Below are 196,367 nucleotides of genomic sequence, written 5' to 3'. Positions count from 1 at the left end.
CTGGACCGAAGCGTCGACACCTACCTCCCCGGCCTCATCAAGGGAGAGGGAATCGACCCGAAGGCCATCACCGTCCGGCAGCTGCTCCAACACACCAGCGGCCTGCCCGAGTACACCGACCTCGTCGCCAAAGAAGCGTTCGCCGACCGCGACATCTACCGCTCACCCCGGGACGTGCTCGACCTCGCGCTCGGACAGCCCGCGGACTTCCCCGCAGGGGAACGCCATCAATACACCAACACCAACTACATCGCTCTGGGCCTGATCATCGAACGCGTCACCCAACGGCCCCTGGCCGAACAGATCCACGATCGGATCATCACACCCCTGGACCTGAAACACACCTACCTGCCAGAACCGGGCGCCAAAGGGATACAAGGAGAGCATCCCCGTGGCTACCACATCGACACCGACGGCGAACTACGCGACCTCACCGAGTACGACACTTCCTGGGCCGCGGGAGCAGGAGCCATGGTATCCACACCGGCTGAGCTCAACACCTTCATGAAAGCCGTCCTCGACGGCGAACTCCTGGAACCGGCCGAACTGGATCAGATGCTCATCGGCATCCCCACCGGCGACAAAATCATCCCCGGAAACACGTACGGGCTGGGGATCGAAAGCAGCGAACTGAGCGCCGGCACAGCCTGGGGCCACAACGGCGACATCCCCGGCTACCAGACCCGCAACGCAGTCGCAGAGGACGGCACCGCCGTCACCATCACCGTCACAGCACTGCCATACGCCATCTACGACGGCCCCCAGGAAGAAATCTTCGAAGGCCCCCAGGAGGAACTCATCGCTCTCTACCGCTTAACCACCGACGCCCTCGACGAAGCCCTCAGCACACCCTGACCCGACACCCACAACACCCACAGCCCGTTTCCCTCCCCCAAACAGAAAGCTCAACTCATGACCCCGAGCACGTTTATAAGCCCGCCGTCGGTCGATACCGCCGTGCGCCTCCTTCAACTCAGTAAGACTTATCCGAACGGCCCGGAGCAGATCACTGCCCTTCAAGAGATCTCACTCGACATCGCGCCGGGTGCGTTCATCGCGATTATGGGCCCATCCGGATCGGGCAAGTCGACGTTCCTCAACCTTGCCGCAGGCCTCGATGCGCCAACCAGCGGCCAGGTGTTCATCGGCGAGACCGACATCACCGGGCTCTCCCTGGACGCCGTCACTCATTTCCGCCGGCGCCATGTCGGCTTCGTGTTCCAGTCGTATAACCTCATTGGCCACCTGACCGTCGGCGAGAATATCCAGCTGCCGATGCTGCTCGACGGCCGACGACCCGACAAGCAATGGCAGCAGACCCTCGTCGATTCCGTCGGGCTGACCGGCATGACCGAGCGGTTGCCGAGCGAGTTATCCGGAGGCCAGGCACAGCGGGTCGCCATCGCCCGCGCACTGATCACCCGGCCCACCGTCGTCTTCGCCGATGAGCCGACCGGTGCCCTGGACCGCCGCACGGGCGATCAGGTGCTCGAAGTGCTGCGCGGTGCCGCCAAGCGGTTCACGCAGACGCTGGTTCTGGTCACCCACGACCCGCATGTGGCCGCCACCGCGGATGAAGTGCTCTTCCTGGCAGACGGACGATTCGCCGACAAGCTGGTGGCGCCGACCTCGAGTCAGATCGCCGCCCGCCTCGTCGAGTTGGGACGATAGCCCCGTGTGGTCTTTCGCCCGCTCAGCGGTACGCGCCTACCGCTCAAGCCTCGTCGGCAGCATCCTGATTGTGGTCTCGGCCGCCGCGCTGTTGACAGCTAATGGTGTGCTCATGGAGAGCGGCCTGCGCGGCGACGCGCCTTTGCTTATGGCCGTGGCCGCCTCATTCGCCGGCACGGCGATCCTCGTGGTCGAACTCGTTGTAGCCTCCACCTTTGCCTCGGCATTGCGGCAGCGGAACGCGCAGTTTGCCCTGCTCCGCGCCGTTGGAGCAACCCCGCGGCAGGTGCGCTCGATGGTGACAGCCGAGGTCGTCATCGTGTTCGCGTTCGCGGCGCCGCTCGGGGCCATCCCAGGACTGTTTGCTGGGCAACTGCTCATGCCGGCACTGGTCTCCGGGGGCGTGGTGCCTGCCGGGTTCGATCTGGTGATCTCGCCGCTTCCCGTGATCGGCGCGCTGGTCCTGCTGTTCCCGGCCGCGCTGCTTGCAGGCCGGCTCGCGGCCCGCAAGATAACAAAGGTCAGCCCGACCGAGGCCGTTCGCGGTGGTTCGGCTGAGTCATCCGGGATTTCGCCGGCACGGCGGATTACGGCAATCACTCTTCTGGCGATCGGGATCGCCGTTGCCGGTACACCGTTGGTCGTGTCGGGCACGGTGGGCAGCGCAGCCGGATTTACCTCGGCATTCCTGCTCCTCGGCGCCGCCGCGCTGGCCGGCCCGGTAATCGTCGGTGCAATCGCCCGACGGGCAGCGCGCGCCACACGCTCGTCGAGTAACGCGGCGGCCATGCTCGCGCTTGTGAATTCCCGTGGCTTCTCGCGCCGACTCACGACAGCAATCATCCCGCTTGCCCTGCTCCTGGCGCTTGGCACAGTGCAGACAGGGGCGAACGGCACAACGGTGGAAGCCACCGGCCTGCAGTTGCGTGCCGGTCTGGAATCGGATGTCATCATCACCTCCCCCGGCGGCGTGACAGCCGAGCAGGCAGCCGCCGTCGCATCCACTCCGGGTATCGACGCGGTGGTTGCCAGCTCGATGGTTCCCGCGGAGGTGAAGATCGACAGCGACACCGAACTTGAAGCTCTCTCGTGGGAGCAGACCGGCCTGCGCGCGGTGACCGGCAGCACTTCGGGACTGATAGATGCCGATGAAACGGCCGGCTCGCTGGATGATCTCACTGACCCCGGCACGATCGCCGTCAGCGCCGACAGCGTCTTCGGCACCGGCAAAAGTGTCGGCGACACCATGGAGCTGCGCTTCGATGGAGGCACCGGGATCTCCCCGACGATCGTGGCCGTTTATGACCGAGGCCTCGGATTCGGCGACTACATCATCAACGAGTCCTCGCTGCCGGCGCCTAATAAGCCGGCAGTCGCTGACCAGTTGCTCGCGCTGGGGTCGGCGGATCTGACCTCCCTCGGGGTGCAGACAGTCTCTGTCGATGACTTCGTGCAAGAGAGCCAGGCAGGTGCGGCAACGCAGCAGCAGTTAGGGGCGATCCTGCTCTTCGTGCTCATCTTCTTCATCGCGACTGCCGCGGCAAACACTCTCGTGATGCTCACCAGCTCGCGTAAACCGGAGTTCGCCCTCCTGCGCCGAATCGGCACGACCCGAACTCAAATGACCGCGATGATCCTGATCGAATCGGTGTTCGTCATGGCAACGGCCTTGGTGATCGGCACTCTTTCGGTGATTCCAGCACTCGGAGGCATGGCCTATGGCATGCTCGGCGTCTTTTCCGTGGCGATCGACTGGCCGGTATACGGAGCTCTGGCTGGGTCAGTCATGCTGATCGCCACGGTTGGAATGGTCGCCCCGGCGATGCTGGGCACTCGAGGCCGGGCCCGATCGTAACTGTTCTGAAACGAAAGCCCCTGGCCTACGGGACTGGTCCCCGAAAGTTGGACTGGTTTAGTAAGAGGCGAGGCGATAAGGGTCTGAGCACGGTGTTGCACCGGGCTCAGGCCCTTTAGCTTTATGGAGATCCTCTCGGTGTTGTACCAGCGGATGTATTCGTGCAGTGCTGTGGTGAGTGCGTCGGTGCTGAGAGACCGGACGCGCTGGAAGAGTTCTTCTTTGAGGTGCCCGAAGAAGTTTTTCATGACGGCGTTGTCGTAGTAGTCGGCCTTGCGTGACATCGATTGGGTTGCGTCGGCACTCTGGAGCAGACGCCGCCAGGAGACGTGCTGGTATTGGAAACCCTGATCCGAATGCACGAGCGGCTGCTGCCCGGCTCAAGGGTTGTCAGGCCATCGCGTAGTGCGCTGGTGGTCAGTTCCAGATTCGGAGACAACCTTACCGCGCAGGAGATGATCTGCCGGTCGAAGAGGTCCATGACCGGTGAGAGGTAGACGACTGGTTTAATAGGTACCAGACGACTGGTCTGTTCGTTGGTAGAGTTGAGGCATGCACACGAAAACAGACACCCGCAGGAGCCTCCTGAACGCCGGGCAGCGCACCATTGCCCATAAAGGCTGGGCTGCTGTTGGCCTCACGGAGATTCTCGCAGTCGCCGGTGTGCCCAAGGGCTCGTTCTACCACTACTTCGACTCGAAGGAAGCCTTCGGCGAGGCCATGCTGGACGAGTATTTCATCGACTATCTGGCCGAGATTGATGAGATTTTCGGCCGGCCGGGGTTCTCAGCCGCCGAACGGTTGATGCAGTACTGGGAATTTTGGCGGGTCACTCAAAGCTTCGAAGACTGCCAGGGAAAGTGCCTGGCCGTGAAGCTGGGTGCCGAGGTCGCCGACCTTTCCGAGCCTCTCCGCCTCGCGCTTAAGAGCGGTACGGGCGCGATTACGGGGCGCCTGGAGAAAATCATCCAGGCCGGCCTTGATGACGGGTCCGTGACGATCACGGACCCCGTCCCGGTTGTGGCGCAGACGTTGTACGACCTGTGGCTCGGAGCCAGCGTGATGGCAAAGATCCAGCGGACGCCCGCACCAATGGACAATGCACTGACCCTTACGGCTCAGATACTCAACCGATAGCAAATTCTCGTGCCCCACCGGCGGCGCGAGACATTTAGCTCCTAAAACAGACCGGTCTACTGGTAGCAGATTGTCGTGAAGATTCTTATGGTGCTCACATCCCACGATCAGCTCGGCGACACCGGTAAGAGGACCGGTTTCTGGTTCGAAGAGCTCGCCGCCCCCTACTGCCGCTTCATCGAAGCAGGAACGGACATCACCCTCGCCTCTCCCGCGGGCGGCCAGCCGCCCCTGGATCCGAAGAGCAACGAGCCGGATTTCCAGACCGACGAGACACGCCGCTTTGACAGTGATCCCGCGGCACAGCAGGCCCTGGCCAACACCGTGCGGCTGGACTCGGTCTCCGTCGATGACTTCGACGCCGTTTTCTACCCCGGTGGACACGGCCCGCTCTGGGACCTGGCCGAGGATCGGGACTCGATCGCGCTGATCGAGGCAACCTACCGCTCCGGAAAGCCGGTCGCGCTGGTCTGCCACGCCCCCGGCGTGCTGCGCCACGTCCGCAATGGAGACGGCTCACCGCTGATAAACGGCCTGAAGGTCACCGGCTTCACCAACTCCGAAGCAGACGCCGTGCAGTTGACCGATGTCGTGCCCTTCTTGGTCGAAGACAAGCTGATCAAGCTGGGCGGTGACTTCTCCAAGCTTGGTGACTGGGAATCGTACGTCGTCGAGGACGGCCTGCTAATCACCGGTCAGAATCCGCAGTCGTCGGCGGCAGCCTCGGACATCCTGCTTGCCAGGCTGAACACCCCAACCGCCTAAGCGGTAACAGGGAGATTTCCCGATTTTGCGCACACGCCCGGTACCCTCCCGGGTGCCGGGCGGACAGAGCCGCTTCTCGAGATACAGCAGGCAGACGCCGGTTTTACCGGTTACCCGGGGGCCTCGCCGCCGAACGGCCACGGAACCCATCACTACCATGTGGTGGTACACGCCACCGACATGGCAGCTAGGCTGTCATCTTGTTCGCCAGTTCGTGCTTCTCCTGGGTGACCGCCACCGGCAGGTTTGGCCTGACATTGTTGTCGAACCAAGCGTCGTGCTGCGTGGCCGCCTCCCAAACCTCCACAACGGTCATTCCGCCTTCGCTCTCATAGGCGTAGTGGGCGTTGAAACCGGGGGCCGCGATAAGTTTGTCCCTGAGAACGGTGGCGATGCCGTCATACTGTTCCCGGGTCAGGCCGGGCACAAAATTTTGTACCAGAACAGTCATGGCGGACTCCTTTGTAGGCGACTGCCGGCCGGGCGGACGGATCCCGCGGACAGAGCCGGCACAGCCGAAGCCTACGCCGGTAGCGTCGGCTGCGACAGGGCTGGATGGCGCCCCGTGGCTGCGCTGACACCGTCGTACACTGGGGTCACAACCAAGAAGTCACTCACCGGCAGATGAAGACAAGTCCGTTAGCTTCTTCAGTCCAAAAATCAGCCTCATACAGAACCGCCGACGCCTGCCATGCTGCGAAATGCTGGCGGCATCATCGCGACTAGGGCAGTCGCAAGAGCGCATCGCCGCCAGGAACACGTGTTCTTAGCGGCGATTGCAAAAGGTCTCAGGGAGATCAGGAACTACACGTTGAAGCGGAACGTCCCCTATATATAGGTGGGGAGTTGCAGGGCGTTGGATTCCGCTAGATTCCGGGCTTCTGATGGTTGGGGAGAAGTGGTGGAAGTCGAACCCTTGCGGACTTCTTGCGGACTGCAGGTGGCGGAAGGGCCCCATGCGGCGTCGCTGATGCGGGGGCCCTATTTCCCCCCGAGCACATGGCTAGCGTGTTCGTATGAGCGCCACGACGGACGCACTCCTCCGGACCCTCGACCGCACCAGCGAAGGCTGGAGGGAAACCATCATCAAAGAGCGTCTAGGTATGCGGGCGGCGGCGGCGCTTCGACTCTCCCCGTTCCTGGAACCCGAGGATCCCGTCTACATCGATGGAGGGGTTGCCTACACTCACGATTTGCCGGATGACACGTGCAAGAGTCTGCCCTGGGATACGCCCCACAGCGAACTGCATATGTCATTCGAGATCATCGTGTTCACCAAGTCGCTCTGCTTGTTCGATTCGGGGTTCTTCCGCCCCAACAAGCCCGAAGGGTTGCAGGTCGCGAGTAGAAGCAGTCTGCAGGAGCTTCGGTTATATGCCCCGGACGACCCCGCCCATCAGGGTCACTCGACTGCGGTCAGGTTTGCAAACGGCCTGTTCTTCTACGTACCCGTTTGGCAGGAGACCCCCACCCCGAGACGGTGGCAAGCGCCAAGAAGCTGGTCCGGACTCTCGTTGCGGACCTCGCCAAACGGTCAAAATAATCGAACCTGTGTTCTACTTTGAACCGGAGGCAAGGACCGGGATGAGGTGTGGCGTGCTGTGGGGCAGAACAAGCGGTACGGGGCCGCCTCCGTCGACAAGTGGCTTGAGGGGTGTGTTCTGCGTGAGGAGCCCATGTTGCTTACCGCGGTCGAGGTGGACCTGCCCAATGACCCCGCTCACATTTCGACAAGCCACGCCGCGTCTACGTTTGGGTTCGGTACCCCACCAAGGCTGTCCGGATCCAAGCACACGCTATTGCCTGGAACAGCAAAGCCGTAAAGATCCGCTTCCTCGAGCCCGCCATTCAGACAGAACGCGAGGGGTGGGTGTGGAGGAACGCAGTCACACCGCTGCCACCTTAGAGGTGCCTTTTGCGGCTGGCTACAGCTGCGGATGCAAATCGGTGAGGCGCACTGCTACTAAGATCTTGTTGTCGCGGCCGTCGCGAGTTCGAGCCACTCGTTCGTTAAGGGAATCACATGAAGAAAATTGTTGCAGTGTTGGGGGTAACGGCACTGTTCTTGTCCGGATGCTCAACGAATGAAACGTCAGCTACTGCTCCGTCGGTTGAACCGGCTAAACCTTCCGCTACCGCAACTCCGAGTGAGACCGGATCTGACGAGCCCGAGCGGTCCACCCGGGGCAACCTAGTGAAGGTTGTGGGGCAAGGAGGCGGCCGAGCGAATGAAGCCGGCGAACAGCTTGTCGACTTCGTGGTTAACTCAATCTCCGTTGACGTTCCTTGCACGGCCGAGTTTGCCACCGCGCCGGAGAACGGGCATTTCGTGGTTCTAGAGATGGCAGTGGAAACATCGCCAAAGCTAGCTGAGGACATCAACCCTGAGTTCTACACCGGCGGCTGGAAAGCGATAGCAGCCAACGGGACCACCTCTAATGTCATCCTTGGAACCGGTGCAGCATACTCCTGCTTCCCACAGTCAGAACTGTTGCCAAGCCTTATCGGTCCGGGTGAGAAAGCAGTCGGCAAAATAGTTCTCGATGTCGAAACACCTGAAGGGGTCCTTGTCCTCGAAGATTCTTGGGAATGGACGTATCCACAAGGTTCGTAGAGCTGAGTCAGCCCCCGTCCTGCCCCGACCCGTGGGTGTTGGGGTCGGCGTGTCAAGTCGAGCCAAGTGTGCCGTCGCGCTTCACCGCAACCGTGGGCGAGCCTCGCCCAAGGAAGAAAAAGCCCCCACTCGGTGAAGGGTGGGGCGCAACTCTGCTGCCGCTACGATAGGGCGGTCTCAAACGAACGAATGATCACAGGTTGGGGAACAATAGATGGCGCGCATAATCATGCCCGTAACGCCCGTCCTGCAGAAGCGGCTGCTCGATGCACGGATCTTCATGACGCTGCGCGGAGGGCCGATCGTTGCGAAGCAATTGACGGTGGACTCCACTGATGTGATCGAGCAGTACGCGGGCTTCTACGGCGGGCACGCGCTGTGCACTATGGGCTCATTCAGCTACAGCATGTCCTGGCTTCCCCCGGGTTTGAAGGTGGGCCGTTACTGCTCCATCGGCAAGGGCCTGGACATCCCGTGGACGCGTCACCCTTACGAGTGGGTCACTACCTCGAACGTCACCTATGAGAGAGGTGGTGCGCTCCTGTCCGCCTATTTGGAGGACAACCCCGGAGGTCTGACCTCGAGGTCGATCAAGGGGTTTCAAAAGCCCCTGCCTGTCATCGGCAATGACGTGTGGATCGCCCAGGACGTGACCATCAACAAGGGCGTCTCCATTGGGGACGGCGCGGTAATCGCTGCGGGAGCTATTGTGACCAAAGACGTCGCCCCGTACACCATCGTGGCGGGCGTCCCAGCCAAGCCCCTGCAGCCCCGCTTCCGCCCGGATTTGGCTGCGGAATTGCAGGATCTGCGGTGGTGGGACTATGAGCCTACGGACTTCTCACACCTCGACCTGACCGACCCGGACCTGTTCGTGAAGCAGTTCGGCCGTATGAAATCGGAGTTGGCCCCGTTCCGCCCCAGTACGTGGACTGGGGCGGAACTCGCCGCGGATCTTGCCGCCTAAACGATGATGGCGGTGAGTGCTCCGCCGCGCATGATCTGTCCTGCGGTTGAGTGTTGCACGGTGGCCGCGCCGATTCTCGACGCCTACGCTATGCCGGCTGCACTATCGGGGTGGTGAATCCTGCGATGAGGTTGCCGTCGATCATCCCGCCCGTTGAGGTACCGGAGTAGAGGATGCCCACCGGCCGTGTCTGGTCTTGGATCAATGAGTTGCTCGATGCCTTGACCCAAGTGCAGGAATCCACCGCAATCGGTGTGTTCGTAGAGGATGTTCCGCGCATACCGCGCAGCGTGTTTCCCGTGATCGATACGGCGGCGCAGGAAGTAACAGGCGGATCGCGTATCCGTCATAATCTCGGATCACATTGGCGCTGATGATGCTGTCAAACGAGCCGACGCTGAGGGAAATGATTTGGTGGTAGCAGCCCTCTACAGTGTTCCCTGGGATCACGGCCCGGTCCACAGCAACCCCGAAAAGCAACCGCCGGACAGTCTTGGCAGTGTTCCCCGTGACGGTAAGTCCGGTTGTGTATGCGGCGTAGATGGGGTTTGCTCCGGCGCTGGCAGTCGGGTCTGACGTGCACTGAACAAACCTATTGTTTGAAATTTCCACCGCGGACGCCTTACCCCAGTGGTTGAATCCCCGGATACGTAGATCAGGTTGGGCGAGGTGTTCGCGGAAGTGTATCCCTCGAAGTGGTTCCCACTCACCCTGATATTTCGCGGCACCAGCGGCACCGCATAGGTGATGTTCGATGCCGTGTTCGCCACGTCGGCCAGGGCCCGCCCAAGGTGGGTGCGGTAGAACATGATCCCTGTGGCCGGCTGGTTGGTGGTGGAGATGAACCGGTTGTTCACCACGGAAACCCCGTCCGCGGCGACGAAGTGAAGGATCCCGAAGTAACTGCTTGTCGTGTCCGATACAGCGTCCTGGATCAGGCAGTTTGAGACGGTGATGTTGCGGTAGTAGCGGCCCTCGATGGAAGCGTGGCTACCCACCGGGTTCGGCGCCGGGTAGGTGGTCCCTCCAACCGTGAGCGGCAGGAACCGGCACCCATCAACGATGACGTTGATGGTCGACCCGCGGCACTTCTACGCCTCTGGACTTATTGCCTCGGGGTGTGATGTCGTCACCGTACAGGGGGCACTGGGCCATGCGAAAGCGACCACAACCCTCAATACCTACTCGCACCTCTGGCCTACCGCAGAGGACCGCACTCGCTCCGCAGCCGGGGCCATGATGGCGGAAGCGTTGGCGATTCCTGCGGGCTCAGTGCGGACTGGCGTGACGTTCTGACCCCCTGACTAGGCCTTATGCCGTTTCCCTACACGTTGAAGCGGAACTCAACCACGTTCAGTAGCCGATAAACCTCTGCTTGCAGGGGCGCTCGAGGCTAACCCTTACTTTTGATGTGACCGGACCGCAGCACCCACTCAGACCCCTGACGTGCGGCTGCTGCGTTGTGGCTGGTTCTCGTGCTCGGCTACTGGATGATGGAGTCAATCGATCTGGGGGTCGTTATGGGATCGGCGTGGCGGTGGAGAACCTTCCAGTCACCGTCTTCCAGAAGGAAGATCGTGGTTACCCTCAGGGCTATCGGTGACAGCTCGTCGGATCCGCCGATCTTCACCCGCGTCCGTTCCAGCTCCACGATGTATGCCAATTCGGTGCCGATGAACTCTGAAATCCGCTCGAACCTGGTCGGCTCACCTTCGTGAAAGTGGGAAATCGCGTGATCCATCGTCCTCTCTACGCCATTCCAGCCCCGAACCGGCGGGCCGAGAGGATTGGCGAGAGTGACGTCATCCCGCTTCGAAATCAGCTCCTTCATCGGCGCAGAATCTCCGGTGACGACCGCATCGAGCGCATGATGGTACCGCTCCACGATCAGATCAACAGGAGTTGACATTGGTACCCCAACCTCCGCTCTTGCGCCCTGCCGCCGAGCGGCCGCGACACTACCGCCATGGTGGCACCGCCTCAGGAGGACGTCCAGTAACTTTCGTTCACCCTCAAATCCGATGCGGAGCTTCGGGGAACTTTTGGAAGAGAAATCCCCTCCCACGCCCAAACTTAAACTCCGCCAGGTCGCTCTCGCGGGCTCGGTTACGGTTCACGAGTCCTATCCTGGGTCGCCGGCGTGCTCAACAGTGCCGTTTCGTGCCCGCCATCGAGGAGCGCCCGGGCACGGCATCGGTGGTCGTTCAAGGTGGTCGGGTCCATGTTCTCAAGCAGGGAGACGATCATCCGCATGCGCGGGTTCGCTCTCAGGACCGCGCGGTGATCCTCGACAAATGTCCAATACAAGCCATCCCAGTCGGCCATCCACTCCCCCGCAGGAAGATCTGACATCTTCCGCAGATAGTTGCTCCCCGACACATAGGGTTTCGTGGTGATCTCCTCCCCTGCAGCGAACTGGCTCATCGCGTAGACGTTGGGAACCATCACCCAGTCGTACGCGTCGATGAACATCTCCATGAACCACTCGTATACCCGGTCGGGATGAACCCGCAGCAGGGACATCGCGTTGCCGAGCACCATCAGCCGCTCGATGTGGTGGGCATACCCGGTGGCAAGCACGCGGGAGATGACCATGTCCACGGGCGCCAGCCCGGTGCTCGCATCCCACCACCCGTCCCCGAGTGCGTTCTGGTGCCCGAGGTGGTTCGAAGTGCGCATCTGCCGGCCGCTGGTCCGGTAGGTGGCCCGCATGTATTCACGCCAACCGATCACCTGCCGCACGAACCCTTCCAGGGAGGCGAGTGGGGTATCGGCATCTGCACCCTCGAGTACCGCTCCTACGAGGACCCGCGGGTCCAGCAGTCCGATGTTCAACACGGCCGTCAGCAGGCCGTGCGCGATGAACGGATGCGCGGTTGAGATCGCGTCCTCGTAGGGCCCAAACTCGTTCAGTCGTTCCCTGACGAACTCCTGCAGGTGCTGACGCGCTTCGTCCCCGCTGGTGGGCCAGGCGAACAGGTGGGGGTCACCCGGAGCGTCCGGAAACTCAGCACTGACCCAGGCGATCGCGAGGTCCACCTCACGATGCATCCCGTCACCGGCTCCGTCCCCCATCAGCGCTTCAATATCAAGGGTCCCTTCGCGTTGGTGGACGGGATGGCGGGCGAAACGGCCCACGATGTGGGGGGTGTAACCGCGGGGAAGTTTCTTACGGTTTTCGGCATCGAAGGACCACCTCCCGCCGAGGGGTTCCCCGTCGTCGACCAGAATGCCGAGTCGACGACGTTGCCACACATAGAAGTCCTGCATTCGGGAGTCATTTTGCGAGAACCAGTGGTCGATCTGCGCGCGGTCGGTGAAAAAGTTCGGTGTCTCGAACACGTCTTCCCGGCGCATCGGGTATCCGCCGTCGGCGAGCGCCGCGAAAAGATCCCGCTCGAGCCAGTCATCGACCACGTCGAACCAGGTCACCTGCGCCGGGTTGCGGTTCCGGATGAACCCGGCGAGCTGATCGGAGGAGCTACTGTCGGCATCGCTTCTGAGGACTTCGACCTCGTAGCCGTGCTCGCTCAAGCGGCGGGCGAAGCGGTTCATCGACGCGCGATGGAGCACCAGCTTGTGGGAATGGAACGCGTACTGGCGGAAGAGAAGGTCATGCTCGATCAGCACGAAGACGGTGTCACCAGCGGCTTCGAGATGCTGGTCGAACAGCTGATGCGGCAGGACGAGGCGCACACGCAGGCCGGAGTTCATGCCTAACCATAGGCCGGCCCGGGCTGAGAGGACCGAGGTACCAGATGGCGAAGCGGAACTCGCTTTCTACCCGGTAACCGCCGTTCCCCTACACGTTGAAGCGGAACTCGACCACGTTCCGTAGGCGAATAACCTGTGAGCGGGCCTTCGGCAGGTCCTCAGGTAGCCAACTTCCTACTCGCTCTCCACGGAGTGTGAAAACAGCTGGAAATGCCATTCGAGCACCGCTGGGAGCCGGAAACGAAGAATCAGTCGTCCGGCGGAACTATTCTGACTTTCGGCGCCGACTGTTCCGGGTGATCCGAGCCACCTTGCTCGCCGCACCCAGATAACGTTCAGCAAACCCCACTGGTCAAACATGAAATGCGTAGGCAGAATGTGAGTGGTTTCCGCGCAGCCCAGCGCGCAGGGTCCACCATCGCCGGTCTCAATACTGCATTTCCCGGAAAGGGGCGCGGGAACCGTGTCTATGAACAACCAGAAATCCGCGAGAGCGTTTAGGAGTTTCTCCGCCGCCACTGCACTGGTCCTCGCGGCCGCAGTCACCACAGGCTCCGCAGGCATCGCCGCCCCCGGCCTCGCCTCACCGGTCACCGCCCAGTCCGAGATGCCCATGGCCGAGGGCGTGCCAACGATCACCGGCACCCCAGCCCGGGGGCAGACACTCGCAGCCGACCCGGGAACATGGGCCCCGACCGACGCCCAGTACACCTATCAATGGTTCTACGGCGGCACCCCCATCCCCGGGGCGACGAATGCCACCTATGTTCCCGATGAACAGACCGTCGGCTACGCCCTCACCGTTCAGGTTTCCGCCACCGCGCCGGGCTACATCCTGACCCTGCGGGAATCGGCCGAGACTTCCAGGGTCACCGCCCAGGAGGCGGTCGAGAACTTCACCGCACCGAGGATCGACGGGCTGGCCACCCAGGGATACGTCCAGCGCGCCACCCCTGGGACCTGGACCCCTGGTACGACGGTGTCCTACCAGTGGCTGCGCAATGGGGTGCCGGTACCCGGGGCCACCACATACTCCTACAAACTCGGAGCCGACGACTACAGCCGGCAGATCTCCGTGCGTGTCACCGGGTCCCTGGCCGGGCGCACCCCCACCATGGCGACCTCCGCGCTCACCCCGAGGGTGAACCGCTACATCGTTCACAACACGGCGCTGCCGGTCATCACCGGCACACCGGCGCGCGGGCAGGTCCTGAGCGCCTCGACCGGCATCTGGCGAGGGGACGGGCCCTGGACTTTGAGCGGAACCTACTCCTATCAGTGGTACCGCGCCGGGGAACCGATCATCGGGGCCACCGCAGCCAGGTACACCCTTGTTGCCGCCGACGTCGGCAGCAGGATCCTGGTGAAGGTCACCTACCGTCCGGTGGACTACACCCCCAGGTCCGTCCTCAGCGGGGAGACCCGCCCGGTGACCCTCCCCCTCATCTCGAACACCGCCCTGCCCACCTTCACAGGAACCCTGAAGGCCGGATACCTGCTCACCTCCCGGCCGGGCACATGGACGCCCGGGGTCACCCTCAGCTACCAGTGGCAGCGCAACGGGGCCAACATCACCGGCGCAACCGCCCCAACCTACAGGCTGAGCACCCTCGACCGCGGCAAAGGCATCCGGGTGAAAGTGATTGCCCGCAAGGCCGACCACACCTCAACGTACCGGCACAGCGCGACCAAGGTGATCCTCTACTCCCGATAGGCCTGCGTGACAGGGAAGTCCCAAGGGGCATCCGATGGCCATAAATTCACTTTGGATGAGCGATGCTCCGGTGGGTGAAATTCATCCTCGCGTCATTTAGTCGATTCGATGGCAATCGGTTCTAGTCGGGTATGGAGACCGCACGTTCGCTTTTCCATTGACGAAGTTTCTCGCCCCAATACAACAATGACCGGCCCCGAACCTGCCAAAGCAGGCGGAGCCGGTCGTTGTACGAGTCACTTAGCTCACCCGAGAATCCCCGGGCCAACTCGCCACGTAAAAAGCTAGGCTTCAGACGTTGAACCTGAATTCCACCACGTTTCGTAGCCAAAAAACGTCTGTGAAGCTGACCTACTTCTCGGCTGTGTCCGCGCCGCCATCCTTGAACCCGCTGACTTTGTGGTCGGCGCGCTTTTTGGGTCTGAACAGCCCTGCGACGCTCTCCCCCGCTGAGCCTGCCGTACCAGCAATTGCACCGCCCGTTCCCTTGAATTTGTCGCGCGCCTGCGGCTGGTCCGGGATCCCGTCACCGTCAGTGTCCAAGCTCCGGAACGGCTGGGTCACCGCGCCGGCCGCACTTCCCACCCTGGAACTCACCGACCCCGCCGCACCAACTATGGCGCCGCCGAGGCCCTTGACCCTGGTCAGCGCCTGCGGTTCATCCGGAATCCCGTCCCCGTCAAGGTCCACCCTGCGGAATGGTCGCGTGGAGGTGTCGGCTGCAATCACTACGCCCGCTCCCACTGCTGCAGCTCCTGTCACAACTCCGCCTCCCACTGCGGTGGCAGTGCCAGTCACCCAGGTGCCTGCGGTCTTCGCCGCGTCCTCCAAGGCGGCGAGAGCACGATTCTGTTCAACCTCGCCGTCATCGGCGTCGGCCTTCTCAGGAATGGCCAGATGCCCTGGAAAGTCGTCCGGCGCAGCAGGGAATGCGGTCCGGGCAGCGTCAATGACCTCAGCGCCGAACACGAATCGCGCGACGCCTCCTACCAAGGCTCCAGCTCCATAATCGATTGCCGCCTGCTGCTTCCCGTTCAAGTTTTCCCGCACCGTGTCGAGCTGGCCCGTCTGGATGGTCCTAACTAGACTCTGCGCCGCCCCGGAAGGAAGCGTGTCCGCGAGGGTGTCCGCCCAATGCGACCAGTCCTCGCGGTTAGCGGCGACCTTCTGCCCGACGCCGACGGCGCCTTTCGAAGACACTTCAGCGAGGTCGGCAGCCATCGTCGCGATTTGCTGCTGGCTGACGCGGCCATTCGACAAGCCGTAAATAAGGGCGTGAGCCTGCTCCTGATCCAGATCCATTCCGTGAATGTCGGCGATTGCGAGTCCAAAGATCGCGGTGATTTCGAACTGCAACTGCTCATCACCCGCCGGGAGGAGGGCCGCGACCCGCTGAGCACCGGTTTTCGCCGTTCCGAGCGCCATATTCTTCGCCGCCACCTTCGCGGCTTCCTTACCCATATGTTTCACCGCCTCCCTGCCCGCCTTCTTGGCGGCCTTTTGGCCCGCACTCTTGGCACCCGCGGCCGCCGCACCAACGCCGGGTATCATCGCGATGCCTACATCGGCTGCGATCGCACCGACGGAAATGACAGCACCTGCGGTGGTGATCGAGGTGGCGTAATGACGCTCGAGCACCCTGATCAACTCGGCGGGCGTCGCGTCAGGACGCCTCCGGCGAAGCCTCAGGACATACTTGCGGGCTATCGAGTGACGAGCGCTGACCGCCTTCGCAATTTCGCGCGCGACCACCTCGCCGGAAAGCTCGGCCTCCACGGTCAAGGCTTCGATTTCGGCCATGAATTGCTCCTCGCTCGTTATAATTCCACGGATGATTGTGAACACAGATATCGGGTGAAAGTCGTCAACACCGCTTCCGCGAGTCTATTCGTGGAACTTGCGTGGCTCGGTCGGGACACATTCGGATTTCGTCGACAATGAGGCTCGCCCTCGATACAACGACACCCCCAAACCTACCGAAGCAGGCAGCGCCGGTTGGCCTGGGGTTCGACTCGTTCACTAGGGAGACCTTCGGCAGTCGCGCCAGATCGAGATCCAGTGTTGAGACACTGGACCCAAACTCCATGGTGTCGCCACAATTTGAAGCTATCTACCCGCCTTAGGACAGCAACGCCAGTGGAGGAGGTCTCTCGGCGGAGAGCCCCGATCGTCCGGGCTCAGGCCAACGGGGACAGTCGTCCGATTGTCCACCGAAGGCAAGGACGGTCTGTGCCGCCAGGTCGCAGCATGCCTGAATAAAGCCTTCGGCTCCCATGAGCCGCATCGAGTGCTTCCCGCCGGCAAGAGGCCAAAGCGCACCTGAGTCGTTCGATACCAATCGCGGATCTCCTCCGTGGCTGAGGATGTTGCGGAGCTTTCTCATGTCGGCCAGGTACGCCTGCAGTTCCTGCGTGCCGCTATAGACCCTCCATCGCGACCGGTTCCCGGCCGCGCCCGGAGTTCTCGTGCGGACGCCCCAACCATCTGCAAAGATCTGGACCCCGAGCTGCTGCCCAACTTGCCTAAGTCTGTCCGGGTTCAGCGGCAAGTGCCGCGTCTGTGAAGGGTCAAGGGAAAGCGCGTCGTTGAAGAAAGCTTCGACGGCCGCATACGTCATCGTGAAAATGCCCCAACGAAGCGCGTACTGCTTTGATGAGCGGCCGAGCGGCTCCCCGTCCTTCCCATCTAGTCCTTCGATGTCGCGGTGAAGAGTCACGAGCAGAGAGGGATTAACTAGACCATCGGCAAGTGAGTTCGCGGCTTGGATGACGGTCGGTAAGTGAGAATGAGCAGGCATATGTGGGATCGTATAGGTCACCTGCCAGTAAATGCTCGACGTAAGCAGCGAGCCCTGCCACCGTTTCTTCTTCCCGGGGCCCACGGGGAGCATGAACAGCTGTAAGGAAGCGATAAATTATCGCCATGCCGATCGGTGAGGTTCTTCCGATCGGCAGTATTTCGGGACTAGGAAGCAACTCCTCCCGAATCCGTTATGGCCGATAGGCACTTCCCGTGACGGAGCAGGTGACGCAGGAAGAAGGCACTCCGCGTACGTCTTCATCGTGCGGGACAATCGTGCATCGGCCTCCGATGGGAGTCCTAGCGTTGAAACTTCCGTCGCAGGGTGAGCGGTGAGGGACCGGAGAATGAACCCAACGCGTCCGGTAACGGGGCACGACCTGAGCTTCAGTTGAAGAACTCGGTCCGCACAATTAGGACCTTCATTCACCCTGGTTAGCACTGCCCCTGACCGGGCGGACCAAACCTGTGCGGGTGAACAGAGCCCGGCGGCTGACGCTCGTTCTCCCCGTGGAGGTAATACGGGGCCGTCGACCCTCACGTACTGGATGGAGGGTACAAAATCAGTCGCGCGCTCCGCGGTCTCGCGATCAGACCCACCAGTGGATTTGCATTCTTCCAATACAACCACCGATGCGCCTTGCCGGGTAAGCCTGGTTCTAACACCGCTTATGCGACGAAGGTGTTCTCCAAGTGCCATCGGAAAAAGGGCGCTGACTTGTCGTCGTGTTGGAGGCATTCGTTGCCGGCGAGACCATCCAGTAAGTAGTCGATGTCGGCCGTCACGGACCGGGACGAACGGACGACCTCGCCATCGGCATTGACAGCGATCAGTCCTCGTTCATACAGGCTGTCGCAACCAAGCAGGCAAATCAGCATGGCTACGGAGGCGAAGTCTTTGCGTTCCTCTTCACTGCACGCCCACCGCGGTTTGATATGTCCAGCAACGAGTAGACTCTCCGGCATTTCACGTTGGCACATCGAACACCGCAACGGTGATTCCTCGAGGAGGACGGCGCGTAGGTACTGCTGTTCCACTCTTCGCTTCGCCAGCATAAGCTTGTCCGTCTCGGTCAGGTCTGCCCCTGAGAACGGCTCTGCATAGCTGTTGATGTCCGTCTCGGGGATTGCAGTGACATCGATGGCAGCCAGCTTTAGTAGCTTCTCAGCGGTGCTTTCCGACAGCGGCGACAGGTAAATGCCCCGCTTCAACCCTCCATGCTTGTTGAGCGGACCGGTGCCACCCCACTCGATGAACGACACGTCTTTCCTCCGGTCTATTCTCAAGCCGCTGGCAAGCGGTTCGACCAGGACGAGCCAGCCGTCGTCTTTTTCGGTCCCGCTTTCTCTGTCCTGGTAGCCGGGTGGACGGTAGGTGACGGCGGGTTCGCTGACAATGATGCTGACAGTTCTGATGAACTGACCGTCATAGTGGAACACTACGTCGCCCGGACGCGTGTTCCCAAGGGCGGCGGAGCCTGCTCGACGAGCCCCCTTTGCGTCGAAGAAATTGGTCCATAGAGTTCCTTTCACCCGCTCGAAATTGTTGGACTGATTCGCCCACCAATAGTTGGTCACTTCATCGTCCCTTCGGCTGGTCATGGGTAAAAGGTTATCCGGCTCTTCAGGGGCGGGGGAAATGGCGCGCTGACGTGAATTTCGTACCGCGTTCCGGTGGCGCTGTGCAGCAGGATACAAGTTCGGTAATTGTCCGCGTTGCTCATCTATACGACAGAAGAGCCCGTCTCAGTGCGTTCCTGGAGTGCCGTTGACCTCGCCGTTGGCATCATTCTGGGCCGGAACAAGTGCAGCTAGGACGCAACATCCTAACCACCTCGACCTAGTTGACCGGGTTGTTTCCCCTGCGTTCGGTCATTGTCGTCCTCCGTCAGTCACCTCCGTCCCCCTACAGGGCAAATGGCCATTCGCACACCATCACCATCACCTGAAGGTCGAAGTTCTTTCTGCGGTACCCCAGCAGCTCATGAACCTCTTCCGGCGCGACGCACATTTTGACGCCTGGATTCTTGAAATACGCGAACGGCGGGTATTCCAACACGTAAGCGCCCTCGAAAAGGGAAGCATCGACATTGTCGATCTGATGGGCGATGTCCATATGCGCCCCAAGAATGCAGCGGAGGTCGGCCCCGCCCTCGTGGTCACCGGCTTCAACCTGCGCCCCGGTCTCCTGCCAGCTGCTTATTCCCGCCCGGATTGAGCAGCGTCGCTCCGACGGTGTATCTGGCCCGTTCAGGCGATCCATCATGTCGTAAAGGACGGACCCAAAGTAGCCTAGTAGAGCGACTCCAACGAGCTTTGGACCACCGTTCTTTCCTACGCTCACAATGTCTCCAATCACTTGAGCCCGCATAACAGGCGTCGGCCGCCCAACCCTCGCTGCCTGGGCGGTCAAGATAGGTTCACCATCCCATAATCGCTCGGTCGGCGCTCCGTTTCGGATTCCGGCTATGCTGTCGTCCCAACCAGTACTAAGCCCACCTTGGGGAGGTGGCCTCCGTTGTCCGCCTATGGTGGCTGAAATCCCGCCGTTGGAGGACCCCTTGACCACCGCACCTGAGACAGTCGCCACCTACTCAACCGTCGATACGCCCCGCGACGCAGCCGACCTCGCGGCACTGCTGTGCCACCCCGAGCGGGACCACCCGGTGGTGGTGATCTCCTCAACGAGGGAGGGGCCACGGATTGATCCGGCCGCCGTCGCCAGGCGTCTCGGAAACAAGGCCACGGTCTACCTCCTGGCCACACCTGCGGTGGCCTACCCGTTCGATGAGGCCATGCCTGAGGAGACGTCCGTCTACGGCGGCGCCGCCCGCTCCTACCCGACCGGGACCGCATGGCACACCAACCAGAGAACCTCCGTGCTCCGCCTGGCTTACTCGGATACCGAGGCCCGCGACGCTGTCGACCTCCTCGCCCAGGACATCGACAAGATGGATCCGTACGCGCCGCCGGTCACCACCTCGAGCACCCCGGCCCGCTCAACGGTGCCCGACGCCGTTGGGTGCGAAGTCTCCATGCTGCTGCCCCCGGACGGGGCGCTGGTGAAACTGGCTGACGGCATGGCCCGCATCGACACCTCCACCCTGGCCCCGGGGATCGCGCCGGAGCGCCTGTTCACGCCGGGCCAGAAGCTCACCGGCACCGTCCGGGACGGGCTGCTGACCATCACCTCCGGCATCCATACCGTCGCCGAAGCCGTCGCCCACGCCCGCGCCGGCACCATCCACCCGGCCCTGGTCCTCAACGAGAAGCGCATCGCCCTGTTCCCCGGCCTGGTCGTCCGCCACGCCTCCCCGATGACGCCGGGCAGTGTCATCGCCGTCCGCGTCGAACTTTCCGGCCGCGCCGACGGCAAGGCCTGGAAGTTCTCCACCGCACAGGACCCTGAACCGGAGTCAATCACACCGGCCCTGCCGTTCTGCGTCGGCGCTGAACCCTGGATTGCCTGGAGTCCTCAGGCGGCGCAGCCGCGTGTGGAGACCGCTGAATTCATCGAGCCTGCGGATCCGCAACCGGGTCCGGAAGGGGAAGAACCTGCCCCAGCTGAAGATGACGTGCCGGGCACGGCCGATGAGGTTGAGACGCCGCCTGCGTCCGCGCCCCCCGCTGCCCCGCATACCGACGTCGCCTCCGCTCTAGAATTGATCCGGACGACGCTGCACGATCTCGACGAAACGAACCGCCGCCTCGAAGCCGAGACCGCCGCGTTGCGTCATGCGGCTTCCAACCAGAAGCCGGCCGGCCCGGTGCCCTCCCCCGGGCCCGGCGGCGCCGCTCTGGACCAAGCCCAGCGGCAGGTTGCCCTGCTGACCCGGGAGCGGATCGAGCTTGTCGGGGACCTTACGCGGGCGCTCGGTGATGCGGACACCCTGGCCGCTGAGAACACCGCCTTGGCCCATGAGAACGAACGCCTGCGCGAAAGTGTCCGTACCGAACAGACCCGTGCTGCCCGTGCCCGTCAGCTCTCCCGGGAAATCTCGGCGGGCGCAGACACCGGCCCGCTGTTCGCCGACCCCGCCGACCAGTTCCGCCACGAGGTTTACGTGGAGTGGGCGACCCGCATTCCGGCCGCCTCGAAGGCGGAGATGCCTCTGGCGGACTACGGCTTCACGGAGAGCTTCCTGCCCAGCGTAGAGAAAATCCAGGGCGTGGACCGTTCCAAGATTGTCGCGGTCGCGGTGGAGGTGCTCACCGGCATCGCCGACACTTCCTCCGGCCGGGACATGCACAGGCTCCGCGGTGGGCCCAAGGCCGGTACCGGCTTCATCGAGCACGCCGAGCATGGCACCGCCTGGCGGGTGGCCCTGCAGGTCGGCACGGCGGCGGCCCGGCGGCTGCACTTCTGGCGCGGCACCGACGGCAAGATCACGTTCGCCACCGTCGGTATCCACGACGACATGGGCATCTGAACAGAACAGCGTCTCAGGACCGCGCTTCCAAGGCACCTCAACACAGCGACCAATAAAACCGCTTCCCCTAGCGAACAACAGTGACGGGTTTTGTCTGCCAGCTAGGGAAGAATAATCGGATGGCGCAAACGACGGACCGGGAAGCTTTGATTATGCCCTCCACTCGGCAGATTAATTTCTCAGGCGCGGGAGCCGCGGCTTCCGCGGCCCAAGCCCTGACGCCCATCTCCCCCAACGCCGCCATAGCCGAACTCGGCACCTCAGCGGTGGCGGCCCGAGCCCTGGAGTCGATCAGCCCCTCCCTCAACGCCTCCATCGCCAGCAATCTGGGTGATGGCTTCGATACCCCCGTCAGTGCTTGGCTTGCTGACTATCTCGTGCAGGAGTTTAATTCTCTCTCCGAGCAGTCACCTCGAACCCGTGGCAGGTGGGGTCGAACAGTAAATAAGTGAGGCCTGATAACGCAGTTTGGGAACATAACTGGGCCCGACGACGCGGTTTGGGCAAGTCCGTCGCTAACCAATGGGCGGCACGCGTTGCCCCGGCATACATAGGACCCGCACGCCGATATCCCCCAACGCGTGGTTAACCCGGCAAGCGTATATGCTTCCCGCGAGACTGGGACGCAATTTAGGGGGAGCTCAGTGGCAAAGACCAGCGGCGAAGACAAGCGGATCGGTCAGCTGAAGGACCATCATCAGCACAACGCGATGAGGAGAACCAACGATGATCGTCGACGCTAGCATCACCAGCGATCACCGCAACAGAGCACAGGACGCTGCTCTCGTCGGCGTCGGGCCTCGCGTCGCGGTCTGGAAGGTGCGGGATTTGCTTGCCGACGAGCGCATCCGCATCCCCGACTACCAGCGGCCTTACGCGTGGAGTGCGCGCAATGCGGCCGAGCTCGTGGATGACATCAGCCAATTCACGAGGACGGGCGACTACCGCATTGGTACCGTGATCCTGCATGCACGCCAAACCGAGGAAGGCGAGGTGCTCGACATCGTCGACGGGCAGCAGCGCCTCACGACGCTGCATATCCTCGCTCGAGCACTTCGAGACACGAAGCATGACCCGGAGTCACGAAAACTGGCACCGCTCATGCTCTCGCCGTTTGGTGCAGAGCACACTGCGCAGCAGGTCCGCGAGAATGCGCGGCACATGCAAGATACCGTCCGTACGTGGAGCGCGGAGCGCGTGCGCAACTTCGCGGATTCCCTCTTCTCCCGATGCGAGGTCGTCGTGGTTACATTGGCGAACCTCGATGAAGCCTTTCAGATGTTTGACTCCCAGAACTCGCGTGGACGGTCCCTCTACCCCACCGACTTGCTGAAGGCATTCCATCTTCGTGAAATTGGAAGCGGTCTGCATGACGCCGCGGCCAAGCGAGAGCTGATCGAATTGTGGGAGGAGATCCCCGCAACCCACGTGAACGCACTCTTCAGCGAGTATCTCTTCAAAATTCGTCGATGGGCGAGCGGCCGCAACGTGCCTCGGGAGGGATTCACAAACGATTCGATCGCCATGTTCAAGGGCATTCGGGAGCGAGATGCCGCGAACCTTGAGAACCGGTGGGCCCGACCGTTTGTCTACGCCAAAAACTTCACCGATGATTACCGCTCCCAGAACGCCACACTGGTGCAATTCGGGATGCTCGAACCCATCGAATACCCACATCAGATTGATCAACCGGTCTTGAACGGCGAAACTTTCTTCCGCATGGTGGCGCACTACTACGCGCTTAGCGTTCGCCTCGGTCTCTTGTCCTTTTGCGACGACAACCTGCCCAGCGATATGCACGACTCACTAGGCGAAGCACGTTCGGCCGTGCTTGAAGGCATCGACCGCCAGAGTGGGCCCGGAGGCAACCGATCTCGGTATGCCTATGTTCGCGGGCTGCTCGACGCCCTGTTGTTGTATTACACAGACAGGTTCGGAAACCAGGATAGGGATGCCTTCGCTGTGCTCGCAGGACGCTTCATCATGATTCCTCGCGCGCAACTTTACGCCGTGCGCCGAGAGTCAATCAACGACCACGCCCTCGGAACGAAAAAAGGTCCCACCTCGGTGAACTTCTTCCACGAAATCCGCGACGCCCGTACCAGTCGCGAAGTCCTTCGCCATCCCATTCCTCGCCCCCGTCCGTATGGCACAGATGAGTCAAGATTCAATGAGGCAGACGTGGCCGCGATGGATGCACTCTGGACCGTCCGGTCGGAGTCCGACGCATGACCGGGCAGCCGCGGTTCGTGACCGTGCGCGAGCTTTTTGACGGCACGCGTCAGTTTCGCGTGCCAATCTATCAACGCGCCTACACATGGGAAAAGCGAGATATTGAGATTCTCATCCGTGATGTCGCTAGCGTGCTAGGACGCCCGTCCTACTACATCGGCTCTCTTGTGCTGCACGAGGGTCGCGACGTCGAGTCGGACCGCTCGGTGTTCGAGGTCGTCGACGGCCAACAACGGCTCACCACACTCTTCATCACGATGACACACCCCGCGCTTCGTGGGAGGCTGAGCGGCTTGCTGAAGCCATTCGAAATAACGGATCAGCTGCTCTCGTTCGAAGAACGTAAACGCTCGAATCTCGACCTAGGAGCCCTCGCCCGTGCGACTCCTGGGGGGTCCGTCCAGCTGCAGGAGGACGGTATAAGGGCAGGCGCCGACGCGGTCATGAACCTGCTAGGCAATGAGCAACGCCTGGCACGCGTGCTCTTAGATCAGGGCATCCCGGGCCATACGCAATCCGAGTTCCTCGTCGACCGCGTGCTGTCATTCCTACTCGATAACGTGCGGATCGTCTTGACAGAGCTGCCCCGACATACAGACCTCAACCACTACTTCGAGGTGATGAATACCCGAGGGGAGCAACTCGAGAAACACGAAATTGTGAAGGCGCGCCTACTTGGACTCTTCGGTGACGATATTAAGCACAGGGCCCTGTTCGCATCGATTTGGGATGCCTGCTCAGACGTCACGCGGCACGTGCAGGCGCGCTTCAATACAGCTGATAGGTCCCGACTGTTTGGTGACCCTGCCCGGAACAAAGACACCGGCTGGAGCACGTTTCTCCCTAGCAACATCGAGGAGCTCGTAGCCGCTGTCCAACAACCCAGCAACGAGCCCCGCCAAAACGTAGTCGATCTTGACTCTGTCCTCGAAGCCTTGGACGACTCCACCAGCGCAGTCGATTCCCTGTTCGACGACGATGATGCCAGCCGATATGGGGCCATCATCGACTTCCCTAACTTTCTGCTACACGTGCTTCGGCTGCATACCAGTGGAGGTGCAGGCGGCACATCAGGAATTGCGCTCGACGACAAGCGGCTTGTAGTGCAATTCGAGCGGAGCGTCACGACGGCGCAAGGGGCGCTGGACTTCGCTTTTAGGCTGCTTCGCACGAAGTTTCTGTTCGACAACTTCATCATCAAGCCACTCGACGAGCCCGGAGATAACGATGGCTCCAATTGGGTGATTCACAGCCGGCACTACACGCAATCTGGCACTCGTAATGCAACCCTGTCGTCTCGGAATCCATTCGAGCAGAACGAGAATCAGCAGGTGCTCATGGCACAAGCAATGTTCCAGGTCACACACCAGGGCAGGATCTACAAGGAGTTCCTCTACAAACTACTCAAGTATCTCGACGGCGCATGGACGCGGTTTCAGAAGATTGACGGCGGCGCCTTCATCCAGCAGATCCACCGGATGGCTGAGCAGGATCTCGATGCCCTGGACCTGCGCACAGGAGACGGGCTCGACAGCGGCACGGGTGTCCCGCACTTCGCACTAAACCTGCTCGACTACAAACTCTGGTTCATGCAGCAAAGTCGCCAGGTCGCCGTCGACCTGCCATCGGTCGCTACCTCAGGATTCCGGTTCGCGTATCGCACGTCGATAGAGCACTTCCTCCCAACAAACTTCGCCGAAAGCGATGAGCAACGCTCTGTGGTGAACGACTTTGGGAACCTGTGCCTAATGACGAGGACGGAGAACTCTCGGCGCTCGGACCACACCCCGGACTGGAAGGTGGAGAAATACGGCGAGGTCGATCAGAGTCTGAAGCTTCACTACATGTGCGCCCTGCAGCGAATCGAAAAGGCATGGGGGCCCGAGCAGATCACCCGGCAAGGAGGACTCATGCGGAAGGTGCTCTTCACTCCGCTGCCTACATAGCCACGGTCGGGCAGAAGCACAAACAGTTCGACGGTGAACGCGACCATACAAGGAGTAAGTCGGTGCGGGGAGGCCCGTCGTTGACCGAGCAGAAGCCCGGCGACCCGGCAATGGGAGAGGTGGTGGAACTACCAACGCGAACCAAGCGTCACTGCTCGGGCTCAACCCATAGCTCCAGCTCGGCGAGCATCACCTCTTTGGTTGGTGCATCGACAGTGTCACCCGTATTCGGATCGTCGACCTGTGATCCCAGGTAGCGGTCGACCAGCGTAAGCGATACCCGATTGTACGGAGGGTTTTCCCGCCACAGAGTTGCTGGGGGGCGCACCCCGAGATCCTGACGGTTTTGCATCTCATATTCCGGCAGGGTGCGCAACGAGATACGGTGCGGCTCCCCGTCACCGAGACTGACCTCCACCGTGCGAACGCGGTCCGCACGCATGTAGGAAACCCAATCACTGGCGTTGCCATTAACTACGCACAATAGAGCAATTGGTTGAGGACTTGTGAAAGTCAGTTCGATCCAGTCTGTGGGGGTTTCAGCCGAGTCTGCTCGGGAGGACTCAGTTTCTGGTACCCACCCAGAGCCAGGGCGACCGTCGAAGGCATTCATTTTCCTTCGGCTTTCCTCATTGAGCTCGGACGACGCTTCGACGGTTGCTGTGCCCTCTGCTTCCATAGTTGCAACGTCTAGTAGCTCCAGGCCCCGAGGATCCTCACACGTGGGCTCCACGTAGTGCCACCGACTCAACGCCTGGTCGAAAAAAGGAGTAAACGGTGCCAACGCGATGGCAATCACCACTCCGAGAATCGTTAGCACGACTTGCCCGAACATCTTGGCCAGCCATCCGAGCATCTTGGCCGACCACGACTTTTTAACTGGGGGATCAGTCATGGCTGATCCTGGGCTCCTCCGGGGGGCAAGTCAAGGTTTCTGGAGGCGGATCAGGGACAAACAGGTAGCCGCATGAGAGTGCGTGTCTGCCTTTAGCAACGCCTACGACTTCAGGAACCACCGCACCCAAGCCCTCACCTGCTGGTTAGAGTTTTGCAACCACCGCCGCAACCACAGCGCCCTCGGAGGACTAGCACCCGTCAGCAGGTGCGACGAACCTGCTGGCTGAGTACAGCTCGTCTCCCACCATCAGCAGACATTGGATCGCCCCAACCGTCATGGACCTCAACGCTCACAACGTAAGGGACATTATGTTGTGGGCTTCTCGGAGCAGCCTTGGAAACGGATCCCGTGCGCGCGTTGCTTCTGCGTACTGGAATCCGCTCCGCAGCCTCTGAACCTTAGATTCGCCGCAAGTGTTCAGCTTCTACCGACTCGACGAGGCGCGGCGTTTCACAATCGCCATACCTTCCAAGTGCGCGGCCTGGAATGACCTCCACCTCTGTGCGAGAGCTCGATCCACGAGGCGGTAGCCGGACTCTGAGGGGTGCTTGACGAGTTCCGTGGTGTCGTAGCTGAGCCCTTCTGACGCCAAGAACATCCGATGCAGTTGGCCTCGCGGTGGTTCTCGGTGGACTGCGTCGGCAAGGGTTTTCACTATCAGTACCTCGCCCGTGTCGGCACATCTGACGGGCCCCTCACGAAATGCATCGGTGCGGAACTGCCTCGTGATGTCGATTGCTTCGAAGGTAAGTGCCTCGGCGACGCGCGCTCGCTGTCTCGGTGGGCTTAATACGTCGGAGTAACTGAACGGGATCAACCCCTCACGGCCGGTCTGTTTCGCGCGAAAGCCGTTAGATGCGTATCCCAGATCCCTGTTCGAGCAAACCACCCAATGTTCGATACCCTTTCCGATCTTGTCCTCCGCTTCGGGGTGTTCCCTTGCCAGCGCTGTAAGCAAACCAGACACATACGTGTCTGCTACTTCCTCTCCCACCTCAAGGCGTCCCAGTTCTTTACTGAGGATCTCCTTGACCTGACCTTTCCTGCTGAAGTGGTACTCACCAACCTGGTATTCCATTCACTCTCCAAAAACTCGAGATCCGTAGGGCTGCACCCGTCGAAGCAAACCAAGGGACTGCTACAGCAGGCAACCATACCCGGGCCAAATGGGTGACGTTCGCCTACCGTGGCCACGATATCTGTGCTGCTTCAACCCCGCACTTCTAAGTGCAGGCTGCCACGCTGGGTGGCCGCTCGCATCTTCTCGCGGGCACCGGCGGTCAAGGCCACGAGGCCGTCGAGCTCAATGCGCCGTTGACCACGGCCACAACCTGGACAGCAGGAAGCTCGCTGCTTCGGATGAGCCTGCGGATGAAGAAGGGGTGACCTGAAGTTCGCGGACGACCTTTGCCGGCGGGAGCAAAGCCCACTTCCGGCACTGCGAGCAGTTCCATTTGGAGCGCAGTGTGCACCCGAACCGGTCGGCTAAAGTCACCGCATGGGGATTTCTGAGGTGAGAGCCGATTCGCAGGAGCCTGCCTCAGCGCCTCGGCCCGCATGGGCCGCGGCAGTGACGGCCGGTGTGACACTGCTGATGCTCCCAGCCCACTTATTCCTGGTATTCCTGACCTTCGCTGCATTGGAAACCAACGACACCAGCGGGCGGGGCGGACCCTTTAAGAGCTGCACCACGGAATCCGTCGAGTGCACCAGCCCCAACTGGGCGATGGCCCTCATCCTGGTCACCATCATGCTGGCCCTGTGCCTAGCGGCGGGACGCGAAGGGTTCCGCCGCGGCAGGTGCCGTCCCGGCCGGTACCTCCTTTCCATGTTGACAGCCCTCAGCGCCGTCCTAGGCGTCGGCATGAATGTCTGGTTCTGGGCGGCACTTATCATCTAGGACAGGACCTGCAATCCGCATCTTTCACGTGGACCCTCCGCCCCCGTAGGCTCTTTGCACACCGAGTATCCTGTGCCGTCATCCTCCGTCTACCCGCCCCGAACGGGTAGCCCCACAGAAGCCGCCTATGGCGCGAACACTTCAACCTCTTTCCCGCCACAAGTGTGCGGCCGGGCCGGTCTCCCTCCACACCGCCGATGGTGGGCGTAGATACATTGGAGAAATGGCTTCACTGCAGCGCAGACTTGATCAGATGGCGAACTTGGGCCAGCGCGGCTGGCGTGACGACGTCTCCGAAACCCGGGGTCCTTGAGGTCCTCGCCGGCCTGCGGCAGGGCGGGCTGATTGGCCCCGACGCGATCCTCAAGGACATGGGCTCCCGCGGCTTCAGCCGTGCCGACCTGGCCCGGTTGAAGCTGCTCATCCGGAGAACCCCCGCAGCGGCGCCTACTCCTCGTTGAGGAGGACCCGGATGGTGTGAAGGACCAGCTCGCGCTGGCGGGCGGTGAGCCGGTTCGCGCACTCAGGCAGCACGAACGGTTCGGGCTCGCCGACAGGCACTCCGGCCGCCTCCCGGAGCCGGGTCACGGGAATGTTCAGGGCGACCGAAAACGCGTGCAGGATCTTTTCCGACGGGATCTCCGGTGCCCCGCGCAGGTACTTCGAAATGGAGGTGTTAGTGACCTTCACGCCCCGCATCTCGGCGACAGCCTGGATGCGGCGAGCCGAAAGCTTCTCAGGATTCGAATCGTTGAGCAGGTTGGAGAGGCTGCTCATGCCCCGCAGCCTGCCGGGCGGTATCGACGACGAGAATGGCCCTGACCATGATGTGGATTCAGCCACTCAACCGTGACGGGCTGGCGGCCACCATGCACCAAACCGGATTTGGGTCGAGCTTGCTGAGTGTGCGTTTCACCGACGATGAGTTCAAATCCGACCGTCACCGCCAGATAGCGAGGCCCTGATTCCCTCATAAACAGAGGGAATCAGGGCCTTTGCCCTGCCCGAGTCTGTCCCGCAGTAACGCAGCGGTAAAGACATCGGGCGCCGGGCTATCAGGGCGGGCGCGAAGCATACAGGCTGCATCGAAGAGCAGCACGCCCGTTCGGCACTCCGAAAAGTGCGGACAGCGGGACATTGGTCGGAGGCTCGCAGGCCGAACCGCTCCATCAGAGGATCCACACAAGCTATCAGGGCCGGCTTTCTCGGTTTCCGGTTCCATGGCTACCGTTCAGTGCACAGATCTGCTGATTGAACACCTGACTAGAAACATCCTCATCCACCGTTCGGTCGAGCAAAGGCTCCCCCGTTACGTCGTCGCCTGTGCATAGATAGAAGCCACGAAAGCATCGCGCGCCTCTCCGGCTTGGTGATCGGCTAGCCCGAGGACCGCGCTCGGGTCTTCGCCTTTGAGCTCGATCAAACGCAAGGCGGTTACCCGGAACGACAAGTACGACATCCACAAAGGCTGCAACCAGTCCTTAGCGCCGACGAACTCCCCGTGCGACGCGTCGATGCCCAAATTAACACGCCAGAACCTTGTGGCATGCTCCGTCGCGTGTGTGTATTGCGATGCCATGACGTAGAAAAGTGCAAGTCCCTCTCCTTCCGCGGCCAAGATGCTTTGGATCGAGTCCATGCCCGGAACGGCCATTCCCTCGGGAAGCTTGGCAGCAACCGCTTCCGCGAACTCCTTCATCCGCTTGGACTGAGCAGCGAGAGTCGGCACGTCTTTCGTCTCCTTCCGGTCGCCAAGACGGACGCCCTCATGCAGCAGCGCGAGCCATCGCGCCTCCCGCTCCCACTCGTCTTCAGGTTGAAGGAGCCACAAGCACCGAGCAGCGGCCTCAGTGGCAGCACGCGCTGTGACCCAAGCTGAGGGAGCTAACACCATGTCGGTCCTGGCGAGCGTCAGCGTTGCCTCGGCATGCCGGAGCGCCAGGTTGCTAAGTGACCACCCGTAGCGGGGCGCCTCCCATTCGGAAGTGAGCGCCCATGAGCCGCGCTCGGCCAAGTACCGTCCCAGGCCGTAGTCAATGCGAGTCGCCAGACGTCGAAGCTCACGGGATGGTTCCTGCACTGTAGTCATACAAGCAATCTACTCACAGCGGGCCGCAATCACGCCGAAACCATCGCCGACGTCCGGATCGCCGGACGGCGGCGCATTGCGGATGCGCAATTGAAACGTGGGACCGTTCGGCCCACCCAGCGTGTGGGCGGTGAATTATCTACAAGTCGGATCGACGACGCAGGAACTCCAGTGATGCCCGAAGCGTCACTAGTCACCCTTCTCGTCGGTAGGCGACTCTTCCCGGCGAGCAGCCCGTCGACGATGAGGCGGTGGTGCAGCCGCTCTGTCTATCTTTTCCTCTCGAAGGAATTCTTGATGCTGGCGAAGGAGCGCCGCGTCCTTGGCCTCACCGTTTCGCGCATAGACGCTTAGGCTGCCTCCCGCACTTTCAGTCCATTTCTTGTGCGTATCGCTGATGTCCCTGGCGGCCTTTGCCAAGTGGTGTAGTCCATACTTCACCATGCGAAGGCGCGACTTATAGATGGACCAATCAAGGATCGCTTTGGAAGACATGAGTTCTTTATCAATTCCGAGATAAGTGACCGTCCCATTGTGCCTATCGGGCAAGTCCGCCTTCAGCCTTCCCTGAGCCGTGTCCCAGTAAGTCCGCCACTCTTGGCCTGGAGCCATAACAGGAATCACTTCTGGAAGCTGAACGTCTTCCACCCCTTCCTGAGATCTCGTCGGCCACGGACTGAGCGCTACCTTGACGTCGAAGGCCGCTGTTTGACCGTAGTTTCTGATCACCAGATCAATAAATTCGGGGCTAATGCTCTCTTCCATGGTCATAACTACATATGGCTGGGACTTTTCAAGTTCCAGCTTCTTCGTTTGCTCTCTGGCTCGTGATGCCTCGCTCAACTGGCCTCTCGCGTACCACAACGCGGCGCCAGCCACGAGTAGCGTCATCCAGGAAGCGACGGCGGACCATATCTCGGCCGCATTCGGCCCGTTGTCATTTACCGCGCTGATCAATCCACGCGCGAGATCAGCCCAATCGTTCTCCGTCACTTAGCGAACTCCTCTTCGGAAAAAACCACTTCCTCTTCCCGGAAGACTTCTCTCCCAGAGACATGGCGCCAGATCACGTGGTCAAGCCGCTGCGCTTGGGTTGGGTACAGCTCGGCAACCCTCTTTATCAGCTCGGCTGCCTGTGAGGGAGTCAGACGCCGTCCACCGAGGTCGATGTGTTCTTCAATAAAGCGGGTCACCATACGGTCGGGCTTAACGGACTGGAAGCCGGCAAGGATTAGCAAGTAATTGTGGGTCACCCCGGAGCGCTGGCTCGGAAGATCGAGCCAGGCGTCCTTCAAGGCCTTGAGGTTCTCGTCCTGCGCACAGGCTCGGTGAAGATCCTTCAGCGTCAAGTATCCGAGCTCATTCTGCAGCATTTCAGCAGCTTGACGGATGACTTCCGCTTTCAAGGGGGCATTTGCCTTAGTGTGGGCGGGCTTACGGTTGTTGACTATCTCTGCCCACGCCGCACTGTCTCCGGCTTCTTGGAACGTCGCCAGAAGCTCCTTGGTGCCGTCCTGATTAGCGTCACCGTCGTGTGCCCTCCTGTACTCCCTATACTCGTTTACGACGTTGATCACGGACTGATAGTTCGATCCGGTTGAGTAAATGGAGTCGATAACGCAAAGGGCCAAACTGTGCGGGTAACCGTCGGCTGTTATCCACCCAGCTTCGCCACCAAAAATATCGCGGCATACCTCTGTTAGCTTTTCCGCTTCCGCGGTGAAGGCGCTCGTCATTTCTGGACTGTAGCAAGCTTCCATCGTTACCGCCTGCGATAGGCAGCCCACCCGTGCCGCTGGATGTTCGCCTCTTGTTCAGCGGTAATAGTCCGGAATGGCTTTTTCCACCCCTGGGGATGACCCAGGGGCAGTAGATCCCCATCCCGCAACATAACCGACATTATCGTGTGTCTTCTGGCCGCTTCACAGCTCGGATGAACAACCACACACACAGCACGAAGAAAGCCAGGTTCATGGCCTGCGTAACCCAGTAGAACCCAGTGGCGGTGCGCCCCTCGGCCAGTACGGAATACGCATTGCTGGCCATCCAGAGCAACGCAAAACCCATGCTCCGAGCCTAATGGCGCCGTCAACGGTGCGCCCCGTGGGTCGGACGACTGACATTATGTTGTGGCCCTATCTTGCGCTCGGGGCCGGGAGGGGCCGAGCAATTCCATCGGCTTGTGGGCCAGGACCGCCGGTGTCTCGTCTCCGCTGAGGTGGCGCAATCGTCCGTTGAGCGGATATGCCCGCCTCAAAAATTTCACTCCTACTTTGGAGACGGATCCGGATCGCGGGTTGGCTTCTCGGTACTCGAATCCGCTCCTACCGCCACTGAATTCGGATCAGGTTGTGATCTTTTTGGCCGGGTTGGGAGCACACTTATGGCATGCATCCGGCGCCCCAGGGGGGACGCCCATCACGCTGGGGAAAAATCATGAATATCCGATCGGGTCTCGCCGCCATTCTCACGGCCGTTTTCGTCCTCGCCGGCCTCGCCGCTCCCGCCGAAGCCGGAGTCACCTACACCACAAATCTGCGGGCTGCGGCCCGCGCCCTGCCCCTCGCCGCGGAGAACAATCTCGGCTTTGACCGGGCCCGGTACTTCGGCAGCGGCTGGATCGACACGAACAGGGACTGCCAGTACACGCGCGCCGAGGTCCTCATCTCTGAAACCAGGGTGGCGCCGACCTACAGTTCCAGCCGGTGCACCGTCACCGCCGGCCGGTGGGTCACGAACTGGGACAACAAGGTCCACACCTCGCCCACCACGGTGCAGATCGACCACCTGATCCCGGTGGCCGAGGCCTGGGGCTCCGGTGCCCGGAACTGGACGCAGGCCCGCAGGATCACGTTCTACAACGACCTCTACCCTCACTCGCTGAACGCGCAGACGAACCTGCTGAACCAGCAGAAGCAGGCCAAGGGGCCCTGAGGACTGGATGCCGCCGGCCAACCAGTGCTCCTACATCGCCCAGTGGGTCATGGTGAAGGCCCGCTGGGGCATGACCGTCGACTCACGAGAGAAGGCCTTCCTGGTCCAGAAAGCCGACCAGTGCCCCGCCGTCTCACTGACAATCATCAAGTACTAGTCAAGTACTAGTCACAACACAATTCGTCGTGACGTACGGATAAAGGATCGCACCCCTGTGCCAGCCTCCCCAGCGACGCACCGAGGCATAGGTCGGCGGTTACCTCTCCCGGGGGAAGACTCACTTACGCTGGTAAGAAGGTGCCAACGGTGCGTTGACCGGTTGAGACCGCCACAGTCAGCTGTCTCATGACACGAAACGTTCCGGAGGAGCGCGTTGACCTCGATCGACCAGCAGATCCAAAGCGCAGATGAAGCCATCGTGCGCAATATCGACACTCTCAGCGCACAGCGTGACCTACTGTCGCAGAACGTCCTCGCCCAGCTGCGCAACCTCATCGAGGGCCTCATCGTCCGGGCGCATGTGGGCAACGGCGGGCAGACGTTCGACTACAACCTCGTCGGCCCCGCACTCGACGTGGTGCGAGCGGACGCCAAGCTGAATTTGCTGAGCAGGTTCCATCATCTGCTTCAGGCGAGCACCTCCCACTACACGCTGGATGGTGACCCATCTGAACGGCTCATGCTGAAATACTACGAGTTCCTAATGCGCACCCGAGACCTTGCGAAGGCGCGTTTCGGCCTTGACCTTCTCGGCAATCTCGCGAAGTTCCCCGTCGACCTCGATCCCTCACTGAAGGAGTACTACGAAAAGATCGTTGGTCGTGTTGTCGCGATGAGGGAAAGCAAGCCAAAGCCTGCAATTGACGGTGTCTACTACATTCATAGTTCCCGTCCGTTCTTCATCGGCGGTCACATCTACTACGAGGTGACGTTCTCTCCGGCACATAATCGGACAAGCAAGTTCGACCGCATCATTGGCTTCACCGACATCGATGTTACTGACAAGTACGCGGCCAACCTCCAACTGACCGAAGACACAATTAACGTGCTTGATCAGACGATGCCGATCACCCTAATCAGGTCCTGGCAAGTGGCTATCCGTGGCTGCGAGTTCAACAACTTCGCGAAGATTCTCGGGCAGTCAAACGGCTCTGTCAGTCGTGGACTGGTCGAGTACAAGAACTTGATGCAGTACTTGACCACTACACGCTCGAACCTCCTCGATCTCATGGACATGGGCGACGCCAACTACGCGCAGATCCGGGACTGGGCACAAACGGGTGCGCACCGCGGCCCGCTCATCTTCGAGATGCTGGACGTCGCGAGGTCCCTTATTCAATCATCGCGTCCGGGTTCAAGCCTGCTGCGCTATCTGCTACTTCGAATGAACAATCAGGTAATCAAGGCGCAGTATGACTCGGCCAGCTGCGCCCCGTTGTCCGGACTGAACGTCTCACATTCTTGCCGGCCGTTCGACACCATGCCGTTCTGCTCATCCCCTCGGAAGCACAATCCGCACTTCGCCGATCTCGCTGAGAGCCTGAGCACCACCACTAGACGCCACGAACTTCTGGCCAGGCGAGTGCGAAACAACGTCGAGCAACACGGCATCATATACACGCCCGACTCGGAGCTCGAGGACTTCGGCGACGTCGATATGCTCATCGTGAAGTACAACGGGCTCCTGCCCCCGACTGCCCCGCACAAGCCCAGGCGACTTGTGCACGACAACGGGCACGTCTTTATCAAGGGCTATGAGGACGACACTGTCACGATCATCGAAACCCTTCAGTCGATCGCGGCTTCCGGCATCGCGGACCATGCCACAGATGTTAAGGCGTGGATCGATGCGAATCCGCTCGCCATCGACGATGACCTGAAAGCGGATGCCCTCAAGCGTCTGTTCGAGCACTCCAAGGTCGCTCTCGTCTACGGTGCGGCAGGCACGGGCAAGTCGACGATGGTCAACCATATCGCCAACTACTTCGGCAACGATCGGAAGCTCTTCCTCGCTCACACGAACCCGGCGGTGGACAACCTCAGGCGCAAGGTTGACGCTCCGGAATCGGAGTTCAATACGATCTCTAGCCATCTCGGCGGCCGCGGCACTTATGGCAAGTACGACGTTCTCATCATCGATGAGTGCAGCACCGTGAGCAACGCCAACCTGCTGAAGGTGCTGGAAAACACTTCCTTTGACCTACTCGTTCTCGTCGGTGACGTGTACCAGATCGAGTCGATCGAGTTCGGCAATTGGTTTGGTGCAATCCGCTCGTATCTGCCCAGCACCTCGGTTTTCGAGCTTACGAAGCCCTACCGCGCTAACGATCCGGCACTCCTCACGCTTTGGGACCGAGTGCGGAACTTGGACGATCGCATTGAGGAGTCACTTGCCAAGAACGGGTACTCGACCGTGCTTGGCGAGTCACTCTTCACTCCGCAGAGAAACGACGAGATCGTCCTGTGCCTCAACTACGACGGTCTTTACGGCATCAACAACGTTAATCGCTTCCTCCAGGCAAGCAATCCGAACCCTGTGATCACTCGCCGGGGGACGACCTATAAGGTCGGCGATCCGGTGCTATTCAATGACACCAGCCGCTTCCGAGGCGTCATCTACAACAATCTAAAGGGGAAAATCGTTCGGATCGACCAAGAGCCGGGACGCGTCACCTTCGATATTGAGCTGGACAGGGACGTTACCGCAACCGATGTGTACGGCACCGACCTTATCTGGGTCGAGGGTTCGACAGTCCGATTCGATGTATTCGAGATGACTGATCCTGACGACGATGACGACACATCGGTGACTCTGGTTCCGTTCCAGATCGCTTACGCCGTCTCATTCCATAAGGCTCAAGGTCTGGAGTTCGACTCCGTGAAGGTGGTGATCACCGACGTGAACGAGGTCAACGTGACCCACAGCATCTTCTATACCGCGATCACCAGAGCTCGTGAGCGGCTAGGAATCTTCTGGACTCCGGAGGCGCAGAAGCGAATTCTGAGCCGACTCGATGTGAAGGAGAACACGAAAGACGAGGCCCTCCTCAAGATGCGGCGCGGGATCAAGCCCCTGACGAAGCGACCTCGTCGTCAGAAGGCGCGCAACCTTCCCTAACCTCTCCGACATGGCGCCTCACACGCGCAGCGCTTAGCCCGCATCTCCACTCCGGTCCGATGCGGCGACAGAAGCGCCGCATAGTGCGAGAGGTCGAGTTCCTTCCCGATATCGGCCACTGTCTCGCCCGCTTCACCGCCAAGGGCTAGAACGAGTACCCAGACAAGGGCCGGGCCTCGGCGGCATTAAGCAGGACGACAACCAACTCGGCTTCAGGTCTCCTAAAGCGGCGACAGTGCTCCTGCCAGCAAGATGCAGGTCGGCTAGTTCGAGTTCCTGGAGCCCGTCTGGGCGATCTGGCTCTCAGTCCCAGGCCGTCGCGGGCTCTTACGCGGAGGCCGTCCCTGCGCCGGCCTAAGCGGGCACCCCCCACTTCGAACTCCACCGCCCGGTCTACCGGGCTGCCGGCTTCCAAAACAATCGAATATGTGTTCTATTTTAACTTGAGATTACGAGCGTTGAGGTGAAGGACAGCAGGCCATGACAGCACAACCAGCGGGTCCATCCATGGGTAACCCCAGCACCGACCGGCAGACGCTCGACGAACCGGCGGCCATGCGGTTCACCAGCGCCGGCACACCCCTGGCGCTGCGGTGGCGAGGCAGCATCTGGCAGGTCATCGGCGAACCCATCCAGTGGTCCAGTTCGAACAACTGGTGGGAACCGGACAGCACCGCCCGCGGCGGGCACGGCAGCGTCATCACCACCCGATCCTGGCGGTTTCGGGCCCAGACCGGGCCGGCCTCCCCGGTCCTGGAGTTCGACATCAGCGCCGATTCGCGCTGGCAGGACTGGCGGCTGCACCGCGTCACCGGCGCCACCGGCTTCTGAGCGGACAGCAACCGGTGGGTGGATACCGGTCATGGGTTCCAGCAAAAGGTACCGCGCATACTACTCGAAGCTGATGGATGCCCGGATCGAAGAATTTGTCATGCGCGAGGAGCTGATCATGCTCACCGCGGCCGAGCTCGACCTCGAAAGCAATCAGCCCGTGGACTTCCAAGACCCGCGGCGGGTGTACGCGTGGATCCGCTACCCCTCCAAGGCCGTCCGGGTCCAGGTGCACGCCCTGGCCTGCACGCGCACGGCGGTGAAGATCCACTTCTTCGAGCCGCTAATCATGATCCAGCGCGAGGGCTGGGTATGGCGGGGCGCGGTCACCCCGGCCAAGGACTAGCATGTCTCGTACGACGACCGGGAGGCAGTGATGGCGATATCAACCAGCGAGGCCCGCCGGGACCTTGTCCGGCTCATCGAACGGGTTAACCTTAACCGCACGGAAGTTGAGATCGTGTCCAAGCGTGGCTCCGCGGTGTTGATGTCGAAGGATGAGTACGACGCCCTGGTGGAGACAAGCTACCTGCTGAGCTCCCCCTCGAATGCTAGCCGCCTCATGTCGGCTCTCGCATCCGCCCGCAGGGACGGACTTTAGTTCGGCGGCAGCTTCATCCCAGCGAGCCTCCGCACGGCAGGGGCCGTTCCACGGCCCAGCTGCTCATCTAAGGTGACCTTCAACCGGGCAGCGAGGATCTCGCGGCGCAGCGTCGAGAGTACCTGGTCTTCTTGAGTTGGGTCGTAACCCCGGTGATAGGTCGGTTCCGCCCCCAGATCCGAGGAGAGAACATCCTGGCCAGTCTCGACGCTGTTCAGCGACGTCTCCTGTGCCTGGGAGGAATCATTCAACTTATTGGCGTCCTCGACAAGTACCTCAATGCCCTCGTCCGTCATCCCGGTAACGGATCCTTTCCAGACGGCATCCAGCATCGCCTTCTCCTCGGAGCGTGCCACTTCGCTCGTGGCCAAGACATCAAGCATCTTCATGCCGTAGCCGTACATCACCGGGTTCTCCGAGGTGGTGGCTTTCAGTGCCCACTGTATGCGCCGCCACCACTCGGAAGCGGCATCCGCTTTCCTGTCCGACTTCAGCATCGAGCCAGCCCTCTTCCTCCGGAGTTTGAGTGATTCTTTCTGGTGCCGGAGGGGCCGCCAACCGGCCCACGCCGCTATGGAAGCGGCTATCAGGGCCGTGACAATGGCCAAGGCCATCACCCACCATCCCGAATCACCCGGCACCAATTTCTCCAGGGCCGCGGTGGTCCTGTCGGCAATCTCCCGTATCCGTTCGTTCATCTTCTCCCCGCCCCGGGTTCCGCGCTCACCCGGCCATGTCTAGGCGCCATCATCGAGGATCTTGGCTATTGCCTCGAGGGCTTCAGGGTCCACGGGCCCAAGGGCCCTAGCGACAAAACTGCGCACCTCGGCGCGTCGCAGGGTGCGCAGCCGCTCCAGCTCGGCTTCGACCCGCTCGGGCAGCTTGCCGTCCTCCTGGAGCAGATACTCAGGATCGACATCAAAAACCGTAGCAAGGGCCCGCAGGGTCTCCTCCGAAACAAGCTGCTCCCTGCCTGCCTTCAGCAGCGACCACCGGGTGCGCGAGATGTAATAGCCCGCTTCCTTCATAGCGGCGTCCTTGATGACGGGGTACTCGAAAGGCTTGCCTGAGTCGGACATGATGGTGTCCAACAGCAGGTTGATCTTCCAGGCCAGCGTCTCAGCACGGCGGCTGGCCGCAGCGCGCTCCGGGGAAACCCCGAAATCGTTCACTGATTCAGCTCCAACCCGTAGCAAAGGAAGACCACCAAGGGATTGTCGGTACGGAGTTGCACCGGAAAGCGCGACAAGCATGGACTCGTGTGGGTACTGGCACTTCGGCGCGCGCTTCACGAGACCATCCCGTATCGCCCCTTGTGCATGGTGGTCACTTTCCCTGCCCTGCTGCGGCACTCCGCGCCTGGCGCACTGCCACAGCGTGGGCAGAGCAGGGCCAGCGCTTTTCGCTCTTGTTCCTCGAACCCACAATTTTGCTCAGCCCGTATCATCTGTCGCTCTCGGGCCCTGGCTCGCTCGGTGACCAGCTGCGGCGGGGCGGAATGTCCGCTAATCCCATCGCCATATGCGACGGAAAAGTCCGGGTCCTTTTGGCCGAGATCCGCCAGCCACGCAATTTGCTTGGGGGACAAAGGCTCACCGTCGGGCGAGGCCCATGAAGGCCGCCCCTCCGCTTCCTCTCTAGGAAATGCGGGGGCAAGGAGAGTGCCGCTGCCGACGTGTTCACACGCACGCTCGAGGTAGGCCAGTTCTTCCATGACTTGGTCCAAAGCTTCCTTGATCGCTCCATGAGAACCACGCAGATTCAAGCGCACGTTGACACCTACAAGCATGTTCAGAACACGACGCAAACTGCCCACGGCACCATGAACTGAGTGGACCAGCTCCGGGAAGGTGCACACGATCGCATCAGGCAACCCGCTGGAAAGACCGGGCTCCTCCGGGAAAACCCAGTGTTGGACTTTTTCTGTGTAGGTACGTGTCACTTCGTCGACTAGATCAGCATCTAGGCCGGGGTTTCCCTGAATTTCTGCGAGGAACGCCCTGACCGCGTCATCCCCAGCCACGGCCATCTCCCACTTGAGGAACGCTAGTAGACGCCTCCGTGGGTAGGTACCTGAACTATGGGCCTCAAGGGCGCCTTCAGCCCGTCTCAGCAGCATGCCGGAATCAGAAATAGGTCTCATAAGATCGACATTACAGATTTGTCTCGACCGGAAAGCGAGCCTGAGAAGGAGGGTGTCCAAATTGGAGATCAGCGGCTGGAACAATAACTATAATTCCGTGCACGTAAACCAGTAGAACCTTCACCGTTCGTAGTGGCATAAAACGGAGATTTAGAATTTACCTTGATGCGGCGTGTCCCACTATGAGCTGCCATTGCGCACCATGCGACCAGCGCATTCGGAGCCCGTTACTGCCAGGATCGTCTAGCCCAAGAGTGGGTCCACCTTATCCGAACAGAGCCCGCTTCTGCGTACGAAGCTTGGCCACCCGACCATGACCGGGTGGCCAACCCGATGCATGCATCAGTATCGCCGTGAAGCCTCGATTACGTGTTGGGACATGCACGGTAAGGGAGGAGCATCGATTCGATACCTTCTTCAGTAGCCCTGTACGACACATAGAGCTTTTTCCCGAGGCGCCACAACAGCCATCCGACGACCGCCAACGCCACGAAAGCACCACCGGCGATCGCGAGCTTCCAGTACCACTCCGGAGCGTTCAGGTTGTTCACGTGCTCACCGAGAGCTTCGAAATCGATCCAAGCGTTGGGTCACTTCGGGTGAGAGGTGAAAAACCGGACCGTTACTAAGTCCTCTCCATAAGACTCGACACCGATAGCAACATCAATAGGAAGGGGCGGCCGCGGCCTGAGAAAATTTTCCTCAGCCCTTACCCGGCCAATGCTATCGAGATCTAATACTCGGGGGATAAACACCATGACGATCTCGGTCTCCCTTCGAAGTGGCCAGCGCGGAACGCGGATCCGGGCAGCGAGGAGTTGGCCACTACTTTCGGCTGACTGCATTGGACCCAGGTACCTACCGCTGGAAACAGCGGAAAGACGCGCTACTGTTCGCCCGTTCCACTGCACGCCAACGCGGCGCCGTCTTCCAGGGGAGTCCGCAGGTAGCAGCACCAGACGGGCTAACGCGTATTCGCCACGAGTCTCCCCCACCATTGCAATAAGCGCGTCACGTTCAAACGGTCCGCTAGCGCCCTGGTATTCGGAGTCTTCGTCGTCGAGAAGATGGGCCCCCTCGTCTGCCAATTCCTGAGCGCCAGAGAGGCTCCCTACTTGAACCCGCGGCGGTGGTGGCCAAACGTTCGCGACCTCAAGTGTCATGTAAACGTAGTGCCAAGGTTTGGGGTGATAGTCGTTGGCTTCCCGTGGTAACGCACGCAGCCGGCCTCGTATGAACGGAATGAATCCGTTAGCGAGGTGGGCTGACAGAATCGGGGCATATTCTTTGGCTACCTGGGCAGGTAGATACCCAACATGATGGTTGTCTAGGCTCAGCGCGACGGCGTTGGGGTCAAAAGGATTGCTCGGCTCCGGAATGGCGGCAAAATGGTGATCTCCATCGGAGCCAAGCGCCTTGCGGGCAAGGTAGTCAAAATGGAACCAGCAACCTGCCCCATCAACACCTGATTCTCCTGCCAAATAGACAGGCCTACCCCGTGCCGATAACACGGTCTTGTTCATCTGGGTATGGTACCTATTACTCACCAACAAAGACTATTCCGACGAACAAGGGCCATAGCCCTGATAGTCGGCGGATCCGGCGCCCTCCAGAGAGAGCATGGTGTGATGTGTTTTCCATAGGATCACTCTCCCGCACGTACAACCAAGATTGGAATCGCTCTTGTCCATAAAGAGTGGGTGCCGCCGAAGCCTTCCGCTGCGAATCGCAGCATTGCTCCATGCCTTGGAGAGCGTGGACGGCGACGTCTCGCCGCAACTAGCCCGGGCTGTTCAGGCCAGGATCAACTTGGTGAAGCAAATCGGTCGGGAGTTCGGGCTTCTCACCGAGAGTGAAGCCCAGGCAGCCATCGGCCAAAGGAACGCCACGGATCTGCCAGACTTCGCGGTCCGGTATCACGGCCACACCACCAAGTTCGGCCGTGATTATCTCTGATGCCGGAACCGCCAAGAGAAATAAGATAATGACACGACCAGCGCAAAAAGCGCCCCAAAAACCCCCAGAAAAATGACGGTTCCGGCGGGCAGGTCCCGGAACACCACGGCCGCAGTGACCCCGGTGAACGTTGCGATCAGTGCGCCCATAATGACCGAACGCCAACTGGAGGAAAACCTGCCCGCCAAGAAGCGGTCAAGCTTCCAGACGATGACACCAACAAGGAGCCCGGCTAAGCTCCCCGCTCCTGCACCGAAAATCGCGGCGATCAGCCCCAGCCCAGCGGAGCGGCTATCAGGCCCAGCATAGGACGGATCTCCGGCATCGATCGCGATTGTCATCGCGCCAATCGCAGCTCCGACCACAGCACCCAAGACAACGCCGGCGAACACAACGGATCCAGGAAGAGCCCGATCGCTGACCCTAACTATCATGAGAACCTTCCATGTAGCTCGTTTGGAACCATCATCTCAGGTCCTGCGGTGACTAGAGGCTAGTGCGACGGATTAGGTTGGCGAGGAAATTGGCCCACGTCTGAGATGCCACCCTTTTGTTCAAATCGTTCGCCACTGCGCCCCGATCCTTAACGACTTTCGCGTAAACGTTGATATGCAGCCAGCCGGACGCGTCGTTGTAGAAACGGAAACTTACTGTCGATCCCGCGCCATCGAAGTGGCCCGCCAAGGCCAAGAATCCAAAACTCACCGAACCCTTGTGCGAGACCTGGACCGGAGCCGGAATCTTGATCAGCGAGAAAGGGCTGGCATTGAGGTTGATCTTCGCTCCGACGGCGGGAAAGTAGGAAGGAGCGCCACTCACTGGAAACGAGCAGTTGAAACAACGGTTCAACTCCGGGATCACCCTTGATGCAGCAGCCTTTTCCTTGCCAGTGATGTAGGTATACGACCTATGGTCAACTTGGTAGTACCACGTTGGGTCGGCAAGAACCGGAAACTCAGTATCAGACTCATAAGTTACGGTTTGGGTGAGTGTATTCCCCTCAAAAGTATAGCTAGTAGCCAGTTCCTGACCCGCACTGTCAATAGCCCAGGGAGCTTCCACCGTAACGATGTAGTTATCATCTGCCGATAGCAGAACATACTCATCGTCCGTGATTTTCTGCAGATAGCCATCTTCTGCGCCTTGGACGACGTATGAAAACTCGGTTCCTGCCTCTTCCGACTCGATGGCCGTCAGGTAGCGCAATCCATCGTCGATGGGCTGAATAAATGTAGCTGCGTCGCCCTCGGGATCCTCGAATACGGTGATGCCTGCTTCGAGAGTTGGCACGGCCTCGTCGAATGGAGCCGAGATTTCGAGGGGCTCACCCGATACGCCTTCAACCGGCTCGAGGGAGGTAGCTTCACTACTTTGATCGGCGACCACGACTGCCAGCCCAGGTTCTGTAAGCAGGTCCGTGTCTGCCGGCGCCTCGACTCCTTCCTCCTGCGGATATGGAAGATTCGGATTGGTTTCGCCTAACAGTTCCGCGGACATCATAGCCGTTGGATCCGTCACATCGACGATTTCTGGGGCTGCTTGAGCAGCCAGTGGAAAGCTGGTTAGCGCTACCGTAGCGACTATGACGACTGTTTTTTGCCACAAGGACACTAGTTTTTCCCCCATTTTTTAGAAAAAGATGCAGCTGTGTGCGCACCGGCTAAACCGCGACTTTGAGAACCGCAAGATCAGCATCCCCTGATAGTCAATCAGCGTCAATACCGGGCGAGGAGAAATAAGCAGCGATAGGAATTTTGAGGAAGGATATTCGACTGCCATGCAAATTATCCAGTTGGTGTGATAGACGATGCACTTCGTACTTTCGAGCGCCGCGGGATCTTGGGGTGACAACGACACCCTTGTCGATCCCTTAGTTCTGCCCCTTTATGCAAGCACCAGCCCCGCTTCTTATCGACGCCGCGGAAACATTCACAGGTCTCGCGCCTGCCCGCGCGGAACGGCCCATTCATCGCTGGTTCGATAAGAAGGCTGTAGTTAAAATGAAATACCCCCAGTTCAGTAGCCACATAACCTATGCGCCCGTAGGTTAGTCATATGGATTCCGATAAGCGCCGCGCGGCCACCTACCTGCGCATCTCCCAGGACCGCGAAAACACACGTCTCGGCGTGGACAGGCACCGTGAGGACGCCGAAGCGCTCATCGCGGCCCGACGGTGGACACCCGTCGGTGTTTATGAGGACAATGACATCTCCGGCAAGGGACACAAGAAGCGGCCGGCCTTTGAAAGGCTCCTCAAGGACATCGAAGCGGGCCTTATTGACGTCGTCGTCGCTCAGGAGTGGCCCCGCCTCGAACGCAACCGTGCAGACGGTGTGCGGATCATCGAGGCCGCGCAACGTCACCACGTCCTGCTGACTTTCGCTAAGGGATCGGACATTGATTGCACGACAGCGGCCGGCCGCCTGTCGGCCGACATGTTCTCGGCGATCGCCCGAAACGAGATCGAAGTCAAGGCGGAACGGCAGTCACGGGCACAACGCCAACGCGCCGAGCAAGGGAGACCTCCGAAGGGAGTCCGTCCCCTTGGCTACACCGGCAAAGGCGACGTCATTGAGCACGAGGCGGAAGCCGTCAGGAAGATCTATGCCGCGTTCTCCTCGGGAGCATCGCTTCGGGCAATCGCCGCAGCTTTGTCCGGAGGCGAGGGAAAGGATCTTCCTGACATCCCGACTCTTCCCCGGCACAACCGGACCCTGATGATCGAGCGCAATGCAGGTCGCACCGAAGATGGCCTCGAACCACGGCCTGTTCCAGACGACGGTCCCTGGGTACCGTCGACCGTCTGGAGTAGGGCGTGAAGTACTCTCCACCGCCTTTGCCTTCCTGCGCTGCGAAGTTGGAAAGGAAGTCCTCGTAGATGAAGCCGAAAGCATCGCCTTCAAGCTGGGTGGGCAGCGGCGCGAAGAGCCGCAGCAGCTCGATCAGGGTCGAGCGTTCCAGCTTCTGGTAACCGCGCGGCAGGATGTCCTTGAGTTCGGGGTTGACCTTCTCGATGGCCTTGATCGCCTCGTCGGTGGCCTTGCCGACGTCATCCCCTTCGGGCAGGTCAACAAGACTCGACAACCGTGCCTCGTCGGGGACATAGAGCACGGACTTCGCCTTATAGTCCGCGATCGTCGCAGGGTTCCGAGCGCTGGCCTTCGCCTCGACTTCGTCACGAACAGCCTCGAACCTGTTCTCGGCGTAGGCGAGGAACACTAACCCGAGCACCGGGTCGCGGTACTGGCCCGGCGTAAGTTTCGAGTTGGCTCGCAGCTCATCGGCGGCCGCCCAGAGGGTAGCCCGCACACGGGCAAGATCGGAGGTCTTCACAACTAGAGGATATCGGCGGAGGCCAGCAGATCCGGCACGTACTCCGCTACTGGGACGTGTCGCCGGCCAAGACCGCTAGTCGAACGCACAATTCCCGAGCTCGATCCTTTGATCATGCGAGCCGGATAATTGAGGCTTACCGAGACATTCAGAACAGCACAAACGCTTCGGCGCCAAATACTAGCCACGGACGTCGCTGGACATCCACCCGTCGAACGCCAGCATCAGATCCTCTAGTCCTTCCGCCTTCGCCCCCTGTGCAGCAGAGAGCATTCCGTAACGAGTCCACCACGGCCTCTCACTAAAGGCTGTGCGATAGCCCCCCCCGCAGACGGAGCGCATTCATGCCGCCGGTTCTGCGTCTGCGCCCTCGTTCGTGACCGCAGGCTCTTCGTCGGACTTTTCCGCCGGCGTCCGCGCACTTTTCATCATCTCGATGACCGGCCATGCCACCAGCCGCAGACAGAACCACCACATGTAGAGCGCCGAGTAGCTCCACGCGGAGCGGTCGTCGAGAAGGCCGTGCGCGATGTCATTGCGCAGGTTCGGGCCACCTTGGACAACGAGCATTGCCTTCATCTCCAGGACTATTCCCGGACCGAAAATCTCCTCGGTTTCGGTCATTTCGAGAAGCGCGTTCAAACTCTTCTCGCTCTCCACACCGTGCTCATCGACGGACAGTGTGTAGACGTTGTGCCGCCTCAACATGAGTCGTACGACCTGTTCCAGTTGAGGCACCAGGACAGAGACTGCGGCACCGTAGTTGCCGCTTAGGCCGAGAGCCAACCCGTCGCCCCATAACGTCTCGTGTCCCTCGGGCACCGTCGGCGACTCAACGCACAGCGACACCATGTACTGCCGACTGAAGCGGTGCTCGGTCGTAAGAACCTCCTGCGCGGGTTGGATCATACCCGTTCCGAGCAGCTGAGAGTGGAAGAACACTCGACGGACCATTTCGGCCCAAACCGCATTCTCGTCGCCCTGGCCCGTTGATCCCGGACGCGCGGCGATCTTCCGAAAGTCCGAAGAGAACGTCGAGGACCCGAAGATGTGACTAATGGACCCCTCCAGCAACTTGGCGGCGTTCTCGCGCGTACTAGATTCATCCAAGGGCGATGCGAGCATTGCGAAGGCAGCGAGCGCATCAAACTTGTCCGCATGACCCGAAACTTGCGACCGCGAGTAGGACACGGCCTCAGTCAGGTCGACCGGGTCCGACTCAATTCGCATCATCTGTTCCATTGACAGCTCCCGGCTCTCACGTAGCCGAGCGCGAAGGTCGTCGATGAGCTCATCGAGACCGTTCTTAAGCCGATAGGAGCGCGGGAGAGTTCGCAGGACCGCGATGGCCTTCTCCAGGAAGTGGCCCTCGACCAGCACACCCCCCTTCGGGTCTGCTTGGATGCGGGCGTCCGCCTCTGCAATGTATGTCCGAGCAACGCGTTCAGTCGCAGCGTTCGCCACCGTCGCATGTGACCCGCCCAGCCAAGCCAGCGCCTCACGTTCCAGATGACGTGACAGCCGAGGGTTGACCGACAAAGCCTGGGCCGCAACAGCGAACAGCGCCTCATACACCTCAGCGCGCGCGTCCTTCTCGACCCGGCCATGCTGGCGTAATGTCTCTGCGAACCGCACGGTCTTAAAGTTGTCCCTCGCCTGGCCAGCCAAGACTTGAGCCTTCAACGCGTCCGACATCTCCCGCACACGGGCGTGACCGTCCGCGCCGCGCCGCATCGCAAGTGCGAACGCACGAACCCACGCGTCCCTCCCGACGCTGAACCACACCTCCTCCGTCAGCGGCGCAGCCCGGTAAGCGTCAATGGCCCGGTCCAGCATCGCTACGTCAGACCGGTCACCGTAAACCCACGCGACATCCGCAACCCGAGCCCGCAGATCATCGCGCTCGACCAGTGGAGCAATACGCGCCAGCAAAGCCACCTGGTCCGCATTCAAGTCCGCTGGCACGGCCGTCCGTTTCCCACCGACCTGCATCGCGGGTGTAAAGGGCTCCAGCCAATCATCAGCGTTTAGCATCGCAGAGGAGACCATCGCAAGCACCTGAAGCACCTGCTTCTGCAACCCCGTGACTGCAGAGTCCGCCGCGGCTCGCTCGAGGTACACCGATAACAATTCTGGCGGCTCGTACGGCTCATTCTGCGACGCCGCCGTCAGCACATCCTCCCACCATGACGGCTCAATATCGTCACTGACCGGTGCCATTACCGCTCGTCCCCCCTAATGCTGCTGAAGTTGGGTCCTACTACTTCTTCCCTTGTGCGGCAGAGGTTATTCCGTGCCGGAACTCCACCACGTCGCCGTCGGCCATGACGTATTCCTTGCCTTCAATCCGCACCTTGCCCTTGGCCTTCGCCTCGGCCATCGACCGGGCGGCCATGAGGTCCTCGAAGTGGACGACCTCGGCCTTGATGAATCCGCGCTGGAAGTCGGAGTGGATCACACCGGCAGCCTCGGGGGCCGTCGCACCCTTCTTGATGGTCCAGGCGCGCGTTTCCTTCGGACCGGCAGTGAGGTAGGTCTGGAGGCCGAGGGTGTGGAAGCCGACGCGGGCCAGCTGGTCCAGCCCAGACTCTTCCTGGCCGTTCATCTCGAGCATTTCGCGGGCCTCGGCCTCGTCGAGCTCAACCAGGTCGGCCTCGAGCTTGGCGTCAAGGAAGATTGAGTCCGCGGGGGCGACGAGGGCACGCAGCTCCTCCTGGCGCTCCGGGCTGCCGAGGACGGCGTCATCGACATTGAAGACGTAGATGAAGGGCTTGGCCGTGAGCAGGCTCAGCTCGCGCAGGTGCTCCATCTCGAGCTTGTCGCTCTTGATCGAGGCGAAGATCGTGTCACCGCGCTCCAGCACCACCTGCGCTGCCTGCATGGCGGCCAGCTGCGCTGCTTCGCGCTTCTTGATCTTGACTTCCTTCTCGACGCGCGGGATCGCCTTCTCAAGAGTCTGCAGGTCGGCCAGGATCAGCTCGGTGTTGATGGTCTCCATATCGGAGCGGGGGTCGACCTTTCCGTCTACGTGGACGACGTCGGGGTCGTCGAAGACCCGGATGACCTGGGCGATGGCCTCGGCCTCGCGGATGTTCGCCAGGAACTGGTTGCCCAGCCCCTCCCCCTCGGAGGCGCCCTTGACGATGCCGGCGATGTCGACGAACGAGACGGTCGCCGGGAGGATCTGCTTGGATCCGAAGACCTCGGCGAGCTGCGCCAGGCGCGGGTCGGGCAGGTTGACCACTCCGACATTCGGCTCGATCGTTGCGAACGGGTAGTTCGCCGCCAGCACGTTGTTGCGGGTCAGCGCATTGAAAAGGGTTGATTTGCCGACGTTGGGCAGTCCGACGATGCCAATAGTTAGAGCCACGGGAGTACAGTCTACCGGCCCGCACGGACCGCGCCGCCGGGGTGCCTTCCCGAAAATGTCGGCGCATCCTGCCACAGTGATTTCATGGACGGTTTCACGCTTGTGCTCGTAATCCTCGCTTTTGTTCTCGGCTGCATCGCGGGCGCGACCCTTCTTGCCGCGCGCGGACGCGGGCAGGCGGACCAGCTCCGCGAGGAACTCGACGACGCCGTAAACCGGCTGGGCAGTGCAACGGCGGCGCTGGCGGCGGCAACGGCGGAGAAGGACCTGCTGGCGTCTCAGAACCGTTCCCTCTCTGCACGGTCGGCCGACGAGACGAACGTGCTGCGGGCGCTGGCGCCCGTGGCGGAGAAGCTGACCCAGGTCCAGCGCCAGGTTGGCCTGCTGGAACGGGACCGCGTCGAGCAGTACGGGCAACTGGCCCAGCAGCTGCAGGAGGCGCGCGACGCCGACGCCCGGCTGCTCTCGACGACCCATTCCCTCGCGGCGGCCCTGCGCAGCAACAGCGCCCGCGGCCAGTGGGGCGAGGTGCAGCTGCGCCGGGTGGTCGAGGCTGCCGGGATGCTGGCCCGCGTTGACTTTGTCGAGCAGGCCACGCTGGCCCGTGCCGAGGTAGCGGAAACGACCTCCTCCGGTGGTGCCGGGTCGACGTCGAGGCCCGACATGGTGGTCCAGCTCCCCGGCAACAAGCAGCTGGTCATTGACGCGAAGGTGCCCCTGAGCGCATTCCTCCAGGCGCAGGAACTCGACGAGGACGGAACAGAGGGGGCAGGCCGGGAGGCCGAAAGGACCGTCCTGCTCCAGCAGCATGCCAAGGCCCTGCGCGCCCATATCGACACCCTGGCCAGGAAGAAATACTGGGAGGGTACGAACAACTCCCCCGAACTCGTGATCTGCTTCATCCCGGTGGAATCGATCCTGGCCTCCGCCCTTCGGGCCGACCCGGGGCTGCTCGACTACGCGTTCAGCCGCAATGTGGCGCTGGCTTCCCCCGTCTCGCTCCTGGCGATCCTCAAGAGCGCGGCGTTCAGCTGGCGCCAGGAGGTCCTGACGGACAATGCCCGTGAGCTGTTTGAGCTGTCACGCCAGCTCTACGAGCGGCTGGGCACCATGGGCGGCCACGTGGCCAAGCTCGGATCGTCCCTCAAGGCATCGGTGGAGAAATACAACTCGTTCGTCGGCACCCTCGAAACCCGCGTGCTTCCGACGGCACGGCGCGTCGGCGCGTTCGATGCCGCCTCGCTCGATGCCGTCCCTGCCGGGGCCGGTCCAGAGAAAAGCGCCTTCTCCGGCATCCAGGCCGTCGAGGCCACGCCTCGGCTGCTGGGTGCCCCTGAACTTCTCGACGGTGCCGAAGACTCTACGGCCGAGGCCGGCAGCGCGGTAGAACACGGCTGGGCCCGGGGCGGTGCGGGAATCAGCAGGGTGGGTGTCAGGGGTGACGGTCAGGACCTTCTCGACCGCGCCGCACCCGAAGCCGCCGAAGCTCCTGAGGGTCCCGTGGAACGCAGCGCCTAGCCGCGCGCGGCGCCCGTGACGGTGACACCGGTCGGGGACATCGTTCGGGCTGCGCGCCCGGCGGCCGGCCGGGCGAAGCGGCTAGTTCGAGGGCCCCGGTTCGCGGCGGCCGCCCCGTCCCTGCGAGGAATCGCCCATCGCCTTCAGAGCTGAGCGGATCTCCTTCGGCAGGGAGAAGATGATGTCCTCCTGGGCCGTGACAACTTCCTCCACCTCGCCGTAGCCGTACTCGGCGAGCAGCCGCAGTACGTCCTGGACCAGGTTCTCGGGGACCGAGGCGCCCGAGGAAACGCCGACCGTCCGGACCCCTTCGAACCAGGACTCATCGACCTGGTTGGCGAAGTCCACGCGGTGCGCGGCCTTCGCTCCGTACTCGAGGGCGACCTCGACCAGCCGGACCGAGTTCGAGGAATTGGCGGAGCCGACGACAATCACCAGATCCGAGGTCGGGGCAATCTTCTTGATCGCCGCCTGCCGGTTGGAGGTGGCATAGCAGATGTCATCGCTGGGAGGATCCTGCAGGGTCGGGAACCGCTCCTTGAGCAGGTTCACCGTGTGCATGGTCTCGTCAACGCTCAGGGTGGTTTGGGAAAGCCAGATCAGCCGCTCGGGATCCCGGACCTGGACCTTGTCGACGTCCTCGGGGCCGTTGACGATCTGGATGTGTTCAGGGGCCTCGCCGGCGGTCCCCTCGACCTCCTCGTGGCCTTCGTGGCCGATCAGGAGGATATCGAAGTCGTCGCGGGCGAAGCGCTGCGCCTCGCGGTGGACCTTGGTGACCAGCGGGCACGTGGCGTCGATGGTCCGCAGACCCCGGTCTTCAGCGGACTGCACTACGGCAGGAGAGACTCCGTGGGCGGAGAAGACGAGCAGCGCGCCCTCGGGGACCTCGTCGGTCTCCTCAACGAAGATGGCGCCCTTCGCCTCGAGGGTTGAGACCACGTGGAGGTTGTGGACGATCTGCTTGCGGACGTAGACCGGCGGGCCGTAGTGTTCGAGCGCCTTCTCCACGGCAATGACCGCACGGTCTACGCCGGCGCAGTAGCCGCGCGGCGCCGCGAGCAGCACCTGACGCCTGCCCTCGACCGGAGCGGCGGCCTGCACGTCTTCGGGAGAGCGGCGCCGACGGGGCACCATGGGCATGGGGACCTGAACTGCTGTGCTGGTCATGGTTCAATGCTAGCGGTTTCCTCAGACAACCGGCCCACCAGGGCCTGGGGTGTGGTCTACCGCATACTCCGCCGCTCAAAGGTGAACCGCAGGACCACCCCGACGGCCATCACCACGGCCCCGCCGGCGATGACGGGCAGGCTGGCTTCGGCGAAATCGGCTGAAACCCTGCCGGCGAAGCCACGGACGAAAATCCGGGCGACGGCGCTGGACCCGGCAGTTCCGGCCGCGGCGTCCGGAATTAGTCCCGCCCCCAGCCAGCCAAGGACCCCCAGGCCCGCGCCGCCGGCTCCAAGCAGAGCGAGGGCCGTTGAGCGCTTCCGGGCGAGAGCCAGGGCGAGCACCGCGCAGGTCCCGGCGCCCCAGGCCAACGCAGGCCAGAGCTGGGCGATCCTGCTCACCAGGCTCACCACGCCGCCGCGCTCGAGCCGGCCGACCTCGACCGTCGTGTTCTGGGGTACCGGCACGTTGATGCCCAGCCCGGTCCCGACCTGTTGGGAGAGCAGCCCGGCCAGGGGCTTCAGATCGAGGGACACCACGGCCGGGTTCTGCGCGCCAGGGTCCGACGGCGCTCGAGAGAGGGTCAGGCGGTGGGAGATGCGCAGGGTCTCCTCCCAGGCCCGAGGGTACCCCGACATGCGGGTCACCGAGGAGGCTGCGTTCTCAATGGCAGGGCGCACCAGGTTCTGCAGGGGCCCCGGCAGCCCGGCGCCCCTCGACACCTCCCCGGCTAGCGCCCCGGTCAGGGCCTGCTGGAATTCGGTGTCCTTGGCAAGGGGCCCGGCCAGGTCCACAAAACCCTGCTGGTCCACGAGGCGGCTCTCGGTCCAGGCCGCGGACAGGGCCGCTCCGGTAAGCGCCAGCGCGGCGAGGGCAAAGATGGCAGAGGCCAGCGTGCGCATAGGGTCCTAGGGGTCGGTTGGGTGCGTGAGGATCAGGGTATGCCCTTTCAGGGCCGGAAGGCACCGATCGGTTGCGCCCGAGCTGCCCGGGACGGGCCCTCTCTCCCATCCGGCACCCCGGCTCGGCGCTGTCGTGGGAAGCTGGTAGACATAAGTCCGTGGACAGGACGGGCCCCGCTGCCGAATCGGACGGGCCGCAGCCGCAGCGTCGGCACCCAGACAGCAAGATGAGGAGCAGCGCGCCGATGACCACCGAAGGCACCGTGCCGAACGGGAGCCGCACCGCGGCGGCCGTTGAACCGGGAACCCGCTCGACCCTGCCGGCCACGGCCGGGGAGACCTCGGCGGCCACCCCGTGGCCCCTGCATGTCCTGTCGGAGAAGCTCAAGGCCCACATCGAGCGCGCCCCGGCCGCCTGGGTCGAGGGCCAGGTGATCGAGTTCAACCGTCGCAACGGGCTGTCCTTCCTCACCCTCCGGGACGTCGACACCGAAGTGTCGCTCTCGGTCACGGTCTTCAGCAGCGTCCTGGACCGGCTCGCCCTGCCCCTTGAACAAGGCACCCGCGTGGTCGCCCAGCTGAAGGCCGACTTCTGGGTCAAGACGGGACGGCTGTCCATGCAGGCCCGGGACATCCGCCCGGTCGGGCTCGGGGACCTGCTGGCCCGCATCGAGCGCCTGCGGCGGCTGCTGAGCGCCGAGGGCCTCTTCTCGGCCCAGCGCAAGCGGCGGCTTCCCCTGCTCCCGCACCGCATTGGCCTCATCACCGGCCGCGGCTCCGACGCCATGAAGGACGTGATGCGCAATGCCGCGCTGCGCTGGCCTGCCGTGGACTTCGAGGTGCGCGAGGTTGCCGTCCAAGGCCCGGGCTGCGTCCCCCAGGTGACCGCGGCGCTGGCGGAGCTCGACGCCCTGGCCGACGTCGACGTGATCATCATCGCCCGCGGCGGCGGCTCGCTCGAGGACCTCCTGCCGTTCAGCAGCGAGGAGATGGTCCGCGCGGTGGCCGCGGCGCACACCCCGGTCGTGAGCGCCATCGGGCACGAGGCTGACCGGCCGCTGGTGGACGAGGTAGCCGACCTGCGCGCCTCCACCCCCACCGACGCCGCCAAACGGGTGGTCCCCGACGTCGCCGAGGAGCTGAACCGGATCAGCCAGGCCCGGGCAGCACTCACCCGGTCCCTGGGGCAGCTCCTGGCGAGGGAAACCGAGCGGCTCAACCAGCTGCGGTCCCGGCCCTCCCTGGCCCGGCCGGAGGGGATGATCGACGTGCGCGAAGCCGACGTCGAACGGCTGCGCAACCGCGCGCACCTTTCGGTGGATTCCGCAGTCACCCGCCACGCCGACGGAGTGCGGCACCTGCGCGCCCAGGTGCGCGCCCTCTCACCGCAGAACACCCTCGACCGCGGCTACGCCGTCGTGCAGCGCGGGGACGGGAGCGTGGTGCTGGAGGCGGCGGCCGTGCCGGCAGGCACCGACCTTTCGATCAAGGTGGCGGTCGGGCGGATGTCCGCCCGTGCCACCGGGACCCTGCCCGATCCGACCTCAGGGGGCTCCCCCGGGGAGGCATCCTCCACCCGCTCGACGGCGGCACCGGAAAGCCCGGAGTCGTCAGGAAAGGAAAACCGATGACCCAGCCGGCCGAAACCGCACCCGGAGACATCTCCTCCCTGTCGTACGAGCAGGCACGGGAGGAACTGGTGAACGTCGTGTCCAGGCTCGAGGCCGGCGGCGTCAGCCTCGAGGAGTCGCTCGCGCTGTGGGAGCGCGGGGAGGCGCTGGCGGACCGCTGCGAGGACTGGCTCGAAGGGGCCAAGAAGCGCCTCGCCGCCGCACGGGACCGGGCCGAGAACGGCACCCGGCCCTCCGCCTAGGACGCGGCCAGGCGCTGCCTGTCGGCCTCGACGGCGAAGTGCGCCTCCGGCCGGCCCAGGCGCACGTCCGCCAGGACAGCGGCGAGCAGCTGAGCGTCGCCTTGCGTTGGCGTTACTGCTTGTACGACCCCAGGAATTCGGCGAGCCGCCCCACGGCGTCTTCGATGACCTCGACGCTGGGCAGGGTGACCATCCGGAAATGATCCGGGTTGATCCAGTTGAACGCCCGTCCGTGCGAGATCAGGATCTTCTGCTGCTTGAGCAGGTCAAGGGCGAATCTCTCGTCATCCCGGATTGGGTACACCTCCGGGTCGAGGCGCGGGAAGAGGTAGAGTGCGCCGGCCGCGGGCTCGCAGCTCACCCCCGGAATGGCGTTGAGCAGTTCGGTGGCCTTGTCGCGCTGCGCCTTGAGCCGCCCACCGGGCAGGATCAGGTCGTTGATGCTCTGGTAGCCGCCGAGCGCCGTCTGAATGGCGTGCTGCGCCGGCACATTGGCGCACAGGCGCATATTGGCCAGCAGGTTGATGCCCTCGATGTAGTCCTCGGCGTCCTCCTTCGGGCCGGAGATGGCCATCCAGCCGCTGCGGAACCCGGCGATGCGGTAGGCCTTGGAGAGCCCGCTGAAGGTCAGGCACAGCACGTCGTCGCCGGTCACCGAGGCCGCGTTCACGTGCACGGCGTCGTCGTAAAGGATCTTCTCGTAGATCTCGTCTGCGAAGATGATCAGGTTGTACTCGCGGGCCAGCGCCACCACGCCCTCGATCACGTGCCGCGGGTAGACCGCGCCGGTGGGATTGTTCGGGTTGATCAGCACGATCCCCTTGGTGGCGGGGCTGATCTTGGCGGCCATGTCCTCGAGGTCGGGCCACCAGTGGTTGTCCTCGTCGCAGAGGTAGTGCACCGCGGTGCCGCCGGCCAGGCTCGCCGACGCCGTCCACAGCGGATAGTCGGGGGTGGGCACGAGGATCTCGTCGCCGTTGTTGAGCAGGGCCTGGAGGGAGAGGGTGATCAGCTCGCTGACCCCGTTGCCCAGATACACGTCGTCGATGTCGATGTTCTGAATGCCGCGGCCCTGGTAGTACTGCACGACGGCGGTCCGGGCCGAGAAGATTCCCCGGGAGTCGCTGTACCCCTGGGACTTGGGCAGGTTGCGGATCATGTCCACGAGGATCGCGTCGGGGGCTTCGAAGCCGAACGGCGCGGGATTGCCGATATTCAGTTTCAGAATTCGGTGGCCCTGGGCCTCCATGATCTTCGCGTGCTCAAGCAGCGGCCCCCTGATGTCGTAGAGCACATTGTGGAGCTTGTCTGACTGCCTGTACTTTGCCATTCGTTCAGGATGCCACAGCAGGGGCCCGGTACGCAGAATTGCCGCGTAGCGGGCCCCCGAAGAAGCGCCGGACGGGTTCAGGAGCCTCCGAGGCCCTTCTCTTCGAGCCAGCCCGCCGCCGCATCGGACGGGTTGCGCTTCTCATCCCCGCTGACCTGGCGGTTGAGGTTGATCAGGTCCTCGGTGGTCAGCTCCGCCGAGACCTCATTGAGGACCGCCCGGGCGTCCTCTCCGACGGCGCCCATGTTCACCACCGGGAGGACCTGCTGGGCAAGCCAGTTGTTCTTGGGATCCTCGAGCACCACCAGGTCGTTGTCCACGATGGACGGCGTGGTGGTGAAGATATCGGCCACCTGGATGTCGTCGTTCAACAGCGCCTCCACCGTGATGGCCCCGCCGCCGTCGTTGATGGCTTCGAAGCCTGCAGGCTCGCAGCCGTATTTCTCCTTGAGCCCGGGCAACCCGTAAGGGCGCTCCCTGAACGTGCCGGGCGCGCCGATGGTCAGCTCCCCGCACACCTCGGCCATGTCGGCGATCGACGTCAAACCGTACTTCTCGGCCGTCTCCCTCGTGACGACCATGGCGTCCCTGTTCTCGGCCTCGGAGGCCTCGAGAATGCCAAGGTCGGCCTCCGGGAACTTCGTCTTCAGGGCATCGGGCAGGGCCTCGACGATCTCCTCCGGTGCCACGGCGGTCGACTGGGGGTCCGAGAACAGCAGCAGATTGCCGCTGTAGTCGGGGACGACCTGGACCGAGCCCTCCGCGACGGCCGCCAGGTAGATTTCCCGCGAGCCGATGTTCAGCTTCGTGCTTGCGTCGATGCCCTCGGCGTTCAGGGCGCCGGCATAGATTTCAGCGATGATCTGGCTCTCGGGGAAATCGGCCGACCCCACGACGATGGAGCCGCCGGCCCCACCGCCACCTGGTCCGGCGGCGGGGTCGCTGTTTCCACCGCAGGCCGTCACCGCCAGCAGGCCCGTCAGGGCCAGCCCCGCCAGGGTGATTTGTCCGGTGTGCCGGGCTGAAAAATTTTTCATGGTGTTCCTCCTCATGCCTTGGCTGGAGCCGGAATGGCTAGGCACCGCCAAGGCCCTTTTCGGCGAGCCAGTCCTCCGCTGCGTCGGCGGGGTTGCGCTTCTCTTCCCCGCTGACCTCGCGGTTCAGGTTGAGCAGGTCCTCGGTGGTCAGCTGGGACGACACCTCGTTGAGCACGTCCCGGGCCTCCTCATTCACGGTGTCGAGGTTGACCAGTGGAACCACCTGCTGGGCGATGAACAGGTTTTCGGGGTCCTCAAGGACCACGAGGTTGTTGTCGGTGATCGACGGGGTCGTGGTGTAGATATTCACGACCTCGACCTCACCACTCAAAAGTGCTTCCAGCGTGACGGCCCCGCCGCCGTCATTGATCCCTTGGAAGGCCTTCGGGACGCAGCCGTATCGCTCCTTGAGCCCGGGCAGGCCGTAGGCGCGCTCCTGGAAGGTGCTGCCCGAGGCGATGGTGAACTGATCACACACCTTCCCCAGGTCCACCAGCGATTCCAGCCCGTACTTTTCGGCGGTCTCCGGGGTGACCACCATCGAGTCCTTGTTCTCGGCCTCGGCCGGCTCAAGCACGCCCAGGTTCACGTCCCCGGATCTCTCCTTGAGGGCCGCCGGCAGGGCCTCGATGATCTCCTCGGCCGATTCCTCCTCCGCCTCGGGGTTGACGAACAGCAGGAGGTTGCCGCTGTACTCGGGCACGATGTCGACCGAGCCCTCCTCCACGGCACCGTAGTAGATTTCCCGGGACCCGATGTTCAGCTTCGTGTCCGCGTCGATTCCCTCGGCCTTCAGAGCGCCGGCATAGATTTCGGCGATGATCTGGCTCTCGGGGAAGTCGGCCGAACCGACGACGACGGATCCGCCGCCACCGGTTTCTTGCGGCTCCGCCGCCGGATCGTCGTTCGCACCGCAGGCAGTCAACGCCAGCAGGCCCGTGAGGGCCAGTCCCAGCAGGCCGCGCCCTCCGGGGCGGCGCGCTGACAGGTGGTTCATGGTCTTCCTCCCGGTCCGCCGGCGGCGGCTTACCGCCGGCCAGGTTCCTTCGGTGTTACCGGCCCACTGACTGCCCGCCGTTCCCACCGGCGGGCGGACCGTTGACCGGCGTCATGAGGTGGTCCACGGCGATGCCGAACACGCCGTAGACCACCGCCCCTTCGGCAGGGACCGGTACTGCGCCCCTGCCGAAGGTGCTGCCCGCCGAGGAGACCGGTTGCCCGGGCCCTAGCCGGCGAGGCCCTTTTCCTCCAGCCAGTCCGCTGCCGCGTCTGCCGGATTGCGCTTCTCATCGCCGCTGACCTGGCGGTTGAGGTCAATGAGGTCCTCGGTGGTCAGCTGGGACGACACCTCGTTGAGCACGTCCTGGGCGTCCTCGTTCACGGTGTCGAGGTTGACCAGCGGAAGAACCTGCTGGGCGATAAACAGGTTCTCGGGGTCCTCGAGGACCACGAGGTCATTGTCCTCGATCGACGGGGTCGTGGTGTAGATGTCAACCACCTGCACGTCGTCATTGAGGAGCGCCTCCAGGGTGACGGCCCCGCCACCGTCGTTGATCGACTCGAAGCCTCCCGGCTCGCAGCCGTACTTTTCCTTGAGGCCGGGCAGGCCGTAGGAGCGCTCCTGGAAGGTGCTGGGGGCGCCGATGGTGAGCTCACCGCAGACCTCCGCCATGTCCGTGATGGACTTCAGTCCGTATTCCTCGGCGGTGGCCGGAGTCACCACCATCGCGTCCTTGTTTTCGGCCTCGGACGGCTCGAGGATTCCGAGATTGACGTCCGCCGACTTTGCCTTGAGCGCATCCGGCAGGGCCTCTGCGATGTCCTCGGGGGACGCCGCCGCCGCCTCGGGGTCGACAAACAGGAGGAGGTTGCCGCTGTAATCGGGCACGATGTCGACCGAGCCCTCCTCAACGGCGCTGTAGTAGATCTCCCGTGAACCGATGTTCAGCTTCGTGCTCGCATCGATTCCCTCGGCCTTCAGAGCGCCGGCGTAGATTTCGGCGATGATCTGGCTCTCGGGGAAATCAGCCGACCCAATGACAACGGAACCGCCGCCGCCCGAGGTTTCCTTCGGCTCGGCCGCCGGATCGCTGTTCGCTCCGCAGGCAGTCAACGCCAGCAGGCCCGTGAGGGCGAGCCCCGTCAAAGCGCGCCGTCCGGCGCGGTGTACTGACAGGTTCGTCATGTTGTTCCTCCTTGTGCACTGGCGACGGCCTTCTGCCGGCCAGAATCCTGTGTCCGCACCGGTGCGCGGCCTGCCCGCAGTCCCGGTGAAACGGCAAATTTTTGGACCAGCGCCATGAGGAGGTCAACGGCGATCGCGACAACGCCGATGACCACCGCACCTCCGAAGAGGCGCCCGTAGTCACGCAGCTGGGTGCCCTCGACGAGGAACACGCCCAGCCCGCCGAGGTTGATGTAGGCGACGACGGCGACGGTCGCCACGACCTGCAGCACTGCAGCCCGCACCCCGCCCAGGATGACGGGCAGCCCGTTGGGCACCTCGACCCGGAAGAGGATCTGCGCCTCGCTCATGCCCATGGCCCGGGCGGCGTCGACGGTGTCCCGGTTCACCGAGGCGATGCCGGCGTAGACGCCGCTGAGCACGGGCGGAACCGCCAGGAGCACCAGCGCCCAGATCGGCGGAAGCAGGCCAAGCCCGGCCAGCAGCACGAACAGGAAGACCATGCCGAGGGTCGGCAGCGCCCGCAGGATCCCGATCCCCGAGACGATGACGACCCGACCCTTGCCGGTGTGGCCCACATACAGTCCGATGGGAACGGCGACCGCCAGTGCGATGAGCATGGTGAGACCGGTGTAGCCCAGGTGCTCGAGAATCCGCATAGGGATCCCCCGCTCCCCCGACCAGTTTTCGGGGGCAACCAGCCACTGGCCCATCTGGGCGAAAAGGTTGTCGCTTGTGTAATCCATCAGGCACCCACCCGGTACGCTTCGACCGCGACGGTTTCGGGGGTGCTCCCCTTCGCCGGGGCCTGCCGGCGCCACGGGGTGACGAGCCGCTCCAAAGCGACCAGCACCAGGTCCATGACCAAGGCCAGCACCAGCGTGATGAGGATGCCGACGGCGATCTCCGTGGGGAAGGACCGGAAGAGCCCGTCAGTGAACAGGGTCCCGAGGCTCGAGACGCCGATCAGCGCCCCCACGCTCACCAGCGAGATGTTCGTCACGGAGATGACCCGCAGCCCGGCGAAGAGCACCGGGATCGACAGGGGAAAGTCAACTGTGAGGAAGCGCCGCACCGGGGTGAAGCCCATGGCGACGGCGGCCTGGCGTACGCCGTCGTCAATGGATTCAAGGGCATCGAGGGTGGAGCGGACCAGCAGGGCCACCGCGTAGATGGTCAGCGCGACGATGACATTGACCGGGCTGATGATGCTCGTACCCAGGAGCAGGGGCAGGAAGACGAACATCGCGAGCGACGGAATCGTGTAAAGGATCGAGGACAGCGTCAGGATCACCGCGCCGACGGTCCGGTTCAACCGGGCCAGCTGGGCCAGCGGCACGGCAAGAACCACGGCGAGGACCAGCGGCACCACGGACTGGATCAGGTGCTGGCCGGTGAGGCCGGCAATGAAGTCGATGTTCGCAAGGAACCATTCCATCCCCTAGACCGCCGTGTTGTAGTTGGCGCGGCCGCGGCTGACCCGCGCGTCCTCGATGAGCTCGAGGATTTCGCCGGCCCGGACCGACCCCACGACGCGCCCTTCGTCATCGACGGCCACGCCCAGGCCGGAGGGCGCCGACAGCGCCGCGTCCAGGGCCCGCCGCAGGGTGTCCCCGCGCCGGTACAGGGACCCGCCGGGGACGAGGTCCCCCGCACTCCGGATGGCGGAGCGCCGGTTCTGCGGCACCCACCCCTGGGGGCGTCCGCCGGCGTCGACGGCGAGGGTCCACGGGGAGGTGACGGCGGCGTCCGGATCACCGAGCCGGTCGACCTCGATGGTTTGAATGGAGTGGATGCGCACGCCCTCGCCCTCCTGGAAGGAGAGGTGGCGGAATCCGCGGTCGCGCCCGACGAAGCCGGCCACGAAGTCGCTGGCCGGCGCCCGCAGGATCTCCTCGGGGGTCGCGTACTGGGCGAGCACTCCGCCGATGTTCAGGACGGCGACCTTGTCGCCGAGGATCGTCGCCTCGTCGATGTCATGGGTGACGAAGACGATGGTCTTGGCCATGTCCCGCTGCAGGCGCAGGAGTTCCTCCTGGAGTTCCTGGCGCACCACCGGGTCCACGGCGCTGAACGGTTCATCCATCAGCAGGATCGGCGGGTCGGCGGCGAGCGCCCGGGCGACTCCGACCCGCTGCTGCTGGCCGCCGGAGAGCTGCGCAGGGTAGCGCCGGCCCAGATCCGGGGCGAGCCCGACGACTTCGAGCAGTTCGGAGGCGCGGGTCCGCGCGTCTTTCCGCGGCACGCCGTTGAGCCGGGGCACGGTGGCGATGTTGTCCAGGACGGTGCGGTGCGGCATCAGGCCGGAGGACTGCATGACGTAGCCCATGGAACGCCGCAGGTCGGAGGCCTTGCGGTCTGCGATGTCCTCCCCGTCAACCAGCACGGCCCCGGAGGTCGGCTCCACCATGCGGTTGATCATGCGCATGGTGGTGGTCTTGCCGCAGCCGGAAGGGCCAACGAGGACAGTAATGGCTCCGCGGTCAATGTCCAGGCTGAGGTTGTTCACCGCTGTCTGGCCGCCGGGATATGTCTTGGTCACCCCACGCAGTTCGATCATCGGCCTGCGGGCCGCGCCCCCCATGCTGCGCGATGAGGTCTCGGTTGTCATTGGAGCCTTGCCTTTCGTGGCAGGAGCCTGCCGGCTGACCGGCCCGTCACCACCGGACTGGGTCTGGTCAATCGGTTCGAATTAGAAGTCTAGCGAGGGGTTCGCGGCAATCAAGGTTCCGTATTGCCCAATCTCCCCGAATGTGAAGGCCATCACATCTATGTGACGCGGGGCACCGGCGAAGCGCAGGCAGCGGAGGGGCTGCCTACCGGGGGCTTCCGGCGGTCCGGCCGTGCCCGGAGGGACGGCGGCGCGCCGCGTCCTGGCGCCGGTGCAGGGCCGTGAGCTCGGTGGCCATCCGCTGGTAGCTGGCGAACCGACGTAGGTCGAGCGATCCGTCCGCGAGGGCCGCCGCGACGGCGCACCCTGGTTCGCCGTCGTGGGTGCAGTCCCGAAACCGGCACCCGAAGGCCAGATCGGTGATGTCGCCGAACTCGGCGTCAAGCCCCTCGTCGGCGTCCCAGAGGGCGAATCCGCGGAGCCCCGGCGTGTCGATCAGCACCACACCGTCCCCCAGCGGAATCAGGGTGCGTGCCGTGGTGGTGTGCCTGCCCCTTCCGTCCCCGGCCCGCACCCGGCCCGTGTCCTGCACCTGCTCGCCCACCAGGGCGTTGACCAGAGAGGATTTTCCAGCCCCCGACGGGCCGATCAGCACGCAGGTCTCACCGGGCCGGAGGCTGGCGGCGAGGGCCTCGCAGCCGTCGCCGGTCAGGGCGGAGGTGGTGATCACCTCGGCGGTTCCGGCCTGCTGCACGGTGGCGCCCACCACGGCGTCGTGCACACCGGTGAGATCCGCCTTGGTCAGGACCACCAGGGGCCGCGCCCCTGAATCCCTGGCGGCCACGAGGGTGCGCTCCAGCCGGTTCGTTGACAGGGGCCGGTCAATAGGCACCGCGATCAGCGCCACCTCCACGTTGGCCGCGACGACCTGGGCCTGTGAGAGGGGCTCGTGGGCCTTCTTGCGCTGCAGGACACCGGTGCGGGGAAGTACCTGGTCCACCTGACCGGGGTTGCCGGTCAGTGCCACCCAGTCGCCGATGGCCGCGGCCGCGGTGACTGGAACGCTGACGAGCCCACCGGCTTCCGCCACGAGCAGCTGCCGGCGGTCAACGCGCACCACGCGGGCAGGCCGCAGCCCCTGCTGCTCCGTCACCTGCACGGACGCGGGCGCGGGGTCCACTGCCGGACGCGGGACGGGAAAGGGGGCGTGGAAGTGGGATTCGAAACGGCGGCACACCTCGTCGGAGTACCCGTAGTCCTCAAGCGTGGCCAACGATCCGGGCCTCCCCTCAGGCGGCCGGCCGGCTCCGGCCCTGCGCCGCCGGTGACTATGCTAATCCGCGGCCGGCTTGCTGGGAATAGAGCCGGAGCCCGACGTCGACCAGCTCCACCCGGCGCAGGGAGGCCACCTCGCCCAGTTCCACCCACGCGGCCTCGTCCGTCGAACCCGCGGCCTCGTGCGCGAGCGCTCCGGAGACCACGCGGGCCGCGTAGATGATGCGCAGGGCGTGCAGCGGGCGCGGCGTGCCGCTGAGGCGGCGCTCGGGAGGAACGAAGAAGCTGTCCACCCCGAGCAGGTTCCCCAGCTCGGCGTCGTACCCGGTCTCCTCCCGGATTTCACGGACGGCGGCCGCCGGGGCGTCCTCGCCGAACTCCAGGCCGCCTCCGGGCAGGGTCCAGCCCGAGGCGCCCTTCTCATTCCAATGGGCCAGCAGGATGCGGCTGCCGTCAACAATCACGCCGTAGGCTCCGACCCGGACATCCCAGGCCGGCGGTCCGGTTTCGACTTCGCTCATCGGAGCAGTCTAGAGCGGGGCCGCTTCGCCCGCCGCGGACCTGCCGCTGCGGGTCCGGCGGAGGAAGTCGACCCCGAGCACCGGGTCCTGGGTCAGGAACACCACGTCGGTGACACCGGCCGCCGCAAGCGGACGCCGGATTGCCTGCTGGAGCACCGGCTGGTGGACGGCGAGGCCGCCCCCGATGACCACGGGGCCGGGCACGCCGATGACCGACACGATGTCCGCGACCAGTCCGGCAAGGTCGGCGCCGGCCGTCTCGATGAGGGAACGGGCCACTTCGTCACCGGCGGCTGCGGCAGCAAAGACAACCGGCGACTGGGAGGCCCAGTGCCTGCGGCCCAGGTCGGAGTGGAACAAGCCGATGAGTTCGGTCGGGGAGGTCACCGAGTTCGCCTCGAGGATGCGCCGGCCGAGCTCGCCCGCATCCTGGGCGAGGTTGAAGCGGTGCAGCGTGCGGCGGATCGCCTCGCGGGTCAGCCAGTAGCCGCTTCCCTCATCGCCGAGCAGGTAACCCCAGCCCCCGGAGCGGGCCTCGCGCCCGTCGGCGGTGATTCCCCACGCGGCCGATCCGGTGCCGGCGATCACGGCGATGCCGGTGGCCGCCCCGCCCGCGGCCAGGATCAGGCGGGTGTCGTGGACGACGTCGATGTCCGCGCCCGGCGCGAAGGGCGCGATGAGTCCGCGCAGCCGGGCGGCGTCGTCCTCCGTGTCGATGCCTCCGGAGCCGGCGATAACCGTGCCGATCCGCCGGCCGCCAAGCTGGGCGAAGAGCTGCGCGAGGTTGTCGGAGGCCTCGGCGGCGCTGACGTTCTGCACGTTCGCACTGCCGGCCTTCGCCTCGGCTGCGACCACGGAGCCCCGCCAGAGGATTCCGTGGGTCTTCGAGCCGCCGATATCGAGTCCGACAAATTCCTCGGGGGCGCCGGCATCCGGCTCGTGGGGCTGCATACCGACCAGCCTACAAAACAAACCGGCCGGGGTGGCCCGGCACGGGGCCGCCTCGGGCTGCGGGGTTGCGCCGTTCGCCCGCCGGCAGGAGAGCCTGCCGTGCGGTGCCGTCCATCCGGCGCCAGCCGGTCGGGGTCAGCCGGTCGGGTCAGCCGGCGGGCCGCTCCTGGCCGGACCCGGCGGGCCGGCGCAGGGCGCCCACGAGGGCCACCGCGGCCAGGACGGTGCAGGCGCCGCCGACCACCGCGGCATAGCCCGCGACGGCGGGGTCGATGCCCCAGAAGGCGGCGGCGGCACCGAGGCCCAGGACCGGCACGGCGCTGCCGAGGTAGGTGATGACATAGAGGGTGCTGATGATCTGGGCGTGGAGTGCCGCCTCCACCTGCAGCGAGACCCGGTTGAAGACGACACGGAAGGCCATGCCCTGGCCCAGGCCTGCGGCGATGCAGCACCCGACCAGCAGGGGCAGGCTTCCCTGCGCACCGGCCACCGGGAGGAGGCCCACGCCTGCGGCCATGGCGGCCAGTCCGGCGGGCACCACTAACCGGCCGCGGAGGAAGAGCAGCTGGCTCACCGCCGACGCGCCGAGCACCAGCGCGGCCAGGACACCGATGACGGGCCGGGCGTCGGTCCCGGCCAGCGAGGCGATCCACGTGGGCGCGAGGCTCAGGGTGAACCCGAAGATGCTGAAGCTGAAGAAGCCGACGGCGGCGGCCATCCAAAAGGAGTTGCGGGCGGCACGCGAAACGGTGGGACGGCGCGGACGCAGGGCGGTGAGGGGGCGTGCGGCGGCTGCCGGCTGGATGGCCGGGCGGGCGCGGAGGACCAGGAGCGGCAGGAGCAGCACCGTCAGCACCGCCGTATAGACGAGGAACGGTGTCCGGGTGGGATCCGGCAGCAGGGACAGCGCCCCGCCGATCACCGGACCGGCCGCCACTCCCCCGGCGGAGGCGAGCAGCGTGAAGCGCGAGGCCCACTCGGGGCGGTGCGGCAGCAGGTCGCGCAGCGCGGCCGAGCTGGCGCCGGTGGCAAGGGCGACCGCAGCCCCCTGCAGGGACCGCCCCAGGACCAGTCCGCCCAGCGAGGACGCGCCGGCGAAGACCGCGGCTCCCAGCAGCCCGACCAGGACCGCGAGGACGAGGGCCGCCCGCCGGCCGATGTGGTCGGACCAGTGGCCGACCAGCAGCAGCCCGGCCACCAGCGTGAGGACGTAGGCGGAGAACGCCATCGTGACGTCGAAGGAGGTGAGGCCCAGGTTCGCGGAGATCAGCGGATAGAGCGGGGTGGCGAGGTTGGCGCCGATCAGCAGGGTGGAGATGACGGTGACCGCCAGGACCAGCCGCGCAGCGAGCGAGGCGTCCCAGCTCCAGCGCGCCGCGGCGGATGGCTGCTGCATGCGCAGCTCGCGCAGGACACTCATGTACTTCCCGTTCCTTTTCCCAAACCCGTGCGGCACCCGGTGGCGCGGCAGTCTCCACAATGGGCTATCTTGAAACTTTAGAGACAGTCCGGCCGGGCAAGTTGAGCAAAAGCCGCAACACGGACGGCCCAAGTTGATGGGAAGTGAGCTTCGTGAGCAAACTTGATGCCCTGGACCTGCGGCTGTTGCTTGAACTGGTCCGGGACCCGCGGGCGCAGATCAGCGACCTCAGCGAAACCCTCGGCATTGCCCGCAATACGGCGCAGAGCCGGATCCGGCGGCTCCTGCGGGCCGGCACCCTGCGGGCCAGCGGGCGCGAGCTTGACCTCGAGGCCCTTGGCTACGATGTGGTGGCCTTCGTGACCATTGAGGTGTCCCACCGCGAACTCGACGGGGTCATTGCGGCGCTGCGCAAGCTCAGCCAGGTCCTTGAGGTCCACGAAATCTCCGGCCGCGGCGACGTCTGGTGCAGGGTCGCGGCCACGGACACCCACCACCTCCAGTCGGGTCTCCGCTCAATCCTGCGAATCAAGGGCGTCATCCGCACCGAGACGGTGCTGGCCCTGCACGAGCACATCCCCTACCGGACCGAGCCGCTCCTGCAGAGGCTCACCGACGCGTCCGGCGGCGCCTGAGCCCCGTCGGGCCACCGGCGGTGCGGCCGCGGCCGCACCGTACCCATCCCCTGCGGACCCACCCGCCGGGTTGACCGCCCCGAGACCACCACGATCTCCACATCCACTCCGACCTCCGCAACCGCTACCACCTCCCCATCCACTACCACCTTCGAAGGAACCAATGAGCCTGCCATCCTCCGACACGGCCGTCAGCTACCCCGCCGGGGCCCTGACCTCGGAATCCACCGTCCTCCACGTCGAGGAGCGGGCCGACGGGTCCGTTGCCGTGCTGCTCGACGCGACGGCCTGCCACCCCGTCGACGCGGCGTGGCCCGACCAGGGTGCGGACCGGGCGGTCCTGGAGGTGGGCGGGTCCAGCCTGCCCATCACGGACTGCGTGGTCGGCGCCACGGACGGCAAGGAGCTGTTCCTCGGAGGGGATATCCCCGTGCGGAAGGGCACGGAGGGCTGGGCCTTCGTGGTGGCGCACCTGATTCAGGGACCGCCTCCCGCAGAAGGTGAGCGCGCTGTGGTGCGGGTGGACGGGGCGCACCGGCAGGCCCTCTCGGCCGGGCACACCGGGTGCCATCTCGCCTCGCTCGCGCTGAACCAGGCGCTGGCCGACCGGTGGAAGAAGGAGATCCCGGCCGACGCCCTCGGCACGGCGAACTTTGATGCGGTGGCGATCGAGACCTCCACGATCACCGAGTACGGCTCGGTGGACGTCTACCGGCTGGGACGCTCCCTGCGGCGCAAGGGCTTCATCATCGAGGGATTCGATCCGGCGTCGGCCGAAACCGCCTTGAACCAAACCCTCTCCGGATGGGTGGCATCAGGTGGGGCCATCCGGATCGCCCGCGATGGGGAGCGGCTCACGGACCGCCGGTACTGGGAGTGCGACCTGCCCGAGGGCTCCGTGCACATCCCCTGCGGCGGCACCCACCCCGAATCGCTCGCCGGATTATCCAGCGTGCGGGCGTCCCTCGCCTTGGAGGAGGTGGACGGCACGCCCGTGCTCACGATGACAACCTCGGTGCTGCCCAGGCCGTAGCCGCGTGCACGGACGGCGCGGACGGGCCGCCGGGCACGTACCAGCACGACGCCGGGCCGCCCAGAACCGGCCGCGGGAACGGTCAGGCGCGGCGGCGCTGGAGGACGTCGTCGAGGTTGAGGCGGGTCCCGGCCGGAGCCGGCGCCGCCGTTTCCTTCGGAGCCGCCTTGGCGGCCGAGTTCTTGATCGGGGTTCGGACGGTCGGCTTCGGCTCGGCGGGCAGTTCGAGCGGGGCAGGCGCGGACCGCTGCGCCTTTTCGGCTGCGACGTAGGTGGGCAGGGGCACCTCGACCGGCGCCCACGGGGCGGTGCCGGGCACCGGAGCCTGCGTCGCTGCCGCGGGTGCGTCGGCGTCCGGCGCGCCCGCTGCGGCGACGGCCAGGGCGGCCGCCTCGAGGTCGGCCGCGGTCAGGCGGGCCGCGGGTGCCTCACGGGTTCCAGCAGACGCCCCGGCGGCACCGGAGGCCGCCTCAATGCCACCGGCGGGCTTCTCGGCGTCGAACACCGCGGTCGGGCGGACCCGGGCGGGTTCGCCACCGGCTTCCGGTGCGGCGTTGCCCGGCAGGGCTGCGTCACCGGTCGAGGGCGGCGCCTGGTGGAGCGGGCGGGAGGACATGGCGGCGGCGAAGGCGGCATCCACTCGGGCCCGCCGGTCGCGTAGCGCCAGGGAGCGGAGCGTGGCGACGGCCCCGGCGACGACGAGGGCGGCGGCAACGGGCCACCAGAAGGACACGACGGAAACGATTGCGAGGACCAGCGTCACGAGGGCCGCCGGGAGTGCTGCGGCGCCGACCAGGGCCACCGTTGCCCGCCCGCGGCGGATCTTAAAGGCGGGCCGGGGGGCGGGAACGGCTGTCGAACCGGTCCGCCCTGTGGATTCGCCGGCGGCGGCGGCGGTGGCCGTTGTCTCCATGATGCTCCCCCGGGGAGGATGTTCCCCTGCAGTCGGTGTGGATGCCGCCGCCGGGGTCGGCACGGGGCCGCTCCGGCGGAGGAAAAACGGGACCACCCACACCAGCCAGAGACCGACGATTGCCGCCAGTACCACCGAGCTGTTTAGGGAGAAGTCCACGTTCTAAACGTAGGAGAAGCAGGGGCCTCTGCGGCGCATTCGGGGCGGGTGTGTCGGAGCCCACCGCGGCGTTCGATGAACTGGCCGCAGACCGTACCGGGCGCTGCCCTATCCACCGGCCCGCTGCCGGGCCAGCCACGGCTCAAGCAGCCCCTCCGGCACCTCCTCGACGGTGAGGGCGAAGCTTCGGTGATCGGCCCACTGTCCGGCGATATGGAGGTATCGGGGACGCAGTCCTTCGTCCCGGAAGCCCAGCTTCTCCACAACGCGCAGGCTGGCCCTGTTCTCGGGCCGGATGTTAATCTCCATCCGGTGCAGGCCCAGCGTGCTGAAGCAGTAATCGGTGGCGAGCGCGACCGCCGTCGGGGCGATCCCCCGGCCTGCCCGACGGGAATCGACCCAGTAGCCCAGGGTGGCCGTCATTGCTGATCCCCAGATGATGCTTGAGACCGTCAGCTGGCCAACCAGCGGCGCCCGGCCGCCCTCATCGGCGCGCTCGGTGATGACGAATGGAAGCCCCGTGCCTGCACGGGCCTGCCGCTTGAGCCCCCGGACCATCTCGTGGTAGTCCGGCAGGTAGCCTCCCGGATCCGGATTGGTCGCCTCCCAGGGCGCAAGCCAGGTGGCATTGCGCCGCCGCACGGCCGTCCACTCGCGCCGGTCCGCGTGTCGGATGGGCCTGAGGGTCAGATCCCCGCTGCTGAGGGAGACCGGCCAGCCGCGTTCCGTCCACACGGAAGGGCTAGCCCGTCATGTCCTGGCTGAAGTTTTTCAGCCAGACGCGCAGGTCCGGGCCAAGATCGTCGCGCTCGGCGGCCAGGGTGACCACGGCCTTGAGGTAGCTCAGCTTGTCCCCGGTGTCGTACCGGCGGCCGCGGAAGACAACCCCGTAGACCCCGGAGCCCTCGCCGTCGGACGCGGCGAGGGTCTGCAGCGCATCCGTCAGCTGGATTTCCCCGCCGCGGCCGGGCTCGGTCGTCTCAAGGACGTCGAAGACGCGGGGGTGGAGCACATACCGGCCGATGACGGCGAGGTTCGAGGGCGCCTCCTCCACCGGCGGCTTCTCGACGAGCTTGTTCACGCGGACGTAGTCCTCGCCCTCGATGGCGGAAATGTCCGCGGCGCCGTAGGAGCTGATCTGCGCCGGATCGACCTCGATCAGGGCAATCACGGACCCCCCGGTCTTCTGCTGGATCTCGATCATGGTCTCGAGCAGGGGGTCGCGCTCATCGATCAGGTCGTCACCGAGCAGCACCGCGAACGGCTCACTGCCCACATGCTGCTTGGCGCGCAGGACCGCGTGCCCGAGGCCCTTCGGATCGCCCTGGCGCAGGTAGTGGATGTCGCAGAGCTCCGAGGGCAGGCGGACCGCCGCGAGCTTCTCCAGGTCGCCCTTCTCAAGGAGGGTCTGCTCAATGAAGGGGACCCGATCGAAGTGGTCCTCCAGCGCCCGCTTGTTACGCCCGGTGATCATCAGGACGTCATGGAGCCCGGCGTCGACTGCCTCCTGCACAACGTACTGAATGGCGGGCTTGTCCACCACCGGAAGCATTTCCTTGGGCATCGCCTTGGTTGCCGGCAGGAAGCGGGTTCCCAGGCCGGCGGCGGGAATGACGGCCTTGTTCACTTTTGGTCGCAAAGTCATGGGACCACACTACATAACGCGCAGGACCATTCCGGGAGCTGTGCACAATAGGTGCATGAATATCGACCCGGCGGTACCCTCTAAAATCCAGGCGAGAGCCGACCTGCGCGCCAGGCGCCGGACCCGGGATCCGGAGGCCCGGGAGGCCTTGTCGCGGCGGCTCGCCGAGACGGTACTGGAGGAGCTGCCTCGGCTGACCGGCGGGAACCGCACGGAGGAGGACCTCGTGATTGCGGCCTACCTGGGTGTACCACCGGAGCCGGCGACCGAGGAGCTGCTGCATGCCTTGACCAGCCTGGGCCACACGGTGATCGTGCCCATCTGCGAGCCCGGTTACCGGCTCTCCTGGTGCAGGTGGTGGCCGGGTGTGCCGCTGGTGAAGTCGCCCCGCGCACCGGTGCTGGAACCGGAAGGGACCCGTACTCCCCTGGGTCAGCTGGCCGCCCTCGACCTGGTCCTGGTGCCGGGCCTCGCCGTTGACGCCGCGGGCTATCGGCTCGGCCAGGGCGGGGGCTACTACGACCGGTTCCTCGCCGAACTCTCGATCGAGCGCCCCACGGTGCCCACAGCGGGCATGGTCTACCCCGATGAGTTCGTCGCCGGCGGCAGCTTCCCGGTCGAGCTCCACGACGTGCCGCTGCACGGCGTGTTCACCCCGGGCGCATATCACGGATTCGGGGCACCCCCGGCACCGGTGTAGACTTAGCACTCGCCGCCCTAGAGTGCCAATCAGCCTCGGCGGGGCGCCCCACGAGAATTTGAATTCCAGGAGAGACCTTTGCCTACCTATGCGTACGCCTGCAAGGATTGCGGCCATGCCTTCGACATCCAGCAGGCTTTTTCCGACGAATCGCTCACCGTATGCCCCGTCTGCTCGGGCGTGCTGCGCAAGAAGTTCAACAGCGTGGGCGTCGTCTTCAAGGGCTCCGGGTTCTACCGCAATGATTCCCGCGACACCCGCTCCTCCGCCGACCTGACGGCGACGCCGGCCGCTTCCGATGCGAAGCCGGCCGCGGCAAAGGCACCGGCCAAGAAGGCCGACTCGGGAACAACCGCCGCCGCGCCCGCGGCGGGCAAGGCCGCTTCCTGACCACGGGGCCGATCCCGGGCTTTTCCACATAGACCACCCGGGGCCGGCGGCACATGCCGCCGCCCCTAGGGTGGTCTTCATGTTTTCGACGCAGCACCGGCCGGGCGAAGCCCTTCGCCTCCCCCGGATGCGCAGGGCCCTCCTTCGGCACCGCCGGCTGCTGGCCGCGGTGCTCCTGTGCGCGGCGGCCGGCACCTGCGTCGAGGCGTTCCTGCCCCGCGGCGAACCCGGTGCCCCGGTCCTCGCCGCGGCCTCGGACCTCGCGGCGGGCACCGTCCTGGCTGCAGCGGACGTTGAGACCCTGACCCTTCCGTCCGCTGCCGTCCCGCCGGGGGCACAGGCGCACCTGAAGGGCCTTCTCGGCCAGCGGCTCGCGGCGCCCCTGCGGCGCGGAGACGTCGTCACCGACACCCGGCTCGTCGGCCCCGGGCTGCTCACCGGCACCGCGCCCGGCACCGTCGCGGTGCCACTGCGCCCGGCCGATCCCTCCACCGTCCGGCTCGTGGCAGCGGGCCAGCGGGTCGACGTCGTGGTGAGCACGGGCAACGGCTACGAGACGGCCGCCGCCTCCGATGTGATCGCCCGGAACCTCGCGGTGCTGTGGACCTCACCGCCTGGGGAGGATTCGTCGTCGGCGTGGTCCGCCTCCCCGGCCGAGGCGGGGCTGGTGGTCGTGGCCGCCTCCGCCGGGGATGCCGCCGCCCTTGCCGGATCCTCGACTGCGGGTCAGGTCCACCTGGTCCTCACGGCCGGACGCTGAGTCAGACGGGCCGGCGCCCGGGCGGCTCCGTTGTGCCGGGGCCTGCGTGTCCAGCACAGGCGTCGAGCAAACCCGATGCGCCGGAAACTCCGGCGTGCCGGGGCCGGCGTGCCGGCCTACCTCCCGTGCGGGTCAGCTCCAGTGCGGCGGTCGCTGTTCCTTGAGCCACTCGTCGCTGTCGCTTTGGGAGTCACCCCAGGCGCGGGGATCGTCCTCGGCCGCGGTCTTGGGCAGCACCGGTTCCTCCGCAGCCGGCGCCGCGGCAGCCGGCCGTGGGGCGCGGCCCTCGTCGGTTTCGTTCTTCTTCATCCGCAGTGCGTCCCTTCGGGTCCGGGGCGGTTCGTTCGCTTCGAGCAGGTCCAGACCAAGCTCCCGGGCCGCCCGTTCGGCGCAGCCCTCCGGGTCGGTGAACACCTCGATGGTCCACAGCGGCATGTACCGCCAGCCCATGCGTTCCAGCTGCTGGGGCCGGAGCCGGCTCCGCTCGCGCACGGTCATGGCACCGTAGCGGGCGGTGCCGTCCGACTCGATCGCCAGGGGCGCCACCGGGTAGTCGCGCTCGGGCGCCGCCGCCGCCGGAGGGCGGGTGGCCACGATGTCGAGGACGCCGTCGTAGGAGTCCTTAATTTCGGCACCGCGGGCCCGCAGCCGCTCGACGAGGTCGGCGACCAGCGGATCCGCGTTGTCCGGGGCCTCCTTCTTGGCCGGAGCGCTGGAAGGTGCGAGTTCGCTGCGGAGCAGCTCGTAGAAGTCGGCCGCTCCGCCGGTCAGCCGCTCGGGGTCGAGGTCCGCCGGCTGGAAGCAGGAGAGCACGTGCAGCCTGCGGCGGGCACGCGTCATGGCCATCACGAACTTCCGGCGGCCGTCCGGGCCGGACAGCGGGCCGAAGGAGTGGAGCGCCCGTCCGTGCGGTGTCCGCCCGAATCCGAGCGAGAAGATGACGTCGTCGCGGACCAGACCCGCGGCGCGGTCAACGGGGACCACCCGGAAGGACTCCCGGCCGGGGGCAAAGAAATCGTTCGCCCACGGGAAGTTCGCCATCTGCAGGCGGATCGCCTCGCCCACCCGGGCGGCGTGCCGGGGGCTGGCGGTGACGACGGCCAGGGAGAAGCTGGGCCGGTGCCGGATGTGCTCGAAGACGAGGTCGACCACCCGGTTCACCTCCGCCGAGACGCTCTCGACACCCTCGTGGTCCGAACTGGGCATGCCGGTGCCGTCGGGGAGGTATTCGACGACCAGACCGCGCCCGGCGCCGGAGACCTCGGAGGCCTGCGGCAGCCGCGTGAGGCGGTCCTCGTAGAAGGTGGCGCTGAGGTAGCTGCCCAGCGCGCGGTCCACTCCCCGGTAGACCACGGTCAGGGAGCGCTCCGGCAGGACGGCGCGCAGCTCCTCGTAGGCGCTGGGCAGCGGGTCGGTCTCGGCGCGCGGGCGCTCGGGCGACTGGATTTCGATGCTGAATCGCGTCGGCCCGGCCAGCCGGGTGTCGCCGAAGACGGCGGTCTGGCGTGCGCGTGCGATCACCGGGACGGCGCTCTGCAGCGATACCGATTCCCCGTCGAGCAGCAGCAGGGAGTCGAAGGCCGCGCCGCCCGGCAGGATCATCGGCGCCATCAGGGGGCTGACGGCCCATACGGGGAGCAGCGCCGTCGTGAGGTCGGGGTGCAGCGCGCTGAACGATTCGAGCGTGAGGGTGTCCTCCCGCAGGTGGGTGCGCAGCCGCTCCGCGTCCGCGGGGTGCGCGGCGATCGCCGTGTTCCACCGCTCGGCCAGGCGCCACCGCAGGCGGGCCGCCCCGGAGGAGACGTGGGCCGTATCGGCGAGCCGGAACTCGGCCTCCAGACGGCGCAGGCTGGCGCCGTCGGACATGGCGAGGTAGTCGTCCCCGCTGATCATGGCTTCGAGGGCCGACTGCCACCAGGCCAGTTCGAGCTCGTCGGCGACCCGGTCTTCGGACACTTCGCGCGCCGCAAGGTCCTCGAGCAGTTCGCCGAGCCCGTGCTCCCTCATCTCGTCGAGCAGCAGGGTGCGCTCCGGTAGCGCCTCGAGGGTTTCCCGGTCCCCGGCGAGGGCCGCGAGCCGCTTCTCGAGGTCGTCGAGCTCGCACGAGGGCAGATCCGGGGTGCCCTGGGCGGCACGGAGGATGCGGCTGAGTTCCTCGAGCCGGCCCTGGACGCCCTTGTAGAAGGTGTTGATCTCGGCCAGGCCGGTCGGCACCGAGGGGTGGCGTTCGGTCTTGGCGTACCGCGTCCACAGCGTGCGCTGGTCCTGGACGTCGACCAGGGAGGAGTGGAGGTCGGCGATGTGCACCCCGGGACGCACGTATTCCTTGGCGACGCGCCGCAGCCGTGAGCGGGTCATCGAGCTCATCTCGATGGCACGCTCGCGCCGCCACGAGGAGGGGGCGGTGGCCGAGATGAGGTCGGTCACCGGACGGTCGAAGATATCGGGGGTGAACTTGTCGAGGCTGGCGCGGACCGCCACGAGCAGTTCGAGCTGCTCCCCCCACTCCCGGAAGGTCCTGCCCAGGGTGATGTGGGAGTGTTCGGCGACGCGCAGCACCTTGGCGCGCAGCAGCGGAATGTCGCGGGAGAGGTCGGAGGCCAGGCCGTGGGCGTGCTCGGTCTCCTTGCGGTTGAGCAGCTGCGCCCCGAACCAGGGGCTCTCGGTCGAGGCCTTGCTGAAGCTGCCAAGCTCCGCCGCGCGCCGCAGCCGGGTGGCCAGCTCGGCGCGGTCGGCGATGTTGTCGAGCACGCTGCGCTTCAGGCGCACCGTGGTCGAGGGTGCCGGATCGAGCGCGGTGAGCGCAGCGAGGGACTGCATGGCCTGGTACGGCGAGCAGTTCCAGCGGCTGCGGACATTGTGGAGGGACCGCACGTGCTCGAGGAGTTTGTGCCGGTGCCCCACGAGCGTTGCGTGAAGGGTCTCCACCGACGGCGCGGCGGCCTTCTCGTTGCGCACGATCGCCCGGATCACGCTGTCCTTGAGCTGCTGCGGGTCGACCTGGCCGTTGAGCTGAAGTACGAGCGAGCCGAGGTTGAGCGCTTCGAGGTCCTGTACGAACTCGTTGAGGGTTCCGCGGCGCTCGGCGCTGACGAGGACGCTCCGGCCCTGTCCGGCCAGCAGTGCGGCGGCGTTGAGGGCCGTCTGGGTCTGCCCGGTGCCCGGCGGCGTGGCGACCGCCACCGAATGCCCGGCGCCGATCAGGTCAAGGACGCCCTGCTGGGCGGCGTCGGCGTCGAGGATCAGCAGTTCATCGGCCGGGTCGCGCTCGTCGATCGGGCTGAACCCGGCGTCGGGTTCGGTCACCTCGTAGGCCCCGTCGCGGGCGGCCGACAGCAGGGCGGAGAGCACGGGGTGGTCGGGCTGGATGGCCTCGTCCTCGACGATGTCGGCGAGGTCGGCGAAGGTGGAGACGAGCAGGCGGTGCTCAACGGAGATCCCGCGGACCCCGTCGGTGAGGTGGCGCAGGCGGTCGAGCACCGGGTGCGGATCGAACCGGGCGGTGCCGTAGGCGAGCCGGGGCAGCGCCTCGGTGTCGAGGTGGATGCCCTGGATGTCGCCGAAGTGGCGCACCAGTGCCGGGTTGAGGCGTGCCTGCTCGGTCAGCTGCAGTTCGTAGTCGTCCTGGGAGGGGTGGACGGTGAGCGACATTCCGGTCAGCAGCACCGGGGCGTTGAGCGTCTCCGACCGGCCGGCGTCGTCGACGGTGCGCCAGGACGCGGTCCCGGCCGCGAGGTGGCCGACGTCGATGCCGCGTTCGGTGCCCAGTTCAAAGATCTTGGCCCGCAGGGCACGGGCCGCCGACTTCGCCGCGTTGTACTGCACCGGGTCGCGCAGCAGGGTCGAGAGCCGGGTCCGGCGTCCGGCCAGGAGCTGGGCCAGCCCGGAGGGGTGTGCGTGGGTCAGGTCGATACTGGTGCCGGCGGAGGGCCGGAAATGCAGGAGCGTGTCCCCGGAGACCTGTGGACCGAGCTGATCCAGCCAGGGCAGGAGGAAATCCTCAGCCGAATCCCCGGAGTCCTGCTCTGGCACGGCTGTCCTCTTCCCTGCATCGTCACGCGCTGATCTTGACCAGATTGGCATATCTTCCAAGCTATCCGAAATGAATCCGAAGCGGCCGCATAGCAACGCGGCGCACGGCGAAATCCGCTGGCCGGGGAACCGTCAGCGGCCGGGGGCTACTCCCACTCGATGGTTCCCGGCGGCTTGCTGGTCACGTCGAGGACCACCCGGTTGACGCCCTCCACCTCATTGGTGATCCGGTTTGAGATCCGGGCCAGCAGGTCGTACGGCAGGCGGGACCAGTCCGCGGTCATCGCATCCTCGCTGGAGACCGGGCGCAGCACGATCGGGTGCCCGTAGGTGCGGCCGTCGCCCTGCACGCCCACGCTGCGCACATCGGCCAGCAGGACCACCGGCATCTGCCACACCTCGTTGTCCAGCCCCGCGGCGGTCAGTTCGGCGCGGGCGATGGCGTCGGCCTTGCGCAGCAGCTCGAGGCGTTCATGCGTCACTTCACCGACGATGCGGATGCCCAGCCCCGGGCCGGGGAAAGGCTGGCGTCCGACGATCTCGGCGGGCAGCCCCAGCTGAGCTCCGACGGCGCGGACCTCGTCCTTGAAGAGGGTGCGCAGCGGCTCCACCAGTTCGAACTGGAGGTCCTCGGGAAGCCCGCCGACGTTGTGGTGGCTCTTAATGTTCGCCGCGCCCTCGCCGCCGCCGGACTCGACCACGTCGGGGTAGAGGGTTCCCTGGACGAGGAAGCGGATCTTCTCGCCGTGGGCCTCGGCCTCGGCGATGATGGCCCGCTCGGCTTCCTCGAAGGCGCGGATGAACTCGCGTCCGATGATCTTGCGCTTGGTCTCGGGGTCGGAAACCCCTTCGAGCGCCTTCAGGAAGCGCTCCTGCTCGTTGGCGACGTAGAGCTTGACGCCGGTCGCGGCAACGAAGTCGCGTTCGACCTGTTCGGCCTCGCCTTCGCGCAGCAGCCCGTGGTCAACGAAGACGCAGGTGAGCTGGTCACCCACCGCGCGCTGCACGAGCGCCGCGGCGACGGCGGAATCAACACCGCCGGAGAGGCCGCAGATGACGCGGGCGTCCCCGACCTGGGCACGGATCCGCTCGACCTGCTCCTCGAGGATGTCCCCGGTGGTCCAGTTGGGTCGGAGGCCGGCACCCTCGAAGAGGAAGTTTTCGAGGACCCGCTGGCCGTACCGGGAATGCTTCACCTCGGGGTGCCACTGCACCCCGTACAGGCTCTTCTCCTCATGGGCGAAGGCCGCCACCGGTGCGCCGGCGGTGCTGGCGAGCACCTCGAACCCGGCCGGGGCCTCCTGGACGCTGTCGCCGTGGCTCATCCACGCGTTCTGGTTCTCCGGGGTGCCGCTGAGGATCGAGCGGGATTCCCCGTCGGCGGTGACATCGGTGGACCCGTACTCGCGCAGTCCCGTCTTCGCGACGGTGCCGCCGAGGGCCGCGGCCATGGCCTGGAACCCGTAGCAGATGCCCAGGACCGGGACACCGGCCTCGAACAGGTCTGCCTCCACCTTGGGGGCGCCTTCGGCGTACACGCTTGCCGGGCCGCCCGAAAGGATGATCGCCACCGGGTTCTTGGCCAGGATCTGCTCGGTGCTAAGGCTCGAGGGCACGATCTCCGAGTACACATCCGCCTCCCGGACGCGCCGGGCGATCAGCTGGGCGTACTGGGCGCCGTAATCGACGACGAGGACCGGGCGGTGTTCGGGACTGGGGGGAGGTGTAGTCACGCATTAACAATAGTCGCGGCGGGGTGCGCCCCGCACATTGGGACCCCCGGCCCCCGGAGGGCCGGGGACCCGGTGGCTGGAACGGGACGGGCTGGCAGCTGTGCCCGCGCGGGCGCCGGCTGGTCAGTAGCGGGGGGCCGCTTCGGGGTGGGCGGCGAGGTCCGCCTCGGCCTCGCGGTGGACGCGCCGTTCAACGATGAAAGACAGCAGCGGCACCACCCCGCCGAGTGCGATCAGCAGGAAGCGCGAGAACGGCCAGCGCAGGAACTGCCACAGCCGGAAGTCGGCGATGAGGTACACCACGTAGAGCCAGCCGTGGACGATCAGCACCGCCTTGGAAAGGTTAAAGCCGCCCGAGGCGTCGGCCTCCGCCTCGGACAGGAACTGCAGGCCCGCCCCGCCGCCGGCGACGATTTCGGCATTAAACCCGTACTTGGCCACCATTTCGACGACGACAAGCAGCAGCATGACGCCGGTGGCGTAGGCGAGCAGCTTGTAGAAGCTGAGGGCCGAGCGGATCTGGGCGTGGGTCCCCCCGAACCTCCGTTTCGCGGCCGGCTTCGGGGAGGTGCCTTGCTTATTCACGTGTTCCTGCTTCCGTTGGGTGGGTGGCGCCGGGGCGGGCGGCGCCGTCGTCGTGTGCTTCGGCGGGGGCCGCGGCGGCCGGTCGGTCCGAAGCTGTGTCATGGGCGGGCTCATGCCGCGTGCTGCCGGGGCCGACCGGGGTGCCGGCCGCTGCGGGCCCGCCGTCCTGGCCCTCGTCGTCCTCGTCGTCCTCGTCGTCCTCGAGGCTCCGCCGGTGATCGTCGGCGACAAGCCGCCACCAGAGGAAGAAGGCAAAGCCGGCGAAGACGACCCATTCGACGGCGTAGAAAATGTTGAGCCAGTTGACCGGCCGCTCCTGCGGCTGGGGCGCCACCTCCACGGCTTCCAGCGGCGCCGGCGCGGGGGCGGCCTCTCCGTCAACGGTGATTGCGGCGGACGCGATGAACGCCGCATAGGAGGGACGGTCCCACACATTGACGAGTTCGGCGGTGGCCAGGGCGGCCACCTGGCCCTCTACGGGGTCGGCGGCCACCGGGCCCTCGGCGGGCAGGAGGCGCCCGGTAAGTGCGGCCGGGCCGGTGAGTTCGGGCACGCGCGCGGCGGCGTCGGCGTCGGGCACCCACCCGTGCACCACGGGGATGACCACCGGTTCCTGCGCGTCGCTGCCGGCTCCCCCGGTGGAGCCTGGGGCGGCGTCGATGGCGAACGCCGAGATCAGCCACAGCCCCTCGCGCCCGTACTGGAGCCGCTCACGGACCAGCAGTCGGGTACCGGGCAGGAATTGCCCCTCGGCTGAGACCATCTGGTCGGCGGCCGTTCCCGTCAGGGGTGACCCGGGGTCGATCACGCCGGTCAGCGGGCGGATTGTCTCGGTGGCGGCCGGAGCCTCGGGCCCCTGCTGCCGGGAGTTGGAGAACTGCCACTGGCTGAGCAGGACAAAGACCGCGGCAAGGGCCATCACCAGGATCAGCGTCAGGATCCAGCGGGGCTTGAGCGCGGTCTTCAGCACCCATTAAAGGTACTTCGCACCCCTGTAGAAAAACTAATGGGGGCGGACGGCGCCCGGGTCGGACGGCGCGGCGGCGGGAGCACCGCCGGGGGCCGGGGCGTGCCCTGTGAACAGAGCGATAAGTTCGTCGATCTCGTGGCCGGCCGCGGCGGGGTGCCGGAAGTGCCGGTGCGGCTCGATGACGTAGTGGGTGCGCCGCCCCACCCGGATCCGGCGAAGGTATCCGGCGGTCTCGAGGTCCTTGAGGATCGACAGGGCGGCGCGGGGGCTGATTCCGACGAGGTCCGCGAGGTCGGCGACCCGCATGTCGGGATCTTCGGCCACGGCCAGCAGCACGTGGCCGTGGTGGGTCAGGAAGGTCCATGGCGGCGACGCCGGGGAACCCCGCCGGGAGGTGTGCACCGGCGGGGTTCCCATGCCTGGGGCCGGATCGGCGTCCGGCCCTCCGCTAGAGGGTCGAACCGTCGTCACGCCCCGTTCCCTTTCCGGCGGGTACCGGACGGCGCCACAGCGGGTCCAGTTCGGCCGTCTCGGCCGGATCGGCGATCCGGAACGGAGGGTTCACCGGCGCGGCGAGCGGCTGTCGGGCCTGTCCTCGGGTGGCAAGCAGGCTGGCACCGATGGACACCGCCAGGATGGCCACGACCACGGCGAGTGAAATCGGGGTGGGGATGTAGAAGATGTCGATCTTCAGGAGCATCTTGATGCCCACCCAGATCAGCACCAGCGCCAGGCCCACCTTGAGGTAGATGAAGCGGTGCATCAGGTCGGCGAGCAGGAAGTACATGGCCCGCAGGCCGAGGATGGCGAAGGCGTTGGCGGTGAAGACGAGGAACACCTCGTCGGTGACGGCGAAGATCGCCGGGATGGAGTCGACCGCAAAGATGATGTCAGTGACCTCGACGAGGACGAGCACCGCCAGCAGCGGGGTGGCGAGAAGGACGCCGTTCCTCCGGACGAGCAGGCGCTGGCCGTGGAACGCATCGGTCATCGGGACAAAGCGGCGGAACAGCTTGAGGGCGCGCGACTTCTCAGGCTCCATGTGCTCGTTGCGCTGGCGGATCATCCGGTAGCCCGTGTAGAGCAGGAACGCCGCGAACAGGTAGAGCACCCAGCCGGCGGACGCGATGATGGCCGAGCCGGCGGCGATGAAAATGCCGCGGAAGACCAGGGCGCCCACGACGCCGAGGAACAGCACCCGGTGCTGGTATTCGCGGGGAACGGCGAAGTAGCTGAAGATGATGGCCCAGACAAAGACGTTGTCGACGGCGAGGGACTTCTCGATGAGGTATCCGGCGAAGTACTGCTGCCCGAACTCGGCTCCATACACCTGCCAGATGAGCGCTCCGAAGGCGACTCCGAAGGCAATCCAGACGGCGGACCAGAGCGCGGCCTCGCGGACGCCGATCACGTGGGCGCGGCGGTGGGCGAACAGGTCGATGGCAAGCATGGCGAGGATCACGCCGATCACTGCCAGCCAGGCCCAGAAGGGAACAGTCATGGGGTATTACCTTTCCAGTCAGGTTCATCCAACTGGAGGTCTTTCCCGGCTCCTGATCGAGCCTGTCCCGCCGAGCCGCTCAGGGGCGGCCGGACTGACGACGGGACATTGGGGGATACTCCCCTCCGCGTCTAAATAGTGAAGCACACTTCACCTATTGCATGCAAGGAGCCTCTCCGCGCCGGCGACCCGCACCGGGGCGGACATCCCGGGCCGGTCAGGCGGCAGCGAGCGCGAAGCCGGCGGCGGCAGCGCCCAGGGCGCCGGCCAGGGTTCCAAGGCCCGAGAGCAGAGCCAGCCCCCGCCGTCCGGCCTTCAGGAGACGGACGGTGTCGACGCTCGCGGTGCTAAAGGTCGTATAGCCCCCGAGGAACCCCGTGCCGGCGATGAGGACGAAGGACCGGTCGAGGGCGGCAGACGCGGCAAACCCGGCGAGCAGTCCCAGCAGGAACGATCCGGAGATATTGATCAGGACCGTGCCGAGCGGGAACCCCGAGCGCACCCGGGAGGAGATCATCCCGTCGAGGACGAACCGGGCTCCGGCGCCGAGGCCTCCGGCGGCAGCGAGGGCGACTACGGCACCGGTCACGGAACATCCCCCGGCCCCGGTCCGGCTGGCAGCCGCACGCCGTCCGGGCGCCGCCGGGCCGACGCCCCCGCCGCGGCGGCACCGCAGGCGGCCGCGGCGGCGCCGAGCAGGAGCGTCGCGGCGAGGTAGAGCAGGGCCGGTGCCGCGCGCCCGGCGTCGAGCAGCAGCACGGCCTCGACGGTGAGCGCACTGTAGGTGGTGAAGCCGCCGAGGAACCCGGTGCCGGCGGTCAGCCGCGCCGCCCGGAGCCGGCCGGCGTCGGGACCGGCCGCGGCCAGGCGCTCAAGCAGCCAGCCGAGCAGGAACGCCCCCGAGACGTTGATGAGGAAGGTGGCAAGGGGAAGCCCGCCGGGCGCGGGCAGGAGCAGGTCGAGGCCGTAACGGGCAAGGGTGCCCAGCGAACCTCCAAGCACCACCAGCAGCAGCAGGTCCGGCCTGCGGTGCGCCGCACGGCCGGTGTACGGGCGGCCGGCCCGGCGGGCGGGTCTCAGGACGGGACCGGAGGGGCCTGCGGGTACTTCTCCTGCACGGCCTCCCAATCACCCGACGAGGCGATCGGGTCCATCCAGAAGACCTCCCACGCATGACCGTCCGGGTCACTGAAGGTCCGCGTGCGCATGAAGCCGTAATCCTGCGGTTTGCCCTCGACGGCGCCGGCGGCCAGGGCCCGGTCGAGGAAGGCATCGACCTCCTCGGGGTCGTCGACGCTGAGGGCGTTGATGACCCCCGATGTCGCCGAGGTGTCGGCGATCTGCTTGTCGGTGAACTGCCGGTAGTGCTCGTGGCTGAGGATCATCACGTAGATGCTGTCGCTGACCTCGAGCGATCCGGCCTTCTCGTCGCTGAAGGCCGGGTTCAGGGTCCAGCCCAGGGAGGTGTAGAAGGCCTTGGACCTCTCCACGTCGCTGACCGGAAGGTTGATGAAGACTTTGCTGGCCATGTGCGGCTCCCCATCTCTGGTGTGCTTCAGGACCCTTACAGTGTGCGGCCGGCGGCGCCGCCCCGCAATGCGGAATGGGCAAACCTGCCGTCCGGCCGGTTTAGGATGGCCGGGTGGAAATCTGGATTCCCCTTACCGCCGCCGTCGGCCTCGCCCTGCTCACCGGGGGGACGGCCCTGCTGCTGCGCAGGCCCCGCCCGCAGCAGGAAGCGGCTCCGTGGCGGAAGGGGTCCCGCGCCCCGGGCCGGGTGGTCGCGGTGCGCCCGCAGACCCACTTCGACCGCGACCGGAACAACATCCGCGTGCCGGTCCGGGTCGAGTACACGGACCCGCGCACCGGCGAGAGCCGGACCGGAACCTACGTCCTTGACCGCTTCACCGCCAACATCCCGGCGCTGATCTCCCAGCCGGTGGGCGTCGCCACCTTCGGCAGCACCGCCCGCTCCGGCCCGGCACGCTCCGGTACGGTGCGCCGCCAGGAACCCGTGGCGGGCGCGCTCGCCCCCGAGGCCGACGCCGAGGGCTTCCGCGAGATCCTCGATCCGGTTCCCGTCGACGCCTTCATCAGCGGCCCGCCCGCCGACCCGCGGGTGCGGATCGTGTTCCGCCCCTGAGGGCCTCCGGGCGGCGGGCCCTCACCCGCGGAGGGCCGCGGCGCGTGAGTCAGGCGCGCAGTTCGGCCTGGACCGGCCAGTGCTGGTCGCTGAGGATCACCTGGGAGCCCTGCCCCGTCTCGGGGTTGAGCAGCACCGGCGCCAGGAGGTTGACCGTTGTGGCTTCCCCGCCGGGGCGGGCCACCACAAGCACCTGGGGGTCCTGCGCAGAGCCGAGACCGATGGCCTCGAGCAGTTCGGCCGAGAACCGGGGAAGATACTCCGGCAGGTAGATCGCCGGATCCACAACGAAGACACGCAGCCCGCGGTCGGCGGCCGCTGTCAGCGAATACAGCCCGTCGGCGCCGTCGATGGCGGCGAGGGTGAACTCGACGTGGGGTTCGAAACCCGGCGGAGGAGCGGTGAAGCTCACGGCAGCGCTCATCGGAGGAAGTCCAGGAGGGTCGGCGAGAGCACCTTCGAGGTGACGCTCAGGGCGCCCTGGTAGCTCAGGTCCTGGATCTTGAGGTTGGTGAGCATCTCGGCCAGGTCGAGGTCCTCAATGCCCGCGCGCTGCTCCTCGAGCGCCGCCACCTGGATCTTGTTGGTGTCCTCCGCGTTCAGCAGGCGCGAATGCCGCGCCCCGATCTCGGCCTGCCCGGCCGACACCCGGTTGAACTGGGCGTCGACGGCGCCGAGGCGGGCGGAGGTGCTGATGCCGGCGCGGAGGTCCGCTGCGATTCCGTCGAGCAGGTCGAAGACCGAGCCGGGCCCGTTGCCGAACACGGCAGCGCCGTCGGCGTCGACCCGGATGGTCTGCCCGTCACCGACCCGGCGCTCGACGGTGCTGCCGGGGGCTCCGGTGAACACCGGCGGGGTGCCGGTGAATGCGGCCTCAGCATCGGAGTTGCCCGCAAAGACGCTGCGCCCGAGGAATCTGGTGTTGGCCTGCCCGAGCAGGTCCCGCTTCAGTCCCTCGACTTCGACGGCGATCGCGTTGCGCGCCGCCGGGGACAGGGTCTCGTTGCCGCCCTGGATGGTCAGCTCGCGCACCCGCGTCATCAGTTTGCTGGTGTTGGACAGGGCGGAGTCGAGGGCCGTCAGCCAGCCCTTGCCGTTGTCGATGTTCCGGGTGTACTGGGCGGCCGACTGCTGGTCCGCCTTGACCCGCAGCGAATCCGCCGCGGCCATGGGGTCCTGGGAGGGCCTGCTGATCCGCTTCAGGGTCATTGCGTGTTCCTGGGCCTCGGCCCGGCGCATCATGCTGGTCTGCAGGTTGCGTTGGGCGGTGTTCGTCATGGTGGTGTTGGTGACGCGGCTGAGCATTGGTTACCTTCCTACTAATCCGGTGCGGTTGATGAGCACGTCGAGCATCTCGTCGATGGCCGTCATCACCCGCGAGGACGCCTGGTAGGCGTGCTGGTAGGTGAGCAGGCTGACGCTCTCCTCATCGATGTCGACCGAGGACTGGGACAGCTGAAGGCTGAGCGCCGATGCGGCGGCCACCCCGGCCAGATCCTCCCGCTGGTTGTCGGCGCGCGCAGTGACGGCCAGCGCCGTGACGAAGCCGCTCCACAGCCGGTCCGGGGAGTCGGCGGCATGGCGGATCTGCGAGATGGCGTCCGCGTTCGAGCCGTCCTTCCCGCCGGCGCCGGGCCTGCCTGTCGCGAGGTCCGCGGCGGAGGCCGCCGCGACCCGCAGCCCCTTGGCCGCCGGCAGCGCCGGATCGAACCGGAAGAAGTCGAGGCCGGTGCGGCCGTCGGCGGTCTCTCCTCCGCGGTGCACGGCGTTGACCGAACCGGCGAGCCGCACCGCGAAGGCGTCGTACGCGGCAGCGGCCTCGGCGAGGTCGCCGCCGGCCGCCTTGCCGTTGGCCGGGGCGAGCGTCGAGACCATCCCGCCGATCCTGCCGCCGTCGAGCGGGACGGCGCTGCCGGGCCGGTGGGCCCACTCGAGCCGGACCGGGGAGGCGGTGGCGTCCTCGAGCCGGTACCCTCCGCTGACCTGCAGGGCGTTGGCGGAGTCGCCCGAGACGAGCACGTTCCCTCCCACCAGCACCTCGACCGTACCGTCGCCAAGCGGGCGGACGGTGCCGCCGACGAGCGAGGCGATGTCCGCGGTGAGCAGGTTGCGCTTGTCGATCAGCTCGTTCGCTGAGGCGCCGGCGTTCAGGGCGGACCGGATGCCCGCATTGAGTTCGGCCACCTGGACGGCGGCGGCGTTGACCTCGGAGGTGAGCAGGTCCAGCTGGCGCCGGTCGGCGGAGAACTGCGCCTCGATCTGGGTGTACCCGTGGGCGAGCTTGGCCGCCAGGGCGCCGGCCTCCTCGAGGAGGACCCCGGACGGCGCCGGCGCCCCGGCGTTGTTGGCCACGTCCTGCCACGACGTCCAGAACTTCTGCAGCGCCGCGGAGGTGCCGTTCTTGCCGGGCTCCTGCAGGATCCCTTCGAGCCCGTCGAGCGCCTTGACCCGCGCACCGGAGAACCCGGCGTCGGCGGAGGTTGCCCGGACCCTGGCATCGAGGAAGATGTCGCCCAGGCGCCGGATGCCGTCGACCTGCACGCCCTGGCCCGGCGTCACGCCCGAGGAAAAGAGCCCGACGCGTGCGACCGGGCCCATCGGCGAGGTGGAGACCCGCTGGCGGGTGTATCCCTCCGTGGCGGCGTTGGCGATGTTCTGGCCGGTCACGGCCGAGCCCTGGCGTGCGGCGTTCAGTCCGCTCAGCGCGGTGTTCAGTGCTCCGAATGTGCTGCCCATGACGCCTCCCTCATACCCTCGTGTCGATCAGCCGTGACGTGTCGACACCGGCGGTCATGCCGCGGGCATCGTAGGTGCCGGCCTCCGCACGGTGTCCGGCCAGGGCCTCCTGGGTGGACCGGGCCGCGGTGCGGAGGAACTGGGCGTTGGCGTCCCGGAGTTCCTTAATGCGTTCGGTCTGCTCCGTCATCACCTGCAGGTGCCGCGAGAGGATGTCCGCCCAGGGGCCTTCGGGCGCGTGCTGCACCAGTTCGCGCAGCGTGGCGTTCTCTCCGGCACCCCACTCGGCCGCGACGTTGAGCACCTCGACGTCGCGGGCCAGGCCGCTGGCCCGCAGCAGGGCGACGGCGCCCTCGACCTCGCGGGTTGCATGCTGCAGCCAGCGCGTCTTCCCGGCCGTGAGCAGGAGTTGCTCCTCCTCGAGCTTGAACATCAGAAGTTCAAGCAGTTCACGCTCATGCCAGAGCTGGGCTGATAGCTCCTGGATTCCCATAGTGCCTAAGACTCTCCTAGATTGGCTCAGCGGTCGCTTCCTGCTGCCGCACCTTACGTAGAAACCATCGGCGGGATGCCGGCCGATGTAAGGTGCGCCGCCGCCGTCGGGCCCGGCCCGGGGACTTCGAAAAAAACTTTCGCATTCTGCTAACGCCGCCGCCGGAGCCGCCGATTGTTCTCTGCGTAAGGCCCAAGGATGGGCCCGACGCTACACAACAATTCATGGAGGAATAGATCATGGGTATGCAGATCAATACCAACACCGCGGCGAACAACGCTTTCCGCGCCCTGTCCAACACGCAGAACGACCTGAGCAAGTCCCTGGAGAAGCTCTCCAGCGGCCTTCGCATCAACCGTGCTGCCGACGACGCTGCCGGCCTGTCCATCTCCGAGGGCCTGCGCTCGCAGGTCTCGGGCCTCGGAGTTGCCCAGCGCAACGCCCAGGACGGCATCTCCGTCATCCAGACCGCTGAAGGCGCACTGACCGAGGTCCACTCGATCCTGCACCGTATGCGCGACCTGGCTGTCCAGGGCGGCAACGACTCGAACAACGCCCAGTCGCGCACCGCGATCAAGACCGAAGCCGATGCCCTCGGTGAGGAACTTGCCCGCATCACCTCGTCCACCAACTTCAACGGCATCAAGCTCCTCGACGGTACCGCCGGAACCGCCGGTGTCATCAGCCTGCAGGTTGGCGCCGACGGTGCCGCCGACAACACCATCTCGGTGAACCTCGGCGACGCCAACGCCAGCATCAACGGCGGCGGACCGGTCTTCTCCAGCGTCACCGGAGCAACCGGCTTCAATGTCGCCACCTCGGCCGGCGCGACGACCACGGTCGCCGCACTGGACGTTGCGATCGCCGCCGTCTCTGCACAGCGTTCGGAGCTGGGTGCTTCCCAGAACCGCCTCGAGTCCGCGGGCAAGTCCCTCGCGGTCTCCAAGGAGAACCTGGCCGCCGCCGAATCCCGCATCCGCGACACCGACATGGCGGAGGAGATGGTCAAGTTCACCAAGGCCAACATCCTCTCCCAGGCCGGCGTTTCGATGCTCGCCCAGGCGAACCAGTCCACCCAGAGCGTCCTGAAGCTCCTCGGCTAAACCGGCTGCTTCATAACGGAACCGCCGGTGGCAGCCGGGCGGGGCATCCCAGCCCGCCTGTGCCGCCGCCGGCGGTTCCCGTTTCCACCGCCATCACCAACCGACGCTTTGAGGAGCCACCCGCGTGGGAATTTCACTGGACGGACTTGCCAGCAACCTTGATACGACAGCGCTTATCAAGGCCATGATGGACATCGAACGCATCCCGCAGAACATCCTCTACAACAAATCGGTGCGCGCCCAGGCCACCGTCGACGCCCTGAAGGCGCTCAACACCGGGATCACCAATCTGACCGCGCTGTCGACGGCCGCCGCGAAACCGGGCGCCCTGGCCTTATTCACCGCCAACTCCTCCTCCACCGCGGCAACGGCCACCGCCGGCGCCGGCGCCGCCGCCGGTTCCGTAGACTTCACGATCGACCGGCTCGCCACTAAGCAGAGCTCGGTCTCGGCGCCCCTCACCCAGTGGCCCGACACCTCCCTGACCATCACCGGCGCCAACGGCACCGCCGTTACCGTCACCGCTGCGTCGACGAGCCTCGACGACGTCGTCAAGGCCGTCAATGCCTCCACCGCCAACGTCAGCGCCACCAAGGTCTCCACCGGTGACGGCAACTACCGTCTCCAGCTGACCTCCAAGGCCACCGGCGCGGCCGGGGCCTTCACCCTCTCCGGGACCGCGGGAACCTTCACCCAGATCCAGTCGGCCCAGGACGCGCAGATCACCCTGTGGAAGGGAACCGCCGCGGAACAGCCGGTCACCTCGGGGACCAACACGTTCGCGAACCTTCAGACCGGGCTCTCCGTCACCGTTGCGGCGGTCTCGGCTACCCCCGTCACCATCAGTGTGGCCCAGGACGCCGACGGCATCGCGGCCAAGGCCGAGGCCCTGGTTAAGGGCCTCAACGATGTGCTCGCCTACATCACGAGCAAGCAGAAGACCTCGACGACGGCGGACGCAAACGGAAAGCCGGTCACCACCCTCGGGGTGTTCACCACCGACAGCACGGTTCGGACCATCGGTCAGAGCCTGCTTACGGCGGCGTCGGCCCCGATCGGCGGCGTTTCGCCGTCGGAATACGGCATCAGCATCACCAAGAACGGCACCATGGAGTTCGACCCCGCGAAGTTCAAGGCCGCCCTGGCGAAGGATCCGGCGGCGGTAGACGCAGCGGTGCGCACCATCGGCTCGCGCCTCGAAGCGGCAGGGAAGACCGCCTCGGATAAATACGGGGGGATGATTGCGGCCAAGATCACCAGCGGCGAGGGTCAGGTCCGCGGTCTCAACGACCAGGTCGCGGCCTGGGATATCCGGCTGGCCTCCCGCGAGGCCCGTCTGAAGAGCACCTATGTCGCCCTTGAGGTGGCCATGCAGTCGATGAACAGCCAGTCCAGCTGGCTCACTGCCCAGCTCGCCTCGCTGTCGACCCAGGGAAGTGACGGAAAGAAATGATGATGAACACCTCCACCGACCAACGCCGGAAGTACCTGCGGGAATCGGTCCTCTCCGCGACACCGGCACGGCTGCTCACCATGCTCTACGACCGGCTTCTGCTCGACTTGGCCCGTGCCGAGCAGGCGCAGGCGGCCGAGAACTGGCAGGCCGCGTCGGCGCAGCTTCTCCACGCGCAGGAGATCATCGCCGAACTGTCCTCGTCCCTGAAGAAGGACGCGTGGGACGGAGCGGAGAACCTTTTCGGGCTCTACACCTACGTGTCGAACGCGCTGATGGCGGCCAACATGCACCGCGACATCAAGGCCACCCGGGAGTGCATCGCCCTGCTTGAGCCGCTGCGTGAGGCCTGGCACGAGGCTTCCGCTTCCCTGCCTGCCCAGAACTCCTGGGATCCGGCCCGATCCGCCGGGAGCCTGGGTGTGGCCTGACGCTGCGGGAGCCGAGGGGGCCGGCGCCCTGGGGCGAGCAGGCTGGACCGCGGCGCTGGCCCAGCTCGAGGACGTCGTTTTCGAAGCCCAGCGCGCCGCGTCCGACCCGCAGCTTCCCGCTCCCGCCATCGCAGCCTGGGAACCGCCGCAGGGCCTGGGCCCGATGCCCGCCGACCTCCGCGAACATGCCCGCCGCGTGAACGAGGCCCAGCTGGCCGCCCTGTCCGCACTGGGTCAGGCCCGGGCCACGGTGGCCCGCCACCTCGGGGCCGTCGAGTCGGCCTCAGCCGATCTGGCCAGGACGGGCAGCCTCGACGTCACGGGCTGAGCCCCCCTCCCCCCGCGCGCCCCGATGCGACCGGCACGGCTGAAAGCGACCAGTGGACCACGAAACGACGGCGACGGCCGAAATATCCGGCCCGGATGTCGCTTTCGGGTCCCGACGCCGCTTTTCGGTGCCGCGGACGCCGGGAGCGGTCCGGGTCGGGAGCGGCGGAGGCAGGCCCGCACGACGGCGCCGGCAGCTGATCAGGAGCGACTGCCTCCTCCGATCCGGTAGGACTCCTCGAGCAGCTCCTCCAGTTCCGGGACGTCAACCCGGGCGAGACGGACCAGGACCAGTTCGGGCGAACGCCGGTGATGCGGCGTGATGTAGTACGTGTCCGGATCGGCCGCGAGCAGCGCGTCGCGTTCCTGCGTCTTCACCGTCAGCACGCCCTCGGCCCACATCCGGGCGATCAGGGTGCGCGCGAACCAGGCCGGCTGGTTCCAGCTCGACCGTTCGGTGACTCCCGGCAGGGAAAGGCATTTGCGCCGCACGTCGTCCTCGGTTGCCACGTTTCCAAGGGTGTCAGGGACCGGCGGCACCGTCCAGCGTCAGGGTTCCGGGTGCGGCTGCGTCGTGCCCGGGCGGAACCCGAGTTCTTTCGGGGGTTTCCTTACCAACCCCGAGTGGATGCCGATAGGTATTGGTGAGCAGCCGTTGCTCACCCTCCAGGCCGCCGATCGGCCTGCACCTCCACCTCAAGGCAGGCCGCCGTGTTCGAATCCATCACCTCCCTGGGACTTCACAGTGCGCTCGACGGGCTGGCGCTGCGCCAAAAGGCCATCGCCAGCAACATCGCCAATGTGAACACCCCCGGCTACACCGCCCGCCGCGTCAAGTTCGAAGAGGCCCTGACCGCCTCCGTGCGCGCCGGCAGCGGCGCCGCCCAGAGCGAGATGCAGCGGTCCCTGGAGCCGACGAAGCTGAACGGGAACAACGTGAACCTCGATACCGAAACCCTCTCGAATATCGACACGGTGCTGCGCTACCAGTTTGCGGCACGCGCCGTCGAAGGAACGTTCAACAATGTCCGCACGGCGATGAGGACCAACTGATGACCTTCGACGCGATCGGCATCGCCGGGACCTCCCTCAGCGTGCACCGCAAGTGGCTCGACGCCGTGTCGGACAACCTCGCCAACATCAACACGGCCACCAGCACCGACGGTGCCGCCTTCCAGGCCCGCTACATCGTCGCGCAGGAAGGCGCCGGCGTCGGCGGGGTGTACGTCAGCGGGGCGGAGTGGGGTGACGCCGAGGGGCGGATGGTCCACGAACCCGACCACCCCCTGGCCGATGAGGACGGCTACGTCCGGTACCCCGACATCGACATGGGCGAACAGATGTCGATGCTCATCATGGCCCAGCGAGGCTACGAGGCCAACGCCGCCGTCGTCGACCGCGCCAAAACCACCTACGAAGCCGCACTGCAGATTGGAAGGTCCTGATGGCCCCCGCACCGCTGACCCCCGTCCAGGCGATCACCGCCACGGGCTACGTGCCCGCCACCGCCCCGGTCCCCTCGACCGACGGGTCGGCCTTCGCCTCGGCCCTGACCGCCGCCGTCGACAACGTGCAGGCCCTCTCGGGCGCGTCCGACACCCTGTCGCTGAAGGCCGCCAGCGGGAACCTCGACGACATCCACGACGCCACCATCGCCTCGACGCGGGCCGCGGTGTCCCTTGAGCTCGTCGCCGCCGTCCGCAACAAGGGCGTCGACGCGTTCAACGAGATCATGCGGATGCAGGCCTGATGGCCTCGCTCCTGCCGGCCTCGATGTCGCGCGTGGCCGGGACGGTCAAAGAATTCTCCCTGGCCCAGAAGACCCTGGCCCTGCTCGGTGTGGCCGTCCTCGTCCTCGGCTCCGTCCTGCTCACCTCCTGGCTCACCAAGCCCGCCTACACTCCCCTGTTCTCGGGGCTCCAGGCGGAGGACGCGAGCATCATCGTGGAGCAGCTGCGCACCGACGGGGTGCCCTACGAAATCACCAGCGGGGGCTCCACCATCCTCGTGCCCGAGGCGAACGTCTACGACCAGCGGCTGAAGGCCGCCTCCGCGGGGCTTCCCTCCGAATCGACCGGCGGCTACTCCCTGCTCGACGACATGGGCGTGACCTCCTCCGAGTTCCAGCAGTCCGTCACCTACAAGCGGGCCCTCGAAGGGGAACTTGCCGCCACCATCGAGACGATGGAGGGCGTTAAGACCGCCTCCGTGCAGCTCGCCATTCCCGAGGCCACGGTGTTCACCAAGGAAAAGGCCGACCCCACCGCCTCCGTGTTCGTCGAGACCCGCAGCGCCGCCGAACTCAGCGACGACCAGGTGCAGGCCATCGTGCACCTGACCTCGGCTTCCCTCGAGGGGATGCAGGCCAAGAATGTGGCCGTCATCGACTCGCGCGGCACCGTCCTGTCCGCCGTGGGCGTCGGCGCCACCGGCTCCTCCGACAAGCAGGCCTCCAACTACGAACAGCGCGTCTCCGGCGCCGTCCAGGCCATGCTCGACCGGGTCCTCGGCCCGGGCAACGCGACGGTGGCCGTCGCCGCGGACATGAACAATGAGTCCGGGGAACGGCTCGAGGAAACCTTCACCACCCCCGAGGACGCCCCGGCGCTGAACGAGTCCACGACCACCGAGACGTATACCGGGACCGGCGGCGGCGGAGCGGGCGTGCTCGGCCCGGACAATATCGCCGTGCCCGACGGCGGCAACGGCGACGGCACGTTCGACTCCGAAACCAGCACCCGCAACAACGCGCTCAACAAGACGACCGAGACGACGGCGATCCCCGCCGGCTCGCTTAACCGGCAGACCGTCTCGGTGGCCCTCGACGCCGAGGCCGCCCGCGGCCTGGACCTGGCCGCCCTGACCGGGCTGGTGAACACCGCCGCCGGCATCGACGCCGAGCGCGGGGACGCCGTCGCCGTCGAGGTCCTGCCGTTCAACACCGCCGGAGCCGACGAGGCCGCCGCCGCCCTGGCCGAGGCAAAGGCCGCCGAGAAGGAGGCCCGGAACGCCGAGCTGCTGCGCACCGGGTTCTACGCCATCGGGGCCGTACTGCTGGTGCTCATTCTCGTGATCGTCTTCGCCGTGCGGAACCGTCGCCAGCGCCGTGAGCTGATCGACCTGGGCGAGCGGCCGCTTGCGGCGCCGTTCGAGCTCGACCTGCCCGCCGTCACCCCGATCGAGCCGGCGCCCACGACGTCGTCGATCGGCGTGGTGCTGCCGCCGGCCCCGGCCGCGCCGGTGGAACCGGCCGCGGCCGAACGGGCCCGCAACGAGATCGAATCCCTCGCCGCCCGCGACCCGAAGAAGACCGCCGACTACCTGCGTGACCTGATGGACGAAAAGGTCCCGGTATGAACGAAACGGATATCGACCTCACCGGGATCCAGAAGGCCGCCGTCATCCTGATGCAGATGTCCCAGGAGCGGGCGGTGCAGGTGATGCAGCACTTCACGGAAGCCGAGGCCGAGGACGTGGCCTCCGAGATCGTGAAGCTGCGCTCGGTGAACCCGGACACCGCCGAGAAGGTCATCATCGACTTCCACGAGGTGACAGTCCAGGGCAAGCGGCCCGCCCGGGGCGGGCGGGACTTCGCCGCCGGCCTGCTCCAGGCGTCCTTCGGGCAGGAGAAGGCCGCCGGGCTGATGACCCGGATGGCCTCCACCATGGCCGGGAAGTCCTTCGAGTTCCTCGCCAACGCCGAACCCGGCCAGCTGCTCGGCATCCTCGACGGCGAACTCCCCCAGACCATCGCCCTCGTGCTCGCCCACCTCCGGCCCGATACGGCCTCCGCGGTGCTGGCGGGCCTGGGCGAGTCCCAGCGCGCGGACGTCGCCCAGTGCCTTGCCACCATGGGCGCGGCGTCCCCGGAGGCGCTCACGATCGTGGCCGACATCCTCAAGCTGCGGGCCGGTGCGATCCTCGCGCCGCGGAAGTCTTTCGAGGCCGTCGGCGGCATCCAGCCCCTCGTGGACATCATCAACCGCTCCGACGTCGCGATCGAAAAGGCCCTGCTCCAGGAACTCGAGGAGCGCGACCCGGAACTGGCCGAGGAGGTGCGCTCGCGGATGCTCACCTTCGCCGACATCGTCAAGCTCGAACGCCGCGACATCCAGGCCATCCTGCGCGGCATCGATCCGGCCCTGCTCGCCGTGGCAATGCGCGGGGCCCCCGCCGCCGTCGTCGAGACCATCCAAAAGAACGTGTCCGAGCGCAACAAGGAAATGCTCCAGGCCGAGATGAACGCCACCGGGCCGGTGCGCGCCTCCCAGGTCGAGGAGGCCCGCGCCGACATTGTGCGCGCCATCCGCGCCCTCGAGGCGGAGGGCTCCATCACCGTGCGCCGCGGCGAGGAGGACGACCTTGTCTACTGAGGAAGCGTTCTCCCCCATCGCCTACCCTTCGCTGCGCGATCCCGAGCGCGAACGCCTTGAGGCCGAAAGCCGCGTCCGCGGCCACGCCGCGGGTTACGCCGCCGGCCTGCGGGAGGCTGCGGCCCATGCCGCCGCCGTGGCGGAGCGGGCAGAGGAGGAACGGCTCGCGGCGGCCCGTGCGGCGGCCGTGCGCATCGAAGCTGCCCTCGGGGTGCTGCGCTCGGCCGCCTCCGCGCTCACCGCCGCCTCCGTTCCGGTGATCGACTCCGTCGAGGACGCGATCACGGCTGCGGCGTTTGAGCTGGCCGAAGCGGTGATCGGCTACGAACTGGCCGACGGCGGGAACTCCACCCGGTCCATCGTGGCCCGGGCGCTGAACGCTCCCCTGCCCTTCGCCGTCCATACGGTGCGGCTTCACCCGGGCGACCTGGCGCGGCTGACCGCGGCCGGAGTGTGCCCGCCGGAGGTGCAGCTGATCGCCGACCCCGCTTTGGCCGCCGGGGACGCCGTGGCCGAATACGCCGACGGGTTCCTCGACGCGCGCATCGGTTCCGCGGTGGCCCGGGTCCGCGCCGCCCTCGCCGGCGGTGGGGCGTGAGTACGACGGCGTGGCGGCCGCACCCCGGACGCTTCGCCACCGCCGTGCGGGTGGGTGCCCCGGAACAGGTCGGCACCGTCACCTCCGTCGTCGGCCTCGGCCTCGAGGTGTCGGGACTGGCCGGTGCCGTCGGGGACCTGCTGACCGTCGGCGACAGCGGCCGGGAGGTCATCACCGAGGTCGTCGCCGCCGAGGGGCCCCGGCTGCGCTGCATGCCGCTCGCCCCGGTCAGTGGCCTCGGCACCGGCCTGCCCGTGCGCGCCGCCACGGCTGCCGTCCTGGTTCCCACCGGCGCCGGGCTCTTCGGCCGGGTGCTCGACGGGCTGGGCCGGCCCATCGACGGCCGGGGCCCGGTGGACGCCGACGGCTTCGTGGCGCTCGACAAGGAATCGCCCAGCGCCATGGGACGGGCCCGGATCACCGATGTGCTCGCCACGGGCGTGCGCGCGGTCGACACCCTGACCACCATCGGCAAGGGCCAGCGGATGGGCCTGTTCGCCGGCTCCGGCGTCGGCAAGTCCTCGCTGCTCTCGATGATTGCCCGCGGCACCGACGCAGAGGTCTCGGTGATCGCTCTCGTCGGCGAGCGCGGCCGGGAGGTACGTGAATTCCTTGAGGACGACCTGGGCGCCGAGGGCCTGGCCCGCTCCATCGTCGTCGTCGCGACCTCGGACGAACCCGCCCTGATGCGCCTGCGGGCGGCGTTCACCGCCACCCGCATCGCCGAGTCCTTCCGCGACCGCGGCGCCGACGTCGTCCTGCTGATGGATTCCCTGACCCGGGTGGCCATGGCCCAGCGCGAGATCGGCCTGTCCGTCGGGGAGCCTCCCGCCACCCGCGGCTACCCGCCGTCCACCTTCTCGGTGCTCTCCCGGCTGCTCGAACGCGCCGGCACTGACACCTCGGGCTCGGTCACCGGGATGTACACGGTGCTGGTGGACGGAGACGACCACAACGAACCGATCGCCGACGCCGCGCGCTCCATCCTCGACGGCCATCTCGTCCTCGACCGCCGGCTGGCCGTGGCCGGGCACTTCCCCTCGATCGATGTCCTCGGGTCGATCTCCCGCGTCGCCTCGAAGGTCAATCCGAAGCAATACAGCAGCCTCGCCCTGACCCTGCGGAAGGTCCTCGCCGCCCGGCGCCAGGCCCAGGACCTGATCGACGTCGGCGCCTACCGCAGCGGCTCCAACCCGCTCGTCGACGCGGCGCTGGCGCACGAAGACCAGATCAACGCCTTCCTTCAGCAGGGCATGGACGACCAGACGCCGACCGCGGATGCCTGGAACCGGCTCGCCCTCCTCGCCCAATCCCTCGGAGGTATCCAATGACCCAGACCTTCCGGCTCGCCGGGCTGCTCCGCCTGCGCCAGCTCGAACAGGATGAGGCCGCCGGCGACCTCGCCGCAGCGAACGCGCGGGTCGCCGAGACCGCCGACCGTCAGTCGAAGGCGCGCACCGACCTGGAGACCACCGGGTCGGAGCCCACGGGCCCCGAGACCCTCGCGGCGATCGCCGCATCCCGCGCCGCAGCGCGCACCCTGCTCGCGGATCTCGAGGCCCTCGAGCGCACCCGCCGGGAATCGGCCGAGCAGGCACAGGCCGCGTTTTCCACGGCCCGGGCCCGCTCAATCGGGCTGGAGAAACTCGAGGCGAAGCACACGGTGCGCGAGGCCGCGGCCGATCTGCGCGCCGAGCAGCTGTTCCTCGATGAGCTCACCTCGTCGGCCCGGCATGCGGCGCGGGGTGCCGGGCGATGAGCATGGCCACCGCCCTTGAGAGGATCCAGCAGATCCAGGGCACTCTCGGTACCCTCAACTCCTCAATGGGGGCCCCGGCCTCCGCCGAGGCCCCGGGCCGGGCAGGGAAGGTCTCCCCCGCGGCGGCCGCCGAGGCGGCGGCCAATGCCTCAATGTTCGCCGAAGCGCTCTCGAGCGCCGGGGTAACCGCCGGTGGCACTGCGCCCGCGGTCCCCGCCGTGCCCGGCCTCGCCGGGCCCGCGGCCCCGGCCGCGGGAGGCAGCGAAGGCGGGTCCGCGTCCCCGGTGGAGGCCGCAGCGCGGAAATACCTCGGCCTGCCCTACATCTGGGGCGGCAACGACCCGGCGGCCGGCCTCGACTGCTCGAGCTTTGTGCAGCACGTCTTCCGGGACCTCGGCTACGAGCTGCCCCGCACCACCTGGGACCAGGTCAACCAGGGCACACCCGTGGCCTCAATGGCCGAGGCGCGCCCCGGAGACCTGCTGTTCACCTTCAACACCGGGCACGTGTCGATCTACCTGGGCAACGGCAAGGCTGTCGACGCTCCGCAGCCCGGCTCAACCATTCAGATCCGGGACGCCTGGGAGAACGATTCGAACGTCACGGCCATCCGGCGCATCCTGCCCGCCGGCTCCTCCTTCGGCGCGGCCTCCGCGGGAGCCGCACGATGAGCGGCACCGCGCTGGGCCTGCGCGGGACGGCGACGGCATCCGCGCCGGCGCCGATCCCCGCGGTCCGGACGGGAGGCGGGTCGGGTGCCGGCTTCGCCTCGGCCCTCGGTGAGGCGCTGGCGGGGCCGTCCAGGCGCCCCGGCTCCGCCGCCGGCCCCGCCGAGCCTGCCCATCCCCGGACCGACCGCGGCGCGGCCGACCGCAGTGCCGGACGTCCGGATCCTGCCGGGGCGCGCCGCCCTGCCGACTTTCCGACACCTGCCGATCCCCGCACCGGCTCCACCGGCGCTACGCCCGGTGAGGCGTCTGTCTCCGGCGTCGGCGGACCCGGCGCGGGCCCGCAGACGCCCGGCGGGGTCGCCGGCACCACGCCGGCCGACGGACCTACTGGCGGACCTGCCAGCGACGCCAAACCCGCCGACGGCGCCTGCGGGCACACAGCACCGGACACCGCCGCGACCGCAGGTGTTGCCGGCACAGTAGCTGCCGCCGCCCATCCAGCCGGCACGGTTCCGGCCGGCGTCGGGCCCGGCACACCGGGCCTCGTCACCTCTGGTGGTGCCGATCCGGCCGGGACCACGGCCACCGGAAGTACCGGCACCGATACCAGCACCGGCACCGGCACCGGCACCACCCTGCCGTCAGCCGCCGCCCCGCTCCGCGGCACGGAGGGCCCGCCCACCGGCGGGAGGACCGGAGGGGACCCTTCGCCCTCCGCCCACCGCGGGACGCCCACAGAAATTCTGCCCGGTTCCGGCACGACGGCCGCGGCCGGATCCTCCTCCGGCCCGGCCGCGGCAGCCTCCTCCGCACCCGCCGCTGCCGGATCGGCCGCAGTGCCCGTAATCCCGACACCGGCAGCAGCACCCGCGCTGCCCGGGGAGGGACCGGCCACGGCGTCCTCCGCTGCCGTGGCAGGACCGGGCGCCGGCTCCGGTGCACCCGCGGTTCAGCCGTCCGGTCCCCCCGTGCCGGTCCCGGGCGCGGGCCCGCAGCCGGTCTCGACGGCCGGCGCCGCCGTGCCTATCGATCCCGCCGCACCGGCCTCCGCCGGTGCGGCGTTCCACCCCGGCCCAGCCGGTACCGACACCGCAGCCGCCGCGACCGGCGCACCCGCCACGGCGGCACCGGCACCCGGTGCCCCGGCACCCGCCGCCCCCGCAGGGCCGGTACCGCACCCCCAGGGGCCCCTCCCCGGCCTTCAGCCTCCCGCCGGTGTCCTCCCGATGCCGGCCGCTGCACCGGCCGTACCGGGCACCGGAAACGCTGCCGCTCCCGCCCCACCGCCGGCCGCCCTCGCCGCCCAGCTGTCCCGGCCGGTGACAGCCCTGGCGGGCAAGACCCCGGGCGAGCACGTTCTGGTGCTGAAGGTCACCCCAGAGGACCTCGGCCCGGTGACGGTCCGCGCCCTCATCGGTGCGGACAGCAGTGTCCGGGTCGAACTCTTCGCTCCCACCGATGGAGGCAGGGACGCCCTCAAGGCGGTGCTCGCGGAACTCAAGCGGGACCTGGCCGGCTCCGGCCTCAACGCCAGCCTCGACCTGTCCTCCCGCCACCAGCCCGGCGAGCCGGGGGCGGAGGGATCGCGGCGCGGTCCCGCCCAGCAGCACCCGGGCCGGTCCCCTGCCGGCCGGGACGACGACGCCCCGCAGCCCGACCGCCGCCCACGCCTTTCCGACGACGCGCCTTCACTGAATGTGATGGCCTGAGAAATGGAGATCCAGTGCCCATCGATCCAGTAGCAGCGCCGGCCCCGGGCGGGATGTACGCCACGGCGCCGTCCCGCGCGCCGCAGCAGCAGATGGACAGCAAGGTCTTCATGACCCTGCTCGTCACGCAGCTGCAGCACCAGGACCCCGGTTCACCCATGGACACCAACGCCATGATCGGCCAGACGACGCAGCTGGCCATGATGGAGCGGCTCACCGAACTCTCCGCCCAGGGCGAGGAGGCCTTCGGGCTGCAGATGAGAGCGGCCGCTGCCGCCCTCATCGGCAAGAAGGTCAGTTACGCCAAGGACGACGGCACGGTAGCCACCGGCACCGCGTCCTCGGTGTCCTTCGAAGGCGCCGTTCCCCGCGTCAAGGTCGGCGACGCGACGGTCCCCCTCGACCAGATCTCCGGCATCGTCTCCTAGCACCATCCACCCGCACTCCACCCCTCTCGGAAGGAAGCACAATGCTCCGCTCACTCTTCTCCGGCATCTCCGGCATGCGTTCCCACCAGACGATGCTCGATGTCACCGGCAACAACATCGCCAACGTCAACACCAACGGGTTCAAGTCCTCCTCCGTGCAGTTCCAGGACACCCTCTCGCAGCTGCAGCAGGCGGCCGGCGGCGGTGACGACACCCGCGGCGGCACCAACCCGGCCCAGATCGGCCTGGGCGTGCAGGTCGCCGGAATCTCGACCAACTTCGCCCAGGGCTCCGCCCAGGCCACGGGCAAGGCGACGGACCTGATGATCTCCGGCGACGGCTTCTTCGTCCTGAACTCCGGTGGCCAGCAGGTCTACAGCCGGGCCGGTTCGTTCGACGCCGACTTCGACGAGCGCGGCCGCCTGGTCACTCCCGACGGCGCGTTCCTCCAGGGCTGGCCGGCCGTCAACGGCGTCGTGCAGAAGGGTGGAGCCGTCGACAACATCGTCCTGGGCCAGAACACCGCCCCGGCCGTGGCCACCACCAGCGCGACCATCGACGGGAACCTGCCGGCCGAGTCCGCCGTCGGGTCCTCCCTGGTGCGCGACGTCAAGGTCTACGACGCCTCGGGCAATGTGCGCACCCTGTCCCTGACCTTCACCCGGACCGCCGGCGGCTGGAACGTCAACGGCGCCGACGGCGCCGCCACGGGCACCACCGCCCTCACCTTCACCGACGGCAAGCTCACCGGAGGCGGCGCGCTGACCGTCGGCGGTGTCGACGTCGACCTCACCGGCGTGACCGGCTTTGCGGGCCTGAGCACGGTGAAGGTCTCGGCGCAGGACGGCCGGGCCGCGGGCACCCTCGAGTCCTTCGCCCTGGGCAAGGACGGAAGCATCACCGGCGCGTTCAGCAACGGCAGCCGGATCGTCATCGGCCAGATCGCCCTGGCCACCTTCACCAACCCCGGCGGGTTGGAAAAGGCCGGAGGATCCACCTTCCGGGCCACCGCCAATTCCGGCAACCCCACGCTCGGCACCGCCGGTTCGCCCGGATTCGGCACCCTCGCCAGCGGCTTCCTCGAGATGTCCAATGTGGACCTGTCGCAGGAGTTCACCAACCTCATCGTGGCCCAGCGTGGTTTCCAGTCCAACGCGCGTGTCATCACCACCTCGGACGAGGTCCTTCAGGAACTGACGAACCTCAAGCGGTAAATCTTCGGAAGAACCGGCACAACGACGCGTCGCCCGCCCTCCGCGTGGCGCGAAGCTTCGCCTATGGGCCGTTCAGGATCGATGAAATTGGCGCCGGACACCAGTCCGGCGCCAATTCGCCTTGTGCACTGATAATTCCGGGAAACCGCGGGGAGCTCAGCAACCGCCCCGATCAGGACCCCCTTCGAGGGTCTTATCCCGTGGGATCAACGATGTGCTTGGACGGTCCTATCCATGGTGGGCGGCAGCCGGGAATCGGACGGTGAAGGTGGTGTTGCCGGGCTCGCTGCGCACGTCGATGGAGCCGTGATGTGCGGCCACGATGGCTTCAACGATCGACAGGCCCAGCCCTGATGTCCCCTGTCCACCTGTTCGGGCCTCGTCGGCGCGCGTGAACCGGGCGAACATCTTATCGATGAAGCCCGGATCGATGCCCGGCCCATCATCGGTCACCGTGAGGGTCGCCTCGGTGGGCCCAGGGGTCAAGCTCGTCACAATGGTGGTTCCAGGCCCCGTGTGCTTGTGCGCATTGGAGAGCAGATTCAGCAGGACCTGACGCAGCTGGTTCTTGTTGCCGTCCACAAGGACTGGCTCCCCGGGTAGGTGGACACTCCACTGGTGCCCTCTCGCGGCTACCCGCATGTCGCTGACCGCTTCAACCGCTAGCTCCGTCAGGTCGACGCTCTCCTGCGGTCCGGCGTGGCCCTCATCGAGCCGTGCCAGGAGCAGCAGGTCCTCAACCAGCGTGCTCATCCTTGCGGATTCTGATTCGACCCGGCGCAGTGAAGCCTCGCTCTGGGGATTAAGCAGCCCCGCCAGGCGTATGAGTTCCGCGTGGGAGCGGATGGCGGCAAGCGGTGTACGCAGTTCATGGCTCGCATCGGCGACGAACTGCCGCACCTGGGTTTCGCTGCGCTGGCGGGCGTTGAGGGCGTAGGCGACGTTGTCGAGCATCTTGTTGAACGCATTCCCCACGCTGCCGACCTCGGTGCGAGGCGACCCCGGGGCAGCACGGGCCGCCAGCGCCACCTCGCCCTGGTTCAGCGGCATCTCCGAGACAGCGGTCGCCACCTCCGACAGATCGTTCAGCGGCCGGAGCGTGCGGCGGATGACCTTTCTCGCGGTGATCCCGGTGGCGGCAAGACCTGCCAGGGAGATGGTCGCCATGGTGCCGCCGAGCGCATCCAGGGTGGTGTCCTTTGCCTCGGTGGCCAGGCCGGTGATGAGGATGTCGGGCTCCCCATCCCCGTCCTCGTCCTCCTCCTGAACGGCCATGAGACGGTACTCTCCGATCGATAGCGATCGCTCCACCGGCGGGCTCAGCTCCGGAAGATCGTTGAGGGTCTGAACGTCGGAGGGAGACAGGTGGGTATGCTCACCGTCGGCCGTGAACAGGCCGGAGCGGACCACCTCACCGTCGCACTTGAGCGCGCTGAGGGTTTCGGTCACCTGCGCGGGGAAACCTGTCGAAGCAGCGGTCTGCTCGGCATCCGCCAACGGCGCAGGATCCCCGAGCTCCAGGGTGCGGTTCGATGCTTCCTGCAGGCGGCCGTCGAGTTGTTGGGTGAGCACCACCTCCATCACGGCGTAGCTCAGCCCGGTCACGGCAGCGCAGATGGCCGCGAGGAGCGCCAGCGTGACGACCAGCAGCTTCGTGCGCAGCTTCCAGGCGGAGAATGGCCATCGGCGGTCGAATCTGCCTCTGATGGAGGTGCTCGCTTCACCGGCGCTGGCTGCCATTGAGTTCCTCCGCCGGTTTGAGGACGTATCCGGCTCCCCTGACGGTATGGATCATTGGTGCGCGGCCCTGGTCGATCTTTTTCCGGAGGTAGGAGATATACAGCCCGACAACCGTCGACTGACCATCGAAGGCGTGGTCCCAGACGCCCTCGAGTATCTGGGCCTTGCTGAGGACCCGCCGTGAATTCTCCATCAGGAAACGCAGCAGGTCGAACTGCGTCGCTGTAAGCTCAACGTCCTGCCCTCCCCTGCTGACTTCGCGTGTATCTAAGTTCAGGGCCAGATCACCGACCACCAGCTCCGTGCTGCGCACGGCAGTGAGTCCCGAGCGCAGGACCAGCCGATGCAGGCGGAGCACGACTTCCTCGAGGCTGAAGGGCTTTGAGACATAGTCATCGCCTCCGGCGGCGAGGCCGGTGATGCGGTCCTCCAAACCGCCTTTCGCCGTGAGGAAAAGCGCAGGTACTGACGGCGCCGATGCCCGGATCTCAGTGAGCACCTCAACGCCGTCGAAGCCGGGGAGCATCACGTCGAGAACCAGGACGTCCGGGCGGAACCGCCGCGCCTCCCGCACCGCCGAGGGACCGTCCCCTGCAACGGCGACTTCCCAACCAACCATGCTCAGCCCCATGCCGACCGCCTCGGACAGCGCCGGCTCGTCGTCGACCACCAAGGCCCGCACTGAGGAACCGTCCGGATGGCGCAGCGGCGGTAGATCCGCCATGAAGTTCGCCGACCCTCCCGCGCTCATGAAGTCATTCTGGTGCTCCCCGCACCTTCGGGTCTAGTGGCAGCATCCACCGCACGGCACCCCGGTGCCCCTCGATTCCCAGCAAACTCACAGGGATTCGATAAGAGCGGCATACACGACGCCCTTCTACTGGAATCAGATGCAGGTTCCGCCCCGAGGATCCCCAGGGTCGTGGCTTGTCAGCTTGGTTAGGGGAAATACATGTTCACTACCGTTTCATCGAGGGATGCTTCCTCGACGACGGGATCCCGCCTGACCGGGATTGATGCCGCGCGCGGTCTCGCCCTCATTGGATTGATGGTCATCCACACCCTTCCACTCGAGGACGACGAGGGTAACCCGACCCTGTTGTGGACAGTCTTTTCAGGGCATTCGGCAGCCCAGTTCGCCCTGCTGGCCGGGGTGGCGCTGACCTTCAGCAGCGGCGGAAGGGAACCGCTCAACGGCAGGCCCCTCAGGTCGGCGCGCGCCGGCGTCGCAGTGCGTGCGGCCCTGATCACCCTGCTGGGGCTGACTATCGCCTATGTTGACACCCCACCAGCCATCATCCTCGCCTACTACGGCGTCATGTTCTTTCTCGCCATTCCCCTGCTGGGCCTGGGGGCGCGGGCTCTTGCCGCAATCGCAGCGGGACTGGCCTTAACGGCGCCCGTTCTCGCCCAGGGCCTGCGCGACTCCCTTCCGGAACCGGGCTTCAACCCTACGCTCACAGACCTCCTTGCCGAACCGGGCGTTGTCATCACCCAGCTGCTCCTGACCGGGGATTACCCGGCCGTGCTGTACCTTGCGTACATCTGCGCCGGGTTGGCGATCGGGCGCCTGGACCTGCACTCCCGGCTCGTCCAGATCAGGCTTGCGGCTGCCGGACTGGTTCTGGCCGCCGTTTCCTGGCTGCTGTCGGCCCTGCTGTTGGGTCCGTGGGGAGGGTTGAGCCGGCTTCAGGATGCCTCCTCGGACCTCGATGCAGAAGCGATCGACGAAATCATCACCTGGGGGCCCGAAGATTACGTTCCAACGGATTCTCTTTGGTGGCAGGCGCTCGCCACGGGGCACTCCAACACAGTCCTGGAAAAGCTCAATACCATCGGCACGGCAACGGCTGTCCTGGCGGCGTTCCTGCTCCTGGCCAGGGTTGCCGCGCGCATCCTGATTCCACTTGCGGCACTTGGCAGCATGACGCTGACGCTTTACTCCGCCCACCTCCTGGTTCTCGCCACGGGGTTCCTCGAGGAGGATCCCGTTGCCTTGGTCATCACTCAAATCTGCGGGGCGGCCGTGTTTGCCCTGGCCTGGCGGCACACCCGCAGGCACGGTCCGTTGGAGGGCATCGTCGCCTCTGCATCCCGGCGTGCCCGCACCCTCGGATCATAAGGACACCCGACCATGAAGAGCCCCTTGTTCCGGCTTGCGAAGTCCGAAAACTTTTCCTTCATCCTGATCGGCATCAGCATCGTCCTGGGACTGCTGGTATCAGGCACCATCCTGTTTATTCGGTTTGCCGTCCCGGTCCTTGACCAGCTCGTTCCGGTTCTTGCCCGGTCCTAGGCCTACGAGCAGCAGTTGATTGTCAGCTGGGGCCGAGGGACGAGAGCCGCCCCGCCGAGATTGCAGGTCACCACCCTTCGGGGTCGGGAAAGCGTGGTTATGTGCCGTCTCGGCGGGTGGGCCCCGGGCAGCGGCTCCTAACGAACCGCGCCGAACTGCCGACTGTTACAAAGGAGCAGCCCGACCGGGCCGCCGACACGAGAACGCGGAACGGAACCCATGATTGTCCTGACCCGGCTGAACGGCACCGACCGGTTCGGCATCAACCCCGATCTCGTGGAGCGCATCCATGCCAGCCCGGACACCACCCTCGTCATGGTCAACGGGATGCGGCACATCGTCACCGAGTCCCTCGATGAGGTGATCACACTCGTCGTCGAATTCCGCGCGCGGGTCCTCACCTACGCCCACCGGCTGCCTGGTGCCGACGCCGGCGACGCCGCGGGAAGCGTCACCGGGCCGGGAACCGTCACGGAGGCCCGCGCCGAGAGCGGGCGCGAGCCGACGCACCTGAGCATTGTCCACCCGCACGACGTCCTGCCCGGTCCCGCCGGCCAGCGCCCCAGAAAGTAGCGCCATGGATCCCGCAACCCTGATCGGTCTCCTCCTCGCGTTCGGCTCCCTCTACGCCATGATCTTCATGGAGGGCGCGCACGTCAGCTCCCTGCTGCTGCCCGCCCCGATGATCCTGGTGCTCGGCGCCACCATCGCCATCGGCATCGCCAGCTCGACCATTAAGGACGTTCTCCAGGCGGTGAAGTCCCTGCCCAAGGCGTTCCGCGGCCGGACCGACTCGCCGCAGGACAGCGTGGACCAGATCATCCGGTTCGCGGAGAAGGCCCGCGCCGACGGACTGTTGGCCCTTGAGGCCGAGGCGGCCGAAACCGACGATCCGTTCATGAAGAACGGGCTGCAGAACATCGCCGACGGCACCGACGGCGAGGATCTGCGCATCCTGCTCGAGGACGAAATCAGCACCCGCCGGAAGGCGAACCACGCCGTCTCCAAGTTCTACAACAGCCTCGGCGGGTACGCCCCGACCGTCGGGATCGTCGGCACGGTCGTGTCGCTGACCCACGTCCTTGAGAACCTCTCCAACCCCGAGGAACTCGGGCACATGATCGCCGCGGCGTTCGTGGCGACCCTGTGGGGCCTGCTCTCGGCCAACTTCATCTGGCTGCCGATCGGTGCGCGCCTCGCCCGGCTCTCCGAACTCGAACTCGAACAGATGAACCTCCAGATGGAGGGACTGCTCGCCGTGCAGGAAGGGGCCCAGCCCATCCTCCTCGGCGAACGGCTCACCGCCATGATCCCTCCCCATAAGCGGGGCGGGAAGCGGAAGGAAGCACCCCCCACCGCTTCCGACCTTGAGGCGGCCGCGTGAGCCGCAGGGGCCCGCGCCGCGGCTACCGCGCGAGCCAGCTTGAGGAGTTCCACGCCGACGAACGCTGGGCCGTGTCCTACGCCGACATGGTCACCGTGCTGATGTGCCTTTTCATCGTCCTGTTCGCCATGTCCTCGGTGGACGTGGCGAAGTTTGAGAAACTCAAGAACTCCCTGGCCACGGGTTTCGGCGTGGAGAACGTGGGCAAGGTCGACACCGCCGAGGGCATCGTCCTGCCTCCGGAGCTGGCCGAGGAGGAGGGCGAGGACCTCACTGACCTCGAACTCGCCATCCAGGAGGTGGACGACCTCGAGGCCATCAAGGAGCGCATTACGGCCGCCCTGACGAAGGAGGGCCTTGAGGACACCGTCCGATTCACCCTCGACGAACGCGGCCTCACCGTCCGCATGGTCAGCTCGGAGACCTTCTTCAACCCCGACCGCGCGGAACTGACAGCGGCCGCGCAGCTCGTGCTCGACGCGACGGCGCCGGAACTGCGGTCGACGACGCGGGAGGTCACCGTCGAGGGCCACACCGCCAAGCTCCCGGACGACCGCTACGTGCTCGACTGGGAACTGTCGACGGCGCGGGCGGTCAATGTCGTCCGGCACCTGGTCGAGCAGGGCGGGGTCGAGAGCACCCGCATGGAGGCCAGCGGCTACGGCGAGTCCCGGCCCCTGAACGAGGGCCGCACCGAGGCGGACCTGAAGCTCAACCGCCGGGTCGACATCGTCGTGCTCTCCGACCAGCCGGAGAGCGTCCGGTCCCTGATCCCGGAAGTGGTCGAACAGCGCCCCTGACGGAGCGGCAGCCCGATGCGGGGGGCCAACGGCTTACGGGCCGGGTCTGACCGCCGATAGTGATTATCGTGACCCCCTCCAACGTTCAGGAAACCCTCCTGCCCGAGCCCGCACGCACGGTCGAGGTATACGACTTCCGCCGGCCCACGACGCTCGCCCGCGAGCACAGCCGCGCCCTCGAAGTGGCCTTCGAGACCTTCGCCCGGCAGTGGGGCACTCAGCTGACGGCGAAGGTCCGCGTCAAGGCGCAGGTCACCACCCACCAGGTCCTCATGCAGACCTACGACGAATACGCCGCATCCCTCCCCTCGACCACCGCCATGGTGCTGTGCCGGCTCGAGGACTACGAGTCGCAGGCCGTCATCCAGTTCCCGACCTCCTCGGCCCTGGCCTGGGTGGGGCGCATGCTCGGCGGCAACGGCAGCCAGCCCGCGCCGGGCCGGAAGTTCACCCAGATCGAACAGGCTCTCGTGAAACGGCTGATGGAGGACGCCCTTGAGGACCTGCGCTACTCCTTCGGCTCCCTGCTGCCCATGGCGCTGAGTTTCAACTCCATCCAATACAACGCCCAATTCGCCCAGGCCGCCGCGCCGTCGGACCTGATGGTGGTCGCCACCTTCACCCTCCGGGTTGGGGAGAACACCGCCGAGGGGACCGTGGCCCTGCCGGCCGAAACCGTCCTGCCGCAGCTCGGGGCGACAAACCCGACGACGTCCCCGGAGAACGCCGCGGAGCTGCTGCGCCAGCAGATGGCGTGGGTCCCCGTCGAGGTGTCGGTGGGCCTGATGCCGGTGACCGTGAGGCCCGAGGCCATCCTCCGCCTCGCGGTGGGAGACCTGATTCCCCTGAACCATCCCGAACGGCGGCCCCTTGAGGTCCGCATCGCCGGACAGCGCATCGCCCGGGCCGGCCTTGGCCGGAACGGCGCCCGCCTGGCGGCCCAGATCGTCGATACCGAGGAGAACCCAGCATGACCGTTTCCGTTGCCACCCTCAAGGACTCCGCCGCCGAGGCGCTGGTCGGGCTGCTTCCCTCGGCAGCTCCGGTCAGCGCGGTTCCCGCCCCGGACCACGCCGCCGCGGCCGCCCGCGCGGCCGGCGCGGTGACCGCTGCCTACGTCGGGACCCGCTCGGCGGACCTCGCCGTCGTGCTCGAGGGCACCGGGTCCCTCGTTGCTGCTGCCGGCACCGACACCCCGCTTGTGTCCTTCAAGGACGTGCTGCGCCCCGCCCTCGAGGCGGCGGCCGCGGTGCTCGGCGGAGGAGTGCTCGGCGAGGCCCGGATCGAGGACGCGTCGGCCCTGTTCGCCGACCCGGAGACGACGGTGTTCGAACTGGCCTCCGGCGGCGGGACGGCGGGATGGTTCGCCATCCGGGTCCGCGAGTACGGAACGCTCAACCCCACCCCGGTCTCCGGGGAGTCGGTTGTCGGCAAGCTCGGCCGCATCAACAGTGTGGAGATGGCCCTGACCGTGGAGATCGGGCGGACCCGGATGTCGGTGCGCGACGTGCTCAACCTCGAGCCCGGCGGCGTGGTTGAGCTTGACCGGTCGGCCGGCGCCCCCGCGGATGTCCTGCTCAACGGGCGGCTGATTGCCCACGGCGAGGTCGTCGTGGTGGACCAGGACTTCGCTGTGCGCATCACCAAGATCCTCGACGTGGCAGAGGGCGTTAACTGACGATGGATTCACTCATCCTCATCCTGAGGGTGCTGCTCGCCCTAGGCGCCGTGCTCGCCGTCCTTGTGCTCGCGCACCGGTACGCCCGGCGCACGGCCGGCGCGGCGACCGGGGAGAAGCTGCTGACGGTCCTCGCCCGCCAGGGCGTCGGCTCCAAGGCCTCCGTCGTGGTCGTCGAGACCGCAGGCCAGCGCCTCCTGCTCGGCGTCACCGAGCAGTCGGTCACCGTGCTGTCCACCTCGGAGGCCCCTGCCCCGGAGACCGCAGGGCAGGGCGCCGAGGCGTTTTCGCGCGTCCTGCACCAGGCCACCGCCGGCAAGCACCGCTCGGCGGCGCCCACCGGGTCCATCCTGTCGCCGGCGGCGCTGAAGCAGGTCCTCTCCGCCGGCCTCGGCGGGCCGAAGGGGTGATGTGCCTGCCGCCGCGCCGTGCCGCACTCCGCTTCCGCCTTGCCCTGCTGGCCTTCGCCGCGGGGGTTCTCCTGCTGCTCCTGCAGGCGCCGGCCGCCTCCGCCGTCCAGTTTCCCCCGCCGCAGCCGCCCGTTCCCGCCCCCGTGGTTCCCGCCCCGCCGGCCCCGGCCGATCCGGGCCCGTTGCAGCCGAACCCCGGGGCCCCCGCGCCGGCCTCCCCTGATCCGCTGAACCCTCCAGCACCGGTGGACCCGGCGCCTCCGGCCCCGCCCACCGATCCTGCCGCGCCGGACGGCGACGGGTCGGTGGTGATCAACGGCCCCAACGGCACCCCATCCTCGGCTGTGGTGACGCTGCTGGGCATCACGCTGCTCACCGTCGCGCCGTCCCTGCTGCTGATGATGAGTTCGTTCACGAAGATCTTCGTGGTGCTGGTGATGACGCGCAACGCCCTGTCGTTGCCCTCGATCCCGCCTAACCAGGTCATCGCCGGCCTGGCGCTGTTCCTGTCGTTCTTCATCATGGGCCCGGTGCTGGGGGACATCAACAGCGGCGCCGTGCAGCCCTACCTCGACGGCGACTTCACCTTCCAGGAGGCCTACACCGAGGCCGCCGGCCCGATCCAGCAGTGGATGCTGCAGTTCACCCGCGAGGAGGACATCGCCCTGATGACCCGGGCCGCCGGGATGGACAACCCGGCCACCCCCGAGGATGTGCCGCTGACCACCCTGATTCCGGCGTTCATGATCTCCGAACTGCGGGCCGCGTTCATCATCGGCTTCGTCATCTTCATCCCCTTCCTGGTCATCGACCTCGTCGTGTCCTCGGCGTTGATGTCGATGGGCATGATGATGCTGCCCCCGGTGATCATCTCCCTTCCGTTCAAGATCCTGCTGTTCATCCTCGTTGACGGCTGGGGCCTGATCGTCACCGCACTCATCCGAAGCTACGCCTGAGCCATGGATACAAATGCCGTCCTCGACATCGGCCTCCAAGGCCTGTGGGTCTCCGCCAAGCTTGCCGCGCCGGTCCTGATCACCGCGCTCGCCGTGGGGTTCGGGATCTCCCTGCTGCAGTCGATCACCCAGATCCAGGAAGTCACCCTTTCCTTCGTCCCCAAGGCCGCCGCCGTGGGCGTCGTCCTGCTGATCTCAGGACACTGGATGATCTCCGAGATGGTGTCCTTCACCCACGCCCTGTTCGACAAGATCCCCTCATTGCTCGAGGGAGGCTGAGTGGAACTGGGCCTGAACCTCGGCTGGCTTGAACCGGTGATGCTCGCCGGCGTGCGCATGGTGTCGTTCCTAGTCATCGCCCCGCCGTTTTCCTACACCGCGTTTCCGGCGCGCATCAAGGTGATGCTGGCGCTCGGCCTGGCCCTGGCTGTCTCCCCCGCCGTCACCCCCGGCTACACCGAACGCGGCACGGCGGCATTCTTCGGTGCACTCGTGCTGGAGATCGGCGCCGGGGTGCTCATGGGCTTCCTCGTTTACCTGGTCTTCGCCGCGATCCAGTCCGCCGGTGGCCTGATCGACCTGATGAGCGGATTCCAGATGGCCCAGGCCTTCGACCCGCATTCGCTGATCAACGGCGCCCAGTTCACCCGGCTGTTCCAGATGACCGCGCTGGCCCTGATGTTCTCCTCCGACGCCTACCAGCTGATCCTCGGCGGGCTGATCCGCAGCTTCACCGCCATCCCGCTGGGCGGCGGAGTCTTCCTCGCCGACCCGGTGGCGGCAATCATCACCGCGGTCACCGGTATGTTCCTGGCCGCCGTCCAGATCGCCGGCCCGCTGCTCGTCGTGTTCTTCCTCTCCGACGTCGGCCTGGGCCTGCTCAACCGGGTCGCCCCGGCCCTCAACGCGTTCGCCCTCGGGTTCCCGCTGAAGATCCTGCTGGCCCTCGCCCTGGGCTCCGTCGTCATGCTCGCCCTGCCGCGGGTCGTGTCCGCTCTCACCCAGGAGGCCCTGGCACTGCTGGGAGGTGTGGGATAGATGGCCGACGATTCCTCCCAGGAACGGACCGAACAGGCCACCGAAAAGCGGATGAAGGAGGTCCGCGAGAAGGGCCAGCTGTCCAAGTCCTCCGACCTGACCGCGTGGCTGGGCATCGGCGCGGCCGCGGTGATGCTTCCCTCGACCATTTCCCGCGGGGCCGACGCCGCCGCCGACCAGCTCTTCAGCGTCCGCACCATCGCCGCGGCGCCGGAACCCGGCATCGCCCTGGGCGTGCTCGGCGAGGCCCTGGCCTCGATCGCCGGCACGCTGCTCCCCATGCTGCTTGCCGTGGTGGGAGCGGTCCTGGCCGGGGCGGCCGGCCAGGGCGGGATCCAGTTCAAGAAGTTCCGCGGGAAGTTCGAGCAGTTCAACCTGGTCACCGGGGTCAAGAACACCTTCGGCATGCAGGCCCTGTGGAACGGGGTGAAGGCGCTGCTGAAGACCGCCGTCCTCGGAACGGTGCTGTACTGGGTGGTCCAGGGGCTCATGCCCACCCTGCTGAGCGCCGGCGGGTTGTCGGTGGCCGCCCTGCTCTCGGCCACCGGCGGGGGCGTCGCCGCGCTGCTGCGCTTCGCCGTCCTGGCCGGGGTGGTGCTCGCCGTCGCCGACGTCTTCGTGGTGGGCCGGCGGAACCGGAAGAAGACCCGGATGACCCGCAAGGAGGTCAAGGACGAGAACAAGAGCACCGACGGCGATCCCCTGATCAAGTCCCAGCGGCGCGCCCGGCAGATGGCCCTGTCCCGGAACCGCATGATCGCCGCCGTCGGTGGGGCGGACGTCGTCCTGGTCAACCCCACCCACGTCGCCGTGGCCCTCAAGTACGAGGCCGGGGTCTCCGCACCGCGGGTCGTCGCCAAGGGGGCCGGCCCGGTGGCCCTGAAGATCCGCGAGAAGGCCGAACAGGAAAAGGTCCCGCTGGTCCAGGACATCCCGCTGGCCCGGGCCCTGCACGGGGCCTGCGAACTGGGCCAGGAGATCCCAGCCGAGTTCTACGCCGCCGTCGCCGGGGTCCTCGCCTTCGTCCTGCGGCTGAAGCAGCGCGGCAGCGCGGCCGGCATCCACCGGGCCTTCCGGAAGGGGTCCTTCCTTGACTGAGACCCCCGCCACCCACCACTTCCCCCAAGTCCTGTCCCGAGTCCTCCCCCGAAGGAGCGCCCCATGAATTCCAGGCTCGCCCGCCTCGCGGTGCCGATCGGCGTGGTCGGCATCATCATGCTGCTCATCGTGCCCGTGCCGGCCGGCCTGCTCGACTTCCTGATCGCCGCGAACATCCTGCTGGCGCTGGTGGTGCTGCTGACCTCGATGTTCGTCCAGAAGCCCCTCGACTTCTCGGTGTTCCCCTCGCTGCTGCTGGTGGCCACGCTGTTCCGCCTCGGACTGAACGTCGCCTCGACCCGGCTGATCCTCGGGGAGGCCCACGCCGGGAAGATCATCGAGGCGTTCGGGCAGGTCACCGTGGGCGGGAACATCATCATCGGCAGCGTGATCTTCCTGATCCTCGTGGTCATCCAGTTCCTCGTCGTCACCAAGGGCGCCGAGCGGGTCGCGGAGGTCGGCGCGCGCTTCACCCTCGACGCGATGCCGGGCAAGCAGATGGCCATCGACGCCGACCTCAACGCCGGCCTGGTCACCGACGAACAGGCCAAGGAGCGCCGGGCCGAGGTCTCCGCCGAGGCCGACTTCTACGGAGCCATGGATGGGGCCTCGAAGTTCGTGAAGGGCGATGCGATCGCCGGCATCGTGATCCTGATCATCAACCTGGTGGGCGGGGTGGCCATCGGCATGGCCATGCACGGCATGCCCGCCGCTGAGGCCCTGCGCACCTACGCCATCCTCACCATCGGCGACGGACTGGTGACCCAGATCCCGGCGCTGCTGATGGCGGTGGCCACGGGCATGATCGTGACCCGCTCCAACGCCGAGGCCGACATGGGCACCACCGCCTCGAACCAGGTCGCCCAGTCCCGCAACGCCCTGCTGATCGCCGGCACCGCGGCCGTGGCCCTGGCCCTGATCCCGGGCATGCCGAAACTGCCGTTCCTACTCATTGGCGGCGCGCTGATCTTCGCCTCACGGAAGATCAAGGCCACCGAGACCGCCGCCGCCGCCGCGGCCCAGCGGGAGGCCGCGGCCGCCGTCGAGCCGGCCGCGGAGTCACCCGAGGAACTCATCCGCAGACTCCGCGTCCAGCCCCTGGAAATCCTGCTTGCGGCGGACCTGGTGGACACCGTCACCGGCGCCTCGGACGACCTCCTGGCCCGGGTCCGCAGCCTGCGCCAGAAGATCGGCATGGACCTCGGCTTCGTCCTGCCGCCGGTCAACGCCCGCGACAGCATCGACCTGCCGCCGGGAACCTACGCCATCCGCATCGGCGGGGTGGAGGCCGGCCGCGGGGAAGCCCCGGCAGGAAAGGTCCTGGCCCTGGGCGATGCGCTCGACGCCCTGCCCGGGACCGCGACCATGGAACCGGTGTTCGGGCTGCCGGGCAAATGGGTGCCGGCCGGCATGGCGCACAGCGCCCAGATGACCGGGGCGACAGTCATCGACCGGGTGTCGGTGCTCATCACCCACCTTTCCTCGATCGTCACGGCCAATGCGGCGCGCCTGCTGACCCGCGAGGACGTCCGGCTCCTCACCGAAAGCGTCAAGGAGGCAAGCCCCTCGGCGGTTGACGAACTGGTCCCCGGGCTGCTCTCCCTCGCCGAGGTCCAGCGGGTCCTGCAGGGCCTGCTCGAGGAGCATGTTCCCATCAACGACCTGCCGCGCATCTTCGAGGCGCTCACCCTTCGGGCCAAGGTCTCCACGGATCCCGAGGGACTCATCGAGGCGGCCCGGCGCGCCCTGGGGCCGGCGCTGGCGGTGCGCCATCTCAGCGGCGGCCAGCTGAGCGTGGTGATGATCGAGCCGGGCCTCGAACAGTCGATGCTCGAGGGCCTGCGCCCCGCCGAAGGCGGCAGCCAGATCCTCCTCGACGCCAACCGCATCGAGGCGGTCCTTGCCTCCCTCCACGCCACCGTGGCGGCGGCAGGACACCAGGGACACGAGCCCGTCCTGGTCTGCGCGCCGCTGATCCGTCCCGCGGTGCGCCGGCTGGTCTCCGCCCGGGTGGGGGGACTGCCGGTATTGTCCTATCAGGAGGCCCAGGCGGCCAACGTGCCCATCGAGACGATAGGAGTGGTCCGTGGCGCTGAACCGGTTTCACCTTAGCGGCCCGTCCATCGAGGCGCTCCGCCGGCAGGTCCGGGCCGAGTACGGGCCCGAGGCCGTCATTGTGCGGGCTGAGGCCGTCACGGTGGGCGGACTGGGCGGATTCCTGGCCCGGCACCACTACGAGGTCACGGTCGAGCTGCCCGACGCCGCCGCCCCGTCGACTGATCCCCTTCCGGTGGTCAAGCGCACCGGCATCGCCGCCCTGCTGGCGGACGCGGACACCGCCGAGGCGGCCCTCAACTCGGTGCCGGTGTCAACGGAATCCGGGGAGTTCTCCTCCTTTCTGAAGGACCTTGAGTCCGCCGTCGACCCCTCCGCAGGTGCCCCCGGCGCCGGCCCTGCCGGTGCCACGGGTGCCACCGCCGCCGCGGGCGCTGACCGGCCACCGCGGCCCCTGGACGGCCCGGGCGACCTCATCGTCGTCGCCGGTCCCGGCCGCGATGCCCTCGAGGCCGGGCGGCTCCTGCTGTCACCGGCGGCTCCGGCGGCGCTGCTGACAGCCGGCGCGCTGCGGGTCGAGGGGCTGGCCCACGTGGCGGACCGGCGCGCGGCCACCGAGGCGAGGGCCGCCGGGGTGATCGCCGGGGCGCCGGTGGTCGTCGCGTTCGGGCTGGGGTACCCCTCGGAGGCCTTTGTCCACCTGCCGGCGCTGGCCCTGATGGGGTTCGACCAGCTGTGGCTGGCCGTCGATGCCACCCGCAAGCACGGGGACACGGTGGCGTGGGTCGAGGCCGTCGAGGCCGTTGCCGAGCCCGACGCCGTTGCGGCCTTCTCCCGCCGGGACACCGCCACCCCCGAAACGGTCCAGGCGCTGCGCTTTCCGGTCAGCTGGGTGGATGTCGCCCCGGAAGTTCCTGCGCGGCCCGCGGGCCCGTCTCCCTCCACCCGCCAGGCCGTTGTTTACCCTCCGACGCGGATTCAAAGATAGGCTTTCACTGTGCTGGTACTAACGCGGAAATTCAACGAGAAGATTCATATCGGCGAGGATATCGTCATTACCATTCTCGAATCGCGCGGTGATGGCATCAAGATCGGGATCGAGGCGCCGCGGGGCGTTAAAATCCAGCGCGGCGAGATTCTCCAGGCCGTGATCGAAGCGAATCTTTCGGCCAATGTCTCAGACGCGGATGCCGAATCGCAGCTCAAGGCGCTGCTGGGCCGCAGGGATCCCGAGCCGGACGCCGAGCAGGACACCAGCTCCTAGACTTCTGGAGCCTTAGGCTCCGGGGCGTCCCGGCGTGCGCCGGAACCTCAGGCGGAAACGGGCGCCATGGCGGCCGGCCGGACGGAACCACTCAGGGTGGAGCCGCCCCGGGTCCGTGCCGCAAGGGACGTGAGATAGGCGGTGCGCCGGGCAGGGGCGACGCGCGACTCCGGCGCGGGTGCGGCGCCGTCGGTGTCGGAATACACCGCAGCCATCCCGTCGCGCAGCAGCCGGATGGCCTCGGCCCGCTGCTGGGACACCGCCGAGTGGGTGGACCCGAACTCCTCGGCAAGGTCCTTGACCGGGCGGTCCTCGAAGTAGGTCTGCTCGATGATGTAGCGCATCTTGTCGGGCAGGGCCTGCACCGCGGCCCGCAGATACTGGGCCTGCTCGGAGACCAGCAGGGATTCCTCGGGGGTGGCCATGACGGCGGTGAGCGACTCCGGCGCGTTCTCGTCAAGGGTCGAGACGGTGCGTGAGGCATCGGCCAGGGTCGCGGCGACCGCGTCGCGTCCCACGCCCAGCACCTCGGCGATCTCGCTGACTGTGGGGTTGCGCTGCAGTGCCCCGGTGAGCAGTTCGGACACCGCGAGGGTCTCCTTGATCCGCCGGCGGGTGTCCCGGCTGGCCCAGTCGGAGGCCCGCATGTCATCGGCGAAGGCGCCCAGGATGCGCCGCCGGGCGAAGGTGCCGAACTTCACGCCGTAGGAGGGGTCGAAGGACTGGGCGGCGGAGACGAGCGCGAGGGCGCCGGCGCCGGCGAGGTCCTCGCGAGAGAGGTGCGGGGACCGTGCGCAGATTTCCGAGACAAGATATCCAACCAGCGGAAGATTCTCCACAATCATCTTGTTGCGTTCTTCACGGTTCAACTCGGACATCCCCTCATAAACACGATTTGCAATCCGCGCCGGTGGCTGTGGATTTCCGCCGACCGGACTCCGGTTCCCTGGAGGCGTTGGCCGGTGAATTTCCCGGTTTTCCAACAGTAAGACTCCGCACAGGGCCGAAATAGCGAGGTGCAAAAACAGCGTGGAATTCCTACTGAAATACTGCGCCGATCCTGCGGATATCCAGAGCATCACCGAAGGGTGGGATAAGGGCACCCGTTTCCGCCCCCGCCGAAGCGATTGGGAAACCCCTATCAATGGGGTGGAAACCGGTCTAGGATGACTGTTCGTGCGCTCCTTTCCCTACCCCCATTCCGGCCCTCCGGACCTCCGCTCCCCCACCCGGTTCCTGGTGTGGCTTGCCTCGAAGCAGAAGGCGACGCTGGCGGCCGGCGCCCTGCTGGGCGCGGTGTGGATGGTGGCGCAGGCCCTTATGCCCTTCTTCCTCGGCCGGGCCGTGGACCGCGGCATCCTGGCCGGGAACGGCCGCGCCCTCGCGGTTGAGGTGCTGATCCTTTTGGGCCTGATGGTGGTGCAGGCCGCGGCCGACACCTTCGGGCACCGGATCGCCGTCAGCAACTGGCTGCAGGCCTCCTTCCGTTCGGTCCAGCTGGTCGGACACCACGTCACCCGCACCGGTGAGGCCCTGCCGAACACCCTTTCCACCGGCGAGGTGGTCTCGACCGCCGCGTCGGACACCTTCCGGCTCGGGGAGATCTTCGATGTCTCGGCCCGCTTGGCCGGCGCGTTCGCGGCCTGGCTCGTGGTCAGTGTCCTGATCTTCGACACCTCCCCCGAGCTGGGCCTCCTGGTGCTCGCGGGCGTGCCGGCGTGCTGCGCCCTGCTGCTGTTCGTGGTGCGCCCGCTGCAGGCCCGCCAGCGTGAGCAGCGGGCCGACTCGGGGAAGATGACGGCGGTCGGGGCCGACACGGTCGCCGGGCTGCGGGTGCTGCGCGGCATCGGCGGCGAGCACATCTTCGTCCGCCGTTACCGCGCCCGGTCCGCGGCGACCCGGGATTCGGGCATCCGTGTCGCCCGTTCCCTCGCCGACCTCGAGGCGTCCCAGGTGTTCATCGCCGGTGCCTTCAGCGTGGTATTCACCTGGGTCGGCGCCGGCCTGGTCCTCGAGCGCACCATCTCCCCCGGTGAACTCGTGGCGCTCTACGGTTTCTCGGTGTTCCTCGTAACACCGATCCGCACCGCGGCCGACGCAGTGTCGCGGACCATCCGCGCCCAGGTGGGGGCCCGGAAGATCATCGCCGTACTGCGGGTGGAACCCTCGGTCTCCGACGCTCCCGCGCGCGTGCGGCCGCCGGCGCCCGGAGCCGCCCTGCTGGACACCGCGAGCGGGCTGGCCCTCGAGCCGGGCCGGATCACTGCACTGGTCTCCGCGGATTCCGGCGGCGCCGCTGCCGTCGCCGCCCGGCTCGGACGCTTCGACGACGCCGCGGCCGGCGCGGACGGTGTCCGCTGGGGCGGGGTGGGCCTGGGCGCGGTGGCGCTGGCGGAAACCCGCCGCCGCATCGTCGTGAGCGAGGCCGCGCCGCAGCTCTTCACCGGGTCCCTGCGGTCCCAGCTTGACCCGCAGCAACGCCATGACGACGCCACCATCCTCGACGCCCTGCGGGCCGCCAGCGCCCTGGACATTCTGGACGGGGTGGAGGACGGCCTCGACACCGCAGTGACCGAGCGCGGCCGCGGGTTCTCCGGCGGCCAGCGCCAGCGCATCGTGCTCGCCCGGGCGCTGCTCACCCGCGCGGAGATCCTTATCCTCATCGAGCCGACGAGCGCCGTCGATGCCCACACCGAGTCCCGGATCGCCGGCGGCCTCCGCGGGGAGCGGGCCCGCCCCGGCCTCACCACGCTGGTGGTGACCGCGAGTCCCCTGCTCCTGGGCATCGTGGATTCGGTGGCACTCCTCGAGGACGGCAGGGTCAGCGCGGCCGGCACGCACCGCGACCTGATGGCAGGCAATCCGACCTATCGAAATGTTGTGATCCGCAGTGAGTGATACAGCAACCCGCACCGGCCCGGACGCCGGGCAGCGCGGCGGGGAACCGGACCGCCTCCCGGTGGCCGGTGCACGTGCCGTGCGCGCCGAGGCAGCCCGCCTGATCCGCCACCACCGCCGTGGCCTGGCGGCCGTGGTGGCCCTGTACGTGGGCTCGGCCGTGGCCGGGCTCGCCGGTCCGCTGCTGCTGGGCGTCGTCGTGGACGCCGTCCTCGCCGGCACCACCCGGGAATTCGTCACCTGGGTCTCTCTGGCGATGCTCGCTTCCCTGCTCCTGCAGTCCCTCCTGCGTCGGTCTGCCGTGCGGTCCGGCATGGTGTTCGGTGAACGTGTCTTTGCCCGGCTGCGGGAGGACTTTCTGGAGCAGGTCACCGCGCTGCCGCTGTCGACGGTGGAGAAGGCCGGCACCGGCGATCTGGTGGCACGTACCACCAACGACATCGACGCCGTCTCCCACACGGTGCGGTTCGGGGTGCCGCAGGTCGTGGTGTCGGTGGTGACCATCGTGCTGACACTGGCGGCCGCCGTCGCCGCCTCTCCGCTGCTGTCGGTGGCCCTGCTGACGGGCCTTCCCCTGCTCTACCCGGTGACGCGGTGGTACCTGGCCCGCTCCTCGGCCGGGTACCAGAGGGAACGCGAGACCTACGCGGTGATCAACGGCGCCGTGACCGAAACCATCGAGGGGGCGCGGACCGTGGACGCGCTGGGCCTGGGCGGCGCGCGCCGGGCCACCATCGACGCGGCCCTGGCGGACAGCTACCGCGCCGAGCGCTACACGCTCTGGCTGCGCAGCGTCCTCTTCCCCGCGGCGGACATCGCGTTCTGGCTGCCCGTCGCCGGGGTTCTGGTGTGGGGCGGTTGGCTGGCCTCGCTCGGCGTCGTGACCCCCGGGGCCGTTGCCGCGGTGGCCCTGCTGGCCGTGCGCCTCATCGATCCCGTCGACCTGCTGATCATGTGGACCGACGAGATCCAGGTCGGGGCCGCGTCGCTGGCCCGGATCATCGGGGTGAAGGAGGTGCCGCCGGACCGCACGGCGACGGACGAAACACCGGCGAATGAGGACATCCGCGTCTCCGGGGCCACCTACGCCTACCGGCCCGGCCACAATGTGCTCCACGGCGTGGACCTGACCCTGCGGCGCGGGGAACGCCTTGCGGTTGTCGGACCCTCGGGGGCCGGCAAGTCGACGCTGGGCCGCCTGATCGCCGGAATCCACCCGCCCACCTCAGGGTCGGTCACCGTCGGCGGGGTGCCGCTGGTGGACCGCCCCCTCGACGACCTGCGCCGCGAGGTCGCCCTGGTCACCCAGGAGCACCACGTGTTTGTCGGCTCGGTCGCCGACAATGTGCGGCTGGGGCGCGCCGATGCCTCCGAAACGGAGATTGCCGGCGCGCTGGAGTCGGTGGGCGCGCTGTCCTGGGCCGCCGGCCTGCCGGGGGGAATCGACACCGAAGTCGGCTCCGGCGCCCACGAACTGACCCCGGCCCAGGCGCAGGAGCTGGCCCTGGCCCGGCTGATCCTGGCCGACCCGCACACCCTCGTCCTCGACGAGGCCACCTCGCTCATCGACCCGCAGTCCGCGCGGGACCTCGAGCGTTCGCTCAGCGTCGTCCTCGAGGGCCGGACGGTGATCGCCATCGCCCACCGCCTGCACACCGCCCACGACGCCGACCGGGTGGCGGTGGTCGAGGACGGCAACATCACCGAACTCGGCTCCCATGAAGAACTGCTGGCCCTGGACGGCGCCTACGCCTCGCTGTGGCGCTCCTGGCGCACCGAGTAGCAGGCGTGGCGTGCCCGGCGCCCGGGCGGGACGACGCCGGGGCGTGGCCCGGCGCCCTCAGTGGTCGAAGAACACCAGCGAGGAGTTGATCAGCTCCGCGATGACCTCGGCGTCGTGGGCCCGCCGCAGGGAGTCCCGGAAGTTTTCCTTGAACAGGCTCCGCGCGATGGTGGCGAGCACCTCCAGATGCTCGGAGAAGGACGAGGCGGGGGTCGCGATGAGCAGCACCAGGGTTGCGGGGCCGTCGACCGCACCGAAGTCGAGGCTGTGCCCGTACTTGGTGACGCCGACCCCGATGGAGGTCTGGCAGACATACTCGCTGCGCGCGTGCGGCAGGCCGACCCCGCCGGGCAGCCCGGTGGCCATCTGATGCTCCCGGGAGTTGACCTGCTCAAGGAACGCGTCGAGGTCCGTGATCCTGCCCGCGGCGTGCATGCGGGCGGCCAGCTGTGCGCTGGCGTCCTCCTTGGACTCCGCCTCCATTTCGAGGATCACCAGGTCCGGCGTTGTCAGCCCGGCCTCGTGCAGCTCCAGGGACAGCTCACTCAATTTGTGCCTCTCATCGTGCCCGCGGCCGCCGATGCCCTGCGGTGTCCGTACCACGGCCGCGGCCGCTCCCTAGCTTACCGGGACGATGTCCTCAGCACCCATGCGGGCGCTGTCCGCCGACTCGTCGTCGGGCTGTTCCTGGCTGAGCCGCTCCGCCTGGACGCGGGCGAGGTAGTGCTTCACCTCGCGGTTGACCTGCTGCTCGCTCCAGCCCAGAAGCGGGCCCATCAGCTCGGCGACGACCGGCGCCGCGGACACGCCGCGGTCCCAGGACTCGATGGAGATCCGGGTGCGGCGGGTGAGGATGTCTTCGATGTGGCGCGCCCCCTCGTGGGTGACGGCGAAGACCGCCTCGGCGGCGAGGTAATCGTCGGCGCCTGGCAGCGGCTCGCCCAGCGCGGGGTCGGACTTGATCAGCTCAAGGACGGAGTCGGCCTGGGTGCCGTAGCGCTGGAGCAGGTGCTCCACCCGGGCCACATGGATCCCCGCGGCCTCGGCCATCCTCGCCCGCATGTTCCACGCGGCCTTGTACCCCTCGGCGCCAAGCAGGGGAACGGAGTCCGTGCAGCTTTCGGGAACGCGCTCGTCGAGGGCGCGCGAGGCCTCGTCGACGGCGTCCTTGGCCATCACCCGGTAGGTGGTCCACTTGCCGCCGGCGACGACGACGAGCCCGGGCACCGGGTGGGCGACGATGTGCTCGCGGGAGAGCTTCGCCGTGGAGTCGCTCTCGCCGGCCAGCAACGGGCGGAGCCCGGCGTAGACACCCTCGACATCCTCGCGGGTCAGCGGGCGGTTCAGCACCCTGTTCACGTGCTCGAGGATGTAGTCGATGTCCTGCGACGACGCCGCCGGGTGGGCCTTATCGAGGTCCCACTTGGTGTCGGTGGTGCCGATGATCCAGTGGCGTCCCCACGGGATGACGAACAGGACCGACTTCTCGGTGCGCAGGATCAGGCCCACGGTGGACTGGAACCGGTCGCGCGGCACCACGAGGTGGATGCCCTTGGAGGCCCGGACCTTCAGCTGGCCGCGGTCGGTGACCATGGCCTGGGTCTCGTCGGTCCAGACGCCGGTGGCGTTGACCACCTGCTTGGCGCGGATGCTGAATTCCTCCCCGGTCTCCTGGTCCTTGACCTGGGCGCCGACCACCCGCTCGCCCTCGCGCAGGAAGTTCACCACGGTGACCCGGTTGGCCGCGTGCGTCCCGTAGTGCACGGCGGTGCGGATCATGTTCACCACGTACCGGGCGTCGTCGACCTGCGCGTCGTAGTAGCGGATGGAGCCGACCATCGCGTCTTTCTTCAGGCTGGGCGCCGCGCGCAGCGTGCCGCGCCGGCTGAGGTGCTTGTGGAACGGCACCCCGCGGGAGTGCCCGCCGCCGATGCTCAGGGCGTCGTAGAGGGCGATGCCGGCCCCGACGTAGGGGCGTTCGACGAAGCGCTTGCCCAGCGGATAGAGGAACGGCACCGGCTTCACCAGGTGCGGGGCGATCCGCTGGATCAGCAGCCCGCGTTCCTTCAGCGCCTCCTGCACCAGGGCGAAATCGAGCATCTCAAGGTAGCGCAGGCCGCCGTGGATCAGCTTCGAGGACCGCGAGGACGTCCCCGAGGCCCAGTCGCGGGCCTCGACGATTCCGGTGGTCAGTCCGCGCGTCACCGCGTCGAGGGCCGAGCCGACACCCACCACCCCGCCGCCGACGATCAGGATGTCGAGTTCTCCGCCCGGCCGGCTGGTGGCCTTCAGCGCCTCAAGCGCCTCGCTGCGGTACTGGGGACTGAGTGCGCCTGCTGCCATGGCCGTAACCCTCCGGAACGTTGAGTTCTGCGTACCCCAACTTTAGGCACTCAACCGCCCGGAGCGCACTCAATCGTTCGAAACATAGGGCGAAAGGACGACCTCCACCCGCTGGAACTCCTTGAGATCCGAGTATCCCGTGGTCGCCATGGCCCGGCGCAGCGCCCCGATCAGGTTCGAGGTGCCGTTGGTGTGGTGGGAGGGGCCCCACAGCACTTCCTTCAGCGGGCCGACGGTTCCAAGGTTGAACCGGTCGCCGCGGGGAAGCTCGGCGTGGTGGGCTTCCTGGCCCCAGTGCCAGCCCTTCCCCGGTGCCTCCTCGGCGCGGGCCAGGGCCGAGCCGAGCATGACGGCGTCGGCGCCCATGGCGATGGCCTTAACGATGTCGCCGCTGGCGCCCATGCCGCCGTCGGCGATGACATGCACGTAGCGTCCGCCGGATTCGTCCATGTAGTCCCGGCGGGCCGCGGCCACATCGGAGATGGCCGAGGCGAGCGGGGAGTGGATGCCGAGGGCCCGCCGGGTCGTCGTCGTCGCCCCTCCCCCGAAGCCCACGAGGACCCCGGCGGCGCCGGTGCGCATCAGGTGCAGGGCCGGGGTGTAGCCGGCGGCGCCGCCGACGATCACCGGGACGTCGAGCTCGTAGATGAACTGCTTGAGGTTCAGCGGTTCCTCGTTCTTCGACACGTGCTCGGCCGAGACGGTGGTGCCGCGGATGACGAAGATGTCGACGCCGGCGGCGAGGACGGTCTTGTAGAACTGCTGGGTGCGCTGGGGGGTCAGCGACCCGGCGACGGTCACCCCGGCCTCGCGGATCTCGGCCAGCCGGCTCGTGATGAGGTCGGCCTGGATGGGCGCCGCATAGATTTCCTGCAGGCGCGCGGTCGCGGCCGGGCTGAAGTTCTCGGTGCTGAGCCCGGCGATTTCATCGAGCACCGGCTGCGGGTCCTCGTAGCGGGTCCACAGACCCTCGAGGTTGAGCACGCCGAGCCCGCCGAGCCGGCCCAGGGCGATCGCGGTCGTCGGCGACATCACCGAATCCATGGGGGCCGCGATGACGGGCATCTCGAACTGGTAGGCGTCGATCTGCCAGCTCACGGACACATCGAGTGGGTCGCGGGTGCGCCGGGAGGGCACCACGGCGACATCGTCGAGGGAGTACGCCCTGCGTCCACGCTTGGCCCGGCCAATTTCAATCTCGTAAGTCACTGCTCTAGGTTATCCCAGCCCCGCACGGCGCCCTCATCAGGGGATATCCGCGAGCTTCCGGCCCGCTGCCGCGCCCCCGCCGGGCCGACCCAATTAACCCTCTTACCCCCGCACGGAATAGAGTTGCACAAAGGAACACTGTTGGAAAACACCGGCCGGGCAGCAGAACTGCGGGCGCCGGCACCCCGCACCGCAACGAAGCGGGCGGTTTCCCTCGGCCATTCGACCCGGCGCAGCCACCGGGCCCCGGAGGTTCACACCGTTCCACCCGGTGGAACAGCACCGGACGGTCCCCGCGGACTGCGCGGATTTATTTTTAGAGCATCACCCTTCGAGCACGACCATTCCACGCGGCGGCCCGCCCGCCGCGACATCGACGAGAGAATACCAATTCGTGAATAAAACACCCGCCGCACTGAAAACTCCCCCGACACTCGCCAAGGGCGCAATGCGCATCGTGGCCCTGGGCGGAATCGGTGAAATCGGCAGAAACATGACCGTCTTCGAATTCGGCGGGAAGCTGCTGATCGTTGACTGCGGCGTCCTGTTCCCTGAGGACCACCAGCCCGGCGTCAACGTGATCCTGCCCGACTTCTCCTACATCCGCGAACGCATCAACGATGTCGTCGCCGTTGTCCTCACCCACGGGCACGAGGACCACATCGGCGGCGTTCCGTACCTGCTGCGCGAGCGCGCCGACATCCCCCTCGTCGGCTCCCAGCTGACCCTGGCCTTCATCGAGGCCAAGCTCAAGGAGCACCGCATCACCCCCAAGACCGTCCAGGTCAAGGAAGGCGACCGCCGCACAATGGGCGGGTTCGACCTCGAGTTCGTCGCCGTGAACCACTCGATCCCCGACAGCCTCGCCGTCGCCATCCGTACCGCCGCCGGCATGGTGCTGCACACCGGCGACTTCAAGATGGACCAGTTCCCGCTTGACCGCCGCATCACCGACCTCGGCGCCTTCGCCCGTCTGGGCGCCGAGGGCGTGGACCTGTTCCTCACCGACTCCACCAACGCCGATGTGCCGGGCTTCACCACCTCGGAGAAGGACCTCGCCCCCGCGATCGACGCCGTGTTCCGCACCGCACCGCGCCGCATCATCGTCTCGAGCTTCGCCAGCCACATCCACCGCATCCAGCAGATCATCGACACCGCCCACCAGCACCGCCGCAAGGTGGCCTTCGTGGGCCGCTCGATGGTCCGCAACATGACCATCGCCGCGGACCTGGGCTACCTCAAGATTCCGCAGGGCCTGCTCGTCGACTTCAAGAAGCTCGAGCGCAGCGACGACCACAAGGTCGTGCTGATCTGCACCGGTTCCCAGGGCGAGCCGCTGGCGGCCCTGTCCCGGATGGCCAACAACGACCACGCCATCAAGATCAGCGAGGGCGACACCGTCCTGCTGGCCAGCTCGCTCATCCCGGGCAACGAGAATGCCATCTACGGCATCATCAACGCCCTGACCGAGATCGGCGCCAACGTGGTGCACAAGGGCAACGCCAAGGTGCACGTCTCCGGCCACGCCAGCGCCGGCGAGCTCGCCTACTGCTACAACATCGTCAAGCCCCGCAACGTCATGCCCGTGCACGGCGAATGGCGCCACCTGCGCTCCAACTCCGAGATCGCCGTCGCGACGGGCGTGGAGCCCCGCAATGTGATCATCGCCCAGGACGGCGTCACCGTCGACCTGCACCGCGGACGCGCCACCGTCTCGGGCAAGGTGCCCGCCGGGCTCGTGTTCGTCGACGGCGCGAGCGTCGGAGGCATCACCGAGGAGACGCTGCGCGAGCGGCGCCGCCTCGCTGAGGAAGGCTCGGTGACGGTCCTGGCCATCATCGACGCCGAGACCGGCACCATGACCGAACCGCCGGAGTTCTTCATCCAGGGCTTCTCGTGCGACCCGGCCGACCTCGACAAGGCGGGCACCGCGGTCGAGAAGGCCCTCGCCGACGGGCCCTCCGGCCGGCAGGGCGGGCGCGGGGCACGCACCCTGGATCCGGAGGCCGTCATCGAGCGCGCCACCGCGAACTGGATGCGGCGCTTCTACAACCGCACCCCGGTGATCACCGCGATCGTCGTCGACGCGTAGCCGCACCGTCCCCGGTCAGCAACGGTTTACGGCAAGCACTGATCCCCGGTTCCGCGCCTCCCGGTGCGGGGCCGGGGATCGGCAGTTAACCGGACGGGCTCGACGGCCGGGGTTGCATACGCCTGCCGAACCCCGGCATTTCTGACGGGTCCCGGCGCCCCGTTGAACGGCACCCTGTCGATACGGAAATTTCGCTGCCCGTGGGTACACTTCGGTTGAATTTAGTTCAATTGGGGGAAATAAGTGGCAAGGAAACTGTTCGGCGAAATATCGCCGTTGACCTACCGGATCGCCATGGAGAGGATGATTTTCCTCCGGCATCTGCGGAATTTCCGGCAGAGGGCGGAGATCACCTCCACCCGTTCGACGGTGTCGCTGCCCGTCACTGTCTATAAGCACAACTCGCTGATCCGGCGCCGGCTGGGGAACGTGGAGACCGAACTCCAGGACAATAAGGCGGTCAGCCTGGGCCTAACGGCCCCGAAAATCGACGGGATTGTCATCGCCCCCGGCGAGCGCTTTTCCTTTTGGAGCCTCGCCGGCCGGTGTTCGGTGAAGGAGGGCTACAAGGAGGGGCTGACCATCAGCAACGGCAAACCCACCCGTGGCATCGGCGGGGGCATGTGCCAGTTCACCAACCTGCTCCACTGGATGGTCCTTCACAGCCCGCTCACCGTCGTCGAGCACCACCACCACAACGGACTTGACCTGTTCCCGGACTACAACCGCCAGATCCCCTGGGGCACCGGCACCTCGATCGCCTTCAACTACCTCGACTACCAGGTCGAAAACCGGACGCCCTACACCTTCCAGTTCCGGACCTGGACGTCCGAGGAGTACCTCAGCGGCGAGCTGCGGGCAGACCGGGAGCTGCCGATGAAGTTCCACATCCGCGAACGCGACGCCTACTTCTATGAGGCCGGGAACGAGGTGTACCGGCACAACAAGGTGTACCGGATCGAACGGGACAAGCGGACCGGACTGGAGGTCTTTGAGGAGCTGATCCTCGAGAACGAGGGCCGGGTCGCCTACGACCGGTCGCTGATCCGGGCGGAGATCCTTCCGGTGCGCCCCGCCGGGCACGCGGTCACCCACTGATGCGGCCCCACCTGGCCCGGCCCTACGGCCCGGTGGGCTGCAGCTGGCTTTCGAACATCCGGTAGTAGCGGCCGCGCAGCTCCACGAGCTCGCGGTGCGTGCCGGACTCCACCACCCGCCCGTCCTCGAGCATGTAGACCACATCGGCCTTCTCGATCGTGGCGAGCCGGTGGCTGATGGCGACGATGGTCCGTGAACGGTCATCGAAGAGCCGGGTGAAGATGCGGTGCTCGGCCAGCGCGTCGATGGCCGAGGTGGGTTCGTCCATCACGATGAAGGGTGCGTCCCGGTAGAAGTTGCGGGCCATGGCCAGCCGCTGCCACTGCCCGCCCGAGAGCCCGCTGCCCTTGCGCCCCCGGGGGTCCTCCATCCAGTTGCTCACGTGGTTCTCGAAGCCGTTCGGAAGCCGGCGGATGAAGTCCGCGGCCTCCGCGTCGGCGGCCGCGCGTTCGATCCGCTCCTCCTCCCGGGGCGAGGCGACGTCGCCGAAGTAGATGTTGTTTCCCGCCGTCGCGAACTCGTACTTCAGGAAGTCCTGCGACATCACCGCGAGGTAGCGGTGCCACGAGGGCGTGCCGACCGTGCCCAGATCGCGCCCGTCGAGCAGGACCGCGCCGGAACTCGGACGGTAGAGCCCGGCCAGGATCCGGATGAGGGTCGACTTTCCCGCGCCGTTTTCGCCCACGATGGCGATGTGCCGCCCACGCTCGATGCTCAGGGAGATCCCCTTGAGCACCTCCAGGTCGCTGCCGGCGTAGGTGAAGCGGATGTCCTTCAGGTCGATCCGCGAGGGCGGACCGGACAGGGGCTCACCGGTGGCCTCGGGGACGGGCAGCTTCATGAACTGCTCGTAGTCCTTGAGATTGGACAGGTCCTCGTCGATGGAGCTCAGCGAACTTACCAGGTCGTTCGCGGTGCCCAGGGCGCGGCTGACGATCTGCTGGATGTAGAGGAACTGGCCCACCGGCTGGGCCCGGGCGATGATCTGACCGACCACCCACAGCAGCGCGATCACCTCCGCGCCGTACTGCAGGGCGTCGGCGAGCAGCTGCTTGGGAATGTAGCGGCGCTGGAAGTCGAGCCGGCGCAGCTCGTCGGCCTCCCGCAGCCGGGAGCGAAGCAGCATGAGGTACTCCACCACCCCGTAGAGGCGGATCTCGGCGATGTACTGCGGGCGCATGATGTTCGTTTCGATCATGCGCCGCTGCCGGCGGGAATCGACCTGCGTGTTCCAGTGCGCCATTTGTTCCCGGGAGAGGCGGAACTGCAGGTACACGCTCGGCACGATGGCGACCAGCACGATCAGCGCCACCCACCAGCTCACCAGCAGCAGGGCACCGATGGCGAGCACCACCGACACCAGCTGGGTGAAGATCGCCGCGATGCGGTCCAGCACCCGCGGGTAGGAGTCGGAGAACCGCCGCGCCCTGTCGTAGAGGTCCACGGTTTCCTTGTCGTCGTAGCGCCAGAACTCCAGCGCCAGGAACCTCTGGTACATCGAGTCGCCCACGATGGCGCCCACCCGGAAACTGAGCACCTGCTGGATGTACCGGTCGACGCTGGTGAAGGCACCCCAGAACAGGCCCAGTGCCGCGGTCACCACCACGTAGACGACGGCGCGCCCGCCCGCGTCGGGGTCTCCCGCGTACGCCTCGGCGAGCGCCGTCGTCGTGAGCGCCGCGAAGTAGGTAGTGACCAGCGGCAGCACCGCCCCGATCAGGGACCCGAGGACCTTCATGGCGACGGCGCCCGGGGAGGCTTTGGCGCTCAGGGCAAGGATCCGCCCGACGGCGCGGGCGTACGGAATCAGGGGCAGGCGGGAAGCGGAGCGCTCAACCACGACGCGCGCACCCGCCGCCGGCCGGGGCTACCTCCCGGCGGCCCGGAACCCCAGGGCCGCCATGAGCGCCGCAAGCAGTGCCGCCGCCGCCGTCAGGGGTGCCACTGCGTCGTCGGGCCGCCGCCAGCTGGCCCGGACCGACCGCTCCGCGGGGTACCGGCCGGTCATGATGGCTCCAAGGACGCCGAGGGTCCTGGCCACACGGCGGCTGGGCCCACGGAGCAGGGCCGCGATGCAGGCCGCTTGGAGCACGAGCATTCCACCGGGCGCCGAGAGGTTGGTACCCGTTAACCACTGGTCACGCTCGATGGTGTCCGATGAGCCACGGAGAAATCCTATGTCGTAGGCCGTGCGTTTCCTCAACGCCCGGCGCAGTCCTGCGACGCCAAGGACCAGCTGCGCTGCTGAGACAAGGGCCAGCCCCTTCCGGCCCGGGCCCGACGGGCCGCGGCCCCGGGGAGGCCCGGCCTGGGTGGTCTCGAGTTCGCGGGCGATCATTGGCAGGGCGTCATACCGCGCGTACTCCGAGGCCAGCCGTCCTGCCGCTTCCCGGTAGGAGGTGTCGGACAGGACCTGCCGGACGGCCTTGCGGACCGCCCGAGGCGACGGCGAGCCGGTGCGCAGGTTGATCCCCACGCCGGCCCAGGCCACCCGGGCCGCCACCTCAGGCTTGTCCTCGCGGTCCCCCGCGACGATCACCGGCAGGCCCTCTGCCAGCGCGCGCTGGGTTCCGCCGTATCCGCCGTTGGTGATCATCACGTCCACCAGGGGCAGCAGGTGCTCGTGCGGAAGGAAGTCTGCGACGCGGGCATTGGGCGGCACGTCGCCGGGTGGCAGGGGCGCACCTCCGGTGGTGGCGACCACCAGGACGTCCAAGCGCGCCAAGGCCCTGAGCGTGGGCAGGATGAGCCGTCCCGGGTCCTTGTTGTCGATGGTGCCCTGAGTGACGTGGATAACCGGGCGCCCGTCCCGGAGCTCGCCCCACCAGAACGGCGGGGTGAAGCCGTCGCTTCCCGCGGGAAGGACAGGGCCCACGAAGCGCACGCTGGCCGGCAGGTCGCTCCGGGGATACTCGAAGCCGGGGCAGGTGAACTGCAGGAACCGGTCCGCGAGGGAGGCCGCGTCCAGGAAGTGCACGGGCAGGGGCACCCCGGCGGCCGCCTTCATCTGCCGGTTCGCCGCCCGGTGCGTGGGCCGGAAGACGACCTTCTGGATCAGGGTGTTGAGGAGCAGGTTGCGGAGCATCCCGGCCTTCGTGGGCAGGGGTGGCAGGCCCGGGCCGAAGGGGGCGGTGTCCCTGCTGGAGAAGGCGAGCGGGATGATCCCGCTGAAGAGAATCGGCGGGCGCGGTTCCGTGCGCAGCAGCGGGACGACGGCGCCCGTGAAGCCGGATTCGGCCAGGACGGCGTCGGTGGGGGTCCGGTCGAGTTCCTCCCGCAGGGCGCGGTACTGGTGGGGCAGGGCGTTGATGAAGACTTCCGTCATGTCGAAGCGGAGCCGGTCCAGCCCCTTCTTTCCGGCGCGCCCCGGGAAGGAGCTGTCAAGGTCCCGGTCGTCGAAGTCGCAGGCCTCCGGCAGTGGGAGGAACCTGAGGCCGGCACCGGTGACGGTGTCCTCGAAGCGGGCTCCGGTGAGCATGCCCACCTGGTGCCCCTGCCCGCGCAGGTACCGGCCGATCTCGACCAGGGGCACCACATGCCCGTAGATCGGGGAGCTGCAGAGAAGATACGTTGCCATCGGTGCCTCCCGGCGCTCTTAGGTCCCGGCCGCTGCCGGCTTGCGGGCGTAGCCCATGTAGGAAACCCGGGTGGTCTTGACCCTGCCGAAATTGAGCCGCCGGCTGAGTTCCCCATAGCTGATCCTGCCCCTGCGGGCGTCGTAGAAGCTCTTGAGCACCACCGGCTTTCGGGCCCGGGGGGCCAGCCCGGCGATCTCCTCGACGACGAGGCCCCTTTGGGAGAGCTGGGCGGTCAGTTCATCCGGCGTGATGAACATGGTCCAGTCGTGCAGGGCGGCGTCGGTGACCTTTGTGAGGGACCAGTCCTGCATGACCTTGATGCCGAGGAACCTGCTGGTCCTGGTCCGGTTGATGGTGTCGAACAGGTAGAGGCCGCCCGGTCGAAGGACCCGCGCGCTCTCCCCGAGGACGCGCGGAAGGTCCGTGACATGTTCCAGCACGTCGCAGCAGTAGACGACGTCGAAGATCGAACTGCCCACCGGCAGCTCCTCCCCCGCGCCCACGACATACCGGATGTTCAGCGCGGCCTGTTCTGCGTGCTTCCGGGCGGCGGAGATTGCCACCTCAGACGGATCCACACCGGTGACCGAGAAGCCCAACCGGGCGAACTCCTCGGCCAGGAAGCCGCAGCCACAGCCGACGTCCAACGCCGTTCGACCGGCGTAGGAGTCCTGCAGCTGCGTCCGCAGCACCTCCCGGAAGTAGGCCATCCGTCCCGGGGTGCAGCTGCCGTGGAGGATGTTCAGAACGTTGTCTTCGTCCCACCAGGTTTCGCCGAGGCGGTTGTAGATGTCGTTGTCGATGGCCATGAACCCTCCTCAGCGTGGAAGGGCCCGGACGCGTACCTCCGCCTGCCCTGCGCATATCCTGCTCCCGGGACGGCGCGGTCGACAGGGTCCTTGGACCCGATTGCTGACCTGCCGGCGTTGTCTTCCTGGAGTTCACCAGAGCGTCAACCGTGCGAAGCCTGCCGACCATCCGGGGTCCCTAGCGTGAAGGGGCCCCGGGCCCCGGACCCCGGGGCCCGAAACGAAAGGACCATCATGTTCCTGAGCAGGACAGCCGCGGTGGCGGCAGCCCTCACCGCCCTGAGCGCCCTGGGCCTCGCGCCGGCCCCGGCGGCGCAGGACGGCGTGAACCTGGGCGAGCCCCACGCCGCGGCGCACGCCCACAACGACTACGAACACGACCGCCCGCTCCTCGATGCGCTGGAGCACGGTTTCACGAGTGTCGAAGCGGACGTCTGGCTCGTCGACGGCGAACTCCTCGTCGCGCACGACCGCGGGGATGTCCGGGCAGGGGTCACTCTGGAAAGCCTGTACCTGGAGCCCCTCGACGCCCTGGTCGCAGGCCATGGAGGCAGCGTGTACCCGGGGTGGGACGGTGAGTTCCAGCTGCTGATCGACATCAAGAGCCAGGCCGCCCCGACCTACGCCGCCATTGAGGAGGAGCTCGCCGGCCACCGCACAATGCTCACCCGCTACACGCATGGGAAGACCAAAGCGGGGGCCGTGACCGCGGTGATCAGCGGGAACCGCCCGCTGTCCGTCATGAGCGCCGCCGACCAGCGCTTCGGCTTCTACGACGGGCGCGCGGCGGATCTCGGGTCCACCCTGCCTGCCGGGCTCATGCCGCTGATCAGCAACAACTGGCAGCAGCTCTTTTCCTGGCAGGGGGTCGGTGGAATGCCCGCCGCGGAACGGGACAAGCTGACGACCTACGTCGGGGCCGCCCACGCCCAGGGCGCACGGGTCCGCTTCTGGGCGACTCCGGACCTGCCCGGACCCGCCCGCGAGGCGGTGTGGGCCGAACTGCTCGCGGCCGGCGTCGACCACATCAACACCGACGATCTGGCTGCCCTGGAGCGGTTCCTCGCCGAGCGGGGGTAGGCCGGTGGGCGGCGCCTCCTTCGAACGGGAGCCGCCGCGCAGCACCTTCCCCCGTCCAAACCGGGGCCGGTACCGTGGCCGGACCCCCGGCCTCCCCGGAGAAGTGCGCCGGTGCGGCAAAGTAGTGCCATGGAGATTCTCAGATATGCCGCCTTCACCAGCGACCCCGCCGGCGGGAACCCCGCCGGCGTCGTGCTCGACGCCACCGGACTGGACGACAGCAGCATGCAGCGCATCGCTGCCGAGGTGGGCTACTCGGAAACAGCGTTCGTCTGGCCCGGGGACGGGCGGAACTACACGCTTCGGTACTTCAGTCCCCTGGCGGAGGTGCCGTTCTGCGGCCACGCGACCATCGCCACGGCCGTGGCCCTGGCGGAGCGGATCGGGCCCGGAGAGCTGCTGTTCGACACGCCCGTTGGCGACATCGCCATCTCGACGGCGACCACGGCCTCCGGCCACCGGGCTACCCTCGTCAGCGCTCCCACGCGGAGCCGGGAGGCGTCCGCCGCGGAGACCGCCGGGGCCCTCTCCGCGCTCGGCTGGACGACCGACGACCTTGATCCCCAGCTCCCGGCCCATGTGGCCTTCGCCGGCAACGAGCACCTGGTGCTGGCGGCCCGCACCCCGGAACGCCTCGCCGACCTCCACTACGACTTCGACGCGCTCAAAGAACTTATGACCGAGCGGGGCTGGACCACGCTGCAACTGATCTGGCGCGAGGACTCCAGCACCTTCCACTCCCGCAATCCCTTCCCGGTCGGTGGAGTGGTAGAGGATCCGGCCACCGGCGCCGCCGCGGCGGCACTGGGCGGGTATCTGCGGGCGCTGGGACTCATCACCGCACCGCAGCGGATCACGATCCTCCAGGGCCAGGACATGGGACGGCCGAGCATCCTCGAGATCGACGTCTCCCCCACCGAGGCGCGCGTTTCGGTCAGCGGCAACGCGGTGACGATTCCCGCGTAAGAGTCCGGGCAGCGTCGGCGAGCCGTCGTCGGCGGCGGCGGCGTCGGGCGCTTCCCACCGAAGCCTCAACGCGCCATGGGAGCTGCCCCCTCCGCCGAAACTGCAGATCACCACGCTGTGCACCACCCAGAACGTGGTTACCTGCACACTCGACGGAGGACGACGAACCGTACACGCGCACCGCTCCCGCCGAAACTGCAGCTCACCACGCTATCCGCCACCGAAGCGTGGTTACCTGCACACTCGACGGAGAGGAACGACGAGGACGGGCAGGATCCGAAAGACGAGGAGGCCCCCGCAACCCTGGTGGGTGGCGGGGGCCTCCTGCGCGAAACGTCCGGGTGGGCCGGAAACCTACTTCGACCCGTAGTTCGGGGCCTCCACCGTCATCTGGATGTCGTGCGGGTGAGACTCCTTGAGCCCGGCCGCCGTGATGCGCACGAACTTGCCCTTGGCCTTGAGCTCGGGGATGGTGCGGGCACCGGTGTAGAACATCGTCTGGCGCAGGCCGCCCACGAGCTGGTACGCCACCGAGGCCAGCGGCCCGCGGTAAGCAACCCGGCCCTCGACGCCCTCGGGGATGAGCTTGTCGTCCCCGCTCACGTCGGCCTGGAAGTAACGGTCCTTGGAGTAGGAGGTGTTCTTCCCGCGGGTCTGCATGGCGCCGAGCGAACCCATGCCGCGGTAGGTCTTGTACTGCTTGCCGTTGACGAAGATCAGTTCACCGGGTGCCTCGGCCGAACCGGCCAGGAGCGAGCCGAGCATCACCGTGTCGGCACCGGCCACCAGCGCCTTGCCGATGTCGCCCGAGTACTGAAGGCCGCCGTCGGCGATGAGGGGCACGCCGGCGGGAATGGCGGCCTTGGCGGATTCGTAGATGGCGGTCACCTGGGGCACCCCGACGCCGGCGACGACGCGGGTGGTGCAGATGGAGCCGGGCCCGACGCCGACCTTGATGCCGTCGGCACCGGCGTCGATCAGGGCCTGGGCACCGGCCCGGGTGGCGGCCTGCCCTGCGATGATGTCGACGTGCGCGAGGGCCTTATCGGCCTTGAGCCGGGCGACCATCTCCAGGACGCCGGCGCTGTGGCCGTTGGCGGTGTCGACGAAGAGGGCGTCCACGCCGGCATCGACGAGCGTCATGGCGCGCTCCCAGCCGTCACCGAAGAAGCCGATGGCGGCACCGACCCTGAGGCGGCCGTCGTCGTCCTTGGTGGACAGCGGGTACTGCTCGGCCTTGGTGAAGTCCTTGACGGTGATGAGCCCGCGGAGGATCCCTTCGTCGTCGACGAGGGGAAGCTTTTCGATCTTGTTCGTGCCGAGCAGGGCGATGGCCTCGTCGCCGCTGATGCCGACGCGGCCGGTGATCAGCGGCATCTTGGTCATGACCTCGCGCACGAGGCGGTGCGGGAACTCGCTCTCGGGCACGAATCGGGTGTCGCGGTTGGTGACAATGCCGAGCAGGTGGCCGAAGTCGTCGACCACCGGAAGGCCTGAGACGCGGTACTGGCCGCACAGTTCGTCGAGCTGGGCGAGGGTGGCGTCGGGGCCGATGGTCAGCGGGTTGGTGATCATGCCCGACTCGCTGCGCTTCACCCGGTCGACCTGCTCGGCCTGGTCGGCGATCGAGAGGTTGCGGTGGATCACCCCGAGGCCGCCCTGGCGGGCCATGGCGACGGCCATGCGCGCCTCGGTCACGGTGTCCATGGCGGCGGAGAGCAGCGGGGTCTGGACCGAGATCCGTTTGGAGACCCGCGAGGAGGTGTCCGCTTCGGACGGGATGACGTCGGTGTGGCCGGGCAGCAGCAGCACGTCGTCGTAGGTGAGCCCGATGAATCCGAAGGGGTCGTGGGGTTCGTTCTGCTCAGACAGGGTCACTAATTGTCCTCTTTCGGGGTGTCACCGCGGGTGGGGCGCCATCGGCGGCTCTGCCGTCCGGCTCATCTCTATCCTAAAACCAATCCCCTCCGAGCCCTATTCCCGGCCCGCATGACGGCGTTCACCCGGAGCGGCCGCCCGGAGCAGCGGGGCCCGGGCGGCGGCTCACCAGCCGGTGAGGGCGAGGAACCGCTCGTTGAAGACCGGCTGGATCGTCTTGACGTAGGTCCTGGTGAGGTGGTCGCGATCCTTGTAGACGAGCACATTCCCAATGAGGCCCGGGCAGGAGGTGTCGGTGCAGATCTGGTCGGTCAGGTCGAGCACGCCGATTCCGGGATTCTCCCGGGCGATCTGCTCGAGCGGGGACACCGGGGCGAGCAGGTCGGAGCGGGGCAGGGCGCAGGCGTCGGGGTCACCGCTGTTGAGCTCGATGCACTTGGCCATGTCGAATTCGAACCGCGGCGTATCGCGCAGCGCCACGACCTCGATGCCCCGGTCCAGGAACGGCTGCACCCCGGCCGCGTAGCCGTCCGGGACCGTTTCCGCCGGTGAGCTCCAGTCGGTCTTGGACCCGACGGTCAGGACGGCGTCCGGTGCGAGATCCAGGGCGTAGTCGAGGGCCGCGGCGTTGTGTGCGTTGCACTCAGGGCTCACAGTTGGCGATTCCGCCGCGAACCGGCAGGCGGGCTTGTGTACCAGGACGGCGTTCCAGTTGCGCTCGGTGGCCAGGGCGCCCACTGCGGTCAGCCACACCTGGGCGTGGGAGTCACCGAGGATCAGGATGGTGCGCTCGGGCGACTCGGCGTTGCCGGCCTGGGAGCAGAATTCGATCCGGGGGTCGGTGGGGGCCAGGGCGCCTTCGCAGTGGCCGTCGTACTCCGCCCACTCGTTGCCCAGGGCGCTGGCGAGCGGAAGGACCACGGCGTCCTCGGCCCCGCGGTACTCGAACCCGGGGGCCAGCGCCCGCGCGCCGGGATTGTCGTCCGCCGTCTGCATCCGGGCGGCGCTTTCCTGGGCCTGGACCTGCAGCTCCCACCCCGAGAGGGGCACGGCGACGATGGCCAGCGCCGCGGCCACGACGAGCCCGGTGCGGCGCCTGCGCAGCGTGGGCCACGACCATGACCGCACGGGCACCTCGACGAACCGGGTGGTGGCGAAGGCGAGGACCAGCGACGCGGCGATCACGAGCGCGCCGTCGAGCAGCCCGGCCTCGGGCTTGCGGGCGGTCAGGAGCCAGAAGACGAGGATCGGCCAGTGCCACAGGTACAGGGCGTAGGAGTTGTCGCCGAGGCGCACCAGAGGGGCCGCACTCAGCAGGCGGTCGACGCCGAAGCGGCTCCCGGTGCGGCCGGCGGCGAGGATGCAGGCCGCGGCCAGCGTCGGCCACAGGGCGATCCAGCCGGGGAACTGCTGCTGCACCTGCAGCAGCAGTCCGCAGCTGAGCATGGCGGCCAGTCCGACCCAGCCGAGCACCACCCGGGTGCGTATTCCGAACCGGGCATATGGCACCAGGAGTGCGATCAGGGAGCCCAGCGCGAACTCCCACAGCCGGGAGCGGGTGTCGAAGTAGGCGGCCGCCTGGTGGTGGGCGGTCTGCCAGACGGAGAAGGCGAGGGACAGGGCGAAGACCGTCGAGAAGACGGCGATGAGGACCGTGCGGTAGCGGCGCCGGACGGCCCGCGCCGCGAGGGCGGACACGGCGAACAGCAGCGGCCACAGCAGGAACACCTGGCCCTGGATGGACAGGGACCAGAAATGCTGAAGGGGGCTGGCGTTGCTGTCGTCCTGGGCGTAATAGTCTACGGCGTTGGAGGCCAGTTCCCAGTTCTGCACATACAGCAGGGACGCCCACGTCTGGTCGAAGATCCCGGGCCACCGGGACGGTGGGGCCAGCACGGCCGTGGCGGCCAGGACGGCCACCAGGACGACGACGGCGGCGGGCAGCAGGCGGCGGAAGAGGCCCAACCAGTACCGCAGGAGCTGCAGCGGCCGGCCCGACTCGACCTTGCCGACGAAGGAAAAGGTGAGCAGGAAGGCGGAGATCAGCAGGAACACATCGACGCCGCCGGAGACCCGGCCGAGCCACACGTGGTAGAGCACCACCATGACGACGGCGAGGGCCCTCAGCCCCTGCACCTCGGGACGCCGCTGGCGCGCCGCGGGGGCCGCGGGGAGGTTCTCCTCCAACGCGGATCTGGATACACCCACATCGACCCTTTCGCTTGCCTGGCGGCGCCTCGGAGCGCCCGGTGTGCCGCAGGCAGCGGCGGCACAAAGCTCCAGTTTACCGTTTCGTGACCTGGGGAGGCTCCGGGACCCCTGCAGTCGCCGCCGCGGGCCCCGGCCGATGCCGGCCGGGAGCCACCGGACCTATGTGCCGGCGGGCGGGCCGCATCCGTTGAATGGCGCCCGTTAAGCGAAGCACCCCGGCCGGTGGACCCGGCCGGGGTGCTTCGCTGCCTGCCGGCAGGGTCCGGTGGCGGGCCCTGCCGTGCGGGGACTAGTGGCTGTGGCCGTGGCCGTCCTCTTCGTCCTCCGCGGGCTTCTCGACGACGAGCGTCTCGGTCGTCAGGACCAGGGCGGCGATCGAGGCTGCGTTGCGCAGCGCCGAGCGGGTCACCTTGACCGGGTCGATGATGCCGGCGTCGATCAGGTTCTCGTACTCGCCCGTGACGGCGTTGAAGCCGTGCCCGTCCTCGAGTTCGGAGACCTTCGCCACGACGACATAGCCTTCGTGTCCGGCGTTCTCGGCGATCCAGCGCAGCGGCTGCGCCAGGGCGCGGCGCACCAGGCCGACGGCGGTCGCGGCGTCGCCCTCGAGGGCGAGGACGCTGCTGTCGGTGTCCAGGGCCTTGCCGGCCTGGACGAGCGCGGAACCGCCACCTGCGACGATGCCCTCATCGAGTGCGGCGCGCGTCGCGGAGACGGCGTCCTCGATGCGGTGCTTCTTTTCCTTCAGCTCAACCTCGGTGGCGGCACCGACCTTGATGACACCCACACCGCCGGAGAGCTTCGCGAGGCGCTCCTGGAGCTTCTCGCGGTCCCAGTCGGAGTCGGTGCGCTCAACCTCGGCGCGGATCTGCGCCACGCGGTCGGCGACGTCGGAGGCTTCGCCCGCGCCGTCGACGATGGTGGTGGCGTCCTTGGTGACCGTGATGCGCCGGGCGGAGCCCAGCACCTCGAGGCCGACCTGGTCCAGCTTCAGGCCCAGGTCGGGGGAAACGACCTGCGCACCGGTGAGGGTGGCGATGTCCTGCATCATGGCCTTGCGGCGGTCGCCGAAGCCGGGCGCCTTCACGGCGACGGCGTTCAGGGTGCCGCGAATCTTGTTCACCACGAGGGTGGACAGCGCTTCGCCTTCGATATCTTCGGCGATGATGAACAGCGGCTTGCCGGCCTGGAGGGCCTTCTCCAGCAGGGGAAGGAATTCCGCCAGGGAGGAGATCTTGCCGGAGTTGATCAGGATCAGCGCGTCCTCGAGGACGGCTTCCTGGCGCTCGGCGTCGGTCACGAAGTACGGCGAGAGGTAACCCTTGTCGAACTGCATGCCTTCGGTGAGGACGAGTTCGGTCACGGTCGAGGAGGATTCCTCGATGGTGATGACGCCGTCCTTGCCGACCTTGTCGAATGCCTCGGCGAGCAGGTCGCCGACCTCGGTGCTCTGGGCGGAGATGGCCGCGACGCTGGCGGTCTGGTGGCCGACAACCTCCTTGGCGTTCTCCAGCAGGCGCGCGGCGACGGCCTCGACCGAGACCTCGATGCCGTGCTTGAGCTGTCCTGGAGCGGCGCCTGCGGCAACATTGCGCAGGCCTTCCTTGACCAGGGCCTGTGCGAGCACGGTGGCCGTGGTGGTGCCGTCACCGGCGACGTCGTTGGTCTTCGTCGCGACTTCCTTGGCCAGCTGGGCGCCGAGGTTCTCGTAGGGGTCGTCGAGTTCGACCTCACGGGCGATGGTGACGCCGTCGTTCGTGATCGTGGGCGCTCCCCACTTCTTGTCCAGCACGACGTTGCGTCCGCGCGGGCCAAGGGTCACCTTGACGGTGTTTGCAAGCTTGTCGACGCCGGCCTCGAGTGCGCGTCGGGCTGCATCGTTGAACTCCAACTGCTTTGCCATGGTTTGTTCCTTTCAGGCTGGTGCAGTGAGAAGACCCCGGCCAGTACTGGCCGGGGTCTTCATCGGAAAAAGCCTACTTAACGACGACCGCCAGGACGTCGCGCGCCGAGAGCACCAGGTATTCCTGGCCGCCGTGCTTGACCTCGGTTCCGCCGTACTTCGAGTAGATGACGACGTCGCCCTCGGCGACGTCGACGGGAACGCGGTTGCCGTTGTCGTCGACACGGCCCGGTCCTACAGCTACAACCTCGCCCTCCTGGGGCTTCTCCTTAGCGGTATCCGGGATGACCAGACCGGAAGCAGTCGTCTGCTCGGCTTCCAGCGGGCGGACAACAATACGATCCTCAAGAGGCTTAATAGAGACCGACACTCGGGCTCTCCTTTGCGTTCGTTACTAATGGATTGAAGGCCGTTGGTTCCGCACTGGCCGTCGTCGCGGGTGCCGGCCGGCACTTTCCTCGGGATTAGCACCCTCCTACTGAGAGTGCCAACCCTGACTTTATGCACTGGTTAGCACTCGGTCAAGGCGAGTGCCAGAACGCGCGGGTTTCCGGGAGCGCGCTCCGCGCCCCGGAGCACGCAGCGCACCGCCGGGTACGTCGCCTAGGGTTGGATCATGGCTTCCGAGAACCCCGTCACCGACTCCATCGCACCGATCCTCACCCCCCAGGGCTGGGAGCTGCTGAACTCGCTGGGTCCGTATTCGGAGGCCGGCAGCCTGCAGTTGAGCGAACAGCTGCGCCGGGCAGGCCACGCCCCCGAGGTCGTGGCGGCGGCCCTCACCCAGTGCCGCCTGCGGGCCAAGGCCCACGCGAAGTTCGGCGGCTTCGCGGACCGGATGGTGTTCACCTCCGCCGGGCTGGAGCAGGCGACGCGGCTGCGGGTCGCGGCCCACCACGCGCAGCGGTTCGTGGCCGCGGACCTGGTGCGGGTGGCCGACCTGGGCTGCGGGATCGGCGCGGACTCAATGGCGCTGGCCACCCTGGAGCGGGAGGTGACCGCCGTCGAGCTCGACGAGACCACCGCGGCCGCCGCGACCATGAACCTGCTCCCCTGGCCGAACGCGTCGGTGCTGAATGCCGATGCGTCGGCCGTGGATGTGACGAAGTACGACGGCGTCTGGCTGGATCCGGCCCGCCGCAGCACCTCCACCTCGGGCACCACCCGCCTCTTCGACCCCGAGGCGTTTTCTCCCCCGCTGTCCTTCGTCGAGGACCTCGCCGCCCACGGCACGCCCGTGGGGGTGAAGCTGGGCCCGGGCATCCCGCATGAGGCGGTGCCGGCGGACTGCGAGGCCCAGTGGGTCTCGGTGGACGGCGACGTGACCGAGGCGGCCCTGTGGTTCAATGCGCTGCGCCGGCCCGGGGTGCGCCGCGCGGCCCTCGTGCTCAGCGCCCACGGCGCGGCGGAGCTGACCAGCGCCGAGGACTTCGGCGCCGGCCCGGAGGCGCCCGTAGGGCCGCCGGAGGGCTACCTGTACGAGCCGGACGGGGCCGTCATCCGGGCGGGCCTCGTGGCCGACGTCGCGGAGCGGCTCTCCGGGCACCTGCTCGATCCCCGGATCGCCTACATCTGCGCGCCGGAGCTCCACGAGACGCCGTTCGCCCGCCCCTACCGGATCGTGGAGACCCGCCCCTTCAATATCAAGGCCCTCAAGCAGTGGGTGCGCGCCGAAGGCATCGGTGTCCTCGACATCAAGAAGCGCGGAACCTCCGTCACCCCGGAGGAGGTCCGGCGCCAGCTGCTCAGCGGCTCCGGGAAGGCCCGGAAGAAGGCCACGCTGGTGCTGACTCGGATCGGCGATGACCGCGTGGCCATCGTCGTCGAGCCCGTCCCGGCGCACCAGGTCCCGGCGGCCGGCTAGGCCCCGAGCCTGCGGGTGCGCACTACTCCGAGGAGCACACCGCCGAGGAGGGCGGCCGCGCCGCCGGCGATCAGCGCCGCCCGGACGTCGAAACTGTTGACGAGTACCCCGCCCACCGCCGCGCCGAGGCCGATGGCCAGCTGGAAGGCGGCGACGGTGACCCCGGAGACCGATTCGAGGCTCTCCGGGTGCGCCCGCGCCATCCAGGACTGGATGAGGGTGGGGATGGCACCGAAGCCGAGTCCCCAGAGCACGATGGCCGCAACAGCGACCGGGAGGCTGCTGCCCAGGGTGGCCCACAGGATGGTCGCGATGCCCACTGCCGCCCCCATGACGACGACGGCGCGGTGGAGTGCGCCGTCGGCGGCCGGGCCGCTGGCGAGGTTGCCCACGAATGAGGCGATCCCGAAGGTGGCCAGCGCCAGGGCGAACCCCTCGGCAGTGAGCCCGGCGACGAGGTCTCCGGCGAGGCGGATGTAGGTGAAGCCGGCGAAGTGTCCGCCGGCGATGAGGAACATGCCGACCATTCCGACGATCACCAGGGGTGACCGGAGGGTCGCCAGGAAGGCCCGGCCCGGCGAGGGTTCGGGGGCGACCGGCGGAAGCCAGGCCGCGGCCAGCACAAGGCCGACGACGCTGGCCCCGGCCGCCAGCAGGAACAGCACGCGCCAGCCCCACAGCTCGCCGAGCACCAGCCCCAGGGGAACGGCGAGGATGGTGGCCAGGGAGACGCCGACGTTGACGACCATCATGCCGCGGCCGATCCTTTCGCGGCTGACCAGGGCGGCGACGACGGCGATGGCCAGAGCCCAGAAACCTCCGACCGACACCCCGAGCAGGAGCCGCGCGGTGAGCAGCACCGCGAAGGAGGGGGCCAGGGCGACCAGGAGGTTGGACACCGCCGCCAGGACCACGAGCAGGATCAGCGCGGTCCGCCGGTCAAGCCGCGGCAGCACCAGCGCGATGGCGGGACCGGTGACCGCTGCGGCGACGGCGGTGGCGGTCACTGCCTGGCCCGCCAGGCCCTCGGAGATGCCGAGATCGGAGGACATGCGGGAGAGCAGGCTCGCCGGAAGGAATTCGCTCGTCACGATCGCAAAGAGGACAACGGACAGGGAGGCCACGCCCCACCAGGGTGATCGGGTGCGGAGCGGGCTGGAGGGCGGTGGGGCGGCGTCCTGGGCGGTGGCTGTGCTGGAGTTCATGGAGGCTCTTCTCGGGTTGGAAACGTTCGGTTGGGAACGTTCGTTCGGGGATGTCGGCCACACTGCCGCTTGTCAGTTATTGAACAACCATTCAAGAACCCTGAGAATTCCCCGTCCCGCCCTTCCGTACAGGACGGCCGCCCCGCGGGCCAGCCGCAGAATCCCTCCGGCCGCGGGTACGGACTCACTAGACTCGGGGAAACCCCCGGACAGCTAAGGTGGCAGCCATGACCCCCCAGCCAGCATCACCGCGCCGCGGTGTCCTCGTCGACGTCGACGGCACCCTCGTCGACTCGAACTACCAGCACACGATCGCCTGGTGGCAGGCGTTCCGCCGCTTCGGGCATGACGTGCCGATGGCGGAGATCCACCGGGCGATCGGCATGGGCGGCGACAAACTCGTCGCGCACCTGCTCGGCGAGGACCGCGACGCCTCCCTCGACGGGGAACTCGACGCCACGCACGGCGCCGTGTTCTCGACCTACTGGCCCTCACTGCGCGCGTTCGACGGTGCCGGCGACCTGCTGGGCCGCTGTTTCGACGAGGGCCTCGTCGTCGTCCTTGCCTCCTCGGCGTCCGGGAAGGAGCTCGAGGTCCTCCGCAGCGTCATCGACGCCGACGCGGCCATCACCGGCGCCACGAGCTCCTCGGATGCCGAGAACAGCAAGCCCTCCCCCGACATCCTGCAGGCGGCCCTCGAGGCCGGCGGCCTGGAAGCGGGCAACACGGTGTTCGTCGGCGATTCGGTCTGGGACGTGTTCTCGGCGACGGAGCTGGACATTCCCACCATCGGCATCACCACCGGGGGCACGAGCGAGGCCGAACTGCGTGAGGCCGGCGCCGCCGAGGTGTACAAGGACGTTCGGATGCTCCTGCAGAATTTCACCGACAGCCCCCTGGCGAAGCTCCTCGCCTGAGGGCCCGCCGGGTCAGCATCGCCGGATGGGTCAACCCTGCCGGGAGAATTCGCCTGCGGCGGCCACCTGCTCCGCGGAGGGACGCACCCCGGTGTAGAGCACGAACTGCTCCTCCGCCTGGAGGGCGATGACCTCGGCGCCGGTGATCACGGGCTTGCCCGCGGCGCGGGCAGCACGGATCAGCGGGGTCTCCGAGGGCAGCGCGACGACATCGAAGACCACCGAGGCCGCTTCAATCGCGGCGGCCGGGAAGGAGACCTCGTCCGCGTCCGGGCCCGCCATCCCGACCGGGGTGACATTGATCAGCAGCCCTGCGGTCGAGGAGCCGACCTCCTGCTGCCAGGCGAACCCGTACAGCTCGGCCAGCGCCCGGCCGGCCTCCTCGTTCCGCGCCACAACCGTCACGTCCCGGAATCCGGAGTCGCGCACCGCCGCCACAACCGCCTTCGCCATGCCGCCGGAGCCGCGTACCAGCACCGTGTGGTCCGTAGACACCTTGTGGTTGGCCAGCAGCCGGGCCACGGCGAGGTAATCGGTGTTGTACGCGGTGAGCACGCCGTCGTCGTTGACGATGGTGTTGACCGAATCGATCGCCGTCGCCGAGGGGTCCATGCGGTCAACGAGGGCGATGACGTCCTCCTTGAAGGGCATGGAAATGGCACAGCCGCGGATCCCCAGCGCGCGCACGCCGCCGATTGCCGCGGGCAGGTCCGTGGTGGTGAACGCCTTGTAGATGTAGTTCAGCCCCAGCTCGTCGTACAGGTAGTTGTGGAACCGGGTGCCGATATTGCTAGGGCGCGCGGCGAGGGAGATGCACAGGGTCATGTCTTTATTGAGGATCGGCACGTGCCCATTGTTCCATCCGATCGCCGCGCGCGCTGGTGCGGGCCCTGCACTACGATTGGCTCAGTTCTCATTCGCGATGACGCGCTGCCGAGGCGAAAAACCAGCACACAGTCCGGTACCGGTCAGGAGCCAGCCCATGAAGATCGATTTTGCACGCTCAGCCCAGTCCACCCTGGGCGTTGAGTGGGAGCTGGCTTTGGTCGACCGGCACAGCGGAGAGCTCGTGTCGGCCGCTGAGGAGGTCCTGCGGGGGGTCACCGCCAACCACCCCGAACTCCAGGACGACGAGGAACACCCGCACATCAAGCAGGAACTGCTGCTGAACACCGTCGAGCTCGTGACCGGCGTCTGCACGACCGTCGCCGAGGCGAAGGCGGACCTGAGAAGGTCCCTGGCCGCGGTGCGGGAGGTCACCGATCCGATGGGCGTCGAGCTGTTCTCCGCCGGGTCCCACCCCTTCAGCGCTCCGCGTTCCCAGCCCGTCTCGGACAAGGAACGCTACTTCAAGCTGATCGACCGCACCCAGTGGTGGGGCCGCCAGATGGTGATCTACGGCGTGCACGTCCATGTCGGGCTCGATTCGCGGGACAAGGCCCTGCCGGTGCTGGACGGGCTCATCAACTACTTCCCCCACTTCCAGGCGCTCTCGGCCTCCTCCCCCTTCTGGGGCGGGGAGGACACCGGGTATGCCTCACAGCGGGCGCTGATGTTCCAGCAGCTTCCCACCGCCGGGCTGCCCTTCCAGTTCCCGGACTGGGAGGCGTACGAGGCGTACGTTTCCGACATGTTCACCACCGGGGTCATCGATTCGGTGAGTGAGATCCGCTGGGACGTGCGCCCGGTCGGCAACCTCGGCACCGTCGAAATGCGCGTCTGCGACGGGCTCTCCACCCTCCAGGACGTCGGCGCGGTGGCTGCGTTGACCCAGTGCCTTGTCGACGAGTTCTCCACCCAGCTCGACGCCGGCCGGACCATCCCGACGATGCCGCCGTGGCATGTGCAGGAGAACAAGTGGCGGGCCGCCCGGTACGGCCTCGACGCCATCATCATCCTCGATGCCTCCGGCAAGGAACAGCTCGTCACCGAGCACCTCACGGAGGTGCTCAACCGGCTGGAACCGGTCGCCGCGAAGCTGGGCTGCAGCGACGAACTGGCCGACGTCGAGACGATCCTGACCCGGGGCGCCGGGTACCAGCGCCAGCGCCGGGTCGCCGAGGAGAACGGCGGCAACCTGCGCGCCGTGGTGATGGACATGGTCGACCAGCTGCGCCGGTAACGCGCGGCGGCCGATACGGCGGTCCAACGGCCGGCGCGGGGACCGGTTCCGGGGCGCTCTGGTGCCCGGGGAGCCTGCGTGAAAGGATCAGCCATGCAGATCACCCTTTCCCCCATGCCCGCGGAAAGACCCGGCCCCTGGTTAGCCGGCAGCATGAGCACCTACATCGACGAGCGGATGAGGTCCGGGGAGACGACTGCCATCCAGCTGAAGAAGCAGCCGTCCGGCCAGGACGCACGAGCGGACGCGGATCCGTTCGTGACGACGAAAGGAACCCACCGATGAGCGAGGTGCGCTCCGCCGACGGAACCCGCATCGGCTACGAAACCCAGGGGGCGGGCCCGGCGGTCATCCTCATCGACGGCGCCATGTGCCACCGCGGCGCGGGGCCGATGCGCGCCGTCGCCCCCGGGCTGGCGCCGACGCGCACCGTCGTGCTGTACGACCGCCGGGGCCGCGGTGCCAGCAGCGACACCCTTCCCTATGCCGTGGACCGGGAGATCGAGGACATCGCGGCCCTGATCTCAGCGGTCGGCGCTCCGGCCGCCCTCCTGGGCATGTCCTCCGGTGGGGCGCTGGCCGCGCTCGCGGCCGCCCGCCTCGCCGCGGAGGTCACCGACCTGATTGTGTACGAGGTGCCCTTCATGCCCGAGCCGGCCCGGCCGGCGGCCCTCGCCTATACGGCGGAACTGGGCTCGGCGCTGGGCGCCGGAGACCGCGACGGCGCAGTGACGGCATTCCTGACCCGGGTCGGAGTACCCGGCCCCGCGGTGCAGCACATGAAATCATCGCCCAGCTGGGAGGGGATGACCGCCATCGCCCCCACCCTCGGATATGACGACGCCGTGATGGGCGACAGCAGCATTCCGGCCGAGTTGGCCTCCATTACCGCCCGCACCTTGTCCCTGGCCGGTGGCGCCTCCCCGGACTTCCTGCAGTGGGGTGCCCGCGGCATCGCCGAGCTGGTTCCCGGGGCGGAGCTCGATGTCCTCGACGGTCAGGGCCACGACGTCGACCCTGCCCGGCTCGCCGAGCGCGTCAACGTCTTTCTCAGCCGGTGACCCCGCCCACTGCCCCCGCTCGCTGATCCCGCCGCAAACTGGGCGGTACCGGCGGCAAGCGGGCGGGCGCCCGGGGTTCTGCGCCAGTCAGGAGGCGGGCGGATCCCGGTCCGGGTCGGCGTCCTCTTCCTCGAGCTGGCTGGTGATCAGGTCCACCCGGTCGGCCTGAATCAGGCCCTCGTCATTCTGGATGGCTTCGATGTCGCTGCTGTCGATGTCCTGCGCCGGGTCGGGCGTCTCGCTGGTCATGGCATCCTCCCTGCTGGTGTGTCCTTGGCGTCGAACCGGGATCGTGAGCCGATCGTACCGCCGCAGCCCTTCCCGCTGCGGACAGGTGCCCCCCTCCGCCGCGCGCCCGCTTTCGATGGCCCGGCGCGGTTTCCCGTGGTAGGAGCGCGCCGTCCCGACTACCTGCGAATGCGGCGCCGAGGCCCCGGAGTTAGGACACCGTGAGCTTCTCCGCAGGCACCGCCGCGGGGATGATCAGCGGGGACTTCCCGGCGAGGAGCTAGATCCCGAAGAGCTCGAAGAGCCCGCCCGAAACGGTAAAGACCATGCCGAGCCCGGCGAAGCCCAGGATCTCAAGCACGGCTCCAGCGGCGAAGGCCGCATATCCGGCCAGCCCCCAGACGGGGAGGAACCACGGCACCAGGCGCTTGCGCAGCAGCAGGGAGCAGAAGAAGACGCTGCCGAGTCCCAGCCCGGCCATCGCCACCTGGTAGGAGAGGAAGCCGCCGTTGACGGCGAGGGCCGCGGTGCGGCCTCCTACCTGCAGCGGGATTCCGGCCGGCACTCCGGCAGTACTGCCGCGGCGGCCGCGGGGAGTGCTATACCCGGGAGGAGGGTTTTTCGAAGGCCGCGCCGTCGTACCTGACGGCGTAAGGTCGGAACTGTCCACACCATACGCCGTAAGGTAATCTTTGGGTAGAGCGGGTGGGAGCCAGCTGCGGAGATCCACGAAGGGAGTGCGATGGCATCGACACGAGGGCCGAAGGCGCCCCGGGATCCGGTTTCCCGGGACCGGGCGGTGCGGGTGGCCGTGGACCTAGCCGACGCCGGTGGTCTCGAGTCCCTGAGCATGCGCAGGCTCGCCCAGGCGCTGGGTGTGGAGGCCATGTCGCTCTACTACCACGTGAAGAACAAGGACGACATTATCGACGGCATGGTCGATCTGGTGTTCGACGAAATCGCCCTGCCTTCGACGGATACCCCCTGGCGGACGGCCCTCGAGGACCGCGCGCACTCCGCCCGCGCCGCTTGGGCCCGGCATCCGTGGGCGATCAGCGTGATGCGCTCCACACCGGGCGCTGCAACGCTGGGGCACCTCGACGCCGTGATCGCCTGTCTGCGCGGTGCGGGATTCTCAATGACGCTCACTGCGCACGCGATGTCGCTGCTCGACAGCTACGTCGACGGATTCGCCCTCCAGGAGGCCTCCCTGCCGCTGAGCGAGGCCGTGGACGTCAACACGGCAACCGAGGACATCCTGGCCCAGCAGCACATGATGTCCGGCGCCTTTCCCCACCTCGCCGAAATGGCGCAGACCCATATCCTTCAGCCCGGCTACGCCTACGGGGATGAATTTGCGTTCGGGCTCGGACTCATCCTCGACGGAATCGAGGCCGCCCACCGGGCCGCTTCCGGCTGACCCCGGCGCCTCAACGCGGAAGTGCTCCCCCTCCGGACCGGAGAGGGAGCACTCCCGCTTTAGTCTGCCGGCTGACCCGGGCTACACCGCGGCGCGGGCCTTGATCAGGTCAAGGACCGATGGGAACAGGACGTGCCCCGCGTCCAGGCCCGTGATCCGGGTGACCGCCTCTTCCGCCGGGTTGCTACCAATGATGCGGGCAAGTTCCTCGACTTCGGGATCTGCCGGATCAGTGAAGGCAAGTGCTGCCTCCATCGCCGCCAGCAGGGCGGCCGGATGGGTACCGCCCTCGGCGAGTTCGGCCGCGGGGCCGACGAAGCGTTCGTGGCGTCCCAGCTTGCGCAGCGGCGCCCGTCCGACCCGCACCACCGTGTCCGGCAGGTGCGGGTTGGAGAACCGGCGCAGGATTTTCTGCACGTACGCCTCCTGCTCGTCGGCGGCGAAGCCGTGCTTGGTGACCAGCAGCTGCTTCGTCTCCTCCAGCACGGCCCGCACCCGGCGCGCCACCTCGGAATCCGCCATGGCATCGGAAATCTTTTCGACCCCGGCCGCGTAGCCGAAATAGGCGCAGGCGGCGTGCCCGGTGTTGACCGTGAACAGCTTGCGCTCGATGTACGGGGCGAGGTCGTCCACGTAGGTGGCCCCGGGAATCCGAGGCTCGCTGCCCCCGAACGGGGTCCGGTCGATGACCCATTCGTAGAAGGTCTCCACCGTCACGTCGAGGCCCTGCCCCGGCGCCTGGTTCGGCACGATCCGGTCTACCGCGGTATTGGCGAAGACCGCCCGCGTGTGCAGCCCGCTCCGGTCCCCCGAGTACGCGTCCACCACGGCCTCCCGCAGGAGGTCGGTGGCGTTGATCGCATTCTCGCATGCCATCACCTGCAGCGGGGGTGCCTCCGGTGACCGCCGCGCGATGGCGGCTGCGATCACCGGAGCTAGGAACTTCAGCACCCCCGGCCCGACGGCGGTGGTGACCATGTCGGCGGTGGCGATCTCCTCGATCACCGCAGCCTCCTCGGCGCGCGAGTTCAGGGCCCGGTAGTTGTCCACCGTCTTGTCGGTGGGCTCCTCTCCGACCTCGTGGACCGTATAGGACGGCGTTGAGGCGAGCTGGTCGATCAGCGCCTCGGCCACATCGGCGAACACCACCTCATAGCCGGCTTCGTGGAGCAGCAGCCCCACGAAGCCGCGGCCGATGTTCCCGGCCCCAAAGTGCACGGCCTTCACTAGGCGTTCACCTTCCCGAAGAGCGAGAGAACCTCGTCGACGGTTTCGGCCCGGTCGAGGCGCGCCACCTGCTCCTTGTCCGAGAAGACGCGGGCGATGGCCGACAGGATCGAGAGGTGCTCGTTGTTCACCCCGGCCACGCCGACGACGAACTTTACCTGCTTCCCGTTCCAGTCGATGCCCTCGGGGTAGCGCACGATCGAGACGGCCGAACGCTTGATGTATTCCTTGGCGGCATTGGTGCCGTGCGGGATGGCCAGGAAGTTGCCCATGTAGGTCGGCACCGAACGCTCGCGTTCGTGCATGGCCGCGATGTAGCTCTCCTCGACCGCACCGCGGTCCACCAGCAGCCGGCCGGCCTCGTTGATGGCATCGGCCTGGTTGGTCGCGCTTCCCTGCAGGACGACGCTCCGCTCCGCGAGGACTTCATCGCCTGCCGGCTGGGCCTGCTCGGAGATGTCGGGCGCTCCGCTGTCGGGCGCCGGTGTGCCGTCCCCTTCGCGCTGGCTGCGGGCCAGGTCGACGATCTCGTCGTACCGCGGGCTGTTCATGAAGTTGTCCACGGAGACGTGAGTTGCTGCGGCGGTCAGCGGCCGGGCCCGCTCCGTCAGGTCCTGGTGGGTGACCACCAGGTCGTAGGAGTCGGTGAGGTTCGCGATCGAGGAGTTCGTGACCGTGACGTCCGTCAGGCCGGCTGCCTTGAACTTGTTCCGCAGCACTGAGGCTCCCATGGCACTCGATCCCATGCCGGCGTCGCAGGCGAAAACGACATTGCGGATCGGGCCGGCGGGCGCCTCTCCCTTGGCGCCGATCAGACCGGAGACCGAGCTCTTGCGGCCTTTGAGGCCTTCCATGCGGGCGGTGGCGTTGCTGAGGCTGCCGTCGTCGTCGGCCGGGTTCCGGGTGGTCTTGAGGATCACCGAACCGATCAGGAAGGACACCGCGGTGGCGAGCAGCACCGAGAGGGTGACCCCGACGTAGCTGTCGGAGGCCGTCGCGGCGTACACGGCGAGAATGCTGCCCGGGGCGGCCGGCGAGCGCAGGCCCGCGCCGGTGATCACGAGGGTCAGGATGCCGGCCATGCCGCCGCCGATCGCGGCGAGAATCATGATGGGCTTCATCAGCACGTAGGGGAAGTAGATCTCGTGGATGCCGCCGACGAAGTGGATCAGCGCGGCGCCCGGGGCGGAGGCCTTGGCGATGCCGCGGCCGAACACCATGTAGGCGAGCAGGACACCGAAGCCGGGGCCGGGGTTGGCCTCGAGCAGGAACAGGATCGACTTGCCGTTCTCAAGGGACTGCTCGGTGGCCAACGGCGTCAGGATGCCGTGGTTGATGGCGTTGTTAAGGAAGAGCACCTTGGCCGGTTCAATCAGGATGCTCGTGAAGGGCAGCAGTCCGTTGGTGACGAGGAAGTCGACGACGGCGCCGGCCGCGTTGCTGAAGGCGGTCACCAGCGGCCCGACGGCGAGCAGGCCGAAGACCGCCATCGCTGCGGCGACGATGCCTGCCGAGAAGTTGTCGACGAGCATCTCGAAGCCGGGCTTGATCTTACCCGCCCAGAGTCCGTCGAGCTTCTTCATAATGAGGGCGGTGAGCGGGCCCATAATCATCGCACCGATGAACATGGGGATGTCGGTGCCCACGATCACGCCCATGGTGGCCGCCGCTCCCACGACGCCGCCGCGGAGCCCGTGGACCATGCGCCCACCGGTGTAGCCGATGAGCAGCGGGAGCAGGTAGGTGATCATCGGACCGACGAGCCCGACGTTCGGCTCTCCTGCCGCGTTCTCACCGAAACCGCCAAGGACGCCCACCGGGGTGAAGCCCTTCTCGATGAAGAACGCGGTGATGATGCCCCACGCAATGAAGGCCCCGATGTTGGGCATGATCATTCCGGACAGGAAGGTCCCGAATTTTTGGACGCGGACCCGCGCACTGGTGCGGGGCGCCGCTTCTGCTTGTGTTGCCACGTGCGTTCCTAACCGTTGTCCCTGCGTCAGTGCGGGGAATGGATAAATTGGTTGCTTGTCAGCCCGTCCGGGTGGAAATCCGATGCAGCCACTCGAGGAAGAGCTTCAGCTCGGAGCTGGAGAGCTGGTCGGGGTGCGATGCCTGCAGCGCGGCATTCAGCGCAATGGCCGCGACCACCACCGAAGGGGTGCCCTCGGTGTCGATGACCGGGTCCGAGTCGGAATCGGTCGCGATGGCGGAGATGACAGCCTCGCGTGTCATCACTGACAGTTCGAGGCTCCGGTTGGAGGCGGGCTCGGCGATCAGCATGAGGGTCACGCCGATGTTCGCCGCGAGCAGGCTTCGGGCCGCCTCGGCAGGCGGCACGACCAGGCGGGCCGCGGCGGCCGCCCGCTTCAGGACTTCTTCGAGGAACGCCTCGGCCTCGGCCACCATCGAGGGCCGGCGTTCCGGACGGATATTGCCGAACATGACCAGGTACAGGTGGGGATGGTCGAGACCGAACTGCACGTGGTTGTCCCAATGACGGCGCAGGTCCTCCACCGGCTGCCCCGAGCTGGGGAGGTTGCGCTCGCCCTCGAGGTATTCAGTGAAGCCTTCGGCCACGACGGCGTCAAAGAGGCCCTCCTTGTCCCCAAAGTGGTGGTACAGGGTGGGAGCGGTGACCCGGGCGAGCCGGGTCACCTGGCGCGTTGATACGGGTGACCCGCCGGACTCGGCCAGCAGCGACGCGGCTGCCCTCAGCAGCCTGATCTTCGGCGCAGGCTCGCCAGCGGTATCCATGCCTGCTACCGTAACACCTATAGCGTTGATATATGAAGTGGATCACACTGGTTCGATGCCGCACCCGGGCCCGGGCGGGTACGGTGGAAGTCTCTGCGCACACGGCAAGGAAATGAGGACGTTCAATGCGGAATTTCTCAGGAGTAGGCGTCAGCCCGGGGCGGGTCATCGGAACCATCCGCCAGATGCCCAAGCCCGTGAGCGAGCCTCCCAAGGGCGAACAGCTCCGGCAGGGCGTAACCCCCGAGGATGCCGCAGCGGCCCTGCGGTCGGCGACGAAGGCCGTTCAGGCCGAGTTGAAACAGCGTTCGGAAACGGCCAGCGGCGACGCGCGTGCCGTGCTTGAGGCGACCGCCATGATGGCCACTGATCCCATGCTTGTCAAGAACGCGATCAAACTCATCAATGCCGGCACCTCCGCCGAGCGCGCGGCCTGGGATGCCGGCGCCTCGGTGGCCGAAATGCTCCACAACCTCGGCGGGTACATGGCCGAACGCGCCACCGACGTGCTCGACGTCCGGGCCCGGATCGTGGCCGAGCTGCGCGGGCTGCCCGCGCCGGGCATCCCGTCCTCGGAAACCCCCTTCATCCTGATCGCCGAGGACCTCGCGCCCGCCGACACCGCCACCCTTGACCCCGGGAAGGTCCTGGCCCTGGTCACCTCCGGCGGCGGACCGCAGTCACACACCGCCATCATCGCCCGCTCCCTGGGCCTGCCGGCCGTGGTCGCCGCGACGGGCGTGGACGAGCTTGAAACCGGTGCGCGCGTGTACGTCGACGGTGCCGCCGGAACCATCAGCGTGGACCCCGGCGCCGAGGAGGAGGCCGCGGCCGAGGCCTACGCCGCCGCTGCGGCGGCCCTCACCGAATTCGACGGCACCGGCAGAACCTCGGACGGCCACGAGGTGCCGCTGCTGGCCAATGTCGGAGGGGCCAAGGACGCCCGCGGGGCGGCGGACGCCCGGGCCCAGGGCGTGGGTCTGCTCCGCACCGAATTCTGCTTCCTGGGCCGGGACAGCGAACCGACGCACGATGAGCAGGTGGAGGCCTACAAGGGGGTGTTCGACGCCTTCCCCGGCAGGAAGGTGGTGGTCCGGACCCTGGACGCCGGCGCGGACAAGCCCCTTCCCTTCCTCACCGACACCTCCGAGCCGAACCCCGCCCTCGGCGTCCGCGGGTACCGCACCGACATCACCAGCCCCGGCGTGCTCGCACGGCAGCTGAAGGCCATCGCCGACGCCGAGGCACAGTCTTCGGCCGAAGTCTGGGTGATGGCGCCCATGATCTCCACCGCCGAAGAGGCCGCCGACTTCGCGGCAATGACCACAGAGGCGGGCCTGAAAAAGCCCGGGGTGATGGTCGAGGTGCCCTCGGCCGCGCTGATGAGCGAATCGATCCTCGCCGAGGTGGGTTTCGCCAGCATCGGCACCAATGATCTCACCCAGTACGCCATGGCCGCCGACCGGCAGCTCGGCTCGCTCGCGGCGTTGAACAACGCCTGGCAGCCGGCCGTCCTGCGCCTGATCGGGCTCACCGTGGAGGGTTCGGTCGCCGAGGGCAATGCCAAGCCCGTCGGGGTGTGCGGTGAGGCCGCGGCAGACCCCGCGCTTGCCGTGGTGCTCGTTGGTCTGGGAGTCTCGACGTTGTCAATGACGCCGCGGGCGCTGGCCGGCGTGGGGGCGGTGCTGAACAGCGTCAGCCTCGACGAGGCGCGGAAGCTCGCAGAGATTGCGGTGAAGGCGCCGAGCGCCGCCGAGGCCCGTGCACGCGTCCGCGCGGAACTGCCTGTCCTTGAATCCCTCGGCCTCTAACCTTTCACCGTCTCGGCGGCCAAGGTCTTAGAGGAGGATGCTCGAGACCGGCAGCGCCGAGTCCGTAGCGAAGGAGAGGCCGCTGGGGGTACCGCCGTCCATCACGATCTGCGCGCCCAGCGAGGCCACCATCGCCCCGTTGTCGGTGCACAGCGACGCCGGCGGCACGGTGAGCTCGATGCCCGCCGCGGCGCACCGCTCGGCGGTCAGGGCGCGCAGGCGCGAGTTCGCTGCCACTCCCCCGCCCAGCAGCAGGTTGGTGATGCCGTTCTCCGTGCACGCGAGGACGGCCTTGGCGGTGATGACGTCGACCACCGCCTCCTGGAAGGACGCGCCGATGTCGGCCACCGGGACCGGTTCCCCGTTGGCCTCGAACTGTTCGACGCTGCGCGCCACCGCCGTCTTCAGTCCGCTGAAGGACCAGTCGTAGCGGTGCGGTCCGGGATTCTCGGCGGTTCCCATGTACTTGGGCTGGGTCAGGCCGCGGGGGAACCGGAAGGCCCGCGGATCGCCCTGCGCGGCGACGCGGTCGATGGCCGGACCGCCGGGGTAGCCGAGGCCGAGGATGCGCGCCGTCTTGTCGTACGCTTCCCCGGCGGCGTCGTCGATGGTCGAGCCCAGCAGCGTCACGTCCGAGGCGATGCTTCCCACCTTGAGGATTTCGGTGTGGCCCCCGGAGACCAGCAGCGCGCCGAGGTTTGGCGGGACGCCGTCGGTGAACGTGCCTCCGAGCAGGCCGACGCCCACGTGGGCCACCAGGTGGTTCACCGCGTAGAGAGGCTTCCCGGTGGCTACGGCCAGCGCCTTGGCCGCGGCCACCCCCACCATGAGCGCCCCAGACAGTCCGGGTCCGGTGGTGACGGCGATCGCGTCGATGTCCTCAAGGCCCACCCCTGCTTCGGTGAGGGCCTGCTGCAGGGTGGGTACGAACGCGTCGAGGTGGGCGCGGGAGGCGATCTCGGGGATCACCCCGCCGAAGCGGACGTGTTCGTCCATGGACGAGGAGACGACATTGGCGAGCAGCCGGGTGCCGGCGACGACGCCGACGCCGGTTTCGTCGCAGGAGGATTCGATGCCGAGCACCAGCGGTGCGCTGCGGTTCATGGCCGGTCTCCTTCGGTGCCGCTGCTGTTTCCGGCGGTACTCTCGTCGTCGTTGTCGCCGGCCGTGTCGTTGGTGTCGCCGCCGTTCGGGCCGGATTCCGGGCCGCCGTCCCCGGGGGCGCCCCCGGGCGGCAGTTCCAGGCGCATCACCCAGGCGTCGACGCCGTCGCGGTAGTACCGGCGGCGGGTTGAGATTTTCGTGAACCCGGTGCGGGTGTAGAGCAGCTGGGCGCGGGGGTTGTCGGCGCGGACCTCCAGCAGGACCTCCCGGGCGCCGCGCCGGGCGGCCTCGGCGAGCAGCTCGTGCAGCATTGCCGTGCCGATGCCGCGGCCCTCGTGGCCCGGGAGGACGGCGATGGTTTGGATATCGGCCGTAGTGTCGATGGTCATCACCCCGGCATAGCCAACGATCGCCCCGTCCACCTCGGCCACGATGTAACGGCGGGTGTCGGGGCGGAAGAACTCCTCGTAGAACATTTGCAGGGGCCAGGCGTCGATGGGGAAGAGCTCCTGCTCAAGCGAACCGACCGTCTTGATGTCCTCGTAGTCGAGGTCCCGCAGGCTGAAGCTCATGAGCCGACCTTCTTCCGGGCCCCGGGAACCTTCGCGTCGGATTCCCTCAGGTACAGCGGGGTGGTGTCCAGCAGCGGAACTCCGGCGGCGAGCCGGGCCGAGGCGGTCCGGCCCAGAGCCGCCGCGTGCGGCAGGGCCGTGGCGAAGGCGTCGACGGCGTGCAGCTCCTCCCGGTACAGCCCGGCCCCGGCGCCGAAAACCGGAAGCGCCGGCAGCTGGGCCGCCGGGCCCACGTGCGGGCCGTCGACCAGGACCGGAAGCCCGTGCGGGGCCTCCGGGCCCCGGTAGCGGGCCCAGTACACCTCGCGCCGGCGGGCATCGGTGGCGATGAGGAACTCGCCCTCGGCCGCCGGGTCCGCGGCGGCCTCGAAGGCGAGGGCGTCGAGGCTCATAACCCCGTGCAGTGGCACGCCCCAGACGAACGCGAGGGTGCGTGCGGTGGCCAGGCCGGCCCGCAGGCCGGTGAACGGGCCGGGTCCGACCCCGGCGGCGATGGCTCCAAGGTCCGGGCCGGCCACGCCGGCACCGCGGAGCAGGTCCTGAACCGCGGGCGCGAGGACCTCCGCATGGGAGCGCGTGTCCGTGCTCGCGAACCGGCCGATGACGGTGTCGCCGTCGAGGAGCGCGGCGCTGGCGGCGGCTGAGGTGTCCAGGGCAAGAAGAAGCACCGTAACAGCCTAGTCGAGCAGCCCGGGCGGCGGCCCTGCCGACCAGCGGGGGCCGAAGCCCGCGACGCGCACTTCCCGCTCTTCGTCCACGTCGTCGCTGAAGTCGGTGGTGATTCCCGCCCCGCCCGCCGCGGAACCGGCGCCGGTGGGCCGGGTGATGGTGATTTCGAGCCGGCTGTCGGAAAGGTGCTCGGCGCGTCCGGCCCCCCATTCGATGACCGTCACGCTCGAGTCGAGGGTGGCCTCAAGGTCGAGGTCGTCGATCTCCTCGGTCCCGTCGAGCCGGTAGGCATCGACGTGCACCAGTCCCGGGCCGCCGGTGAGGGAGGGGTGGTTGCGGACCAGGATGAAGGTGGGGGAAATGACGGTGCCGCGCACGCCGAGGCCGCGGCCCAGGCCCTGGGTGAACGTCGTCTTTCCCGCACCGAGCCCGCCGGTGAGGATCAGCAGGTCCCCTCCCCGCAGTATCGGCCCCAGGTCCTCGGCGAGGGACTGGAGTTCGGCGGCGGAATGGACGGACCGGCTGCGCAGCCAGTGCTGGGCCGGCTCAGTCACCGGCGTGGCCCTTGTTGAGGTAGGTGCGCGGGACACGGCCGCTGATGCGGGTGACAATCTCGTAGTTGATCGTCCCGGAGGCGGCGGCCCATTCCTCGACGGGCGGGTCGCCGGCGCCCCCGAAGAGGACCGCCCGGTGGCCGAGCGGGCTCCGTTCCGTGCCGATCAGGCCTTGCGTGCCGAAGTCCACGACCAGTTGGTCCATCGCAATCCGGCCGACGGCGGGGTAGGTGCGCCCGTCGATCCGCACCGGCCCCCCGGTGGCGATGCGCGGAACCCCGTCGCCGTAGCCGGTGGGGATCAGGCCGAGGGTGGTGGGCCGCTCCGTGCGGTAGGACAGCCCGTAGGAGACCCCTTGGCCGGCGGGGACCTCTTTGCAGCCGGCGACCACGGTGGCGAAGGTCATGGCCGGGCGCAGGCCGAGGTCCTCCGCGCTCTGGTCGGAGAAGGGTGAGAGCCCGTACATGCCGAGGCCCACCCGCACCATGTCGAAGTGGCAGTCGGGACGGGAGAGGGTGCCCGGCGTGTTCGCCAGGTGGCGCACCTCGAGGTCCGCGCCGGCGTCCTCGGCGACGGCCACGGCGTCCCGGAAGCGGCGCAGCTGCTCGTCCGTCTCGGGGCGGTGCGGTTCGTCGGCGACGGCGAGGTGGGAGAACACCCCCACCACCCGCAGCAGGCCCTCCTCCTGGTGTTCGAGCGCCCGGTCCAAAAGGTCTTCCCACAGCTCCGGGGGGCAGCCGTTGCGGCCCAACCCGGTGTCGATCTTTAAGTGCACGCGTGCTGGCCGTTCGAGCCGGCGGGCCGCCGCCACGACGTGGTCAAGTTCCCAGCCGGAGACCCCGATGTCGATGCCCTGCTCAATGCCTCCCGCGAAATCGCTCTCCGGGGTGTGGAGCCAGGCCAGCACCGGGGCCTCGAGGCCCGCGCGCCGCAGGTCCAGCGCCTCCGAGATGTGCGCCGTGCCCAGCCAGGAGGCTCCCGCCTCAAGCGCCGCCTTCGCGACGGCGACCGCGCCATGGCCGTATCCGTCCGCCTTGACGACCGCCATGACGCGGGCCGGACTGGCCACCTCGAGCAGGTGCCGGAGGTTGTGCCGGATGGCCTCAAGGTCAACTTCAACGGCGCGTTCGGTGGGGGCGGAAGAAAAACTCACTTGCCCTATTCTGCCACCGTCGCCGGTTGGGTCCCCCTCAGGCATCGGAATGGCGGGCGATGGTCGCCGACGCGCGGCGCACCGCCTCCACGGGGACATCGGAGACGAGGTGCTCCAGGAACCCGTAGCGGCGCACCCACTGCCGGCGGACGCCGTCCCGGGTTGAACTTGTTCGGTGCCACCAGTCGGCGATGTCGCCCCAGCCGGGGGCCGCGAGGGAGCCGCCGACCTCCTGCACCGACAGGGACGCGCACAGGTTGGCGAAGCTCAGCCGGTCCGCCAGGGAGAATCCGGCGAGGTCGGCCATGACGAACGCCGCACCGAAACAGTCGCCGGCGCCCGTTGGATCGTAGGCGGTCACAGGCAGCGCGGGCACCCACTCCTCCTCGCCGGTGAGGGAGTCGATGGCCATGGCGCCCTGCTGCCCTACGGTGACGACGGCCACTGGGACATGGTCGGCGAGCGCGTAGAGGGCCGCCCAGGGATCCTCGGTGCGCGTGTACGCCATCGCTTCGACGTCGTTGGGCATGAACGCGTAGAAGTGGCCGAGCGTGGTGAGGACCTGCGGGGCCCATTCCCCGTGGGGATCCCAGCCCACATCCCCGTAGAGCCGGGTGCCGTTGGCGGTCGCGGCAGCCGCCCACGGCTCAAGTTCCCCGCCGACGCTGACGATGGCAGCCCGGCAGCGGGGTGGAACGCCGATGAGTTCGGAGGCGCTCAGCGGCGGGGCGTGCCCGTGGGTCACCAGCGAGCGGTCCCGGTCCACCGAGAGGGAGACGGTGACCGGGGAGTGCCAGTTTCGAAAGACCTGGGAGCGTGAGAGGTCGACGTGCTCCTGGTCCTTGAGGATGTCCCAGTTGAACTGGCCGTAGCCGTCGTCGGAGAACGCCGCGGCGAGGGTGGTGTGGAGGCCGAGGCGGGCCGCGGCGATGGCCTGGTTTGCGATCCCGCCGGGGCTGGAGCCCATTCCGTCGGTCCACACCTCGGTGCCGGGGCGCGGGAGCTGATCCAGCCCGGTGAAGGTGATGTCGAAGAAGACCTGGCCGGCCAGCAGGAGGTCGAATTCGGGGTCGTCCGGAGACCGCCGCCCGGCGAGGGGGTCGAAGCGGTGCTGCTTAGCCATGTAGGGCACAATACTCGCTGCCCCGGACTGAAAGGAGCCGAGGTGGGTGGAAGGCAGGCGGCGCGCGGGCGCGGTGTGCTTGAATCTGCCTAGTGCGGCGCCGTCCGGCCCGGGACCGACGGGAGGTTGAGGAGGACCATGAAGCTTGTGATTGTCGGAGGCGGGGGCTTCCGCGTTCCCCTGGTCTACCGCGCGCTGGGCTCCGGCCGGTTCGCGGGCCTCATCGACTCCCTCACCCTCGTCGACGCCGACCCCGGACGGGCCCTCGCGGTGGCCCGGGTCCTGGCGGCACTGCCCTCCGGGGCCGAGGGTCCCACCCGGTTCCCCGCCGTCACCGTCGAACCCGACCTCGACGAGGCCCTGCGGGGAGCTGATATCGTCTTCGCCGCGATCCGCAGCGGCGGCACGTCCGGGCGGGTCCTCGATGAACGGGTCGCGCTGGCCGAGGGGCTGCTGGGCCAGGAGACCGTCGGAGCGGGCGGGATCTCCTACGCGCTGCGGTCCATCCCAGCCATGCTGGAGCTCGCGCGGAGGATGGCCGAGAAGTGCCCGCGGGCGTGGCTGGTCAACTTCACCAATCCCGCCGGCATGGTGACCGAGGCGCTCCAGCCCGTGCTGGGCCACCGCGTGATCGGCATCTGCGACTCCGCGTCGGGGCTGGTGGCCCGCGCCGCGGCCGCAGCCGGGCTTCCGTCCATCCCGGGATCCCTGGAGGGTGTCGACTACCTCGGGCTGAACCACCTGGGCTGGCTGCGGGGCCTGCACGCCGGCGGCGAGGACCGCCTGTCCGCCCTGCTGGCCGATCCGGTGCGCCTTTCCTCCTTTGAGGAAGGGCGGATCTTCGGTCCGGACCTGCTGCGGGTCCTCGGCGCCCTGCCCAACGAGTACCTGTTCTACTACTACTTCCACCGGGAGGCGCTGCGGGCCGTACGCTCGGCGGAGCGTACCCGCGGCGAGGTGCTCCTCGAACAGCAGAAACGGCTCTACACAGACCTTGCAGGGTCCGGGGACCCCCTTCGGGTGTGGGAGGCGGCCCGGCTCGAGCGGGAGAGCGGCTACCTCGCCGAGGCGCGGGGTGCCGGGGAGGAACGCGACGAGGCAGACCTCGCCGGAGGAGGCTATGAGCGCGTCGCCCTGCACCTGATGCATGCCCTGCTGACGGGGAACCCGGCCGAACTGATCCTCAACGTCCGCAACGGCGGCACGGTGCAGGGCCTGCCCGCGGACGCCGTCGTCGAGGTGCCGGCCCGGGTGTCAGCCGCAGGGGCCGTGCCGCTTCCCGCGGCCGGCCCGCCGACAGGGCACCAGCTGGGCCTGATGAGCGCCGTCAAGGCGGTCGAGCAGGAGGCGGTGCGGGCAGCCGTGCACGGGGACCGCGACGCCGCACTGCGGGCGTTCAGCCTGCATCCGCTGATCGACTCGGCGCACGCCGCGGCCGCAGTGCTCGCCGGGTACGAGCAGGCGTTTCCCGCCCTGCCGGCCGGCTGGCGGAACTGACCGGCCCCGTGACCGTCCCCGCCTGGAAACGGCGGAGCCCGCGTCCCGCAGAAGCGGCACGCAGGCTCCGGCCCGGTGGAACGGTGTCAGTCCTGCAGGGCCTCGGCCCACAGGTTGATCTCGGACTCGACGGCGAACTCATCGATCGCGCGCAGTTCCTCATTCGAGAACTCAAGGTTGGCCACCGCGCCGACGCTGCTCTCGAGCTGGGCGACGCTTGAGGCGCCCACGAGGGCCGAGGTGATCGGGGTGCCCTTGGCCTGCGGCCGCAGGACCCACGCGATCGCCATCTGGGCCAGGCTCTGTCCGCGGCCCGCTGCGATCTCGTTGAGCCCCCGGACCCGGCGCAGGTTGTCCTCGGAGAGGTGCTCCCCGGAGAGCGACTTATCCGCGGCCGCCCGCGAATCCGAGGGAACCCCGTTGAGGTAACGGTCGGTCAGCAGGCCCTGCGCCAGCGGCGAGAACGCGATGGAACCGGCGCCCACCGTCTCGAGGGCCTCCGGGAGGTTGGGGCTGCCGTTCTCCACCCAGCGGTTGAGCATGGAGTAGGAGGGCTGGTGGATCAGCAGCGGCGTGCCGAGGTCGCGCAGGATCGCGGCGGCCTCGATCGTCTTTTCCGGCGAGTAGGAGGAGATGCCCGCGTAGAGCGCACGGCCGGAGCGTACGGCGGTATCCAGGGCGCCCATGGTCTCCTCGAGCGGGGTTTCCGGGTCGGGGCGGTGGCTGTAGAAGATGTCGACGTAGTCAAGGCCCATGCGGTCCAGGGACTGGTCGAGGCTGGCCAGCAGGTACTTGCGGGAGCCGAAGTTGCCGTAGGGCCCGGGCCACATGTCGTATCCGGCCTTGCTGGAGATAATGAGCTCGTCCCGGAACGGCCGAAAGTCGTCGGCGAAGTGGCGCCCGAAGTTGGTCTCGGCGCTGCCGTAGGGGGGCCCGTAGTTGTTGGCCAGGTCAAAGTGGGTGATGCCAAGATCGAATGCCCGCCGCAGGATGGCACGCTGCGTGTCGAAGGGCTTGTCGTCCCCGAAGTTGTGCCACAGCCCGAGGGACACGGCTGGCAGGTGCAGCCCGCTGCGGCCGACGCGGCGGTAGGGCATGGAGTCGTAACGGTCATCTGCGGGGGAATAGGTCATGAAACCATCCTATGCGGACGCCCCGGCGCGGCCCCGCGCCCGGGTGGTCAGGCGTGGACTTCGGGGGTGGGCGTCCACCCCGGAGGAAGGGCCGCCCGGAGCGCGGAGACCCCGCGGTGGGCCGGGGCCTCGGCGGCGACGAACCCGTCGGGGCGCACCAGGTAGAACCGGTCCGGGCGCAGGCCCGCGGCGGGCGCAGCGGGGAACTGATGCACCGGCAGCCCGAGGGCCCGCCCGAGCGCGTCGGCCAGTTCGGTGTCGGTGTCGCCGTAGCTGTGGACCTGCCAGACGGCGTCGGCGAGCGGGGCGAAATTGGAGCCCGTCCACGGCAGGCGGCGCCCGACCACCCGGCCCCTGCGGCCGCGGGCCGCGGCCTTGGCCCCTTCGCTCATCCAGTAGTGGATGCGGATCTGCCCGAGGTACCCGGCGAACCGGGGGGCGATGGGCGCGGACGGCAGCAGGCGCACGGCCACCGGCCCAGCCAGGCGCGGAAGGATCCGCCGCAGCGTCCGGGCGGTGGTGGCACCGGAGGTGACGCCGGCGAAGACCCGATCGGTGACGCTGACCAGGCGCAGTGCGACGGGGCGCCGCTCCGCGTTGTAGCGGTCGAGCAGTTCCTCCCCCGCCCGTCCGGCGAGGACGTCGGCCAGTTTGAAGGCAAGGTTGTGGGCGTCCTGGAGCCCGGTGTTCATGCCCTGGGCCCCCACGGGTGAGTGGATGTGACCGGCGTCCCCGGCCAGGAACACGGGGCCGGCGCGGAAGGCTGCGGCCACCCGGTGGTGCACGCGGTAGGTGGAGAACCAGCGGGACGTGCCGTAGGTGACGCCGAAGAGCTCGCTCAGCCGCCCCCGCGCCACGTCCTCGACGATGTCGGCGGTGCCGGTGCTGCGCAGCACCCCGATCAGCCGGTGGTTGATCTCTCCCTCCTCCGTCCCCTTCAGGGGGAAAGCGAGCAGGAAGTCATCGCCGCTGAGCCGCAGTTCAACGGTGGCCGCCGAGAGGCCCTGGACGTCGAGGGCGTCGGCCACATAGAAGACGTGCTCGTTGGTGACGCCCTCAAAGGGGATGCCGCTCAGGGTCCGCACCGCGGAGGACCCACCGTCGCAGCCCACCACATAGCGGGCCGTGACGGTGAGGGGCCCGCCCGGGCCGGAGAGCACGGCCGTGGCACCGCCGGTGCGGGTGCTGAGCCCGGTCAGCCGCCGGTTCCACAGCACGTCACCTCCCCTGCGCTGCAGCTCGGCCAGGAGGATCCGCTCGTTCTTGCTCTGTTCGAGGAAGTGAAGCCCCGGGTGCGGGGTCAACCCTTCCCCGAGGGCCGCCAGGGGGATCTCACCGAAGGACCGCCGGCCGTAGCCTGGCTTGATGCTGAAGGCCTTCTGGGCCTGCTCGAGTACCGGGCCGATCACCCCCAGCTGGTCGTAGATCTCCATGGTGCGCGACTGGATCCCGAGCGCCCGTGACTCCCGGGTGGGTTCGCCCTTGCCGTCGGTGAGCACCGCGTCCACGCCGAGCCTGCGCAGCCACGCCGCGAGCATCAGTCCGGTGGGTCCGGCACCGACGATCAGCACGTCGGTGCTCACCTCGGAGGCGGCCATGGTCAGCCGGCCGTGAGCGAGAGGATGAGGGACGCGTGGCCCGGCAGGGTCACCGTGTCGGTCCCGGTGCGGACCCCGTCCACCGTGGACAGCAGCACCTGCGCGCCGCCGGCGGCCAGGGGGACCTCGCACTCGGCGGCGCCGAAGTTCAGGAGCACCGCGGTTCGCCCGCGTCGAAGCAGCAGCCAACGGGCCGCCTCGTCGAACTCCACCTCGATCGAGCGGAAGTCGCGGGTGTTAAGGTCCGGTTCGGTGGCCCGCAGCCGGATCAGCTCCCGGTAGGTCTCGAGCAGCTGCCGGTGTTCGGGCTTTTCGCTTTCGGCCCAGTCGAGCTTGGCCGACTCGAAGGTCGCCGGGTCCTGCGGGTTGGGCACCGCGTCGGGGTCCCACCCCATGCGTTCGAACTCGCGAAGCCGTCCCTCGGCGGTGGCCCTGCCCAGTTCCGGCTCGGGATGGGAGGTGAAGAACGGCCACGGGGTGGTGGCGCCGTACTCCTCGCCCATGAACAGCATGGGTGTGAAGGGCCCGGCGATGGTCAGCACCGCCGCCTGCGCGAGCTGGGCGGGGTTCAGCGCGGCGCTGATCCGGTCACCGGCGGCCCGGTTTCCGATCTGGTCGTGGTTCTGGGCGCAGACGACCAGCTGCAGCGGGGACACCCGGTCGGCGTCGAGGCGCCGGCCGTGACTGCGCTCCCGGAAGGAGGAGTAGGTCCCATTGTGGAAGAACCCCTCCTTCAGGACCTTGGCGAGTGCGCCCACGGAGTTGAAGTCGGCGTAGTAACCCTCGGTCTCGCCGGTGAGGTTCACGTGCACGGCGTGGTGGAAGTCGTCGCTCCACTGCCCGGCGAGCCCGTAGCCGTTCACGCTGCGGGCCTCGATGAGGCGTGGATTGTTGAGATCGGACTCCGCGATGAGGAACAGGGGCTTGCCGAGCTCCGCCGCGCACGCGTCGGTCTCGGCGGCGAATTCCTCGAGGATGTGCACGGCGCGTTCGTCGTGCAGCGCGTGGACTGCGTCAAGCCGCAGCCCGTCGACGTGGTAATCGCGGAACCACATGAGCAAGTTCTCGACGACGTAGCGCCGGACCTCGTCGGACGCCGGGCCGTCGAGGTTCAGGGAGTCGCCCCAGGTGTTGCTCAGGCCCTCGGTGAGGTACGGGCCGAACTGGCCGAGGTAGTTGCCGCTGGGCCCCAGGTGGTTGTAGACGACGTCCTGGATGACCCCGAGGCCGCGCTGGTGGGCGGCGTCCACGAAGCGCTGGTAGGCCGCCGGGCCGCCGTAGGTCTCCTGGACGGCGTACCAGAGCACCCCGTCGTAGCCCCAGTTGTGCGTTCCGTTGAACGCGTTGACCGGGAGGAGTTCGATATACCGGACGCCGAGGTCCGCGAGGTAGTCGAGCCGTTCGATGGCGGCGTCGAGGGTCCCCTCCCGGGTGAAGGTGCCAAGGTGCATCTCGTAGATCACCCCGCCGTCCATCCCGGGTGAGGACCAGCCGGCGTCCTGCCAGTCGTGGGCTGCAGGGTCGAAGGTCCGGGACAGCGCGTGGACCCCGTCGGGCTGGCGGCGCGAGCGCGGATCCGGCACGGCCGTGGTCGACCCGTTCACCTTGTACCCGTAGTCGATTCCGGGCCCGGAGGGGGCTTCCGCCGGGGCGTGCCACCAGCCGCCGGTGGAGGCACTCATTGGGTAGTCGGTGCCGTTGGCGGTCAGAATCAGGGACTCGGCGCGGGGTGCCCAGACGTCGAACGTGCTCATGCTGCATCCTCCTTGGTGAGAAGCGCTACGGGTAGGGCTGAGAACAGGTCGGCGACCGGGAGGCTGCCGCCGTCGAACGTTTCGCCGGTGAGGGCGGAGGTGTAGCGCCCTTCAGGAAGCTCAACGGTGGTGCTGTTCCAGCCGCCGGCTTTGTCGAGTCCGGCGGGCAGGCGCGTGACGAACGTCAGGGCGCCGCCGCGGTCGAAGGCGAAGAGGTGGTCCGCGGCGGGCCCGGAGGCGTGGACCGCCTCGTAGCCGGCGAACAACTCCGGCCGGTCCCGTCGCAGCCGCAGCGCGCGGGAGACGACGAGCAGCTTGGCCCGCCCGTCCGCGCCGACCGCGGGCTGGGCGCCGAAGTCGAGGTCCGTAAGGGCCTGCTTCCGGGCCCCGTAGTCGACCTCCCGGCGGTTGTCGGGGTCGACGAGGGAGGTGTCCCAGAACTCGGTGCCCTGGTAGACGTCGGGGACGCCGGGCATCGTGAGCTGCAGGAGCTTCATCGCCAGGGAGTTCGACCACCCGGCGTGCTGAATCCGCTCCACAAAGGAGGTCAGAAGCTCCGACACGCGCGCGTCGTCGAAAGCGGCGTCGACGGCGGCGTGCATCGCCGATTCGAATTCCTCGTCCGGTGCGGTCCAGTGGGTGCTGGCGTCGGCCTCGCGGGCGGCCTTTTCGGCGTAGGCATGGGCGCGTTCCCGGCTCAGCGGCCACGCCCCGATGAGGGACTGCCACAGCAGCGGCGCGAAGGACGCGTCGCCGATCGGCGCGGCCTCGTTGAGAGCGGCCAGGGCCGAGGCCCACTCCCCGGGCAGTTCGGAGAGGACGGTGATGCGTGCCCGGGTGTCCTCGCTGCGCTTGGTGTCGTGGGTGCTGAGCGTGGTCATCGACAGCGGGTTTCCGGTCGAGCGTCCCAGCAGGCGCCGGTGCATCTCCAGCGGGTTGAGCGCGAAGATCGACGGATCCGCGCCCACTTCGTTGAGGGAGACGAGCCGGTTGTAGCGGTAGAACGCGGTGTCCTCCACGCCCTTGGCCATGACCATGCCGGAGGTCTGCTGGAACCTGCGGGACAGTTCCGAGAGTGCGGCGTCGGGCCCGCCCTCAAGGAAGGGGTCGAGGAGCGGGTGGAGGGTCTTGACGGCGGCGGCCAGGTCGGGGCGGCGCACCGAGGCATCCCGCACGGCGTCGGCGAGGTAACCGGCGCCGTCGGGCAGGTAGCTGCGGTAGACGGGGAAGCAGGTCAGCAGCTCGGCCAGGGCATCGGCGGCCTCTGCCGGGTCAAGGCCCGCATCGCCGGGGACGAGCCGGGCCAACCGCAGCACCTCCGAGCGCAGGATCCCGTCGGTGATGCCGCGCTTGGTGCCGTGGATCATCTCGTGGAACGGCTCGACGGGGACCAGGGAGGTGAGTTCGTGTTCCCCGGCCGGGTCGGTGAAGAGCCGGTCGATCTCGGCGAGCGCGTCGTAGCCGGTGGTTCCCTCGCAGGCCCAGCCCTCCGGAAGCTCCTCCCCCGGTTCGAGGATCTTCTCCACCAGAACGTAGGCGCCGCCGGTGAGCCGGCGCAGGTCCGCGAGGTAGCCGACGGGGTCGGCCAGCCCGTCCGGGTGGTCGATGCGCAGCCCGTCCACGAGGGCGTCCTCGAACCAGCTGCGGACCTGGCTGTGGCTTTCCTCGAAGACCCAGGGCACCTCGACGCGCAGGCCGGCGAGGGTGTTCACGCCGAAGAAGCGGCGGTAGTTCAGTTCGCTGTCGGCGCGGCGCCAGTTCACCAACTCGTAGTGCTGCCGGCCGTGGACCTCGGCCGCGGTGTCCCCGGGGCCGAACGACCCCTCGGCGAGGGGGAAGCGGTGGTCGTAGTACCGCAGTTCGCCGTCGACGACCTCCAGGGCGGACTCCTTGTCCGGGCCGTCCCCGAGCACCGGAATCCGGATCCGGCCCCCGGCAGCGTCCCAGTCGACGTCGAACGCCTCCGCCATGCGCGAGTCCCTGCCCCCGCGGAGCAGCTCCCACCACCAAGGGTTGTCGGCCGGCGTCTCGATGCCCATGTGGTTCGGGACGATGTCAACGAGCACCCCCATCCCGGCGGCCCGCGCGGCGGCGGAAAGCTCGGAAAGAGCCTCCCGTCCGCCGCGGGCCGGGTCGACGGTGGCGGGGTCGGTGACGTCGTACCCGTGGCCGGAGCCCTTCTCCGCCGTCAGGATCGGCGACAGGTACACCCAGTCCACTCCGAGGTCGTGCAGGTACGGCACCAGGGCCGCGGCTTCGCGCAGGTCGAACTCGTTTCGAATCTGCAGCCGGTAGGTCGATTTCGGTGTCTTCACGCATTTCCTCCTGGAGCGATGGGGGTACTGCTGGGCGCCGGGCCCGTGCGGGCCCGGCGGTGCCGGTTGATGCAGGACGGCGGACGCGCCGCCGGGTTAGGCCGAGCCGGTCTTGGACGTGACCTCGTTGGCGAGGATCGCCAGCGACGCCGCCACCGAGTGGTCGACATCTTCGGCCTCCGCGTGGGCCCGCAGCACGACCATCGACTTGCCCTCGATGGAGGTGACGGTTCCGGCGGGGACGGCCTCCGTGTCGGCGTACTTGCCTGCGGTGTCGATCACGATGTCCCAGGCCGGTGCGTACTCCTCGGCCGGGATGGTGAACTCCACCGCTTCGTCGTGGGCGTTGAAGTACATCAGGAAGTTGGCGTCGGTGATGCGCTGGCCGCGCGCGTCGCGTCCGCGGATGCCCTGCCCGTTGAGGAAGACTCCGATCGAGCGGCCGAAGCCGCTGTCCCAGTCCTCGGGTGCCATCAGCTCTCCGGAGGTGTCGAGCCACACGATGTCCGGCAGTGCCTCGCCCTCGCCCCGGCGGACCGGGCGGCCGTCGAAGAAGCGGCGGCGGCGGAAGGTCGGGTGCTCTGACCGCAGGCGGTTCACGGCAGCCGTGAACTCGAGCAGGGGCTGGTCCATCTTGTCCCAGTGCACCCAGCTGAGCTCGGAGTCCTGGGCGTAGGTGTTGTTGTTGCCGTCCTGGGTGCGCCCGAGCTCGTCGCCGTGCAGGAGCATGGGGACGCCCTGGGAGAGCAGCAGGGTGGCGATGAAGTTGCGCTGCTGGCGTGCCCGCAGCCCCAGCACCGTCGGGTCGTCGGTGGGGCCTTCGACGCCGCAGTTCCAGGAGCGGTTGTGCGATTCGCCGTCGTTGTTGTTCTCGCCGTTCGCCTCGTTGTGCTTCTCGTTGTAGGAGACGAGGTCGCGCAGGGTGAAGCCATCGTGGGCGGTGACGAAGTTGATCGAGGCCACGGGCCGCCGGGCGGAGTGCTCGTAGAGATCGGCTGAGCCGGTGAGACGTGAGGCGAATTCGCCGATGCTTGAGTGCTCTCCGCGCCAGAAGTCGCGGACCGTGTCGCGGTACTTGCCGTTCCACTCGGTCCACTGCGGCGGGAAGTTGCCCACCTGGTAGCCGCCGGGCCCGACGTCCCACGGCTCGGCGATGAGCTTCACCTGGGAGACCACCGGGTCCTGCTGGACGAGTTCGAAGAACGCCGAGAGCCGGTCGACCTCGTAGAACTCGCGGGCCAGGGCGGAAGCGAGGTCGAAGCGGAAGCCGTCGACGTGCATCTCGGTCACCCAGTAGCGCAGGGAGTCCATGAGCAGCTGCAGCGAGTGGGGGTTGCCGACATTCAAGGAGTTGCCCGTGCCGGTGTAGTCCATGTAGTACTGCTTGTCGTCTTCAACGAGGCGGTAGTAGGCCGAGTTGTCGATGCCGCGCATGGAGAGGGTCGGGCCGAGGTGGTTGCCCTCCGCCGTGTGGTTGTACACCACGTCGAGGATCACTTCGATCCCGGCCAGGTGCAGCTCCTTGACCATCGCCTTGAACTCCTGGACCTGCTCGCCCTGGTCTCCTGCGGAGCCGTAGCTGTTGTGCGGGGCGAAGAACCCAATGGTGTTGTAGCCCCAGTAGTTGGAGAGCCCCTTTTCCTGCAGGGTGCTGTCGTTGACGAACTGGTGCACGGGCATCAGTTCGATCGCTGTGACGCCAAGCTTCTGCAGGTGGGCCACGACAGCGGGGTGCGCGACGCCGGCGTAGGTGCCGCGCTGCTCCTCGGGGACCTCCGGGTGCAGCTGGGTCAGGCCCTTGACGTGCGCCTCGTAGATGACCGACTGGTGGTAGGGGGTGCGCGGCATGCGGTCACCGTCCCAGTCGAAGAACGGGTTGACCACGACGCCGAGCATCATGTGCGGGGCGGAGTCGTCGTTGTTGACGGAGTTCTCGTCGCCGAAGTTGTAGCCGAAGAGCGCCTGGTCCCAGTCAATCTGTCCGTGGACGGCCTTGGCATACGGGTCGAGCAGCAGCTTGTTCGGATTGCAGCGGTGCCCCTCGGCGGGGTTGTTCGGGCCGTGGACCCGGTAGCCGTACTTCTGTCCCGGGGCGACCTGCGGCAGGTAGCCGTGCCAGACGTAACCGTCGACTTCCTTCAGCGGGATCTGCGTCTCGGTGCCGTCCCCCTCGAACAGGCAGAGCACGACGGACTCCGCAATTTCACTGTAAAGCGCGAAGTTCGTCCCCGTACCGTCATAGGTCGCCCCCAGGGGATATGCTTCGCCGGGCCATAGTTCCATGTTTGTGCTCCTTGGTGTGTTCATCGAAAGTTCGTTGGTGGGGGAAAAAGTCAGGGTGGGCCGGGGCTGCCGGTGCGGGGCCCGGGGCCGGTGATCCGTGCCGGCAGGCGGTGTCGACCGCGGCCGGCGTCGGGACGGCTTCCTCTGGTGTACCTCACGCGGGTAACGGGCACGTGAACACCGGTCAATCCGGTACCGCCAACAGGCCGGCGACGACCGCGCCGATCTCCCCCGGAAGGTCCGAGACGATGACCGGGCCCCGCCGCGCCGCACGCTGGCCGGCCCGGCCGTGGATCAGCGCCGCGGCCGCGGCCACCGCGGCCCACTTGGCGCCTTCCGGCACGCCGGCCCGGGCGGCGGCAGGGCCGTCCCCGGCCGCAGCGGCGGCGAGGGCGCCGAGGATGCCCGCGAGGGTGTCCCCCGACCCTGCGGTCGCCAGCCAGGGCGTGGCGTCGGCCTGGCTGAAGACCTCCCCGCTCGGCGCTGCGGTCACCGTGGTGTAGCCCTTGAGCAGCACGGTGGCCCCGGTGAGGCGCGCCGTCTCCAGCGCGTACTCGGCCGGTGATGCCTCGATGGCGTCGCGGGTGACCGGGCGGCCGCGGCCGCCGAGGAAGGCGACCAGCTCGCCGGCGTGCGGGGTGAGGATCACCTGGGGGCCAACCGTCCGGGGCACCTCGGCGAGGGCTCCGGCGTCGACCACGACGGGCAGCCCGCTGGTGATCGCGTCCCGCGCACGGCGGGCCTGCTCGGGGTCACCGACCGCTCCGGGTCCGACGAGCCAGGCCTGGGATCGCGCCTCGGCGACACCCCCGGTGGAGCACACCGCCTCGGGGTGGACGCTGTTGATGAGGGCTCCGACGCTCCTCGGTCCGAGGTAGCGCACCATGCCGATGCCGGTGGCCAGGGCGGCACCGGTGGCCAGGACCGCGGCACCCGGGTACTGCTCGGAGCCGGCGGCGATGCCGAGGACCCCGCGGGTGTATTTGTGGTCGGCGGTCCGGGGCCTGCGGTAGAGCGCGGCGGCGTCGGCGAGTTCGAGCCTGCGGATCGCAGGTGCGGGCGCGGCGCCGTTGGACAGCCCCAGGCCGATGTCGATGACGTTGAGTTCCCCGGCCGCGAGCGCTCCGGCTCCGGTGAGCAGCCCGGCCTTGGCGGCCCCGAAGGTCGCCGTGGCGTCGGCGCGCAGCACCGGGCCCTCGATCCGCCCGGAGTCCAGGTCGACCCCGCTGGGTCCGTCACAGGCCAGCACCTGCGGCCGACGGTCGCCCCGCGGGCCCGCCTTGGCGTTGACCGCGTCGATCAGGTTCGCCACCGGGCCGCGGAGGGCTCCGCTGGCGCCGGTGCCGAGGACGCCGTCGATGATCAGGTCCGCTGCGGCGCACCGGGCGGCCAGCGCGTCCGTGTTGTCAGCGGTGAGCCGTTCGAGGCGGCCTCCGGCTGCGGTGAAGACAGCCAGGGCGTCGGGGTGGATCCGTTCGGAGAGCGCGATGGCGGTGGCGCCCATGCCGCGCCGGGCCAGCCGCGCCGCGGCGTAGAGTGCGTCGCCGCCGTTGTTGCCGCCGCCGGCCAGCACCACGACCGTGCGCCCGTACAGGCCGCCGGAGTCCCGCAGCATGCCGGCCGCCACGGCGAACAGCCCGTGTGCGGCCTTCTGCATCAGCGCAGCGCCCTGCCCGGCGGCGAGGAGGGGTTCCTCGGCTGAGCGGACCTGGCCGGCGGTGAAGGCTTGAAGCATATGTACGAGCTTAGCGGCCAGCACCAAATTAGTCAGTCTGGTTACTATTTACCCCGGTGCTTCGGCGACGACCATGGCGCTCGCCAGGCCCCCGTCGTGGCTCATCGACAGGTGCCAGGAGGCGATGCCCTTTCGCCGGGCGGCGTCGTCCACGGTGCCCGTGAGCACGATCGAGGGCGCACCGGCCTCGTCGACGCGCACCTCGCAGTCCTGCCAGTTCATGCCGGCGGGCGCTCCGAGGGCCTTGGCCACGGCCTCCTTGGCGGCGAACCGCGCGGCCAGGGAGCGGATGTGCAGCCCGCGCTCCGCGGGGACGAACAACCGTTCAATGAGCCCCGGGGTGCGCTCGACCTGCCGCCGGAACCGGTCGACGTCGACGACGTCGACCCCGATTCCGACGATCACGGCCGAGCCCGGCCCGGGGTGCTACTCAACGGTGACCGACTTGGCCAGGTTGCGCGGCTGGTCGACGTCGTAGCCCTTCGCCGAGGCCAGGGCCAGGGCGAAGATCTGCAGCGGGACGGTGGTCAGCAGCGGTGCCAGCAGGGTGGGGCTGGCCGGCACGTAGAAGACGTGCTCGGAGTAGGCCTCGACCGAGGTGTCACCCTCCTCGGCGATCACGATGGTGATGGCACCGCGGGCGCGGATCTCCTGGACGTTCGAGACCACCTTGGCGTGAAGCGAGTTCGGCGCCGAGGACGAGGGCATGACGACGACGACCGGCTGGCCCTCCTCGATCAGGGCGATCGGGCCGTGCTTCAGCTCGCCGGCGGCGAAGCCTTCGGCGTGGATGTAGGCCAGTTCCTTGAGCTTCAGGGCGCCTTCCATGGCGACCGGGAAGCCGACGTGGCGGCCCAGGAAGAGCACCGACTTGGCCCCGGACATGTCCCTGCCGAGCTGCTTGATCTTCTCGGCGTCGTCGAGGATGGCCTGGATCTTCGCCGGAACCGCGGCGAGGTCCTCCATCACCTCGGCGATCTCGTCGCGGAACTTGTTGCCGCGCAGCTGCGCCAGGTACAGGCCCAGCAGGTAGGCGGCGGTGATCTGCGCGAGGAACGCCTTGGTGGAGGCGACGGCGATCTCGGGCCCGGCGTGGGTGTAGAGCACGGCGTCGGACTCACGCGGGATGGTCGAGCCGTTGGTGTTGCAGATGGCCACGACCTTGGCGCCCTGCTCGCGGGCGTAGCGCACCGCCATCAGGGTATCCATGGTCTCCCCCGACTGCGAGATGGCCACGACGAGGGTCTTCTCGTTGACGATCGGGTCGCGGTAGCGGAACTCATGGGACAGCTCGACCTCGGTGGGAATCCGGCACCAGTGTTCGATGGCGTACTTGGCGACCTGGCCGGCGTAGGCGGAGGTGCCGCACGCCAGGACGACGATCTTGTCGACGGTGCGCAGGATGGACTCGCTGATCCTCAGCTCGTCGAGCACCAGGTTGCCGGCGGCGTCGGAGCGCCCCAGCAGGGTCTGTCCGACGGCGTCGGGCTGGTCGTGGATCTCCTTCTCCATGAAGGAGTCGTAACCGCCCTTTTCGGCCGCGGCGGCGTCCCAGTTGACGTGGAACTCGCGGCCTTCGGCGGGGGCGCCGAAGAAGTCGGTGATGGTGACCTCATCGGGGGTGATGGTGACGATCTGGTCCTGGCCGAGTTCGACGGCACGGCGGGTGAAGTCGATGAAGCCCGAGACGTCCGAGCCGAGGAAGTTCTCGCCGTCGCCGAGTCCGACGACGAGCGGGGAGTTCCGGCGGCCGGCGACGACGACGCCGGGCTGGTCCTCGTGGATGGCGAGCAGGGTGAAGGCACCCTCGAGGCGCTGGCAGGCCTCCTGCATGGCCTGGGTCAGCAAGTCGCCGGAGGCGCCGCTATCCACGAGCCCGCGGTAGATGGAGCCGATCAGGCCGGCGGCCACCTCGGTGTCGGTGTCGGAGAGAAACTCGATGCCGGTGGCTGACAGTTCGGCCTTCAGCTCGGCGAAGTTTTCGATGATGCCGTTGTGGATCACGGCGAGCCGGCCCTTGTCGGCGAGGTGCGGGTGGGCGTTCTGGTCATTGGGGCCGCCGTGGGTGGCCCAGCGGGTGTGGCCGATGCCGGTCAGCGAGCGCGGCAGCGGGGCGGCGGCGAGTTCGTCGACGAGGTTGGTGAGCTTGCCGGCCTTCTTGCGCGACTCGATGCCCGACGGCGTGAGCACGGCGACGCCGGCCGAGTCGTAGCCGCGGTATTCGAGGCGGCGGAGTCCCTCCATCACCACGTCGAGCGCTCCGTGCCGGCCGTCAGCGCCGGCCCCACCATTGACTGCAGGCACCATGGTGTCCAGTGCCTGATTTCCCTGGCCGTGGTCCCGGCCTACATAACCTACGATTCCACACATGCCCCCAAGCCTACCGGCACGGTGCGTTTGTTAATGTAAGGGCCACGGGGCAGAATCCTAAGGGTGAGCGAACGAAGCCCCGGCACCCAGCAGGCGAACGGCGCCGAAACCTTCACCCCGTTCGTCGAGCTCGACCGGCCGATGTGGTCGCGCCTCTCGATGGAGCTGCAGTCCCCGCTCACCGTCGAGGACGCCCAGCGGCTCCGCGGCCTGGGCGATGTCCTCAGCCTTGAGGAGATCCGCGAGGTGTATCTTCCCTTGTCACGGCTGTTGAACCTGTACGTGGCCGCCGCCGGGGAACTGCATGCCGCAACCACCACCTTTCTCGGGGAGAAGACCACCCGCACCCCGTTCGTGATCGGGGTGGCCGGCTCGGTGGCGGTGGGCAAGTCCACCACGGCCCGGGTGCTGCAGGAGCTGCTGCGGCGCTGGCCCGACACCCCCAATGTGGAATTGGTCACTACCGACGGCTTCCTCTACCCCAATGCCGAGCTCGAGCGCCGCGGCCTGATGCAGCGCAAGGGCTTCCCGGAGTCCTACGACCGCCGCCGGCTGCTGCGTTTCGTCAGCGAGGTCAAGAGCGGCGCCGAGGAAGTCCGCGCTCCCTGGTACTCGCACCTTTCCTACGACATCGTCCCGGGCCGGGAGGTCGTGGTCCGCCGCCCCGACGTGCTGATCGTCGAGGGGCTCAACGTCCTGGCCCCGGCACGGCCGCGGGCGGACGGGCGCACCGGGCTGGCGGTGAGCGACTTCTTCGACTTCTCGATCTATGTCGACGCGAAGACCTCGTACATCGAGGAGTGGTACATCCAGCGGTTCCAGTCGCTGCGCAGCGGCGCGTTCGCCAACCCCGAGTCCTATTTCCACCGCTACGCGGACCTGACGGATGACGAAGCCCACACCACCGCCCGGGGCATCTGGAAGCGCATCAACGAACCGAACCTGATCATGAACGTCCTGCCCACCCGCGGCAGGGCGCAGCTGGTGCTCACCAAGGAAGCCGATCATTCGATCCGGCGGATGCTGCTGCGGAAGACGTGAGGGCACCCGGTCAGCGGCGGGCAGGGGCCGGCCCGATGGCCGCGGCCGCCGTCCTCGCCGCCCTCCTCACCGGCTGCGCCGGAGGACCCGACGGCTCCGGCGCAGGGGCGCCGGCCTCAACTGCGGCGGAACTTCCGGCACCCGCGCAGCGCAGCCCCGCAGCGGCGCCCGCGAAGGAGGGCACGCAGGCCGCCTCCGCGGCACCGGCCAAAGCCGATCCGGACGAGGCTGAGTCAGACAAGGCGCATTCCGACCCGGCCTCACCCGGCGTCGTGGTGAACAAGCGCCGCCCGCTGTCACCGCAGGACTTCGTCCCGCCGAAGCTTGTGGTTCCTCGGGTCGAGCGCACCGTGGCCGCCGAGCGGGTGCGCCTGCGCCCCGACGCGGCTGCGGCGGTGGAGAAGATGTTCGCGGCTGCGGCGGCCGACGGCGTGGGGCTCACCCTGGTCAGCGGGTACCGCTCATTCGAGGAGCAGGCGGCGACCTATAACCACTGGGTGGGCCAGTACGGAGACAAGGCGCAGGCGGACGAGGTGTCGGCGCGCGCGGGCCATTCCGAACACCAAACCGGGCTGGCCTTCGACATCGGCCAGACCGACGGCACCTGCACGCTGGTGCTGTGCTTCCGGGACACCGAAGCCGCCCGGTGGACCGCAAAGCATGCCGCCCGGTACGGCTTCATCCTGCGCTACCCGCAGGGACACCACGAGGTCACCGGGTTCTCGGCCGAATCCTGGCACTTCCGCTACGTGGGACCGGAGATCGCCGGGGCGATGCAGGCGGCGGGCACCGCGACCCTCGAGGAGCATTTCGGCCTTCCGCCCGCGCCGGGCTATTAGCATCCGGCGGACCGGTGCTGACCACCCGGCGCCGGGCGCCGTGCTGAGGCCCTCTTAGACGGCGGGGGCCGGCTGGAGGGCAAGCCGGGTGCGGACCGTCTCGGCCAGCTCCCCGGCGATGCGCTGAGCGGTGTCCATGTCGGCGGCTTCTACCATTACCCGCACCACCGGTTCGGTGCCGGAGGGACGCAGCAGCACCCGGCCGGTCTCGCCGAGCACCTCCTGGGCCTCGCGGACGGCCTGCTGAACACCGGTGTCGGTCTTGACGGCGGCCCGGTCGACGCCCTTGACGTTGGTCAGCACCTGCGGAAGCTTGGTCATCACCCCGGCGAGATCCTTGAGGCTCCGACCGGTGGCAGCGACCTGAGCGGCAAGCTGGAGCCCGGTCAGGACGCCGTCGCCGGTGGTGGCGTAGTCGGCGAAGATGACGTGGCCCGACTGTTCCCCACCGAGGCTGTAGCCGCCGTCGCGCATCTCCTCGAGGACGTACCGGTCCCCCACCCCGGTCTCGCGGATGGTGATACCGGCCTCGCGCAGAGCCAGCTTCAGCCCCAGGTTGCTCATCACGGTGGCCACAAGGGTGCTGTCGACCAGCCGGCCGGCGTCATTCATGGCGATGGCCATCACGGCCATGATCTGGTCGCCGTCCACCACGGTGCCCTCGTGGTCGACCGCGAGGCAGCGGTCGGCGTCGCCGTCGTGGGCGATGCCAAGGTCCGCACCGTGTTCGAGCACGGCGGCCTGGAGGCGTTCCATGTGGGTGGAACCGTAGCCGTCGTTGATGTTGTTGCCGTCGGGGTCGGCCCCGATGACGACGATTTCCGCACCGGCGTTGGAGAAGACCTCCGGGGAGCAGCCGCTGGCCGCGCCGTGGGCGCAGTCGAGGACCACCTTGAGCCCGTCGAGGCGGTGCGGAAGGGTCTGGAGAAGGTGCACGACGTAGCGGTCCTCGGCGTCGGCGAAGCGCCGGATCCGTCCGACGTCGGCGCCTACGGGCCGCGGCTGGGGCTTCGCGAGCTCCGCTTCGATGGCCTCCTCGAGGGCGTCGTCGAGCTTCTGCCCGCCTCGGGCGAGGAACTTGATGCCGTTATCGGGTGCGGGGTTGTGCGAGGCGGAGATCATCACACCGAAGTCGGCGTCGAGGTCGGCCACGAGGAAGGCCGCGGCGGGCGTGGGGAGCACCCCGGCGTCGTAGACGTCGATGCCGGAGCTGGCGAGCCCCGCCTCAATGGCCGCGGCGATGAACTCCCCGCTGATCCGGGGGTCCCGGGCAATGACCGCGGTGGGCCTGCGCCCGCCTTCGACCGCGTTGTGGCCGAGCACCACGGCAGCCGCCTGGGCAAGCTGCAGGGAGAGTTCCGCCGTGATCAGGCCATTGGCCAGTCCACGGACGCCGTCGGTACCAAATAATCTGCTCATCGCTGTACATCCTAGGTGAGAAACGGTGGCAACGGCCCGCAGGCTTGCCCACGCTGGGTTAAAGCGCAGCGCCCGCCCGGCAGGCCGGACGGGCGCTGATGATGCTTGGAACGAAGCGGAAAAGACTAGCGCTTCGAGTACTGCGGTGCCTTGCGGGCCTTCTTGAGACCGGCCTTCTTGCGCTCGATGACACGGGCGTCGCGGGTCAGGAAGCCGGCCTTCTTCAGGGCCGGGCGGTTGTTCTCGCGGTCAATCTCGTTGAGCGCACGGGCAACGCCGAGGCGCAGTGCGCCGGCCTGACCGGAGGCGCCGCCGCCGTGGATGCGGGCGATGACGTCGTAGGCGCCGTCAAGCTCGAGGAGCTTGAACGGGTCGTTGACTTCCTGCTGGTGCAGCTTGTTCGGGAAGTAGTCGCTGAGCTCGCGCCCGTTGACGACCCACTTGCCCGTGCCGGGCACGAGGCGGACGCGGGCGATGGCTTCCTTGCGTCGTCCAACAGCGCCGCCGCCGACGGTGAGCGCGGGGCGCTCCCGGACGGGGGTCTCGCTGGCGTCGGTTGACTCTGAGGTGTAGCTGGTGAGCTCCTCAGCCGGTTCGTTCAGCTCTTCAGTGTTCTGAGCCACGGTTCTCCTTGAATTAATTTCTTAGTGTGTGGTGGCCAGGACTACTGGGCGACCTGGGTGATTTCGAAGGCCTTGGGCTGCTGGGCAGCGTGCGGGTGCTCGGCACCGCGGTAGACCTTCAGTTTGGACAGCTGCTGGGCAGCCAGGGAGTTCTTGGGAAGCATGCCCCTGATGGCCTTCTCAACCGCGCGCTCCGGGTTCTTCTCCAGGAGTTCGGCGTAGTTGGTGGACTTCAGGCCGCCCGGGAAACCCGAGTGGCGGTAGGCGCGCTTCTGCTCGAGCTTGGCGCCGGTGAGGGCAACCTTGTCGGCGTTGATGATGATGACGAAATCGCCCATATCCATATGGGGTGCAAAGGTCGGCTTGTGCTTTCCGCGCAGCAGTGTTGCGGTCTGGCTGGCAAGACGGCCTAGGACAACGTCAGTGGCGTCAATGACGTGCCACTGGCGGGAGATGTCGCCTGGCTTCGGGGTGTACGTACGCACGGTGTTGGCCTTCGTTTCTTGTTCGGTGACGCCTGCGCCCGCGGGTCGAACCGCGTCCACAAGCTCAGCTTATTCATGCGTTACCGGAACTTCAGGTGAGGGCTGAAATGCAACCAGTTATCCCGGAAACCTCGGCTGCTCCCCCGGGCCAGGTGGTTCTGCAACTGAACCGCTCCGGAAGGCGCAGACGTATCGAGTTGGGATACGCACAACGACTACCAAGATTAGCGCGGGGCAGGGCCTCAGGTCAAAAGCGGCCGGCCGGCCCTCCCAGCGCAGTCTCTTCAGACCCAACCGCATCTTCTGCGCATCCTCGGCGCATCCTTCCCGCAGGAAACATGCAGGACATTCACAGGAGTATCAGGGTTCCCACAGGATCAGCACAGATCCCACTATAAGGACGGATTCGGTTGCTAGCTTGTGATCAGAGCTGGCGCTGGGCCAGCCGCAGCCACGGGCAATCCGTCCACGGTTCGTCCTGAAATTCCAAGGAGTTAGTCATGCTCGCACTCTTCGCAACGGTCTCAACTGTCCTTCACACCGCCAAGGCCCGCCTCGCCAACGAGGAAAAGGGCGCCACCATGGTGGAGTACGGCCTGATGGTCGCCCTCATCGCCGTCGTCGTCGCCGTTGGCGCGTTGACTCTGGGCGAGACGGTCCGGGACCTGTTCACCAACCTCGACTTCACGCCGGAAGGCAATGCTGGCTAATTGAACGGCTCCGGCGGCTTCGGGCCGCCGGAGCCGTTTGCATTAGTCGACATATCGGGCAACGAGGGGCGGGCATGAGAAGACAGGATGGTGAGCGCGGCGCAGTCGCCGTCGAGTTGGCGTTCGTCCTGCCATTACTCCTACTGATCCTCATTGGGTCGATTGAATACGGCCGCGTGTTCTTCATTCAAAACTCCCTCACCCACGCGGCTCGAGAAGGTGCGCGCAATGGCGCGGTCCACTGGAACGATCCGCCGCCGCGGCTTGATGTCGAAGGTGCGGCCCTTCGAGGGACGGTTCTTGAAGACCTTCCCGTGGTCGTTGAGTCCGATGTGGACGACTGCGCGCCAGGCGACAACATAACGGTCACTACAACCGTCACGCTCGAATCGATGTCCGGTTTTCTTGGCCCGGGCCTGTTTCCCATTGATCTCCAAGGCCAGGCGGTTATGCGATGCGGCGGATAACAAAGTTCAGCTCATCAGTGCGGGGCTCGGGATTGTCCATTGACTCAGAGGGCGGGGCGGTCTCAATCCTGGTCGCTGTCCTGCTTATTGCACTCTTGGGGGTTGCCGCTCTCGCCGTGGACGTCGGAGCCGTCTACTGGGAGAAAGCACAGCTTCAGAGCGGCGCCGATGCCGCAGCGTTGGCTATCGCCGGCGACTGTGCTGCCGGCACGCCCGGCGCGTGCGATGACGGCAACACTGCCGCCACTGGGCAGTTTTTTGCCGACCGCAACGCCAACGATGATTCGACCGGAGTTACTTCGGCCGTCGACCCGACGGCTGGGCGGGTCCGCATCGAAACGAATGCCCGGGATGCGGGCACCGGAGAGAATCGCTTCTCGTTGTTTTTTGCTCGGGCGCTGGGTATCGAGTCAACGCTAGTCACCGCGTCAGCCGAGGCGGTCTGGGGGGCCCCGAGCGGCGGCACCACGCTTCCTTGGACAATAAGCCAGTGCGTCTTCCAGCGGTCGTTGAGTCCAGCGCAACTCGCCCAATTCAACTCCACCGGCAACTTCGAGGGAGACCCCACCCCCACCCACATCCTGCTGCGGTATAACAACACCGCTGATTTTCCCGGCTGCGGGCGCGAAAACGGGGACATCCCCGGCGGATTCGGCTGGCTCGACATGGACGGTACCGGCTGCTCCGCCCGCGTGAACATCGGCACCCGTGAAGCGGGAAGCGATCCTGGTGTCTCCTTCCCTCGGGCCCGCTGTGAAGCCACCCTGTCCACGATCATGGGCGAGCCCGTCCTTATACCCATCTACACCAACTCGACGCTGTCGGGATCCCGGGCCACCTACACCCTAGGAGGGTTCGCTGCCTTCCAGATCACCGGATACAAATTCAGCGGCGGGTCCGATCTCAGGGTTATCGATCCCCTCGCACCACCTTGCGAAGGGGGGGCTTGCCGCGGTATCCAAGGGTTTTTCACCCGCTTCGTCTCGCTCGAAGAGGGCATGACGGTGACGCCAGGAGGGCAAAATTACGGCACCTCGATCGTCTCGCTCTCGCGATGAGGAGACATGACCACGGGGAGCGTCAGGCCACTCTCAACATTGAATTACCAAGTGCACGAGTAATCAGCGAAACAAGGAGCAGCACACAGTGAAATCGCGCTTGATCGGAGGGGTCGCTGCGCTTCTCCTAGCGGTCGTCGGCACGGCCCTCCTAGTGATCTACGTGAAGGGCGCTGATACCCGTGCGCTCCAGGGAGTTGAGCCCACTGAGGTCCTCGTGGTGCAGGAACAGGTACCCGCGGGAACCCCGGTCAGCGAGCTGAGCGCGTTCCTGCAGGCAGAAGCGCTCCCGCAGTCAGCTGTGCCCAAAGATTCACTGAACACACTCGAGGGGCAGGATGGAAAAATCACGGCTGCCGACCTGATGCCGGGCGAACAACTACTCGCCGCACGCTTGGTTGCTCCCGAACAGTTCTCGCCCGGCACGGTGCCCGTCCCCCAAGGACTTGAGGAGGTGACCATCCTGCTCGCGCCCGAGCGGATGCTGGCCGGCCGGCTGAAGGCCGGTGACTCCGTGGGCTTGTATGTTTCCGGTGAACTCAAGGAGGAGGCTCCAGTCTTCGACCGGCTGCCCGCGGAGATGACCGGGTTCAAGCAGCACACCAACCTAAGTCTGCAGAATGTCCTAGTGACTGCCGTGCAGCAGGCGGCACCTGAGACCGAGGGCTCCCAGAATGGTGAAGGCGTGGCGATGCCCAACGGTTCAGCCTTTGTCACCTTCGCCCTGAACGACATGAACGCCGGTCGGGTGATTTTCGGAGCCGAATTCGGCACGATCTGGTTGACAAAGGAGACCGACACCTCCGAAGAGGCTGACCCGCCAATCATTACCATCCCAGAGGTCCTCAAATGAGTCGATTCGTCACAGTTACAGCGGTGCGTGACTTCGAGAGCCGCGTCCGCCAGGCCATCACCGGAGTGATGCACGGCGACCTCCAGACACTCCCTCCCGAAGTCCTATCCACAGGCCCTGACGGAATCCTGCAGCAGGTGGGCGGTGTGCCTCCGGAGGTCCTGATCCTCGGGCCGGGCATCAACCCGGATGACGCGCTGCAGCTTGCCCTTGTCTTCGATCTTCAGTTCCCTGAAACGAGTCTCGTTCTCGTAGCGCCCCCCAACCCTGACCTCGTCCTGGCCGCAATGCGTGCCGGAGTCCGAGATGTTGTGGCCTCAGATATCGAAGTAGACGCCCTGCGGGTGCTCCTTGAGCGCTGCTGTCTCTCAGCAGGCAGCAGACGTCGCGGGCTGTCCCTCGGCTCCGAGCCGGACCACGGCAAAGGCCGGGTAATTGCGGTCATGTCTCCGAAAGGCGGCGTTGGGAAGACAACTGTGGCAACGAACCTTGCGATCGGGTTGGGAAAGATCGCTCCAATGGGGGTCGTCCTCGTTGACCTCGATCTGCAGTTCGGTGATGTCGCCACCGGGCTATTGCTCGAACCCGAGCACTCCATTACCGAAGCAGTCCACGGGCCGGCCGCCCAGGACTCAATGGTGCTCAAGGCGTTTCTCACAGTGCATCCGGCCGGGGTCTACGCGCTGTGCGCACCGCGCACGCCTGCCGAATCGGACTACATCACGGCAGAGCACGTTACGAGACTGCTCGCACAGCTCGCGAGCCAGTTCCAGTATGTCGTCGTCGACACGGCTCCCGGACTCGGTGAGCACTGCCTGGCAACGTTGGATCAGGCGACCGACGGTGTCTGGGTGTGCGGGATGGACGTCCCAAGCGTGCGTGGCCTGCATAAGTGTCTCGACGTCCTGCGCGAACTTCAGCTCCTGCCACGGGATCGGCACGTCGTCCTCAACTTCGCCGACCGGAGAAGCGGGATCTCTGTGCAGGACGTCGAGGCCACCTTGGGCGTGCCGGTGGATGTGGTAGTCCCTCGGTCGCGCACGCTGCCCTTCTCGACCAATAGGGGCATTCCCGTCCTTCAGGGCACCGCCCGCGACGCGGCAACCAAGGGGTTCCAGGACCTCGTTGATCGATTTCGCCCCCAGGACGGATCAAAGCGCAAACAGCATCGGCGGGTGGTCGTGTCATGAGGCTGTCGGAGCGCATGAAGGCAGTGCACGGCGTTGGCGTAGAGCCGACCAACCAAAAGGCGGATCCCTCAGAAGAGGTTGACGACGCTCCCGCCTTCGTTCCGCCGGTAACGCCTCCTTCCGCGCCTCCAGCGTCACCACTTTCATCCTTGAAGGCGCCACCGGTAGCACCGACTGTGGACGCATTGGCCGGGCTGAAAGCACGTGCAGCAGAGGCACTCTTCGCTCGAATGGGGTCCCGATTCAGCGACTCTTCTGTATCGGAAGAAGAGCTGCGGGTCACCGCCCGTGACGAACTATCCGCCGTCATCGATGAGGAACAGGTCCCGCTATCTCCGGAGGAACGGCGTCGCCTGATCCGGGAGATCGCGGACGAGGTGATGGGCTATGGTCCCATTCAGCGGATGCTTGAAGACCCATCCATCACCGAGATCATGGTGAACCGGTTCGACCAGATTTACGTCGAGCGAAACGGACATCTCTCCCTGACCGATGGCAAATTCAGTTCCGACGACCATCTACGAAAGGTCATCGAGCGGATTGTCTCCAAGGTCGGGCGAAGGATCGACGAATCGTCACCTCTCGTGGACGCTCGGCTCGAGGATGGCTCGCGCGTCAACGCAATCATTCCACCCCTGGCGGTGAACGGGCCGTCCCTCACCATCCGAAAATTCAGCCACGTGCCCATCACCGTGCAGAATCTCATTCAGTGGGGTTCCCTGACTCCGGAGATGGCCGAACTCCTCAGCGCGTGCGTCCGGGCACGCCTCAACATCATTGTCTCGGGTGGCACGGGCACCGGAAAAACCACGATGTTGAACGTTGTCTCGTCGTTCATCCCCGAGAACGACCGGATTGTCACGATCGAGGATGCGGTCGAGCTTCAGCTCCAGCAACAGCATGTCGTCCGCCTCGAGAGCCGCCCGGCCAATATCGAGGGAAAAGGTGCAATCGGCATCCGCGAACTGCTGCGCAATTCACTCCGTATGAGGCCGGATCGCATCATCGTCGGTGAAGTCCGCGGGGGTGAATCGCTGGACATGCTTCAAGCAATGAACACTGGACACGATGGGTCATTGTCGACGGTTCACGCAAACTCACCCCGCGATGCCATTGCACGGCTTGAGACGCTCGTATTGATGGCAGGAATGGACCTCCCGCTGAGGGCCATCCGCGAGCAGATTGCCTCGGCCGTCGATCTGATCATCCAGCTCACCCGCATGCGGGATGGAAGCCGTCGCGTTACGCATGTCACGGAAGTTCAGGGGATGGAAGGAGAGGTGGTAACCCTCCAGGACGCTTTCCTCTTTGACTACTCGGCCGGCATGGACCAGCAAGGCCGTTTCCTGGGTAAACCTATCGCCACGGGAGTGCGGCCACGGTTCCTCGATCGCTTCGAGGAACTGGGCATCCATGTGTCGCCAAATGTATTTGCCACGCCGTCGGGCCCGATGGGGCGACGATGACCGTGGACAGCCCTGTTCTCTTTTTCACCGCAGTCGGCATGTGTTCCGCTGCGCTGTTCCTAGTGTTCGTCGTGGTTCTGAAGCCCCGTCAAAGCGCAATCCCCCTCCACCGCCGCCGGCCGTCTACCGCCCCCGAGCTTTCGGTCTTCAGCCGCGTCACTGAATCGACTGTCACCGCCGTAGACGGCGTCATCGGCGAAAAAGGCGGATTGTTCAACAAGGAAACGTTGTATAACGCGGGGATTAAGGCATCGCCTGCCGAGGTCACCGTTTTTGTTGTCGCCGCTTCCGTCGTCAGCGGCGTCGTGACGGGCGTGTTCATCCACCCTGCGGTAAGCCTCTTCTCAGCCCTCGCAACTCCATTTCTTGCGAAATTTCTGCTCAATGTACGCACCAACAGGCGCAGGATGAAGTTCGATTCCCAACTGCCCGACACCATCCAGACGTTGATTGGTGGACTCCGCGCCGGTCACAGCGTCATGCGCTCAATCGATGCGGTAGCAGTGGATGCAGACTCCCCAACGTCCGAGGAACTTGCCCGGATCATCAATGAAACCCGGATTGGAAAGGACGCAGAGCAGGCGATTGAAGACGCCGCCCGTCGGATGGCCAGCGAGGACTTCGAGTGGATCGCTCAGGCAATTCAGATCCACCGCGAGGTCGGAGGCGATCTTGCGGAGGTCCTGGAACATGTGGCCGAAACCATCCGAGAGCGAAGCGAGATCAAAGGAATGATTCGATCGCTCAGCGCAGAGGGAGTTATGTCCGCCTACATCCTGATGGGCCTCCCCGTAGCGATCGCGGTGCTGTTCCGCTTCATTAACCCGACTTACATGGTGGTGCTTATCGAGCATCCTATAGGCATTGCCATGATTGCCTTAAGTGTGATCATGTACGCGATAGGCGGCTTCTGGCTGAGCCGCATGATCAAAATCAAATTTTGAGGTACCGATAAATGACTTTCTCGGTTTGGGCATCTATTGCCTTGATAGTTTTTCCGCTGTCCTATCTAGTCTGGACTTTGTTTTCCACCGACCGCGCAGCGGCTATGGCGATCAAAGCGAATCTCTCGAATGGGATCGGCGGACCCGACGGGCAATCGCAGGCTCCTACCCCAGTTCTCATCGACATAGTTCGCAAGGCCACACCTACCGCTTACATCGCCAGGCTGGATGGGCTTCTCGCCTTCGCCGGGCGCCCCAGGTCGATGCCCCTCGATAAGGTACTGGCCATCAAGCCAACTCTCGGCCTCGCTGGTGCGGCGCTTGGACTTCTGCTGTACAGCAATAATGCGGGCGCGCAGATGGTGCTTCTTGGGCTTTTTATCACGGCGCTGTTCTACTTTATGCCTGACCTGCTGATCTACAACTCGGCAGTAAAGCGCCAGCAGGCCATCGAGCAGGAGCTGCCGGACACTCTGGACCAGATGCTCATCTCGGTGGAGGCGGGGCTCGGTTTCGAAACCGCCATGGCTCGGGCCGGACAGAATGGCAAAGGTCCTCTGGCGGAGGAAATTGTCCGAACGCTTCAGGATATTCAGGTCGGAAGGCCCCGCCGCGAGGCCTACCAATCCATGGCCGAGCGGTCTACGGTCGATGACCTCAAGAGCTTCGTGCGTGCCGTAGTGCAGGCGGACAAATATGGGATCGGGATCTCAACAGTCCTGAAAACCCAAGCAAAGCAATCAAGGGTGAAGCGCCGCCAACGCGCCGAGGAAAAGGCAATGAAGCTCCCTGTCAAAACTCTCTTCCCGCTGATCCTTTTCATCTTTCCGGTGATGTTTATCGTCATGCTTGGCCCGGCCGCGATCAACATCATGAGAACTTTCGGATAATCCTGCGCCGGACCGTTCAACGAATCTCGCACCACAGTAATACCGCAGTTTTTGCGAAGTATCGGCTTTCCACACACTCTTCCATGGACTTCGAAAGTAGCCTTAGAGAGTGGCAACATCACCGTACGATTCCAGCCAGGACAGCCAAGGCGCTGCCCGCCCCGAGCAGACCTCCGCCGGTCGCCCCGATGCGGGCGATGCCGGCGCTGCACCTCTGCTGGATCTCACGGTTTTGGAAGAGCTCGGGCAGGAGCTCGAGGATATTGCCACCGTCCGGGCCTTCGTGAGCGATTACGTGGCGTTCTGGGACGAGCGCATCCACCGCCTCACCTCGTCCCTGGCCGATGAGGATTCCAAAGCGGCCCTTGAGGCCGTCGTCAACCTTCGGGCCGTCTCCACCATGGTCGGCGCACCCCGACTGTCGGCTCTGGCCTCCCGGATCGAAGGCTTCCTCCGCTGCTTCCAGCTCCGCGAGGCGATCGGCGCTCTGCCCGCACTGGAGCGGTGCGGACGGGATACCGTCGTGGAGCTGCGCACCACCTACCTGCTCACCACCGGCTGCCTGTAGCGGCGACGGCCGGAAACCCCTCCAGCTCCCGCAACCGCCACGCTCGGGCGCAGCTTCGTAAACGGGCGGAAGTAGATCGGGAGGCCACGTGCCACCTTATACTCTAAGCATGCTGATCACGCGCCTCAACCGTGGCCTCTCCGCCCAGCCGTCCACCTCCAAGCAGTGCGGAGGCCACCTGTGAGCGGCGGTCTCTTCGCCCTGTTCGACGACGTCGCAGCCATTGCCCGCATTGCGGCCGCCTCGGTGGATGACGTCGCTGCGGGGGCCGCCAAGGCGGGGACCAAGGCCGCCGGCGTGGTGATCGACGACGCCGCCGTCACCCCGCAGTACGTCTCCGGGTCGGATCCATCGCGCGAACTGCCGATGATCAAGCGGATCTTCTGGGGCTCACTGCGCAACAAGCTGTTGATCATCCTGCCGGCGCTGCTGCTGATCAGCACCTTCATCCCGGCGGTCATCCCCTTCATCCTCATGCTGGGCGGAACCTACCTGTGCTACGAGGGTGCCGAAAAGGTCTGGCACAAGATCCGCGGGCACCACGAGGCCAAAGAATCGCCGGTGGTGGAACGGGGCCCGGAGGCGGAGGCCAAGGTCACCAAGGGGGCCATCACCACAGACTTCATCCTCTCCTGCGAAATCATGGTCATCTCGCTGAATGAGGTGGCCAATGAGTCGATATGGGCGCGGGCGATCATCCTGGTTGTGGTGGCGCTGGCGATCACGGTGCTCGTGTACGGCGCCGTCGGGCTCATCGTCAAGATGGACGACATCGGCCTGCACCTGACCAAGAAGGACTCCGCGGGCGCCAAGCGCATCGGCGAGCTGCTCGTCAAGGGCATGCCCGCCGTGCTGGCCGCGATCACCTTCATCGGGACGATCGCCATGCTCTGGGTCGGCGGACACATCATGCTGCAGGGCGCCTACGACCTCGGCTGGCACGCCCCGTACGACTTGGTCCACGCCCTTGAGCACCCGTTCGCGGAAATCGCGGTGGTCGGCAGCTTCCTGGTCTGGCTGGTCAACACCCTGTGCTCGGCCGTCCTCGGACTCGCCTGGGGCCTTGTCGTGATGGCGGTCGTGCACCCGCTGATGAAGGTGCTGCCGTTCGGCAAGAAGAAGGGCGGGCACGAAGAGGGCGACGTCCGCGCCGCCCTCTCCGGTTACCGGCCGGACAAGCACGACGCCGATTCGGCCTCCTAGGTCCCATCCGGCGGGTGGCACCCCTTGACGCCACCTGCCCCTGGGATCACTGATCCAAGGGCGCTTCACCGTTGCGGGGGTAGCCGGTCAACGCCGCACCCGATAGCGCAGGTGAAGCACCCGGTTGCCCTGAATCACCTCGTCAGGTTCCTCCAACAGGTGCTGCGTGTGGACCGGCCCGAAGTAGCGCCTCCCGGACCCGAGCACGACGGGTACGACGTCCATGCGCACCTCGTCGACCAGGCCCGCGGCAAGCGCCTGCCCCCCGACGTCCCCGGCGGCGACCTCGACGATGCGGTTCCCCGCAAGCTCCTGCGCCCTGGCCACGGCTGCCTCGACGCCGTCGACGAAGTGAAACGGCGCCGCCGGATCCCAGCCCTCGGGCGCCGGCCGGTGCGTCACGACGACCACGTGGTCGATTCCGCTCGGGGGCTTCCCGCCCCAGCCGTCCGTCATGTCGAAGACCCGGCGGCCGGCGACAGTCACCCCGATCTGGTTCCAGTACGCCCTGGTGTAGTCGTAGGACGTCTGCGATACCTTCAACTCGCCGCTTTCGTCCAGCGGCACGTCACCGCTGAGCAACCAGTCGAACAGCGGTCCGGGCTGGTCGTTCTCGTCCGCGATGAAGCCGTCTACCGACACCGAGCTGTACATAACTACTTTGCCCATGGGCACTCCTCTGCTTCCGCCCACAGTATTGCCGACGCTCCGCCCCGCGTACACCCCGCGTCGTGCAGAGCCTGCATGCCGCTTTAGGGCTGCTCGGGCGTCAGCCGGTACCCCACGCCACGTACCGTCTGGAACCAGCGGGGGTTCCGGGGGTCTTCGCACAGCTTCCGCCGGATGTTCCCCATGTGGACCTCGATGGCCCGCTCGTCGGAATCGCTGATGTAGGTCGATGCTCCGGGCGCCTCTCCCCGGACCACCTTCACCAGGTCGGCCTTCGTTCGAACGGCGCCCCGTCCCAGCAGGAGCGCGTGGAGAAGGTCGAACTCGCTGCGGGTCAGGGACAGTTCGGCGCCGTCCACCGAGACGGTCCGCGCATGGTGGTCGAGCACCAGCCCGTTGTGCCGCAGCACATTGATGGTGCTCATCCGCGCACTCCTGGGGCCGCCGGAACCGGGGACCAGTCCGGTGGGCCCGCCGCCCATCAGGGGGGCGCCGCCGGCACCGGACCGGGGCCGACGCATCATCGCCGCGACCCGGGCCCGCAGCTCGCGCGGCCGGAAGGGCTTGGTGAGGTAGTCATCGGCCCCCGATTGAAGGCCCATCAGGGCATCGAGTTCATCGGCGCGCGAGGTCAGGATGACGACGTAGCAGTCGCTGAAGGCGCGTACCCGGCGCAGCACCTCGTAACCGTCGATGTCGGGCAGGCCAAGGTCGACGGTGACCACGATCGGCTCCACCTCGCGGACCAGGCGGACGCCGTCGCGGCCAGTCGGCGCAGCATGGACCTCGAATCCTGATTGCCGCAGCACGGCGCTCAGCAGGTTCCGGACATCGTCGTCGTCCTCAATAACGACCGCCACCCCAGGATCGTTCATAACGCCTTCCGCCTTCAGTCCAGTGATGCGCCTCGCATTCGGGTCTTACCGCGGCCCACACCTCGCAGGACCCCCGCTGAATAGGACAATAGTAACCCTCGTCACTCCTGTACCAACAGGAGTGATAATGATGGTTGATCCAACGACAGGGGAAAGTTGATTTACCTACGGAATCCCAGGACCGAAGCCAGTGCCAGCGGGCCCCGCCGGCAGGTGTCGACCCATGCCTGACGCCGCACCGGGGGCCGTCCTCGCGCTCGTGTACGCCGTCGCGGGCAGTCTCACCGCCTACCGGATGTTTCCCCTGGCGGCGCGGGATCCACGGACTGTGCTTCCCGGCCGCTGGCGGTGGCCCGTCGCCGTCCTCACCGGCCTGTTCTGCGCCCTCGGCGCCCTGAAGGCCGAAGCACCGACGGAGGTCCTGCTGTACCTCGTGCTGCCCGTCTTCGGGGTGCTGCTCGCGGCGATCGACCTGCGCTCCAAGCTCCTGCCGAACGCACTACTGCTCCCGTTCCTCGCCGTCACGGGAATGGCCCTGCTCGTCGCGGCGATTGAGGGCGGCTGGCGGCCGCTTGTTGGCGCGCTGCTCGGCGGCGCCGTGATGTTCCTGTTCTACCTGCTGCTGGCGTTCATCTCCCCCGCCGGCATGGGCATGGGTGACGTGAAGCTTGCGGGAGTCCTGGGTCTCTACGGCGGCTACGTCGGCGTCGAAGCCTGGCTGGCGGCACTGCTGGGCGGGTTCATCTTCGGGGGCCTGGCGGGCATCGCCCTGTTGCTCTCGGGCCGAGGCACCCGCAATACCAGCTTTCCCTTCGGCCCCGGCATGATCCTGGCAGCCGCCGTGGCGGTGCTGTTCCTTGACGGGCCGCTCTAAGGCCTTCCTGCCGGCTTACGCTCCGCCAGCAGCTTCGCGCGGCTCCTCAGCGGCCCGGCGGGCGCGGGTCAGCTCCGCCCGCAGGCCAAGCTCCTCGACGCCGGGGTAGGCCACTTCCTCAAGCACCAGCGGGTGCGGGGGCGCCAGCACGGAACGGGCGTCCTTCACCCGGGCGGCGAGGCGCTCGGCGATCCAGGTGACCGGCAGTTCACCGCTTCCCACCCGCAGGGTGGAGCCGACGAGGGCCCTCACCATGTTGTGGCAGAACGCATCGGCCTGGACGGTGACCTCGATCATTCCGTCGGGCCGCCGCCGGTAGGCAAAGCGCTGCAGTTCGCGCACCGTGGTGGCGCCCTCGCGCGGCTTGCAGAACGCCCGGAAGTCCTGGAGGCCGGTCAGCTGCGCGGCGCCGGCGTTGAGCAGCTCCACGTCCAGGTCCCCCGGATACCAGAGCACCGTGCGGCGGGCGAGGGGGTCGCGTTCGACGCGGGCGTCGGCGATGGTGTAGCTGTAGCGGCGCCAAAGCGCCGAGAAGCGGGCGTCGAAGCCCTCCGGCGCCTGGTCGGCCTTCTTAACGACGACGGCCGGGATGGAATTCTTGATCGAGCGTCCCCGCCCGGTGAGCTGATCGGAGAGGACCCGGTTCACGGTGCCGCCCAGGCGCCGTGTCAGGGCCTCCCCCGGCGCGACGTCCTTCCCCCGGCCGATGCCGTGCCACTCCCCCGGTGTCAGGTCGACGTGGGCCACCTGGCCGCGCGCGTGGACGCCGGCGTCGGTGCGGCCGGCCACCGTGAGGCGGGCGGTGCGCCGCAGCAGCGTGAAGAGGGCCTCCTCGAGGACCCCCTGCACGGTGACGTGGCCCGGCTGGAGGGCCCATCCGGCGAAGGGGGCGCCGTCGTAGGCGATATCGAGCCGGACACGCAGAAGCCCGCCGGACCCCTCGGGTCCGGCGGGCAACTGATCATTCACGAACGTATTCAACCAGCTTCGGCGAAGTTACTTCTTGGCCTCGGGGGCTTCGGCGTCGTCGGACGCTGCGGCCTCGTCGGTGGAGGAAGCGGTGTCGGCGGGCTCTGCAGCCTCGGTCGACTCCGCGGGTGCTTCGGTCTCGGTCGCCTCGACAGTCTCGGCGGTCTCGGTCGCCTCGACGGTCTCGGCGGACTCGACCGGCGCTGCGGTCTCCTCTGCCGGAGCCGCGGGGGCTGCCTTGGCCTGCTCGGCCTCGGCTACGACTGCCTGCTTGGCGGACAGCGGCTCAAGGACCAGCTCGATGACAGCCATGGGAGCGTTGTCGCCCTTGCGGTTGCCGATCTTCGTGATGCGGGTGTAGCCGCCCTCGCGGTTGGCGACGGCCGGTGCGATCTCAGTGAAGAGCTCGTGAACGATGCTCTTGCTGCTGATGACGCCCAGGACGCGGCGGCGCGAGGCGAGGTCGCCCTTCTTGGCGAAGGTGACGAGGCGCTCGGCGTAGGGGCGGAGCCGCTTCGCCTTGGTGACCGTGGTGGTGATGCGCTTGTGCTCGAACAGCGAGGCGGCCAGGTTGGCGAGCATCAGGCGTTCGTGCGCCGGACCGCCTCCGAGGCGTGGGCCCTTAGTGGGTGTGGGCATGGTTATTTCTCCTCATAGTGGACCTGACCGCCGCCGGGCGGCGGTCAGGCAGTTAGCGTATTAGAGCTCTTCGTCGCCGTAGGCGGCGTCGTCCTCTTCGATGGCAGCGGCGCGGGCGGCAAGGTCGAACCCGGGAGGGGAATCCTTCAGGGACAGACCGAGCTCAACGAGCTTCGCCTTGACCTCGTCGATGGACTTCGCGCCGAAGTTGCGGATGTCCATCAGGTCGGCCTCGGAGCGGGCAACGAGTTCACCCACGGAGTGGATGCCCTCACGCTTGAGGCAGTTGTAGGAGCGGACCGTCAGCTCGAGATCCTCGATCGGCAGCGCCATGTCGGCGGCCAGGGCCGCGTCCGTGGGCGAGGGACCGATCTCGATGCCTTCGGCCGCGATGTTCAGTTCGCGGGCCAGCCCGAACAGCTCCACCAGGGTGGTGCCTGCCGACGCGACGGCGTCGCGGGGGGCGATGGCGTCCTTGGTTTCGACGTCGACGATCAGGCGGTCGAAGTCGGTGCGCTGCTCAACACGGGTCGCCTCGACGCGGAAGGTGACCTTCAGGACCGGCGAGTAGATGGAGTCGACCGGGATGCGGCCGATCTCCGAGTCACCGGACTTGTTCTGGGAGGCCGAGACATAGCCGCGCCCGCGCTCGATGGTCAGCTCGAGCTCGAACTTGCCCTTGGAGTTCAGGGTGGCGATGTGCAGGTCGGGGTTGTGGAACTCCACACCGGCCGGCGGTGCGATGTCTGCCGCGGTGACAACACCGGGGCCCTGCTTGCGCAGGTACGCCACGACGGGCTCGTCGTGCTCGGAGGAGACCGCGAGGTTCTTGATGTTCAGGATGATCTCGGTGACGTCTTCCTTAACACCGGGAACCGTCGTGAATTCGTGAAGCACTCCATCGATGCGGATGCTTGTGACAGCTGCACCGGGGATGGAGGACAGGAGGGTACGGCGGAGCGAGTTGCCGAGGGTGTAGCCGAAGCCCGGCTCGAGGGGCTCGATCACGAACCGCGAGCGGTTGTCGGCGACTACTTCTTCAGTCAGGGTGGGGCGCTGTGCAATAAGCACGTACATTTCCTTTCAGGGTGCATCCGCTATATGACGCAACACAAATGGTGGAAAGGGATAGCTGATGAGCCGGCTCAAAAGCCTTGGATAACGGCACCGAACCGCCCTGCGGCAGCTCAGGGCTGCTGCAAGGCGGTACGGTGGCCGAAAAGCCGATTAGACGCGGCGGCGCTTCGGGGGGCGGCAGCCGTTGTGGGCGCTGGGGGTGACGTCCGAGATGGAGCCGACCTCCAGGCCGGTGGCCTGCAGCGAGCGAATTGCGGTTTCGCGTCCGGATCCCGGGCCCTTGACGAAGACGTCGACCTTGCGGACGCCGTGCTCCTGAGCGCGCTTCGCGGCGGCTTCAGCAGCCAGCTGCGCAGCGAACGGGGTGGACTTGCGTGAGCCCTTGAACCCAACCTCACCGGCGGAGGCCCAGGAGATGACTGCTCCACTGGGGTCCGTGATCGAGACGATGGTGTTGTTGAAGGTGCTCTTGATGTGCGCCTGGCCGAGCGCGATATTCTTCTTATCCTTGCGACGCGGCTTGCGCACCGCTCCACGAGTCTTGGGGGGCATTACTTCTCCTACGAAGGTATTGGGTAAAGCATTGGGTCGGACGAGATCCCGCTGGAGCCCGCTGAACAGGGGCCTCCGCTGGCGAGGGTCCCCTGGCGTGACGAGCGCTAGCGAGTCACGTTAGGGAGCCAGTGGGGATCTAGCGGCCGGCCTTCTTCTTGCCTGCGACGGTGCGCTTCGGGCCCTTGCGGGTACGAGCGTTGGTCTTCGTGCGCTGTCCACGCACGGGAAGGCCGCGGCGGTGCCGGATGCCTTCGTAGCTGCCGATTTCGACCTTGCGGCGGATGTCGGCTGCGACCTCGCGCCGGAGGTCGCCCTCAACCTTGAAGTTTCCTTCAACGTAGTCGCGGAGCTGGACGAGCTCTGCATCGGTGAGGTCCTTCACGCGGGTGTTGGGGCTGATGCCCGTATCCGCGATCGTCTTCTCTGCACGGGTCTTGCCCACGCCGTAGATGTAAGTAAGCGCGATGACTACCCGCTTTTCGCGGGGGATGTCTACGCCAGCGAGACGTGCCATAGAGGCTGTTCTCCTTTGGTGATACCGGAGGTCTGAGCCAAAGCGTACCCGGAAGGTTTTCCGGTCCCCGGCCTCCGTACCGGGGGTGTGCACTGCGCGGATGCGCGGTGCTGCTTTGCCTTAATGAACTGAACTACGCGTGGGGTCGACCTCTAGGAGGCTGATTAACCCTGGCGCTGCTTGTGGCGCGGGTTTTCGCAGATGACGAGAACGTTGCCCTTGCGGCGAACCACCTGGCACTTTTCACAGATCCGCTTCACGCTCGGGTTGACCTTCATGGTTTTCCTTCGAGTTGATTCTTATTTGTAGCGGTAGACAATACGGCCCCGGGTGAGGTCGTACGGGCTGAGTTCCACTACTACCCGGTCCTCAGGAAGGATTCGAATGTAGTGCTGGCGCATCTTTCCCGAGATGTGGGCGAGAACAATGTGACCGTTGGCCAACTCAACGCGGAACATCGCGTTGGGCAGCGCCTCGTTCACAGTGCCTTCAATCTCAATGACACCGTCTTTCTTGGCCATATCCTCCGCTAACGTCGATGCCCACCGCTTGCACGGTGGACGGGTTTGGGTTTTGCTTGTCTGATCCTGCCGCGGCGACGGCTCGTGAGCCGGCGGACCGCCCGGCCCGAAATGGGCACAAAAAGCACAGACAACCAACAGACAACAGTACGCCATGGGCGCGGAGAAGTTAAATCGGCGGCCAGCCGAAGCGGCCGAACTTGCCCGCCCTAGGTCAGCGGGCGGCGGTTCGGTGCGGCTCCCCCGGGCGTCCGGGATTGGAAGCGTCCGGACTCAGGCGCGGACGGGAACCGGGACGACGCCAAGCGGTTCGAGCTTCGACGCTCCGCCGTCCTCGGCGCTGAGCACCCAGATGCCGCCGTCGTGGACGGCCACCGTGTGCTCCCACTGGGAGGCGCGCTTGCCGTCGGTGGTGACCACCGTCCAGTCGTCGTCGAGTACCTTGGTCTCGAGTCCCCCGAGGACGAGCATGGGCTCGATGGCCAAGCAGAGTCCGGGGCGGACTTTCGGCCCGCGGTGGGAGCTGCGGTAGTTCAGGACGTCGGGCTCCTGGTGCATCCGGGTGCCGATGCCGTGTCCCACGTAGTCCTCGAGGATGCCGAGCCGCTGGCCCGGGAGTTCAGAGACGTAGTCGTCGATCGCGGCCCCAATGTCGCCCACGTGCTTGGCACCGGCGAGGGCGGCGATCCCCCGCCACATCGCCTCCTCGGTGACCTGCGATAGGCGCACGTCCTCCTCACGCGGAGTCCCGACGATGGTGGTGCGTGCGGAGTCGGCATGCCAGCCGTTCACGATGGCACCGCCGTCGATGGAGATGATATCCCCGTCCCGCAGCACGTAATCCCCGGGGATGCCGTGGACCACCTCCTCGTTGACCGAGGTGCAGATGCTGGCGGGGAAGCCGTGGTAGCCCAGGAAGTTCGAGGTGGCCCCAGCCTCCCGGAGCACCTCTTCGAACACCGCATTCAGCTCGCGGGTGCTGATCCCCACCCGTGCGGCCGAGACCGCGGCGTCGAGTCCGCGGGACAGCACCAGGCCGGCCTCGCGCATGCTCAGGATCTGGCGGGGTGTCTTGTACTCAATCTTGGGCTGGCGCAAAATGTCCGGCGGCCTAGCTGGCGACCTTGAGCGCGTTCATGACCCGCTCGGTGACCTCGTCGATGCTGCCGATCCCGTTCACCTGGGTGACGATGCCGCGCTCGGTGTACTGCGAGACGACCGGCGCGGTCTGCTCGTGGTACAGGCGCAGCCGGTGCCGGATGACGTCCTGGTTGTCGTCGCTGCGCCCATCGAGGGACGCCCGGCCCAGCAGCCGGCGCACGAGCTCCTCGTCCTCGGCGGTGAGCTGAAGCACCACGTCCAGGCTCGAGGAGTTCTCGGCGAGGATGTCGTCGAGCTCGGCCACCTGGGCGGCCGTGCGCGGGTAGCCGTCGAGCAGGAAGCCGTCCTGCACGTCGTCGGCCTTCAGCCGGTCGCGCACCATGTTGTTGGTGACGCTGTCGGGCACGAAGTCCCCCGCGTCCATGTACTTTTTCGCCTCGACACCCAGGGGCGTCTCGCGCTTGACGTTGTCGCGGAAAATGTCGCCGGTGGAGATGGCGACCACGCCGAGGCGCTCGGAGATGCGTGCGGCCTGCGTTCCCTTGCCCGAACCCGGAGGGCCGATAATCAGCATTCTTGTCATCGGAGGAGCCCTTCGTAGTGGCGCTGCTGGAGCTGCGCGTCGATCTGCTTTACGGTTTCCAGCCCCACGCCCACCATGATCAGGATCGACGTGCCGCCGAACGGGAAGTTCTGGTTGGCGCCGATCGCGACCAGGGCGATGAGCGGGATCAGGGCGACGAGGCCCAGGTAGATCGCGCCCGGCAGGGTGATGCGGGAGAGCACGTACTGCAGGTACTCCGCCGTGGGGCGGCCGGCCCGGATGCCCGGGATGAAGCCGCCGTACTTCTTCATGTTCTCGGAGACCTCGTCCGGGTTGAACGTGATCGCCACGTAGAAGTACGTGAAGAACACAATCATCAGGAAGTACACCGCCATGTACAGCGGGTGGTCACCGGTCGCGAGGTAGGTGGTGATCCAGTTGACCCACTCCGGCGGCGGCGTCTGGCCGTCCGAAGGGGTGTTGAACTGGGCGATCAGCGTCGGCAGGTACAGCATGGAGGACGCGAAGATCACGGGGATCACGCCGGCCATGTTGACCTTGATCGGGATGTAGGTGCTGCTGCCGCCAAGCGTGCGGCGCCCGATCATCCGCTTCGCGTACTGCACGGGGATGCGGCGCTGGGACTGCTCGACGAAGATGACGAGCGCGACGACAACTATGCCCATGAGCATCACGCCCAGGAAAACCGTCCAGCCCTGGGTGCGCAGGATCTCCCCGAGGGAGGTGGGGAAGCTTGCGACGATGGCGGTGAAAATCAGAAGGGACATGCCGTTGCCGACACCCTTTTCGGTGATCAGCTCGCCCATCCACATGATGAGGCCGGTGCCTGCGGTGAGGGTGATGATCAGCAGGATGATCGTGAGCAGGGAGTCGTCCGGGATCAGCGGCACCGGGCAGTCGCCCAGCAG

193 protein-coding genes and 2 pseudogenes (1 of these 195 only partly in view) are annotated in these 196,367 nt (G+C 67.0%); 91 read left to right on the top strand and 104 right to left on the bottom strand.

What is annotated here, in order from left to right; genetic code table 11:
* From E2F48_RS11650 to E2F48_RS11640, 3 genes are all read left to right on the top strand, one after another.
* The coding region (locus E2F48_RS11650; protein WP_133404096.1) for a serine hydrolase domain-containing protein at positions 1–855 on the top strand (855 nt) is incomplete at its 5' end.
* A 57-nt stretch (positions 856–912) separates the two neighbouring features.
* Positions 913–1,671: an ABC transporter ATP-binding protein gene (locus E2F48_RS11645; protein ID WP_133404095.1), complete on the top strand. Its 759-nt coding sequence runs from the start codon at positions 913–915 to the stop codon at positions 1,669–1,671.
* 4 nt (positions 1,672–1,675) lie between these two features.
* Entirely contained in the window at positions 1,676–3,526 is a 1,851-nt protein-coding gene (locus tag E2F48_RS11640) for an FtsX-like permease family protein (protein WP_165968750.1), read from the top strand.
* Positions 3,527–3,597: 71 nt separating this feature from the next.
* Here the strand turns inward: E2F48_RS11640 and E2F48_RS17790 are convergent.
* Positions 3,598–3,810, bottom strand: a pseudogene (locus E2F48_RS17790) (IS3 family transposase); the annotation flags it as partial.
* 268 nt (positions 3,811–4,078) lie between these two features.
* On the opposite strand from E2F48_RS17790, the gene E2F48_RS11630 reads away from it, so the two are divergent.
* The 3 genes from E2F48_RS11630 (at position 4,079) to E2F48_RS11620 (ending at position 5,659) form a co-directional block, all read left to right on the top strand.
* Positions 4,079–4,663: a TetR/AcrR family transcriptional regulator gene (locus E2F48_RS11630; RefSeq protein ID WP_133404092.1), complete on the top strand. Its 585-nt coding sequence runs from the start codon at positions 4,079–4,081 to the stop codon at positions 4,661–4,663.
* A 75-nt stretch (positions 4,664–4,738) separates the two neighbouring features.
* Complete coding sequence (locus tag E2F48_RS11625; RefSeq protein ID WP_133404091.1) at positions 4,739–5,428, top strand: type 1 glutamine amidotransferase domain-containing protein; 690 nt, start codon at positions 4,739–4,741, stop codon at positions 5,426–5,428.
* An 81-nt stretch (positions 5,429–5,509) separates the two neighbouring features.
* Entirely contained in the window at positions 5,510–5,659 is a 150-nt protein-coding gene (locus tag E2F48_RS11620) for a YbhB/YbcL family Raf kinase inhibitor-like protein (protein WP_133404166.1), read from the top strand.
* Here the strand turns inward: E2F48_RS11620 and E2F48_RS11615 are convergent.
* Positions 5,616–5,879 carry a hypothetical protein gene (locus E2F48_RS11615; RefSeq protein WP_133404090.1) on the bottom strand — a complete coding sequence of 88 codons (264 nt, stop codon included), beginning with the start codon at positions 5,877–5,879 and terminating at the stop codon, positions 5,616–5,618. The two genes, E2F48_RS11620 and E2F48_RS11615, sit on opposite strands and share 44 nt — an antisense overlap.
* Positions 5,880–6,444: 565 nt before the next feature.
* Here E2F48_RS11615 and E2F48_RS11610 point away from each other — a divergent pair.
* The 3 genes from E2F48_RS11610 to E2F48_RS11600 all read left to right on the top strand — a co-directional run bounded on the left by E2F48_RS11610 (position 6,445) and on the right by E2F48_RS11600 (position 9,009).
* Positions 6,445–6,993 carry a hypothetical protein gene (locus E2F48_RS11610; RefSeq protein ID WP_133404089.1) on the top strand — a complete coding sequence of 183 codons (549 nt, stop codon included), beginning with the start codon at positions 6,445–6,447 and terminating at the stop codon, positions 6,991–6,993.
* A gap of 458 nt (positions 6,994–7,451) precedes the next feature.
* Entirely contained in the window at positions 7,452–8,042 is a 591-nt protein-coding gene (locus tag E2F48_RS11605) for a hypothetical protein (RefSeq protein WP_133404088.1), read from the top strand.
* A gap of 214 nt (positions 8,043–8,256) precedes the next feature.
* Positions 8,257–9,009, top strand: a complete 753-nt coding sequence (locus E2F48_RS11600; RefSeq protein WP_133404087.1) for a CatB-related O-acetyltransferase — start codon at positions 8,257–8,259, stop codon at positions 9,007–9,009.
* Between the two features lie 88 nt (positions 9,010–9,097).
* Here the strand turns inward: E2F48_RS11600 and E2F48_RS17350 are convergent, their stop codons facing one another.
* The 3 genes from E2F48_RS17350 to E2F48_RS11585 all read right to left on the bottom strand — a co-directional run bounded on the left by E2F48_RS17350 (position 9,098) and on the right by E2F48_RS11585 (position 12,723).
* On the bottom strand, positions 9,098–9,253 hold the full coding sequence (locus tag E2F48_RS17350) for a hypothetical protein (protein WP_165968749.1): 156 nt from the start codon (positions 9,251–9,253) through the stop codon (positions 9,098–9,100).
* Positions 9,254–10,492: 1,239 nt separating this feature from the next.
* Positions 10,493–10,918, bottom strand: coding sequence for a YybH family protein (locus E2F48_RS11590; protein WP_133404086.1), 426 nt, complete (start codon positions 10,916–10,918; stop codon positions 10,493–10,495).
* A 197-nt stretch (positions 10,919–11,115) separates the two neighbouring features.
* Complete coding sequence (locus E2F48_RS11585; RefSeq protein WP_133404085.1) at positions 11,116–12,723, bottom strand: cryptochrome/photolyase family protein; 1,608 nt, start codon at positions 12,721–12,723, stop codon at positions 11,116–11,118.
* Positions 12,724–13,192: 469 nt separating this feature from the next.
* Here E2F48_RS11585 and E2F48_RS11580 point away from each other — a divergent pair, with 469 nt between their 5' ends.
* Positions 13,193–14,437, top strand: coding sequence for a hypothetical protein (locus tag E2F48_RS11580; RefSeq protein WP_133404084.1), 1,245 nt, complete (start codon positions 13,193–13,195; stop codon positions 14,435–14,437).
* 351 nt (positions 14,438–14,788) lie between these two features.
* On the opposite strand, the gene E2F48_RS11575 is transcribed toward E2F48_RS11580, so the two are convergent.
* The 3 genes from E2F48_RS11575 to E2F48_RS11565 form a co-directional block, all read right to left on the bottom strand.
* Positions 14,789–16,237, bottom strand: coding sequence for a hypothetical protein (locus tag E2F48_RS11575; RefSeq protein WP_246018866.1), 1,449 nt, complete (start codon positions 16,235–16,237; stop codon positions 14,789–14,791).
* Between the two features lie 1,668 nt (positions 16,238–17,905).
* A complete protein-coding gene (locus tag E2F48_RS11570; RefSeq protein ID WP_133404083.1) occupies positions 17,906–18,838 on the bottom strand; it encodes a hypothetical protein in 933 nt (310 codons plus the stop codon).
* A gap of 304 nt (positions 18,839–19,142) precedes the next feature.
* Positions 19,143–19,580, bottom strand: a complete 438-nt coding sequence (locus E2F48_RS11565) for a hypothetical protein (protein ID WP_133404082.1) — start codon at positions 19,578–19,580, stop codon at positions 19,143–19,145.
* 217 nt (positions 19,581–19,797) lie between these two features.
* Between E2F48_RS11565 and E2F48_RS17345 the strand changes: the two genes are divergently transcribed.
* The 4 genes from E2F48_RS17345 to E2F48_RS11545 all read left to right on the top strand — a co-directional run bounded on the left by E2F48_RS17345 (position 19,798) and on the right by E2F48_RS11545 (position 25,844).
* Positions 19,798–21,666 carry a hypothetical protein gene (locus E2F48_RS17345; protein ID WP_165968748.1) on the top strand — a complete coding sequence of 623 codons (1,869 nt, stop codon included), beginning with the start codon at positions 19,798–19,800 and terminating at the stop codon, positions 21,664–21,666.
* A 119-nt stretch (positions 21,667–21,785) separates the two neighbouring features.
* Positions 21,786–22,118, top strand: coding sequence for a hypothetical protein (locus E2F48_RS11555; protein WP_133404081.1), 333 nt, complete (start codon positions 21,786–21,788; stop codon positions 22,116–22,118).
* 274 nt (positions 22,119–22,392) lie between these two features.
* Positions 22,393–23,898, top strand: a complete 1,506-nt coding sequence (locus E2F48_RS11550; protein ID WP_133404080.1) for a DUF262 domain-containing protein — start codon at positions 22,393–22,395, stop codon at positions 23,896–23,898.
* Positions 23,895–25,844, top strand: coding sequence for a DUF262 domain-containing protein (locus E2F48_RS11545; RefSeq protein WP_133404079.1), 1,950 nt, complete (start codon positions 23,895–23,897; stop codon positions 25,842–25,844). Before E2F48_RS11550 ends, E2F48_RS11545 begins: the two co-directional genes overlap by 4 nt.
* A 148-nt stretch (positions 25,845–25,992) precedes the next feature.
* Here the strand turns inward: E2F48_RS11545 and E2F48_RS11540 are convergent, their stop codons facing one another.
* Positions 25,993–26,739, bottom strand: coding sequence for an NADase-type glycan-binding domain-containing protein (locus tag E2F48_RS11540; RefSeq protein WP_133404078.1), 747 nt, complete (start codon positions 26,737–26,739; stop codon positions 25,993–25,995).
* Between the two features lie 427 nt (positions 26,740–27,166).
* A complete protein-coding gene (locus E2F48_RS11535) occupies positions 27,167–27,820 on the bottom strand; it encodes a DUF3223 domain-containing protein (RefSeq protein ID WP_133404077.1) in 654 nt (217 codons plus the stop codon).
* A 420-nt stretch (positions 27,821–28,240) separates the two neighbouring features.
* On the opposite strand from E2F48_RS11535, the gene E2F48_RS11530 reads away from it, so the two are divergent.
* Together E2F48_RS11530 and E2F48_RS11525 are read left to right on the top strand one after the other, a co-directional pair.
* Positions 28,241–28,642, top strand: a complete 402-nt coding sequence (locus E2F48_RS11530) for a hypothetical protein (RefSeq protein WP_133404076.1) — start codon at positions 28,241–28,243, stop codon at positions 28,640–28,642.
* 281 nt (positions 28,643–28,923) lie between these two features.
* Positions 28,924–29,103, top strand: a complete 180-nt coding sequence (locus E2F48_RS11525) for a hypothetical protein (RefSeq protein WP_133404075.1) — start codon at positions 28,924–28,926, stop codon at positions 29,101–29,103.
* Here the strand turns inward: E2F48_RS11525 and E2F48_RS11520 are convergent.
* From E2F48_RS11520 to E2F48_RS17340, 5 genes are all read right to left on the bottom strand, one after another.
* Complete coding sequence (locus E2F48_RS11520) at positions 29,090–29,419, bottom strand: hypothetical protein (protein WP_133404074.1); 330 nt, start codon at positions 29,417–29,419, stop codon at positions 29,090–29,092. The two genes, E2F48_RS11525 and E2F48_RS11520, sit on opposite strands and share 14 nt — an antisense overlap.
* 532 nt (positions 29,420–29,951) lie before the next feature.
* Entirely contained in the window at positions 29,952–30,731 is a 780-nt protein-coding gene (locus E2F48_RS11515) for a hypothetical protein (protein ID WP_133404073.1), read from the bottom strand.
* 189 nt (positions 30,732–30,920) lie between these two features.
* Positions 30,921–31,724: a hypothetical protein gene (locus E2F48_RS11510; protein ID WP_133404072.1), complete on the bottom strand. Its 804-nt coding sequence runs from the start codon at positions 31,722–31,724 to the stop codon at positions 30,921–30,923.
* The gene (locus tag E2F48_RS11505; RefSeq protein WP_133404071.1) at positions 31,721–32,467 is read right to left on the bottom strand and encodes a hypothetical protein; all 747 of its coding nucleotides are present in this window, start codon (positions 32,465–32,467) and stop codon (positions 31,721–31,723) included. Before E2F48_RS11505 ends, E2F48_RS11510 begins: the two co-directional genes overlap by 4 nt.
* A 163-nt stretch (positions 32,468–32,630) precedes the next feature.
* Positions 32,631–32,798, bottom strand: a complete 168-nt coding sequence (locus E2F48_RS17340) for a hypothetical protein (protein ID WP_165968747.1) — start codon at positions 32,796–32,798, stop codon at positions 32,631–32,633.
* A 369-nt stretch (positions 32,799–33,167) separates the two neighbouring features.
* Here E2F48_RS17340 and E2F48_RS11500 point away from each other — a divergent pair, with 369 nt between their 5' ends.
* From E2F48_RS11500 to E2F48_RS11480, 6 genes are all read left to right on the top strand, one after another.
* Positions 33,168–33,665, top strand: a complete 498-nt coding sequence (locus E2F48_RS11500; protein ID WP_246018864.1) for an HNH endonuclease family protein — start codon at positions 33,168–33,170, stop codon at positions 33,663–33,665.
* Positions 33,666–33,672: 7 nt separating this feature from the next.
* Positions 33,673–33,822, top strand: coding sequence for a hypothetical protein (locus E2F48_RS17645; RefSeq protein WP_246018862.1), 150 nt, complete (start codon positions 33,673–33,675; stop codon positions 33,820–33,822).
* Between the two features lie 216 nt (positions 33,823–34,038).
* Positions 34,039–36,783, top strand: coding sequence for an ATP-dependent DNA helicase (locus E2F48_RS11495; RefSeq protein ID WP_133404070.1), 2,745 nt, complete (start codon positions 34,039–34,041; stop codon positions 36,781–36,783).
* A 480-nt stretch (positions 36,784–37,263) separates the two neighbouring features.
* The gene (locus E2F48_RS11490; protein WP_133404069.1) at positions 37,264–37,614 is read left to right on the top strand and encodes a hypothetical protein; all 351 of its coding nucleotides are present in this window, start codon (positions 37,264–37,266) and stop codon (positions 37,612–37,614) included.
* A gap of 31 nt (positions 37,615–37,645) precedes the next feature.
* A complete protein-coding gene (locus E2F48_RS11485) occupies positions 37,646–37,960 on the top strand; it encodes a hypothetical protein (protein WP_133404068.1) in 315 nt (104 codons plus the stop codon).
* A 30-nt stretch (positions 37,961–37,990) separates the two neighbouring features.
* The gene (locus E2F48_RS11480) at positions 37,991–38,215 is read left to right on the top strand and encodes a type II toxin-antitoxin system Phd/YefM family antitoxin (RefSeq protein WP_133404067.1); all 225 of its coding nucleotides are present in this window, start codon (positions 37,991–37,993) and stop codon (positions 38,213–38,215) included.
* Here E2F48_RS11480 and E2F48_RS11475 read toward each other — a convergent pair.
* The 5 genes from E2F48_RS11475 to E2F48_RS11455 all read right to left on the bottom strand — a co-directional run bounded on the left by E2F48_RS11475 (position 38,212) and on the right by E2F48_RS11455 (position 41,881).
* Entirely contained in the window at positions 38,212–38,913 is a 702-nt protein-coding gene (locus tag E2F48_RS11475; RefSeq protein ID WP_133404066.1) for a hypothetical protein, read from the bottom strand. The genes E2F48_RS11480 and E2F48_RS11475 overlap by 4 nt on opposite strands.
* Positions 38,914–38,952: 39 nt before the next feature.
* Positions 38,953–39,387 carry a hypothetical protein gene (locus E2F48_RS17640; protein WP_246018860.1) on the bottom strand — a complete coding sequence of 145 codons (435 nt, stop codon included), beginning with the start codon at positions 39,385–39,387 and terminating at the stop codon, positions 38,953–38,955.
* 116 nt (positions 39,388–39,503) lie between these two features.
* Complete coding sequence (locus E2F48_RS11465; RefSeq protein WP_133404065.1) at positions 39,504–40,238, bottom strand: zinc finger domain-containing protein; 735 nt, start codon at positions 40,236–40,238, stop codon at positions 39,504–39,506.
* Between the two features lie 485 nt (positions 40,239–40,723).
* Positions 40,724–40,909 carry a hypothetical protein gene (locus E2F48_RS11460; protein WP_133404064.1) on the bottom strand — a complete coding sequence of 62 codons (186 nt, stop codon included), beginning with the start codon at positions 40,907–40,909 and terminating at the stop codon, positions 40,724–40,726.
* A 39-nt stretch (positions 40,910–40,948) separates the two neighbouring features.
* Positions 40,949–41,881: an HIRAN domain-containing protein gene (locus E2F48_RS11455; protein WP_133404063.1), complete on the bottom strand. Its 933-nt coding sequence runs from the start codon at positions 41,879–41,881 to the stop codon at positions 40,949–40,951.
* 232 nt (positions 41,882–42,113) lie between these two features.
* Here E2F48_RS11455 and E2F48_RS11450 point away from each other — a divergent pair, with 232 nt between their 5' ends.
* Entirely contained in the window at positions 42,114–42,314 is a 201-nt protein-coding gene (locus E2F48_RS11450; RefSeq protein WP_133404062.1) for a hypothetical protein, read from the top strand.
* Here the strand turns inward: E2F48_RS11450 and E2F48_RS11445 are convergent.
* Entirely contained in the window at positions 42,305–42,655 is a 351-nt protein-coding gene (locus tag E2F48_RS11445) for a hypothetical protein (protein ID WP_133404061.1), read from the bottom strand. The two genes, E2F48_RS11450 and E2F48_RS11445, sit on opposite strands and share 10 nt — an antisense overlap.
* Positions 42,656–42,800: 145 nt before the next feature.
* Positions 42,801–43,925, bottom strand: coding sequence for a hypothetical protein (locus E2F48_RS11440; RefSeq protein ID WP_133404060.1), 1,125 nt, complete (start codon positions 43,923–43,925; stop codon positions 42,801–42,803).
* Positions 43,926–44,369: 444 nt separating this feature from the next.
* Between E2F48_RS11440 and E2F48_RS17785 the strand changes: the two are divergent.
* A pseudogene (locus E2F48_RS17785) lies at positions 44,370–44,777 on the top strand (recombinase family protein); the annotation flags it as partial.
* A gap of 130 nt (positions 44,778–44,907) precedes the next feature.
* Here the strand turns inward: E2F48_RS17785 and E2F48_RS11430 are convergent.
* From E2F48_RS11430 to ychF, 3 genes are all read right to left on the bottom strand, one after another.
* The gene (locus tag E2F48_RS11430; protein WP_221411667.1) at positions 44,908–45,648 is read right to left on the bottom strand and encodes a type I restriction-modification system subunit M N-terminal domain-containing protein; all 741 of its coding nucleotides are present in this window, start codon (positions 45,646–45,648) and stop codon (positions 44,908–44,910) included.
* A 342-nt stretch (positions 45,649–45,990) separates the two neighbouring features.
* Positions 45,991–47,868, bottom strand: a complete 1,878-nt coding sequence (locus tag E2F48_RS11425) for a DUF4209 domain-containing protein (RefSeq protein WP_133404058.1) — start codon at positions 47,866–47,868, stop codon at positions 45,991–45,993.
* 40 nt (positions 47,869–47,908) lie between these two features.
* Positions 47,909–49,018, bottom strand: a complete 1,110-nt coding sequence (ychF, locus tag E2F48_RS11420) for a redox-regulated ATPase YchF (protein ID WP_133404057.1) — start codon at positions 49,016–49,018, stop codon at positions 47,909–47,911.
* A gap of 84 nt (positions 49,019–49,102) precedes the next feature.
* Here ychF and E2F48_RS11415 point away from each other — a divergent pair, with 84 nt between their 5' ends.
* Positions 49,103–50,536: a DNA recombination protein RmuC gene (locus E2F48_RS11415; RefSeq protein WP_133404056.1), complete on the top strand. Its 1,434-nt coding sequence runs from the start codon at positions 49,103–49,105 to the stop codon at positions 50,534–50,536.
* 81 nt (positions 50,537–50,617) lie between these two features.
* Here the strand turns inward: E2F48_RS11415 and E2F48_RS11410 are convergent, their stop codons facing one another.
* Together E2F48_RS11410 and E2F48_RS11405 are read right to left on the bottom strand one after the other, a co-directional pair.
* Positions 50,618–51,706: a 4-hydroxy-3-methylbut-2-enyl diphosphate reductase gene (locus E2F48_RS11410; RefSeq protein WP_133404055.1), complete on the bottom strand. Its 1,089-nt coding sequence runs from the start codon at positions 51,704–51,706 to the stop codon at positions 50,618–50,620.
* Between the two features lie 56 nt (positions 51,707–51,762).
* Positions 51,763–52,608 (bottom strand): hypothetical protein, encoded by an 846-nt coding sequence (locus tag E2F48_RS11405; protein WP_133404054.1) that lies wholly within the window; start codon positions 52,606–52,608, stop codon positions 51,763–51,765.
* A 245-nt stretch (positions 52,609–52,853) separates the two neighbouring features.
* Here E2F48_RS11405 and xseA point away from each other — a divergent pair, with 245 nt between their 5' ends.
* Positions 52,854–54,239 carry an exodeoxyribonuclease VII large subunit gene (gene xseA / locus E2F48_RS11400; protein WP_133404053.1) on the top strand — a complete coding sequence of 462 codons (1,386 nt, stop codon included), beginning with the start codon at positions 52,854–52,856 and terminating at the stop codon, positions 54,237–54,239.
* A complete protein-coding gene (locus E2F48_RS11395) occupies positions 54,236–54,481 on the top strand; it encodes an exodeoxyribonuclease VII small subunit (RefSeq protein ID WP_133404052.1) in 246 nt (81 codons plus the stop codon). The genes xseA and E2F48_RS11395 overlap by 4 nt, the downstream gene beginning before the upstream one ends.
* A 112-nt stretch (positions 54,482–54,593) precedes the next feature.
* On the opposite strand, the gene E2F48_RS11390 is transcribed toward E2F48_RS11395, so the two are convergent.
* From E2F48_RS11390 to E2F48_RS11340, 11 genes are all read right to left on the bottom strand, one after another.
* The gene (locus E2F48_RS11390; RefSeq protein WP_133404051.1) at positions 54,594–55,811 is read right to left on the bottom strand and encodes a pyridoxal phosphate-dependent aminotransferase; all 1,218 of its coding nucleotides are present in this window, start codon (positions 55,809–55,811) and stop codon (positions 54,594–54,596) included.
* 77 nt (positions 55,812–55,888) lie between these two features.
* Positions 55,889–56,848, bottom strand: coding sequence for an ABC transporter substrate-binding protein (locus tag E2F48_RS11385; RefSeq protein WP_246018858.1), 960 nt, complete (start codon positions 56,846–56,848; stop codon positions 55,889–55,891).
* Positions 56,849–56,885: 37 nt separating this feature from the next.
* Entirely contained in the window at positions 56,886–57,845 is a 960-nt protein-coding gene (locus E2F48_RS11380) for an ABC transporter substrate-binding protein (RefSeq protein WP_133404049.1), read from the bottom strand.
* Between the two features lie 228 nt (positions 57,846–58,073).
* Entirely contained in the window at positions 58,074–59,033 is a 960-nt protein-coding gene (locus E2F48_RS11375; protein ID WP_133404048.1) for an ABC transporter substrate-binding protein, read from the bottom strand.
* Complete coding sequence (locus tag E2F48_RS11370) at positions 59,030–59,779, bottom strand: ABC transporter permease (RefSeq protein ID WP_133404047.1); 750 nt, start codon at positions 59,777–59,779, stop codon at positions 59,030–59,032. The genes E2F48_RS11375 and E2F48_RS11370 overlap by 4 nt, the downstream gene beginning before the upstream one ends.
* A complete protein-coding gene (locus E2F48_RS11365) occupies positions 59,779–60,471 on the bottom strand; it encodes an ABC transporter permease (protein ID WP_133404046.1) in 693 nt (230 codons plus the stop codon). The genes E2F48_RS11370 and E2F48_RS11365 overlap by 1 nt, the downstream gene beginning before the upstream one ends.
* Positions 60,472–60,474: 3 nt before the next feature.
* On the bottom strand, positions 60,475–61,593 hold the full coding sequence (locus tag E2F48_RS11360; protein ID WP_133404164.1) for an ABC transporter ATP-binding protein: 1,119 nt from the start codon (positions 61,591–61,593) through the stop codon (positions 60,475–60,477).
* A gap of 256 nt (positions 61,594–61,849) precedes the next feature.
* The gene (gene rsgA / locus E2F48_RS11355) at positions 61,850–62,917 is read right to left on the bottom strand and encodes a ribosome small subunit-dependent GTPase A (protein ID WP_133404045.1); all 1,068 of its coding nucleotides are present in this window, start codon (positions 62,915–62,917) and stop codon (positions 61,850–61,852) included.
* 55 nt (positions 62,918–62,972) lie between these two features.
* Entirely contained in the window at positions 62,973–63,440 is a 468-nt protein-coding gene (locus E2F48_RS11350; protein ID WP_133404044.1) for an NUDIX hydrolase, read from the bottom strand.
* 9 nt (positions 63,441–63,449) lie between these two features.
* A complete protein-coding gene (locus E2F48_RS11345) occupies positions 63,450–64,391 on the bottom strand; it encodes an N-acetylglucosamine kinase (RefSeq protein ID WP_133404043.1) in 942 nt (313 codons plus the stop codon).
* 148 nt (positions 64,392–64,539) lie between these two features.
* Entirely contained in the window at positions 64,540–65,811 is a 1,272-nt protein-coding gene (locus tag E2F48_RS11340; protein WP_133404042.1) for an MFS transporter, read from the bottom strand.
* 152 nt (positions 65,812–65,963) lie between these two features.
* Here E2F48_RS11340 and E2F48_RS11335 point away from each other — a divergent pair, with 152 nt between their 5' ends.
* Both E2F48_RS11335 and E2F48_RS11330 read left to right on the top strand, forming a co-directional pair.
* Entirely contained in the window at positions 65,964–66,446 is a 483-nt protein-coding gene (locus E2F48_RS11335; protein ID WP_185149814.1) for an Lrp/AsnC family transcriptional regulator, read from the top strand.
* A 163-nt stretch (positions 66,447–66,609) separates the two neighbouring features.
* The gene (locus E2F48_RS11330; RefSeq protein WP_133404040.1) at positions 66,610–67,479 is read left to right on the top strand and encodes an alanyl-tRNA editing protein; all 870 of its coding nucleotides are present in this window, start codon (positions 66,610–66,612) and stop codon (positions 67,477–67,479) included.
* A gap of 82 nt (positions 67,480–67,561) precedes the next feature.
* Here E2F48_RS11330 and E2F48_RS11325 read toward each other — a convergent pair whose 3' ends face one another.
* The 3 genes from E2F48_RS11325 to galU all read right to left on the bottom strand — a co-directional run bounded on the left by E2F48_RS11325 (position 67,562) and on the right by galU (position 70,196).
* A complete protein-coding gene (locus E2F48_RS11325; protein WP_133404039.1) occupies positions 67,562–68,392 on the bottom strand; it encodes a hypothetical protein in 831 nt (276 codons plus the stop codon).
* Between the two features lie 267 nt (positions 68,393–68,659).
* Positions 68,660–69,286: a GNAT family N-acetyltransferase gene (locus E2F48_RS11320; RefSeq protein WP_133404038.1), complete on the bottom strand. Its 627-nt coding sequence runs from the start codon at positions 69,284–69,286 to the stop codon at positions 68,660–68,662.
* A gap of 7 nt (positions 69,287–69,293) precedes the next feature.
* Entirely contained in the window at positions 69,294–70,196 is a 903-nt protein-coding gene (galU, locus tag E2F48_RS11315) for a UTP--glucose-1-phosphate uridylyltransferase GalU (protein ID WP_120164919.1), read from the bottom strand.
* Positions 70,197–70,251: 55 nt separating this feature from the next.
* Between galU and E2F48_RS11310 the strand changes: the two genes are divergently transcribed.
* The 3 genes from E2F48_RS11310 to E2F48_RS11300 all read left to right on the top strand — a co-directional run bounded on the left by E2F48_RS11310 (position 70,252) and on the right by E2F48_RS11300 (position 72,046).
* The gene (locus tag E2F48_RS11310) at positions 70,252–70,896 is read left to right on the top strand and encodes a 5-formyltetrahydrofolate cyclo-ligase (protein WP_165968746.1); all 645 of its coding nucleotides are present in this window, start codon (positions 70,252–70,254) and stop codon (positions 70,894–70,896) included.
* 78 nt (positions 70,897–70,974) lie between these two features.
* Positions 70,975–71,286, top strand: a complete 312-nt coding sequence (locus E2F48_RS11305) for an FmdB family zinc ribbon protein (RefSeq protein WP_133404036.1) — start codon at positions 70,975–70,977, stop codon at positions 71,284–71,286.
* Positions 71,287–71,365: 79 nt separating this feature from the next.
* Positions 71,366–72,046 (top strand): RcpC/CpaB family pilus assembly protein, encoded by a 681-nt coding sequence (locus E2F48_RS11300; RefSeq protein ID WP_246018851.1) that lies wholly within the window; start codon positions 71,366–71,368, stop codon positions 72,044–72,046.
* A gap of 132 nt (positions 72,047–72,178) precedes the next feature.
* Here the strand turns inward: E2F48_RS11300 and E2F48_RS11295 are convergent, their stop codons facing one another.
* From E2F48_RS11295 to E2F48_RS11255, 9 genes are all read right to left on the bottom strand, one after another.
* Positions 72,179–76,129: a DUF4011 domain-containing protein gene (locus E2F48_RS11295; RefSeq protein WP_133404035.1), complete on the bottom strand. Its 3,951-nt coding sequence runs from the start codon at positions 76,127–76,129 to the stop codon at positions 72,179–72,181.
* A 95-nt stretch (positions 76,130–76,224) separates the two neighbouring features.
* Positions 76,225–77,811, bottom strand: a complete 1,587-nt coding sequence (gene guaA / locus E2F48_RS11290; RefSeq protein WP_133404034.1) for a glutamine-hydrolyzing GMP synthase — start codon at positions 77,809–77,811, stop codon at positions 76,225–76,227.
* Between the two features lie 123 nt (positions 77,812–77,934).
* On the bottom strand, positions 77,935–78,396 hold the full coding sequence (locus E2F48_RS11285; RefSeq protein ID WP_246018842.1) for a DUF3817 domain-containing protein: 462 nt from the start codon (positions 78,394–78,396) through the stop codon (positions 77,935–77,937).
* Positions 78,389–79,366, bottom strand: coding sequence for an SURF1 family protein (locus E2F48_RS11280; protein ID WP_133404032.1), 978 nt, complete (start codon positions 79,364–79,366; stop codon positions 78,389–78,391). The genes E2F48_RS11285 and E2F48_RS11280 overlap by 8 nt, the downstream gene beginning before the upstream one ends.
* A 33-nt stretch (positions 79,367–79,399) precedes the next feature.
* The gene (locus tag E2F48_RS11275) at positions 79,400–79,783 is read right to left on the bottom strand and encodes a helix-turn-helix transcriptional regulator (protein ID WP_133404162.1); all 384 of its coding nucleotides are present in this window, start codon (positions 79,781–79,783) and stop codon (positions 79,400–79,402) included.
* A 31-nt stretch (positions 79,784–79,814) separates the two neighbouring features.
* Positions 79,815–80,867 carry a TerC family protein gene (locus tag E2F48_RS11270; RefSeq protein WP_133404031.1) on the bottom strand — a complete coding sequence of 351 codons (1,053 nt, stop codon included), beginning with the start codon at positions 80,865–80,867 and terminating at the stop codon, positions 79,815–79,817.
* Positions 80,868–81,084: 217 nt separating this feature from the next.
* Positions 81,085–81,456, bottom strand: a complete 372-nt coding sequence (crcB, locus tag E2F48_RS11265; protein ID WP_133404030.1) for a fluoride efflux transporter CrcB — start codon at positions 81,454–81,456, stop codon at positions 81,085–81,087.
* Positions 81,453–81,872, bottom strand: a complete 420-nt coding sequence (locus E2F48_RS11260) for a fluoride efflux transporter FluC (protein WP_246018840.1) — start codon at positions 81,870–81,872, stop codon at positions 81,453–81,455. Before E2F48_RS11260 ends, crcB begins: the two co-directional genes overlap by 4 nt.
* Before the next feature lie 71 nt (positions 81,873–81,943).
* Positions 81,944–82,396 (bottom strand): VOC family protein, encoded by a 453-nt coding sequence (locus tag E2F48_RS11255; protein WP_133404029.1) that lies wholly within the window; start codon positions 82,394–82,396, stop codon positions 81,944–81,946.
* A 113-nt stretch (positions 82,397–82,509) separates the two neighbouring features.
* Between E2F48_RS11255 and E2F48_RS11250 the strand changes: the two genes are divergently transcribed.
* The gene (locus tag E2F48_RS11250) at positions 82,510–83,010 is read left to right on the top strand and encodes a hypothetical protein (protein WP_133404028.1); all 501 of its coding nucleotides are present in this window, start codon (positions 82,510–82,512) and stop codon (positions 83,008–83,010) included.
* Between the two features lie 49 nt (positions 83,011–83,059).
* On the opposite strand, the gene E2F48_RS11245 is transcribed toward E2F48_RS11250, so the two are convergent.
* The 4 genes from E2F48_RS11245 to E2F48_RS11230 are packed head-to-tail and all read right to left on the bottom strand — an operon-like array spanning position 83,060 to position 86,239.
* Positions 83,060–83,434, bottom strand: a complete 375-nt coding sequence (locus E2F48_RS11245) for a flagellar assembly protein FliW (RefSeq protein WP_133404027.1) — start codon at positions 83,432–83,434, stop codon at positions 83,060–83,062.
* The gene (gene flgL / locus E2F48_RS11240; RefSeq protein WP_133404026.1) at positions 83,431–84,315 is read right to left on the bottom strand and encodes a flagellar hook-associated protein FlgL; all 885 of its coding nucleotides are present in this window, start codon (positions 84,313–84,315) and stop codon (positions 83,431–83,433) included. The genes E2F48_RS11245 and flgL overlap by 4 nt, the downstream gene beginning before the upstream one ends.
* A gap of 3 nt (positions 84,316–84,318) precedes the next feature.
* On the bottom strand, positions 84,319–85,746 hold the full coding sequence (flgK, locus tag E2F48_RS11235; RefSeq protein WP_133404025.1) for a flagellar hook-associated protein FlgK: 1,428 nt from the start codon (positions 85,744–85,746) through the stop codon (positions 84,319–84,321).
* 10 nt (positions 85,747–85,756) lie between these two features.
* Positions 85,757–86,239, bottom strand: coding sequence for a flagellar protein FlgN (locus E2F48_RS11230; RefSeq protein WP_133404024.1), 483 nt, complete (start codon positions 86,237–86,239; stop codon positions 85,757–85,759).
* Between the two features lie 239 nt (positions 86,240–86,478).
* On the opposite strand from E2F48_RS11230, the gene E2F48_RS11225 reads away from it, so the two are divergent.
* The 4 genes from E2F48_RS11225 to E2F48_RS11210 all read left to right on the top strand — a co-directional run bounded on the left by E2F48_RS11225 (position 86,479) and on the right by E2F48_RS11210 (position 89,554).
* A complete protein-coding gene (locus E2F48_RS11225) occupies positions 86,479–87,342 on the top strand; it encodes a flagellin N-terminal helical domain-containing protein (protein ID WP_221411666.1) in 864 nt (287 codons plus the stop codon).
* A 124-nt stretch (positions 87,343–87,466) separates the two neighbouring features.
* Positions 87,467–88,795: a flagellar filament capping protein FliD gene (fliD, locus tag E2F48_RS11220; protein ID WP_133404023.1), complete on the top strand. Its 1,329-nt coding sequence runs from the start codon at positions 87,467–87,469 to the stop codon at positions 88,793–88,795.
* A complete protein-coding gene (gene fliS / locus E2F48_RS11215) occupies positions 88,792–89,226 on the top strand; it encodes a flagellar export chaperone FliS (RefSeq protein ID WP_342772590.1) in 435 nt (144 codons plus the stop codon). The genes fliD and fliS overlap by 4 nt, the downstream gene beginning before the upstream one ends.
* Positions 89,216–89,554: a hypothetical protein gene (locus E2F48_RS11210; RefSeq protein ID WP_133404022.1), complete on the top strand. Its 339-nt coding sequence runs from the start codon at positions 89,216–89,218 to the stop codon at positions 89,552–89,554. Before fliS ends, E2F48_RS11210 begins: the two co-directional genes overlap by 11 nt.
* A 200-nt stretch (positions 89,555–89,754) precedes the next feature.
* Here E2F48_RS11210 and E2F48_RS11205 read toward each other — a convergent pair whose 3' ends face one another.
* A complete protein-coding gene (locus tag E2F48_RS11205; protein WP_133404021.1) occupies positions 89,755–90,063 on the bottom strand; it encodes an MmcQ/YjbR family DNA-binding protein in 309 nt (102 codons plus the stop codon).
* A gap of 201 nt (positions 90,064–90,264) precedes the next feature.
* On the opposite strand from E2F48_RS11205, the gene flgB reads away from it, so the two are divergent.
* From flgB to E2F48_RS11145, 12 genes are read left to right on the top strand one after another with little or no spacing between them, the layout of a single operon-like run.
* On the top strand, positions 90,265–90,606 hold the full coding sequence (flgB, locus tag E2F48_RS11200) for a flagellar basal body rod protein FlgB (protein ID WP_133404020.1): 342 nt from the start codon (positions 90,265–90,267) through the stop codon (positions 90,604–90,606).
* On the top strand, positions 90,606–90,998 hold the full coding sequence (locus E2F48_RS11195; RefSeq protein ID WP_133404019.1) for a flagellar basal body rod protein FlgC: 393 nt from the start codon (positions 90,606–90,608) through the stop codon (positions 90,996–90,998). The genes flgB and E2F48_RS11195 overlap by 1 nt, the downstream gene beginning before the upstream one ends.
* Positions 90,998–91,303, top strand: a complete 306-nt coding sequence (gene fliE / locus E2F48_RS11190) for a flagellar hook-basal body complex protein FliE (RefSeq protein WP_133404018.1) — start codon at positions 90,998–91,000, stop codon at positions 91,301–91,303. The genes E2F48_RS11195 and fliE overlap by 1 nt, the downstream gene beginning before the upstream one ends.
* Complete coding sequence (fliF, locus tag E2F48_RS11185; protein WP_133404017.1) at positions 91,303–92,910, top strand: flagellar basal-body MS-ring/collar protein FliF; 1,608 nt, start codon at positions 91,303–91,305, stop codon at positions 92,908–92,910. Before fliE ends, fliF begins: the two co-directional genes overlap by 1 nt.
* Positions 92,907–93,926: a flagellar motor switch protein FliG gene (gene fliG, locus E2F48_RS11180; protein ID WP_133404016.1), complete on the top strand. Its 1,020-nt coding sequence runs from the start codon at positions 92,907–92,909 to the stop codon at positions 93,924–93,926. Before fliF ends, fliG begins: the two co-directional genes overlap by 4 nt.
* Positions 93,916–94,524 carry a FliH/SctL family protein gene (locus E2F48_RS11175; protein WP_133404015.1) on the top strand — a complete coding sequence of 203 codons (609 nt, stop codon included), beginning with the start codon at positions 93,916–93,918 and terminating at the stop codon, positions 94,522–94,524. The genes fliG and E2F48_RS11175 overlap by 11 nt, the downstream gene beginning before the upstream one ends.
* Positions 94,521–95,855 carry a FliI/YscN family ATPase gene (locus E2F48_RS11170; RefSeq protein WP_133404014.1) on the top strand — a complete coding sequence of 445 codons (1,335 nt, stop codon included), beginning with the start codon at positions 94,521–94,523 and terminating at the stop codon, positions 95,853–95,855. Before E2F48_RS11175 ends, E2F48_RS11170 begins: the two co-directional genes overlap by 4 nt.
* Positions 95,852–96,283 carry a hypothetical protein gene (locus E2F48_RS11165; protein WP_133404013.1) on the top strand — a complete coding sequence of 144 codons (432 nt, stop codon included), beginning with the start codon at positions 95,852–95,854 and terminating at the stop codon, positions 96,281–96,283. The genes E2F48_RS11170 and E2F48_RS11165 overlap by 4 nt, the downstream gene beginning before the upstream one ends.
* Positions 96,280–96,954, top strand: coding sequence for a C40 family peptidase (locus E2F48_RS11160; RefSeq protein WP_133404012.1), 675 nt, complete (start codon positions 96,280–96,282; stop codon positions 96,952–96,954). Before E2F48_RS11165 ends, E2F48_RS11160 begins: the two co-directional genes overlap by 4 nt.
* Positions 96,951–98,663, top strand: a complete 1,713-nt coding sequence (locus E2F48_RS11155) for a flagellar hook-length control protein FliK (RefSeq protein ID WP_133404011.1) — start codon at positions 96,951–96,953, stop codon at positions 98,661–98,663. The genes E2F48_RS11160 and E2F48_RS11155 overlap by 4 nt, the downstream gene beginning before the upstream one ends.
* Before the next feature lie 14 nt (positions 98,664–98,677).
* Positions 98,678–99,091 carry a flagellar hook assembly protein FlgD gene (locus tag E2F48_RS11150; RefSeq protein ID WP_246018838.1) on the top strand — a complete coding sequence of 138 codons (414 nt, stop codon included), beginning with the start codon at positions 98,678–98,680 and terminating at the stop codon, positions 99,089–99,091.
* Positions 99,092–99,132: 41 nt separating this feature from the next.
* Positions 99,133–100,305: a flagellar hook protein FlgE gene (locus E2F48_RS11145; RefSeq protein ID WP_133404010.1), complete on the top strand. Its 1,173-nt coding sequence runs from the start codon at positions 99,133–99,135 to the stop codon at positions 100,303–100,305.
* A 228-nt stretch (positions 100,306–100,533) separates the two neighbouring features.
* Here the strand turns inward: E2F48_RS11145 and E2F48_RS11140 are convergent, their stop codons facing one another.
* Positions 100,534–102,045: a sensor histidine kinase gene (locus E2F48_RS11140; RefSeq protein WP_133404009.1), complete on the bottom strand. Its 1,512-nt coding sequence runs from the start codon at positions 102,043–102,045 to the stop codon at positions 100,534–100,536.
* On the bottom strand, positions 102,026–102,796 hold the full coding sequence (locus E2F48_RS11135) for a response regulator transcription factor (protein WP_185149813.1): 771 nt from the start codon (positions 102,794–102,796) through the stop codon (positions 102,026–102,028). The genes E2F48_RS11140 and E2F48_RS11135 overlap by 20 nt, the downstream gene beginning before the upstream one ends.
* 201 nt (positions 102,797–102,997) lie before the next feature.
* Here E2F48_RS11135 and E2F48_RS11130 point away from each other — a divergent pair, with 201 nt between their 5' ends.
* The 15 genes from E2F48_RS11130 (at position 102,998) to csrA (ending at position 115,024) form a co-directional block, all read left to right on the top strand.
* Positions 102,998–104,167, top strand: coding sequence for a heparan-alpha-glucosaminide N-acetyltransferase domain-containing protein (locus E2F48_RS11130; protein WP_133404008.1), 1,170 nt, complete (start codon positions 102,998–103,000; stop codon positions 104,165–104,167).
* 12 nt (positions 104,168–104,179) lie between these two features.
* Positions 104,180–104,341 (top strand): hypothetical protein, encoded by a 162-nt coding sequence (locus tag E2F48_RS17335; RefSeq protein WP_165968745.1) that lies wholly within the window; start codon positions 104,180–104,182, stop codon positions 104,339–104,341.
* Between the two features lie 219 nt (positions 104,342–104,560).
* The gene (locus E2F48_RS11125; RefSeq protein WP_133404007.1) at positions 104,561–104,914 is read left to right on the top strand and encodes a flagellar FlbD family protein; all 354 of its coding nucleotides are present in this window, start codon (positions 104,561–104,563) and stop codon (positions 104,912–104,914) included.
* Positions 104,915–104,918: 4 nt separating this feature from the next.
* A complete protein-coding gene (locus E2F48_RS11120) occupies positions 104,919–105,725 on the top strand; it encodes a motility protein A (RefSeq protein ID WP_133404006.1) in 807 nt (268 codons plus the stop codon).
* Positions 105,722–106,525 carry an OmpA/MotB family protein gene (locus tag E2F48_RS11115; RefSeq protein ID WP_246018837.1) on the top strand — a complete coding sequence of 268 codons (804 nt, stop codon included), beginning with the start codon at positions 105,722–105,724 and terminating at the stop codon, positions 106,523–106,525. The genes E2F48_RS11120 and E2F48_RS11115 overlap by 4 nt, the downstream gene beginning before the upstream one ends.
* Positions 106,526–106,593: 68 nt before the next feature.
* The gene (locus E2F48_RS11110; protein WP_246018835.1) at positions 106,594–107,499 is read left to right on the top strand and encodes a flagellar motor switch protein FliM; all 906 of its coding nucleotides are present in this window, start codon (positions 106,594–106,596) and stop codon (positions 107,497–107,499) included.
* The gene (gene fliN, locus E2F48_RS11105) at positions 107,496–108,203 is read left to right on the top strand and encodes a flagellar motor switch protein FliN (RefSeq protein ID WP_133404005.1); all 708 of its coding nucleotides are present in this window, start codon (positions 107,496–107,498) and stop codon (positions 108,201–108,203) included. The genes E2F48_RS11110 and fliN overlap by 4 nt, the downstream gene beginning before the upstream one ends.
* Positions 108,204–108,205: 2 nt before the next feature.
* Positions 108,206–108,613 (top strand): FliO/MopB family protein, encoded by a 408-nt coding sequence (locus E2F48_RS11100; protein WP_133404004.1) that lies wholly within the window; start codon positions 108,206–108,208, stop codon positions 108,611–108,613.
* Positions 108,613–109,569 carry a flagellar type III secretion system pore protein FliP gene (gene fliP / locus E2F48_RS11095; RefSeq protein ID WP_133404003.1) on the top strand — a complete coding sequence of 319 codons (957 nt, stop codon included), beginning with the start codon at positions 108,613–108,615 and terminating at the stop codon, positions 109,567–109,569. The genes E2F48_RS11100 and fliP overlap by 1 nt, the downstream gene beginning before the upstream one ends.
* Positions 109,570–109,572: 3 nt before the next feature.
* Positions 109,573–109,848 carry a flagellar biosynthesis protein FliQ gene (fliQ, locus tag E2F48_RS11090; protein ID WP_133404002.1) on the top strand — a complete coding sequence of 92 codons (276 nt, stop codon included), beginning with the start codon at positions 109,573–109,575 and terminating at the stop codon, positions 109,846–109,848.
* Positions 109,849–110,607, top strand: a complete 759-nt coding sequence (locus E2F48_RS11085) for a flagellar biosynthetic protein FliR (protein WP_133404001.1) — start codon at positions 109,849–109,851, stop codon at positions 110,605–110,607.
* Entirely contained in the window at positions 110,608–111,705 is a 1,098-nt protein-coding gene (locus E2F48_RS11080; protein WP_133404000.1) for an EscU/YscU/HrcU family type III secretion system export apparatus switch protein, read from the top strand.
* 63 nt (positions 111,706–111,768) lie between these two features.
* The gene (locus E2F48_RS11075; protein WP_133403999.1) at positions 111,769–113,817 is read left to right on the top strand and encodes a flagellar biosynthesis protein FlhA; all 2,049 of its coding nucleotides are present in this window, start codon (positions 111,769–111,771) and stop codon (positions 113,815–113,817) included.
* Complete coding sequence (locus tag E2F48_RS11070) at positions 113,792–114,748, top strand: hypothetical protein (protein WP_133403998.1); 957 nt, start codon at positions 113,792–113,794, stop codon at positions 114,746–114,748. Before E2F48_RS11075 ends, E2F48_RS11070 begins: the two co-directional genes overlap by 26 nt.
* Positions 114,749–114,757: 9 nt before the next feature.
* The gene (gene csrA / locus E2F48_RS11065; RefSeq protein WP_133403997.1) at positions 114,758–115,024 is read left to right on the top strand and encodes a carbon storage regulator CsrA; all 267 of its coding nucleotides are present in this window, start codon (positions 114,758–114,760) and stop codon (positions 115,022–115,024) included.
* Between the two features lie 47 nt (positions 115,025–115,071).
* On the opposite strand, the gene E2F48_RS11060 is transcribed toward csrA, so the two are convergent.
* Positions 115,072–115,893 (bottom strand): sigma-70 family RNA polymerase sigma factor, encoded by an 822-nt coding sequence (locus E2F48_RS11060; RefSeq protein ID WP_133404154.1) that lies wholly within the window; start codon positions 115,891–115,893, stop codon positions 115,072–115,074.
* A 307-nt stretch (positions 115,894–116,200) separates the two neighbouring features.
* Between E2F48_RS11060 and E2F48_RS11055 the strand changes: the two genes are divergently transcribed.
* Positions 116,201–117,922, top strand: coding sequence for an ABC transporter ATP-binding protein (locus E2F48_RS11055; protein WP_133403996.1), 1,722 nt, complete (start codon positions 116,201–116,203; stop codon positions 117,920–117,922).
* Positions 117,915–119,705, top strand: coding sequence for an ABC transporter ATP-binding protein (locus E2F48_RS11050; RefSeq protein WP_133403995.1), 1,791 nt, complete (start codon positions 117,915–117,917; stop codon positions 119,703–119,705). Before E2F48_RS11055 ends, E2F48_RS11050 begins: the two co-directional genes overlap by 8 nt.
* 57 nt (positions 119,706–119,762) lie before the next feature.
* Here E2F48_RS11050 and E2F48_RS11045 read toward each other — a convergent pair whose 3' ends face one another.
* From E2F48_RS11045 to E2F48_RS11035, 3 genes are all read right to left on the bottom strand, one after another.
* A complete protein-coding gene (locus tag E2F48_RS11045; protein ID WP_133403994.1) occupies positions 119,763–120,254 on the bottom strand; it encodes a PTS sugar transporter subunit IIA in 492 nt (163 codons plus the stop codon).
* Positions 120,255–120,323: 69 nt separating this feature from the next.
* The gene (locus E2F48_RS11040) at positions 120,324–122,048 is read right to left on the bottom strand and encodes a glycerol-3-phosphate dehydrogenase/oxidase (RefSeq protein WP_133403993.1); all 1,725 of its coding nucleotides are present in this window, start codon (positions 122,046–122,048) and stop codon (positions 120,324–120,326) included.
* Positions 122,049–122,117: 69 nt separating this feature from the next.
* Positions 122,118–123,257, bottom strand: a complete 1,140-nt coding sequence (locus E2F48_RS11035) for a GuaB3 family IMP dehydrogenase-related protein (RefSeq protein ID WP_133403992.1) — start codon at positions 123,255–123,257, stop codon at positions 122,118–122,120.
* Between the two features lie 448 nt (positions 123,258–123,705).
* Here E2F48_RS11035 and E2F48_RS11030 point away from each other — a divergent pair, with 448 nt between their 5' ends.
* Both E2F48_RS11030 and E2F48_RS11025 read left to right on the top strand, forming a co-directional pair.
* Positions 123,706–125,349: a ribonuclease J gene (locus E2F48_RS11030; protein ID WP_133404153.1), complete on the top strand. Its 1,644-nt coding sequence runs from the start codon at positions 123,706–123,708 to the stop codon at positions 125,347–125,349.
* Between the two features lie 243 nt (positions 125,350–125,592).
* Complete coding sequence (locus E2F48_RS11025) at positions 125,593–126,447, top strand: VanW family protein (protein WP_133403991.1); 855 nt, start codon at positions 125,593–125,595, stop codon at positions 126,445–126,447.
* Between the two features lie 22 nt (positions 126,448–126,469).
* Here E2F48_RS11025 and E2F48_RS11020 read toward each other — a convergent pair whose 3' ends face one another.
* From E2F48_RS11020 to ubiG, 3 genes are read right to left on the bottom strand one after another with little or no spacing between them, the layout of a single operon-like run.
* Positions 126,470–128,287 (bottom strand): ABC transporter ATP-binding protein, encoded by a 1,818-nt coding sequence (locus tag E2F48_RS11020; protein ID WP_133403990.1) that lies wholly within the window; start codon positions 128,285–128,287, stop codon positions 126,470–126,472.
* A gap of 27 nt (positions 128,288–128,314) precedes the next feature.
* Positions 128,315–130,024: a glycosyltransferase gene (locus E2F48_RS11015; protein WP_133403989.1), complete on the bottom strand. Its 1,710-nt coding sequence runs from the start codon at positions 130,022–130,024 to the stop codon at positions 128,315–128,317.
* A gap of 18 nt (positions 130,025–130,042) precedes the next feature.
* Positions 130,043–130,834, bottom strand: coding sequence for a bifunctional 2-polyprenyl-6-hydroxyphenol methylase/3-demethylubiquinol 3-O-methyltransferase UbiG (gene ubiG / locus E2F48_RS11010; protein ID WP_133403988.1), 792 nt, complete (start codon positions 130,832–130,834; stop codon positions 130,043–130,045).
* A 234-nt stretch (positions 130,835–131,068) separates the two neighbouring features.
* Between ubiG and E2F48_RS11005 the strand changes: the two genes are divergently transcribed.
* Complete coding sequence (locus E2F48_RS11005) at positions 131,069–131,914, top strand: phosphatidylinositol-specific phospholipase C/glycerophosphodiester phosphodiesterase family protein (RefSeq protein WP_133403987.1); 846 nt, start codon at positions 131,069–131,071, stop codon at positions 131,912–131,914.
* A 129-nt stretch (positions 131,915–132,043) separates the two neighbouring features.
* Positions 132,044–132,880, top strand: a complete 837-nt coding sequence (locus tag E2F48_RS11000) for a PhzF family phenazine biosynthesis protein (RefSeq protein ID WP_133403986.1) — start codon at positions 132,044–132,046, stop codon at positions 132,878–132,880.
* 354 nt (positions 132,881–133,234) lie between these two features.
* Here E2F48_RS11000 and guaB read toward each other — a convergent pair whose 3' ends face one another.
* The 4 genes from guaB to groES all read right to left on the bottom strand — a co-directional run bounded on the left by guaB (position 133,235) and on the right by groES (position 139,242).
* Positions 133,235–134,758 carry an IMP dehydrogenase gene (gene guaB / locus E2F48_RS10995; protein WP_425455765.1) on the bottom strand — a complete coding sequence of 508 codons (1,524 nt, stop codon included), beginning with the start codon at positions 134,756–134,758 and terminating at the stop codon, positions 133,235–133,237.
* Positions 134,759–134,923: 165 nt separating this feature from the next.
* Complete coding sequence (locus E2F48_RS10990) at positions 134,924–136,966, bottom strand: acyltransferase family protein (RefSeq protein ID WP_246018833.1); 2,043 nt, start codon at positions 136,964–136,966, stop codon at positions 134,924–134,926.
* Positions 136,967–137,258: 292 nt separating this feature from the next.
* The gene (gene groL / locus E2F48_RS10985; protein WP_133403985.1) at positions 137,259–138,872 is read right to left on the bottom strand and encodes a chaperonin GroEL; all 1,614 of its coding nucleotides are present in this window, start codon (positions 138,870–138,872) and stop codon (positions 137,259–137,261) included.
* A 73-nt stretch (positions 138,873–138,945) separates the two neighbouring features.
* A complete protein-coding gene (groES, locus tag E2F48_RS10980; protein ID WP_087076694.1) occupies positions 138,946–139,242 on the bottom strand; it encodes a co-chaperone GroES in 297 nt (98 codons plus the stop codon).
* A gap of 246 nt (positions 139,243–139,488) precedes the next feature.
* Between groES and E2F48_RS10975 the strand changes: the two genes are divergently transcribed.
* Complete coding sequence (locus E2F48_RS10975; protein ID WP_133403984.1) at positions 139,489–140,736, top strand: class I SAM-dependent methyltransferase; 1,248 nt, start codon at positions 139,489–139,491, stop codon at positions 140,734–140,736.
* On the opposite strand, the gene E2F48_RS10970 is transcribed toward E2F48_RS10975, so the two are convergent.
* On the bottom strand, positions 140,733–141,941 hold the full coding sequence (locus tag E2F48_RS10970) for an MFS transporter (protein WP_133403983.1): 1,209 nt from the start codon (positions 141,939–141,941) through the stop codon (positions 140,733–140,735). The genes E2F48_RS10975 and E2F48_RS10970 overlap by 4 nt on opposite strands.
* 227 nt (positions 141,942–142,168) lie before the next feature.
* Between E2F48_RS10970 and E2F48_RS10965 the strand changes: the two genes are divergently transcribed.
* Complete coding sequence (locus E2F48_RS10965; RefSeq protein WP_133403982.1) at positions 142,169–142,858, top strand: HAD family hydrolase; 690 nt, start codon at positions 142,169–142,171, stop codon at positions 142,856–142,858.
* A gap of 30 nt (positions 142,859–142,888) precedes the next feature.
* On the opposite strand, the gene E2F48_RS10960 is transcribed toward E2F48_RS10965, so the two are convergent.
* Positions 142,889–143,704 (bottom strand): shikimate 5-dehydrogenase, encoded by an 816-nt coding sequence (locus E2F48_RS10960; RefSeq protein WP_281274800.1) that lies wholly within the window; start codon positions 143,702–143,704, stop codon positions 142,889–142,891.
* A gap of 136 nt (positions 143,705–143,840) precedes the next feature.
* On the opposite strand from E2F48_RS10960, the gene E2F48_RS10955 reads away from it, so the two are divergent.
* The 3 genes from E2F48_RS10955 to E2F48_RS10945 all read left to right on the top strand — a co-directional run bounded on the left by E2F48_RS10955 (position 143,841) and on the right by E2F48_RS10945 (position 146,041).
* Complete coding sequence (locus E2F48_RS10955) at positions 143,841–144,980, top strand: glutamate--cysteine ligase (RefSeq protein ID WP_133403981.1); 1,140 nt, start codon at positions 143,841–143,843, stop codon at positions 144,978–144,980.
* Between the two features lie 93 nt (positions 144,981–145,073).
* Positions 145,074–145,265 carry a hypothetical protein gene (locus E2F48_RS10950; protein ID WP_133403980.1) on the top strand — a complete coding sequence of 64 codons (192 nt, stop codon included), beginning with the start codon at positions 145,074–145,076 and terminating at the stop codon, positions 145,263–145,265.
* The gene (locus E2F48_RS10945) at positions 145,262–146,041 is read left to right on the top strand and encodes an alpha/beta fold hydrolase (RefSeq protein ID WP_133403979.1); all 780 of its coding nucleotides are present in this window, start codon (positions 145,262–145,264) and stop codon (positions 146,039–146,041) included. Before E2F48_RS10950 ends, E2F48_RS10945 begins: the two co-directional genes overlap by 4 nt.
* A gap of 87 nt (positions 146,042–146,128) precedes the next feature.
* On the opposite strand, the gene E2F48_RS17330 is transcribed toward E2F48_RS10945, so the two are convergent.
* On the bottom strand, positions 146,129–146,290 hold the full coding sequence (locus E2F48_RS17330; RefSeq protein WP_165968744.1) for a hypothetical protein: 162 nt from the start codon (positions 146,288–146,290) through the stop codon (positions 146,129–146,131).
* A gap of 259 nt (positions 146,291–146,549) precedes the next feature.
* Positions 146,550–146,834: a DUF4386 family protein gene (locus E2F48_RS10940; RefSeq protein WP_133403978.1), complete on the bottom strand. Its 285-nt coding sequence runs from the start codon at positions 146,832–146,834 to the stop codon at positions 146,550–146,552.
* A 177-nt stretch (positions 146,835–147,011) separates the two neighbouring features.
* Between E2F48_RS10940 and E2F48_RS10935 the strand changes: the two genes are divergently transcribed.
* Positions 147,012–147,689, top strand: a complete 678-nt coding sequence (locus tag E2F48_RS10935; RefSeq protein WP_133403977.1) for a TetR/AcrR family transcriptional regulator — start codon at positions 147,012–147,014, stop codon at positions 147,687–147,689.
* 81 nt (positions 147,690–147,770) lie between these two features.
* On the opposite strand, the gene E2F48_RS10930 is transcribed toward E2F48_RS10935, so the two are convergent.
* Genes E2F48_RS10930 through E2F48_RS10920 form a run of 3 tightly spaced genes read right to left on the bottom strand, consistent with a single transcriptional unit; the run spans position 147,771 to position 151,673 of the window.
* The gene (locus E2F48_RS10930; RefSeq protein ID WP_133403976.1) at positions 147,771–148,916 is read right to left on the bottom strand and encodes a mannitol-1-phosphate 5-dehydrogenase; all 1,146 of its coding nucleotides are present in this window, start codon (positions 148,914–148,916) and stop codon (positions 147,771–147,773) included.
* Positions 148,916–150,889 carry a PTS mannitol transporter subunit IICBA gene (locus E2F48_RS10925; RefSeq protein ID WP_133403975.1) on the bottom strand — a complete coding sequence of 658 codons (1,974 nt, stop codon included), beginning with the start codon at positions 150,887–150,889 and terminating at the stop codon, positions 148,916–148,918. The genes E2F48_RS10930 and E2F48_RS10925 overlap by 1 nt, the downstream gene beginning before the upstream one ends.
* A gap of 58 nt (positions 150,890–150,947) precedes the next feature.
* Positions 150,948–151,673 (bottom strand): TetR/AcrR family transcriptional regulator, encoded by a 726-nt coding sequence (locus tag E2F48_RS10920; protein WP_133403974.1) that lies wholly within the window; start codon positions 151,671–151,673, stop codon positions 150,948–150,950.
* Between the two features lie 125 nt (positions 151,674–151,798).
* Between E2F48_RS10920 and ptsP the strand changes: the two genes are divergently transcribed.
* Entirely contained in the window at positions 151,799–153,484 is a 1,686-nt protein-coding gene (gene ptsP / locus E2F48_RS10915) for a phosphoenolpyruvate--protein phosphotransferase (RefSeq protein WP_133403973.1), read from the top strand.
* 27 nt (positions 153,485–153,511) lie between these two features.
* Here ptsP and tsaD read toward each other — a convergent pair whose 3' ends face one another.
* From tsaD to E2F48_RS10885, 6 genes are read right to left on the bottom strand one after another with little or no spacing between them, the layout of a single operon-like run.
* A complete protein-coding gene (gene tsaD, locus E2F48_RS10910; RefSeq protein ID WP_133403972.1) occupies positions 153,512–154,588 on the bottom strand; it encodes a tRNA (adenosine(37)-N6)-threonylcarbamoyltransferase complex transferase subunit TsaD in 1,077 nt (358 codons plus the stop codon).
* Entirely contained in the window at positions 154,585–155,160 is a 576-nt protein-coding gene (gene rimI / locus E2F48_RS10905) for a ribosomal protein S18-alanine N-acetyltransferase (RefSeq protein WP_133403971.1), read from the bottom strand. Before rimI ends, tsaD begins: the two co-directional genes overlap by 4 nt.
* Positions 155,157–155,828: a tRNA (adenosine(37)-N6)-threonylcarbamoyltransferase complex dimerization subunit type 1 TsaB gene (gene tsaB / locus E2F48_RS10900; RefSeq protein WP_133403970.1), complete on the bottom strand. Its 672-nt coding sequence runs from the start codon at positions 155,826–155,828 to the stop codon at positions 155,157–155,159. The genes rimI and tsaB overlap by 4 nt, the downstream gene beginning before the upstream one ends.
* Positions 155,829–155,837: 9 nt before the next feature.
* On the bottom strand, positions 155,838–156,383 hold the full coding sequence (tsaE, locus tag E2F48_RS10895) for a tRNA (adenosine(37)-N6)-threonylcarbamoyltransferase complex ATPase subunit type 1 TsaE (RefSeq protein ID WP_133403969.1): 546 nt from the start codon (positions 156,381–156,383) through the stop codon (positions 155,838–155,840).
* Positions 156,376–157,581: an alanine racemase gene (gene alr / locus E2F48_RS10890; RefSeq protein WP_133403968.1), complete on the bottom strand. Its 1,206-nt coding sequence runs from the start codon at positions 157,579–157,581 to the stop codon at positions 156,376–156,378. The genes tsaE and alr overlap by 8 nt, the downstream gene beginning before the upstream one ends.
* Complete coding sequence (locus E2F48_RS10885) at positions 157,574–158,659, bottom strand: PfkB family carbohydrate kinase (protein WP_133403967.1); 1,086 nt, start codon at positions 158,657–158,659, stop codon at positions 157,574–157,576. Before E2F48_RS10885 ends, alr begins: the two co-directional genes overlap by 8 nt.
* A gap of 138 nt (positions 158,660–158,797) precedes the next feature.
* On the opposite strand from E2F48_RS10885, the gene E2F48_RS10880 reads away from it, so the two are divergent.
* Positions 158,798–160,156, top strand: a complete 1,359-nt coding sequence (locus tag E2F48_RS10880) for a family 4 glycosyl hydrolase (RefSeq protein WP_133403966.1) — start codon at positions 158,798–158,800, stop codon at positions 160,154–160,156.
* A gap of 86 nt (positions 160,157–160,242) precedes the next feature.
* Here the strand turns inward: E2F48_RS10880 and mgrA are convergent, their stop codons facing one another.
* The 8 genes from mgrA to glmS all read right to left on the bottom strand — a co-directional run bounded on the left by mgrA (position 160,243) and on the right by glmS (position 173,344).
* Positions 160,243–161,289: an L-glyceraldehyde 3-phosphate reductase gene (gene mgrA / locus E2F48_RS10875; RefSeq protein ID WP_133403965.1), complete on the bottom strand. Its 1,047-nt coding sequence runs from the start codon at positions 161,287–161,289 to the stop codon at positions 160,243–160,245.
* A gap of 47 nt (positions 161,290–161,336) precedes the next feature.
* Complete coding sequence (locus tag E2F48_RS10870; protein WP_133403964.1) at positions 161,337–162,887, bottom strand: FAD-dependent monooxygenase; 1,551 nt, start codon at positions 162,885–162,887, stop codon at positions 161,337–161,339.
* Positions 162,888–162,889: 2 nt separating this feature from the next.
* A complete protein-coding gene (gene treZ, locus E2F48_RS10865; RefSeq protein ID WP_133403963.1) occupies positions 162,890–164,641 on the bottom strand; it encodes a malto-oligosyltrehalose trehalohydrolase in 1,752 nt (583 codons plus the stop codon).
* A complete protein-coding gene (gene treY / locus E2F48_RS10860) occupies positions 164,638–166,956 on the bottom strand; it encodes a malto-oligosyltrehalose synthase (RefSeq protein WP_133403962.1) in 2,319 nt (772 codons plus the stop codon). The genes treZ and treY overlap by 4 nt, the downstream gene beginning before the upstream one ends.
* A gap of 96 nt (positions 166,957–167,052) precedes the next feature.
* On the bottom strand, positions 167,053–169,239 hold the full coding sequence (glgX, locus tag E2F48_RS10855; RefSeq protein ID WP_133403961.1) for a glycogen debranching protein GlgX: 2,187 nt from the start codon (positions 169,237–169,239) through the stop codon (positions 167,053–167,055).
* A gap of 184 nt (positions 169,240–169,423) precedes the next feature.
* Positions 169,424–170,974, bottom strand: coding sequence for an NAD(P)H-hydrate epimerase (locus E2F48_RS10850; RefSeq protein WP_133403960.1), 1,551 nt, complete (start codon positions 170,972–170,974; stop codon positions 169,424–169,426).
* Between the two features lie 48 nt (positions 170,975–171,022).
* Positions 171,023–171,379 carry a holo-ACP synthase gene (locus tag E2F48_RS10845; RefSeq protein ID WP_133403959.1) on the bottom strand — a complete coding sequence of 119 codons (357 nt, stop codon included), beginning with the start codon at positions 171,377–171,379 and terminating at the stop codon, positions 171,023–171,025.
* A gap of 21 nt (positions 171,380–171,400) precedes the next feature.
* Positions 171,401–173,344, bottom strand: coding sequence for a glutamine--fructose-6-phosphate transaminase (isomerizing) (gene glmS / locus E2F48_RS10840; RefSeq protein ID WP_133403958.1), 1,944 nt, complete (start codon positions 173,342–173,344; stop codon positions 171,401–171,403).
* 63 nt (positions 173,345–173,407) lie between these two features.
* On the opposite strand from glmS, the gene coaA reads away from it, so the two are divergent.
* Entirely contained in the window at positions 173,408–174,385 is a 978-nt protein-coding gene (gene coaA / locus E2F48_RS10835; RefSeq protein WP_133403957.1) for a type I pantothenate kinase, read from the top strand.
* Complete coding sequence (locus tag E2F48_RS10830) at positions 174,382–175,224, top strand: M15 family metallopeptidase (RefSeq protein WP_246018829.1); 843 nt, start codon at positions 174,382–174,384, stop codon at positions 175,222–175,224. Before coaA ends, E2F48_RS10830 begins: the two co-directional genes overlap by 4 nt.
* 54 nt (positions 175,225–175,278) lie before the next feature.
* Here the strand turns inward: E2F48_RS10830 and glmM are convergent, their stop codons facing one another.
* The 3 genes from glmM to rplM form a co-directional block, all read right to left on the bottom strand.
* On the bottom strand, positions 175,279–176,643 hold the full coding sequence (gene glmM, locus E2F48_RS10825; RefSeq protein WP_133403956.1) for a phosphoglucosamine mutase: 1,365 nt from the start codon (positions 176,641–176,643) through the stop codon (positions 175,279–175,281).
* 125 nt (positions 176,644–176,768) lie between these two features.
* A complete protein-coding gene (rpsI, locus tag E2F48_RS10820; RefSeq protein ID WP_133403955.1) occupies positions 176,769–177,266 on the bottom strand; it encodes a 30S ribosomal protein S9 in 498 nt (165 codons plus the stop codon).
* 41 nt (positions 177,267–177,307) lie between these two features.
* The gene (gene rplM / locus E2F48_RS10815) at positions 177,308–177,751 is read right to left on the bottom strand and encodes a 50S ribosomal protein L13 (RefSeq protein ID WP_120164801.1); all 444 of its coding nucleotides are present in this window, start codon (positions 177,749–177,751) and stop codon (positions 177,308–177,310) included.
* 500 nt (positions 177,752–178,251) lie between these two features.
* Here rplM and E2F48_RS10810 point away from each other — a divergent pair, with 500 nt between their 5' ends.
* The 10 genes from E2F48_RS10810 to E2F48_RS10765 all read left to right on the top strand — a co-directional run bounded on the left by E2F48_RS10810 (position 178,252) and on the right by E2F48_RS10765 (position 187,100).
* On the top strand, positions 178,252–178,461 hold the full coding sequence (locus tag E2F48_RS10810) for a Flp family type IVb pilin (RefSeq protein ID WP_133403954.1): 210 nt from the start codon (positions 178,252–178,254) through the stop codon (positions 178,459–178,461).
* A 74-nt stretch (positions 178,462–178,535) separates the two neighbouring features.
* Positions 178,536–178,928 carry a TadE/TadG family type IV pilus assembly protein gene (locus E2F48_RS10805; RefSeq protein WP_133403953.1) on the top strand — a complete coding sequence of 131 codons (393 nt, stop codon included), beginning with the start codon at positions 178,536–178,538 and terminating at the stop codon, positions 178,926–178,928.
* Positions 178,916–179,986: a pilus assembly protein TadG-related protein gene (locus tag E2F48_RS10800; protein WP_133403952.1), complete on the top strand. Its 1,071-nt coding sequence runs from the start codon at positions 178,916–178,918 to the stop codon at positions 179,984–179,986. The genes E2F48_RS10805 and E2F48_RS10800 overlap by 13 nt, the downstream gene beginning before the upstream one ends.
* A 154-nt stretch (positions 179,987–180,140) precedes the next feature.
* On the top strand, positions 180,141–180,839 hold the full coding sequence (cpaB, locus tag E2F48_RS10795; protein ID WP_246018821.1) for a Flp pilus assembly protein CpaB: 699 nt from the start codon (positions 180,141–180,143) through the stop codon (positions 180,837–180,839).
* On the top strand, positions 180,836–182,029 hold the full coding sequence (locus tag E2F48_RS10790; RefSeq protein WP_133403950.1) for a CpaE/TadZ family protein: 1,194 nt from the start codon (positions 180,836–180,838) through the stop codon (positions 182,027–182,029). Before cpaB ends, E2F48_RS10790 begins: the two co-directional genes overlap by 4 nt.
* Positions 182,026–183,495, top strand: a complete 1,470-nt coding sequence (locus E2F48_RS10785; RefSeq protein ID WP_133403949.1) for a TadA family conjugal transfer-associated ATPase — start codon at positions 182,026–182,028, stop codon at positions 183,493–183,495. The genes E2F48_RS10790 and E2F48_RS10785 overlap by 4 nt, the downstream gene beginning before the upstream one ends.
* Complete coding sequence (locus tag E2F48_RS10780; RefSeq protein ID WP_246018813.1) at positions 183,492–184,439, top strand: type II secretion system F family protein; 948 nt, start codon at positions 183,492–183,494, stop codon at positions 184,437–184,439. The genes E2F48_RS10785 and E2F48_RS10780 overlap by 4 nt, the downstream gene beginning before the upstream one ends.
* 11 nt (positions 184,440–184,450) lie before the next feature.
* Positions 184,451–185,329, top strand: coding sequence for a type II secretion system F family protein (locus E2F48_RS10775; RefSeq protein WP_133403948.1), 879 nt, complete (start codon positions 184,451–184,453; stop codon positions 185,327–185,329).
* Between the two features lie 109 nt (positions 185,330–185,438).
* Entirely contained in the window at positions 185,439–185,897 is a 459-nt protein-coding gene (locus tag E2F48_RS10770; protein WP_133403947.1) for an Hpt domain-containing protein, read from the top strand.
* Between the two features lie 180 nt (positions 185,898–186,077).
* On the top strand, positions 186,078–187,100 hold the full coding sequence (locus E2F48_RS10765; RefSeq protein ID WP_133403946.1) for a DUF808 domain-containing protein: 1,023 nt from the start codon (positions 186,078–186,080) through the stop codon (positions 187,098–187,100).
* 87 nt (positions 187,101–187,187) lie between these two features.
* Here E2F48_RS10765 and E2F48_RS10760 read toward each other — a convergent pair whose 3' ends face one another.
* Positions 187,188–187,769 carry a dihydrofolate reductase family protein gene (locus E2F48_RS10760; RefSeq protein WP_133403945.1) on the bottom strand — a complete coding sequence of 194 codons (582 nt, stop codon included), beginning with the start codon at positions 187,767–187,769 and terminating at the stop codon, positions 187,188–187,190.
* An 83-nt stretch (positions 187,770–187,852) separates the two neighbouring features.
* Positions 187,853–188,644 (bottom strand): response regulator transcription factor, encoded by a 792-nt coding sequence (locus E2F48_RS10755; RefSeq protein WP_133403944.1) that lies wholly within the window; start codon positions 188,642–188,644, stop codon positions 187,853–187,855.
* 223 nt (positions 188,645–188,867) lie between these two features.
* Here E2F48_RS10755 and E2F48_RS10750 point away from each other — a divergent pair, with 223 nt between their 5' ends.
* Positions 188,868–189,518, top strand: a complete 651-nt coding sequence (locus E2F48_RS10750) for a prepilin peptidase (protein ID WP_133403943.1) — start codon at positions 188,868–188,870, stop codon at positions 189,516–189,518.
* A 15-nt stretch (positions 189,519–189,533) separates the two neighbouring features.
* Here E2F48_RS10750 and truA read toward each other — a convergent pair whose 3' ends face one another.
* The 10 genes from truA to secY form a co-directional block, all read right to left on the bottom strand.
* A complete protein-coding gene (truA, locus tag E2F48_RS10745; protein WP_133403942.1) occupies positions 189,534–190,487 on the bottom strand; it encodes a tRNA pseudouridine(38-40) synthase TruA in 954 nt (317 codons plus the stop codon).
* A 27-nt stretch (positions 190,488–190,514) separates the two neighbouring features.
* The gene (gene rplQ, locus E2F48_RS10740) at positions 190,515–191,126 is read right to left on the bottom strand and encodes a 50S ribosomal protein L17 (RefSeq protein ID WP_133403941.1); all 612 of its coding nucleotides are present in this window, start codon (positions 191,124–191,126) and stop codon (positions 190,515–190,517) included.
* Between the two features lie 60 nt (positions 191,127–191,186).
* On the bottom strand, positions 191,187–192,197 hold the full coding sequence (locus tag E2F48_RS10735) for a DNA-directed RNA polymerase subunit alpha (protein WP_120165531.1): 1,011 nt from the start codon (positions 192,195–192,197) through the stop codon (positions 191,187–191,189).
* A gap of 156 nt (positions 192,198–192,353) precedes the next feature.
* A complete protein-coding gene (rpsK, locus tag E2F48_RS10730) occupies positions 192,354–192,755 on the bottom strand; it encodes a 30S ribosomal protein S11 (RefSeq protein WP_120164773.1) in 402 nt (133 codons plus the stop codon).
* Between the two features lie 139 nt (positions 192,756–192,894).
* The gene (gene rpsM, locus E2F48_RS10725; RefSeq protein ID WP_120164771.1) at positions 192,895–193,272 is read right to left on the bottom strand and encodes a 30S ribosomal protein S13; all 378 of its coding nucleotides are present in this window, start codon (positions 193,270–193,272) and stop codon (positions 192,895–192,897) included.
* Positions 193,273–193,436: 164 nt separating this feature from the next.
* Complete coding sequence (gene rpmJ, locus E2F48_RS10720) at positions 193,437–193,550, bottom strand: 50S ribosomal protein L36 (protein ID WP_043440658.1); 114 nt, start codon at positions 193,548–193,550, stop codon at positions 193,437–193,439.
* Between the two features lie 21 nt (positions 193,551–193,571).
* Positions 193,572–193,793, bottom strand: a complete 222-nt coding sequence (gene infA, locus E2F48_RS10715) for a translation initiation factor IF-1 (protein WP_019481515.1) — start codon at positions 193,791–193,793, stop codon at positions 193,572–193,574.
* A 273-nt stretch (positions 193,794–194,066) separates the two neighbouring features.
* Positions 194,067–194,894, bottom strand: a complete 828-nt coding sequence (gene map, locus E2F48_RS10710; protein WP_133403940.1) for a type I methionyl aminopeptidase — start codon at positions 194,892–194,894, stop codon at positions 194,067–194,069.
* Between the two features lie 10 nt (positions 194,895–194,904).
* Entirely contained in the window at positions 194,905–195,477 is a 573-nt protein-coding gene (locus E2F48_RS10705) for an adenylate kinase (RefSeq protein ID WP_133403939.1), read from the bottom strand.
* Positions 195,474–196,367, bottom strand: the 3' portion of a protein-coding gene (gene secY / locus E2F48_RS10700) for a preprotein translocase subunit SecY (protein WP_133403938.1). 420 nt of this gene lie beyond the right edge of the window; the window shows 894 of its 1,314 coding nt (coding positions 421–1,314); its start codon lies beyond the right edge, outside the window; the stop codon is at positions 195,474–195,476. Before secY ends, E2F48_RS10705 begins: the two co-directional genes overlap by 4 nt.

It is taken from the genome of Arthrobacter crusticola (genome assembly GCF_004357995.1).
Lineage (GTDB): Bacteria > Actinomycetota > Actinomycetes > Actinomycetales > Micrococcaceae > Arthrobacter_D > Arthrobacter_D crusticola.
The sequence above is the reverse complement of the archived record's forward strand: the minus strand, read 5'-3'. Positions and strand labels throughout refer to the sequence as shown.

Coding starts and splice junctions, on each gene's coding strand:
- glmM (WP_133403956.1), bottom strand. CDS start 176,643: ATGAGCAGATTATTTGGTACCGACGGCGTCCGTGGACTGGCCAATGGC.
- flgK (WP_133404025.1), bottom strand. CDS start 85,746: ATGGGCAGCACATTCGGAGCACTGAACACCGCGCTGAGCGGACTGAAC.
- E2F48_RS11390 (WP_133404051.1), bottom strand. CDS start 55,811: ATGGCAAAGTACAGGCAGTCAGACAAGCTCCACAATGTGCTCTACGAC.
- E2F48_RS11575 (WP_246018866.1), bottom strand. CDS start 16,237: ATGGCCGAAATCGAAGCCTTGACCGTGGAGGCCGAGCTTTCCGGCGAG.
- rpsM (WP_120164771.1), bottom strand. CDS start 193,272: ATGGCACGTCTCGCTGGCGTAGACATCCCCCGCGAAAAGCGGGTAGTC.
- E2F48_RS11405 (WP_133404054.1), bottom strand. CDS start 52,608: ATGCGCACGCTGGCCTCTGCCATCTTTGCCCTCGCCGCGCTGGCGCTT.
- E2F48_RS11145 (WP_133404010.1), top strand. CDS start 99,133: ATGCTCCGCTCACTCTTCTCCGGCATCTCCGGCATGCGTTCCCACCAG.
- E2F48_RS10850 (WP_133403960.1), bottom strand. CDS start 170,974: ATGCTTCAAGCCTTCACCGCCGGCCAGGTCCGCTCAGCCGAGGAACCC.
- E2F48_RS11545 (WP_133404079.1), top strand. CDS start 23,895: ATGACCGGGCAGCCGCGGTTCGTGACCGTGCGCGAGCTTTTTGACGGC.
- E2F48_RS10780 (WP_246018813.1), top strand. CDS start 183,492: ATGACCGTGGACAGCCCTGTTCTCTTTTTCACCGCAGTCGGCATGTGT.
- galU (WP_120164919.1), bottom strand. CDS start 70,196: ATGACTTTGCGACCAAAAGTGAACAAGGCCGTCATTCCCGCCGCCGGC.
- E2F48_RS10760 (WP_133403945.1), bottom strand. CDS start 187,769: ATGGGCAAAGTAGTTATGTACAGCTCGGTGTCGGTAGACGGCTTCATC.
- E2F48_RS10750 (WP_133403943.1), top strand. CDS start 188,868: ATGCCTGACGCCGCACCGGGGGCCGTCCTCGCGCTCGTGTACGCCGTC.
- E2F48_RS11350 (WP_133404044.1), bottom strand. CDS start 63,440: ATGAGCGAAGTCGAAACCGGACCGCCGGCCTGGGATGTCCGGGTCGGA.
- E2F48_RS11225 (WP_221411666.1), top strand. CDS start 86,479: ATGGGTATGCAGATCAATACCAACACCGCGGCGAACAACGCTTTCCGC.
- E2F48_RS17330 (WP_165968744.1), bottom strand. CDS start 146,290: ATGACCAGCGAGACGCCCGACCCGGCGCAGGACATCGACAGCAGCGAC.
- E2F48_RS11075 (WP_133403999.1), top strand. CDS start 111,769: ATGAATTCCAGGCTCGCCCGCCTCGCGGTGCCGATCGGCGTGGTCGGC.
- flgL (WP_133404026.1), bottom strand. CDS start 84,315: ATGCTCAGCCGCGTCACCAACACCACCATGACGAACACCGCCCAACGC.
- E2F48_RS11615 (WP_133404090.1), bottom strand. CDS start 5,879: ATGACTGTTCTGGTACAAAATTTTGTGCCCGGCCTGACCCGGGAACAG.
- rimI (WP_133403971.1), bottom strand. CDS start 155,160: ATGAGCTTCAGCCTGCGGGACCTCGACTACGAGGACATCAAGACGGTC.
- fliP (WP_133404003.1), top strand. CDS start 108,613: ATGTGCCTGCCGCCGCGCCGTGCCGCACTCCGCTTCCGCCTTGCCCTG.
- E2F48_RS11375 (WP_133404048.1), bottom strand. CDS start 59,033: ATGACGAACCTGTCAGTACACCGCGCCGGACGGCGCGCTTTGACGGGG.
- E2F48_RS11230 (WP_133404024.1), bottom strand. CDS start 86,239: ATGGGAATCCAGGAGCTATCAGCCCAGCTCTGGCATGAGCGTGAACTG.
- E2F48_RS11590 (WP_133404086.1), bottom strand. CDS start 10,918: ATGTCAACTCCTGTTGATCTGATCGTGGAGCGGTACCATCATGCGCTC.
- E2F48_RS11245 (WP_133404027.1), bottom strand. CDS start 83,434: ATGAGCGCTGCCGTGAGCTTCACCGCTCCTCCGCCGGGTTTCGAACCC.
- fliG (WP_133404016.1), top strand. CDS start 92,907: ATGAACGAAACGGATATCGACCTCACCGGGATCCAGAAGGCCGCCGTC.
- E2F48_RS11385 (WP_246018858.1), bottom strand. CDS start 56,848: ATGAAAAATTTTTCAGCCCGGCACACCGGACAAATCACCCTGGCGGGG.
- E2F48_RS11140 (WP_133404009.1), bottom strand. CDS start 102,045: ATGGCAGCCAGCGCCGGTGAAGCGAGCACCTCCATCAGAGGCAGATTC.
- E2F48_RS11520 (WP_133404074.1), bottom strand. CDS start 29,419: ATGAGCAGCCTCTCCAACCTGCTCAACGATTCGAATCCTGAGAAGCTT.
- E2F48_RS11570 (WP_133404083.1), bottom strand. CDS start 18,838: ATGACCAGCCGAAGGGACGATGAAGTGACCAACTATTGGTGGGCGAAT.
- E2F48_RS11600 (WP_133404087.1), top strand. CDS start 8,257: ATGGCGCGCATAATCATGCCCGTAACGCCCGTCCTGCAGAAGCGGCTG.
- E2F48_RS11490 (WP_133404069.1), top strand. CDS start 37,264: ATGACAGCACAACCAGCGGGTCCATCCATGGGTAACCCCAGCACCGAC.
- E2F48_RS10805 (WP_133403953.1), top strand. CDS start 178,536: ATGAGAAGACAGGATGGTGAGCGCGGCGCAGTCGCCGTCGAGTTGGCG.
- E2F48_RS11015 (WP_133403989.1), bottom strand. CDS start 130,024: ATGGCAACGTATCTTCTCTGCAGCTCCCCGATCTACGGGCATGTGGTG.
- E2F48_RS11255 (WP_133404029.1), bottom strand. CDS start 82,396: ATGGCCAGCAAAGTCTTCATCAACCTTCCGGTCAGCGACGTGGAGAGG.
- treZ (WP_133403963.1), bottom strand. CDS start 164,641: ATGAGCACGTTCGACGTCTGGGCACCCCGCGCCGAGTCCCTGATTCTG.
- E2F48_RS11360 (WP_133404164.1), bottom strand. CDS start 61,593: ATGATCGAACTGCGTGGGGTGACCAAGACATATCCCGGCGGCCAGACA.
- E2F48_RS11135 (WP_185149813.1), bottom strand. CDS start 102,796: ATGAGCGCGGGAGGGTCGGCGAACTTCATGGCGGATCTACCGCCGCTG.
- ptsP (WP_133403973.1), top strand. CDS start 151,799: ATGCGGAATTTCTCAGGAGTAGGCGTCAGCCCGGGGCGGGTCATCGGA.
- E2F48_RS10955 (WP_133403981.1), top strand. CDS start 143,841: ATGAAGATCGATTTTGCACGCTCAGCCCAGTCCACCCTGGGCGTTGAG.
- E2F48_RS10800 (WP_133403952.1), top strand. CDS start 178,916: ATGCGGCGGATAACAAAGTTCAGCTCATCAGTGCGGGGCTCGGGATTG.
- xseA (WP_133404053.1), top strand. CDS start 52,854: ATGACCACCGAAGGCACCGTGCCGAACGGGAGCCGCACCGCGGCGGCC.
- E2F48_RS11270 (WP_133404031.1), bottom strand. CDS start 80,867: ATGACTGTTCCCTTCTGGGCCTGGCTGGCAGTGATCGGCGTGATCCTC.
- E2F48_RS11310 (WP_165968746.1), top strand. CDS start 70,252: ATGAATATCGACCCGGCGGTACCCTCTAAAATCCAGGCGAGAGCCGAC.
- E2F48_RS11610 (WP_133404089.1), top strand. CDS start 6,445: ATGAGCGCCACGACGGACGCACTCCTCCGGACCCTCGACCGCACCAGC.
- E2F48_RS11500 (WP_246018864.1), top strand. CDS start 33,168: ATGAATATCCGATCGGGTCTCGCCGCCATTCTCACGGCCGTTTTCGTC.
- E2F48_RS17645 (WP_246018862.1), top strand. CDS start 33,673: ATGCCGCCGGCCAACCAGTGCTCCTACATCGCCCAGTGGGTCATGGTG.
- E2F48_RS11195 (WP_133404019.1), top strand. CDS start 90,606: ATGACCTTCGACGCGATCGGCATCGCCGGGACCTCCCTCAGCGTGCAC.
- E2F48_RS11585 (WP_133404085.1), bottom strand. CDS start 12,723: ATGAACTCCGGCCTGCGTGTGCGCCTCGTCCTGCCGCATCAGCTGTTC.
- alr (WP_133403968.1), bottom strand. CDS start 157,581: ATGCCTGAGGGGGACCCAACCGGCGACGGTGGCAGAATAGGGCAAGTG.
- E2F48_RS10785 (WP_133403949.1), top strand. CDS start 182,026: ATGAGGCTGTCGGAGCGCATGAAGGCAGTGCACGGCGTTGGCGTAGAG.
- E2F48_RS11445 (WP_133404061.1), bottom strand. CDS start 42,655: ATGACAATCGCGATCGATGCCGGAGATCCGTCCTATGCTGGGCCTGAT.
- E2F48_RS10945 (WP_133403979.1), top strand. CDS start 145,262: ATGAGCGAGGTGCGCTCCGCCGACGGAACCCGCATCGGCTACGAAACC.
- E2F48_RS10755 (WP_133403944.1), bottom strand. CDS start 188,644: ATGAACGATCCTGGGGTGGCGGTCGTTATTGAGGACGACGACGATGTC.
- E2F48_RS11540 (WP_133404078.1), bottom strand. CDS start 26,739: ATGACTGATCCCCCAGTTAAAAAGTCGTGGTCGGCCAAGATGCTCGGA.
- E2F48_RS11480 (WP_133404067.1), top strand. CDS start 37,991: ATGGCGATATCAACCAGCGAGGCCCGCCGGGACCTTGTCCGGCTCATC.
- E2F48_RS11155 (WP_133404011.1), top strand. CDS start 96,951: ATGAGCGGCACCGCGCTGGGCCTGCGCGGGACGGCGACGGCATCCGCG.
- E2F48_RS11370 (WP_133404047.1), bottom strand. CDS start 59,779: ATGGATTACACAAGCGACAACCTTTTCGCCCAGATGGGCCAGTGGCTG.
- E2F48_RS11130 (WP_133404008.1), top strand. CDS start 102,998: ATGTTCACTACCGTTTCATCGAGGGATGCTTCCTCGACGACGGGATCC.
- mgrA (WP_133403965.1), bottom strand. CDS start 161,289: ATGACCTATTCCCCCGCAGATGACCGTTACGACTCCATGCCCTACCGC.
- E2F48_RS11080 (WP_133404000.1), top strand. CDS start 110,608: ATGGCCGACGATTCCTCCCAGGAACGGACCGAACAGGCCACCGAAAAG.
- fliF (WP_133404017.1), top strand. CDS start 91,303: ATGGCCTCGCTCCTGCCGGCCTCGATGTCGCGCGTGGCCGGGACGGTC.
- E2F48_RS10790 (WP_133403950.1), top strand. CDS start 180,836: ATGAGTCGATTCGTCACAGTTACAGCGGTGCGTGACTTCGAGAGCCGC.
- E2F48_RS11630 (WP_133404092.1), top strand. CDS start 4,079: ATGCACACGAAAACAGACACCCGCAGGAGCCTCCTGAACGCCGGGCAG.
- E2F48_RS11555 (WP_133404081.1), top strand. CDS start 21,786: ATGGCGCAAACGACGGACCGGGAAGCTTTGATTATGCCCTCCACTCGG.
- infA (WP_019481515.1), bottom strand. CDS start 193,793: ATGGCCAAGAAAGACGGTGTCATTGAGATTGAAGGCACTGTGAACGAG.
- E2F48_RS11160 (WP_133404012.1), top strand. CDS start 96,280: ATGAGCATGGCCACCGCCCTTGAGAGGATCCAGCAGATCCAGGGCACT.
- fliQ (WP_133404002.1), top strand. CDS start 109,573: ATGGATACAAATGCCGTCCTCGACATCGGCCTCCAAGGCCTGTGGGTC.
- E2F48_RS11535 (WP_133404077.1), bottom strand. CDS start 27,820: ATGGAATACCAGGTTGGTGAGTACCACTTCAGCAGGAAAGGTCAGGTC.
- ubiG (WP_133403988.1), bottom strand. CDS start 130,834: ATGGCCATCGACAACGACATCTACAACCGCCTCGGCGAAACCTGGTGG.
- E2F48_RS11530 (WP_133404076.1), top strand. CDS start 28,241: ATGGGGATTTCTGAGGTGAGAGCCGATTCGCAGGAGCCTGCCTCAGCG.
- E2F48_RS11340 (WP_133404042.1), bottom strand. CDS start 65,811: ATGAGTGTCCTGCGCGAGCTGCGCATGCAGCAGCCATCCGCCGCGGCG.
- E2F48_RS11000 (WP_133403986.1), top strand. CDS start 132,044: ATGGAGATTCTCAGATATGCCGCCTTCACCAGCGACCCCGCCGGCGGG.
- fliS (WP_342772590.1), top strand. CDS start 88,792: ATGATGATGAACACCTCCACCGACCAACGCCGGAAGTACCTGCGGGAA.
- E2F48_RS11485 (WP_133404068.1), top strand. CDS start 37,646: ATGGGTTCCAGCAAAAGGTACCGCGCATACTACTCGAAGCTGATGGAT.
- E2F48_RS10885 (WP_133403967.1), bottom strand. CDS start 158,659: ATGGCTAAGCAGCACCGCTTCGACCCCCTCGCCGGGCGGCGGTCTCCG.
- E2F48_RS11120 (WP_133404006.1), top strand. CDS start 104,919: ATGGATCCCGCAACCCTGATCGGTCTCCTCCTCGCGTTCGGCTCCCTC.
- E2F48_RS10880 (WP_133403966.1), top strand. CDS start 158,798: ATGAAGCTTGTGATTGTCGGAGGCGGGGGCTTCCGCGTTCCCCTGGTC.
- fliN (WP_133404005.1), top strand. CDS start 107,496: ATGACCGTTTCCGTTGCCACCCTCAAGGACTCCGCCGCCGAGGCGCTG.
- glgX (WP_133403961.1), bottom strand. CDS start 169,239: ATGGAACTATGGCCCGGCGAAGCATATCCCCTGGGGGCGACCTATGAC.
- rplQ (WP_133403941.1), bottom strand. CDS start 191,126: ATGCCCACACCCACTAAGGGCCCACGCCTCGGAGGCGGTCCGGCGCAC.
- E2F48_RS11275 (WP_133404162.1), bottom strand. CDS start 79,783: ATGGGAACCCCGCCGGTGCACACCTCCCGGCGGGGTTCCCCGGCGTCG.
- E2F48_RS17335 (WP_165968745.1), top strand. CDS start 104,180: ATGAAGAGCCCCTTGTTCCGGCTTGCGAAGTCCGAAAACTTTTCCTTC.
- E2F48_RS10935 (WP_133403977.1), top strand. CDS start 147,012: ATGGCATCGACACGAGGGCCGAAGGCGCCCCGGGATCCGGTTTCCCGG.
- E2F48_RS10970 (WP_133403983.1), bottom strand. CDS start 141,941: ATGAACTCCAGCACAGCCACCGCCCAGGACGCCGCCCCACCGCCCTCC.
- E2F48_RS10975 (WP_133403984.1), top strand. CDS start 139,489: ATGGCTTCCGAGAACCCCGTCACCGACTCCATCGCACCGATCCTCACC.
- rpmJ (WP_043440658.1), bottom strand. CDS start 193,550: ATGAAGGTCAACCCGAGCGTGAAGCGGATCTGTGAAAAGTGCCAGGTG.
- E2F48_RS11125 (WP_133404007.1), top strand. CDS start 104,561: ATGATTGTCCTGACCCGGCTGAACGGCACCGACCGGTTCGGCATCAAC.
- E2F48_RS11040 (WP_133403993.1), bottom strand. CDS start 122,048: ATGGCAGCAGGCGCACTCAGTCCCCAGTACCGCAGCGAGGCGCTTGAG.
- E2F48_RS11005 (WP_133403987.1), top strand. CDS start 131,069: ATGTTCCTGAGCAGGACAGCCGCGGTGGCGGCAGCCCTCACCGCCCTG.
- groL (WP_133403985.1), bottom strand. CDS start 138,872: ATGGCAAAGCAGTTGGAGTTCAACGATGCAGCCCGACGCGCACTCGAG.
- E2F48_RS10950 (WP_133403980.1), top strand. CDS start 145,074: ATGCAGATCACCCTTTCCCCCATGCCCGCGGAAAGACCCGGCCCCTGG.
- E2F48_RS11295 (WP_133404035.1), bottom strand. CDS start 76,129: ATGCCAATCTGGTCAAGATCAGCGCGTGACGATGCAGGGAAGAGGACA.
- rpsK (WP_120164773.1), bottom strand. CDS start 192,755: ATGCCCCCCAAGACTCGTGGAGCGGTGCGCAAGCCGCGTCGCAAGGAT.
- E2F48_RS11505 (WP_133404071.1), bottom strand. CDS start 32,467: ATGACGAGCGCCTTCACCGCGGAAGCGGAAAAGCTAACAGAGGTATGC.
- E2F48_RS11365 (WP_133404046.1), bottom strand. CDS start 60,471: ATGGAATGGTTCCTTGCGAACATCGACTTCATTGCCGGCCTCACCGGC.
- E2F48_RS11415 (WP_133404056.1), top strand. CDS start 49,103: ATGGACGGTTTCACGCTTGTGCTCGTAATCCTCGCTTTTGTTCTCGGC.
- E2F48_RS11395 (WP_133404052.1), top strand. CDS start 54,236: ATGACCCAGCCGGCCGAAACCGCACCCGGAGACATCTCCTCCCTGTCG.
- E2F48_RS11165 (WP_133404013.1), top strand. CDS start 95,852: ATGACCCAGACCTTCCGGCTCGCCGGGCTGCTCCGCCTGCGCCAGCTC.
- E2F48_RS11030 (WP_133404153.1), top strand. CDS start 123,706: ATGCGCATCGTGGCCCTGGGCGGAATCGGTGAAATCGGCAGAAACATG.
- E2F48_RS11515 (WP_133404073.1), bottom strand. CDS start 30,731: ATGACTACAGTGCAGGAACCATCCCGTGAGCTTCGACGTCTGGCGACT.
- E2F48_RS10775 (WP_133403948.1), top strand. CDS start 184,451: ATGACTTTCTCGGTTTGGGCATCTATTGCCTTGATAGTTTTTCCGCTG.
- E2F48_RS11580 (WP_133404084.1), top strand. CDS start 13,193: ATGAACAACCAGAAATCCGCGAGAGCGTTTAGGAGTTTCTCCGCCGCC.
- E2F48_RS11425 (WP_133404058.1), bottom strand. CDS start 47,868: ATGGCACCGGTCAGTGACGATATTGAGCCGTCATGGTGGGAGGATGTG.
- E2F48_RS11645 (WP_133404095.1), top strand. CDS start 913: ATGACCCCGAGCACGTTTATAAGCCCGCCGTCGGTCGATACCGCCGTG.
- E2F48_RS11300 (WP_246018851.1), top strand. CDS start 71,366: ATGTTTTCGACGCAGCACCGGCCGGGCGAAGCCCTTCGCCTCCCCCGG.
- glmS (WP_133403958.1), bottom strand. CDS start 173,344: ATGTGTGGAATCGTAGGTTATGTAGGCCGGGACCACGGCCAGGGAAAT.
- E2F48_RS11550 (WP_133404080.1), top strand. CDS start 22,393: ATGATCGTCGACGCTAGCATCACCAGCGATCACCGCAACAGAGCACAG.
- E2F48_RS11380 (WP_133404049.1), bottom strand. CDS start 57,845: ATGAACCACCTGTCAGCGCGCCGCCCCGGAGGGCGCGGCCTGCTGGGA.
- E2F48_RS11325 (WP_133404039.1), bottom strand. CDS start 68,392: ATGGAGACAACGGCCACCGCCGCCGCCGCCGGCGAATCCACAGGGCGG.
- E2F48_RS10705 (WP_133403939.1), bottom strand. CDS start 195,477: ATGACAAGAATGCTGATTATCGGCCCTCCGGGTTCGGGCAAGGGAACG.
- E2F48_RS10870 (WP_133403964.1), bottom strand. CDS start 162,887: ATGGCCGCCTCCGAGGTGAGCACCGACGTGCTGATCGTCGGTGCCGGA.
- E2F48_RS10920 (WP_133403974.1), bottom strand. CDS start 151,673: ATGGATACCGCTGGCGAGCCTGCGCCGAAGATCAGGCTGCTGAGGGCA.
- E2F48_RS11330 (WP_133404040.1), top strand. CDS start 66,610: ATGAGCCTGCCATCCTCCGACACGGCCGTCAGCTACCCCGCCGGGGCC.
- E2F48_RS11345 (WP_133404043.1), bottom strand. CDS start 64,391: ATGCAGCCCCACGAGCCGGATGCCGGCGCCCCCGAGGAATTTGTCGGA.
- fliE (WP_133404018.1), top strand. CDS start 90,998: ATGGCCCCCGCACCGCTGACCCCCGTCCAGGCGATCACCGCCACGGGC.
- E2F48_RS11475 (WP_133404066.1), bottom strand. CDS start 38,913: ATGAACGAACGGATACGGGAGATTGCCGACAGGACCACCGCGGCCCTG.
- E2F48_RS11100 (WP_133404004.1), top strand. CDS start 108,206: ATGGATTCACTCATCCTCATCCTGAGGGTGCTGCTCGCCCTAGGCGCC.
- E2F48_RS11410 (WP_133404055.1), bottom strand. CDS start 51,706: ATGACCAGCACAGCAGTTCAGGTCCCCATGCCCATGGTGCCCCGTCGG.
- tsaD (WP_133403972.1), bottom strand. CDS start 154,588: ATGAACCGCAGCGCACCGCTGGTGCTCGGCATCGAATCCTCCTGCGAC.
- E2F48_RS11605 (WP_133404088.1), top strand. CDS start 7,452: ATGAAGAAAATTGTTGCAGTGTTGGGGGTAACGGCACTGTTCTTGTCC.
- E2F48_RS17340 (WP_165968747.1), bottom strand. CDS start 32,798: ATGGGTTTTGCGTTGCTCTGGATGGCCAGCAATGCGTATTCCGTACTG.
- E2F48_RS10810 (WP_133403954.1), top strand. CDS start 178,252: ATGCTCGCACTCTTCGCAACGGTCTCAACTGTCCTTCACACCGCCAAG.
- E2F48_RS10965 (WP_133403982.1), top strand. CDS start 142,169: ATGACCCCCCAGCCAGCATCACCGCGCCGCGGTGTCCTCGTCGACGTC.
- E2F48_RS11455 (WP_133404063.1), bottom strand. CDS start 41,881: ATGAACAAGACCGTGTTATCGGCACGGGGTAGGCCTGTCTATTTGGCA.